210 protein-coding genes, 6 tRNA genes, 1 pseudogene and 2 riboswitches (2 of these 219 cut by a window edge) are annotated in these 230,686 nt (G+C 74.2%); of the genes and pseudogenes, 155 read left to right on the top strand and 62 right to left on the bottom strand.

Annotation, left to right across the window (positions count from 1 at the left end; translation table 11 throughout):
* The 7 genes from BJ968_RS02220 to BJ968_RS02190 form a co-directional block, all read left to right on the top strand.
* Positions 1 to 259: the 3' portion of a DUF1290 domain-containing protein gene (locus BJ968_RS02220; RefSeq protein WP_179748836.1), read on the top strand. 74 nt of this gene lie to the left of the window's left edge; 259 of the gene's 333 nt are visible here — the last part of the coding sequence; its start codon lies off the left edge, out of view; its stop codon occupies positions 257 to 259.
* Entirely contained in the window at positions 256 to 1,005 is a 750-nt protein-coding gene (locus BJ968_RS23995; RefSeq protein ID WP_179748834.1) for a DUF881 domain-containing protein, read from the top strand. Before BJ968_RS02220 ends, BJ968_RS23995 begins: the two co-directional genes overlap by 4 nt.
* 29 nt (positions 1,006 to 1,034) lie before the next feature.
* Entirely contained in the window at positions 1,035 to 1,418 is a 384-nt protein-coding gene (gcvH, locus tag BJ968_RS02210) for a glycine cleavage system protein GcvH (protein ID WP_179748832.1), read from the top strand.
* A 148-nt stretch (positions 1,419 to 1,566) separates the two neighbouring features.
* On the top strand, positions 1,567 to 2,091 hold the full coding sequence (locus tag BJ968_RS02205) for an FHA domain-containing protein (protein WP_281372671.1): 525 nt from the start codon (positions 1,567 to 1,569) through the stop codon (positions 2,089 to 2,091).
* A 41-nt stretch (positions 2,092 to 2,132) separates the two neighbouring features.
* Positions 2,133 to 2,849, top strand: a complete 717-nt coding sequence (gene ftsR, locus BJ968_RS02200) for a transcriptional regulator FtsR (protein WP_179756069.1) — start codon at positions 2,133 to 2,135, stop codon at positions 2,847 to 2,849.
* Positions 2,850 to 2,885: 36 nt separating this feature from the next.
* Complete coding sequence (locus tag BJ968_RS02195; protein WP_179748830.1) at positions 2,886 to 3,365, top strand: bifunctional nuclease domain-containing protein; 480 nt, start codon at positions 2,886 to 2,888, stop codon at positions 3,363 to 3,365.
* Between the two features lie 153 nt (positions 3,366 to 3,518).
* Positions 3,519 to 4,118, top strand: coding sequence for a MerR family transcriptional regulator (locus BJ968_RS02190; RefSeq protein ID WP_179748828.1), 600 nt, complete (start codon positions 3,519 to 3,521; stop codon positions 4,116 to 4,118).
* A gap of 94 nt (positions 4,119 to 4,212) precedes the next feature.
* On the opposite strand, the gene BJ968_RS02185 is transcribed toward BJ968_RS02190, so the two are convergent.
* Positions 4,213 to 4,902, bottom strand: a complete 690-nt coding sequence (locus tag BJ968_RS02185; RefSeq protein WP_179748826.1) for an SMI1/KNR4 family protein — start codon at positions 4,900 to 4,902, stop codon at positions 4,213 to 4,215.
* A gap of 143 nt (positions 4,903 to 5,045) precedes the next feature.
* Positions 5,046 to 5,807, bottom strand: coding sequence for an AAA family ATPase (locus tag BJ968_RS02180; protein ID WP_179748824.1), 762 nt, complete (start codon positions 5,805 to 5,807; stop codon positions 5,046 to 5,048).
* Positions 5,808 to 5,856: 49 nt separating this feature from the next.
* Positions 5,857 to 5,951, top strand: a riboswitch (glycine riboswitch).
* 72 nt (positions 5,952 to 6,023) lie between these two features.
* On the opposite strand from BJ968_RS02180, the gene gcvP reads away from it, so the two are divergent.
* The 5 genes from gcvP to BJ968_RS02155 are packed head-to-tail and all read left to right on the top strand — an operon-like array spanning position 6,024 to position 11,334.
* Complete coding sequence (gene gcvP / locus BJ968_RS02175; RefSeq protein ID WP_179748822.1) at positions 6,024 to 8,900, top strand: aminomethyl-transferring glycine dehydrogenase; 2,877 nt, start codon at positions 6,024 to 6,026, stop codon at positions 8,898 to 8,900.
* 7 nt (positions 8,901 to 8,907) lie between these two features.
* Positions 8,908 to 9,414: a VanZ family protein gene (locus tag BJ968_RS02170; protein WP_179748820.1), complete on the top strand. Its 507-nt coding sequence runs from the start codon at positions 8,908 to 8,910 to the stop codon at positions 9,412 to 9,414.
* On the top strand, positions 9,411 to 9,902 hold the full coding sequence (locus BJ968_RS02165; protein WP_343077763.1) for an NfeD family protein: 492 nt from the start codon (positions 9,411 to 9,413) through the stop codon (positions 9,900 to 9,902). Before BJ968_RS02170 ends, BJ968_RS02165 begins: the two co-directional genes overlap by 4 nt.
* Positions 9,902 to 10,951: an SPFH domain-containing protein gene (locus BJ968_RS02160; protein ID WP_179748818.1), complete on the top strand. Its 1,050-nt coding sequence runs from the start codon at positions 9,902 to 9,904 to the stop codon at positions 10,949 to 10,951. Before BJ968_RS02165 ends, BJ968_RS02160 begins: the two co-directional genes overlap by 1 nt.
* 2 nt (positions 10,952 to 10,953) lie before the next feature.
* The gene (locus BJ968_RS02155; protein WP_179748816.1) at positions 10,954 to 11,334 is read left to right on the top strand and encodes a VOC family protein; all 381 of its coding nucleotides are present in this window, start codon (positions 10,954 to 10,956) and stop codon (positions 11,332 to 11,334) included.
* 16 nt (positions 11,335 to 11,350) lie between these two features.
* On the opposite strand, the gene BJ968_RS02150 is transcribed toward BJ968_RS02155, so the two are convergent.
* A complete protein-coding gene (locus BJ968_RS02150; RefSeq protein ID WP_179748814.1) occupies positions 11,351 to 11,845 on the bottom strand; it encodes a hypothetical protein in 495 nt (164 codons plus the stop codon).
* 41 nt (positions 11,846 to 11,886) lie between these two features.
* Between BJ968_RS02150 and BJ968_RS02145 the strand changes: the two genes are divergently transcribed.
* From BJ968_RS02145 to BJ968_RS02125, 5 genes are all read left to right on the top strand, one after another.
* Complete coding sequence (locus BJ968_RS02145; RefSeq protein WP_179748812.1) at positions 11,887 to 12,687, top strand: MBL fold metallo-hydrolase; 801 nt, start codon at positions 11,887 to 11,889, stop codon at positions 12,685 to 12,687.
* A gap of 75 nt (positions 12,688 to 12,762) precedes the next feature.
* Positions 12,763 to 14,268 carry a cryptochrome/photolyase family protein gene (locus BJ968_RS02140; protein WP_425491559.1) on the top strand — a complete coding sequence of 502 codons (1,506 nt, stop codon included), beginning with the start codon at positions 12,763 to 12,765 and terminating at the stop codon, positions 14,266 to 14,268.
* Positions 14,265 to 14,669, top strand: coding sequence for a PPOX class F420-dependent oxidoreductase (locus BJ968_RS02135; RefSeq protein WP_179748810.1), 405 nt, complete (start codon positions 14,265 to 14,267; stop codon positions 14,667 to 14,669). Before BJ968_RS02140 ends, BJ968_RS02135 begins: the two co-directional genes overlap by 4 nt.
* 7 nt (positions 14,670 to 14,676) lie before the next feature.
* A complete protein-coding gene (locus tag BJ968_RS02130; protein ID WP_179748808.1) occupies positions 14,677 to 15,240 on the top strand; it encodes a dienelactone hydrolase family protein in 564 nt (187 codons plus the stop codon).
* 59 nt (positions 15,241 to 15,299) lie between these two features.
* Positions 15,300 to 15,374, top strand: a tRNA-Val gene (locus BJ968_RS02125).
* Positions 15,375 to 15,487: 113 nt separating this feature from the next.
* On the opposite strand, the gene BJ968_RS02120 is transcribed toward BJ968_RS02125, so the two are convergent.
* Together BJ968_RS02120 and BJ968_RS02115 are read right to left on the bottom strand one after the other, a co-directional pair.
* Entirely contained in the window at positions 15,488 to 15,901 is a 414-nt protein-coding gene (locus BJ968_RS02120) for a SufE family protein (protein ID WP_179756060.1), read from the bottom strand.
* Between the two features lie 53 nt (positions 15,902 to 15,954).
* Positions 15,955 to 16,857, bottom strand: a complete 903-nt coding sequence (locus tag BJ968_RS02115; protein ID WP_179748806.1) for a rhodanese-like domain-containing protein — start codon at positions 16,855 to 16,857, stop codon at positions 15,955 to 15,957.
* A gap of 142 nt (positions 16,858 to 16,999) precedes the next feature.
* Here BJ968_RS02115 and zapE point away from each other — a divergent pair, with 142 nt between their 5' ends.
* The gene (zapE, locus tag BJ968_RS02110) at positions 17,000 to 18,031 is read left to right on the top strand and encodes a cell division protein ZapE (protein WP_179756056.1); all 1,032 of its coding nucleotides are present in this window, start codon (positions 17,000 to 17,002) and stop codon (positions 18,029 to 18,031) included.
* Here zapE and BJ968_RS02105 read toward each other — a convergent pair.
* Both BJ968_RS02105 and BJ968_RS02100 read right to left on the bottom strand, forming a co-directional pair.
* Positions 18,019 to 19,095, bottom strand: a complete 1,077-nt coding sequence (locus BJ968_RS02105; RefSeq protein WP_179748804.1) for a HoxN/HupN/NixA family nickel/cobalt transporter — start codon at positions 19,093 to 19,095, stop codon at positions 18,019 to 18,021. The genes zapE and BJ968_RS02105 overlap by 13 nt on opposite strands.
* Before the next feature lie 55 nt (positions 19,096 to 19,150).
* Positions 19,151 to 19,846, bottom strand: coding sequence for an SbtR family transcriptional regulator (locus tag BJ968_RS02100; RefSeq protein WP_218884704.1), 696 nt, complete (start codon positions 19,844 to 19,846; stop codon positions 19,151 to 19,153).
* Positions 19,847 to 19,940: 94 nt separating this feature from the next.
* Here BJ968_RS02100 and BJ968_RS02095 point away from each other — a divergent pair, with 94 nt between their 5' ends.
* Entirely contained in the window at positions 19,941 to 21,527 is a 1,587-nt protein-coding gene (locus BJ968_RS02095) for an MFS transporter (protein WP_179748802.1), read from the top strand.
* Between the two features lie 53 nt (positions 21,528 to 21,580).
* On the opposite strand, the gene BJ968_RS02090 is transcribed toward BJ968_RS02095, so the two are convergent.
* The 4 genes from BJ968_RS02090 to glgX form a co-directional block, all read right to left on the bottom strand.
* Positions 21,581 to 22,246: an NUDIX hydrolase N-terminal domain-containing protein gene (locus BJ968_RS02090; RefSeq protein ID WP_179748800.1), complete on the bottom strand. Its 666-nt coding sequence runs from the start codon at positions 22,244 to 22,246 to the stop codon at positions 21,581 to 21,583.
* Entirely contained in the window at positions 22,243 to 23,997 is a 1,755-nt protein-coding gene (gene treZ, locus BJ968_RS02085; protein ID WP_179748798.1) for a malto-oligosyltrehalose trehalohydrolase, read from the bottom strand. The genes BJ968_RS02090 and treZ overlap by 4 nt, the downstream gene beginning before the upstream one ends.
* Before the next feature lie 140 nt (positions 23,998 to 24,137).
* Positions 24,138 to 26,582 (bottom strand): malto-oligosyltrehalose synthase, encoded by a 2,445-nt coding sequence (treY, locus tag BJ968_RS02080; RefSeq protein WP_343077761.1) that lies wholly within the window; start codon positions 26,580 to 26,582, stop codon positions 24,138 to 24,140.
* 17 nt (positions 26,583 to 26,599) lie between these two features.
* Positions 26,600 to 28,741, bottom strand: coding sequence for a glycogen debranching protein GlgX (gene glgX, locus BJ968_RS02075; RefSeq protein WP_179748794.1), 2,142 nt, complete (start codon positions 28,739 to 28,741; stop codon positions 26,600 to 26,602).
* A gap of 123 nt (positions 28,742 to 28,864) precedes the next feature.
* On the opposite strand from glgX, the gene BJ968_RS02070 reads away from it, so the two are divergent.
* Both BJ968_RS02070 and BJ968_RS02065 read left to right on the top strand, forming a co-directional pair.
* Positions 28,865 to 29,941 (top strand): YihY/virulence factor BrkB family protein, encoded by a 1,077-nt coding sequence (locus BJ968_RS02070; protein WP_343077760.1) that lies wholly within the window; start codon positions 28,865 to 28,867, stop codon positions 29,939 to 29,941.
* Between the two features lie 88 nt (positions 29,942 to 30,029).
* Positions 30,030 to 31,160, top strand: a complete 1,131-nt coding sequence (locus BJ968_RS02065) for an amidohydrolase family protein (RefSeq protein WP_343077759.1) — start codon at positions 30,030 to 30,032, stop codon at positions 31,158 to 31,160.
* Between the two features lie 22 nt (positions 31,161 to 31,182).
* Here the strand turns inward: BJ968_RS02065 and BJ968_RS02060 are convergent, their stop codons facing one another.
* The 5 genes from BJ968_RS02060 to BJ968_RS02040 all read right to left on the bottom strand — a co-directional run bounded on the left by BJ968_RS02060 (position 31,183) and on the right by BJ968_RS02040 (position 33,431).
* The gene (locus BJ968_RS02060; RefSeq protein ID WP_179748790.1) at positions 31,183 to 32,331 is read right to left on the bottom strand and encodes a glycosyltransferase; all 1,149 of its coding nucleotides are present in this window, start codon (positions 32,329 to 32,331) and stop codon (positions 31,183 to 31,185) included.
* Positions 32,332 to 32,523: 192 nt separating this feature from the next.
* Positions 32,524 to 32,598: transfer RNA gene (locus tag BJ968_RS02055), tRNA-Val, on the bottom strand.
* A gap of 35 nt (positions 32,599 to 32,633) precedes the next feature.
* Positions 32,634 to 32,707 (bottom strand) — tRNA-Cys (locus BJ968_RS02050).
* Between the two features lie 32 nt (positions 32,708 to 32,739).
* Positions 32,740 to 32,812: transfer RNA gene (locus BJ968_RS02045), tRNA-Gly, on the bottom strand.
* A gap of 190 nt (positions 32,813 to 33,002) precedes the next feature.
* On the bottom strand, positions 33,003 to 33,431 hold the full coding sequence (locus BJ968_RS02040; RefSeq protein ID WP_343077758.1) for an SsgA family sporulation/cell division regulator: 429 nt from the start codon (positions 33,429 to 33,431) through the stop codon (positions 33,003 to 33,005).
* Between the two features lie 274 nt (positions 33,432 to 33,705).
* On the opposite strand from BJ968_RS02040, the gene BJ968_RS26260 reads away from it, so the two are divergent.
* From BJ968_RS26260 to ruvC, 14 genes are all read left to right on the top strand, one after another.
* Complete coding sequence (locus BJ968_RS26260; RefSeq protein WP_179748788.1) at positions 33,706 to 34,230, top strand: TIGR02611 family protein; 525 nt, start codon at positions 33,706 to 33,708, stop codon at positions 34,228 to 34,230.
* An 89-nt stretch (positions 34,231 to 34,319) separates the two neighbouring features.
* Positions 34,320 to 34,391 (top strand) — tRNA-Val (locus tag BJ968_RS02030).
* Positions 34,392 to 34,408: 17 nt separating this feature from the next.
* Entirely contained in the window at positions 34,409 to 34,966 is a 558-nt protein-coding gene (locus tag BJ968_RS02025; protein ID WP_179748786.1) for an MOSC N-terminal beta barrel domain-containing protein, read from the top strand.
* Between the two features lie 47 nt (positions 34,967 to 35,013).
* Positions 35,014 to 36,984: a threonine--tRNA ligase gene (thrS, locus tag BJ968_RS02020; RefSeq protein ID WP_179748784.1), complete on the top strand. Its 1,971-nt coding sequence runs from the start codon at positions 35,014 to 35,016 to the stop codon at positions 36,982 to 36,984.
* The gene (locus BJ968_RS02015) at positions 36,984 to 37,547 is read left to right on the top strand and encodes an HIT family protein (protein ID WP_179748782.1); all 564 of its coding nucleotides are present in this window, start codon (positions 36,984 to 36,986) and stop codon (positions 37,545 to 37,547) included. The genes thrS and BJ968_RS02015 overlap by 1 nt, the downstream gene beginning before the upstream one ends.
* Before the next feature lie 18 nt (positions 37,548 to 37,565).
* The gene (gene pgsA / locus BJ968_RS02010; RefSeq protein WP_179748780.1) at positions 37,566 to 38,189 is read left to right on the top strand and encodes a phosphatidylinositol phosphate synthase; all 624 of its coding nucleotides are present in this window, start codon (positions 37,566 to 37,568) and stop codon (positions 38,187 to 38,189) included.
* Positions 38,186 to 39,118, top strand: coding sequence for a phosphatidylinositol mannoside acyltransferase (locus tag BJ968_RS02005; protein WP_179748778.1), 933 nt, complete (start codon positions 38,186 to 38,188; stop codon positions 39,116 to 39,118). The genes pgsA and BJ968_RS02005 overlap by 4 nt, the downstream gene beginning before the upstream one ends.
* Before the next feature lie 2 nt (positions 39,119 to 39,120).
* The gene (locus tag BJ968_RS02000; protein WP_179748775.1) at positions 39,121 to 40,236 is read left to right on the top strand and encodes a glycosyltransferase; all 1,116 of its coding nucleotides are present in this window, start codon (positions 39,121 to 39,123) and stop codon (positions 40,234 to 40,236) included.
* A complete protein-coding gene (locus BJ968_RS01995) occupies positions 40,233 to 40,778 on the top strand; it encodes a hypothetical protein (protein ID WP_179748771.1) in 546 nt (181 codons plus the stop codon). Before BJ968_RS02000 ends, BJ968_RS01995 begins: the two co-directional genes overlap by 4 nt.
* A gap of 48 nt (positions 40,779 to 40,826) precedes the next feature.
* Entirely contained in the window at positions 40,827 to 41,735 is a 909-nt protein-coding gene (gene pdxS, locus BJ968_RS01990; protein WP_179748769.1) for a pyridoxal 5'-phosphate synthase lyase subunit PdxS, read from the top strand.
* Entirely contained in the window at positions 41,732 to 42,265 is a 534-nt protein-coding gene (locus BJ968_RS01985; protein ID WP_218884701.1) for an NUDIX domain-containing protein, read from the top strand. The genes pdxS and BJ968_RS01985 overlap by 4 nt, the downstream gene beginning before the upstream one ends.
* 25 nt (positions 42,266 to 42,290) lie before the next feature.
* Complete coding sequence (pdxT, locus tag BJ968_RS01980; protein ID WP_179748767.1) at positions 42,291 to 42,917, top strand: pyridoxal 5'-phosphate synthase glutaminase subunit PdxT; 627 nt, start codon at positions 42,291 to 42,293, stop codon at positions 42,915 to 42,917.
* 68 nt (positions 42,918 to 42,985) lie between these two features.
* Positions 42,986 to 43,747, top strand: a complete 762-nt coding sequence (locus BJ968_RS01975) for a YebC/PmpR family DNA-binding transcriptional regulator (RefSeq protein ID WP_179748765.1) — start codon at positions 42,986 to 42,988, stop codon at positions 43,745 to 43,747.
* A gap of 58 nt (positions 43,748 to 43,805) precedes the next feature.
* On the top strand, positions 43,806 to 44,441 hold the full coding sequence (gene ruvC / locus BJ968_RS01970) for a crossover junction endodeoxyribonuclease RuvC (RefSeq protein WP_179748763.1): 636 nt from the start codon (positions 43,806 to 43,808) through the stop codon (positions 44,439 to 44,441).
* On the opposite strand, the gene BJ968_RS01965 is transcribed toward ruvC, so the two are convergent.
* Complete coding sequence (locus BJ968_RS01965) at positions 44,357 to 45,076, bottom strand: dienelactone hydrolase family protein (RefSeq protein WP_343077756.1); 720 nt, start codon at positions 45,074 to 45,076, stop codon at positions 44,357 to 44,359. The two genes, ruvC and BJ968_RS01965, sit on opposite strands and share 85 nt — an antisense overlap.
* Before the next feature lie 109 nt (positions 45,077 to 45,185).
* Here BJ968_RS01965 and ruvA point away from each other — a divergent pair, with 109 nt between their 5' ends.
* The 7 genes from ruvA (at position 45,186) to BJ968_RS01930 (ending at position 53,534) form a co-directional block, all read left to right on the top strand.
* Complete coding sequence (ruvA, locus tag BJ968_RS01960; RefSeq protein ID WP_179748758.1) at positions 45,186 to 45,797, top strand: Holliday junction branch migration protein RuvA; 612 nt, start codon at positions 45,186 to 45,188, stop codon at positions 45,795 to 45,797.
* Complete coding sequence (gene ruvB / locus BJ968_RS01955; protein WP_179748756.1) at positions 45,794 to 46,861, top strand: Holliday junction branch migration DNA helicase RuvB; 1,068 nt, start codon at positions 45,794 to 45,796, stop codon at positions 46,859 to 46,861. Before ruvA ends, ruvB begins: the two co-directional genes overlap by 4 nt.
* Positions 46,862 to 47,012: 151 nt before the next feature.
* Positions 47,013 to 47,390, top strand: coding sequence for a preprotein translocase subunit YajC (yajC, locus tag BJ968_RS01950; RefSeq protein WP_179748754.1), 378 nt, complete (start codon positions 47,013 to 47,015; stop codon positions 47,388 to 47,390).
* A 96-nt stretch (positions 47,391 to 47,486) separates the two neighbouring features.
* Complete coding sequence (gene secD, locus BJ968_RS01945; RefSeq protein ID WP_218884699.1) at positions 47,487 to 49,484, top strand: protein translocase subunit SecD; 1,998 nt, start codon at positions 47,487 to 47,489, stop codon at positions 49,482 to 49,484.
* Positions 49,484 to 50,467 carry a protein translocase subunit SecF gene (gene secF / locus BJ968_RS01940; RefSeq protein WP_179748752.1) on the top strand — a complete coding sequence of 328 codons (984 nt, stop codon included), beginning with the start codon at positions 49,484 to 49,486 and terminating at the stop codon, positions 50,465 to 50,467. Before secD ends, secF begins: the two co-directional genes overlap by 1 nt.
* Positions 50,464 to 51,021: an adenine phosphoribosyltransferase gene (locus BJ968_RS01935; protein WP_179748750.1), complete on the top strand. Its 558-nt coding sequence runs from the start codon at positions 50,464 to 50,466 to the stop codon at positions 51,019 to 51,021. Before secF ends, BJ968_RS01935 begins: the two co-directional genes overlap by 4 nt.
* An 80-nt stretch (positions 51,022 to 51,101) precedes the next feature.
* Entirely contained in the window at positions 51,102 to 53,534 is a 2,433-nt protein-coding gene (locus BJ968_RS01930) for a RelA/SpoT family protein (RefSeq protein ID WP_281372670.1), read from the top strand.
* Here the strand turns inward: BJ968_RS01930 and BJ968_RS01925 are convergent.
* Positions 53,506 to 53,985 carry a hypothetical protein gene (locus tag BJ968_RS01925; protein ID WP_179748748.1) on the bottom strand — a complete coding sequence of 160 codons (480 nt, stop codon included), beginning with the start codon at positions 53,983 to 53,985 and terminating at the stop codon, positions 53,506 to 53,508. The genes BJ968_RS01930 and BJ968_RS01925 overlap by 29 nt on opposite strands.
* Positions 53,986 to 54,068: 83 nt before the next feature.
* A complete protein-coding gene (locus BJ968_RS01920; protein WP_246314067.1) occupies positions 54,069 to 55,754 on the bottom strand; it encodes a DUF349 domain-containing protein in 1,686 nt (561 codons plus the stop codon).
* Positions 55,755 to 55,865: 111 nt separating this feature from the next.
* Between BJ968_RS01920 and BJ968_RS01915 the strand changes: the two genes are divergently transcribed.
* The 6 genes from BJ968_RS01915 to BJ968_RS01890 all read left to right on the top strand — a co-directional run bounded on the left by BJ968_RS01915 (position 55,866) and on the right by BJ968_RS01890 (position 61,132).
* Positions 55,866 to 56,543, top strand: coding sequence for an MBL fold metallo-hydrolase (locus BJ968_RS01915; protein WP_343077755.1), 678 nt, complete (start codon positions 55,866 to 55,868; stop codon positions 56,541 to 56,543).
* Positions 56,544 to 57,125: 582 nt separating this feature from the next.
* Complete coding sequence (locus BJ968_RS01910; RefSeq protein WP_179748744.1) at positions 57,126 to 57,494, top strand: hypothetical protein; 369 nt, start codon at positions 57,126 to 57,128, stop codon at positions 57,492 to 57,494.
* 140 nt (positions 57,495 to 57,634) lie between these two features.
* Positions 57,635 to 58,234: a GTP-binding protein gene (locus tag BJ968_RS01905; RefSeq protein ID WP_179748742.1), complete on the top strand. Its 600-nt coding sequence runs from the start codon at positions 57,635 to 57,637 to the stop codon at positions 58,232 to 58,234.
* Positions 58,231 to 58,626, top strand: coding sequence for a roadblock/LC7 domain-containing protein (locus tag BJ968_RS01900; RefSeq protein ID WP_179748740.1), 396 nt, complete (start codon positions 58,231 to 58,233; stop codon positions 58,624 to 58,626). The genes BJ968_RS01905 and BJ968_RS01900 overlap by 4 nt, the downstream gene beginning before the upstream one ends.
* A gap of 71 nt (positions 58,627 to 58,697) precedes the next feature.
* The gene (gene aspS, locus BJ968_RS01895) at positions 58,698 to 60,473 is read left to right on the top strand and encodes an aspartate--tRNA ligase (protein ID WP_179748738.1); all 1,776 of its coding nucleotides are present in this window, start codon (positions 58,698 to 58,700) and stop codon (positions 60,471 to 60,473) included.
* Entirely contained in the window at positions 60,473 to 61,132 is a 660-nt protein-coding gene (locus tag BJ968_RS01890; protein WP_179748736.1) for a phosphatase PAP2 family protein, read from the top strand. Before aspS ends, BJ968_RS01890 begins: the two co-directional genes overlap by 1 nt.
* Here BJ968_RS01890 and BJ968_RS01885 read toward each other — a convergent pair.
* The 6 genes from BJ968_RS01885 to BJ968_RS01860 form a co-directional block, all read right to left on the bottom strand.
* The gene (locus tag BJ968_RS01885) at positions 61,052 to 61,282 is read right to left on the bottom strand and encodes a hypothetical protein (protein WP_179748734.1); all 231 of its coding nucleotides are present in this window, start codon (positions 61,280 to 61,282) and stop codon (positions 61,052 to 61,054) included. The two genes, BJ968_RS01890 and BJ968_RS01885, sit on opposite strands and share 81 nt — an antisense overlap.
* Positions 61,283 to 61,420: 138 nt before the next feature.
* Complete coding sequence (locus tag BJ968_RS01880; protein WP_218884696.1) at positions 61,421 to 63,505, bottom strand: mannosyltransferase YkcB-related protein; 2,085 nt, start codon at positions 63,503 to 63,505, stop codon at positions 61,421 to 61,423.
* Positions 63,502 to 64,815, bottom strand: coding sequence for a bifunctional glycosyltransferase family 2/GtrA family protein (locus tag BJ968_RS01875; protein WP_179748730.1), 1,314 nt, complete (start codon positions 64,813 to 64,815; stop codon positions 63,502 to 63,504). The genes BJ968_RS01880 and BJ968_RS01875 overlap by 4 nt, the downstream gene beginning before the upstream one ends.
* Positions 64,816 to 64,909: 94 nt before the next feature.
* On the bottom strand, positions 64,910 to 66,442 hold the full coding sequence (locus BJ968_RS26255) for a sensor histidine kinase (protein WP_343077753.1): 1,533 nt from the start codon (positions 66,440 to 66,442) through the stop codon (positions 64,910 to 64,912).
* A gap of 41 nt (positions 66,443 to 66,483) precedes the next feature.
* On the bottom strand, positions 66,484 to 67,242 hold the full coding sequence (locus tag BJ968_RS01865) for a response regulator transcription factor (RefSeq protein WP_179748728.1): 759 nt from the start codon (positions 67,240 to 67,242) through the stop codon (positions 66,484 to 66,486).
* Between the two features lie 152 nt (positions 67,243 to 67,394).
* Entirely contained in the window at positions 67,395 to 67,886 is a 492-nt protein-coding gene (locus tag BJ968_RS01860; protein ID WP_179748726.1) for an STAS domain-containing protein, read from the bottom strand.
* 198 nt (positions 67,887 to 68,084) lie between these two features.
* On the opposite strand from BJ968_RS01860, the gene BJ968_RS01855 reads away from it, so the two are divergent.
* A complete protein-coding gene (locus BJ968_RS01855) occupies positions 68,085 to 69,359 on the top strand; it encodes a replication-associated recombination protein A (RefSeq protein ID WP_179756035.1) in 1,275 nt (424 codons plus the stop codon).
* Positions 69,359 to 69,886 (top strand): type II toxin-antitoxin system PemK/MazF family toxin, encoded by a 528-nt coding sequence (locus BJ968_RS01850; RefSeq protein WP_179748724.1) that lies wholly within the window; start codon positions 69,359 to 69,361, stop codon positions 69,884 to 69,886. The genes BJ968_RS01855 and BJ968_RS01850 overlap by 1 nt, the downstream gene beginning before the upstream one ends.
* 7 nt (positions 69,887 to 69,893) lie before the next feature.
* Here BJ968_RS01850 and BJ968_RS01845 read toward each other — a convergent pair whose 3' ends face one another.
* A complete protein-coding gene (locus tag BJ968_RS01845; RefSeq protein ID WP_179748722.1) occupies positions 69,894 to 72,248 on the bottom strand; it encodes a glycoside hydrolase family 65 protein in 2,355 nt (784 codons plus the stop codon).
* Between the two features lie 185 nt (positions 72,249 to 72,433).
* Here BJ968_RS01845 and alaS point away from each other — a divergent pair, with 185 nt between their 5' ends.
* Genes alaS through BJ968_RS01825 form a run of 4 tightly spaced genes read left to right on the top strand, consistent with a single transcriptional unit; the run spans position 72,434 to position 77,670 of the window.
* Positions 72,434 to 75,115 carry an alanine--tRNA ligase gene (alaS, locus tag BJ968_RS01840; protein WP_179748720.1) on the top strand — a complete coding sequence of 894 codons (2,682 nt, stop codon included), beginning with the start codon at positions 72,434 to 72,436 and terminating at the stop codon, positions 75,113 to 75,115.
* A 2-nt stretch (positions 75,116 to 75,117) separates the two neighbouring features.
* Complete coding sequence (gene ruvX, locus BJ968_RS01835) at positions 75,118 to 75,702, top strand: Holliday junction resolvase RuvX (protein ID WP_179748718.1); 585 nt, start codon at positions 75,118 to 75,120, stop codon at positions 75,700 to 75,702.
* An 11-nt stretch (positions 75,703 to 75,713) separates the two neighbouring features.
* Entirely contained in the window at positions 75,714 to 76,805 is a 1,092-nt protein-coding gene (gene mltG, locus BJ968_RS01830; RefSeq protein ID WP_179748716.1) for an endolytic transglycosylase MltG, read from the top strand.
* A gap of 4 nt (positions 76,806 to 76,809) precedes the next feature.
* Entirely contained in the window at positions 76,810 to 77,670 is an 861-nt protein-coding gene (locus BJ968_RS01825; protein WP_179748714.1) for a shikimate dehydrogenase, read from the top strand.
* Positions 77,671 to 77,679: 9 nt separating this feature from the next.
* Here BJ968_RS01825 and BJ968_RS01820 read toward each other — a convergent pair whose 3' ends face one another.
* On the bottom strand, positions 77,680 to 78,315 hold the full coding sequence (locus tag BJ968_RS01820; RefSeq protein WP_179748712.1) for a hypothetical protein: 636 nt from the start codon (positions 78,313 to 78,315) through the stop codon (positions 77,680 to 77,682).
* A 48-nt stretch (positions 78,316 to 78,363) separates the two neighbouring features.
* On the bottom strand, positions 78,364 to 79,890 hold the full coding sequence (locus BJ968_RS26250; RefSeq protein ID WP_343077751.1) for a GGDEF domain-containing protein: 1,527 nt from the start codon (positions 79,888 to 79,890) through the stop codon (positions 78,364 to 78,366).
* Positions 79,891 to 80,153: 263 nt separating this feature from the next.
* On the opposite strand from BJ968_RS26250, the gene BJ968_RS01810 reads away from it, so the two are divergent.
* From BJ968_RS01810 to aroB, 15 genes are all read left to right on the top strand, one after another.
* Positions 80,154 to 81,524 carry a type IV pilus twitching motility protein PilT gene (locus BJ968_RS01810; RefSeq protein WP_246314066.1) on the top strand — a complete coding sequence of 457 codons (1,371 nt, stop codon included), beginning with the start codon at positions 80,154 to 80,156 and terminating at the stop codon, positions 81,522 to 81,524.
* 13 nt (positions 81,525 to 81,537) lie between these two features.
* A complete protein-coding gene (locus BJ968_RS01805; RefSeq protein ID WP_179748710.1) occupies positions 81,538 to 82,794 on the top strand; it encodes a type II secretion system F family protein in 1,257 nt (418 codons plus the stop codon).
* 286 nt (positions 82,795 to 83,080) lie between these two features.
* On the top strand, positions 83,081 to 83,503 hold the full coding sequence (locus BJ968_RS26245) for a prepilin-type N-terminal cleavage/methylation domain-containing protein (RefSeq protein WP_179748708.1): 423 nt from the start codon (positions 83,081 to 83,083) through the stop codon (positions 83,501 to 83,503).
* Between the two features lie 82 nt (positions 83,504 to 83,585).
* Positions 83,586 to 84,014 (top strand): prepilin-type N-terminal cleavage/methylation domain-containing protein, encoded by a 429-nt coding sequence (locus tag BJ968_RS01795; RefSeq protein ID WP_218884694.1) that lies wholly within the window; start codon positions 83,586 to 83,588, stop codon positions 84,012 to 84,014.
* Between the two features lie 140 nt (positions 84,015 to 84,154).
* Positions 84,155 to 85,372, top strand: coding sequence for a prepilin-type N-terminal cleavage/methylation domain-containing protein (locus tag BJ968_RS01790; RefSeq protein WP_179748706.1), 1,218 nt, complete (start codon positions 84,155 to 84,157; stop codon positions 85,370 to 85,372).
* Positions 85,369 to 86,019 (top strand): PulJ/GspJ family protein, encoded by a 651-nt coding sequence (locus BJ968_RS01785; protein ID WP_179748704.1) that lies wholly within the window; start codon positions 85,369 to 85,371, stop codon positions 86,017 to 86,019. Before BJ968_RS01790 ends, BJ968_RS01785 begins: the two co-directional genes overlap by 4 nt.
* Before the next feature lie 56 nt (positions 86,020 to 86,075).
* Entirely contained in the window at positions 86,076 to 87,563 is a 1,488-nt protein-coding gene (locus tag BJ968_RS01780) for a ricin-type beta-trefoil lectin domain protein (RefSeq protein WP_179748702.1), read from the top strand.
* The gene (locus tag BJ968_RS01775; RefSeq protein WP_179748700.1) at positions 87,553 to 88,338 is read left to right on the top strand and encodes a prepilin peptidase; all 786 of its coding nucleotides are present in this window, start codon (positions 87,553 to 87,555) and stop codon (positions 88,336 to 88,338) included. Before BJ968_RS01780 ends, BJ968_RS01775 begins: the two co-directional genes overlap by 11 nt.
* Before the next feature lie 109 nt (positions 88,339 to 88,447).
* Complete coding sequence (gene pilM, locus BJ968_RS01770; RefSeq protein WP_179748698.1) at positions 88,448 to 89,494, top strand: type IV pilus assembly protein PilM; 1,047 nt, start codon at positions 88,448 to 88,450, stop codon at positions 89,492 to 89,494.
* Positions 89,491 to 90,171, top strand: a complete 681-nt coding sequence (locus tag BJ968_RS01765; RefSeq protein ID WP_179748696.1) for a hypothetical protein — start codon at positions 89,491 to 89,493, stop codon at positions 90,169 to 90,171. The genes pilM and BJ968_RS01765 overlap by 4 nt, the downstream gene beginning before the upstream one ends.
* Positions 90,172 to 90,198: 27 nt before the next feature.
* A complete protein-coding gene (gene pilO, locus BJ968_RS01760; protein ID WP_179748694.1) occupies positions 90,199 to 90,846 on the top strand; it encodes a type 4a pilus biogenesis protein PilO in 648 nt (215 codons plus the stop codon).
* A 32-nt stretch (positions 90,847 to 90,878) separates the two neighbouring features.
* A complete protein-coding gene (locus BJ968_RS01755; RefSeq protein ID WP_179748692.1) occupies positions 90,879 to 92,030 on the top strand; it encodes a hypothetical protein in 1,152 nt (383 codons plus the stop codon).
* Between the two features lie 45 nt (positions 92,031 to 92,075).
* Entirely contained in the window at positions 92,076 to 93,521 is a 1,446-nt protein-coding gene (locus BJ968_RS01750) for a cell wall-binding repeat-containing protein (protein WP_179748690.1), read from the top strand.
* A 221-nt stretch (positions 93,522 to 93,742) separates the two neighbouring features.
* Positions 93,743 to 95,272 (top strand): shikimate kinase, encoded by a 1,530-nt coding sequence (locus BJ968_RS01745; RefSeq protein ID WP_179748688.1) that lies wholly within the window; start codon positions 93,743 to 93,745, stop codon positions 95,270 to 95,272.
* Positions 95,269 to 96,354: a 3-dehydroquinate synthase gene (gene aroB / locus BJ968_RS01740; RefSeq protein WP_179748686.1), complete on the top strand. Its 1,086-nt coding sequence runs from the start codon at positions 95,269 to 95,271 to the stop codon at positions 96,352 to 96,354. The genes BJ968_RS01745 and aroB overlap by 4 nt, the downstream gene beginning before the upstream one ends.
* 1 nt (position 96,355) lies before the next feature.
* Here the strand turns inward: aroB and BJ968_RS01735 are convergent, their stop codons facing one another.
* The 3 genes from BJ968_RS01735 to BJ968_RS01725 form a co-directional block, all read right to left on the bottom strand.
* A complete protein-coding gene (locus BJ968_RS01735) occupies positions 96,356 to 96,865 on the bottom strand; it encodes a type IV pilin protein (RefSeq protein ID WP_179748684.1) in 510 nt (169 codons plus the stop codon).
* Between the two features lie 54 nt (positions 96,866 to 96,919).
* Entirely contained in the window at positions 96,920 to 97,648 is a 729-nt protein-coding gene (locus BJ968_RS01730; protein ID WP_179748682.1) for a hypothetical protein, read from the bottom strand.
* Positions 97,649 to 97,733: 85 nt separating this feature from the next.
* Positions 97,734 to 98,102 carry a hypothetical protein gene (locus BJ968_RS01725; protein ID WP_179748680.1) on the bottom strand — a complete coding sequence of 123 codons (369 nt, stop codon included), beginning with the start codon at positions 98,100 to 98,102 and terminating at the stop codon, positions 97,734 to 97,736.
* Positions 98,103 to 98,414: 312 nt separating this feature from the next.
* Here BJ968_RS01725 and efp point away from each other — a divergent pair, with 312 nt between their 5' ends.
* A complete protein-coding gene (efp, locus tag BJ968_RS01720) occupies positions 98,415 to 98,978 on the top strand; it encodes an elongation factor P (protein ID WP_179748678.1) in 564 nt (187 codons plus the stop codon).
* Positions 98,978 to 99,388, top strand: a complete 411-nt coding sequence (gene nusB, locus BJ968_RS01715; RefSeq protein WP_179748676.1) for a transcription antitermination factor NusB — start codon at positions 98,978 to 98,980, stop codon at positions 99,386 to 99,388. The genes efp and nusB overlap by 1 nt, the downstream gene beginning before the upstream one ends.
* Positions 99,389 to 99,478: 90 nt before the next feature.
* Here the strand turns inward: nusB and BJ968_RS01710 are convergent, their stop codons facing one another.
* Positions 99,479 to 100,417, bottom strand: coding sequence for a hypothetical protein (locus BJ968_RS01710; protein ID WP_179748674.1), 939 nt, complete (start codon positions 100,415 to 100,417; stop codon positions 99,479 to 99,481).
* 265 nt (positions 100,418 to 100,682) lie between these two features.
* On the bottom strand, positions 100,683 to 101,177 hold the full coding sequence (gene bldD / locus BJ968_RS01705; RefSeq protein WP_106206055.1) for a transcriptional regulator BldD: 495 nt from the start codon (positions 101,175 to 101,177) through the stop codon (positions 100,683 to 100,685).
* Positions 101,178 to 101,458: 281 nt separating this feature from the next.
* On the opposite strand from bldD, the gene pyrR reads away from it, so the two are divergent.
* From pyrR to BJ968_RS01610, 19 genes are all read left to right on the top strand, one after another.
* The gene (pyrR, locus tag BJ968_RS01700) at positions 101,459 to 102,028 is read left to right on the top strand and encodes a bifunctional pyr operon transcriptional regulator/uracil phosphoribosyltransferase PyrR (protein WP_179748672.1); all 570 of its coding nucleotides are present in this window, start codon (positions 101,459 to 101,461) and stop codon (positions 102,026 to 102,028) included.
* Positions 102,028 to 102,987 carry an aspartate carbamoyltransferase catalytic subunit gene (locus BJ968_RS01695; RefSeq protein ID WP_179748671.1) on the top strand — a complete coding sequence of 320 codons (960 nt, stop codon included), beginning with the start codon at positions 102,028 to 102,030 and terminating at the stop codon, positions 102,985 to 102,987. The genes pyrR and BJ968_RS01695 overlap by 1 nt, the downstream gene beginning before the upstream one ends.
* The gene (locus BJ968_RS01690; protein ID WP_179748669.1) at positions 102,984 to 104,276 is read left to right on the top strand and encodes a dihydroorotase; all 1,293 of its coding nucleotides are present in this window, start codon (positions 102,984 to 102,986) and stop codon (positions 104,274 to 104,276) included. The genes BJ968_RS01695 and BJ968_RS01690 overlap by 4 nt, the downstream gene beginning before the upstream one ends.
* Positions 104,273 to 104,791: a PH-like domain-containing protein gene (locus tag BJ968_RS01685; RefSeq protein ID WP_179748667.1), complete on the top strand. Its 519-nt coding sequence runs from the start codon at positions 104,273 to 104,275 to the stop codon at positions 104,789 to 104,791. Before BJ968_RS01690 ends, BJ968_RS01685 begins: the two co-directional genes overlap by 4 nt.
* Positions 104,788 to 105,981, top strand: a complete 1,194-nt coding sequence (carA, locus tag BJ968_RS01680) for a glutamine-hydrolyzing carbamoyl-phosphate synthase small subunit (protein WP_179748664.1) — start codon at positions 104,788 to 104,790, stop codon at positions 105,979 to 105,981. Before BJ968_RS01685 ends, carA begins: the two co-directional genes overlap by 4 nt.
* Positions 105,981 to 109,298: a carbamoyl-phosphate synthase large subunit gene (gene carB, locus BJ968_RS01675; RefSeq protein ID WP_179748662.1), complete on the top strand. Its 3,318-nt coding sequence runs from the start codon at positions 105,981 to 105,983 to the stop codon at positions 109,296 to 109,298. Before carA ends, carB begins: the two co-directional genes overlap by 1 nt.
* Positions 109,295 to 110,137, top strand: a complete 843-nt coding sequence (pyrF, locus tag BJ968_RS01670; RefSeq protein ID WP_179748659.1) for an orotidine-5'-phosphate decarboxylase — start codon at positions 109,295 to 109,297, stop codon at positions 110,135 to 110,137. Before carB ends, pyrF begins: the two co-directional genes overlap by 4 nt.
* Positions 110,138 to 110,176: 39 nt before the next feature.
* A complete protein-coding gene (locus BJ968_RS01665; RefSeq protein ID WP_179748657.1) occupies positions 110,177 to 110,497 on the top strand; it encodes a hypothetical protein in 321 nt (106 codons plus the stop codon).
* A gap of 380 nt (positions 110,498 to 110,877) precedes the next feature.
* On the top strand, positions 110,878 to 112,584 hold the full coding sequence (locus BJ968_RS01660; RefSeq protein WP_179748655.1) for an ABC transporter substrate-binding protein: 1,707 nt from the start codon (positions 110,878 to 110,880) through the stop codon (positions 112,582 to 112,584).
* A gap of 28 nt (positions 112,585 to 112,612) precedes the next feature.
* The gene (locus tag BJ968_RS01655; RefSeq protein ID WP_179748653.1) at positions 112,613 to 113,617 is read left to right on the top strand and encodes an ABC transporter permease subunit; all 1,005 of its coding nucleotides are present in this window, start codon (positions 112,613 to 112,615) and stop codon (positions 113,615 to 113,617) included.
* Positions 113,614 to 114,519 carry an ABC transporter permease gene (locus BJ968_RS01650; protein ID WP_179748651.1) on the top strand — a complete coding sequence of 302 codons (906 nt, stop codon included), beginning with the start codon at positions 113,614 to 113,616 and terminating at the stop codon, positions 114,517 to 114,519. Before BJ968_RS01655 ends, BJ968_RS01650 begins: the two co-directional genes overlap by 4 nt.
* Positions 114,516 to 115,493 (top strand): ABC transporter ATP-binding protein, encoded by a 978-nt coding sequence (locus BJ968_RS01645; protein ID WP_179748649.1) that lies wholly within the window; start codon positions 114,516 to 114,518, stop codon positions 115,491 to 115,493. Before BJ968_RS01650 ends, BJ968_RS01645 begins: the two co-directional genes overlap by 4 nt.
* Positions 115,490 to 116,560 (top strand): ABC transporter ATP-binding protein, encoded by a 1,071-nt coding sequence (locus BJ968_RS01640; RefSeq protein WP_179748647.1) that lies wholly within the window; start codon positions 115,490 to 115,492, stop codon positions 116,558 to 116,560. Before BJ968_RS01645 ends, BJ968_RS01640 begins: the two co-directional genes overlap by 4 nt.
* Positions 116,561 to 116,658: 98 nt before the next feature.
* Positions 116,659 to 116,988 (top strand): integration host factor, actinobacterial type, encoded by a 330-nt coding sequence (gene mihF / locus BJ968_RS01635; RefSeq protein ID WP_179748645.1) that lies wholly within the window; start codon positions 116,659 to 116,661, stop codon positions 116,986 to 116,988.
* Positions 116,985 to 117,575 carry a guanylate kinase gene (gene gmk / locus BJ968_RS01630; RefSeq protein ID WP_179756026.1) on the top strand — a complete coding sequence of 197 codons (591 nt, stop codon included), beginning with the start codon at positions 116,985 to 116,987 and terminating at the stop codon, positions 117,573 to 117,575. The genes mihF and gmk overlap by 4 nt, the downstream gene beginning before the upstream one ends.
* Before the next feature lie 30 nt (positions 117,576 to 117,605).
* Positions 117,606 to 117,869, top strand: coding sequence for a DNA-directed RNA polymerase subunit omega (rpoZ, locus tag BJ968_RS01625; protein WP_179748643.1), 264 nt, complete (start codon positions 117,606 to 117,608; stop codon positions 117,867 to 117,869).
* Positions 117,866 to 119,134 carry a bifunctional phosphopantothenoylcysteine decarboxylase/phosphopantothenate--cysteine ligase CoaBC gene (gene coaBC, locus BJ968_RS01620; RefSeq protein WP_179748640.1) on the top strand — a complete coding sequence of 423 codons (1,269 nt, stop codon included), beginning with the start codon at positions 117,866 to 117,868 and terminating at the stop codon, positions 119,132 to 119,134. The genes rpoZ and coaBC overlap by 4 nt, the downstream gene beginning before the upstream one ends.
* A complete protein-coding gene (gene metK, locus BJ968_RS01615; RefSeq protein WP_179748638.1) occupies positions 119,131 to 120,327 on the top strand; it encodes a methionine adenosyltransferase in 1,197 nt (398 codons plus the stop codon). The genes coaBC and metK overlap by 4 nt, the downstream gene beginning before the upstream one ends.
* Positions 120,328 to 120,470: 143 nt before the next feature.
* On the top strand, positions 120,471 to 122,399 hold the full coding sequence (locus tag BJ968_RS01610) for a primosomal protein N' (protein ID WP_343077749.1): 1,929 nt from the start codon (positions 120,471 to 120,473) through the stop codon (positions 122,397 to 122,399).
* Positions 122,400 to 122,423: 24 nt separating this feature from the next.
* Here the strand turns inward: BJ968_RS01610 and BJ968_RS01605 are convergent, their stop codons facing one another.
* Positions 122,424 to 122,963 carry a mycothiol transferase gene (locus tag BJ968_RS01605; protein ID WP_218884689.1) on the bottom strand — a complete coding sequence of 180 codons (540 nt, stop codon included), beginning with the start codon at positions 122,961 to 122,963 and terminating at the stop codon, positions 122,424 to 122,426.
* A 115-nt stretch (positions 122,964 to 123,078) separates the two neighbouring features.
* On the opposite strand from BJ968_RS01605, the gene BJ968_RS01600 reads away from it, so the two are divergent.
* Entirely contained in the window at positions 123,079 to 124,089 is a 1,011-nt protein-coding gene (locus BJ968_RS01600) for an aldo/keto reductase (protein ID WP_179748636.1), read from the top strand.
* Between the two features lie 27 nt (positions 124,090 to 124,116).
* On the opposite strand, the gene BJ968_RS01595 is transcribed toward BJ968_RS01600, so the two are convergent.
* A complete protein-coding gene (locus BJ968_RS01595; RefSeq protein WP_179748634.1) occupies positions 124,117 to 124,407 on the bottom strand; it encodes a DUF6458 family protein in 291 nt (96 codons plus the stop codon).
* A gap of 145 nt (positions 124,408 to 124,552) precedes the next feature.
* Positions 124,553 to 130,801, bottom strand: coding sequence for a pectinesterase family protein (locus BJ968_RS01590; protein ID WP_179748632.1), 6,249 nt, complete (start codon positions 130,799 to 130,801; stop codon positions 124,553 to 124,555).
* A gap of 375 nt (positions 130,802 to 131,176) precedes the next feature.
* On the opposite strand from BJ968_RS01590, the gene def reads away from it, so the two are divergent.
* The 5 genes from def to BJ968_RS01565 all read left to right on the top strand — a co-directional run bounded on the left by def (position 131,177) and on the right by BJ968_RS01565 (position 136,106).
* On the top strand, positions 131,177 to 131,722 hold the full coding sequence (gene def / locus BJ968_RS01585; RefSeq protein ID WP_179748630.1) for a peptide deformylase: 546 nt from the start codon (positions 131,177 to 131,179) through the stop codon (positions 131,720 to 131,722).
* Positions 131,722 to 132,639 carry a methionyl-tRNA formyltransferase gene (gene fmt / locus BJ968_RS01580; RefSeq protein ID WP_179748628.1) on the top strand — a complete coding sequence of 306 codons (918 nt, stop codon included), beginning with the start codon at positions 131,722 to 131,724 and terminating at the stop codon, positions 132,637 to 132,639. Before def ends, fmt begins: the two co-directional genes overlap by 1 nt.
* On the top strand, positions 132,636 to 134,087 hold the full coding sequence (locus BJ968_RS01575) for a transcription antitermination factor NusB (protein ID WP_179748626.1): 1,452 nt from the start codon (positions 132,636 to 132,638) through the stop codon (positions 134,085 to 134,087). The genes fmt and BJ968_RS01575 overlap by 4 nt, the downstream gene beginning before the upstream one ends.
* Before the next feature lie 114 nt (positions 134,088 to 134,201).
* Positions 134,202 to 134,978 carry an isocitrate lyase/phosphoenolpyruvate mutase family protein gene (locus BJ968_RS01570; RefSeq protein ID WP_179748624.1) on the top strand — a complete coding sequence of 259 codons (777 nt, stop codon included), beginning with the start codon at positions 134,202 to 134,204 and terminating at the stop codon, positions 134,976 to 134,978.
* Positions 134,979 to 135,056: 78 nt separating this feature from the next.
* Positions 135,057 to 136,106: an alpha-hydroxy-acid oxidizing protein gene (locus BJ968_RS01565; RefSeq protein WP_179748622.1), complete on the top strand. Its 1,050-nt coding sequence runs from the start codon at positions 135,057 to 135,059 to the stop codon at positions 136,104 to 136,106.
* Here BJ968_RS01565 and BJ968_RS01560 read toward each other — a convergent pair.
* A complete protein-coding gene (locus tag BJ968_RS01560; RefSeq protein WP_343077748.1) occupies positions 136,096 to 136,494 on the bottom strand; it encodes a type II toxin-antitoxin system death-on-curing family toxin in 399 nt (132 codons plus the stop codon). The two genes, BJ968_RS01565 and BJ968_RS01560, sit on opposite strands and share 11 nt — an antisense overlap.
* Positions 136,491 to 136,733: a hypothetical protein gene (locus BJ968_RS01555; protein ID WP_179748620.1), complete on the bottom strand. Its 243-nt coding sequence runs from the start codon at positions 136,731 to 136,733 to the stop codon at positions 136,491 to 136,493. The genes BJ968_RS01560 and BJ968_RS01555 overlap by 4 nt, the downstream gene beginning before the upstream one ends.
* Positions 136,734 to 136,802: 69 nt before the next feature.
* On the opposite strand from BJ968_RS01555, the gene rpe reads away from it, so the two are divergent.
* The 7 genes and pseudogenes from rpe to BJ968_RS01520 all read left to right on the top strand — a co-directional run bounded on the left by rpe (position 136,803) and on the right by BJ968_RS01520 (position 141,211).
* Positions 136,803 to 137,480 (top strand): ribulose-phosphate 3-epimerase, encoded by a 678-nt coding sequence (gene rpe / locus BJ968_RS01550; RefSeq protein ID WP_179748618.1) that lies wholly within the window; start codon positions 136,803 to 136,805, stop codon positions 137,478 to 137,480.
* 42 nt (positions 137,481 to 137,522) lie between these two features.
* Positions 137,523 to 137,649: riboswitch (FMN riboswitch) on the top strand.
* A 193-nt stretch (positions 137,650 to 137,842) separates the two neighbouring features.
* Complete coding sequence (locus tag BJ968_RS01545; protein WP_179748616.1) at positions 137,843 to 138,469, top strand: riboflavin synthase; 627 nt, start codon at positions 137,843 to 137,845, stop codon at positions 138,467 to 138,469.
* A pseudogene (gene ribB / locus BJ968_RS01540) lies at positions 138,466 to 139,065 on the top strand (3,4-dihydroxy-2-butanone-4-phosphate synthase); the annotation flags it as partial. The gene BJ968_RS01545 and the pseudogene ribB, both read left to right, overlap by 4 nt.
* Positions 139,066 to 139,097: 32 nt before the next feature.
* The gene (ribH, locus tag BJ968_RS01535) at positions 139,098 to 139,583 is read left to right on the top strand and encodes a 6,7-dimethyl-8-ribityllumazine synthase (RefSeq protein ID WP_179748614.1); all 486 of its coding nucleotides are present in this window, start codon (positions 139,098 to 139,100) and stop codon (positions 139,581 to 139,583) included.
* A 67-nt stretch (positions 139,584 to 139,650) separates the two neighbouring features.
* Positions 139,651 to 139,914, top strand: a complete 264-nt coding sequence (locus BJ968_RS01530; protein ID WP_179748612.1) for a phosphoribosyl-ATP diphosphatase — start codon at positions 139,651 to 139,653, stop codon at positions 139,912 to 139,914.
* Between the two features lie 14 nt (positions 139,915 to 139,928).
* Positions 139,929 to 140,774, top strand: coding sequence for an ATP phosphoribosyltransferase (gene hisG / locus BJ968_RS01525; protein ID WP_179748610.1), 846 nt, complete (start codon positions 139,929 to 139,931; stop codon positions 140,772 to 140,774).
* Positions 140,771 to 141,211: a PH domain-containing protein gene (locus tag BJ968_RS01520; protein ID WP_179748608.1), complete on the top strand. Its 441-nt coding sequence runs from the start codon at positions 140,771 to 140,773 to the stop codon at positions 141,209 to 141,211. Before hisG ends, BJ968_RS01520 begins: the two co-directional genes overlap by 4 nt.
* Here BJ968_RS01520 and BJ968_RS01515 read toward each other — a convergent pair.
* Positions 141,208 to 141,768: a nucleoside/nucleotide kinase family protein gene (locus tag BJ968_RS01515; RefSeq protein ID WP_179748606.1), complete on the bottom strand. Its 561-nt coding sequence runs from the start codon at positions 141,766 to 141,768 to the stop codon at positions 141,208 to 141,210. The genes BJ968_RS01520 and BJ968_RS01515 overlap by 4 nt on opposite strands.
* Positions 141,769 to 141,789: 21 nt before the next feature.
* Positions 141,790 to 143,064, bottom strand: a complete 1,275-nt coding sequence (locus tag BJ968_RS01510) for a GNAT family N-acetyltransferase (RefSeq protein ID WP_179748604.1) — start codon at positions 143,062 to 143,064, stop codon at positions 141,790 to 141,792.
* A gap of 23 nt (positions 143,065 to 143,087) precedes the next feature.
* Between BJ968_RS01510 and hisF the strand changes: the two genes are divergently transcribed.
* Positions 143,088 to 143,885 (top strand): imidazole glycerol phosphate synthase subunit HisF, encoded by a 798-nt coding sequence (gene hisF / locus BJ968_RS01505; protein ID WP_343077747.1) that lies wholly within the window; start codon positions 143,088 to 143,090, stop codon positions 143,883 to 143,885.
* Positions 143,886 to 143,917: 32 nt separating this feature from the next.
* On the opposite strand, the gene BJ968_RS01500 is transcribed toward hisF, so the two are convergent.
* A complete protein-coding gene (locus BJ968_RS01500; RefSeq protein WP_179748602.1) occupies positions 143,918 to 144,559 on the bottom strand; it encodes a TIGR03085 family metal-binding protein in 642 nt (213 codons plus the stop codon).
* Positions 144,560 to 144,612: 53 nt separating this feature from the next.
* On the opposite strand from BJ968_RS01500, the gene hisI reads away from it, so the two are divergent.
* The 10 genes from hisI (at position 144,613) to BJ968_RS01450 (ending at position 157,207) form a co-directional block, all read left to right on the top strand.
* The gene (hisI, locus tag BJ968_RS01495) at positions 144,613 to 144,993 is read left to right on the top strand and encodes a phosphoribosyl-AMP cyclohydrolase (protein ID WP_179748600.1); all 381 of its coding nucleotides are present in this window, start codon (positions 144,613 to 144,615) and stop codon (positions 144,991 to 144,993) included.
* Positions 144,990 to 145,595, top strand: coding sequence for a Trp biosynthesis-associated membrane protein (locus BJ968_RS01490; RefSeq protein ID WP_179748598.1), 606 nt, complete (start codon positions 144,990 to 144,992; stop codon positions 145,593 to 145,595). Before hisI ends, BJ968_RS01490 begins: the two co-directional genes overlap by 4 nt.
* Before the next feature lie 114 nt (positions 145,596 to 145,709).
* Positions 145,710 to 145,988: an HGxxPAAW family protein gene (locus BJ968_RS01485; RefSeq protein WP_179748597.1), complete on the top strand. Its 279-nt coding sequence runs from the start codon at positions 145,710 to 145,712 to the stop codon at positions 145,986 to 145,988.
* A 64-nt stretch (positions 145,989 to 146,052) separates the two neighbouring features.
* A complete protein-coding gene (trpC, locus tag BJ968_RS01480; protein WP_179748595.1) occupies positions 146,053 to 146,877 on the top strand; it encodes an indole-3-glycerol phosphate synthase TrpC in 825 nt (274 codons plus the stop codon).
* Between the two features lie 17 nt (positions 146,878 to 146,894).
* Positions 146,895 to 148,199, top strand: a complete 1,305-nt coding sequence (trpB, locus tag BJ968_RS01475; protein ID WP_179748593.1) for a tryptophan synthase subunit beta — start codon at positions 146,895 to 146,897, stop codon at positions 148,197 to 148,199.
* Positions 148,196 to 149,023: a tryptophan synthase subunit alpha gene (gene trpA / locus BJ968_RS01470; protein ID WP_425491454.1), complete on the top strand. Its 828-nt coding sequence runs from the start codon at positions 148,196 to 148,198 to the stop codon at positions 149,021 to 149,023. Before trpB ends, trpA begins: the two co-directional genes overlap by 4 nt.
* A 46-nt stretch (positions 149,024 to 149,069) precedes the next feature.
* Positions 149,070 to 149,927 (top strand): DsbA family protein, encoded by an 858-nt coding sequence (locus tag BJ968_RS01465; protein WP_179748591.1) that lies wholly within the window; start codon positions 149,070 to 149,072, stop codon positions 149,925 to 149,927.
* Entirely contained in the window at positions 149,928 to 150,911 is a 984-nt protein-coding gene (lgt, locus tag BJ968_RS01460) for a prolipoprotein diacylglyceryl transferase (RefSeq protein ID WP_179748589.1), read from the top strand.
* 247 nt (positions 150,912 to 151,158) lie between these two features.
* The gene (gene gltB / locus BJ968_RS01455; protein ID WP_179748587.1) at positions 151,159 to 155,757 is read left to right on the top strand and encodes a glutamate synthase large subunit; all 4,599 of its coding nucleotides are present in this window, start codon (positions 151,159 to 151,161) and stop codon (positions 155,755 to 155,757) included.
* A complete protein-coding gene (locus BJ968_RS01450; protein WP_179748585.1) occupies positions 155,750 to 157,207 on the top strand; it encodes a glutamate synthase subunit beta in 1,458 nt (485 codons plus the stop codon). Before gltB ends, BJ968_RS01450 begins: the two co-directional genes overlap by 8 nt.
* A gap of 81 nt (positions 157,208 to 157,288) precedes the next feature.
* Here BJ968_RS01450 and BJ968_RS01445 read toward each other — a convergent pair whose 3' ends face one another.
* Entirely contained in the window at positions 157,289 to 157,681 is a 393-nt protein-coding gene (locus BJ968_RS01445; protein WP_179748583.1) for a hypothetical protein, read from the bottom strand.
* A gap of 160 nt (positions 157,682 to 157,841) precedes the next feature.
* Between BJ968_RS01445 and pyk the strand changes: the two genes are divergently transcribed.
* Entirely contained in the window at positions 157,842 to 159,281 is a 1,440-nt protein-coding gene (gene pyk / locus BJ968_RS01440) for a pyruvate kinase (protein ID WP_179748581.1), read from the top strand.
* Between the two features lie 60 nt (positions 159,282 to 159,341).
* Here pyk and BJ968_RS01435 read toward each other — a convergent pair.
* A tRNA-Leu gene (locus BJ968_RS01435) sits at positions 159,342 to 159,415 on the bottom strand.
* Positions 159,416 to 159,551: 136 nt separating this feature from the next.
* Between BJ968_RS01435 and BJ968_RS01430 the strand changes: the two genes are divergently transcribed.
* The 8 genes from BJ968_RS01430 to polA all read left to right on the top strand — a co-directional run bounded on the left by BJ968_RS01430 (position 159,552) and on the right by polA (position 169,112).
* Complete coding sequence (locus BJ968_RS01430) at positions 159,552 to 160,169, top strand: response regulator (RefSeq protein ID WP_179748579.1); 618 nt, start codon at positions 159,552 to 159,554, stop codon at positions 160,167 to 160,169.
* 282 nt (positions 160,170 to 160,451) lie between these two features.
* Positions 160,452 to 161,627 carry an ABC transporter substrate-binding protein gene (locus BJ968_RS01425; RefSeq protein ID WP_179748577.1) on the top strand — a complete coding sequence of 392 codons (1,176 nt, stop codon included), beginning with the start codon at positions 160,452 to 160,454 and terminating at the stop codon, positions 161,625 to 161,627.
* 105 nt (positions 161,628 to 161,732) lie between these two features.
* A complete protein-coding gene (locus BJ968_RS01420; RefSeq protein ID WP_246314063.1) occupies positions 161,733 to 162,701 on the top strand; it encodes a branched-chain amino acid ABC transporter permease in 969 nt (322 codons plus the stop codon).
* Complete coding sequence (locus BJ968_RS01415; protein WP_179748575.1) at positions 162,698 to 163,855, top strand: branched-chain amino acid ABC transporter permease; 1,158 nt, start codon at positions 162,698 to 162,700, stop codon at positions 163,853 to 163,855. The genes BJ968_RS01420 and BJ968_RS01415 overlap by 4 nt, the downstream gene beginning before the upstream one ends.
* Entirely contained in the window at positions 163,848 to 164,690 is an 843-nt protein-coding gene (locus BJ968_RS01410; RefSeq protein ID WP_179748573.1) for an ABC transporter ATP-binding protein, read from the top strand. The genes BJ968_RS01415 and BJ968_RS01410 overlap by 8 nt, the downstream gene beginning before the upstream one ends.
* Positions 164,687 to 165,412, top strand: coding sequence for an ATP-binding cassette domain-containing protein (locus tag BJ968_RS01405; RefSeq protein WP_179748571.1), 726 nt, complete (start codon positions 164,687 to 164,689; stop codon positions 165,410 to 165,412). The genes BJ968_RS01410 and BJ968_RS01405 overlap by 4 nt, the downstream gene beginning before the upstream one ends.
* Positions 165,413 to 165,675: 263 nt before the next feature.
* Positions 165,676 to 166,263, top strand: coding sequence for a GNAT family N-acetyltransferase (locus BJ968_RS01400; RefSeq protein ID WP_179748569.1), 588 nt, complete (start codon positions 165,676 to 165,678; stop codon positions 166,261 to 166,263).
* 59 nt (positions 166,264 to 166,322) lie between these two features.
* Positions 166,323 to 169,112, top strand: coding sequence for a DNA polymerase I (polA, locus tag BJ968_RS01395; protein ID WP_179748567.1), 2,790 nt, complete (start codon positions 166,323 to 166,325; stop codon positions 169,110 to 169,112).
* Between the two features lie 27 nt (positions 169,113 to 169,139).
* Here the strand turns inward: polA and BJ968_RS01390 are convergent, their stop codons facing one another.
* Positions 169,140 to 169,970, bottom strand: coding sequence for a methyltransferase domain-containing protein (locus tag BJ968_RS01390; protein WP_179748564.1), 831 nt, complete (start codon positions 169,968 to 169,970; stop codon positions 169,140 to 169,142).
* A 190-nt stretch (positions 169,971 to 170,160) separates the two neighbouring features.
* Between BJ968_RS01390 and rpsA the strand changes: the two genes are divergently transcribed.
* Positions 170,161 to 171,666 carry a 30S ribosomal protein S1 gene (gene rpsA, locus BJ968_RS01385; protein WP_179748562.1) on the top strand — a complete coding sequence of 502 codons (1,506 nt, stop codon included), beginning with the start codon at positions 170,161 to 170,163 and terminating at the stop codon, positions 171,664 to 171,666.
* A gap of 566 nt (positions 171,667 to 172,232) precedes the next feature.
* Here rpsA and BJ968_RS01380 read toward each other — a convergent pair.
* Positions 172,233 to 172,379: a hypothetical protein gene (locus BJ968_RS01380; protein ID WP_179748560.1), complete on the bottom strand. Its 147-nt coding sequence runs from the start codon at positions 172,377 to 172,379 to the stop codon at positions 172,233 to 172,235.
* Between the two features lie 384 nt (positions 172,380 to 172,763).
* Between BJ968_RS01380 and BJ968_RS01375 the strand changes: the two genes are divergently transcribed.
* From BJ968_RS01375 to BJ968_RS26235, 8 genes are read left to right on the top strand one after another with little or no spacing between them, the layout of a single operon-like run.
* Positions 172,764 to 173,591, top strand: coding sequence for a glycosyltransferase family 2 protein (locus BJ968_RS01375; protein WP_425491558.1), 828 nt, complete (start codon positions 172,764 to 172,766; stop codon positions 173,589 to 173,591).
* On the top strand, positions 173,588 to 175,948 hold the full coding sequence (locus tag BJ968_RS01370; RefSeq protein WP_179748556.1) for a glycosyltransferase: 2,361 nt from the start codon (positions 173,588 to 173,590) through the stop codon (positions 175,946 to 175,948). The genes BJ968_RS01375 and BJ968_RS01370 overlap by 4 nt, the downstream gene beginning before the upstream one ends.
* 38 nt (positions 175,949 to 175,986) lie before the next feature.
* Complete coding sequence (locus BJ968_RS26240) at positions 175,987 to 177,090, top strand: polysaccharide pyruvyl transferase family protein (RefSeq protein ID WP_179748554.1); 1,104 nt, start codon at positions 175,987 to 175,989, stop codon at positions 177,088 to 177,090.
* A gap of 2 nt (positions 177,091 to 177,092) precedes the next feature.
* Positions 177,093 to 179,396 carry a glycosyltransferase gene (locus BJ968_RS01360; RefSeq protein ID WP_179748552.1) on the top strand — a complete coding sequence of 768 codons (2,304 nt, stop codon included), beginning with the start codon at positions 177,093 to 177,095 and terminating at the stop codon, positions 179,394 to 179,396.
* The gene (locus tag BJ968_RS01355; protein WP_179748550.1) at positions 179,393 to 180,367 is read left to right on the top strand and encodes a phytanoyl-CoA dioxygenase family protein; all 975 of its coding nucleotides are present in this window, start codon (positions 179,393 to 179,395) and stop codon (positions 180,365 to 180,367) included. The genes BJ968_RS01360 and BJ968_RS01355 overlap by 4 nt, the downstream gene beginning before the upstream one ends.
* Positions 180,364 to 182,679 (top strand): hypothetical protein, encoded by a 2,316-nt coding sequence (locus BJ968_RS01350; RefSeq protein ID WP_179748548.1) that lies wholly within the window; start codon positions 180,364 to 180,366, stop codon positions 182,677 to 182,679. Before BJ968_RS01355 ends, BJ968_RS01350 begins: the two co-directional genes overlap by 4 nt.
* Positions 182,676 to 184,031, top strand: a complete 1,356-nt coding sequence (locus BJ968_RS01345) for a polysaccharide biosynthesis protein (RefSeq protein ID WP_179748546.1) — start codon at positions 182,676 to 182,678, stop codon at positions 184,029 to 184,031. Before BJ968_RS01350 ends, BJ968_RS01345 begins: the two co-directional genes overlap by 4 nt.
* Complete coding sequence (locus BJ968_RS26235) at positions 184,028 to 184,714, top strand: DapH/DapD/GlmU-related protein (RefSeq protein ID WP_179748544.1); 687 nt, start codon at positions 184,028 to 184,030, stop codon at positions 184,712 to 184,714. The genes BJ968_RS01345 and BJ968_RS26235 overlap by 4 nt, the downstream gene beginning before the upstream one ends.
* A gap of 77 nt (positions 184,715 to 184,791) precedes the next feature.
* On the opposite strand, the gene BJ968_RS01335 is transcribed toward BJ968_RS26235, so the two are convergent.
* Positions 184,792 to 185,706 carry a glycoside hydrolase family 16 protein gene (locus BJ968_RS01335; protein ID WP_179748542.1) on the bottom strand — a complete coding sequence of 305 codons (915 nt, stop codon included), beginning with the start codon at positions 185,704 to 185,706 and terminating at the stop codon, positions 184,792 to 184,794.
* Positions 185,707 to 185,805: 99 nt separating this feature from the next.
* Positions 185,806 to 186,612 carry a glycoside hydrolase family 16 protein gene (locus tag BJ968_RS01330; protein WP_179748540.1) on the bottom strand — a complete coding sequence of 269 codons (807 nt, stop codon included), beginning with the start codon at positions 186,610 to 186,612 and terminating at the stop codon, positions 185,806 to 185,808.
* Positions 186,613 to 186,846: 234 nt separating this feature from the next.
* Here BJ968_RS01330 and BJ968_RS01325 point away from each other — a divergent pair, with 234 nt between their 5' ends.
* The gene (locus BJ968_RS01325; RefSeq protein ID WP_179748538.1) at positions 186,847 to 188,925 is read left to right on the top strand and encodes an Ig-like domain-containing protein; all 2,079 of its coding nucleotides are present in this window, start codon (positions 186,847 to 186,849) and stop codon (positions 188,923 to 188,925) included.
* A gap of 87 nt (positions 188,926 to 189,012) precedes the next feature.
* Here the strand turns inward: BJ968_RS01325 and BJ968_RS25410 are convergent, their stop codons facing one another.
* The gene (locus BJ968_RS25410) at positions 189,013 to 189,813 is read right to left on the bottom strand and encodes a glycoside hydrolase family 16 protein (RefSeq protein ID WP_179748536.1); all 801 of its coding nucleotides are present in this window, start codon (positions 189,811 to 189,813) and stop codon (positions 189,013 to 189,015) included.
* A 202-nt stretch (positions 189,814 to 190,015) separates the two neighbouring features.
* On the opposite strand from BJ968_RS25410, the gene coaE reads away from it, so the two are divergent.
* Both coaE and uvrB read left to right on the top strand, forming a co-directional pair.
* A complete protein-coding gene (gene coaE / locus BJ968_RS01315; protein ID WP_179748534.1) occupies positions 190,016 to 190,942 on the top strand; it encodes a dephospho-CoA kinase in 927 nt (308 codons plus the stop codon).
* A gap of 10 nt (positions 190,943 to 190,952) precedes the next feature.
* Positions 190,953 to 193,082 carry an excinuclease ABC subunit UvrB gene (uvrB, locus tag BJ968_RS01310; protein ID WP_179748532.1) on the top strand — a complete coding sequence of 710 codons (2,130 nt, stop codon included), beginning with the start codon at positions 190,953 to 190,955 and terminating at the stop codon, positions 193,080 to 193,082.
* A gap of 138 nt (positions 193,083 to 193,220) precedes the next feature.
* Here uvrB and BJ968_RS01305 read toward each other — a convergent pair whose 3' ends face one another.
* A complete protein-coding gene (locus tag BJ968_RS01305) occupies positions 193,221 to 193,796 on the bottom strand; it encodes a MarR family winged helix-turn-helix transcriptional regulator (protein WP_179748530.1) in 576 nt (191 codons plus the stop codon).
* Between the two features lie 273 nt (positions 193,797 to 194,069).
* On the opposite strand from BJ968_RS01305, the gene uvrA reads away from it, so the two are divergent.
* Positions 194,070 to 196,964, top strand: coding sequence for an excinuclease ABC subunit UvrA (gene uvrA / locus BJ968_RS01300; protein ID WP_343078217.1), 2,895 nt, complete (start codon positions 194,070 to 194,072; stop codon positions 196,962 to 196,964).
* Between the two features lie 318 nt (positions 196,965 to 197,282).
* Positions 197,283 to 198,632 (top strand): FAD-dependent oxidoreductase, encoded by a 1,350-nt coding sequence (locus BJ968_RS01295; RefSeq protein WP_179748526.1) that lies wholly within the window; start codon positions 197,283 to 197,285, stop codon positions 198,630 to 198,632.
* 19 nt (positions 198,633 to 198,651) lie between these two features.
* Here BJ968_RS01295 and BJ968_RS01290 read toward each other — a convergent pair whose 3' ends face one another.
* Complete coding sequence (locus tag BJ968_RS01290; protein WP_343077746.1) at positions 198,652 to 199,785, bottom strand: UDP-N-acetylglucosamine 2-epimerase; 1,134 nt, start codon at positions 199,783 to 199,785, stop codon at positions 198,652 to 198,654.
* Between the two features lie 181 nt (positions 199,786 to 199,966).
* Between BJ968_RS01290 and uvrC the strand changes: the two genes are divergently transcribed.
* From uvrC to BJ968_RS01245, 9 genes are all read left to right on the top strand, one after another.
* Positions 199,967 to 201,988: an excinuclease ABC subunit UvrC gene (uvrC, locus tag BJ968_RS01285; protein ID WP_179748524.1), complete on the top strand. Its 2,022-nt coding sequence runs from the start codon at positions 199,967 to 199,969 to the stop codon at positions 201,986 to 201,988.
* 95 nt (positions 201,989 to 202,083) lie between these two features.
* Positions 202,084 to 203,007 (top strand): RNase adapter RapZ, encoded by a 924-nt coding sequence (gene rapZ / locus BJ968_RS01280; protein WP_179748522.1) that lies wholly within the window; start codon positions 202,084 to 202,086, stop codon positions 203,005 to 203,007.
* Between the two features lie 62 nt (positions 203,008 to 203,069).
* A complete protein-coding gene (locus BJ968_RS01275; RefSeq protein WP_179755999.1) occupies positions 203,070 to 204,083 on the top strand; it encodes a gluconeogenesis factor YvcK family protein in 1,014 nt (337 codons plus the stop codon).
* A 94-nt stretch (positions 204,084 to 204,177) separates the two neighbouring features.
* Complete coding sequence (gene whiA / locus BJ968_RS01270; protein WP_179748520.1) at positions 204,178 to 205,158, top strand: DNA-binding protein WhiA; 981 nt, start codon at positions 204,178 to 204,180, stop codon at positions 205,156 to 205,158.
* A 205-nt stretch (positions 205,159 to 205,363) separates the two neighbouring features.
* Positions 205,364 to 206,368, top strand: a complete 1,005-nt coding sequence (gene gap / locus BJ968_RS01265) for a type I glyceraldehyde-3-phosphate dehydrogenase (RefSeq protein ID WP_179748518.1) — start codon at positions 205,364 to 205,366, stop codon at positions 206,366 to 206,368.
* A 122-nt stretch (positions 206,369 to 206,490) separates the two neighbouring features.
* The gene (locus BJ968_RS01260; RefSeq protein WP_179748516.1) at positions 206,491 to 207,729 is read left to right on the top strand and encodes a phosphoglycerate kinase; all 1,239 of its coding nucleotides are present in this window, start codon (positions 206,491 to 206,493) and stop codon (positions 207,727 to 207,729) included.
* A gap of 39 nt (positions 207,730 to 207,768) precedes the next feature.
* Positions 207,769 to 208,557 carry a triose-phosphate isomerase gene (tpiA, locus tag BJ968_RS01255; RefSeq protein WP_179748514.1) on the top strand — a complete coding sequence of 263 codons (789 nt, stop codon included), beginning with the start codon at positions 207,769 to 207,771 and terminating at the stop codon, positions 208,555 to 208,557.
* A 14-nt stretch (positions 208,558 to 208,571) separates the two neighbouring features.
* Positions 208,572 to 208,823: a preprotein translocase subunit SecG gene (gene secG / locus BJ968_RS01250; protein WP_179748512.1), complete on the top strand. Its 252-nt coding sequence runs from the start codon at positions 208,572 to 208,574 to the stop codon at positions 208,821 to 208,823.
* Positions 208,824 to 208,836: 13 nt separating this feature from the next.
* Complete coding sequence (locus BJ968_RS01245) at positions 208,837 to 209,187, top strand: RNA polymerase-binding protein RbpA (RefSeq protein ID WP_106206196.1); 351 nt, start codon at positions 208,837 to 208,839, stop codon at positions 209,185 to 209,187.
* Positions 209,188 to 209,258: 71 nt separating this feature from the next.
* Here the strand turns inward: BJ968_RS01245 and pgl are convergent, their stop codons facing one another.
* The 5 genes from pgl to tkt form a co-directional block, all read right to left on the bottom strand.
* On the bottom strand, positions 209,259 to 210,020 hold the full coding sequence (gene pgl / locus BJ968_RS01240) for a 6-phosphogluconolactonase (RefSeq protein ID WP_179748510.1): 762 nt from the start codon (positions 210,018 to 210,020) through the stop codon (positions 209,259 to 209,261).
* Positions 210,017 to 211,294 (bottom strand): glucose-6-phosphate dehydrogenase assembly protein OpcA, encoded by a 1,278-nt coding sequence (gene opcA, locus BJ968_RS01235; RefSeq protein WP_179748508.1) that lies wholly within the window; start codon positions 211,292 to 211,294, stop codon positions 210,017 to 210,019. The genes pgl and opcA overlap by 4 nt, the downstream gene beginning before the upstream one ends.
* 43 nt (positions 211,295 to 211,337) lie before the next feature.
* Entirely contained in the window at positions 211,338 to 212,879 is a 1,542-nt protein-coding gene (zwf, locus tag BJ968_RS01230; RefSeq protein WP_179748506.1) for a glucose-6-phosphate dehydrogenase, read from the bottom strand.
* Complete coding sequence (gene tal, locus BJ968_RS01225) at positions 212,876 to 213,997, bottom strand: transaldolase (RefSeq protein WP_179748504.1); 1,122 nt, start codon at positions 213,995 to 213,997, stop codon at positions 212,876 to 212,878. The genes zwf and tal overlap by 4 nt, the downstream gene beginning before the upstream one ends.
* A 98-nt stretch (positions 213,998 to 214,095) precedes the next feature.
* Positions 214,096 to 216,186: a transketolase gene (gene tkt / locus BJ968_RS01220; RefSeq protein WP_179748502.1), complete on the bottom strand. Its 2,091-nt coding sequence runs from the start codon at positions 216,184 to 216,186 to the stop codon at positions 214,096 to 214,098.
* 426 nt (positions 216,187 to 216,612) lie between these two features.
* Here tkt and BJ968_RS01215 point away from each other — a divergent pair, with 426 nt between their 5' ends.
* On the top strand, positions 216,613 to 217,632 hold the full coding sequence (locus BJ968_RS01215) for a heme o synthase (RefSeq protein ID WP_179748500.1): 1,020 nt from the start codon (positions 216,613 to 216,615) through the stop codon (positions 217,630 to 217,632).
* Between the two features lie 137 nt (positions 217,633 to 217,769).
* On the opposite strand, the gene BJ968_RS01210 is transcribed toward BJ968_RS01215, so the two are convergent.
* Positions 217,770 to 218,531 carry an ABC transporter permease gene (locus BJ968_RS01210; RefSeq protein ID WP_179748498.1) on the bottom strand — a complete coding sequence of 254 codons (762 nt, stop codon included), beginning with the start codon at positions 218,529 to 218,531 and terminating at the stop codon, positions 217,770 to 217,772.
* On the bottom strand, positions 218,528 to 219,490 hold the full coding sequence (locus tag BJ968_RS01205; protein WP_343077744.1) for an ABC transporter ATP-binding protein: 963 nt from the start codon (positions 219,488 to 219,490) through the stop codon (positions 218,528 to 218,530). Before BJ968_RS01205 ends, BJ968_RS01210 begins: the two co-directional genes overlap by 4 nt.
* Before the next feature lie 157 nt (positions 219,491 to 219,647).
* On the opposite strand from BJ968_RS01205, the gene BJ968_RS01200 reads away from it, so the two are divergent.
* The 7 genes from BJ968_RS01200 to BJ968_RS01170 all read left to right on the top strand — a co-directional run bounded on the left by BJ968_RS01200 (position 219,648) and on the right by BJ968_RS01170 (position 226,243).
* A complete protein-coding gene (locus BJ968_RS01200; protein WP_218884684.1) occupies positions 219,648 to 220,388 on the top strand; it encodes a winged helix-turn-helix transcriptional regulator in 741 nt (246 codons plus the stop codon).
* 44 nt (positions 220,389 to 220,432) lie between these two features.
* Complete coding sequence (gene sufB, locus BJ968_RS01195; RefSeq protein WP_218885304.1) at positions 220,433 to 221,821, top strand: Fe-S cluster assembly protein SufB; 1,389 nt, start codon at positions 220,433 to 220,435, stop codon at positions 221,819 to 221,821.
* Positions 221,821 to 223,059 carry a Fe-S cluster assembly protein SufD gene (sufD, locus tag BJ968_RS01190; RefSeq protein WP_179748492.1) on the top strand — a complete coding sequence of 413 codons (1,239 nt, stop codon included), beginning with the start codon at positions 221,821 to 221,823 and terminating at the stop codon, positions 223,057 to 223,059. Before sufB ends, sufD begins: the two co-directional genes overlap by 1 nt.
* Entirely contained in the window at positions 223,060 to 223,818 is a 759-nt protein-coding gene (gene sufC / locus BJ968_RS01185; protein ID WP_179748490.1) for a Fe-S cluster assembly ATPase SufC, read from the top strand.
* A gap of 34 nt (positions 223,819 to 223,852) precedes the next feature.
* Positions 223,853 to 224,194, top strand: a complete 342-nt coding sequence (locus BJ968_RS01180) for an iron-sulfur cluster assembly protein (protein ID WP_179748488.1) — start codon at positions 223,853 to 223,855, stop codon at positions 224,192 to 224,194.
* Positions 224,195 to 224,298: 104 nt separating this feature from the next.
* Positions 224,299 to 225,897 (top strand): ATP-binding cassette domain-containing protein, encoded by a 1,599-nt coding sequence (locus tag BJ968_RS01175; protein WP_179748486.1) that lies wholly within the window; start codon positions 224,299 to 224,301, stop codon positions 225,895 to 225,897.
* 127 nt (positions 225,898 to 226,024) lie between these two features.
* A complete protein-coding gene (locus tag BJ968_RS01170) occupies positions 226,025 to 226,243 on the top strand; it encodes a helix-turn-helix domain-containing protein (RefSeq protein WP_179748484.1) in 219 nt (72 codons plus the stop codon).
* A gap of 30 nt (positions 226,244 to 226,273) precedes the next feature.
* On the opposite strand, the gene BJ968_RS01165 is transcribed toward BJ968_RS01170, so the two are convergent.
* The 4 genes from BJ968_RS01165 to BJ968_RS23965 all read right to left on the bottom strand — a co-directional run bounded on the left by BJ968_RS01165 (position 226,274) and on the right by BJ968_RS23965 (position 228,811).
* Positions 226,274 to 227,026: an SDR family oxidoreductase gene (locus tag BJ968_RS01165; protein ID WP_179748483.1), complete on the bottom strand. Its 753-nt coding sequence runs from the start codon at positions 227,024 to 227,026 to the stop codon at positions 226,274 to 226,276.
* Between the two features lie 110 nt (positions 227,027 to 227,136).
* Entirely contained in the window at positions 227,137 to 228,063 is a 927-nt protein-coding gene (locus BJ968_RS01160; RefSeq protein WP_179748481.1) for an SURF1 family cytochrome oxidase biogenesis protein, read from the bottom strand.
* Positions 228,060 to 228,323, bottom strand: a complete 264-nt coding sequence (locus BJ968_RS01155) for a hypothetical protein (protein WP_179748479.1) — start codon at positions 228,321 to 228,323, stop codon at positions 228,060 to 228,062. Before BJ968_RS01155 ends, BJ968_RS01160 begins: the two co-directional genes overlap by 4 nt.
* A 95-nt stretch (positions 228,324 to 228,418) precedes the next feature.
* Positions 228,419 to 228,811, bottom strand: coding sequence for a DUF3099 domain-containing protein (locus tag BJ968_RS23965; protein WP_179748477.1), 393 nt, complete (start codon positions 228,809 to 228,811; stop codon positions 228,419 to 228,421).
* A 59-nt stretch (positions 228,812 to 228,870) separates the two neighbouring features.
* Between BJ968_RS23965 and fabG the strand changes: the two genes are divergently transcribed.
* Positions 228,871 to 229,593 carry a 3-oxoacyl-ACP reductase FabG gene (gene fabG / locus BJ968_RS01145; RefSeq protein ID WP_179748475.1) on the top strand — a complete coding sequence of 241 codons (723 nt, stop codon included), beginning with the start codon at positions 228,871 to 228,873 and terminating at the stop codon, positions 229,591 to 229,593.
* Between the two features lie 93 nt (positions 229,594 to 229,686).
* Here fabG and serB read toward each other — a convergent pair whose 3' ends face one another.
* A protein-coding gene (gene serB / locus BJ968_RS01140; protein ID WP_343077743.1) for a phosphoserine phosphatase SerB crosses the window boundary here: on the bottom strand, positions 229,687 to 230,686 show its 3' portion. Its footprint extends 251 nt past the window's final position; 1,000 of the gene's 1,251 nt are visible here — the last part of the coding sequence; its start codon lies beyond the right edge, outside the window; it ends in the stop codon at positions 229,687 to 229,689.

Here is a 230,686-nt window from a genome sequence, read left to right as displayed (position 1 = left end):
GCAGCCCTACCTGCCCATCGCCGTCGTCGCCGCCCTCGACGCCGTCTTCGGCGGTCTGCGCGCCGTCCTGGACGGCATCTTCGACGACAGGGTGTTCGTGGTCTCCTTCGCCTCCAACGCCGTCGTGGCCGCGCTCATCGTCTACCTCGGCGACCAGCTCGGGGTCGGGTCCCAGCTGTCCACCGGGGTCGTCGTGGTGCTCGGGGTGCGGATCTTCTCCAACGTCGCCGCGATCCGCCGGCACCTGTTCAACGCGTGAGCGCCGGCGAACCGCGCGCCAACCCCTGGCGCCGGCTGTGGCGGGCCGCCGGGCCGCGCGCCACCCGTGGTCAGCTGCTGGCCGGGGTGCTGTGCGCCGCACTGGGTTTCGGGGTCGTCGTGCAGGTGCGGCAGACGAACGTGTCCGGTCTGGCCGACCTGCGCGAGAGCGACCTGGTCCGCATCCTGGACGACACCACCGACCGCGGCGACCGGCTCGCCGGGGAGGTCCAGGACCTGGAGACGACCCGCCGGGAGCTGACCGAGGGCTCGGACCAGGCGCAGGCCGCGGCCGCCGCGGCCTCGGCGCGGGCCCAGCAGTACGGCGTGCTGGCGGGCACCCTGCCCGCGCACGGGCCCGGCGTCGTGGCGACCGTCACCGACCCCTCGGGCGCGCTGCGCTCGACCAACTTCATCCAGCTCGTCCAGGAGCTGCGCGACTCCGGCGCCGAGGCGATCCAGATCGGCTCCACCCGCGTCGTGGCCCAGACGGCCTTCACCGACGGCAGCGGGGGCGTCCTCGTCGACGGCCGCCTCGAACGGTCCCCGTACGTCGTCAGCGTCATCGGCGACCCCTCCACCCTGGCCACGGCGATGGACATCCCCGGCGGGGTCCGGGAGACGCTGCGCTCGGCCGGGGCCGACCTCGCGGTCGCCCGGGCGCCGGGGGAGGACGGCGTGCGGGTGACCGCCTTGCACGCCGTCTCGGCGCCTCAGTACGCTCGCCCGGCGTCGCCGCGGCCGTGACGCCCGTCTCCCGAGGAGCCCTCCGCACCATGTCGAACGTCCCCGCCGACCTGCGGTACACCAGCGAGCACGAGTGGGTGCGCGTCGAGGCCGACGGCACCGTCCGGGTGGGCATCACCGACCACGCCCAGGACCAGCTCGGTGACGTCGTCTACGTCTCCCTCCCGGCCGAGGGCGAGGCGGTCAGCGCCGGCGGGGCCTGCGGGGAGGTCGAGTCGACCAAGAGCGTCAGCGACATCACCGCGCCCGTCTCGGGCACCGTGACCGGCCACAACCCCGGCCTGGAGACCCGCCCGGACCTGGTCAACACCGACCCCTACGGCGACGGCTGGATGTTCACCCTGACCCCCGAGGACCCGGCCCAGGTCGAGGGGCTGCTGGACGCGGCCGCCTACACCGCCCACGTGGGCTGAGGCCCTCGCCGGGCCTCCGGTCACCCGCGTGGCGACACGCGGGCTGACCTGCGGGGTCGGCCCGGCTAGGGTGGCTCCCGAAGTTCCGAACGTGACGACCGGTCGGCAGACCGTCATCACGTGCTCTGCCAGCGAGAGGTGGGTGTCGATGTCTTCGCCGGGTTCCGATCCGACCGGTGGGCCGAACGACCGGCCGGAGACGGGGACGACCCCGGACCGTCCCGCTCCCGAACGTCCCGTCGACTCCACGATGTCCTTCACGGGGCTGGCCGTGCCGGAGGTCCACGAGGCCGCCGACCGCGGCCTGACCGTCGAGGACACCGAGGCCATCGAGGCGCTGCCGGCGGGGTCGGCGCTGCTGGTCGTGCGCCGGGGCCCCAACGCCGGGTCCCGGTTCCTGCTGGACGCCGAGCGGACCTCGGCCGGCCGGCACCAGACCAGCGACATCTTCCTCGACGACGTCACGGTCTCGCGCAAGCACGCCGAGTTCCTGCGCGCCCCCGACCCGGCGACCGGTCCGGGGTTCCGGGTGCGGGACGTGGGCAGCCTCAACGGCACCTACGTCAACCGCGAGCGCATCGACGACGTGCTGCTCGGCGCGGGCGACGAGGTCCAGATCGGCAAGTACCGGCTGGAGTTCCACCCCAGCCCCCGCGCCCAGGGCCGCCCGTGAGCGCCGCCGGTGCCCGCGCGCTGGACCCCAGCGCGCCGCGCATGACGATCGGTGAGGTCATGGCGATCCTCATCCCGGAGTTCCCCGACATCACGATCTCCAAGATCCGCTTCCTGGAGGAGCAGGGTCTGGTCGAGCCCGGCCGGACGGCCGCGGGGTACCGCAAGTTCTCCTCCGACGACGTCGACCGGCTGCGGTACGTGCTGTCGGCCCAGCGCGACCACTACCTGCCGCTGAAGGTCATCCGGGAGAACCTCGAGGCGCTGGACCGCGGCCTGGAGCTGCCCGACCCGGTCGAGGCCGCCCCCCGCGTCCCGCCGGCCCTGGTCGTGCAGGGCGTGCCCGGCGCGGACCGGTTCGACGGGCACGCCGCCGGTCTGCGGCTGACCCGCAGCGAGCTGCTGCGCGAGTCCGGGGTCGACGCCGAGCTGCTGGACGCCCTGGAGGGCTTCGGCGTGCTGTCCCCGGCCCCGGGCGGGCCCTGGTACGACGGGGAGGCGCTGGAGGTCCTGCGGGCCGCGGCCGACCTGTCCGCGCACGGCATCGAGGCCCGCCACCTGCGCATCTTCCGCACGGCCGCCGACCGCGAGGTCGCCCTGGCCGAGCAGGTCGCCGCACCGCTGCAGCGCTCGGGCCAGCGCTCGGCGTCCTCGGAGCAGGCGGCGCGGGCCGAGCAGGTGGTGCGCGAGATCGCCGCGGCCTGCCTGCGGCTGCACACCGCCCTCGTCGCCGGCGCGCTGGGGCGCACGACCCGCTGATCCGCCGTCGGCGGCGTTCGGGGGTACGGTGGGCAGGTGCGTGCGCTCGATGTCATCGGCGTCAGGGTCGAGATGCCTTCCAACAACCCGATCGTGCTGCTGCGCGAACGGGACGGCGACCGGTACCTGCCGATCTGGATCGGCGCCCCCGAGGCCAGCGCCATCGCCTTCGCCCAGCAGGGCGTCGTGCCCCCGCGGCCGCTGACCCACGACCTGCTCAAGGACGTCATCGAGGCCGTCGGCCGGCGTCTGGAGGAGGTCCGGATCGTCGCGGTCAAGGACAACGTCTACTACGCCGAGCTCGCCTTCGACGGCGGGCTGACGGTCAGCTCCCGCACGTCGGACGCGATCGCGCTGGCGCTGCGGGTGGGCTGCCCCATCGTCGGCGCCGAGGGGGTCCTGGACTCCGGCGGCGTACCGGTGCCCGACGAGGACGAGGACGAGGTGGAGAAGTTCCGCGAGTTCCTCGACCACATCTCGCCCGAGGACTTCGAGTCGGGCTCGGGGCGGGAGTAGCCGGATGACCGGCCGACCGTCCGGGTCACAACTGGGTCACGGGCCGCGGCGCGCCGCGCGCCTCGTTGACGCTCCGCGGGTGCTCTTCTACGGTCAGTGTGCAGGACGCTCCCGATCGAACACTCGTCGGGTGGCGATGACGAGGAGGCCGGCGTGAGCAGTGGCGACACAGTCGCGGGGTCGTCGCGGAAGTCGACCCGACCCGCCCGTGCTCAAGGTGTGCTCTTCACCGAGGACCTCCCGGACCTCGACGACGAGGTCGGGTACCGCGGGCAGACCGCGTGCAAGGCCGCCGGCATCACCTACCGGCAGCTGGACTACTGGGCCCGCACCGGTCTGGTCGAGCCCAGCGTGCGCGGGGCCTCCGGCTCGGGCACGCAGCGCCTCTACGGCTTCCGCGACATCCTCGTGCTCAAGGTCGTCAAGCGGCTGCTGGACACCGGGGTCTCCCTGCACCAGATCCGCACCGCCGTCACGCACCTGCGCGAGCGCGGTGTCGACGACCTGGCCCAGATCACCCTCATGTCCGACGGCGCCAGCGTCTACGAGTGCACCTCGGCGGACGAGGTGATAGATCTCGTCCAGGGCGGCCAGGGGGTCTTCGGCATCGCCGTCGGCCGCGTCTGGCGCGAGGTGGAGGGCGAGCTGGCCTCCCTGCCCAGCGAGCGCCCCGCCCCCCGCGAGGAGGGCGAAGGGGCCATGGTCCTGGCCGACGAGCTCTCCCGCCGCCGCGCCGCCCGCGAAGCGGGCTGACCGGACCGGTCGCCCTCGTCCGCAATGCCCCGGCCCGCACCGCCGGACGAGCTCCCGCAGGAGCCCGCCCGGTACGGGCCGCGCGGACGGCGCCCTAGTCGAGCAGCTCGGCGCGGGGCAGGGCCTGCATCGCGAACGGGTCGGTGACCCAGTCGTGCGCGTCGGGCAGCCAGATGACCGCCGCCAGCAGCGAATCGGCCCAGGTGCTCAGCAGCTCGTCCAGACCCACCCGCCAGGAGTGCTGGTAGCTCTCGCCGTCCTCGGCCAGCACCAGCTGCTCCACGACGGCGCGGCTCGTGCCCAGCCGGACCGCGATGAGCTCCTCGTCGCGGGCGAACAGCGGCAGCAGCGCCGGCGGCGCCGCCAGACCCGGTCCCTGACCGGTCGCCCGGCGCACGGCCTCCTCCAGCGTCAGGGGCACCCAGCCCCCCGGGCCGACGGTCGGTGCGCTGGCGCGGTAGGTGGTCCGGACCGGTTCCACGCCGTCCACCGCGCGCCACCAGGCGCGCGCGCCCCGGGGCAGCAGCAGACCCACCTGCCGCTCCAGGGCGTCGAGACGGGCGTCGTCGACCCCCGGCCGCAAGCGGGTGGCGATGTCGGCGCCCAAGCGCGTCCAGTGCGCGCGCAGCCGCTGGACCAGGCCGGTGACGCGGTCGGCCTCGGGGTCGGCGGCCGGGACGCGGACGGGGGAGGGCAGGGGACCGGCCGTGCGGGCCGGGCGCACCACGCGCGCCGCGCCCGGGTCCAGCCGGCCGGCGTCGAGGGGGGTGTTGGACGACGTCACGGAACCTCCTTGGACCCGCAGCGTTCGCGGGCAGAGCGGGGGCGGCACCAGCGGGGACGATCCCGGGCGCACGCCGTCCGACGACGGTACGCGCTGGCGGATCATCCCGCACTTCGGACGTACCGCACCCCGAACGGGTTCCCTCAGGCCGGCGGCAGCACCCGGTCCAGGACCGCGTCGAACTGCGCCGCGAGCGAACGCGCCGTGCGGGTCCTCAGCGAGTGCAGCGGGACCCCCGCGCCCTGCGACTGCGGCACCGACGCCCGGTCCGGCAGGGGTTCCAGGACGAGGTCGCCGAACAACCCCTGCAGCTCCTCGTACCGGAACCGCTGCTCCCCGGAGCGCTGGTTGAAGCGGTTGACCTGGATCCCCACGACGCGCGGTCCCTGCCGCAGCGCCCGCAGCTCGCGCACCGTGCGGTCCACCGCCGCCACCGAGAACCTGCTCGCGTCCGAGACGACGAGCACGGCGTCGGCGGCCCGCCACGCCGAGCGGGTCAGCCCGTTGAGCGACGGCGGGGTGTCCAGCAGCGCCAGCGCGTGGTCGTCCAGCTTCTTCAGGGCCCGCCGCAACGACTTCAGGGCCTCCTCGTCGGCGCTGGGGGTGTCCAGCCCCGCCGAGGCGTCCGACCCGCTCAGCACGTCCAGCAGACCCGGGTGGTCGTCCACCCAGCCGCTGGGGGCGACGGCCTCCTCGGCGACCCTGCGCTTGGGGGCCTGCATCACCGAGGCGACGTCGTGCGCGCGCTGGGCCGTCACGTCGAGGCCGGAGGTGGCGTCCGCCTGCGGGTCGAGGTCGACGACGAGCGTGCTGGCGCCGCGGTGGAGGGCCGCGGAGGCGAGCCCGAGGACGACGGAGGTCTTGCCCACCCCGCCCTTGGCGCTGCAGACGGCGAGGCTGATCACGGCGCAGACCCTAGCGGTGCGGGGACCCCCTAGAGTGGAGGCTGGCCGTTCACCCCGCGTGGGAGAGACCCCGACCGCACCGGCCGGGGCGCCGAAGGGGCAACATCCCCGGAACCTCTCAGGCAGAAGGACCACGTGGGGTTGGCCGCTCTGGAGCTCGCCGCGGGTGGGTGACAGACGGGGAGGTCCACCCAGTCCACGACCTCCGGAGAGCCGATGTCCTCGCCGTCCGTCCCCGCCACCGAACTGCCCGAGTTCACCCCCGAGCCGGCGGCCCTGCCCTTCAGCGCCCGCCACATCGGCCCCGACGCCACCGCCGTGGCCCGGATGCTGTCCGTCGTGGGCCTGGACTCCCTCGACGACCTCGTCGACCGGGCCGTGCCCGCGGGGATCCGCGACGGTGTGCTCGACCTGCCCGAAGCGCTCGGCGAGACGTCGGTGACGGCCGCGCTGCGGGCGCTGGCCGCCAAGAACCGCGTGGTCCCCTCGATGATCGGCCTGGGGTACGTCGGCACCCGCACCCCGGCCGTGGTGCGCCGCAACGTCCTGGAGGACCCGGCCTGGTACACGGCGTACACGCCGTACCAGCCCGAGATCTCCCAGGGGCGGCTGGAGGCCCTGCTGAACTTCCAGACCGCGGTCACCGACCTGACGGGGCTGGCGATCGCCAACGCCTCCCTGCTCGACGAGGGCACCGCCGCCGCCGAGGCCATGACGCTGGCGCGCCGCACCTCCAAGGCCCCCGCCGGTGCCGTGTTCGCCGTCGACGCCGACGTCCTGCCGCAGACCCTCGCGGTCCTGCGCACCCGGGCGCTGCCGCTCGGGCTGGAACTGGCCCTCGTCGACCTCGACACCCCCGACCCGCTGGCCGGTCTGGACGCCGTCTTCGGCCTGCTCGTGCAGTACCCGGGGACCTCGGGCAAGGTCCGCGACCTCGCCGGGGTCGTCGCCGACGCCCACGCCCGCGGGGCGGTCGCCGTGGCCGCCGCCGACCTGCTCGCCCTGACGCAGCTCGTCGCGCCGGGGGAGTTCGGGATCGACGTCGCCGTGGGCTCCAGCCAGCGCTTCGGCGTCCCCATGGGCGCCGGCGGCCCGCACGCGGCGTACATGGCCGTGCGCAAGGGGCTGGAGCGGTCCCTGCCCGGACGGCTCGTCGGGGTCTCCGTCGACGCCGACGGCAACCCGGCGTACCGCCTGGCGCTGCAGACCCGCGAGCAGCACATCCGCCGCGACAAGGCCACGTCGAACATCTGCACCGCCCAGGTGCTGCTGGCCGTCATGGCCGGCTGCTACGCCGTCTGGCACGGCCCCGAGGGGTTGCGGGCCATCGGGGCCCAGGTCGCCCGCCGCGCCGCCGCGCTCGCGCAGACCCTGCGGGCGGGAGGCGTCGAGGTCGTCCACGACGCGTTCTTCGACACCGTCCTGACCCGCGTCCCGGGCCGGGCGCGCGCCGTCGTCGACGCAGCCCTGGCGGCCGGGGTGAACCTGCGGTTCGTCGACGCCGACCACGTCGGGCTCACGGTCGACGAGACGACCACCGACGCCCACGTCGCGGCGGCCCTGGCCGGGTTCGGCCTCGACCCCGCCGAGGTGAGCGCCGAGCCCGCGCTGCCCGCCGCGCTGCGCCGCACGTCGGAGTTCCTGACCCACCCCGTGTTCTCGCAGCACCGCTCCGAGACGGCGATGCTGCGGTACCTGCGCCGGCTGTCCGACGCCGACTACGCCCTGGACCGCGGGGCCATCCCGCTGGGCTCGTGCACCATGAAGCTCAACGCCACGACCGAGCTCGAGCCCATCTCCTGGCCCGAGTTCGCCGACCTGCACCCCTACGCCCCCGCCGACCAGCTCGCGGGCACGGCCGAGCTCGTGGCCGACCTCGAGCGCTGGCTCGCCGAGGTCACCGGCTACGACGCGGTCTCGCTGCAGCCCAACGCCGGCTCGCAGGGGGAGTTCGCCGGGCTGCTGGCCATCCGCGCCTACCACGTGGCCCAGGGCCACGGGGAGCGCTCGGTCTGCCTCATCCCCAGCTCCGCGCACGGCACGAACGCCGCCAGCGCCGTCATGGCCGGGCTGAAGGTCGTCGTCGTGGCCTGCGACGAGGCCGGCAACGTCGACCTGGACGACCTGCGCGCCAAGGTGTCCGAGCACGCCCACGACCTCGCCGCGCTCATGGTCACCTACCCCTCCACGCACGGCGTCTACGAGGAGTCGATCCGCGAGGTCTGCGGGCTCGTCCACGACGCCGGCGGGCAGGTCTACGTCGACGGCGCGAACCTCAACGCCCTCGTCGGCCTGGCCCGGCCGGGCAAGTTCGGGGCGGACGTCTCGCACCTGAACCTGCACAAGACGTTCTGCATCCCCCACGGCGGCGGCGGCCCCGGCGTCGGGCCCGTCGCGGTCCGCTCCCACCTCGCGCCGTTCCTGCCCTCCACCGCCCCCGATGGCGAAGGGGTCGGCATGGTCTCGGCCGCCCCGTTCGGCTCGGCGGGGATCCTGCCGATCCCGTGGGCCTACCTGCGGCTCATGGGCCCCGACGGGCTGCGCGCCGCGACCGTCCAGGCCGTCCTGTCCGCCAACTACGTCGCCGCCCGGCTGTCCGAGGCGTTCCCCGTCCTGTACCGCGGGCCGGGCGGGCTCGTGGCCCACGAGTGCATCCTCGACCTGCGGCCCATGACCAAGGCCACGGGCGTGAGCGTCGACGACGTCGCCAAGCGGCTCATCGACCACGGCTTCCACGCCCCGACGATGTCCTTCCCCGTCGTCGGGACCCTCATGGTCGAACCGACCGAGAGCGAGGACCTCGCCGAGCTGGACCGGTTCTGCGACGCGATGCTCGCCATCGCCGCCGAGGTGCGCGAGATCGCCGACGGCCGCTGGGCCGTGGAGGACTCCCCGCTGCGGCACGCCCCGCACACGGCGGCCGCGCTCGTGGGGGAGTGGGACCACGCGTACTCGCGCACCGAGGCCGTCTACCCGAACGGGATGGACCCGCGGGCGAAGTACTGGCCGCCGGTGCGCCGCATCGACGGCGCCGCCGGGGACCGCAACCTCGTGTGCTCCTGCCCGCCCCTGAGCGAGTACGGGCAGGACTGAGGAGCGCGTGGGGGCGCTGCCGACCTTCCTGGTCGAGCACGCCGCGGCCGTGCCCGTGGCCCTGCTGCTCCTCGTCCTGGGGTGCGCGGGCCTGGGGTTGCTGGTGCGCCGGCGCCCCCGGGCGACGGCGTGGCTGCTCGCCGCGGCGCTGCTGCCCGTCGTGGGGCTGACCCTGGCCCCCGACGGGCGCGGGCGCCGCGCCGAGCAGTGGTGCCAGGCCGGTTTCAGCCTGCCCTCCCTCGGCAGCGTCGAGCTGCTCGCCAACGTCGCGCTGTTCGTGCCCGCCGCGGTGTTCGGCGTGCTGCTGCTGCGCCGGCCCGTGCTCGTCGTCCTCGGCGGGTCGGCGCTGTCGGCGGCGGTCGAGGTCGTGCAGGCCTCCGCGCCGGCCCTCGGCCGCTCCTGCACGACCGACGACTGGGCCATGAACACCGCGGGCACGATCGTCGGTGTCCTCGTCGGTGTGCTCGTCGGCTCGCCGCTGCCGGGCGTGGGTAGGATCCGCCGCAGGGGGTGATCACGGTGGAGTTCCTGGACGCGCTGCTGGACCGCAGCTGGCTCGTCTGGATCGCCGCCGCCCTCGTCCTGGGCATCCTGGAGATCACCGCGATCGACCTCGTCTTCGCCATGCTGGCCGGCGGGGCGCTCGCGGGTGCCCTCGCCGACGCCCTCGGTCTGGGGTTCGTCGGTCAGGTCCTCGTCGCGGCCGCGGCCGCCGCCCTGCTCATCGGCACCATCCGCCCGGTCCTGCTGCGGCGCCTGCGGATGCCGCCGGTCGGCACGACCAACACCCCCGCCCTCGTGGGGCGCCCGGCGCTCGTGCTGGCCGAGGTCACGGTGCGCGGCGGGCGGGTCAAGCTCGCCGGTGAGACGTGGTCGGCCCGCTCCACCGGCGCCGTCTTCGACGTCGGCGACGACGTGGTGGTCACCGCCATCGACGGGGCCACGGCCGTCGTCGGCCCCCTGCCCGCACCCCCCGCACCGACGCAGATCCCGGAGACCTGATGGACAACGTCGTCACCCTCATCGTCCTGGTGCTCGTCATCCTCTTCGCGGTGACGGTCGTCATCCGCACGATCCGCATCGTGCCGCAGGCCACCGCGGTCATCGTCGAGCGCCTCGGGCGCTACTCGCGGACGCTGGAGGCGGGGCTGCACTTCCTCGTCCCGTTCATCGACAAGGTCCGCGCGAACGTCGACCTGCGCGAGCAGGTCGTCTCGTTCCCGCCGCAGCCGGTCATCACCTCCGACAACCTCGTCGTGAGCATCGACACCGTCATCTACTACCAGCCCACGGACCCCAAGTCGGCCACCTACGAGATCGCCAACTACATCCAGGGCATCGAGCAGCTGACCGTCACGACGCTGCGCAACGTCATCGGCTCCCTGGACCTCGAGCAAACCCTGACCAGCCGCGACCAGATCAACGGCCAGCTGCGCGGGGTCCTCGACGAGGCCACCGGCCGCTGGGGGATCCGCGTGAACCGCGTGGAGCTCAAGGCCATCGACCCGCCGGCCAGCGTCCAGGACTCGATGGAGAAGCAGATGCGCGCCGAGCGCGACCGGCGCGCGGCCATCCTCAACGCCGAGGGCCTCAAGCAGTCCCAGATCCTCACCGCCGAGGGCGAGAAGCAGTCGCAGATCCTGCGCGCGGAGGGTTCGGCGCAGGCCGCGATCCTGCGCTCGCAGGGCGAGGCGAAGGCCATCACGCAGGTGTTCGACGCCATCCACCGCGGCGACCCCGACCCCAAGCTGCTGGCCTACCAGTACCTGCAGACGCTGCCGCAGATCGCCAAGGGCGACGCCAACAAGGTGTGGATCGTGCCCAGCGAGCTGAACGACGCGCTGCGGGGTTTCGGGTCGATGTTCTCCGCGGTCCAGACCGACCCCTCCGGCGCGTCCCGGGCGCAGCGGCCCGCCCCCGAGGAGCACGACACCGGGCTGCCCGACGTCGTCCTGGAGGACCCCGCCGAAGCCCTCAAGCGGGCCCGGGAGGAGGCGGCCGGGGCGACGCGCGACGCCGAGGGCGCGACCCGGCTCGGTGGGGACGCCTAGTGGTGCACCGCAGCCGGTTCTCGACGCTGCTCGTCGACGTCCCCCGCGCCGAGGCCGCCCGGGCGGTCGGGTTCTGGTCCGCGGCGCTGGGCACCGGCGCCGAACCCGAGCCGGGGCAGCCGCAGTTCGTCTCGCTGCCGGGGGCGTTCCCCGGCCTGGTCGTGGCCGTGCAGGCGCTGGAGGAGGGGCAGGCGCGGTTCCACGTCGACGTGGAGACCGACGACGTGGCCGCCGAGACGGCCCGGCTCACCGCCCTGGGGGCGGTGGAGGTCTCCGCCTGGGAGGGCTGCCGGACGCTGCGCGCCCCGGGCGGTCACCTGCTGTGCGTCATCCCGGTCCACGACCCGGCCGGGTTCGCGCAGCACGCCACGACCTGGACGTGACCCGGGTGCGGGCCGTTCAGGCCCCCAGCACCTCCACGACGGCCTGACGGCGCAGGCGTTCCAGCTCGGCGGCCTGCCGGTCCGCGCGCTCGACGAGCTCCTCGAGGGCGTCGGCGTCCAGCCGGGGGTCGGTGCGGGCCAGTTCCCGCAGGCTGCGCCAGCCCGCGCCCTTGCCCTGCACGCCGAGCAGCAGACCCTCCAGCTCCACGACGGTGCGCAGCGGCGACCGGCGCACGAGGCGGCCGTTGGGCTTGAGCGCGCCGACGGCCTCGGCGACGCGCCCACCGGCCTGCCAGGCGCGCCGGGGCTGGACCCCCAGCACCCGCATCCAGTGCAGGAGGGCGCGACGGTCCTCGGCGATCTCCCCGTGCAGGCGCGTCAGCGCCCGGCCCGTCCCGGTGCCGGCGTGGGCGCGGGCGCTGCGGGCGAACCGGGCCGCCCCGGCCGAGGCCCCGGCGAGGTGGTCGTTGAGGTACACCGTCAGGTAGTGCGCGCGCGCGTCGTCGTCCACGACGGACGATTACCCGCGCGCCGACCGGGTAACCGCCACCGGTGGACGTGCACCCGTTGTCCCTGACGTTCGTCGGCACCGCGACCGTGCTGCTGCGGTGGGGCGGCCTGACGCTGCTCACCGACCCCAACTTCCTGCACCGGGGCCAGTTCGCCTACCTCGGCAAGGGTCTCGTCTCGCGACGGCTCACCGAGCCGGCGATGCGCGTGGACGAGCTGCCGCCGCTGTCGGGCGTCGTCCTGTCGCACCTGCACGGCGACCACTTCGACCGGGTGGCCCGGCGCGGCCTGGACCACGCCGTGCCGGTGCTGACCACCCCGCACGCCCGGCGCCGGCTGGTGCGCCGCCACGGCTTCGAGGACGTCACCGGTCTGCGGACGTGGGAGTCCCGCGTCCTGGTGGCCAGGGGCGACCAGGTGCGGGTGACCGCCGCCCCGGGCCGGCACGCCCCCGGCGCGGCCCAGGCGCTGCTGCCGCCCGTCATGGGCAGCGTCCTGGAGTTCGGGCCCGTGGGCGGCGCGGTGCAGCGGCGGGTGTACGTCTCGGGGGACACCCTGAACGTCCCCGAGCTGCGCGAGGTCCCCGCCCGCTACCCGGACGTGGACCTGGCCGTGCTGCACCTGGGGGGCACCACCCTGCCCGGCGGGCTGGTGGTCACCATGGACGGTGTGCAGGGGGCGGACCTGCTGGAGCTGGTGCGCCCGGCCACCGCGGTCCCGGTCCACCACGACGACTACGGCGTGTTCCGGTCCCCGCTGTCCGCGTTCACCGACGAGGTGGACCGCCGCGGCCTGTCCGGGCGGGTGCGGTGCGTGGCCCGGGGGGAGACCGTGCGGTTCTGACGTGCCGACCGCCGCGGACCCGGCGACAGTGGGACGGTGCCCGCCGCGCCCGTGGACGACCCCTCGCTGGAGGTGGTGGCCCAGGACCTCCCGCAGACGTCCCCGGCCACCCGCCGCTGGCTGTTCGCCGACCAGCTCGGCCCGCACTTCCTCGACGGCCCCCACCAGCCCGTCCTGCTCATCGAGTCCCGCGACGTGTTCACCCGCGGGCGCTTCCACCGCCGCAAGGCGCACCTCATCCTGTCCGCCCTGCGGCACCGGGCCGCCGAGCTGGGCGACCAGTGCGTCTTCGTCCGCACCGGGACGTACCGGGAGGGGCTCGCCGAGTGCGGGGAACGGGTCAGCGTGTGCGACCCCACGAGCTACCCGGCCCGCCGGTTCGTGCGCCGGCTGCCCGACGTGGAGGTGCTCGCCTCGCGGGGGTTCGTGGTCTCCGAGCGGCAGTTCGCCGAGTGGACGGCCCGCCGGGGGGAGGGCCGGCTGCTCATGGAGGACTTCTACCGCGACGTCCGCCGCCACCACCGGCTGCTCATGGACGGGTCCGGGCCCGTCGGCGGGACGTGGAACTACGACCACGACAACCGCGAGGCGCCCCCGCGCCGGGAGTCCCTGGACGTGGCCGAGCCGTTCTGGCCCACCGAGGACGAGATCGACGAGGAGGTGCGCGCCGACCTCGACCGCTGGGAGCGCGACGGGGACGTGCGGTTCACCGGGACCGACGGGCCGCGGCGGTTCGCGGTCACCCGCCGGGAGGCCCTGTCCGGTCTGCGCCGGTTCCTGTCCGAGCGGCTGGAGCAGTTCGGCGTCTACGAGGACGCCATGCTGGCCGGGGACCCCTGGATGGCGCACTCGCTGCTGTCGGTGCCGCAGAACCTGGGGCTGCTGGACCCCCTGGAGGTGGCGCGGCGGGCCGAGGAGTTCGGCCGGGAGCACGACGTCCGGCTGGCCTCGGTGGAGGGTTTCGTCCGGCAGGTCGTCGGCTGGCGGTCCTACACGTGGCACCTCTACTGGCACCTGGGGCGGGAGTACAAGCGGCGCAACGCGCTGGGCGCGCGGAACACCCTGCCGGACTGGTTCGCCGACCTCGACGCCGACGCCGTGCAGGCCAACTGCCTGCGGCACGTGCTGGGCGGGGTCCGCGACGAGGGGTGGGTCCACCACATCCCGCGCCTCATGGTGCTGGGGAACTGGGCCTTGCAGCGCGGCTACCGGCCCGACGAGCTCGCGGACTGGTTCTGGCGCAACTTCGTCGACGGGTACGACTGGGTCATGACGACGAACGTCGTGGGCATGTCCCAGCACGCCGACCACGGGGTGCTGGCGACGAAGCCGTACGCGTCCGGCGGCGCCTACATCGACCGCATGAGCGACTTCTGCGGCGGGTGCCGCTACGACCCGAAGGTGCGGGTCGGCGAGGACGCCTGCCCCTTCACGGCCGGGTACTGGAACTTCCTCGCCGGGCACCGGGAGGAACTGGCGGGCAACCGGCGGATGACGCGGGCGCTGAGCGGGCTGGACCGGCTGCGCGACCTCGACGGCGTGCTGCACCAGGAGGCGGAGCGGGGGGACGGGCCACCGTGACCGGGACCGACCGCGCGCGGGAACTGCTGGGGCGAGCGCCTTACGTCCTGCTCACGACCTTCCGGCGCGACCGGACCCCCGTGGGCACCCCGGTGTGGGTGGCGCCGCTGGGGGACGGGCGCATCGTGCTCGTCACCGGGGCCACCACCGGGAAGGTGAAGCGGCTGCGCCGCGACCCGCAGGTGCTGGTGGCGCCGTGCAGCGCCCGGGGCCGGCCGCACGGGCGCCCCGTCGACGCCCGCGCCGTCGTCCTGGACGAGCAGGACCTGCCGCGCGTGGAGCGGGCGCTGGCCGCCAAGTACGGCTGGCGGTTCCGCGCCTACGGCGCCGTGGAGCGGCTGCTGGAGCGCTGGGGGAGGCCGGGGCACCGGGTGGCGGTCGCGGTGGACGTCACGGGATGATCGGCCGGTGACCGAGGTCGTCCTCTTCCACCACGCCCAGGGGCTCACCCCCGGGGTGCGCTCGCTCGCGGACCGGATCGCCGACGCCGGGTACCGCGTTCGCACCCCCGACCTGTACGACGGGCGGACGTTCGCCTCCCTGGTCGACGGGGTGGAGTTCGCCCGGGCCGCGGGGTTCGAGGAGATCGCCGCCCGCGGGGTCCGCGCGGTGGAGCCGGTCGAGGGCGACGTGGTGCTCGTGGGCATCTCCCTGGGCGCCGTGCCCGCCGAGGGCATCGCCGTGACCCGGCCCGGGGTGAGCGGTGTGGTCCTGGTCAGCGGCATCGTCCCGCCCGCCGCGCTGGAGCAGCCCTGGCCCGACGGCCTGGCCCTGCAGGTCCACGCCATGGCCGACGACCCCGACGGCGACGTCGAGGACGCCCGCGAGGTCGTGGCCGAGCTGCCGGCCGCGGAGCTGTTCGTCTACGACGGCGGGGCGCACCTGTTCGTCGACGACAGCCTGCCGGGCTACGACGAGGCGGCCACCGACCTGTTCGTCGAGCGGGTCCTGGAGTTCCTCGCCGACCACTGACACCCGGGGCGGGTGTCACCGCAGGGGTCCGGGGTCGGGTATCGTTCGGGGTGCAGCGCGGGCGATTGGCGCAGCGGTAGCGCGCTTCCCTGACACGGAAGAGGTCACTGGTTCGATCCCAGTATCGCCCACCACGACAGGCCCCGGTCCGGCTCACGCCGGACCGGGGCCTGTCCACGTCCAGCCTCCTCGCGGCCGGCGGCTGCCGACCGGGGCGGGCGGCCCGCCGCCCCGGTCGCGGCGTCCCTCAGGCCGCCGTCGCCACCCGCACCTGCCGCTTGACCCGCGCCAGCATCCCCGTCATGCCGCGCATGCGCAGCGGGCTCACGGCCCGCTCCAGCCCCAGGCGGTGGCACACGTCGGCGGGCAGCTCCAGGACCTCCTGCGCGGGCAGGCCGTCCAGCCCCTCCTGCAGCACCCCGGCGAAACCCCGCGTCGTCGGGGCCTCCGCCGGCGCGGACACGTGCAGGTGCACGGCGCGGTCGGCGTCGACCTCGACGTTGATGAACACGGGGGACTGGCACTCGTCGACGCGTTCCATCTTCTCCAGGTGCCCTTCGAACTCGGCCGGCAGCGGCCGCAGCCCCTGGCTGAACTCCAGCAGCAGCTGCAGCCGTTCGCGTTCGGGCAGGGCCTGGAAGTCCTGGACGATCTCGGCCATCGCCGGCGGCAGCCCGCTGACCGGGTCGCCGCCGAGGTCGTCGGACGGGGACGTCACCGCAGCGATCCCTTCTCGGTGCCCTTGACGATGGGCACGCGCACCGCGTTGCCCCACTCCGTCCAGGAGCCGTCGTAGTTGCGGACCTTGCCGAAACCGAGGAGCTGCGACAGCACGAACCACGTGTGGCTCGACCGTTCCCCGATGCGGCAGTAGGCGATCACGTCGTCGTCGGGGGACAGGCCCTTCTCGCCGGAGTAGATGGCCTCCAGCTCCTCGCGGGACTTGAAGGTGCCGTCCTCGGCGGCCGCGCGCGCCCACGGCACGCTGTCGGCACCGGGGATGTGCCCGCCGCGGACGGTGCCCTCCTCGGGGTAGTCCGGCATGTGGGTGCGCTCACCGGAGTACTCCTGCGGGGAGCGGACGTCGACGAGGCGGCCGTCACCGGCCGCGACGTGGGCGAGCACGTCCTCCTTGAAGGCCCGGATCGCGGCGTCCTGGCGCTCCACCACGGGGTAGTCGGTCGCCGGCCGCTGCGGGGCGTCGGTGCTGATCTGGCGGCCCTCGGCGATCCACTTCGCGCGGCCGCCGTCGAGCAGGCGGACGTCGGGGTGGCCGAAGAGGGTGAACACCCACAGCGCGTAGGCCGCCCACCAGTTGTTCTTGTCGCCGTACAGCACGACGGTGTCCTCGCGGGAGATCCCCTTGGCCGACATCAGCCGGGCGAAACCCTCGCCGTCGACGTAGTCGCGGGTGACCTCGTCGTTCAGCTCGGTGTGCCAGTCGACCTTGACCGACCCCGGCACGTGGCCGGTGTCCCACAGCAGCACGTCCTCGTCGCACTCCACGACCACCAGGCCGGGCTCGCCGAGGTGCTGCGCGAGCCACTGCGTGGTCACGAGCTTCTCGGGGTGCGCGTAGGTGGAGAGCTTGGCGTCGGTGTCCAGCGGGGTGCTCACGGTGCGTCCTCCAGCGACTCGGTCGGCCACGAGAACGCCGGGCCGTGCCGGTTCGTTCCCGCCGCCCGCGATCCTGCCAGACCCCTGCGGCCTCGCGGACCGGTGCCCACTCACTAGGCTCCCCGTCGTGACCGGCTCCCCGATGCGTCTGGACTCCCTGGCGGACCGCAACCCCCGCGTCCCCCCGCAGCAGCTGGTCGCCGAGCTGGTCCCGCCACCGCGCTTCGCCGACGTGCGCTTCGCCAGCTACGTGCCCTCGCCCGACCACCCCTCGCAGGCCGAGGCCGTGGCCGGCATGAGCGCCTTCGGCGAGAGCGTCCTCAAGGGCGCCGCGCCCCGCCGCGGGCTGTTCCGGCGGCGCAGCGCCCCCGCCGGCCCGCCCGGCATCTACCTCGACGGCGGGTTCGGCGTCGGCAAGACCCACCTGCTGTCCTCCCTCTACCACCAGGTGGTCACCGAGGGCGGCGGCACCGCCGCCTACGGCACGTTCGTCGAGTACACCAACCTCGTCGGCGCCCTCGGCTTCCTGCCCGCGGTCGAGGCGCTGGCCCCGCACCACCTGGTGTGCATCGACGAGTTCGAGCTGGACGACCCGGGCGACACGGTCCTCATGTCCCGGCTCATGCGCGAGCTCGTCGACCGCGGCGTGCGCCTGGCCGCGACCTCCAACACCCTGCCCGGCGCCCTGGGCGAGGGGCGCTTCGCCGCCCAGGACTTCCAGCGCGAGATCCAGGCCCTCGCCGGGCAGTTCGCCGTCCAGCGCGTCGACGGGGAGGACTACCGGCACCGCGGTCTGCCCGCCGCCCCCGCGCCCCTGGACGACGACGCCGTCGAGCGCGTCGCCGCGGCCCGCCCGGGCGCCACGTTCGACGACTTCGGCACCGTCCTGGCGCACCTGGCCGAGGTCCACCCCAGCCGCTACGGCGCCATGGTCGGGTCCACGAGCGCCGTGTGCCTGCGGGGGGTCGGCACCGTCTCGGACCAGATGGTGGGCCTGCGGCTCGTCGTCCTCGCCGACCGCCTCTACGACCGCGACATCCCCGTCGTGGCCTCCGGCGTCCCCTTCGACGCCGTCTTCACCGACGAGCTGCTCGGCGGCGGGTACCGCAAGAAGTACCTGCGGGCGGTGTCGCGGCTGTCCGCGCTGGCGCGCGACGGGGCTCAGCTGGCCTGAGCCCCCTGCGGCCGGGTGGCGCGCCACCACACCAGCGCCGCCGCCCAGACGAGGACGAACAGCCCGGCGACGGCGTACCCGACGAACCCGGTGTCCAGCCCGGAGACCCAGGTGGCGACCCCGCCGAGACCGAGCTCGTCGTGCAGGACCGAGACGAGCTGGATCGTCCCGACGGCCAGGGCGACGGCGACCGAGACGCCCGTGACGACGCCGTTGTAGGCCAGGCGGCGCAGGGGGTCGGCCAGCGCCCAGTCGTAGGCGAGGTTCATGAACGCCCCGTCGAGGGTGTCGAACAGGCTCATCCCGGCGGTGAACAGCACGGGCAGCACGAGGACGGCGTACCAGGGCAGGGTGACGGCCGCGGTGCCGGCCAGGACGAGCAGCGCGACCTCGGTCGCCGTGTCGAAGCCCAGCCCCATGAGCAGGCCCGCGGGGTAGACCTGCCGGGGGGAGCGGATCCTGCCGGTGGCCCCGCGCACCAGGCGGGCCAGCACCCCCTCCAGGGCCAGGTGCCGGTGCAGCTCGGCGTCGTCGAGCTCCCCGCGCCGCCGGCGGCGGGCGGTGCGCACGATCCCGGCGAGGGCGACGAGGTTGACCAGGCCGACGACCCACAGGAACAGCCCGGCGGCGGTGGTGCCGAACACGCCCAGGACGTCGTGCGCGGTGGTGCCCTCGGTCACCAGGTCCGAGGCGAACCGGGCCCCGGTGGCCACGACGAGGGCCATGGCGAACACGACGCTGGAGTGGCCCAGGGAGAACCAGAAGCCCACCGACAGCGGGCGCTGGCCGTCGCCGGTCAGCTTGCGGGTGGTCCCGTCGATCACGGCGATGTGGTCGGCGTCGAAGGCGTGCCGCACCCCGAAGAGGTAGGCCGTCACGCCCAGGCCCCAGCCGAAGACCTGCTCCCCGACGCTGAACCCGTGCGGCACCACGAACAGCCCCAGCACGCCCCAGCCCACCAGGTGCAGGGCCGCCACGACGGCCAGCAGGCGCAGCAGGCGACGGGTGTCGGTGCGGTCCCAGGCGCGGCCCGCGGCGCGTCGGGACCCGGGCAGGACGGGCACGGGGACTCCTCGCTCGGGGCTCCTTGTCGCGAACCAGTGGCGACAAGGGGGAACCCTAGCCCCCGTCGGCGCGGTGCGGGGGTGTGGGCCGGTCGCGCCGGCCGGCGGTGAGGGCCTCGTGCAGCTCCTCGCCGGACAGGGGGGCTCCCGGCAGGGGGTGGTGGCTCGCGCGGGCCGGCCGCAGGCCGTCGAGGAGGATGCCCAGCGTGCGCCGCCAGTGCTCGGGGCTGGCCGTGCCGCCGATCTCGGCGGCGGCCTGCACGGCGTACGCCAGGGTGGCGACGTCGGTGCCGGTGACGTCGGGCCGCAGCACCCCGGCCTCGCGGCAGCGGGCGACGAGCCGGTCGACGCGCGGGCCGAGCTCGGCGCGGGCCAGGGTGACCCCGGCCTGCCCGTGCCGGGAGGACAGCACGGCGTCGCGCAGCCCCCGGTCGCTGGCCATCCGCGAGCTGGCGGCCTCCAGGTAGTCCACCAGGCCCTGCCAGGGGTCGGGGGCGGTGGACGCGGTCTCGGCCAGCCCGACGAGGGCGCGGACGCGGTCCTCGAAGAGGGCCTCGACGAGGGCGTCCTTGTCGGCGAAGCGCCGGTAGACCGTGCCGACGCCCAGACCGGCGTGGTGGGCGACGTCGTCGAGGGTGGCGGCCAGCCCGCGGGTGGCGAAGACCTCGCGGGCCGACTCCATGATCCGCCGCAGGTTGCGCTCGGCGTCGCGCCGCAGCGGCCGCGACGGCGCGGCGTCCGTGGTCTGCACGGGTCCACCCTACCTCGAAGCGGAGGTGCCATCTCCTGTTGTGGGGTACCGTGGACGAAGCGGAGACGTCGTCTCCGCTGAGGAGAGGAACAGGATGAGCAACACCGAGCAGGGCCAGCACCGCGCGCCCGCCGACCCCGCCGACCCCGCCGACCCCGCCGCCCCCGGGGGCACCCGCCCCCCGCGCCCGCGCACGTCCTCCGAGGGCCGTCACGTCGCGGCCCCGGCCGCTGCTGGCCGCCAGCAGTGGCTCGTGCTCGCGGTCCTGTCGCTGGCGCAGCTGATGGTCGTCCTCGACGCCACGATCGTGAACATCGCCCTGCCCACCGCGCAGCACGCCCTCGGCTTCTCCGACGAGAACCGCCAGTGGGTCGTCACGTCCTACGCCCTCGCCTTCGGCAGCCTGCTGCTGCTCGGCGGCCGCCTGTCCGACCTGGTGGGGCGCAAGCCGATGTTCCTCATCGGGCTCGTCGGCTTCGGGCTGGCCTCCGCCCTGGGCGGCGCCGCCGAGGGCTTCGGGGTCCTCATCGTGGCCCGCGCCCTGCAGGGCGCCTTCGGGGCCCTGCTGGCCCCGGCCGCGCTGTCGCTGCTCACCACGACGTTCACCGACCCGGCCGCCCGCACCAAGGCCTTCGGCATCTTCGGCGGCGTCTCCGGCGCCGGCGGCGGCATCGGCCTGCTGCTGGGCGGCCTGCTCACCGAGCACCTGTCCTGGCGCTGGTGCCTCTACATCAACGTCGTCCTCGCCGTCGTGGCCGTCGTCGCGGGTGCGGTCCTGCTCAAGCACGAGAAGTCCCCCGACCGCCCGATCCTCGACTGGGCCGGGACCGTCCTGGCCGTCCTGGGCCTGGTCGGCGTCGTCTACGGCCTGGCCAACGCCGAGTCCCACGGCTGGTCGGCCGTCACGACGTGGGGCCTGCTGGCCGTCGGCGTCGTCCTGCTGGCCGTCTTCTGCTGGTGGCAGACCCGCGCCGCGCACCCGCTGCTGCCGCTGCGCGTCGTCCTCGACCGCGACCGCGGCGGCGCGCTGCTCGGCATCGCCGTCGTGGGGGCCGGGATGTTCGGCGTCTTCCTGTTCCTGACCTACTACATGAGCGCCACGCTGGGGTACTCCCCGGTCCAGACCGGGCTGGGTTTTCTGCCGATGATCGCGGCGATCTCCCTGGCCGCCGGGGTCGTGGGCTCGGTCCTCATGCCGCGCGTGGGGCCCAAGCCCCTCACCCCGACCGGTCTGCTGCTCGCCGCGCTCGGCATGGTCTGGCTGACCCGCCTGCAGGTGGACTCCGCCTACGCCGGGGCGATCCTGCCCGGCCTGCTCGTGACCGGCCTCGGCCTCGGGTTCGTCTTCGCCTCCGCGATGGCCACTGCCACGCTCGGCGTGCGCCCGGCCGACGCGGGGGTCGGCTCGGCCACGGCCAACACCGCCCAGCAGATCGGCGGGTCCATCGGCACCGCCCTGCTGTCGGCCTTCGCCGGCAGCGCCGCCTCGGACTGGATCGCCGGGCACGTCACCGGCACGCCCACCGCGGCCGACGTCGCGCAGGCCGCGGTGGCCAGCTACCACACCGCGTTCTGGTGGTCGGCGGGCATCTTCGCCGCCGGTGCCGTCGTGACGCTGCTCCTGCTGCGTCCCGGGGCCCCGGTCGTCGACCCCGACGCGGCCCCGGTCGTCGCCCACTGAACCCGGGGGGCCGGCCAGCCGGTCCCCCCGTCAGTCCCGTCGGTCCCGCTGCGTCAGTCCCACTCGGTCGGCAGCGCCGGGTCCCGGTGGTGGGCGAGCACGCGTTCCAGCTCCCACCGGCTGATCCGGCGCTCGCTCAGCTCCGGCAGCTCCTCCAGCCCGAACCAGCCGACGTCGAGGGTCTCCAGCTCGCTGGCCGCCACCCGCTCACCGACCACCCGGCACAGGAAGTACAGGTGGAAGACGCTGACGGGCATGGGGGGCTGCTTGCCGCGCACGTCGCGCTCCCACACGCCGACGACCTTGACGACCTCCACGGGGTAGCCGGTCTCCTCCAGCACCTCGCGGACGGCCGCCTCCCCGGGCCGGTCGCCCGGGTCGGCCCAGCCGCCCGGCAGCGACCACAGGCCGTCGCTGCGCTCGCGCAGCAGCAGCAACCGCTCGCGGTCGTCGACCACCCCGGCGCGGACGTCGACCTTGGGGGTGGCGTACCCGGTGTCGGCGTCCAGGACGGCGCGCAGCACCTCCCGCGGGCTCGTGGAGACCGCGGCGAGCAGGTCGGCGGCCAGTTCGGTCAGCTCCCGGTACCGGGCCGCGTCGTAGTCCTTGGCCGGGTCGCCGACCGCGTACGTCAGGCCGTCCTGCGCGAGCGCGGCGATCCGCACCGCCGCCCGGCGCACGAGATCGCCGGGCCCGGCCGCACTGTCGGGTCCGTTCACGCCGCCGTGGCCACCCGCACGACGACGACGGCCTCCGCCGCCGTCCGGACCCCCTCGCCGAGCAGTTCCGGCGCCGGGCCGTCGGTGAAGGAGGCCAGGACCTCCACCGGGGTGCCCTCGACCTCCACGTCCGCGCCCGCGCCGAGCGTCACGACGACGCGGACGTCACCGCGGTGCAGGACCAGGGCGTTGCCGGCCACGTCGACCCGCACCTCGCGCAGGTCGGTGAACGCCGGCAGTTCCCGGCGCAGCGCCGTCAGCGACCGGTACCAGTCCAGGACCCGTGCGTGCTCCGGCTCGGCGACCTCGTCCCAGCGCAGGACGGAGTTCTCCCGCGTCGCCGGGTCCTGCGGGTCCGGCACGTCCTCGGCGTCCCAGCCGTGCTGGCCGAACTCCCCGCGCCGGCCCTCGCTGACCGCCTTGCCCAGTTCGGGGTCGGGGAAGCTCGTGAAGAACTGCCACTTCGTCGAGGCGTTCCACTCCTCGCCCATGAACACCATGGGGGTGAAGGGCCCCAGCAGGTACAGCGCCGCCCCGGCGGCCTGGCGGGCGGGGGACAGCAGGTGCCCGATCCGGTCGCCGAGGGCCCGGTTGCCGACCTGGTCGTGCGTCTGCAGGTACCCCAGGAACGCCGTGCCGGGAACCTGCGCGCGGTCCACGGGGGCGCCCCACACCTCCCCGCGGAACGTGGAGAACCGCCCGGCGTGGAAGAACGCCTCCTCGAAGACCGTCTTGACGACCTCGGGGTCGCCGAAGTCGGCGTAGTAGCCCTGCCGCTCCCCGGTCAGCCAGGCGTGCAGCGCGTGGTGGACGTCGTCGTCCCACTGCGCGGTCATGCCCCGCCCGCCCTGCGCGGTGGGGGTCACCATGACGGCGTCGTTGAGGTCGGACTCGGCGACCAGCCCCAGCGGGCGGCCCAGTTCCCCGGCCAGGTCCGCGGTCTCGTCGGCCAGCTGCTGCAGGACGTGCCGGGGGGAGTCGTCGACGAGCGCGTGCACGGCGTCCAGCCGCAGGGCGTCGACGTGGAAGTCGCGGAACCAGCGCAGCGCGTTGTCCACGATCCAGCGCCGCACCTCCACCGACCCGTCGTCGTCGAGGTTGACCGCCGCACCCCACGGCGTGTCGTGCTTGTCGGTGAAGTAGGGGCCGAACTCGCCCAGGTAGTTCCCGCTGGGGCCCAGGTGGTTGTAGACGCAGTCCAGGGCCACCGCCAGGCCCTTGGCGTGGCAGGCGTCGACGAACGCGGCGAAACCCTGCGGGCCGCCGTACTCGTGGTGCACGGCGTACGGGGCGACCCCGTCGTACCCCCAGTTCCACGGCCCGTCCCACGCCGAGACGGGCAGCACCTCGACGACCTCGACCCCCAGGTCGACCAGGTGGTCCAGGTGCTCCGCGGCCGCCGCGAAGGTGCCCTCCTCGGTGAAGGTGCCGACGTGCAGCTCGTAGAACACCGCCCCGTGCACGTCGCGCCCGGTCCAGCCGGCGTCGGTCCAGCCGAAGGCGGAGGGGTCCACGACGGCGCTGGGCCCGTGCACGCCGTCGGGCTGCCAGCCCGACCGCGGGTCGGGGCGCGGGTCGCCGCCGTCGAGCCGGAACGCGTACCGCGTCCCGGCGGCCCCCTCGGCCTCGGCCGTCCACCACCCCTCGCGGGGGGAGCCGCTGCGTCCCATCGGGATCGTCGTCGCGTCCCCGCCCGTGCCGAGGACGAGCTCCACCGTCTGCGCACGCGGCGCCCACACTCCGAACTGCATGGGCACACCCTCCCGGACGCCGGGCCGCACGGCGACTCGGGACCACGGGGGCACGGGGGTACGGGGGACCCGTGTCGCCGCGGGACCCACGACGGGAGGGGCCTGGACGAAGACGTCCAGGCCCCTCCCCGCCGAACGCCTCAGCCCTGCTCGGCCTCGCGCACCAGGAGGGCGACCGGCAGCCCGTCGAGCAGCTCGGCCACGCGCACCGACCCGCCCTCGAACCGCGAGCCGTCGAAGGCGTTGCGCCACGAGCCCTCCGGCAGCGTCAGCGCGTGCTCGCCCCAGCCGCCGTTGCGCTCCAGCGACACCGGCAGCCGCGTCGCGACCGCCACCACCGACGGGGAGTGCACCGGCCCGCGCGCGAAGGCCAGCGCGTTGCCCGTCGAGGTCGGGACGGGGGAGTACTCCCCGCCGACCGACCACGACGGGTCGTCCCGGCGGGCCCGCAGCGTGCGCGAGACGACCAGCAGCTTCTCGTCGTCCAGGTCGCGCGGGGCGCCGTCGGCGTCCAGCGCCGCCAGCCGCTCCTGCCGCCCGGCGTAGTCCACGGGCCGGCGGTTGTCCGGGTCGACCAGCGACAGGTCGACCAGCTCGGTGCCCTGGTAGACGTCCGGCACGCCCGGCATCGCCAGCTGCACGAACTTCTGGCCCAGCACCGCCACCCGCGCCGCCGCGGCCGTCAGCTCGACGAACTCCCCGACCGCGTCCAGCACCGCCCGGTCCCCGAGGACCCCTGTCGCGAACCGCTCGACGGCGGCCTCGTAGGCCTCGTCCGGAGCCGTCCACGTCGTGTGGTCCTTGGCCTCCCGGGTCGCCTTCTGCAGGTACCCCAGCAGGCGCTCGGCCGTGATCGGTCCCGAGGCCCTCCACGTCCCGAACAGCGTCTGCCAGATGAGCACCTCGGTGCGCGCGTCCAGCTCGGCGGCCCGGTGCTCACCGGCCAGCTCGCGCCACGACGCGACGGCCGCGGCCCACTCCTCGGTGAACTCCGAGAGCACCGACAGCCGGGCCCGCACGTCCTCGCTGCGCTTGGTGTCGTGCGTCGACAGGGTCGTCATGGTCGCCGGCCAGTCCCGCGCGCAGCGGGCGGCGTAGGCGTGGAACTCCTCCGGGGAGATCCCGAAGCGGGTCGGCTCCCCGCCCACCTCGTTGAGCGAGCTGAGCCGGAACCAGCGGTAGAACGACGTGTCCTCGATGCCCTTGGCCATGACCGGCCCGCACGTCTGCTGGAACCGGACCACGAACTCGGCGGCCCGCGGGTCCTGGCGGGCGGCCCGCCCCAGCGCCAGGTCCACCACGACGGCCAGGGTGTCGTGCCGCTCGGCGGGCAGCCGCGTGCGTGCGGTGTCGGCGGCGTGCTCCAGGACGGCGACCGCCTCCGGCGGGGCGGGCTCGCCGGGCACCACGTAGGCGCGGTACTGCTCGATCGCCACGAGCAGCTCCACGACGGCCTCGTGCAGCCCGCGGCGGGTGTGGTCGCGCAGGTTGACGTCGTCGTGGCAGATGCCGGCGAGGAGCTCCACCAGGCGGTGGACCTCGGCGTACAGGCCGTGCTCGACGACCTCCCGCTTGGCCTCCTCGACGATCGCGGCGAACGGGCGGGTCTGCCCGGTCAGGTCCGCGTACAGCGTGGACAGCGGCTCGGCGCCGGCGGGGTCCAGGAACACCCCGCCGATGCGCTGCAGCGCGTCGTAGCCGGTCGTGCCCGCGCAGGCCCAGTCGCGCGGCAGCAGCTCGTCGCCCTCGAGGATCTTCTCGGCCACGACCCACGCGCTGGACCCGTCCTCCCCGGTGCCCCGGGTCGCGGCGGCCAGCCGGTCCAGGTACCCGCGGGGGTCGGCCAGCCCGTCCGGGTGGTCGATCCGCAGCCCCTGCAGGTCCCCGGAGCGCACCAGCTCCAGCAGCAGGGCGTGCGAGGCGTCGAAGACCGCCGGGTCCTCCACGCGGATCGCCGCGAGGGTGTCGACGTCGAAGAAGCGGCGGTAGTTCAGCTCCTCGTCGGCCACCCGCCAGTGCGCCAGCCGGTACCACTGCCGGTCCACGAGCTCCTGCAGCGGCAGCGCCTCGGTGCCCGGGCGGACCGGGAAGACGTGGTCGTAGTAGCGCAGCACCGGCTCGTCCCCGGAGGTGTCCAGCGACAGCTCGCCCGCCGCCAGGACCTGGCCGATGCGCTGGCCCAGGACGGCCATGAGGATCGCCCGGTCCGGCACCGACCAGTCGACGTCGAACCACGACGCGAACGGGGAGTTCGGGCCCTCGCGAAGCACCGACCACAGCTGGGCGTTGTCGCTGGCGGGCGTGGGCACGGCCACGTGGTTGGGCACGACGTCCGCGACCGCGCCCAGACCGTGCTCGCGCAGCTCCCGCGAGAGCCGGTCGAAGGCCTCCCGGCCCCCCGCCTCGGGGTTCAGCCGGGAGTGGTCGACGACGTCGTAGCCGTGCTGCGACCCCTTCGCGGGCGCCAGGACGGGGGACAGGTAGGCGTGCGAAACCCCCAGCACCGACAGGTAGCGCGCCCGGGCGGCGGCGTCGTCGAAGGTGAAGGCGGGCTGGATCTGCAGGCGGTAGGTGCTCACGGGCACCACCGCGGGACGGTACGTCACTTCTCCCCCAGGGGGCCGCGGGCCAGCACGAGCACCGAGCGCGCCGCGACGGGCAGCCTCGAGCCGGGCGAGAACGCCGACTCCTCGGTGAAGATCGAGACGATGCCGACCTGGTCGTCGGCGGTGTCCAGGCGCGGGGTCCAGCCGTCGCCGTAGGCCTTCTCCGGCAGCGTGAACTCCACGGCCTCGTGCCAGGGGTTCCACAGCACCAGGAAGGAGTCGCCCACGATGCGCTCACCGCGTCGGTCCGGCTCGGGGATCGCCTCCCCGTTGAGGAAGACCATGACGGTGCGGTTGGAGTGGTCGGCCCAGTCCGCGTCGGTCATCTCGGTGCCCTCGCTGGAGAACCACTCGATGTCGCCGACCTCGCTCTCCCCGCCGCGGCCGGCGTCACCGGCGAAGAAGCGGCGGCGCTGGAAGACGGCCTCGGTCCGGCGCAGGGCCACGATCCGCCGGCTGAAGGCCAGCAGCTCGCGCTGGGCGTCGGACAGGTCCCAGTCCACCCAGGACAGCTCGTTGTCCTGGCAGTAGACGTTGTTGTTGCCCCGCTGGGTCCGGCCCAGCTCGTCGCCGTGCAGGATCATCGGCACGCCCTGGGACAGCAGCAGCGTCGTCAGCAGGTTGCGGTGCTGGCGGGCGCGCAGCGCGATGACCTCCCGGTCGTCGGTCTCGCCCTCCACCCCGCAGTTCCAGGAACGGTTGTGGCTCTCGCCGTCGTTGCCGCCCTCGCCGTTGGCGTCGTTGTGCTTCTCGTTGTAGGACACCAGGTCCCGCATCGTGAAACCGTCGTGGGCGGTGACGAAGTTGATGCTGGCGATGGGCTTGCGCCCGGAGTGCTCGTAGAGGTCGGAGGAGCCGCTGATTCGGCTGGCGAACTCGCCGAGGGTCTTGGGCTCCCCGCGCCAGAAGTCGCGGATGGCGTCGCGGTACTTGCCGTTCCACTCCGTCCACAGCGGCGGGAACCCGCCGACCTGGTACCCGCCGTCGCCGACGTCCCACGGTTCGGCGATGAGCTTGACCTGGGAGACGATCGGGTCCTGCTGCACGAGGTCGAAGAACGCGCTGAGCCGGTCCACCTCGTGGAACTGGCGGGCCAGGGTCGCCGCGAGGTCGAAGCGGAAGCCGTCGACGTGCATCTCGGTGACCCAGTACCGCAGCGAGTCCATGATGAGCTGCAGGACGTGCGGGGACCGCATGAGCAGGCTGTTGCCCGTGCCGGTGGTGTCGAAGTAGTGCTTCTTGTCGGCGTCGACGAGGCGGTAGTAGGCCTCGTTGTCGATGCCGCGGAAGCACAGCGTCGGGCCCATGTGGTTGCCCTCGGCGGTGTGGTTGTAGACGACGTCGAGGATGACCTCGATGTTCGCCTCGTGCAGCGCCCGCACCATCGACTTAAACTCCTGCACCTGCTGGCCGCGCTGGCCGGTGGAGGAATAGGCGTTGTGGGGGGCGAAGAACCCGATGGTGTTGTAGCCCCAGTAGTTCGTCAGGCCCTTGTCGACCAGGTGGGTGTCCTGCACGAACTGGTGGACCGGCATGAGCTCGACCGCGGTGATGCCCAGCTCGGTGAGGTGCTCGATGACGGCCGGGTGGGCCATCGCGGCGTACGTGCCGCGGATCTCCTCGGGCACGTCCGGGTGCAGCATCGTCAGGCCCTTGACGTGGGCCTCGTAGATGACCGACTCGTGGTACTCGTGGCCGGGGCGGCGGTCGTTGCCCCAGTCGAAGTAGGGGTTGACGACCACCGACAGCATCGTGTGCCCCAGGCTGTCCTCGACGTTGACCTCGTCGGGGCGGTCGAAGTGGTAGGAGAACAGCGACTCGTCCCCGTCGACCTGACCCTCGATGGCCTTGGCGTAGGGGTCCAGCAGCAGCTTCTCGGGCTGGCAGCGCGAGCCGCTCTCGGGGTGGAAGGGGCCGTGCACGCGGTAGCCGTAGCGCTGACCGGGCTGGACGGCGGGCAGGTAGGCGTGCCAGACGAAGCCGTCGACCTCGGGCATCGCGATGCGCTGCTCCGTCCCGTCGTCGGCGATCAGGCACAGCTCGACCCGTTCGGCGACCTCCGAGAAGAGCGCGAAGTTCGTCCCCGCCCCGTCGTACGTCGCGCCCAGGGGGTACGGGCGTCCGGGCCAGATCTGCATCGCGGGGGTCCTCCAGCGGGTCGGGGCGGGCGGTGGTGCCCCGTCATCATGGCCGGTGGGGCCCCGATGCACCTCCCGGAGTGGCGGCCCGGCCCCGCCGGGCGCGGCGGCTACCGTGGTCCGGTGCCCCAGGACCCCTCCCGTCCGGGTGACCGGGTCCGCGCCGGGGAGGACGAGGAGACCATGGCCGAGGCACCGCCGCAGACCGGCACCGACCGGCTCAGCACCGCGACGCCCCGCGGCGCGTCCCCCCGCAGCGCCCGCCCCGCCCGCCTGGCCGGCCCGGCGGCGCGGGTCTGGCGGGACCTGCGGGCGCTGGCCGCCGGCACCGTGGGGGCGTGCATGCGGTTCCGGGTGACGGGCCTGGCGGCCGAGGGGGGCTTCTTCGCCCTGCTGTCGCTGCCCCCGCTGGTCTTCGGGGTCGTGGCCAGCCTGGGCTTCCTGGGACGGTGGCTGGGCGCCGACGACGTCGAGGCCGCGCGCGGGCAGCTCACCCGCGTCACCGAGTCCTTCTTCACCTCCCAAGCCATCGCCGACGTCATCCTGCCGACCTTCGACTCGGTCACCACCGGCAGCCGCGCCGACCTGACCGTCCTCGCGTTCGCCGTGAGCGTCTGGTCGGGGTCGCGGGCCCTGAACGTCTACGTCGACACCATCGCGATCATGTACGGCCTCGGCGGGCACCGCGGCATCGTCCGAACGCGCCTGCTGTCGCTGTCCACCTACCTCGTGGCGCTCCTGGTCGGGGTCGTCGTCGTGCCCCTCGTCCTCGTCGGCCCGCGGCTGCTGGGGGAGTGGCTGCCGCCGAACGTCCGCTGGCTGACGACCCTGTACTGGCCCGTGGTGCTGGTCCTGTCCGTGTTCTGCCTCGCCACGCTCTACCACCTGGCCACGCCCGTGCGTTCGCGCTGGTGGCGCGACGTCCCGGGCGCGCTGCTGGCCCTCGTGGGCTGGCTCGTCATCTCGTGGGTGCTGCGCCGGACCCTGTCCTACTCGGTGACCGGGCCCTCGACCTCCATCTACGGACCGCTGGCCGCGCCCGTCGTGGTGCTCATCTGGTTCTACTTCCTGGCCATCACCGTGCTCATCGGCGCCGCCCTGAACTCCGCGGTCGACCGGGTCTGGCCGGACCCGACGAAGGCCGCCGCCCGCGAGAGCGCGCGGCTGCAGGCGGCCGAGCGCCGCCGCTGGGTGCCCTGACCCCGCGCCCGCAGGGCCCGCCGCGGCCCGTGCTCCGTCCGGGTGCCCGTCCCCCGGGGACCCGCCGGGGGTGGGTGAGACTGTTCGGGTGGACCTCCCGAGCCCCGGCCTGCCCGACCGCCTCCGCTCCGCCGGGACCCGGCGCGCCCGGGACCTCGCCGCGCGGGCGCGGCTGGGCACCCGCCGCCTGGCCCCCTACCGCCCGCGCAGCGAGCTCGTCCTGCCCGCCACCGAGGTGCCCCGCGCCGCGGTCCCCGCGGTCGACGCCCACAACCACCTCGGCCGCTGGCTGACGGACGGGCGGGCCTGGCTGGCCCCGGACGTGCCCGCGCTGCTGGCGCGCATGGACGAGCTGAACCTGGCGGCGGTCGTCAACCTCGACGGCCGGCCCGGGGAGGAGCTGGAGGCCAACCTGGACCGCTACGACCGGGCCCACCCGGGCCGGTTCGCGACGTTCGCGCACGTGGACTGGAGCCTGCTCACCCGCGGGCCGGCCGGCGTCGGGGCCATGGTCGCCCAGGTGGAGCGGGCCGCGCGGGCCGGAGCCGCGGGCCTGAAGGTCTGGAAGGACCTGGGCCTGGTGCAGCGCGACGCCTCCGGCGCGCTCGTGCGCCCCGACGACCCGCGCCTGGCGGACGTCTTCGACGCCGCCGGGGAGCACGGGCTGCCGGTCCTGGTGCACATCGGGGACCCGCCCGCCTTCTTCCGTCCCGTCGACCGCTTCAACGAGCGCCTGGAGGAGCTGACCCGGCACCCGGACTGGAGCTGGCACGGCAAGGGCGTACCGACCCACCGGGAGCTGCAGGACGCCTTCGAGTCCCTCGTCGGGGCGCACCCGGGCACGACGTTCATCGGCGCGCACGTCGCGGGCTGGGCGGAGAACCTGCAGTGGGTCTCCGACGTCCTGGACCGCCACCCCAACCTCGTCGTCGACACCGGGGCGCGGCTGGCCGAGCTCGGCCGGCAGCCGCGCGCCGCGGCGGCCTTCGTCCGCCGGCACGCCGACCGCGTCCTGTGGGGCAGCGACAGCTTCCCCTTCGAGGCGGGGGCCGTCAGCCGCTGGTTCCGGCTCCTGGAGACGGCCGACGAGGCCTTCGACTACGGCCCGGAGCCGGACCAGGGGCGATGGACGGTCTCGGGCCTCGACCTCGAGCCCGAGGTGCTGGCCGCGGTCTACGCGGGCAACGCCCGCCGGGTGGTCCCGGCCCTGGCCCGCTGAGACCGGACGGCTGAGGCTGGGGTCAGGCCGCGTGCGCGGCTGTGCGCGCCAGGATCCCCAGGTGGTCCCGGGCCAGCGCCCACGGGTCGAAGCGCCGCGCGAAGCCCGGGCCCTGCGCCGCGGCGGCCCGCAGGGGGCCGGGGTCGCGCAGGTGGTCGGCCAGGGCCCCGGCGAGCGCCTCCACCGACTCCGGGGCCACCAGGCGCCCCAGCCGGCCCTCGTCCAGCAGCATCCGGCTGCCCACGGAGCAGTCGGTGGCCACCACGGGGGTGCCCAGCGCCAGGGCCTCCAGCAGGGTCAGCGGCATGGCCTCGGTGCGGGAGCTGGAGACGAACAGGTCCGCGCCGGACAGCACGCCCTCGGGCCGGTCGGTGAAGCCGGGCAGCGCGACGTGGTCCGCGCCGAGCTCGCGGACCAGCCGTTCCAGCGCCCCGCGCTCGTCGCCCTCCCCGGCGATGACCAGCTCGTGGTCCAGGCCCTGGGCGCGGACGGCCGCGGAGGCGCGCACGAGCAGGTCGAAGCCCTTGTGCGGGGTCAGCCGGCCGAGGGCGACGACGCGGGGGCGGCGCGCGTCCCGCCCGGCGCCAGGCAGCTGCGCGGCCCGCGTCCGCAGCCCGTCGACGTCCACGCCGTTGACGACGACGTGCACCCGCTCGGCGGGCTGGCCGTTGGTGACGATGCCCTCCACCAGGCCGGGGGAGACGCAGATCGTGGCGTCGGCGTGCGCGTCGGCGAGCCGGGTGACGCGCCGCAGGTGCGGCGGCACCCACGCCCGCACCGCCTGGTCCAGGTCCCCCTGGGCCAGCACCACGAAGGGCGTGCGGGTCAGCCGGGCCGCCAGCCAGCCGGCCAGGACGCCGTGGCCGATCTCGGAGCCGGAGACGACGACGTCGTGCCGGCGGGCCTCGCGGACCAGGCGCAGCACCTCGCGCGGCAGGCGGCGCGGGGTGGGGACGTGCGCGTCGGCGCCGAAGACGAGCCGGACGCTGGGGTCGGGCGCGGCCGTGGCCACGCCCTCGACGCGCTCGAGGGCGAAGACGGTCGTGGGGGCGCCGACGCGCACGAAGCGGCGGGCCAGGTCCAGCACCACCCGCAGGCCGCCGTTCTCCCGCAGGTGCCCCTGGACGAAGAGGACCCGCAGGCCGTCGGGAAGGGCACCGGTGCTGCTCATGGGCCGACCGTAGCCGGGCCGGGGACCGCCGGAGCGTGTCCGGGCGGCTCCAGACCCCTTGCGGCGCAGCAGGTCCGACCGTCCGGACGAGAGGGGTTGCGCTGGGTCACGACGCGCTGACGGGTGGTGCGGTGACCGGGTGGGGGGACGACGAAGGGGCCGGGTCCGTTGCCGGACCCGGCCCCTCGCCGGTGGTGGGCGATACTGGGATCGAACCAGTGACCTCTTCCGTGTCAGGGAAGCGCGCTACCGCTGCGCCAATCGCCCTCTGCTGCCCGTCCTGGGAGCGACCCAGGAGCGAGTGGAGGTGGAGACGGGATTCGAACCCGTGTGGACGGCTTTGCAGGCCGCTGCCTAACCTCTCGGCCACTCCACCGTGAAGCTCGTGCCCGGCAAGCCGAACCCCCGAGCGGACGACCGGACTCGAACCGGCGACCCTAACCTTGGCAAGGTTATGCGCTACCAACTGCGCTACGTCCGCGTGCTGTCGGTTCACCTGCCGTCACCGGCCGGTTCCCCTCGGCGTTGAAAACACTAGCCGACGTCCGCCGTGAGGCCAAATCCCCTCCGGCGCACGGCGGCGGCGCAGCCGTGCGGTCCCGGACGTGCCGAGCCCGCCCCGGCAGCGGTGCCGGGGCGGGCTCGGGTGGTGCTGTCGTCTCGTCGTCGCGTCAGGACACCAGGCGGGCGATGAGCTCGTCCAGGTCCAGGTGGCGGGTCTCCCGCCCCGGCGGCACGAGCGCGTCGGCCCGGCGCAGGAAGCGCCGGACGTCGGCCTCGTCGGCCTCCAGCTCCGCGTTGCCGTCCGGGGAGGACAGGCGCAGCAGGACGCGCGGGCGCCCGTCGGGGGAGTCGGGGCACGGCCGCACCTGCACGTCACCGGTGCCGGCGGGTGCGGACAGCCCCTCCCTCAACAGGTCCCGGGCGAAGACCCACTCCACGTCGGCGTCGCCACCGCGGAAGACCGCGTGGATGGCGTACGGGTCGTCAGCCCCGTAGTGCAGGCTGGCGGGGACGGGGAGTCCCGGACCGCTGGTGGTCCGGAGCCGCAACGACACGTCGACGTCGACCTCGGTCTTGCGATGCGGCAGTGCAGGCACGTCGACCTCCGTGTGCTCGTGGCCGCTGACGGGCTACAGCGACCGTGCTGACGAGTTTCCCACCAAAGCGCCGTCTGAAACACCCGAACGACGCAACTGCGACGTCGGGGGGTCGCCGCCGGTTCCCCTGCTGTTCGGGACCGTGCTGCTTCCCCTTCAAGAGTCTCCCCGCGCGGAGCTGCGCGCGCGTCGTACCGGACGGTCGCGCAGGACCGTCGCAGGACCTGCACACCCGCCCGGGAGCGTCCGGGCGCCCTCGCGCGTTGGACCCCCCGTGCAGCACACCCGCGACGAGCGCCCCCCTGCGGTCCCGGACCCGCCGCCGTCCCCCCGGCCGGTGCCGGGGCAGGTCGCGGCCGGTCCCGCGCCCAGCGCCCACCAGCACCGCGTGCGGCGCCTGCGGGTCCGGCTGCACGCCTGGCGGGAGCGCGTGCGGGCCGACCCGCACCGCAACCGCGTCTACCGGGCCGTCGTGGGGGCCGTCGGGTCCTTCGTCGTCGTGCTCGGGCTGGCCCTCGTGCCGCTGCCCGGGCCCGGCTGGCTGGTCGTCTTCGGCGGCCTGGCCGTGCTGGCCACCGAGTTCGCCACGGCCGCGCGGCTCAAGCGCTGGGGTGAGCGCGCGGTGCACCGGTGGGGGCGCTGGCTGGCCGCGCGCTCGCTCGTGACGCGCGCGGCGCTGGCGGGCGGGACGGCCGCCGTCGCGACCGGCGCCCTGTGGGGGTACCTGGCCTGGCAGGGGCTGCCGGGGTGGACGCCGCAGGTCGTCACGGCGCAGCTGCAGTGGCTGCCGGGCCTGTAGGGCCTGGCCGGGGTGCGCCGGGCGGTGGTCGTGAGCAGGGGCCGGAGTCCGGTATGGTTCTCAGGCCGGTCGCGTTCAGCGCGACGACCGGGCGATTAGCTCAGTGGTAGAGCACTTCGTTCACACCGAAGGGGTCACTGGTTCGAACCCAGTATCGCCCACCCAGCACAATCACGGGGTGTCCGTCACCGGAACCCTGCGCGAGATCGGCGTCTTCCCCGTGAAGTCCACCGGGGGCCTCTCGCCCACCTCCACCACCATCGGCCCCGACGGGCTCACCGGTGACCGCGCCCACGCCGTGGTCGACGCGGCGGGGACCGTCCTGCGGGCCAAGCACCACCCGGCCCTGTCCGGCCTGCGCCTCACCGGCCCCGCCCACTCCCCGCGGCTGCAGGTGCCCGGCGGGGTCCCCCTGGACCGGTTCCTGGGGGTGCCCGGGGCCCACCTGGCCCCCGTGGCCGGGGGGGCGCGGCAGGTCGAGGCCGTCCACCTCGTGTCCCTGCGCCAGCGGCTGGCCCCCGGCGCCGGGGACACCTCCCGCGCCAACCTCGTCGTCGAGCTCCAGGACGAGCCCGACGTCGCGGACTGGGTCGGGGCGACCTGCCGCGTCGGGCCCGTCGAGCTGGAGGTCGTGGGCGTGCCCCGGCACTGCGCGGGGGTCTTCGCGCGGGTCCGCACGCCCGGGACCGTGCACGTCGGGGACGTCGCGGAACTGGTGCCGGGCACGCACGGATAGAGTCGCCGGGTCAGTCCACCCCCGAGTCCGACCCCCGGAGGCCCGCGGTGCCCGCGCAGCTGTCCATCACCCGTTCCGGCGAGCCGCTGCAGGTCGCCGCCGGCACGACGGCGGGCGAACTGTTCACCGACGACCGCGACGTCGTCGTCGCCCGCGTCGGCGGCGAGCTGCGCGACCTCTCGCACGTCCTGGCCGACGGGGACGTCGTCGAAGGCGTCCTGGTCTCCTCCGAGGAGGGCCTGGCGGTCCTGCGGCACTCCACCGCGCACGTCATGGCCCAGGCCGTCCAGCAGCACTTCCCCGAGGCCAAGCTCGGCATCGGCCCGCCGATCCGCGACGGCTTCTACTTCGACTTCGACGTCGAACGCCCCTTCACCCCCGAGGACCTCAAGACCGTCGAGAAGACGATGCAGCGCATCGTCAAGGAGGGGCAGCGCTTCGTGCGCCGCGAGGTCTCCGACGACGAGGCGCGCGCCGCCATGGCCGGTGAGCCGTACAAGCTGGAGCTCATCGGGCTGAAGTCGAGCGCGGGCGAGGCCGCCGAGGGCGCCTCCGCCGAGGTCGGCGAGGGCGGGCTGTCGATCTACGACAACGTCCGGCGCGACGACACCGTCGCCTTCAGCGACCTGTGCCGCGGGCCCCACGTCCCCACCACCCGCCTGGTCGGCAACGGCTTCAGCCTGCTGCGCAGCGCCGCCGCCTACTGGCGCGGCAGCGAGAAGAACCCGCAGCTGCAGCGCATCTACGGCACCGCCTGGCCCTCCAAGGACGAGCTGAAGGCCTACCAGGAGCGCGTCGCCGAGGCCGAGCGCCGCGACCACCGCAAGCTGGGCGCCGAGCTGGACCTGTTCTCCTTCCCCGACGAGATCGGCTCCGGCCTCGTGGTCTTCCACCCCAAGGGCGGGGTGGTCAAGCGCGAGATGGAGGACTACGTCCGCCGCCGGCACATCGAGGAGGGCTTCTCCTACGTCGGCACCCCGCACATCTCCAAGGGCGGCCTCTTCGAGACCTCCGGGCACCTGCCGTACTACGAGGACACGATGTTCCCCGGCATGGAGCTGGAGAACTCGACGTACTACCTCAAGGCCATGAACTGCCCGATGCACAACCTGATCTTCCGCTCCCGCGGGCGGTCCTACCGCGAGCTGCCGCTGCGGTTCTTCGAGTTCGGGTCGGTGTACCGGTACGAGAAGTCCGGCGTCGTGCACGGCCTGACCCGCGTGCGCGGGCTCACCCAGGACGACTCGCACAGCTACGTGACCCCCGAGCAGGCGCCCGGCGAGATCAAGCACCTGCTGGACTTCGTCCTCGGCCTGCTGCGCGACTTCGGCCTCGACGACTACTACCTGGAGCTGTCCACCCGCGGGGACTCGGACAAGTTCATCGGCTCCGACGAGGAGTGGGAGAAGGCCACCGCCGTCCTGGAGACCGCCGCCCGCGAGACGGGGCTGGACCTGGTCGCCGACCCCGGCGGGGCCGCGTTCTACGGCCCGAAGATCTCCGTGCAGGCCAAGGACGCCATCGGCCGCACCTGGCAGATGTCGACCATCCAGTACGACTTCAACCAGCCGAAGCGGTTCGAGCTGGAGTACACCGCGCCCGACGGCACCAAGCAGCAGCCGGTGATGATCCACTCGGCCAAGTTCGGTTCCCTCGAGCGGTTCTTCGGCGTCCTCGTCGAGCACTACGCCGGGGCCTTCCCCCCGTGGCTGGCGCCGGTCCAGGTCGTCGGCATCCCCGTCGCCGACGCGCACGTGCCGCACCTGCTGGAGGTCGCGGACAAGCTCCGGGCGGCCGGCGTGCGCGTCGAGGTCGACGACACCGACGACCGGATGCCGAAGAAGATCCGCACCTGGACCAAGCAGAAGATCCCCTTCCTGCTCATCGCCGGGGCCGAGGACGTCGAGAACGGCGCGGTGTCGTTCCGCTTCCGCGACGGCTCGCAGGAGAACGGGGTGCCCGTCGCCGACGCCGTCGAGCGCATCGCCGCGGCCGTGCGCGACCGGGTGCAGGTCTGATGACCGAGGGGCCCGGGGTGGAGCCCGCGGAGGCCTTCGCGGGCGAGCCCGACGGGTTCGGCCGGCTGTGGACGCCGCACCGGATGGCCTACATCTCCGGCGAGCACAAACCGGCCGACCCCGAACCGGGCAGCTGCCCGTTCTGCCGGGCCCCGCAGCGCTCCGACGCCGACGGGCTCGTCGTGCGCCGCGGCGAGCACGTCTACGCCGTCCTCAACCTCTTCCCGTACAACCCCGGGCACCTCATGGTGTGCCCCTACCGGCACGTCTCGGCCTACGTCGACCTCGACGCCGCCGAGCTCGCCGAGTTCACGGCGTTCACGCGCTCGGCCGTGCTCACGCTCAAGGCGGCCTCGAACCCGGCCGGGTTCAACCTCGGGATCAACCAGGGCGACGTCGCCGGGGCCGGCATCGCCGCCCACCTGCACCAGCACGTCGTGCCCCGCTGGCAGGGCGACGCGAACTTCCTGCCGGTCGTGGGCCGGACCAAGGCGGTGCCCGAACTGCTCGAGGACACCCGGGCGCGACTCGCCGCCGCGTGGGTCACCGACCCGATCGCCTGACCCCTACCCTTCGACACGATGCTCAACAAGTACGCACGCGCCTTCGCCACGAGGATCTTCACCCCCCTCGCGCGCTTCCTGCTGCGGCTGGGCGTGACCCCCGACATGGTCACGATCGCCGGGACCGTCGGGGTCGTCGCCTGCGCGCTCGTGCTGTACCCCACCGGGCACCTCTTCTGGGGATCGCTCGGGGCCACGGTCTTCGTCCTGTCGGACACCGTCGACGGGACGATGGCCCGGCTGCGGGGCCGTTCGGGCAACTGGGGCGCCTACCTCGACTCCTGCCTGGACCGGTTCGCCGACGCGGCCCTGTTCGGGGGGCTGGCCGTCTGGTTCGCCCGCGACGGCGGCTCGGACCTCACCGCGGGCCTGGCGCTGGCCTGCCTGGCGCTGGGCAGCACCGTCTCCTACGTCAAGGCCCGGGCCGAGGGGCTCGGCTACACCGCGAACGTCGGCATCGCCGAACGCGGTGAGCGCCTCGTCGCCGTGCTCGTCGGGGCCGGGTTCGTCGGACTGGGCGTGCCCCTGGTCTTCCTGCAGGTCGTCCTCGGCCTGCTCGCCGTGGCCAGCCTCGTCACCGTCGCCCAGCGCATGGGCACCGTCCACCGCCAGGCGCTGCCGGCGCCCGCGCCCGACGCGTGAGCCGGCGCGACGCGCTCGTCACCGCCGCCTTCCGGCTCGGCTGGCGGTTGACCCGCGCCGTGCCCGAACCGGTGGCCGTCGCGGCCACCGAGCGGATCGCCGACCGCGTCGCCGCCCGTGGCGGGCCCCGCGTGGACCAGCTGCGGCGCAACCTGTCCCTGGCCCGGCCCGGAGCCGGCGAGGCCGAGCTCGAGGTCCTCGTGCGCGCGGGGCTGCGCAGCTACGCCCGGTACTGGCTCGACGTCTTCCGGCTGCCGTCGTGGCCCCGCGCGCGCCTCGTGGGCACCGTCCACCTCGACGACGGCGAGGACCTGCGCGCCGCCCTGGCCTCCGGCCGCGGCGCCATCGCCTTCCTCGGCCACCTCGGGAACTGGGACCACGCCGGGGCGTGGTCCTCGCTGGCGCTGACGCCCATCGTCACCGTGGCCGAGCGGCTGCGGCCCGAGACGGTCTACGAGGAGTTCCTGGCCTTCCGCCGCTCCCTGGGCATGGAGGTCCTGCCGCTGGGGGACCCCGCCACCTTCCCCACCCTGCTGCGGCGCCTGCGCGGGGGCGCCTTCGTGCCGCTGCTGGCCGACCGGGACCTGTCGGCCACCGGCGTCGAGGTGGACTTCCTCGGCGAGCGCGTCCGGATGGCCGCCGGGCCGGCGGCGCTGGCGATCGCCACGGGAGCGCCGCTGTTCCCCATCGGCCTGCACCACGAGGTCCGCGACGGCACCCGCGTGCTCGTCCTGACCGTGCGCCCGCAGGTGCCCGTCCCGGCGCGCCGGGAGGGCGAGAGCGCCCGCGAGCACCGGCGGCGCGCCACCGCGGAGCTCACCCAGGCCTGCGCCGACGGGCTCGCCGCGGCCGTGCGCGCCCACCCCGAGGAGTGGCACGTCCTGCAGCCGCTGTCCACCGCCGACCTGCCCCTGCGAGCGCGGGGGTAGGGGTGCGGATCGGCATCGTCTGCCCGTACTCCTTCGACGTGCCCGGAGGGGTGCAGTTCCACGTCCGCGACCTCGCCGAGCACCTGCTCGGCCTGGGCCACCACGTCCGCGTCCTGGCCCCCGCCGACGACGAGTCCACCCTGCCGCCGTTCGCCGACCCCGGCGGCAGCGTCGTCGCGGTCCCCTACAACGGGTCGGTCGCGCGGTTGTCCTTCGGCCCCGTGACCGCCGCCAGGGTGCGGCGGTGGCTGGCCGAGGGCGGCTTCGACGTCCTGCACGTCCACGAACCCCTGTCGCCGAGCACCTCGCTGCTGGCGCTGTGGGCCGCCTCGCCCGAGCTGTGCGGACCCCTCGTGGCGACCTTCCACACCGCCAACCTGCGCTCGCGAGCCATGCAGGCCGCCTTCCCCCTGCTGCGGCCGAGCCTGGAGAAGATCTCCGCGCGCATCGCCGTCAGCGAGGACGCCCGGCGCACCGTCGTCGAGCACGTCGGCGGCGACGCCGTCGTCATCCCCAACGGGGTCTTCACCCGCGCCTTCGCGCAGGCGCCGCGACGGCCCGAGTGGACCGGCACCCCGCACGCCCCCGTCATCGCCTTCGTCGGCCGGCTCGACGAGCCCCGCAAGGGCCTGCCGCTGCTGTGCGAGGTCGTCCCGCTCGTGCGGGCCGCGGTACCCGGCGCCCGCTTCCTCGTCGCCGGCCGCGGTGACGTCGACGCCGCCCGCGCCCTGCTGGCCGACGAGGGGTCGGTGGAGTTCCTCGGCGCCGTCGACGACCGCGCCAAGGAGTCGCTGCTGGCCAGCGCCGACGTCTACCTCGCCCCGCACACCGGCGGGGAGAGCTTCGGCATCGTCCTGGTCGAGGCCATGGCCGCCGGCGCCGCGGTCGTGGCCGCCGACCTCGGCGCGTTCCGGCGGGTCCTGGGCGACGGCGCGCACGGCGCCCTGTTCCCCGTCGGGGACGCGCGGGCGGCCGCCGACGAGGTCCTGGCGCTGCTGGCCGACCCGACCCGGCGCCGGGCGCTCGCGGCGGCCGGGCAGGCCGCCGCCGCCCGCTACGACTGGTCCGTCGTCGCCGCCGACGTCCTCACCGTCTACGAGACGGTCCTGGCCCCGTGACGGCCCTCGTCTGGACCCTCGCCGGCCTGCTGGTCCTGGCGGCCCTGGCCGGGTACCTGTCGGCCACGGCGCAGCGCGTCGACCGCCTGCACCGGCGCGTGGAGACCAGCCGCGCCGCGCTGGACGCCGAGCTCACCCGGCGCGCCTCGGCGGCGCTGGAGTACGCCACCTCCGGCCGGCTCGACCCGGCCTCGGCGCTGCTGCTGACCGACGCCGCGACGGCCAGCCTCGACGCCCCCCGCACCCCCGCGGCCCTGCGCGACGCCAGCGACGCCGACGACGCGCACCGCTGGCGCGTGGAGAGCGACCTGACGCGCGCGCTGGCGGCCGCGCTGCCCGAGTCCGACGGCGAGGGGCTGGCGCGGGTGGCCGACGCGGCCCGCCGCGCGCAGCTGGCGCGGCGGTTCCACAACGACGCCGTCGTGCAGACGCGCCGGTTGCGGGGCAAGCGGATCGTGCGCTGGGCGCGGCTGGCCGGGCGGGCCCGGGTGCCGGAAACCGCGGACTTCCTCGACGACCCGCGCCCCGAGGAGGGGCCGTAGGATGACGCCCGCCTGAACTCCGTCCGAACGATCGCGAGGCACGCCGCAGTGAGCACCCAGACCCCCAGCACCGGCCCCGTCGTCGGGACCAGCCGCGTCAAGCGCGGGATGGCCGAGATGCTCAAGGGGGGCGTCATCATGGACGTCGTCACCGCCGAGCAGGCGAAGATCGCCGCCGACGCCGGTGCCGTCGCGGTGATGGCCCTCGAACGGGTCCCGGCCGACATCCGCGCCGAGGGCGGGGTCTCGCGCATGTCGGACCCGGACATGATCGAGCAGATCATCGACGCCGTCTCGATCCCGGTGATGGCCAAGGCCCGCATCGGCCACTTCGTCGAGGCGCAGGTGCTGCAGTCCCTCGGCGTCGACTACATCGACGAGTCCGAGGTCCTCACCCCGGCCGACTACACCCACCACATCGACAAGCACTCCTTCACCGTCCCCTTCGTCTGCGGGGCCACCAACCTCGGGGAGGCGCTGCGCCGCATCACCGAGGGCGCGGCCATGATCCGCTCCAAGGGCGAGGCCGGCACCGGCGACGTCTCCAACGCCGTCACGCACATGCGGACCCTGCGCTCGGAGATCAACCGCCTGCGCTCGATGCACCCCGACGAGGTGTACGTCGCGGCCAAGGAGATGGGCGCGCCGTACGACCTCGTCAAGGAGGTCGCCGAGACCGGCGAGCTGCCCGTGGTGCTGTTCACCGCCGGCGGGATCGCGACCCCGGCCGACGCGGCGATGATGATGCAGATGGGCGCCCAGGGCGTGTTCGTGGGCTCGGGCATCTTCAAGTCCGGCAACCCCGTCCAGCGGGCCGAGGCCATCGTCAAGGCCACCACGTTCTTCGACGACCCCGACACGGTGGCCAAGGTCTCCCGCGGACTGGGCGAGGCCATGGTCGGCCTGAACGTCGAGGCGATCCCCGAGCCGCACCGGCTGGCCACCCGCGGCTGGTGAGCGACCCCCTGGCCGACCGGCTGGGACCCGAGTGGGGTCACGGCCCCGACGGGGTCCGCACGCGCAGCGCGTCCCGCGTCGTCGTCCTCGACGGCGCCGGGCGCGTCCTGCTGCTGCGCGGCAGCGACCCGGCGACGCCGGGGACCGACTGGTGGTTCACCGTCGGCGGCGGCCGGGAGCCGGGGGAGTCCGCGCGCGCGGCGGCGGCCCGGGAGCTGCGCGAGGAGACCGGGCTGGCCGTCGACCCCGCCGTGCTCGACGGCCCGGTGTGGTCGCGGACGGCGGAGTTCGCCTTCCTCGGCGCCCGCTGCCGCCAGCACGAGGAGTTCTTCGTGCACCGGGTGGCCGAGGGCTTCGAGGCGGACCGGGCGGGGTGGACCGACCTGGAGCGGGCGTCGGTGACGCAGGTGCGCTGGTGGGACCCGGCCGAGCTGGGCGCCTCGGGCGTCGCGTTCTACCCCGTGGACCTGCCGCGCCTGGTGGCCGCGCTGCCCGCCGCGTGGACGGGTGAGCCCCTCGTCGTGGACTGAGCGCGGCTGCCCCTACGCTGCCCCGGTGTCCAGCACCCCCACCGTCGGTGTCCTCGCCCTGCAGGGCGACGTCCGCGAGCACGTCGCCGCCCTCGAGGCCGGCGGGGCGCGCGCGACGACCGTGCGCCGGCCCGCCGAGCTGGCGGAGGTCGACGGGCTGGTGCTGCCCGGTGGGGAGTCCACCACCATCGACCGGCTGCTGCGGGTCTTCGAGCTGCGCGAGCCGCTGCGCGAGCGCATCGCGCAGGGGCTGCCCGTCTACGGCTCGTGCGCGGGCATGATCCTGCTGGCCGACCGGCTGCTCGACGGCGGCAAGGACCAGCAGACCCTCGGCGGGCTCGACATCACGGTGCGGCGCAACGCCTTCGGTCGCCAGGTCGACTCCTGGGAGGAGGACCTGCCGCTGGCCGGGATCACCGACGGCGGCCCCGACGTGGACGCGGTGTTCATCCGGGCCCCGTGGGTCGAGGAGGCCGGGCCCGAGGTGGAGGTGGTCGGCCGGCTGAGCGCGGACGCGGCGGGTGGGCGGGCCGCGGGTAGGATCGTGGCCGTGCGGCAGGGCGCTCTGCTGGCCACGTCGTTCCACCCGGAGATCACCGGGGACGACCGGGTGCACCGCCACTTCGTGGCGATGGTGCGGCAGCGCCTCTGACCCGCACACCGGTTTCTCGGCGGTGAAGCACCACCAGCGAGCAGTTCCAGCCAGGCGGAGGGAAGCACATGTCCGGCCACTCCAAGTGGGCGACGACCAAGCACAAGAAGGCCGTCGTCGACGCCAAGCGCGCGAAGAGCTTCGCTCGGCTCATCAAGAACATCGAGGTCGCGGCCCGCACGGGCGGCGGCGACCCCGCCGGCAACCCGACGCTCTACGACGCCATCCAGAAGGCGAAGAAGACCTCGGTGCCGGCCGACAACATCGACCGCGCCGTCAAGCGCGGCTCCGGCGCGGAGGCCGGGGGCGCCGACTGGCAGACCATCACGTACGAGGGCTACGGCCCCAACGGCGTGGCGCTGCTCGTGGAGTGCCTGACCGACAACAAGAACCGGGCCGCCATGGAGGTCCGCACCGCGATGACGCGCAACGGCGGCTCGCTCGCCGACCCGGGCTCGGTCGCCTACATGTTCTCCCGCAAGGGTGTCGTCGTCGTCGGCAAGGAGGGCACCTCCCTCACCGAGGACGACGTCCTGGCCGCCGTGCTGGAGGCCGGCGCCGAGGAGGTCACCGACCAGGGCGACACCTTCGAGGTCGTCAGCGAGGCCACCGACCTCGCCGCGGTCCGCGACGCCCTCAAGGAGGCCGGCATCGAGTACGACTCGGCCGACAACAGCTTCCTGCCCAGCGTCCAGGTGCCGCTGGACGCCGAGGGCGCGGCGAAGGTGTTCAAGCTCATCGACGCCCTCGACGACTGCGACGACGTCCAGAACGTCTACGCCAACTACGACGTGTCCGACGACGTGCTCGCGGCCCTCGAGGACGCCTGACACCCCGCGGCACGACACCCGGCAGCCCCCGCGACCGCTCCGTGCGATCGTGGGGGCTGTGCGCGTCCTAGCGGTCGACCCAGGGCTGACCCGGTGCGGGATCGGGGTGGTCGACGCCGTCCGCACCGGCCGCCGGGCCCTGATGGTGGGGGTCGGGGTCGTGCGCACCCCGGCCGAGGACCCCGTCGAGGCGCGGCTGCTGGCCATCAGCGAGGGCCTGGAGACGTGGCTGGACGAGCACCGGCCCGACGTCGTCGCCGTCGAGCGGGTCTTCGCCCAGGCCAACGTCCGCTCGGTCATGGGCACTGCGCAGGCCGCGGGGCTCGTGCTCGTCGCCGCGGCCCGGCGCGGGCTGCCCGTGGCCATGCACACCCCCAGCGAGGTCAAGGCCGCCGTCACCGGCGACGGCCGGGCCGGCAAGGAGCAGGTGACCGCCATGGTCACCCGCATCCTCGGGCTGGACACCCCGCCCCGGCCCGCCGACGCCGCCGACGCCCTGGCCCTGGCCCTGTGCCACCTGTGGCGGGGCGGGGCGACCTCCCGGCTGGAGGCCGCCGCGCACTCCGCGCTCGTGACGGGCCGGCGCAACGCCTACGCCGAGGCCGAGGCTCAGGCCCGGTCGGCGGGGGTCAACCGCTCGCGCAGGAACGCCGTCGTGCGCTCCCAGGCCAGCTCGGCCGACTCCCGGCGGTAGCTGGGCCGCTCGTCGTTGTAGAAGGCGTGCGGGGCGGGGTACTCGTGCAGGGTGACCTCCACGCCCGCCTGCTCCCGGATCCGCTCGGCCGTCGCGCGCACGTCGTCGAGCGGGACGGAGCCGTCCTGCTCGCCGTAGTGGCCCAGCACCGCCGCCCGGACGCCGGAGTAGTCGGTGTCCAGCGCGGGCAGGCCGTACCAGGGCACCGCCGCCCCGATCCGGTCCCCCTGCTGGGCGGCCAGCCGCAGCACGAACGCGCCGCCCATGCAGAAGCCGACGGCGCCCACGGTGGCCGAGGTGACCTCGGGGCGCTGGAGCAGGTAGGTCACGGCCCCGGCGAGGTCGTGGGCCGCGCGGTCGACGGGCAGGCTCACGAGGAGCTCCTTCGCCTCGGCCGCGTCGTGGGTCGTGCGCCCGCCGTACAGGTCGGGGGCCAGGGCCACGAAGCCCTCGGCGGCGAACCGGTCGACGACGTCGACGACGTGGTCGGTCAGGCCCCACCACTCCTGGATGACGATGACCCCCGGGCCGCTGCCGGACTCGGGGACGCGCAGGTAGCCGTGCGCGTGCCCGGACTCGGTGGCGCTGTCGAAGGTGACGTTCTGGCGGGGGTTCTCGGTGTCTGCGTGGCTCACGGCAGCACTCTGCCCCCACGTCGCCGACGGCGCGCCTGAGGGGTCGTGTCGGCGGGGGCGTCTAGCCTCTCGTACACGTGTTCGTCCGGGTGGGTCGGAGGTTGCTGTCGTGATCGCGTCGGTGCGCGGGCGGGTGCTCGCGGTGCGGCTGGACTCGGCCGTCGTCGAGGTGGGGGGCGTGGGCATGCTCGTCCTGGCCGCCCCGGCGACCCTGGCCGGGCTGCGCGTGGGGGAGGAGGCGCTGCTGCACACCACGCTGGTCGTGCGCGAGGACTCCCTGACGCTTTTCGGCTTCGCCGACGCCGACGAGAAGGAGGTCTTCGAGGTGGTCCAGACCGCCTCCGGGGTCGGTCCCCGCATGGCGCTGGCGATGCTGGCCGTGCACCGCCCCGACGGCATCCGCGCGGCCGTGGCCGCCGAGGACCACGCCGCGCTCGTGCGGGTCCCCGGCATCGGCAAGAAGACCGCCCAGCGCATCTGCCTGGAGCTGGGGGACCGGCTGGGCCCGCCCTCGGGCGCCGCGCCCGCGGCGGCGGCCCCCGGCGGGGACTCGCCCAAGGACCAGGTCGTCGAGGCCCTCGTGGGCCTGGGCTACCCCCTCAAGCACGCCGGGGACGTCGTGGACGTCGTGCTGGCCGGCGGTCCCGACGACGGGGCCGCCGACGCCGACGTCGCGGGCACGCTGCGGGCGGCCCTGCGCCACCTGTCGGGCCGAGCGTGAGCGAGCGGCTGGTGACCACCGGGGCCGACGACCGCGAGCGCGCGGCGGAGTCCGCGCTGCGCCCGCACGGCCTGGACGAGTTCGTCGGGCAGCAGGTCGTGCGCGAGCAGCTCTCGCTCGTCCTGGACGCCGCCAAGGTGCGCGGCGCCCCCAGCGACCACGTGCTGTTCTCCGGCCCGCCCGGACTGGGCAAGACGACGCTGGCGATGATCGTGGCCTCGGAGATGGGCGCGCCGCTGCGGCAGTCCAGCGGCCCGGCCATCCAGCACGCGGGGGACCTCGCCGCCGTCCTGAGCTCCCTGGACGAGGGGGAGGTCCTGTTCCTCGACGAGATCCACCGCATGGCCCGGCCGGCGGAGGAGATGCTCTACATCGCCATGGAGGACTTCCGGGTCGACGTCGTCGTGGGCAAGGGGCCGGGGGCGACGGCCATCCCGCTGGAGCTGCCGAAGTTCACCCTCGTCGGGGCGACGACGCGGGCCGGTCTGCTGCCGGCGCCGCTGCGCGACCGGTTCGGCTTCACCGGCTACCTGGACTTCTACTCGACCGAGGAGCTGGTGAAGGTGCTGCGCCGCAGCGCTTCCCTGCTGGGGGTGCAGCTGACGGCCGAGGGGGCCGCCGAGATCGGCAGCCGGTCGCGGGGGACGCCGCGCATCGCCAACCGGCTGCTGCGCCGGGTCCGCGACTGGGCGCAGGTGCGCGGGTCGGGGATCGTGGACCGGGCCGCGGCCCGCGCCGCGCTGGAGGTCTACGAGGTCGACGAGCGGGGCCTGGACCGCCTCGACCGCGCGGTGCTCGACGCGCTGTGCCGCCGCTTCGGCGGGGGCCCGGTGGGGCTGTCGACGCTCGCGGTGGTCGTGGGGGAGGAGGCCGAGACGGTGGAGACCGTGGCCGAGCCGTTCCTCGTGCGCGAGGGGCTGCTGGGGCGGACCCCGCGCGGGCGCATCGCGCTGCCCGACACGTGGGCGCACCTGGGACTGACCCCGCCGCGGGACGCGCCGGCGGGCGCGGCGTGGCAGCTCGCCCTCGACGAGGCGGAGCCGCAGGGGGACGCGGGGGCGTGAGGCCCGCCTAGACTGCCCGCTTCGAGCCGGTCCCGGCGCGAGCCCCCGGCGGAACCCGGCGGGGCGCGTCCGCGTTGGTCGGCCGAGCCGGCACAGGGCCGGCACAGGCACCGGTGAGCCGTCGATCCCGCCGGTGCGGAGAGGGTTCGTCGTGGGTGGTAGCAGCAGCTCGTTGTTCTTCCTGCTGATCATGGCCGCCTTGCTGGTGTTCATGTTCAGCCGGACGCGCAAGCAGCAGAAGGCCCAGCAGGAGATGCGCAACAGCATCGCGCCGGGCGCGGAGGTCATGACGACGTCCGGGATGTTCGGCCGGGTGGTCGAGACGTCGGCGGAGGAGATCGTCATCGAGATCGCCCCGGGCCTGCGCACGCGCTGGACCCCGCGCGCCGTCGCGCGCGTCGTCACCCCGGGGACCGGGGTGACCTCCTCGGAGCAGGTGCCCGACTCCCTCGAGGGGCTCGACCTGACCAAGCGGGACCGGGACACGCCGGGCGACGACGCCGCCGGCGGTGCGTCACGTGCACAGTGACTACTGGTAAGACAGCAGTCGTCCACGAGCAGTGACAAACTTGTGCTGACCGGGTGACGTTCCGTCACCCGGTCAGCCCCTGTCCCGAGGTATCGAGTGTCCAACGACCGGCCCACCGGGCCCCCGCGCGTGCGCCGTGGCGCACCCATCCGCCGACCCCACCCCGGCCGCACCCTGGTGGCCCTGGTGCTCGTCGTCGTCGCCGTCTTCGCGGCGGTGGGGGCAGGATCGATCTGGAGCGACGCCAGGTGGTCCCCGGGCCTGGCGCTCGACCTCGAGGGCGGGACGCAGGTCGTCCTGACCCCCCGCTCGCTGTCCGGCCAGCAGGTCCCCACCGAGCAGGTGCAGCGCGCCGCCGACATCATCCGCCAGCGCGTCGACGCCACGGGGCTGTCCGAGACCGAGGTGCAGGTCCAGGGCGGGCAGAACATCTCGGTGTCCATCCCGGGCGCCGCCACCCGTGAGCAGCTCGACCTCATCTCCCAGTCGGCGCAGCTGCGGATGCGCGTCGTGCTCTACGACGAGCCCGTCGCCCCGGCCGCGGCCCCGACCGAGGGGTCCACCGCGGCGCCCACCGAGACCGCGGCCCCCACCGACACCGCGACCCCCACCGACCCCGCGGCGCCCACCGGCAGCGCGACGCCGGGCGACGCCGCGAGCGCCAGCCCGACGCAGAGCTCGGACGGCGCGGCGGCCCCCGCGGCCCTGCAGGCGGCCACGACGGCCCCCGCCGACCCGGCCGCCCCGGCCCCGGCCGACCCCGCCGCCCCGGCCGCCACGAGCACCCCGCCGTCGCTGGCCGACATCGCCACGCCCACGCCCACCGGCCCGGCCCAGCCGACCGGCACCCCCAGCCCCGCGCCGACCGACGCCAGCGACCAGGCCTGGCTGAACGACCCGCAGCTGGTGACGCTCTTCCAGAACCTCGACTGCGCCGACCCCACCCAGCGCCAGGGCGGCGTCGTCGACGACCCGACCCGGCCCCTGGTCACCTGCAGCCAGGACGGCACGTACAAGTACGTCCTGGGCCCGGCCGAGCTGGAGGGCACCCAGCTGGTCAGCGCCACCTCGGCGCAGGCCACCAACAGCCAGGGCTTCACCACGGGCTCGTGGGTCGTGCGGCTGAAGTTCAACTCCGCCGGCGCCGAGGCGTTCTCGGCGCTCACGACCCGCATCTCCACCCTGGAGGCCCCCCGCAACCAGTTCGCGGCGGTCCTGGACGGGCTCGTCATCACCGCGCCGAGCGTCGACCAGCGCTTCGGGGCCGACGTCGACATCGAGGGCAGCTTCACCCAGGAGTCCTCCGAGGCCCTGGCCCAGCAGCTGCAGTTCGGCGCGCTGCCGGTCTCCTTCGTCGTCCAGACCCAAGACCAGGTCTCGGCCACCCTGGGCTCGGACCAGCTCCGCAACGGCCTCATCGCCGGGCTCGTCGGGCTCGTCCTCGTCGTGGCGTACTCGCTCGTGCAGTACCGCGCCCTGGGGCTGGTGACCATCGGCAGCCTCGTGCTGGCCGCGGCGCTGAACTACGGCGTCCTGCTGCTGCTGAGCTGGCTGCAGGGCTTCCGGCTCAGCCTCGCCGGGGTCGCCGGCCTCATCGTCGCCATCGGCGTCACGGCCGACTCCTTCATCCTCTTCTTCGAGCGCGTGCGCGACGAGATCCGCGACGGGCGCATCCTGTCCTCGGCCGTCGAGGCCGGCTGGCACCGCGCCCGGCGCACCATCCTCGTCTCCGACGCCGTCAGCCTGCTGTCGGCCGTCGTGCTCTACGTCCTCGCGGTCGGCAACGTGCGCGGGTTCGCCTACACCCTGGGGATCACGACGATCATCGACGTCCTCGTCGTCGTGCTCTTCACCCACCCCGTCGTCGCCCTGCTGGCCAGGACGAAGTTCTTCGGCGGCGGGCACAAGCTGTCCGGCTTCGACCCCGAGCACCTCGGCTCGGTCGTGGCCCGGCACGCGCTGCACCACGGCGAGCACCGGCCCACGGTCGCCGAACGGCGCCGGGCCGAGCGCGAGGCCGCCCGCCAGGAGGCGCGCAGCGGCGCCGGGAGCGGTCAGACCAGCGGGGACGACGAGAACGGGACCGATTCCTGATGGGCATGGCGCAACTGGGCAACCGGCTCTACACCGGTGAGTCCTCCTTCGACTTCGTCGGGCGCAGGAAGCTGTGGTTCCTCATCGCCGCGGCCCTCGTGCTGGTCTCCGCGGTGCTGCTGTGGAAGCCGGGCCTGACGTACGGCATCGAGTTCGAGGGCGGCGCGGAGTTCCGCGTCAGCGGGTCGACCGACCTGGAGGCCGCGCGGCAGGCCGTGGAGGCCGTGCTGCCGGACACGGTGCCGACCGTCACCACGGCCGGCGACGGCGTGCGCGTGCAGACGGAGAACCTCACCACGGCCCAGCTCGACGACATCAAGGGCGAGCTCGCGCAGCGGCTCGACGTCGACCCCGCCGAGGTGACCTCCTCGAGCATCGGGCCCAGCTGGGGCGCCGACGTGACGAACAAGGCCCTCACCGGCCTGGTCGCCTTCCTCGTCATCGTCTCCATCGTCATGGCGGTCTACTTCCGGGCCTGGACGATGGCGGTGGCCTCCCTCGTCGCGCTGTTCCACGACCTCGTCATCACCGCCGGCGTCTACGCGCTGGTCGGGTTCGAGGTCACCCCCGCGTCGGTCATCGGGTTCCTGACGATCCTCGGCTACTCCCTCTACGACACCGTCGTGGTGTTCGACAAGGTGCGCGAGAACACCGAGGAGGCGTTCCTCCAGCGCGACCGGACCTTCGGCGAGGCCGCCAACCACGCCGTCAACCAGACCGTCGTGCGGTCGGTGAACACGACCGTCGTGGCCCTGCTGCCCGTCGCGGCCATCCTGTTCATCGGGGACCTGCTGCTGGGCGCCGGGACCCTGCGCGACATCAGCCTGGCGCTGTTCGTCGGGATGCTCGTGGGGGCCTACTCCTCGATCTTCGTGGCGACGCCGCTGCTGGTCGTCCTGCGCGGGCGCGAGGCGCGGGTCCGCCAGCTCGACCGGGACGTGCGCGACGGGGTCCGCCCCGCCGCGCCGGCGGCCGCCGAGTGAACGTCGGCGTCGACCTGCCCGACGCCGACGGGGTCGCCGCGGCGGTCGCCACGGGGTTCCGCGACGTCCCCGACTTCCCCCGGCCCGGCGTGCTGTTCAAGGACATGACGCCGCTGCTGGCCGACCCGGTGGCCTTCGGCCGCGTCACGGCGGCCCTGGCCGGTCTCGCGCGGGACCTGGAGGCCGGTGCGGTCGCCGGGATCGAGGCGCGGGGGTTCATGCTCGCCGCGCCCGCCGCCGAGCGCGCCGGGCTGGCCTTCTGGCCGGTGCGCAAGGCCGGCAAGCTGCCGCCGCCGGTGCTGCGCCGCGACTACGACCTGGAGTACGGCACCGCCGCCCTGGAGCTGGCCACCTCGGTGGTCCGCCCGGGTGAGCGGGTCCTGCTCGTCGACGACGTCCTGGCCACCGGCGGCACCGCGCGGGCGGCCTGCGAGCTGCTGGAGGAGGCCGGGGCGCAGGTCGCCGCGGTCGTCGTCCTGCTCGAGCTGGGGTCCCTGGGCGGCCGCCCGCAGCTGGGGGACCGGCCCCTGGTGGCGCTGCGCACGCTGCCCTGAGGGGCCGGCCCGGGCGGGCGTGTCACGCCGGCGCGGCGGCCGACCTAGACTGGACGTCCGGACGACACGGAGGCAGCGCCATGGCAGACGGCACGGACACCCAGGCCTCGCAGGCGCCCGCCCCGGCCGAGCCGGCGCGCCCGGCCCCGCAGGGCGCCATCGTCCCGGCCCCGCAACCGCTCCCGCGCCCGGCCACCGCCGCCCGCCCGGGCCCGGACCGCCGCCGCACCCCGGAGGCGTACACCGGCCCGGTCACCGCCGGGCGCATGCTCTCGCGGCTGGCCCGCTTCGGCCAGCACCGCCAGCAGAGCGTCTCCCCGGTCCTGGAGCCCCTGCTGCGCACCGTGCGCACCACGCACCCCAAGGCCGACCTGTCGGTCGTGGAGAAGGCCTTCGAGCGGGCCGAGCGGGCCCACGACGGCCAGCGGCGCAAGAGCGGCGACCCGTACATCACCCACCCCGTCGCCGTCGCGACGATCCTGGCCGAGCTGGGGATGACGCCCTCGACGCTGGCCGCGGCGCTGCTGCACGACACCGTCGAGGACACCGACTACACCCTCGACACCCTGCGCGCCGACTTCGGCGACGAGATCGCCCTGCTCGTCGACGGCGTCACCAAGCTCGACAAGGTCACCTACGGGGACGCGGCGCAGGCCGAGACGGTCCGCAAGATGATCGTGGCGATGGCCAAGGACATCCGCGTCCTGGTCATCAAGCTCGCCGACCGGCTGCACAACGCCCGCACCTGGCGGTACGTCTCGGCCAGCTCGGCGGAGAAGAAGGCCCGCGAGACCCTGGAGATCTACGCCCCGCTGGCCCACCGGCTGGGCATGAACACCATCAAGTGGGAGCTGGAGGACCTGTCCTTCGCGACGGTCTACCCCAAGGTCTTCGACGAGATCGTCCGGCTCGTCGCCGACCGCGCCCCGGCCCGCGAGGAGTACCTGCAGGGGGTCCGCAACCAGATCGAGGACGACCTCAAGAGCGCACGGGTCAAGGCGACCGTCACGGGCCGGCCCAAGCACTACTACTCGATCTACCAGAAGATGATCGTGCGCGGCCGCGACTTCGCGGAGATCTACGACCTCGTCGGGGTGCGCGTCCTGGTGGACTCGGTCCGCGACTGCTACGCCGTCCTCGGTGCGCTGCACGCGCGCTGGAACCCGGTCCCGGGCCGGTTCAAGGACTACATCGCGATGCCCAAGTTCAACATGTACCAGTCGCTGCACACGACGGTCATCGGGCCCGAGGGCAAGCCCGTCGAGATCCAGATCCGCACCTACAACATGCACCAGCGCGCCGAGTACGGCGTCGCGGCGCACTGGAAGTACAAGGACGACCCCAACGCCGTCAGCGCCGGGACGCGCCCGCAGACCGAGATGGACTGGCTGAAGTCCGTCGTGGACTGGCAGCGGGAGTCGGCCACGGGCGACTTCCTCGACGACCTGCGCTGGGAGATCGGGTCCAACCAGGTCTTCGTCTTCACGCCCAAGGGCGACGTCCAGCAGCTCCCCGCCGGCTCGACGCCCGTCGACTTCGCCTACGCCGTCCACACCGAGGTCGGGCACCGCACGATGGGGGCCCGCGTCAACGGCCGCCTCGTCCCGCTGGACTCCGCCCTCGACAACGGCGACCTGGTCGAGGTCTTCACCTCCAAGGCCGACGGGGCCGGTCCCAGCCGCGACTGGCTGAACTTCGTCAAGAGCCCGCGGGCGCGCAACAAGATCAAGCAGCACTTCTCGAAGGAACGCCGCGAGGAGGCGATCGAGGAGGGCAAGGACGAGATCGCCCGCGCGATGCGCAAGCAGCACCTGCCGCTGCAGCGGCTGCTGTCGCACGACTCCCTGCTGGTCGTGGCCCGCGAGCTGAACCACCCCGACGTGTCCGCGCTGTACGCGGCGGTGGGGGAGCGGCACGTCTCGGCGCAGCACGTCGTCGACAAGCTCATCGCCGCCGTCGGCGGGGAGGCCGCGGTCGAGGAGGACCTCGCCGAGGCCACCACGCCCGGCCGGACCCGCCCCTCGCGCAGCAGCGGCGAGGCCGGTGTCGTCGTGGCCGGCGCCGACGACGTGTGGGTCAAGCTCGCCCGCTGCTGCACGCCCGTGCCGAACGACCCCATCGTGGGTTTCGTGACGCGCGGGGCGGGTGTCTCGGTGCACCGCGACGACTGCGAGAACGTCGAGCGGCTGCGCCAGGAACCCGAGCGCATCGTCGACGTGCAGTGGTCCTCGGCGATGCCGACCGGCCAGACCCGCCTGTTCCTGGTGCAGATCCAGGTCGAGGCGCTCGACCGGGCGCGGCTGCTCTCGGACGTGACGCGGGTCCTGTCGGACAACCACGTGAACATCCTCTCCGCGACCGTCAGCACCAGCCGGGACCGGGTGGCCCTGTCGAAGTTCTCCTTCGAGATGGCCGAACCGAACCACCTCAACCAGGTGCTCGGGGCGGTGCGCCGGGTCGACGGCGTGTTCGACGCCTACCGCGTCACGGCGTCGCGGCCGCAGAAGACCTGACCGCTCCCGGGGCCGGCGCCCCGGCCGCCACGTCGCGCAGGCTGCGGGCGGGGGTCGTCACCCGCAGCGGCCCGACGACGACCACGTCGGCCGCGGGCGGCCGGGCCCGCCCGAAGACGACCCGGACCGGGCCGTCGGCCCCGGGCCGGGGCAGGCGCCGGCACGCGACCCGCACCTCGGCGGGAGCCGGCAGCGGCGGGCCGGCGTGCACCCACAGCGCGGCCTCGGCCAGGACGACCACCCCGGCGGGCAGGAGCAGGCCCAGCGCCCGCGCGCGCACGTGCGCGTCCACCTCGACGTCCGCGGCGACCACGACGTCACCGACGACCCGCACCACCGTCCCGGACCGCACGTCCCGTTCGAGCTGGCCGCGGGGACCGGCGCGCCAGGGGGCCGAGGGGTCGGGGTCCAGGCCCCGGGTCAGGACGGAGGTCAGCCACGGGGTGTCCACTGCCGCAGTCCAGCAGCCGCCGCCCGCACGCACGAGCCCCCGTCCACGGGGTGTGGACGGGGGCTCGCGGGGGTGGCGCGGGGTCAGTGCGCGTCGCGCAGCGTGGCCTGGGCGGCGTCGAGCCAGGCCCGCCGCGCCCGCAGGGCCTCCTCGGCGCGGGCCAGTGCCCGGGCGTCACCCTTGGCGCGGGCCTTCTCCACGTCCGCCTCGAGGTCGCGGATCGCGCTCTCGAGCTGACCGGCCAGCCCGCCGGCGCGGGCCTTGGTCTCGGGGTTGCTGCGCGACCAGCGGGCCTGCTCGGCGTCGCGGACGGCCGTCTCGACCGCCCGCAGGCGGCCCTCGACGCGCCCGAGGTCGGCGCGCGGGACCTTGCCCGCCGCCTCCCAGCGGTCCTGGATGCTGCCCAGGGCCTTCTTGGCCGCGCCCAGGTCCTTGATCGGCAGCAGCGCCTCGGCCTCGGCGAGCAGCTGCTCCTTGACGACGAGGTTGTCGCGGAACTCCTCGTCCACGGCGTCGTTGGCGGCCGTGCGGGCGGCGAAGAAGACGTCCTGCGCGGCGCGGAAGCGGTCCCACAGCGCGTCGTCGTCCTTGCGGCCCAGCCGGCCCGCGGCCTTCCAGCGGTCCATCAGGGCCCGGTAGGCGTTGGTGGTGCCCCGCCAGTCCGTCGAGCTCGACAGGGCCTCGGCCTCGGCGACGAGCGTCTCCTTCTCGCTGCGGATGGTGTTCCGCTGCTCCCCGAGGGCGGCGAAGTGGTGGCGGCGCATCTTGTCGAAGGCGCTGCGCGCGTGGCTGAAGCGCTTCCACAGCTCGTCCTCGGAGCGCTTGTCCAGGCGGCCCTCGCGCTGGGCGGCCTTCCACTGCTCGAACAGCTCCCGCAGCCGCTCACCCGCGGCGCGCCACTGGACCTTCTCGGGGTCCTGGGCGGCGACGGCCTCGGCCTCCTCCACGATGGCCAGCCGCGCGGTGCGCAGCTGCTCGCGGTGCGCCGCGCGGGCCCGGTCGGCGGCGGCGCGGGCCTCGTCGGCCACCGTCGCCAGCGCCTCCACGCGGGCCGCCAGGTGGTCCAGGTCGCCCACGGCGCGGGTCTCGGCCAGGGCCGTGCGCAGCGCGCTCACCCCGGAGACGATGTCCTTGCCGGCCAGCTCGGTGCTGCGCAGCCGCTGCTCGAAGAGGTCGACCTGGGCGACGACCTCCTCGTACTTGCGCACGAAGTAGGCGATCGCCTCCTCGGGGGTCGCGTCGGGGTAGGCGCCCACCTCGTGCTCACCGTCGGCGCGGCGCACCCACACGGTGCCGTTCTCGTCGACCCGGCCGAAGGCGGCCGCGGCCTCGCGGTCCACGTTCGTCGTGTGCCCGACCTCGGCCACCGGCTCGGCGGCGGGCGCGGCGACCGGGGGCACCGGCGCGGGGCGGGGAGCCGGGCGCACCGCTCCCGGGCCCGGCGTGGGGCCCGGCGTGGGGCGGGGCCCCGGCGACGGCACGGGGGCCCCGCCCTGCGCGGGAGCCGGGTCGGGAGCCGGTTCGCCGGACTCACCGGGCGCCGCGTCCACCGGTTCGGGGACCCCGGGGGCCTCCGGGACGCCCACGGCGTCCTGGGTGTCCACGCCGTCCGGCGCGGCGTCCGGCGCGGCGTCCTGCGCGCTGTCCTGCACGGCGTCCTGCGCGGTCTCCTGCGGGGTCGCGTCCGCGGCGGGGGTGGGGGTCTCGGAGGTGTCCGGCACGTCCTGGGCGGACGCCGGCTCCTGGGGCTGCTCGGTCACCTGCCTCATCCTAGGTCCCCGTGCCCCGGACGGCGCAGACCGTGACCACCGGTGCCGTCCCCGTCGCCGGTGGTCACCGCTGGGCACCGCCGCGGCCGGGGCGTCACTAGGGTGTCGGCCGTGATCGTCGAGACCGTCGTGGCGTCCGCCTTCGGGACCAACTGCCACGTCGTCGCCCCACAGGCCGGTGCCGAGTGCGTCGTGGTCGACCCCGGCGTCGGCGTGGTCGACGCGCTGGCCGACACCCTGCGCCGGTACCGCCTCAAACCCGTCGCCGTCCTCCTGACGCACGGGCACCTGGACCACACGTACTCGGTGACACCGGTCTGCGGGGCCCACGGCGTCGCGGCCACGGTCCACGCCGCCGACGCCCACCGGCTGCGCGACCCCCTGGCCGGTCTGGGGGGCCCGCTGCGGGCCGCGCTGGAGGCGACCACCGGCCCGGTCCGCTGGCGCGAGCCCGAGCAGGTCGTGACCGTCGAGCACGGCACCCGTACGACCCTGGGCGGGCTGGACGTGAGCGTCGCGCACGCCCCCGGGCACACCGAGGGGTCGGTGCTGTTCTCCGTCGACCGCGGCGGCGACCCGGACCTGCTGCTGTCCGGGGACGTGCTGTTCGCCGGCTCCATCGGGCGCACCGACCTGCCCGGCGGTTCCCACGAGGCGATGCTGACGAGCCTGCGGACCCGGGTCCTGCCGCTGGACGACGCGACCGAGGTGCTGCCCGGGCACGGGCCCGCCACGACGATCGGGCGCGAACGCCGCACCAACCCGCACCTGCTGGCGCTGCGGGGCTGACTGGTCCACGACCTCCAGCCCCAGGTGGGCGGCCAGCGCGGGCGCCAGCCGGCTCAGCTGCAGGCCGCTGATCGTCGTGCCCCGCAGGTCCCCCGGGCCCGAGAGCCCGTCGAGCTCGCTGGTGCTGACGTCCACGCCGCGGCAGACGGCCGCCGTCAGGTCCAGGTCGGCGGGGAACAGCTCGCCGTCGTGGGAGGACCCCTCCCGTGGGGGCCGGGTCGCCAGGAGCAGCTCGCCCTCGTCGGTGGGCGGGTCCGGCACCGCGGGGGCGGGCGCCTCCGGCGCGGGTCGCTCCGCCACGGTCGGCACCGTGCCGGTGGGCGCCGGCAGGAGCCGCGCGGTCCCGCTCGAGGACGGCCCGCCTCCTCCCGGCACCGGTGGAGCAACCGTCGCCGGCCGAAGCTTGACATCTAGAAATTGCTGTGCCGCAAGGTTTCCGGACACCGTGCGCGCCGCAGATTCACCCGTTGGGACCTGCTCGTGCACGTTCAGCCACCGCGGTCCGGAGCCGAAGCACTAGGGGACAGACCCGCAGCGCGGAAACGCCGCGACCCGCGGGCCCTCCCACCGAAAGGACGAGACGTGACCAACGTCGACGCCACCCTGAAGGCCTGCCTCGAGATCGACGGCGCCACCGCCGCGGCCCTGGTCGACTACGAGTCCGGCATGTCGCTCGGCCAGGCCGGTGGCGGCGCCATCGACCTCGACGTCGCCGCCGCCGGCAACACCGACGTCGTGCGCGCCAAGCTGCGCACCATGCAGCGCCTGGGCCTGAACGAGTCGATCGAGGACATCCTCATCACCCTCGGCACCCAGATCCACCTGATCCGCCTCATCCAGTCGCAGTCCGGCCAGGGCCTGTTCCTCTACCTGGTGCTCAAGAAGGACTCCTCGAACCTCGCCATGGCCCGTCGCCAGCTGACGATCCTCGAGCGCGACCTCAACATCTGAGACCCCGCACGACCGGCACCACCCGCACGACCAGCAGGACCCCCGGCGGTGGTCGCCCGGGCGCGCCGCGCCCGGACGACCGCCACCGCGTCCGACCCGCACCACCCCGACCCGCCCGGCGCGAGCGCCCCTGGAGACCCGTGCGCAGCGAACCCCGCAAGATCGTCGTCACCGGACCCTTCGGGGCGGGCAAGACGACCTTCGCCACCACCCTCACCGACGGCCTCGGCGGCGGCACGCTCGTCACCACCGAGACCGGGGTCAGCGACGAGACCGCGGCCCTGAAGACGTCCACGACCGTCGCCCTCGACCACACCAGCGTCGTCGTGCCCGCGGGCCCCGCCTCGGCCTGGCCCGACACCCCCGTCAACCTCTTCGGCACCCCGGGGCAGGAGCGGTTCTCCTTCATGTGGGACCTGCTGGCGCGCAACATGCACGCCTACCTCGTCCTCGTCGACGCCAGCCGCTCCGCCAGCATCGCCCAGGCCGCCGGCATCGTCAGCGCCTTCGCGCGCCTGGCGCCCGCCTGCCCGCGCCTGGTCGCCGTCAGCCGCTGGCCCGACCCCGCCGGCACCCGCGGGCAGCTGGCCCACCTGCTCGGCACCACCCCCTCGGCCCTCGTCGCCTGCGACCCCCGCGACCTCGGCCAGTGCACCGCCGTCCTGCGCCTGCTGCTCGACGGTGTCCACACGCTCGAGAGCCGGCGTGCGCAGGCCGCCACCGAGGGAGCGCACCCGTGATCGTCAAGCAGCACGCCCTGCGAGCCGGCGGCGCCCTGCGCCGCGACATCGACGGCGTCCGCCGGGTGCTGGTGGCCCGCACCGACGGCCTGGCCTTCCACGACGACGGCCCCGAGCGCGACCACGAGTCGGCCGCCGCCATCGTCGCCACCGTGCTGGGCGTGGCCCAGCGGGCCAGCGCCGACCACGCCCTCGGGCCGTTCGTGCAGACCACCGTCAAGGGCGCCGACGGCAGCCTCGTCGTCTACGGCATCGGCACCACCCACATCCTCGCCGTCGTCGCCGACCCCGGCGTCAACCTCGTCCTGCTGGACCGCCTCGCGCTGCGCCTGGTCGGCGAGCTCGCCGGGGCCGAGTCCGGCGCCGTCCCCGCCGCCCGCCCGCGCTCCTGACACCCCGGCCGCCGCGTTCCGTAGGATCGCCCGTGCGCAAGCCAGCGCACTGACGATCGAAGGGACTCCCCGTGCTCCGCACCCACGAGGCCGGCAGCCTGCGCGCCGGTCACGCCGGACAGACCGTGACGCTCACCGGGTGGGTGGCGCGTCGCCGGGACCACGGGGGCGTGGCGTTCCTGGACCTGCGCGACGCCTCCGGCGTCGTGCAGGTCGTCGCCCGCGACGAGATCCTCGACGCCGGCGGCGCGCACGACCTGCGCAACGAGTACTGCATCCGCATCACCGGCGACGTCCGGCTGCGCCCGGAGGGCAACGAGAACCCCTCCATCGCCACCGGTGCCGTCGAGGTCGACACGACCGCGCTGGAGGTCCTCTCCGAGGCCGCCCCGCTGCCGTTCCAGATCGACGACCACCTCACCGTCGGTGAGGAGGCGCGCCTGAAGTACCGCTACCTCGACCTGCGGCGCACCGGGCCCGCGCACGCCCTGAAGCTGCGCTCGGCGGCGAACAAGGCCGCCCGCGCCGTCCTGGAGCAGCACGACTTCGTCGAGGTCGAGACCCCGACGCTGACCCGCTCCACCCCCGAGGGCGCCCGCGACTTCCTCGTCCCGGCGCGCCTGGCGCCCGGCTCCTGGTACGCCCTGCCGCAGAGCCCACAGCTGTTCAAGCAGCTCCTCATGGTCGGCGGCCTGGAGCGCTACTACCAGATCGCCCGCTGCTACCGCGACGAGGACTTCCGCGCCGACCGGCAGCCGGAGTTCACCCAGCTCGACATCGAGATGAGCTTCGTCGAGCAGGACGACGTCATCGCCCTCGGCGAGCAGGTCGTCGCCGCCCTGTGGAAGCTCATCGGGCACGACGTCCAGCTGCCCCTGCCGCGCATGACGTACGAGGAGGCCATGCGCCGGTACGGGTCCGACAAGCCCGACCTGCGGTTCGGCATCGAGCTCGTCGAGTGCGCCGACTTCTTCGCCGACACGACGTTCCGGGTCTTCCAGGCGCCGTACGTCGGGGCCGTCGTCATGCCCGGCGGGGCCTCCCAGCCGCGCAAGACCCTCGACGCGTGGCAGGAGTGGGCCAAGCAGCGCGGCGCGCGCGGCCTGGCGTACATCCTCGTCGGCGAGGACGGGGAGCTGACCGGCCCCGTCGCGAAGAACCTGTCCGACACGGAGAAGGCGGGCATCGCCGCCCACGTCGGCGCGAACCCCGGCGACTGCATCTTCTTCGCCGCCGGGGCCGTGAACCCCTCCCGCGCGCTGCTGGGCGCGGCCCGCGGGGAGATCGCCCGCCGCACCGGCGCGATCGACGAGGGCGCCTGGTCGTTCCTGTGGGTCGTCGACGCGCCCATGTTCAAGTCCGCCGCCGAGGACGACGACGTGTCGATCGGCGGTGGGGCCTGGAACGCCGTGCACCACGCGTTCACCGCGCCCAAGCCCGAGCACCTGGGCACGTTCGACGTCGACCCCGGGGCGGCGCTGACCAACGCCTACGACATCGTCTGCAACGGCAACGAGATCGGTGGCGGCTCGATCCGCATCCACCGCCGCGACGTGCAGGAGCGCGTGTTCGCGGTCATGGGGATCTCCGAGGCCGACGCGCGGGAGAAGTTCGGGTTCCTGCTCGACGCCTTCTCCTTCGGCGCGCCGCCGCACGGCGGGATCGCCTTCGGCTGGGACCGCGTCGTCGCCCTGCTGGCGGGGGCCGACTCGATCCGCGAGGTCATCGCCTTCCCCAAGTCCGGCGGCGGCTACGACCCGCTGACGGCGGCGCCGGCGCCCATCACGGCCCAGCAGCGCAAGGAGGCCGGCGTGGACGCCCGGCCCGAGGAGGAGCCGCGAGCCTGATGCGGCTCGCCCTGGCCTGCGCCGCCGGGTTCGCCGCGCTCACCGTCCTCGTGGTGGTGGGCGAGGTCCCCGGCGACGGCGCGGTGTCCGCGGCCGCCGTGCGCGCCGCGCAGGCCGACCCGGGCCTGACGCGCGTCGCGCAGGTCGTGGAGGCCGTGACGCAGCCGGTGTGGGTGTACCTCGCCGGGTTCGTCGGCGTGGTGGCCGCCCACCGCGCGGGCCGTCGCCGGCGCGCCCGGGCGGCCCTGCTGGCCGGGGCCGTGGCGTCCGTGGCGTCCCCGGTGGTCAAGGCGCTCACCGACCGCCCCCGGCCCGCGCTGGAGGCCGGGCTGACCACGGCGAGCGGCGGGTCGTTCCCCTCCGGGCACGTCGTGGCCTCCACGACGGTCGTGCTCGTCGTGGCGGTGCTGCTGGTGCCGCGGGCCCGGCGCGGCGCCGTGCTCGCCGTGGGAGCCGTGGAGGTCGCGCTCGTCGCCGTCGACCGGGTCTGGCTCGGGGCGCACTGGCCCACCGACGTCCTGGGCGGCTGGCTGCTGGCCGGTGCGCTCGTCGGGGCCGCGGCCTGGTGGGCGGACCGCTCAGAGCGTGACGGTGACCGTCCGGGTGCGGCGCTCGGCGCCCACCGCGGCGGTGGGGGCGGAGCCGGGGGTCACCGGTAGGGCGGCGGGGGAGACGGCCGTGGTCCCGACGGTCCGGCGGTCGCCGGTGTCCACCGTCGTCGCGGCCCGGGCGCCGGTGGTCAGCCCCACGGTCGTGACCCCCGCGAGGAGGCCGGCGGCGAGGAGGCGGCGGTGCAGTCGCTGAGTCACGTCCCCACGGTGGCGGGTGCCCCTGTGCCGCTCGTGGGCCCTGCCTGTGCGGAGGGTTCGTCCCCGCGCGGCGGTGACCGGGTCCGGGACGCGCCGGAGCGGTGACCCCTGGGGGCCACCGCTCCTCGTCGTGCCGGGTCAGGAGGTCGGGCTCGCCGTGCCGCCCGTGGTGCCGGCCGTCAGGTCGTAGACCGTGACGCCCCCCACGGTCGCGGCCGTGAAGTTCTCCGCCACCCACGCCGCGATCCGGCGCGAGGCGTCGCTGCCGCCCGTGCTCGTCGAGGCCATCGAGGAACCGGCTAGGTAGTAGTGGATTTCCCCGTCGGCGACGTGCTGCTGGAACTGGGCCAGCGTCGGGGCGGGGTCGGTGCCGTTGAACCCGCCGATCGCCATGACCGGCTCCTGCGTCGCCAGCTGGTACCCGGCCGCGTTGTTCGACCCGGTCGTCGCCGCCACCCAGCGGTACCGGCCGACGTCCGCCTCCAGCAGGGCCTGCAGCTCGGCGCTGGGGGTCGTGGCGTTCAGCAGCCCGCTGGCTCCTCCGCCCCCGCCGGCGCGGGTCCCGCCGCCGAAACCCCCGAAGCCCCCGAAACCCCCCGTGGGCGCCTGCTGCGGGCTGCCGCCCCCCGGGGGCAGCTGACCCTGCGTGAACAGGCCGCTGAACGGGCCGCCCCCGCCGCCCGGGCCCCCGCGACCGCCGCCCAGGCCGAACCCGGAGGTGGAGCTCGGTCCGGCCGAGACGATGGCGCCGGTGTGGGCCGTCGAGGCCGTCTGGACCGAGTACGCGACCGGCCCGGCGAGCACCGCGAGCGCGGCGGCCACCGCACCGGCCTGCTGCAGCGAGCGCAGCAGCGGCCCGCGCACGAACCCGGCCGCGGCCAGCCCGGCGGTGCCCACGACCCCGGTGACGAGGACGACCCAGCGCAGCCACGGCAGGAAGTCGCCGCTGCGGCCGAGCAGCACGAACGACCACGCGGTGCTGAGGGCCACGACGCCCGCCAGGACCGGCAGGGCGGACCGCGCCGACCGGCGCCGCCACAGCTGCACCGAGCCCGTCGCCACGAGGGCCGCGACCGCCGGGGCCAGGGCCACGGAGTAGTAGGGGTGGATGATCCCGGACATGAAGCTGAAGGCGGCGGACGTGACGACGAGCCAGCCCGTCCAGGCCACGAGGGCGGCGCGGCCGACGTCGGTGCGCCCGGCCCGGCGGGTCAGGACGAACCCGGCCACGGCGAGCGCGAACGCCGCCGGCAGGAGCCAGGAGATGTTCCCGCCGAACTCGGCGTCGAACATCCGGCCCGGGCCCGTCTCGCCCCACCCGCCGGTGCCGCCCACGCTGCCCGTCTCGTCCCCCGTGAGCCGGCCGAACCCGTTGTAGCCGAACGTCAGTTCCAGGAAGGAGTTCTCCTGCGACCCGCCGACGTACGGGCGCCAGGAGTCGGGGACGAGCTCGACGACCGCGACCCACCAGCCGCCCGCGACGAGCAGCGTGCCTGCGGCGAGGAGCAGGTGCCGGACCCGCCGGCCCAGGCCGTGCGGGGCCGCCCACAGGTAGGCCAGCGCGAGGCCGGGCAGGACGAGGAACACCTGCAGCTGCTTGGTGAGGAACCCCAGGCCCAGGAAGACCCCGGCCCAGTACAGGAACCGGGCGCGCCCGGTGTCGACGGCCTTCAGCACGCCCCAGGTCGCCGCGACCACGAGCAGCACCAGCAGCGCGTCGGGGTTGTTGAACCGGAACATGAGGGTCGCCACGGGCGTCGTGGCGAGCAGGAACCCGGCGATGAGCCCGGCGGCGGGGGTGCTGCGGCGGCGGACCGTGGCGTGCAGCAGACCGACGGCGGCGACGCCCTCCAGCGCCTGCGGCACGAGGATCGACCACGACGACAACCCGAAGAGGCGGACCGACAGCCCCGTCACCCACAGCGCGGCCGGGGGTTTGTCGACGGTGATGGCGTTCGAGGCGTCGGAGGACCCGAAGAACCAGGCCTCCCACGACCGTGAACCGGCCTGGGCGGCGGCGGAGTAGAAGGGGTTCGCCCAGCCGGACCCCGAGAGCCCGACGAGGTACAGGACGGCGGTGAGGACGAGCAGCCCGTACAGGCAGGGCCGCACCCAGCGCGGGTCCTCCTCCCGGCCCCGCCACGCCGCCGTCGCGGCGCGGCGGAACCGGCCCAGCTCGGGAGCGGTGACGGTGCGGGCCCAGCTGCCGGAGGTGGTGCTCACGCCTCCTCCTGCGCGGCGTCCGCGGGCACCGCGGCCGGGGCGGCACCGGGCTGGTGGTGGCGGCGGTTGCGGAAGACCCACGAGCGCAGCAGCAGGAACCGCACGACCGTCGCCGCCAGGTTGGCGACGGTCAGCACGGCCAGTTCCAGCCCCCGGCCGGCGTCCGGCCGGCCCGAGTGCAGCGCCAGCAGGCTGCCGGAGGTGATGGCCCAGCCGAGCAGGAACACGAACAACCCCTGGGCCTGGTGCCGGGCCACGCCGTCGGAGCCGCGGACGCCGAAGGTCAGCCGCCGGTTCAGGGCCGTGTTCCCCACGGCCGTGACGAGCAGGGCGAGGAAGTTCGCGACCTGCGCGCTCGTGAGTTCCTGGAGCAGCAGGTACAGCACCGCGTAGGCCGCGGTGCTGGCGACCCCCACGCCGACGAACCGGGTGAGCTGCCCGGCCAGGGAGGTGGGGACACCGGCCACCTGCGTCGGCTGCGGGCCGCGGCCCAGGCTCGCGCGGATCTCCTTCAGCGGCAGCTTCCCCGTGGCCATCGCCCCGGCCAGGCGGCGGATGCCGCGCAGGTCGGCCACCGCGGTGGCGACGATGTCGACGCTCGAGTCCGGGTCGTCGACCCAGTCGACGGGGATCTCCTGGATGCGCAGGCCGGACCGTTCGGCCAGCACCAGCACCTCGGTGTCGAAGAACCAGCCGGTGTCCTCCACCAGCGGCAGGATCCGCTGCGCCACGTCGGCCCGCAGGGCCTTGAAACCGCACTGGGCGTCGGTGAACCGCACGCGCAGGGTGCCGTGGAGGATGAGGTTGTAGCAGCGGGAGATGAACTCGCGCTTGGCCCCGCGCACGACGTGCGACCCCCTGGCCAGCCGCGAGCCGATCGCCACGTCGGAGTGCCCGGACAGCAGTCCCGCCACGAGCGGGAGCAGGGCCGCCAGGTCGGTGGACAGGTCCACGTCCATGTACGCCAGGACCTGCGCGTCCGAGGCGGTCCACACGTGCTTGAGCGCGCGGCCGCGGCCCTTCTCCTCCAGCCGCACGTGCCGCACGTCGGGCAGCTCGGCGGCCAGCGCCGCCGCCACCTGCGGGGTCGCGTCGGTGCTGGCGTTGTCCGCCACGGTGATGCGGGTGCGGAAGGGGAACGTCGCCACGTGCGCGTGCAGGCGCCGGACGCACGGTTCGAGGTCGACCTGCTCGTCGTGGACCGGGATCACGACGTCCAGGACGGGAGCGGGACCCTCGGGACCCCGGGGGCCGGTGGCCGGGCGGGGCCGGGGCGTGACCCCCGTGGAGCGGGAGGCGGTCGCTGTCATGCCCCCACCTTCGGGTGGTCACCTCCGCGGGGGGTGGGGCGCCGCTGTGGCCGGCCTGTGGGACTCGCCGGGCAGGCTCATGCGGCGGGCAGGCTCACGCGGCGGGCAGGCTCACGCGGAACGCCGTGCGGCCCGGGCGGCTGTGGACCGTCACCGACCCGTGGTGGGAGGTGACGACGGCCTGCACGATGGCCAGCCCCAGCCCCGTGCTGCCCGCGGCGCGCGAGCGGGAGGAGTCGCCGCGGGCGAACCGCTCGAAGACGCGCGGCTGCAGCTCGGCCGGGATGCCGGGGCCGTCGTCGACGACCTCCACGTGCACCTGGTCGCCCTCGCGCGTCAGCGCCACGGTGACGGTCGTGCCGGGCGGGGTGTGGGTGCGGGCGTTGGCGAGCAGGTTCGCCAGCACCTGGTGCAGCCGGCCGGGGTCGCCGACGACCTCCACGGCCTCCTCGGGCAGCTCCAGGCGCCAGGTGTGGTCCCGGCCGGCGACCCGGGCGTCGCTCACGGCGTCCAGGACGGTCATCGTGAGGTCGACCGGTTCGCGTTCGAGGGGGCGGCCGGAGTCCAGGCGGGCCAGCAGCAGGAGGTCCTCGACCAGGCCGGTCATGCGGACCGCCTCGGACTCCACGCGGCCCAGGGCGTGCCGGACGTCGTCGGGGACCGGTTCGGCGCTGCGGCGGGTCAGCTCGGAGTAGCCGCGGATCGCGGCCAGCGGGGTGCGCAGCTCGTGGGAGGCGTCGGCGACGAACTGCCGGACGCGCTGCTCGGACCCGTGGCGGGCCTCCAGGGCCGAGCCGACGTTGTCGAGCAGGCGGTTCAGCGCCAGGCCGACCTTGCCGACCTCGGTGGCCTCGTCGGTGTCGGCGTCGGGGACCCGCAGCGTGAGGTCCACCTCCCCGCGGTCCAGCTCCAGCTCCGAGACGCGGGCGGCGGTCGCGGCGACCCGCTGCAGCGGCAGCAGGTCGCGGCGCACCAGGACCGACCCGGCCACGGCGGCCAGCGCGACACCGCCCAGGACCACCGCGGCCTCCACGCCGACCACGGTCAGCATCGTGCGGTCGACCTCGGCGAGGGGGACGCCGGAGACCTGCAGCGACCCGTCGTCCAGGGCGGTGCCCACGACCCGGTAGTCGCCCAGGCCGGGCAGCTCCACCCGCAGCTCCTGGCCGTCGGTGACGTCCTCCAGCACCCGCGCCTGGGCCGTCGTCAGCTCCTTGACGCAGGGAGCGCCGGCGGTGGAGTTGCCGTCGTCGTAGACGCCGGACTGCCCCGTCACCAGCTGCCCGCCGGCGAAGCGGGCGTACAGCGTCCCGTCGCCCTGGCCGGGCCCGATGAACGACGGGGTGGTGCCCGCGGCGCAGGCGTCCTGCGCCGCGGTGGGCGGCGGGCGGTACACGTCGCCGTCGAACCCGCCGTCGAACCCGCGGTCGGGGTCGCCCACGAAGCGCTGCGAGCGCGTCACCGTCTGCTCCAGCTGCGTGTCCACGCGCCCCATGAGCGAGGCGTACAGGGCCACGGTCGTCACGACCCCGATGACCAGGCCGACCGCCACGAGCAGGGCGCTGGTGGTCAGGACCAGCCGGCTGCGCAGGGAACGGCTGCGCAGCCGGGGGAGCGGCGGGGGCACCGGTGGATCGGCTCCGGGGTGTCGGTGGGTGCGGCGGGTCGTCAGCCGGCGGCCGCGACGGCGCCGTCGGCGGGCTTGAGGACGTACCCGGCCCCGCGGACGGTGTGGATCATCGGGTTGCGGCCGGCGTCGATCTTGCGGCGCAGGTAGGAGATGTACAGCTCGACGATGTTGGCCTGGCCGCCGAAGTCGTAGTTCCAGACGCGGTCGAGGATCTGGGCCTTGGACAGCACCCGGCGCGGGTTGCGCATGAGGTAGCGCAGCAGCTCGAACTCGGTGGCCGTCAGGCGGATCTCCTCCCCGGCGCGCACCACCTCGTGGCTGTCCTCGTCCAGGACCAGGTCGCCCACCGACAGGACCGGCTCGGCCTTGACCGCGGTCAGGCCCGAGCGGCGCAGCAGGCTGCGCAGCCGCGCCACGACCTCCTCCAGGCTGAAGGGCTTGGTGACGTAGTCGTCGCCGCCGGCGGTCAGGCCCGCGACGCGGTCCTCGACGGCGTCCTTGGCGGTGAGGAAGAGGACGGGGACGTCGGTGGCGTCGGCGCGCAGGCGGCGCAGGACCTCCAGGCCGTCGATGTCCGGCAGCATGATGTCGAGGATGACCGCGTCGGGGCGGAAGCTGCGGGCGGCGCGGACCGCGTCGAGGCCGTTGCCGGCCGTCTGCACCTCCCAGCCCTCGTAGCGCAGGGTCATGCTCAGCAGTTCGGACAGCGTCGACTCGTCGTCGACGACGAGGACGCGCAGGGCGGTCCCGTCGGGGCGGGTGAGGTCCGAGCGCCGGTTGGTGGTGGTCGCGGTCATGGCCTCATCGTCGACCCCGGAGCTGCCAGCTGTCCCCGGAAACCCTGAGACGGACCTGTGCGTCGTCACTGGGACGGGCCAACGGGGGCCGTGCGGCAGCGCCCCGCCCACCTGCGGTCATAGGCGCAGGAGATGGCCCCGGGTACCGGAAGTCAGGACGCGGCGAGCTGGCCGTCGACGACCGGGCGCACCAGCTGCAGGACCCGTTCCACGGCCGGCCGGGCCCGCGACGTCGTGCACGCCGCGCCGTGCTCCGCGCAGGTCCGGCGCACCGCCTCGACGAACCGCAGGCCGACGGCGTCCAGGGCCGTGACCGCCCGCACGTCCACGTGCACCCGGGCCCGCGACCCCCCGCCCACGTGCCCCTCGACCCGCCCCAGCACCAGCGCCAGGTCCCCGGCCGGCACCAGGTCCACGTCCCCGGCCAGCACCACGTCCAGCCGCTCGCCGTCGGTGCGCGCCGCCACCGGGGGCACCGCCGGGAGCGCGTCCGCGCCGGCGCGCGCCGGGGCCGGGGTGAGCGCCGCGGGCAGCTCGGCGCCGCGCGGCCCGGCCCCGCCCGCCGTCGCGGGGACGCGGGTCACGAGGTGGGTCACGAGGTGGGTCAGGACGGGGGTGGGGACCGGCCGCTGGCTCTGCGTCATGCGCACACCGTCGGTGCCGCACGTGGGAACGGGGTCGGGACGACCTGTGACCGGGCTGCGACAGCAGCTGCGGTCCCGTCGGGGGCAGGCCGTACCGTGCTGGGCGTGGCCGACCTGTTCTCCAGCGAGTTCACCACCGGGCCCGAGCCGGGGACGCCGCGCCGCTCCGTCCTGGCCGGCGCCCCGCTGGCCGTGCGCATGCGGCCCCGCTCCCTCGACGAGGTCGTCGGCCAGCAGCACCTGCTCGGGCCGGGCTCGCCCCTGCGCCGGCTGGCCTCCGACGGCGACCTCGGCCGGGCCGGGCCCGCGTCGGTGATCCTCTGGGGCCCGCCGGGCACCGGGAAGACGACGCTGGCGACCGTGCTGGCCTCCTCCGGCGGCCGCACCTTCGCCGAGCTGTCCGCCGTGACCGCCGGCGTCAAGGACGTGCGGACCGTCGTGGAGACCGCCCGCACCGACCGCGACCTGTACGGCCGCCAGACCGTCCTGTTCCTCGACGAGATCCACCGGTTCACCAAGGCCCAGCAGGACGCCCTGCTGCCGGGGGTGGAGAACCGCTGGGTCGTGCTCGTGGCGGCCACCACCGAGAACCCCAACTTCTCCGTCGTCACCCCCCTGCTGTCCCGTTCGCTGCTGCTGACCCTGCGGCCGCTGACGGCCGACGACGTGCGCGGGCTGGTGCTGCGGGCCGTGGCGGACCCGCGCGGGCTGGACGGGGAGGTGCGCGTGGAGGACGACGCCCTCGAGCACCTCGTCCGGGTCGCCGACGGGGACGCCCGCCGGGCGCTCACCGCGCTGGAGGCCGCCGCGGGGACGGCCCTGGACGGGGACGGCGAACCCGTCGTCACCCTCGCCGACGCCGAACGCGCCCTCGACCGCGCCGCCGTCCGCTACGACCGGGCCGGCGACCAGCACTACGACGTCGCCAGCGCCTTCATCAAGTCGATGCGCGGTTCCGACGTCGACGCGGCCCTGCACTACCTGGCCCGGATGATCGAGGCGGGGGAGGACCCCCGCTTCATCGCCCGCCGCATCGTCATCTCCGCCAGCGAGGACGTCGGCATGGCCGACCCCTCGGCGCTGCAGACGGCCGTCGCGGCCCTGCACGCCGTCGCCCAGATCGGGATGCCCGAGGCGCGGATCGTCCTGGCCCAGGCCGTCGTGCACAACGCGACCGCGCCGAAGTCCAACGCCTCCTACAACGGCATCAACGCCGCGATCGCCGACGTGCGCGCCGGGCTCGGCGGGTCCGTGCCCGCGCACCTGCGCGACGCCCACTACGCGGGGGCGAAGGGGATCGGGCACGGCGCGGGGTACGTGTACACCCACGACGTGCCCGCCGGCGTCGCCGAGCAGCAGTACGCGCCGGACGCGCTGGTGGGCAAGGACTACTACGTCCCCACCGACCGCGGGTTCGAGGCGGCGGTGCGGGAACGGCTCACGCGGTTGCGCAAGATCATCAGGGGGCGTTGATGTTCGGACGGCTGGTCTCGGTCCTGCTGCGCGAGGTGGGGCGCCAGCTCGCCGCGCCCCGCTCGGTGCCCCCCTCGCCCGAGGCGGCGCCCGAACGCCCGGCGCCCCGGCGCGGGCGCGGGGCGGGGGACTTCACCGGCCGCCGGGTCGTGCTGGGCTACGCCCCCCGCGACGACGGCCGGCCCGACCCCGGCGAGGTCGTCTGGGCGTGGGTGCCGTTCGAGGAGGGCGACGGCCGCGGCAAGGACCGGCCCGTCCTGATCGCCGGCCGCTCGGGCCCCGACCTCGTCGGCTTCATGATGACGAGCAGGGACCACGCGCACGGCGGGGACCGCCACGACGCCGCCGGGCGCACGTGGGTCGACGTCGGCTCCGGCGCCTGGGACCGGCGGGGCCGGCCCTCGGAGGTTCGCGTCGACCGCGTCCTGCGGATCTCGCCGAAGGACGTGCGGCGCGAGGGCGCGGTGCTGGACCGGGAGCGGTTCGAGGTGGTGGCCGCCGAGGCGCGGCGCGTGCTCGGCTGGTGAGCGCCGGTCAGCGCCGCCGCCGGGGCTCCAGGTGCCGCGGCTGCCGCGGACGGGTCAGGCCCTCCTCGGCCGCCGGCGGGATCGCCAGCACGACGGGGGCCGACCGGTCCACGGTGAACCGCTCCCCGTGGTGCACGGCCTGCACCGGGCCGCCCTCCACGAGCGCGTAGCGCACGTCCGCCGCACCCACCGACACCTCCAGGCACGACCCGCGGTGACGGGTGCGGAACCGCAGCCCCCGCAGCCCCTGCGGCAGCCGCGGCGCGAACGACAGCCCGCCCTCGGCGTCGCGCATCCCCCCGTACCCGGCGACCAGCGCGGTCCACGCCCCGGCCAGGGACGCGATGTGCAGGCCGTCGGCCGTCTTGCCCCGCAGGTCGTGCAGGTCGACGAACGCCGCCTCGTGCACGTAGTCCGCGGCCAGCCCCAGGTGCCCCACCTCGGCGGCCACGACGGCCTGCACCGACGCCGACAGCGAGGAGTCGCGCACCGTCAGGCCCTCGTAGTACTCGAACGCGGCCCGCTTCTCCTGCAGGCTGAACGCCTCCGGTCGCAGGTACATGGCCAGCACCAGGTCGGCCTGCTTGACGACCTGCCGGCGGTAGATGCTGAAGTAGGGGAAGGAGTCCTGCAGCGGGTACTGCTGGGCCGCGGTGCTCTCGAAGTCCCAGCGCTGCCGCTGCGTGGCGCCCTCGTCCTGGGCGTGCAGCCCCGTCTCGGGGTCGCGGGGGACGTGCACGGCGTCGGCCAGCCGCGTGAACGTCGCCACCTCGTCGTCGTCCACCCCCAGCACCGCGGCCCGCTCGGGGAACCTCTTCACCAGGTCCACCGCCGCCCGCAGGTTCGCCTGGGCCATGAGGTTGGTGTAGGCGTTGTCGTCGACGAGCGCGCTGTACTCGTCGGGCCCGGTGACCCCGTCGACGTGGAACCGGCCCGCGGAGTCCTCCCGGCCCAGCACCACCCACGACCGCGCGGTCTCCACCACGAGGTCGACCAGCGCCTCCCGGGCCAGGTCGTCGTCGCCGGTGGCCTGCAGGTGCCGCACGGCTGCGTCGGCGATGTCGGCGTTCAGGTGCACCGCGGCCGTCCCGGCCGGCCAGTACCCCGAGCTCTCCCGGCCGGTGATGGTGCGCCACGGGAACGTCGCACCGGCCAGCCCCAGCTCCCGGGCCCGGTCGCGGGCCGCCGGCAGCATCCGGTGCCGCCAGCGCAGCGCGTCCGCCGCGGCCTGCGGCCACACGTGGTTCAGCACCGGCAGCACGAACACCTCGGTGTCCCAGAAGGTGTGCCCGTCGTACCCGGTCCCGGTCAGCCCCTTCGCCGGGATGCCCCGGTCGGTGCCTTGCGAGGCGGCCTGGAACACGTGGAACAGCGCGAACCGCACCGCCTGCTGCAGGTCGTCGTCGCCGTCGACGTGCACGTCGGCGTGGGACCAGAAGTCGTCCAGGACCGCCCGCTGCTGGGTGCGCAACCGTTCCCAGCCCTCGCGGACCCCTTCGGCCAGCAGCGCGTCCAGCCGGGTGCCGAGGTCGTCGCGCTCGGCCTGCGGCGCCCAGCCCAGGGCCACGACCTTCGTCAGCCGCAGCGCCTCACCGGCCTCCAGCCGCACCCGGGCCGAGGTCACCAGCCGGTCACCGGTGGCGTGGGTGCGCACGTCGGTCGCGGCCGGCCCCACCACGTCGTGCTCGACGTGCACGGCCACCGCCAGGCCGCTGCCGTCGGTGCGCTGGCGCAGCACCCCGCCGCGGTGCCGGGCGGTGACGACCGCCTCGTGCAGCTGCTGGGAGGCGACCACGGACGAGCGGACCTCGACCTCGACGGCCCCGGAGTCGGCGCGCACCCGGTAGTCGAGGGCGAACAGCCCCGGCCGCTCCAGCGGGACGAGCCGCTCGACGTCGACGACGACCCGGTGCCCGGCGGGGGAGGCCCACCGCAGGTGCCGCTGCAGGGTGCCGCTGCGCAGGTCCAGCACGCGCTGGTGGTCGTCCAGGTCACCGGTGCGCACGTCGAGGCGCTCGCCGGCCACGAACAGCTCCACGCGCGTCGGGTCGGGCACCTCGACCAGCCGCTCCTGCACGGTCGGGTAGCCGTAGGCGTACTCCGGGTAGATCAGAGGCCACAGCTCGTAGGCGCCACTGAGGTAGGTGCCCGGGGTCCCCGCGGGCACGCCCTCCTCCAGGCCGCCGCGCACCCCGACCCGGCCGTTCGACAGCGCGAACAGCGACTCCACCTGCGCCAGCCGGTCCAGGTCCAGCGGGCCCTCCCGCACCGCCCACGGGTGGGCGGCGGCGAGCTGGTGCACGGCGTCCTCGACGCGGTCCGGGTCGGCGGCGGCGGGGTCGGCGGCGGGGTCGGTCGGCATGGGAGCGGGGTCCTCCACAGGTGTCGGACGGGCGGCGGTGCCCACATCCGAGCAGCCCCCGGGACCTCCTGCACCTCCAGCCCGCCCGCACCGGCCGTGCACCCCGTCCCGGCGCCCGGCCGGACGGGTAGGGTCGAGGGCTGTACTGGCACCACCCCGAGCACGCACAGCAGGAGGCAATCCCGATGCAGACGGCAGAGATCCGTCGCCGGTGGCTCGACTTCTTCGAGCGCAAGGGACACACCGTCGTCCCCAGCGCCTCGCTGGTGTCGACCGACCCGAGCCTCATGTTCACCGTCGCCGGGATGGTCCCCTTCATCCCGTACCTCACCGCCCAGGTCCCCGCGCCGTACAAGCGGGCCACCAGCGTCCAGAAGTGCCTGCGGACCCTCGACATCGAGGAGGTCGGCAAGACCACCCGGCACGGCACGTTCTTCCAGATGAACGGCAACTTCTCCTTCGGCGACTACTTCAAGGCCGAGGCCATCGCCTTCGCCTGGGAGCTGCTGACGACGCCGGAGGCCGACGGCGGCCTCGGCTTCGACCCCGAGCGCCTGTGGACGACCGTCTACCTCGACGACGACGAGGCCTTCCGGCTGTGGCGCGAGATCGGGATGCCCGCCGAGCGCATCCAGCGCCGCGGCAAGAAGGACAACTACTGGAACACCGGCCAGCCCGGCCCCGGCGGCCCCTGCTCGGAGATCTACTTCGACCGCGGCCCCGAGCACGGCGCCGAGGGCGGCCCGGAGGCCGACGAAGACCGCTACATCGAGATCTGGAACCTCGTCTTCATGCAGTACCAGCTCTCCGCGGTGCGCTCGAAGACCGACTTCGACGTCACCGGTGAGCTGCCCGCCAAGAACATCGACACCGGCATGGGCCTGGAGCGCGTCGCGTTCCTCAAGCAGGGCGTCGACAACATGTACGAGATCGACGAGGTCCGCCCCGTCCTGGACTACGCGGCGCTCGCGGCGGAGAAGGAGTACGGCGCGAACCACGACGACGACGTCCGCATGCGCGTCGTCGCCGACCACGTCCGCTCCGCGCTCATGCTCATCGGCGACGGCGTGACCCCCGGCAACGAGGGCGCCGGCTACGTGCTGCGCCGCCTCATCCGCCGCGCGGTGCGCGCGATGCGCCTGCTCGGGTTCGAGGACGAGGCGCTGCCCATCCTGCTGCCGGCCTCGATGGAGGTCATGAGCGCCTCCTACCCGGAGCTGCGCACGGACTTCGAGCGCATCTCCCGGGTCGCCTACGCCGAGGAGCAGGCCTTCCGCCGCACCCTGGTCTCCGGCACGACGATCTTCGAGACCGCCGTGGCGCAGACGAAGGCGGCCGGGGGCGCTACCCTGTCCGGCGAGCGCGCGTTCGCGCTGCACGACACCTACGGCTTCCCCATCGACCTCACGCTGGAGATGGCCGCCGAGGCGGGCGTCACCGTCGACGAGGCGGGCTTCCGCACGCTGATGGCCGAGCAGGTCGGGCGCGCCAAGGCCGACGCGAAGGCGAAGAAGACCGGTGGCGTCGACCTGACCGTCTACCGCTCGACGCTGGAGACCCTCCCCGCGCCGGTGGAGTTCACCGGGTACGTCGACGCCCAGAACGAGGCCCGCGTCCAGGTGGTCCTGCAGGGCGGGGTCAGCACCCCGTCCGCGCCCGTCGGCACCGACGTCGAGGTCGTCCTGGACCGCACGCCGTTCTACGCCGAGGGCGGCGGTCAGCTCGCCGACCACGGCACCATCACGACCTCCGGCGGGGCCGTCGTCACGGTCACCGACGTCCAGCAGCCCGTGCGCGGCCTGCACGTGCACAAGGGGACGGTGACCAGCGGCGAGCTCGTCGCCGGGGACGGCGCCCACGCCGTCGTCGACGCCGCCCGCCGCCGCTCCATCAGCCGCGCGCACACCGCCACCCACCTGGTGCACCAGGTGCTGCGCGAGCACCTCGGCGACACCGCCACCCAGGCCGGGTCCCAGAACGCCCCGGGCCGGCTGCGCTTCGACTACTCCTCCACCGCCCAGGTCGCGACCCAGGTCGTGCGCGACATCGAGGGCGTCGTCAACGAGCGCGTCCACGACGACCTGCCGGTCTCGGCGGAGGTCATGGACCGCGAGGCCGCGCTGAACTCCGGGGCGATGGCCCTGTTCGGCGAGAAGTACGGCGACCGCGTGCGCGTGGTGTCCATCGGGGAGGACTGGTCCAAGGAGCTGTGCGGCGGCACGCACACCCTGACCTCCCAGCAGGTGGGGATGGTCTCGATCCTGTCCGAGAGCTCCATCGGCTCCGGCGCCCGCCGCATCGAGGCCCTCGTCGGGGCCGACGCGTTCGACTTCCTCACCCGCGAGCACCTGCTCGTCAACCAGCTCACCGACGTCGTCAAGGCGCGCCCGGAGGAGCTGCCGGACCGCATCGGCTCGCTGCTGACCCGGCTGTCGGACGCCGAGAAGGAGATCGCCAAGCTGCGCGCCGGGCAGGTCCTCGCCCTCGCCCCGACGATCGCGGCGAACCCGGTCGACAAGTTCGGGGTCCTGGTCGTCACCCACGACGCCGGGTCGGCCTCGGCCGACGACGTGCGGACGCTGACCCTGGACGTCCGCTCCCGGCTCGGGGACGAGCGCCCCACCGTCGTCGCGATCTCCGGGGTCGCCAAGGACCGTCCCGTGGTCGTCGTGGCCACCAACGCCGAGGCGCGCCGCTGGGGCGTCAAGGCCGGTGAGCTCGTGCGCACCGCGGCCCAGACCCTCGGCGGGGGCGGCGGCGGCAAGGACGACCTCGCCCAGGGCGGCGGCCAGGACGCCTCCAAGGTCGGTGCCGCGCTGCAGGCCGTCGAGGACTTCGTCGGCGCCCGGGTCACCGGTTCGGTCTGAGGGTGCGCCCAGGGGTTCGACTCGCCGTCGACGTCGGGAGCGTCCGGGTGGGGCTCGCGGCGTGCGACCCTGCTGGCGTGATCGCCTCACCGGTGCGGACGCTCGTCCGCGACGCCGAGCACGACGCCGACGTCGCCGAGATCGCCGCCGAGGCCCGGGCGCGGGCCGCCATCGAGGTCGTGCTGGGGCTGCCGCTGTCCATGGACGGCACGCAGGGCCCGGCGGCCTCGCGCGCGCTCGACTACGCGGACCGGATCAGGCGGTCCCTGCCGGAGGTGCCGGTCCGGCTCGTCGACGAACGGCTCACCACCGTCGACGCGCACCGGGCCCTGCACGAGGCCGGTCGCAAGGAGAAGCAGTACCGTGCGGTCGTCGACCAGGCGGCCGCGGTGGTGCTGCTGCAGTCCGCGCTCGACGCCGAGCGTGCAGGGCACGCGCCCGGACGGGTGGTCGACGGGGCGAAGGTCCGTCGCAAACCCCGTCGGCGCGGGCAGGGTGAGGCGCAGCAGGCTCCCGCGGGGCAGGTCCCCGCGGGACCGGGACAGGTGCGGTCGTCGGGACCCGACGCCACGGAGGGCAGGGGTTGATGATGGACCTGATGGATCTCCCCGACACGCGCGACCGCGGGTCGCGCAGGCGCCGGTTGCGGCGCCGGCGGGCCGCCGTGGCGATCGTCGTCGCGCTCGCCGTCCTCGGCGGCGGTGCGTGGGCGGCGTGGGGCACGCTGGGGCCCGTGGTGGCCCGGGTCACCGAGAGCGACGACTACGAGGGCGCCGGTTCCGGGTCGGTCGACGTCAAGATCACCGCGGGGGACAGCGGCCGGACCATCGGCCGCAACCTCGCCGCGGCCGGCGTGGTGAAGTCGCAGAGCGCGTTCGTCGCCGCGGCCCGCGCCCAGCCGAAGATGGCCGCCATCCAGCCCGGGACCTACCGCCTGAAGTCGGGCATGTCCTCGGCCGCGGCGGTCGCGCTGCTGCTGGACCCGGCCTCGAAGGTCACCACCCGCCTCACCGTCCCCGAGGGCCTGACGGTCAAGCAGGTCGTGGCGCTCGTGGAGGAGACGACGGGCATCCCCGCCGCCGACCTCGACGCGGCGCTGGCCGACCCGGCCGCGCTGGGGCTGCCCGCCGCCGCCAACGGCAACGCCGAGGGGTACCTGTTCCCCGCCACCTACGACGTCAACCCCGGCGAGTCCGCCGCCGACGTCCTCAAGACGATGGTCACCCAGACCGGCACGGTGCTGGCCTCGCTCGGCGTGGGCCCGGAGCGGGTGCACGACGTCGTCGTGGAGGCGAGCATCGCGCAGAAGGAGGCGCGGACGGCCGAGGACATGGCCAAGGTCGTGCGGGTGCTGGGCAACCGCTTGGCCATCGGGATGCCCCTGCAGCTGGACTCCACCGTCAGCTACGCCGTCGGCTCCACCGACAAGGTCACCACGACGGCCGAGCAGCGCGCCACCGACTCCCCGTACAACACGTACCTGCACCCCGGCCTGCCCGTCGGGCCCATCAGCAACCCCGGCGAGGACGCGCTGCGCGCCGCGCTGACCCCCGCCGACGGCCCGTGGCTGTACTTCGTGACGGTGGACCTGCAGACCGGCGAGACCCGCTTCGCGACCACCGCCGCCGAGCACGCCGCCAACGTCGCGCTGTTCCAGCAGTACCTGCGGGACCACCCGGGACAGGGCTGAGACCGTGCGGGCAGCGGTCTGCGGGTCGCCCATCGCGCACTCGCTCTCACCGGCCCTGCACCGCGCGGCGTACGCCGCGCTGGGCCTGGACGGCTGGCAGTACGACCTGCTGGAGGTCGACGAGGAACGGCTGCCGCAGGTGGTGTCCGCCCTGGACGCCACCTGGGCCGGGCTGAGCCTGACGATGCCGCTGAAGCAGGCGATCGTCCCGCTGGTGGACGAGGTCAGCGACTTCGCCCGCGCCGTCGGGTCCGTCAACACCGTTGTCGTCACCCCGCGCTCGGACCGGCGGAACACCCCCGGCCGGGGCGGGGTGCGGCTGCGGGCCGAGAACACCGACGTCATCGGGCTCGTGACGGCCCTGGCCGAGGCGGGGGCCCAGCGGATCCGGCGCGGCGTCGTGCTGGGCGGGGGAGCGACGGCCCGCTCCGCCGTGGTGGCGCTGCTGCAGGCGGGCTGCCCGCGCCCGGTCGCCGTGGTCCGCTCACCCGACCGCGCCGCCGAGCTGCGGGGGGTCGCCGCCCGGCTCGGCGGCGAGGTCGAGATCCGCGACTGGGCCGAGCTGCCCGTGGCCCTCACCGCCGACGTCGTGGTCTCCACCGTGCCCGTCGGCGGGTCGCCGGCCATGACCGACGCCGTCCTCGGCGCCTTCCGCCCCACCTGGTGGCCGCTGCTGCTCGACGTCGTCTACGCGCCGTGGCCCACGCCCCTGGCGCAGCGGTGGGGCGGCCCCGTCGTCAACGGCTTCGAGATGCTCCTGCACCAGGCCGTGGCCCAGGTCGAGCTCATGACCGGCCGGCCCGGGCCCGTGGCGGCCATGCGCGCCGCCGGGCTGGCGGCGCTGCAGGAGCGCGCGCGAGCCTGAAGCCGGGACTCAGCCCGCCGCAGGCGCGGCCCCGTCCAGGTCCACGACGAACGTCACCGCCGGGTCCTGCTCGCCCGCGCCGTAGTCGCCGTCGTCCTGCGCGAGCTGGGCGGTGATCCGCGTCGCGCCCGCGCCCCAGGCGCCGTCGCGGGGGAACGCCTCCCAGTCCTGCACCGCGGCACCGGGCGCGACATGCTGGTCCGCGGGCTCGTCGCGCGTGCAGTGCGCGCTGCTGGCGGCGGCCCCGGCGCCGGAGACCTCGGTCGAGGCGCTGCGCCACCGCGTGAGGTCCACCGGACCCGGGCAGGCCCACACCAGCGCCTGCCCGGAGGTGTTCGTCCAGGTCAGGTGCACGCGGACCTCGGACTCGCCGACCTCGGCCGACGTGGCGGTCACCGACCACTGCGGCGAGGGGTGCTCGGTCAGGTCCGCGCCGGTCAGCCGGTAGGTGCCCACGGCCGGCAGGTTCCGCTCCGCGCGCGCCACCTCCCGGGACTCGCGCGCCGAGCCGATCAGCAGGGTCGCGACGTAGACGAGCACGGCGACGGCCCCGACGCCCACGACGGCGGCCACCCAGCCCAGCCAGCCGCCCGGTCCGCGCGCGGGGGTGGGGGAGGGGGGAGCGCTCAGGTGCTGGTCGGTCACGGCACCACTGTCCCTCCCCGAGCTGGGAGCCGGCCGCCGGGGTCCCCGTCAGCGGCGGCGGCGCTTGCGGGCGTACATGCGCTCGTCGGCGCGCCGCAGCGCCACGGGCAGGCCGCCCGCCTCGACGGGAGCGACCCCGGTGGAGGACCCGACCGCGGCGACCGCGTCGCCGACGGCCACGGGCCGCGCCACGGCCGGCTCCACCGCCCGCACCAGGTGCCCGACGGTGTCGTCGGGCCCGTGGACGAGCAGGACGAACTCGTCGCCGCCGAGCCGGGCGACGACCCCGTGCCCCTCGACGACGGCGGCGAGGCGGCCGGCCACCACGCGCAGCACCTCGTCGCCCGCGGCGTGCCCGTGGGTGTCGTTGACGGCCTTGAAGCCGTCGAGGTCGACCAGGACGACGTGCCAGCCCTCCGGTGCGGCCGGGCGCGGGCGCGGGTGCGGGAGCAGCCCGGCCGGCTCGGCGGCGAGCACCCGCCCGGCGACCTCGGCCAGCCCCCGGCGGGTCCAGGCGCCGGTCAGGTCGTCGCGCCGGGCCGCGCCGGCGGCGTGCTGGTCGCGGTGGCCGTCGCGCGCGCGCAGCCCGGCCAGGACGAGGGTCAGCACGAGTCCGGTCCCGACGGCCCCGGCGGTGGCCGGTCCGGGGGCCGCCGCACCGTGGGCGGCCAGCCGGTACCCGGTCAGGGCGGCGGTCAGCAGCGGCGCCACGCACTGCGCCGCCAGCGCCCCGGCCACCACCACGGCGACGGGGGTGCGGGCGGGGACGGGCGGCACGGCGGGCGGGACGGCCCCGCCCGGCGGGCCCGGGCGCAGGTGGACGACGAGGGAGGTCACCACCCCCGCCACCGCCAGGCTCATCCCCGCCAGCCAGCCCGGCCCCGAGCCGACGGTCTGGGACAGGACCATCACCGCGTCGCCCACCACCAGGGCGCTGACCCCGCCGGCCGTCAGCAGGACCCGGGCGCGGGGAGCGCGGGGTGCCCGCCCGCCGGCGAGCTGCTGCCACACGACGGCGGCGGCCCCGATGAGGACGACCAGGTCGAACGTGCAGAACAACGCCCAGGCCTTGCCGTGGTCGACCGCCTCGCCCAGCGGGGTGAGCAGGAGGACCAGCGCGGCGGCCGTCGCGGTCAGCTGCAGGTGCACCACCGTGGGACGGCCGCGGAACAGCCGGTGCCGCAGCGCACCGTCCGCGGTCCCGGCGGGCGTCTGGTCGGCCAGGACGACCAGCAGCGCCAGGTAGCGCAACAGCTCCAGCGCGACCGTCACGCCCGGCTCGAACTCCCCGTCCGTGTACTGCAGCCCCGAGGGGTCGACCGTGAGGAGCCAGTAGCCGTCCCCGAGCGTCGTGGCGGCGGCGTAGATCCCCACCAGGCGCAGGGCGCAGCGTCCCGACCGGGTGGGGGCCAGCAGGGCGCTGCCCAGGAGGCCGGCGGTGGCTGCGACCTCCAGCCCGAGCGTGGCGACGGTGATGGTGCTCGTGGACCCGGACACCACCCAGACCCACGTCAGGGCCACGGGGAGCAGGACCAGGGCGGTGGTGAGCCGGTGGGCCACCGTGGTGCCGCGCACGGACCCGCCCTCCTCGTCATTCACCGCAGTTATCGATCGACCACTGCCTGTCGATCATGACGGAGCGGAGGGCCCGGTGCGCGGGTTTTCGAGACATCGCCCCCCGGGAGGAGGCGAGGCGGGTCCCTCGCGCACCCGAACGGGCGAAGCCCGTGATCGCCCACCTCAAGCGGCCCGGCGGCCCCGCCGATGAGCACAGGAGAGCGCCGGCAGTCGGCGGGCGCTGCGTCGTGCCGTCGTGGCCGTGCTGGGTGGGGAGCGAGATGGACAACGCTGGTCGGGGCGGGCAGCCCGTGGAGCCGTACGTCCCGTCGAACATGCGCGCCGGCGCCGACGGCGTGCCGACGGCCCGGCCCAACATCAGCGCCCTGCTCAAGCAGCTCGAGCAGGACCAGTCGCAGCTCGCCCCCGCCGCCCCGCAGACCGTCCAGCTCGCGCCCCTGCCCGAGCAGACCCCCCGGCACACCGCCACCGTCGCCGAACTGGCCCCCGTCGCCGCACTGGCGCCCGTCGCCGACGAGGTCGTCCACGAGGCCCTCGTCACCACCGGCGGCGACCAGGAGGCCACCCGGCGGGTCCGCGTCAACGACGTCCTCCTGCAGGGCCTTGAACTCGGCGCCTCCGACGTCCACCTCACCTCCGGCGCCCACCCCACCGCCCGCGTCTCCGGGGAGATGGCGGCGATGGAGGAGTTCCCCAAGCTCACGCCCAACGTGCTGCAGGAAGCCGTCTACGCCATCCTCACCCAGAAGCAGCGCGAGACCTTCGAGGCCAACCTCGAACTCGACTTCGCCTACCAGGTGCCCGGGCGCTCGCGGTTCCGCGTCAACGTCTACCGCCAGCGCGAGTCCATCGGCGCGGCGTTCCGGCGCATCCCCTTCGAGATCAAACCCCTCGAGGAACTCGGCGTCCCGCCCGTCGTGGGGTCCTTCGCCGGTCTGCAGCGCGGTTTCGTCCTCGTCACCGGCCCCACCGGCTCGGGCAAGTCGACGACGCTCGCCTCGATCGTCGACCTCGCCAACCGCACCCGGCGCGACCACATCATGACCGTCGAGGACCCCATCGAGTTCCTCCACCGCCACAAGAGCTGCATCGTCAACCAGCGCGAGGTCGGCGAGGACACCAAGTCCTTCGCCAGCGCCCTCAAGCACGTCCTGCGCCAGGACCCCGACATCATCCTCGTCGGCGAGATGCGCGACCTCGAGACCATCTCCGTCGCCCTCACCGCCGCCGAGACCGGTCACCTCGTCTTCGGCACCCTGCACACCCAGAGCGCCGCCTCGACCATCGACCGCGTCATCGACGTCTTCCCGCCCCACCAGCAGACCCAGATCCGCGTCCAGCTCGCCGGCGCCATCCAGGGCGTCGTCTGCCAGACGCTGTGCAAGCGCGCCGACGGCCGCGGCCGCGTCGTCGCCACCGAGGTCATGGTCGCCACCCCCGCCATCCGCAACCTCATCCGCGAGGGCAAGACCCACCAGATTCCCACCGCCATGCAGGCCGGGGCCCAGTTCGGCATGCACACCCTCGACCAGCACCTGGCCGACCTCGTGCGCACGCGCCAGATCACGTTCGAACACGGCTTGGAGAAGTGCTCCGCCGCCGACGAGTTCCGCCGCCTGACCGGGCGCTGAGGGAGGACCACCCATGGCCACGACGACCAAGGCGCCGGCCAAGTCCGGTCACACCGCCTTCGAGTACTCCGCGCGCGACCGGACGGGCAAGCTGATCACGGGAACGCTGGAGGCCAACGACTCGCGCGCCGTTGCCCAGCGCCTCGTCTCCCAGGGCATGGCGCCGGTCTCCATCGTGGAGTCCAAGGCCGGCAAGGGCATGCAGATGGAGATCACCCTGCCGGGCGGCAACCGGGTGAAGCTCAAGGACCTGGCGCTGATGTCGCGGCAGTTCGCCACGATGGTCTCGTCGGGGCTGTCGCTCATCAAGGCCCTGTCGATCCTCGCGGAGCAGACGGAGAGCAAGAAGCTCGCTGCGACGTTGCAGGAGTGCCGCACCGAGGTTGAGGGCGGCACGTCACTGTCGACCGCATTCAGCAGGCACCGCGACGTCTTCCCGCCGCTCATGGTGAACATGCTGCGCGCCGGTGAGGTCGGTGGGTTCCTTGACCAGGTCCTGGTGCAGATCGCGGACAACTTCGAGGCCGAGGTCAAGCTAAAGGCCAAGGTCAAGTCGGCGATGACCTACCCGGTCGTGGTGTTCGTCATCGCAATCCTCGCGGTCACCGGCATGCTCCTGTTCATCGTGCCCGTCTTCGCGAAGATGTTCTCGGACATGGGGGGGACGCTGCCCCTGCCGACCCAGATTCTGGTCGTGCTCTCCCACGGGATGAAGTTCGCCGCCCCCGTCGGCCTGGTGCTGGCGATCACCTTCCCGATCGTGTGGCGGAAGGTCAAGGACCGCGACGGCGTGCGGAACGTCGTCGATCCGCTGAAGTTCAAGGTGCCCGTCTTTGGTCTGCTGACCCAGAAGATCGCGCTGAGCCGCTTCACCCGCAACCTCGGGACAATGCTCCGCTCCGGGGTCCCCATCCTGCAGAGCCTGGAGATCGTCGGGGAGGCCAGCGGGAACGTCGTCGTCGAGCGCGCCGCCAAGGACGTGATGGAGAGCGTCCGCTCCGGCCGCTCCCTGGCCGGTCCCCTCGCCGAGCACGCGGTGTTCCCGGCGATGGTCGTGCAGATGATGAGCGTCGGCGAGGACACCGGTGCCTTGGACGCCATGCTCTACAAGATCTCCGACTTCTACGACCAGGAGGTCGAAGCCACCACCGAGGCACTGACGAGCCTCATCGAGCCCATCATGATCGCCTTCCTGGGCGGGATCGTCGGGTCGATGATCGTGGCGATGTACCTGCCCATCTTCAAGGTGATGGATCTCGTCCAGGGCTGATCCCCGGACGACCGTGGCTCGTGCGCGACCGCGCACGGGCCACACGTGCTCCGCGGCCGGCGAGCGCGGCGAGCCGGCCACCGCAGGCGCCGGCGAGGCGGGGAGGCACTGCGCGTCTGCCCCGGGAACCCACTGCAGCGCCGGTGAGTGCACCGTTCGGGTGACGGTGTGAAGTCGCTGCTCAAGGCCCTGCGGGAGGAGCCGATACATCCATCAGAGCCGCACACCAGCCGGTGCGCGAGACGCGAGCGGCTCCGGTACTCACACTCACGAAGGAGAGCGTCGAATGCTCGCTCGCATCCGCAAGGCCATGGACGACAAGGACCAGGGCTTCACCCTGATCGAGCTCCTCGTCGTCATGATCATCATCGGGATCCTGGCCGCCATCGCCATCCCGACCTTCCTCAACCAGCGCAACAAGGGTTACGACACCCAGGCCAAGGCCGACGTCCGCGCGGCCCAGACCGAGATCGAGACCTGGTTCACCGACAACCAGGCCTACCCGGCCAGCGGCAAGGTCGTGTACGGCCCGGCCCCGGCGACCCCCGCTGCCGACACCATCTACATCAAGAAGTCGACCAGCACGGACAGCCTCGCCTACACGTCGACCAACGGCGGCTACTGCGCGTCGGTGAAGTCCAAGTCCGGCGACTTCTGGAAGGTCACCGACAGCGCCTCCGGCGTCACCAAGGCCTCCACGGCCTGCTGAACCCCCTCGTAGGACCGAACGGCGTCCGGCCAGTGCCGGGCGCCGTTCGGCGTTCCCGTCGCTCACGGAAGAGGAGGATGACGTGCACCCGAACCGACGGCCGCCGGACGACGGGTTCAGCCTCATCGAGTTGATCGTCGTCATGGTCATCATGGGCGTCCTGGCCGCTGTGGCGATCCCCAGCTTCCTGTCGCAGCGCCACCGTGCCTTCGACAGCCAGGCGCGCGCGGACGTCCGGGCCGCCCAGAACGAGGTCGAGGCCTACTTCAGCGGGTCGCAGGCCTACCCCGACGCCGTGCTCTGGTCCGACGCCTCCCCCGTGCCGGCCAACGCCGCCACCGTCAAGCGGTCCAAGGACGTCGCCCCCGGCGTGTCGTCCCTTGTGTACCGGCACAGCGGCGACGACTACTGCCTCTCGGTGCAGTCCCGCTCCGGGTCGTGGGTCGTGATCGTCAGCAGCCGGTCCGGAGCGGTGGTCCAGCCCCAAGCCTGCGCGGGTCCGCTCGGGTGAACCTCGGCCCGTCCGCGAAGTCAGCCCCTGGGCGTGCTCAAGGACCGATCCCCAGGGGCCGATCACCACACGAAGGCTTCGCGGCAGGTCCGTGGCGCACCGACCGCCCGAGGGGGCACGACGTTCAGGAAGGGCCGGGGATGACCAGCCTGCCTCCGGAAGACCGCCACGACGCCGGGTTCTCGCTGGTAGAGGTCGTCGTCGCCCTCATGCTGCTCGCCGCGATCGCCGCCTCGACCGCGGCGTTCTTCCTCCGCAGCTCCGTCGCCGCCAGTGAGCAGCAGCGCAACCAGGCCGCCACCGCGCTCGCGTCTCAGGCCATGGACGCCGCTCGCGCCGTCCGCCCCGACTACCTGCTGGCGGGTCGCTCGCAGAGCGCGGTGACCAACCAGTGGAATACCTCCTCCGCTCCGCTCAAGACGAGCACCTTCCCCGACTGGGACAGCGCGGCCGGCCCAGCCTCCGTCCCCGCGCTGCCCCTCGCCTCCACGGTGCAGCAGCAGGGCGAGACGTACTCGGTGTCGACCCTCGTGGGCGTCTGCTACCGCCCCGCCGGCAACGTGGCCAACGAGCAGTGCACCAAGGCCAGCGCGAGCAACGCGCGCAGCACCGTCTCCGGCTACGTCCGGGTGTACCGGGTCGTCGTCGAGGTTAGCTGGACCACCGGTGGCTCCACGCGGTGCAAGGCGGGGACCTGCACCTACCGCGCGGACACCCTCGTGGACCCGTCGGCCGAGCTTCGCTGGAGCGTCACCCCGGCACCGGTCGTCGAGCCGAGCACCCAGGGGACCACGGCTCAGACCGGCAGCTCCACCGCCGTGACGCTGCGCACCCTCGTCGACGCCGGCAACACCGACCAGTACTCCAAGGTCCTCGTCAGCTCCACCCAGGCCGGCAACGGCTACTTCTCCCTCGACGGCACGCCCTACAACGCGACGACCCGGTTCTCCGGCAAGGAGCTCACCTTCACACCGCCGCTGAACACCGTGGGGACCTACTCAGTGCGCTGGTTCGTGCGCAACAACGACGGCCAGTCGTCGAAGACCGTCACGATGACCGTGCCGGTGGCTCCGGTGGCCACCGCGGACAGCTTCACCGCCAAGCTCCTGACGAGCACGACGACGGTCGACGTCCTCACCAACGACAAGCCGAACGGGGGGCCCTCGGTGTACGTCGAGGACCCGGTCCGCACCGCGGGCAACTGCACGCTGACGCGCGTCGGCACGAGCAACCAGTTCAAGGTGACGACGCAGAACGCGCTGCAGACCTGCAAGTGGACCTACGTCCTGCGCGGGGTCGGTGGCGACAGCTACCTCAAGACCGACCCCACCGTCCTGCAGGTCCAGGTGATCGCGTGAACGAGCAGCGTTCCGACGACGGGGTGAGCCTCGTCGAGACCCTCCTCGCGATGATGATCTTCACCGTCTGCTTCGCCGTCTTCATGGCCGGCCTGCAGCTCATGGTCCGGGACACCACCCGCACCCAGCAGGTCACCGACGCCACCGATCAGATGCGCAAGGCGTTCACGGCCATGGACCTGGAAGCGCGCTACGCCGAGTCGGTCAACGCGCCGGCCGTCGTCGACGGGGCCTGGTGGGTGGAGTTCCGCGACCCCATCGTCGACGGCGGCAACCCGCAGTGCACGCAGTGGCGCTACGCGGTCTCCACCGGCGTGCTCGAGGCGCGAACGTGGGACTCCACCCAGGCCGCCGGCGCGACGTGGACGACCCTCGCCACGGGTCTGTCCACCGACACCGCGCTGCTCACGGACACCGCGCGCCAGCCGTTCACCCGGGCCCTGGCGACCCAGGCGGCCGGCAAGACTGACGAGATGACGCGGCAGACCCTCACGGTCCGCCTGGAGTCCCCCCGCAAGGCGGCCGACGGCAGCCGCTCGGCCGTGGACGTGCTGCAGACCAGCTTCACGGCTCAGAACAGCAGCTCGCAGTCGGACTCGAACCTGGGGTCCGCCGTCTGCGCTCCGACCACCAACCGGACCCGGTGAGGACCATGACCGGAATCGCACGAATCCTCAGGGCCCGTCTCGACGCCCATCGCGGCGTGCAGGACGAGGGCGCCGCGCTGCTGCTCGTCATGACCAGCGTGCTGGTCACCGCGGCCCTCAGCGTCCTCGTCCTCGGGCTCGTCCTCAGCGAGATGCTGCCGACCCGCGTGCAGGCCAAGCGCACCGAGACCCTCGCGGTCGCGCAGGCGGGCGTCGACGCGGCCACCTCGCAGATGCGGGCGGCGATCGGTTCCTACAACTCCGACAACGTCCCCTTCGGCGGCAAGGCCAAGCTGCCCTGCTCCCTGACCGGCACGGTCGGCACGCAGAGCTACAAGGTGTCGATCACGTACTACGACACCGACCCCACGGAGCTGTCGGCAGCCGAGCAGAAGATCCGCGAGGTCACGTGCACCGCCGGCAGCGGCACCCAATACGTGCCCTCCCACGCGGTCATCACCTCCGAGGGCCTGGCCCCGGCGGTCAAGGGGCAGGCCGCCGACGTCGGCAACCGCAAGGTCAAGGCGCTCTACTCCTTCGAGCTCGACAACGGCAACATCGCCGGGGGCATCATGTGGAGCGGCCCCGGGACGAAGTACTGCCTGCAGGCCGACTCGGCCACGGTCGGCGCCGCCGTCAAGTACGTGGCCTCGGCGTCCTGCGCGTTCAACAACGTCAAGCAGATGTGGGTCTACCACACCGACTACACCATCGTGCTGGCGAGCACCTGGAAGGGTGCGCGCCTGTGCCTGCAGGGGAACACCACCGCTGACGCCGACGTCGTCCTCGCGGCCTGCGACCCCAAGAAGCCGGCGCAGCTGTGGAGCTACGAGGGTGGCGCCCGCTTCAAGGGGCAGAACAGCTCCAACACCGACTACGGCAGCCGCTGCCTCGGCACCGGGTCCAACGTGGCGGACGACGCGATCGCCGGGAAGCCCCTGCGTAACGGGTCCTGCGCCAGCAACGCGGAGTGGGGCTCCTTCGCGCCCGACCCCAGCGTCGGCGCCGGCGCGGCGTCGTACCAGACGCACCAGATTGTGAACTACTTCGAGTTCGGCCGCTGCATGGACGTCACCAACGAGGACATCAACTACTCGCTGATGATCATCTACCCCTGCAAGCAGGACCCGTCGGGCGGCACGAAGCTGAAGTGGAACCACAAGTGGTTCTACACCGAGAACGTCGCGGGGAAGCAGAACATCTACGTGCTGCAGAACAACGACGCCTCGAAGAAGTACTGCCTCACGGCGTCCGCGGCCTCCGTCGCCGACGACAACGCGAACCTGGTCTTCCGCACCTGCGACGGCCGGGTCGAGCAGCAGTTCACCCGCTACTACAAGATGCCTGACTACGCCGACAGCTACACGTTCGTCGACTTCACCGACCGCTGCCTGAGCGTGGGCCCCAAGTGGAACAACGGGAACTTCTCCCGCCTGGTGTCCGCCAAGTGCAACGGTGGATCCGCCCAGAAGTGGAACGCGCCGCAGCTCATCAGCGACCCCGGTGTCAGCGGCGTCCGCGAGGTCCAGCACGATGTCTCCTGAAGTCGTGGGAGCCGGGATCCTCGGCTTGCTCGTGGGCTCCTTCCTCAACGTCGTCGCCCACCGCGTTCCACTGGGGGAGTCGGTGGTCCGACCGGCGAGCCGCTGCCCGGGTTGCCGGACCGAGATCCGGCGGCGGGACAACATCCCCGTGTTGTCCTGGGTGCTGTTGCGCGGCCGTTGCCGCGTCTGCAGCTCCCCCATCAGCGTGCGGTATCCCTTGGTCGAGCTCGCGACCGCGCTGCTGTTCGCCGGCATCGCAGCGCTGGTCGGGCTGACGTGGGCTCTCCCTGCGTACCTCTACCTGGCGGGCATCGCGGTGCCCCTCGCGTTGATCGACCTGCAGGTCCGCCGGCTGCCGGACCAGATCGTCCTGCCCTCCTACGCGGTGGCTCTCGTCCTCCTGACGGTGGCCAGCGCAGGGACGGGCGACTGGGCGGCGCTGCTGCGTGCGCTCGTCGGTGGCGTCTCGTTGTTCGCGCTGTACGCGCTGATCTTCGTGGTCAAGCCCGGTGGGATGGGTCTGGGAGACGTCAAACTGGCCGGAGTCCTGGGGCTGTACCTGGCCTGGTGGGGCTGGGACGCCCTCGCGGTCGGAGGTTTCCTGGCCTTCCTGATCGGTGGCCTGATCGCCGTCGGGCTCATCCTGTTCACGAGCGCCGGCCGGCGCTCCAAGATGCCCTTCGGGCCGGCCATGCTGGCCGGAGCCTTCCTGGCTCTCATCGTGGCTGCGCCCGTCGGCGACTGGTACCTCGGGCTCACGGGGCTCAGCACCTAGCTCCCACCGGGTGACAACACCACGAGGTGCTCAAGTGCCCCGCTGGTGGTTCCGATCATCATCTCGGGTCCGCGCTGGGCCCACCACCCACTGACACGGAGGAGGCGACGTGCCCGGACGAACCGCCGTCGGTCTCGACATCGGCACTTCGGGCGTCCGCGCCGCCGAGCTGTCCTACGGGCGTGACGGCATCACCCTGGAGAAGTTCGGCCAGGTCGCGCTGCCCGAGGGCGCTGTCCGCGACGGGGAGGTCCTCGACCGCCCCGCGGTCGTGGACGCCCTCAAGACGCTCTGGAAGGCCAGCGGTCTGCGTGGCAAGCGCGTGGCGCTCGGCGTCGCCAGCCAGCGCGTCGTCGTGCGCCAGGTGGAGCTGCCGTGGCTGCCGCGCAGCGAGCTCAAGGTCGCACTGCCCCTGCAGGCCCAGGAGTACCTGCCGATGGCGGTGGAGGACTCCGTCCTCGACTTCCACGTCACCGAGGAACTGCACGACGAGAACGGCCGCCGTCTGCGGGGCCTCCTCGTCGCGGCGGCCCGCGACGCGGTGCTCTCCAACGTCCACGCGGTGCAGGCCGCCGGGCTGCAGCCGGTGTCGGTCGACCTCACGTCGTTCGCAGTGCTGCGCGCCGCCGGCCGTGAGCACAGCGAGGTTGCGACCGAGGCGCTGCTCGACGTGGGCGCGCGCATCTCCAACCTCGTCGTCCACTCGGCTGGTTCGCCCCGCTTCGTCCGCATCCTCCTCATGGGAGGGCAAGACGTCACCGACGCCATCGCCGAGCGCTTGGGGCTGCCTGCCACGGTGGCCGAGGCCGTCAAGCGGGGCAACTTCGAGGAGTTGACCGCCGACGAGGTGCAGCTCGCGACGTCTGCGGTGGAGCTCATGGTCGAAGTGTTCGTCGACGAGGTCCGCAGCTCGCTGGACTACTACGGGGTGTCGAATCCCCAGTTCCCCGTCGAGCGGATCCTGGTGTCCGGCGGTGGATCCCTGTTGGCCGGTGTGTCGCAGAAGCTGCAGCAAGTCACCCACAAGCAGGTGGCCCCCGCTGACGTCCTGTCTGGCGTGCGTCTGGGTCGCACCGGCCTGGACGAGCACCAGCTTGCGGCCATCCACCCGCTGGCGGCGGTGCCCGTCGGCCTCGCCCTCGGAGTCGTCTCATGAGCTTCCAGACCCTCGAAGCGGTCGCCACCCGACGGTCCGTGGTCCGCGTCGACCTGCTCCCGCAGGAAGTCGCCGCGGCCCGCGGGGGGCGGCTCCTCCGCGCCGGGCTGGGCGCGGGCCTCGTGGCTGTCGTGGGGGTCGCTTGCGCAGCCTACGCGGTCACCGCCGGCCACGTGTCCACCGCGACCGACGCCCTGACGACTGAGCAGCAGCGCACCTCGCAGCTGCAACAGGAACAACGGCGCTACGCGGACGTCCCGAAGGTGATGGCGCAGCTGCAGACCGCTCGTGACGTCCAGAAGGAGGTCACCTCCGGTGACGTCCCGACCTACCTGCTCCTGGACCAGCTGGCCAGCCGGTCCCCGGCAGACCTCGCTCTGACGGCCGTCAACATCACGGTGGCCGGCGCCAGCACCTCGAGCACCGCCTCCAGCACCGCTTCGAGCGCCGCCACGCCGGCTTCCGACCCGCTGGCTGTCACCGGCATCGGAACGGTCAGCGTCACCGGGCAGACCCACAGCCAAGGGCAGGTCGCCTCCTTCATGGACGCGGTAGCCGCTCTCGACGGCTTGGCCGACCCTCGCCTGACCGGATCCACCCTGGACCCCGCCACCGGGCTCATCACCTTCACCACCACCGCCACCCTGACCGACGACGCCACGTCGTCCGCAGGCTGACCGAGAGACGACAGGAGGCTCGACGAGATGACTCGTGACAAGAACACCGTCTGGATCGCCGGAACCGCCGTTCTCGCGGTGCTCGTCCTGGTGGCGACGTACTTCCTGCTGATCGCGCCCAAGCGTGCCGAGGCCGCCGACATCGCGACGCAGACCCTCCAGACCCGCCAGGGCAACGAGACGCTGCAGCAGCAGATCGCCCTGCTCCAGTCCCAGTTCGCCACGCTCGGGGACCGCCGCGCGGAACTCGCGGAGATCACCCGCACCTTGCCGGCCAAGGCCGACGTGCAGCAGCTGCTGCGCCAGGTCGAGACCTACGCCACCACGAGCGGTGTCACGCTGCTGTCCGTGACGCCCGGTTCGCCCGTCCTGCACGGCGTGGACGGGACCGGCGCCGCGGCCGAGACGTCCGGGCCGCTCGTCGTGGACGTGCCCATCACCTTGACCACGGCGGGGAGCTTCAGCGGTACCGAGCTGTTCGTCAAGCAGGTGCAGGCCGACATGGGGCGCTTCCTGTCGGTGAGCGACCTCTCCCTGACCGCCGGCACGGCTTCCGACGACGACGGTGTGACGGCGACCGTCACCGGCCGCGTGTTCGTCCTGCGCGACGCGCAGACCACCGAGGACCAGAGCGGGACCGCCGGTGCGGCCGCGACGAACGGGAGTGAGAGCTGATGTGGGGTCAGTCCGCTGACGAGCCGGTCGGGTTGCCCGACCCCGAACTTCCCGGCTTCTTCGACGAGGAGCCCAGCCCCCGCAGACCCGTGCGCGCGCTCATCGGTGGCGTCGCTGCCGTCGCGGTCATCGCCGGTGGAGCGGGAGCCTTCCTGTGGCTGGGCAGCACCCCCTCGGCCGACGCGTCCGCCCTGGGCGCCGGAACCGTCGTCACGTCGCCGACGGACCCGGGGAGCACCGGCAGCCGGACGGCCGTCGCCTTCGCCGGCAGCGGTCGCGACGTCTTCGACCAGCTGGTGACGCCCACCACCGCCGGCGACGCCACCGCGACTTCCACGTCGGCGGCCACCGTCGCAGCGGTCGGTGCGACCACCACGGGCACCAGCGCGTCGACGGTCACCGGAACTCCGACGGGAACCGCTACCAAGGCTCCGACGGGGACCGGTGCGAAGGCTCCGACGGGGACCGGTGCCAAGGCCCCCACCACCTCACCGGCCAAGACGCCGACCACCCCCACCGTCAGCCGGTCCACGGCGCCCCCGTGGCAGCAGGGCGTCGTCACCTTCGACTCGATCCCCGTGGGCAGCACGACCGGAACGGCCAGCTTCGTGCTCGACGCGGACGGCACCAACCCCGTGACCGGGTCCCTGGCGGCCGGCTCGTTCGTGCCGTCCACCTCGACCGTCTACCGCCCCTGGGGCATCACGACGGAGCGGGCCATGACGGACGCAGAGCAGGCGGCGTGCCAGACACTGATCAAGAACGCGGCCACCTCGGAGGACGCAGCCAAGATCAGCCGCCAGACGAAGGACTGCACGGTCACCGACGACTACGTCTGGCAGGCCGTCTTCGTGCCCAGCAGCCAGGCGCAGCTCGCGGTGACCAACACCGAGCGCTCCGGCTGGCTCGTCGCGGCCGACACGAAGCTGCCCGGTGCCGCGATGGGCAAGGTCACCGGCACCGTCCGCTGGCTCGGGCAGCGGGGGGAGAAGTACCTCCTGCAGGTGGACGACCAGCCGGGCATCTGGGTCGGGGAGGGCGACGCGGTTCCCGGAACTCCCTTGAACTTCGAGGGCATCGGCCTGGACAGCATCGCTCGAGGTGACGTCGCCGTCTTCAGCGCTGACGGCGCCCAGTACTTCACCGTCCTCGGTGGCGGCGAGGCCGCCGGCATCACCTTCTGACGCGACGCCCCGTCCAGCCCACCACCCACCACCTCGGAGACCACCATGATCCGGAAGCCCCGAACCGCCGTCAGGCGCGCCGCGGCCGCGGTCGTCCTCGCCGGCCTCGTCGGTGGAGCGGCGGCCGCGGCGGCCGACGCCTCGCCCATCCGCTTCCACCGCGTCTACGGCGCCGACCGCTACATCACCTCCTCCCTCGTCGACGGCGACCCGACGTCGACCGCGTACGTCGTGTCCGGTGTCGACTTCCCCGACGGCCTGGCGGCCGGCGCGGTGGCCGGCCGGGAAGCGGTGCTGGGCAACGTCTACCTCACCCAGCGCGACGTGCTGCCGGCGGAGGTCCGGCAGCGCATCGTGTACGCGTCCAAGATCGTCGTGGTCGGGGGTGAGTCCTCGGTCGGGCCGGACGTCATGACGTGGTTGCAGCAGAACACCCGCGCAACCTTGAGCCGTGTCAGCGGCCCGGACCGCTTCGACACCGCCGCCGCGCTGTCGGCGGCCTCCTACGCCACTCCCGCAGCCGGTGCACGCGGTGTCGAGAACGTCGTGATCGCCACCGGTTACGACTACCCCGACGCGCTGTCCGGCAGCGCTGCGGCCGCGCACGTGGACTCGCCGCTGTTGCTGGTGCGCCCCGACGCCGTCCCGGCCTCCGTGGTGGCCGAGCTCCAGAGGCTGCGCCCCCAGGCCATCACCGTCGTGGGTGGTACGAGCCGGGTCACTGACAGCGTCCTGGAGCAGTTGCGCACCTTCACCACCGGCCCGGTCACCCGCATCGCGGGAACCGACCGCTACGACACCGCTGATCGTGTCAGCGCCGCTTTCTTCGATGACGCCGAGGACGTCACGATCGCCTCGGGTGAGACGTTCGCCGACGCCCTCGCCGCAGGGGCGAGGGCGGGCCGCCACGGCGGCCCTCTCCTCCTCACGGCCAGTCGCTGCCTCACTGAGCAGACCAACCTGGAGATCGAGCGACTGCAGGCCACCCACGGTGAGCGTGCCGACCTGGACTCCATCGGTGGGCCGACCCGCATCACCGAGGAAGCCGCCAAGCGCACCAACTGCCAGCCGGTGGGCACCGCGCCGAAGACCTACCTGGACGACCTCGTCCACGTCCAGGGCAGCGTCCGCGACCGCTACGACCACGCCACGATCTCGGGACGGTTCTACCCCCGCTCGACGGCCTTCGACGCCGACCCGCGCAACTCCGACTACGGCACCTGGTCCCTGGGCACCAAGCGGTCCCGCTTCACCATGGTCGCCGGCATCGCCGACGACAACCCCAGTGCCTTGGCGTCCACCGTCGCCGTCTACGGCGACGAGAAGCTGCTGGCCTCGGGGAACGTCGCCAAGGGAGCGCCCATCGCCTTCGACGTGGACGTGCGCGGTGTCGACAACCTCAAGATCGTCACGACCTCGCCGAACGCGTCGCTCACGCCGGCCGCGCAGAACGCGAACCTCGTGTACTTCGGGGACGCAGCCGTCAGCTGAAGCACCAGCGACAGCAGCGGCCGCCCGCCTCGGTGGACTCATCGATCCCCGCAACCCCTTCGACCTGGGGTTGCGGGGATCGTGTGGTTCTCAGGGCCCGGAGGTGGGCCGGCGCGTGCGGTGGGGAGCCCCTGCACGGCCGTCGCCCGACGAGTGCGATCTCCGCACCGTCCTCGGCCTAGGATGCGCGGGCAGCCGTCCCCGACCGCAGGAGCCCACCCGTGATCGTCCTCGTCGGCTTCATGGGCGCGGGCAAGTCCACCGTCGGGCGTCTCCTCGCCGACCGCCTCGGCCTGCCGTTCGTGGACACCGACCTCGTCGTCGAGGACCGCGAGCGCCGCTCCATCCCCGAGATCTTCGCCACCGACGGCGAGCAGGCCTTCCGGGACCTGGAGCAGGAGGTCGTCGCCGACGTCGTGGCCGGCCCCGAGGCGGTCGTGTCCCTGGGAGGCGGGGCCTGCGGGCGGGAGGCCACGCGCGCGGTGCTGCGCGCCCACACGGTCGTCCACCTCGACGTCTCCTTCGAGCAGGCGAAGGCCCGCACCGCGGGGGACACCTACCGGCCGATGCTGCAGCGGCCGGACCTGGCGCAGCTGCACGCCTCCCGGCGGGTCGTCTTCGAGGAACTCGCGGACCTCAGCGTGCGGACCGACGGGCGGCGGGCGGAGGCCATCGCCCTGGAGGTGCTCGACGGGGTCACCGGGCAGGACGGGGTCCTCGTGGCGCCGCCCGGCGGCAGCTACCGGGTCCACGTGCGGGCCGGGGCGCTGGCGAGCGTGGGCAGCCTGCTCCCGGCGGCCGGGGCGGTGCTGGTGGTGGGCCGTGCCTCGGACCCGGCGCTGGCGCGTGTGCGCGAGGGCCTGGCCGGCACCGTGCACGTCGCCGAGCTGCCCGAGGGGCCGGTGAAGACCCTGGACGTCTACGGGCGGCTGGCCGCGCGCGCGGCCGAGGTGGCCCTGCACCCGGACGACCTCGTCCTCGCGGTCGGTGACGAGCCCGTCGTCGACGTGGCGGGCTTCCTGGCCGCCACCTACAACCGGGGGACCCGCTGGGCGGTGGTGCCCCGCTCGCTGGAGACGCTCGTCGACTCCTCCGTCGGCGGCAAGGTCGCCCTGGACCTGCCGCACGCCCGGAACCTGCTGGGCGCGGTCCACCAGCCGGTGGCCGTCGTCAGCGATCCCGAGGGGGTCTCGCCGGCGACCGACCCGCGGTTCGGCGCCGGGCTCGCCGAGGCCGTCAAGACCACCCTGGTGGGGGACCCGGCCGACCTGGACCTGCTCGTGGGGAACGCCCCCGCGGTGCTGGCCGGGGACCTCGACGCGGTCACGGCCGTCGTCCGCCGCGCGGTGGCCACCAAGGCGCGCATCGTCACCGCCGACGAGCGCGAGGCCGCGGGCCGGTTGCACCTGAACTACGGGCACACGTTCTCGCACGCCCTCGAGCAGGTGCTGGCCGACGACGCTGCCGCGCTGCCGCTGGGGCTGATGGCGGCCGCGCACCTGGCCCGCCGGCTCGGGTTCCTCGACGACGCCGGCGTCGACCTGCACCGCCGGTCGCTGCGCGCGTTCGGGTTGCCGACCGCACACCGTTCCACCCTGTCGGAACTGCAACCCTTCTGGTTGCGGGACAAGAAGTTCAAGGACGGCGTCCGGTTCGTGCTGCTGCACGCCCCGGGCCGTCCGGAGGCGGGCGTGCCCGCCACCGACGACGCACTGGCCGGTGCGCTCGACGACCTCGCGGAGGACAGATGACCACCGAACCCGTTCGCATCACCGTCGAGGGCGAGACCGCCTACGACGTCCTCATCGGCCGCGGGCTGCTGGGTGAGCTGCGCGGTCTGCTGGGGCCGAAGGTCGCCAAGGTGCTCGTCGTGCACCCCCGCGCCCTGCGGTCCACGGGTGAGGCCGTGCGCGACGACCTCGTCGCGCAGGGCCTGGAAGCGATCCTGGCCGAGGTCCCCGACGGCGAGGAGGCCAAGTCCGCCGAGGTCGCGGCGTTCTGCTGGACGGTGCTGGGCCAGTCCGACTTCACGCGCTCCGACGCCGTCGTCGGCGTCGGCGGGGGAGCGGTCACCGACCTCGCCGGTTTCGTCGCCGCGACGTGGCTGCGCGGCGTGCGGGTCGTCCAGGTCCCCACGACCCTGCTGGCCATGGTCGACGCGGCCGTCGGCGGCAAGACCGGCATCAACACCGCCGAGGGCAAGAACCTCGTCGGGTCCTTCCACCCGCCGGCCGGGGTCCTGTGCGACCTCGACGCCCTCGACACGCTGCCGCCGCACGACCTGCGGGCCGGGCTCGCCGAGGTCGTGAAGTGCGGGTTCATCGCCGACGAGCGCATCCTCGAGCTCGTCGAGGCCGACGTCGAGGCCGCCACGGACCCGCACTCGCCGGTGCTGGCCGAGCTGGTCGAGCGGGCCGTCCGGGTCAAGGCCCGCGTCGTGGGGGAGGACCTCAAGGAGTCCGACCTGCGGGAGATCCTCAACTACGGGCACACGTTCGCGCACGCCGTGGAGCTCGTCGAGCGCTACCAGTGGCGGCACGGCGCGGCGGTCAGCGTCGGGCTCGTGTACGTCGCCGAACTGGCCCGGATGGCGGGCCGGCTCTCCGACGCCGACGCCGACCGGCACCGCACCGTCCTGCAGTCCCTGGGCCTGCCGACGACCTACCGCGGTGACCGGTGGCCCCAGCTGCTCGACGCCATGAAGCGGGACAAGAAGTCCCGCGGGGCCCTGCTGCGCTTCGTCGTCCTGGACGCCGTCGGGAAGCCCTCCCGGCTGGAGGGTCCCGACCCGGCCATGCTCCAGGCGGCGTACGCGGAGATCAGCGCGAGCTGACTCAGGCGCAGGCGGTCCGGCTCAGACCGGCCGCCGAGGAGTAGTACCAGACGCGCCCGTGGCCCTGCGCGTCGCGGCCCGCGAGGCAGTAGCCCTGCGGGTCGGCGGCGAGGATCGCGACCTGGCTGGCCGGCTCGGCGACGTCGAGGGCCGCCGGGTCGCCCGTGTACGAGCCCGTCGCCATCCAGACGTTCTCCTCGGCCTGCGCCACGGCCCGCAGGTCCTGCTTCACCACGCTGTCGGCGGCCTTCGCGTGCTGGCTCAGGAACACGGGGATCGCGACGGCGGCGACGATCCCGAGCACGGTCAGCGCGGCGAACCCGATGCCCAGACCGATGAGGACCTTGCCCCAGGTCGGCACGCGGGGCGCGGGCGGGACGGCGGGCGGGACGGCGTGCGCGACCGGCGCGGCCGGGACGCCCGGGCTGCCGAACGGCGGCCGGAACGGCTCCGGGGCGGCCGGCGGCCGGGACCCGGAGTAGAAGTCGGCGTTCGGGTCGAACGGGGACACGGGGATCTCCTGTCGTCGCTGCGGCCCCAGGGTGCCGGGGCCGGTCCTGCGGGGTCAGCCGCAGGGGGTCGTCGTCACTCCCCGGGCCGGGGAGTAGTACCGGACCACGCCGCCGGTGCGGCTCTGCCCCTTGAGGCAGTAGCCGTCGATCGTCGCGGTGACGACCGTCAGCTTGCTGATCGTCCCGGGCAGGTTGAGGGAAGCGATGTCGCCGCCGTACACGCCGTTGAACCGGTGGTACGCGTCCTGCCCTGCCGCAGCCTCCTGCAGGTCGGCGGAAACCGCCGCGATCTCCTTCGCGTGCACCTGGTCCATGACGACCGGGTACCCGTACTCCGCGCCGATCGCGACGGCGACCAGCACCGCGGCCCACGTCAGCACCGTCCTCACGGGGTTCCGCCCGACCCGCCGGGGAGCGGCCTCGGTGCGGGCGACGTGGAAGGGGGAGGCGTTGCCCGGGCTGAAGACGGGCCGCCCGCTGCTGGGGCCGTAGAAGTCCGGGGCGCTCGCCGCGGCGGGTGCCGGACGCCGCGGAGCCGTCGGCCGGGGCGGGGCCGGCGGCTCGGGCCGGGGAGCCTGGGCCACAGGCTCACGAACGGGTGCGGCGGCCCGCGGGGGCGGCGCGGGAGCCAGCCCGGGGACCGGGACGTCGCGGACGGCGTACTCGGCCGGTTCGGGTGCCGGGTCCTCCGCGCGGTGCCTGCCCCGCGGGACCGCCGACTCCAGGTACCCGCCGCCCGCGCGCAGCGGGGTGCGCCGGTCGTCGGTGAGGGGTTCGGTCACGCTGTCCTCCTGGTGGTCTCGGATCGCTCATCGGCGAGGTCGGGCTGGGGGTGCAGGGGGTGTCACCCGGGTGGATCACCGGCGGTCAGGAGCACGCCCGGTCGGTGAGACCCGTGGCGGGGGCGTAGAACAGCGCCGTCCTGCTCCTGCGGTCGTACGCCCCGGCGCAGAAGCCGTCCGCGCCGGCGCTGACGATGGCCAGGTCGCCGCGGCCGGGGGTGACCCCCAGCTCCTCCAGGGACGTGGAGTAGCTGCCGTGGCCGGCCCTCCAGCGGGTCTGGGCCGCCGCCACCTCGCGCAGGTCGCCGCGCAGGTCCTCCGTGGCGCTGGCGCTCCGGTCGTCCAGGACCGTGGTGAGGGCGGCCACGACGGCGAGGGTGACCGCGGCGCCCACGAGGGTGCCCCGGGCACGACGGGGCCGGCGCACGGCGTCGTGCCGACCGGGTGCGTTCACCCGCGACCCCTTCCTCGAGGACTCCTGGACGCCCGGGTGCCCCGGACCACGAGGTGATCGGGTCGAGGAGGGGACCGGCTGGAGGGCGCGGGGCGGGGGCCACCCGTGTGCGCGCGCACCTCCACCGTCCGGCGCAACGGGCCCCGTCGCGCGGTCTGCGCACGGTGATCGCGCCACGGGGGGTGCTCACCCGGTCGCCACGCCTGCGGGCGGGCCCGCGCGCGGGGCCTCGGTAGGATGCTCTCGCCCCAACCCGCGTCCGGTCCCGGTCGGCGGGAGTGAGTACGCACTAGAGACGGACTGAGAGACGACGTGGCATCGACGAACGACCTGAAGAACGGCACCGTGCTGAACCTCGACGGCAACCTCTGGTCGGTGGTCGAGTTCCAGCACGTGAAGCCCGGCAAGGGCGGTGCCTTCGTCCGGACGAAGCTGAAGAACGTCCTGTCCGGCAAGGTCGTCGACCGCACCTTCAACGCGGGCGCGAAGGTCGAGACCGCGACGGTCGACAAGCGCGACATGCAGTACCTGTACAAGGACGGCGAGGACTTCGTCTTCATGGACTCCGCCACCTACGACCAGCTGCACATCAGCGCGGCGACCGTCGGTGACGCGGCCAACTACCTGCTCGAGAGCGCCGAGGCGATCGTCGCCACGCACGAGGGCACCCCGCTGTACGTCGAGCTGCCGACGTCGGTCGTCCTGGAGATCACCTACACCGAGCCCGGCCTGCAGGGTGACCGCTCCACCGGCGGCACCAAGCCCGCGACGGTCGAGACCGGCTACGAGATCCAGGTCCCGCTGTTCCTCGAGACCGGCACGAAGGTCAAGGTCGACACCCGCACGGGCGACTACCTCGGCCGCGTCAACGACTGATGGCGGCCCGCCGCAAGGCGCGCAAGCGCGCGCTGGAGGTCCTCTTCGAGGCCGACCAGCGCAAGCTCGACCCGCTGGACGTCCTGCGCGACAAGATCCAGCGCGCCGACCCGCCCGTCGGTGAGTACGCCGTCACCCTCGTCGAGGGGGTGGTGGCGCACCGCGAGCGCATCGACGAGATCCTCACGACGTACTCGATGGGCTGGACGGTCGACCGGATGCCGGCCGTCGACCGCGCCGTGCTGCGGATCGGCGTCTGGGAGGTCCTGCACGCCCCCGACGTGCCCGATCACGTGGCCGTCAGCGAGGCCGTGGAGATCACCCAGGAGCTGTCGACCGACGAGTCGCCCAAGTTCGTCAACGGGCTGCTCGCGCGGATCGTGGACCTGAAGGAGACGCTTTCCGCCTGAGGCGCGTGGTGCGCCGGGGAGCTGGATCGTTGTGACAACGCTGTCGATCATCGGCAGCGTTGTCACAACGATCCGCTCCTCAGCCGCTCCTCAGCCACTCCGGCGCCTGGCCCCCGCCTCGAGCGTGGTGGCCAGTTGCCGCAGGAACCCCGCCGGGTCCCGGGTGACGTCACTCGGAGCGACGGTCAGGAGCAGGACCCCCGCAGCGGCGTACCGGCGTTGCTTCGCCTGGGTGCGTCGCAGGTCGCCCGGGGTCGAGTGCCACCGGATGCTGTCCACCTCCAAGGCGACACCGAGGTCGGGCCACCAGGCGTCCGCCGTGCCGACGAACAGCCCACCGACGACGACGTCCTCGTTCCACAGCGGTTGAGGCAGCGAGGACCTCGCGACGACGCGGTGGACCCGGCCCTCCGCCGCGCTGCGCGTTCCCGCCGACGCCTCGGTCAGGACGGCGCGGGCGGCAGCCGAGCGCTGCGTCGGTCCTTCCAGCACCTCGGTGACGAGTTCAGCCAGCGTGCAGCGGCCCCGGTGCAACGTGGCGCCGAACAGTTCGCGGACGCGGTCGACGTCGGCTCCGTGCCGTGCGGCATCCGCTGCGGCCCGCGCCGGCGGCGCCGTGGGCAGACCGGCGCAGAGCTGGACCCGCGGTGGGCGTTCGGTCCGCTCGACGGTGACGAAACCGGACGAGAGCCTGGTCCTCGTCCAGGGGACGAGGACCAGGACCTGCGGGAGGACCCGGATCCGGTCGGTGGTCGTGCCGTGCAGGTCCATGGCGTGCTCACCGCTGAGGACCGCGTCCACGCCGGCGTACGCGAGGGCCCCGAGCCGTCGCTGGCGTTGCGTGAGCGTGCCCCGGTGGCCGGCCACGACCCCCGGCAGGACCCGCTGCCAGGGGCCCCGGTTGGCCCAGCGCGCGATGGTCGACACGGTCATTCCCGTCTGGACCAGCTGGGCGTGGGTCGCGATGCCGTCCTGGCGGCGCAGGAGCGCATCGACGTCGGCCGGGTCGAAGGTTCTGGGGCGTGGCACGCGGTCATGCTCGTCGTGCCCGTCTGCGACGTGGAGCGTCGTGCGGGCGGTGTGTGGACGACGCGCTCGCGGCGGGCCCTGTGCACCCCGGAGCCGCGCAACGAGGCGCTGTGGACGCAGGCGCTGTGGACGGATCGTTGTGACAACGCTCGCGATGACTGCGAGCGCTGTCACAACGATCCGTCCCCGCGCCGCCGCGCGGGCGAGGCCGGGACGCAGAACGGCCCGGCCCCCGCGGGGGGACCGGGCCGTCGGTGCGTGACCGTCAGCCGTGCTCGACGGCGCGGCGGGCGTCGGCGTTGAGCACGCCCCAGGCGATGAACTCGTCGCACAGCGTCGTCGCGGGGACGTCGTAGATGACGGCGAGGGTGCGCAGGTCGTCGGCGCGGATCGACAGGACCCGGCCGTTGTAGTCGCCGCGCTGGGACTGGATGGTCTTGGCGTAGCGGTCCAGGGGGCCGGCCTTCTCGGCGGGGACCTCCTGGAGGCGCTCGAGGTCGAGCACGAGCCGCGGCGGCGGCTCGGAGCTGCCCTGCGGGGCGCCTTCGGGGAGCAGTGCGGAGACGGGGACCCCGTAGAAGTCCGCCAGTTCAGCCAGTCGCTGGACGGTCACCGCACGGTCGCCGCGTTCGTAGGAGCCCACGACGACGGCCTTCCACCGTCCCTCGGACTTCTCTTCGACGCCGTGCAGGGACAGCCCCTGTTGGGTACGGATGGCGCGAAGGCGCGATCCGAGTGCGCGGGAGTAGTCCGATGCCATACGAGAATCGTCACGGAGCGTGAACGTCTTCGTCAAGCTGACCTGCCGTCCTGCCCCCGGTTTCCCAGGATCTACCACCCTCTCGGCACCAAAACCGTTACTCCGTGTGAGCGTTTGATCTCACAATGACAGCGCTGTGCCGGTGTCCGGCCCCCGGGCACCGGGACCACTGTGCTCCTGTAGGGTCGCGGGTGCCCACCACGTCCCGTCACCGTCAGGTGAGGGTCGGGTGGAGACGTCCTTTAAAGATCCGTCCCGTGAGGCGGGGAAGGAGGTCGGTGGTGAACGCTGCCCCGGACCAGCACGGTGGCCACCCGGCCAGGGTGCTCCTCGAGAGCGCCGACATCTCCCGGGCCGTGACGCGCATCGCGCACGAGCTGCTGGAGACGAACAAGGGAGCGGACGACCTCGTCCTGCTCGGCATCCCCACCCGCGGCGTCCCGCTGGCCCGCCGGCTCGCGGCCCGGCTCGCCGACGTCGAGGGCACCGTCGTGCCGACCGGCTCGCTCGACGTGACCATGTACCGCGACGACCTGCGCCGGCACCCCACGCGGACCCTGCTGCCGACCGAGCTGCCCGCCGGCGGCATCGACGACAAGGTCGTGGTCCTCGTCGACGACGTGCTGTACTCCGGCCGCACCATCCGCGCGGCCCTGGACGCCCTCAACGACCTCGGCCGCCCGCGCGCGGTGCGGCTGGCCGTCCTCGTCGACCGCGGCCACCGCGAGCTGCCCATCCGCGCCGACCACGTCGGCAAGAACCTGCCGACCTCCTCGGCCGAGCGCGTGGGCGTGCTCCTCGACGAGCTCGACGGCCGCGACGCCGTGGTCCTGACCGGGGGGGTGGGCTGATGCGCCACCTGCTGTCGGCCGCCGACCTCGACCGCGACGGCGCCGTCCACGTCCTCGACGTCGCCGAGGAGATGGCCGCCACCCAGCGCCGGGAGATCAAGAAGCTGCCCACCCTGCGCGGGCGCACCGTCGTCAACCTCTTCTTCGAGGACTCCACGCGGACCCGGACCTCCTTCGAGGCCGCCGCCAAGCGGCTGTCCGCCGACGTCATCAACTTCTCGGCCAAGGGCTCCAGCGTCTCCAAGGGCGAGAGCCTGAAGGACACCGCGCTGACCCTGGAGGCCATGGGCGCCGACGCCGTCGTCGTCCGGCACGGCTCCTCCGGCGCCCCGCACCGCCTCGCGCACGCCGGCTGGACGCGGGGGGCCGTGGTCAACGCCGGCGACGGCACCCACGAGCACCCCACCCAGGCCCTGCTCGACGCCTACACGATGCGCCGGCACCTCAAGCAGGGCCGCGGCGACCTGGCCGGGGCCCGGGTCGTCGTCGTCGGCGACGTCCTGCACTCCCGGGTGGCGCGCTCGAACGTCCTGCTGCTGCACACCCTGGGTGCCCACGTCACGCTCGTGGCCCCGCCGACGCTGCTGCCCGTCGGGGTCGAGCAGTGGCCGTGCGCCACCTCCCACGACCTCGACGCCACGCTCCTGCGCACCGAACCCGACGCGGTGATGATGCTGCGGGTGCAGGCCGAGCGGATGGACGCCGCGAAGGGGTCCTTCTTCCCCTCCGCGCGCGAGTACAGCCGCCGCTACGGCCTGGGCCGCGAGCGGCTGGCGGTCCTGCCCGACCACACGATCGTCATGCACCCCGGCCCGATGAACCGCGGCCTGGAGATCTCCGCCGACGCCGCCGACTCGGCCCGCTCCACCATCGTCGAGCAGGTCGGCAACGGCGTCGCCGTCCGGATGGCGGTCCTCTACCTGTTGCTGGCCGGCGAGCTCCCGGGAGGGGACGCGTGAACACCACCCTCGTCCAGAACGTCCGACCGCTGGGCGGTGAGCCCACCGACCTGCTGCTGCGCGACGGCGTCGTCGCCGAGGTCGGCCCCGGCCTGTCCGCCGAGGGCGCCGCCGTCGTCGACGGCACGGGCCTGCTCGCCCTGCCGGGCCTGGTCGACCTGCACACCCACCTGCGCGAACCGGGCCGCGAGGACGCCGAGACCGTCGAGTCCGGCACCCGCTCGGCCGCCCGCGGCGGCTACACGTCCGTGTTCGCCATGGCCAACACCTTCCCCGTCGCCGACACCGCCGGCGTCGTCGAGCAGGTCCAGCGCCTGGGCGAGGAGGCCGGCTGGGCCGACGTCCGCCCCGTCGGCGCCGTCACGGTGGGCCTGGCCGGCCGGCAGCTGGCCGAGCTGGGCGCGATGGCCGACTCCCGCGCCGGTGTGCGGGTCTTCTCCGACGACGGGCACTGCGTCTCCGACGCCGTCCTCATGCGCCGTGCCCTGGAGTACGTCAAGGCCTTCGACGGCGTCATCGCCCAGCACGCCCAGGAACCGCGCCTGACCGAGGACGCGCAGATGAACGAGGGCACCGTCAGCGCGGTCCTGGGGCTGCGCGGCTGGCCCAGCGTGGCCGAGGAGGCGATCATCGCCCGCGACGTGCTGCTCGCCGACCACGTCGGGTCCCGGCTGCACGTGTGCCACCTGTCGACCAAGGGGTCGGTCGAGATCGTCCGCTGGGCCAAGCAGCGCGGGGTCCAGGTCACCGCCGAGGTCACCCCGCACCACCTGCTGCTGACCGACGAGCTCGTCCGCGGCTACGACCCCGTCTACAAGGTCAACCCGCCGCTGCGCACGCAGGCCGACGTCGAGGCCGTCCGCGAGGGCCTGGCCGACGGCACCATCGACGTCGTCGCCACCGACCACGCCCCGCACCCGGTGGAGGCCAAGGATTGCGAGTGGTCGGCCGCGGCCATGGGCATGACGGGGCTGGAGACCGCCCTCAGCGTCGTGCAGCACACCATGGTCGACACCGGCCTCATCGGCTGGGACACCCTGGCGGAGCGCATGTCGCACGCCCCGGCGCGCATCGGGCGCCTGGCCGGGCACGGGCAGCCGCTGGCGGTCGGCTCGGCCGCGAACCTCGTGCTCGTCGACCCGGCCGCGCGCTGGACCGTCGTGCCCGAGGCGATGGCCACGGCGGGCCGCAACTCCCCGTTCCGGGGGATGGAGCTGCCGGGCCGGGTCGTCGCCACGTTCCTGCGCGGACGCCCGACGGTGCTGGACGCGGAGCTGGTGCAGCCGTGAGGTGGCTCGCCGTCGTCGTCCTGGTCCTGGCCCTGCTGCTGCTGTGGCGCATGGCCTTCATGGGCTACCGCGGCCGGGCCCTGCGCCAGCGGCAGGAGTTCCCGCGCCCGGTCGGCGCACGGGACTGGAAGGACCTGACGGACTCCCTGGAGGGGGTCTACGTCTCGACGACGGACGCCGAGAACGCCCTCGACCGCATCGCCGCCCACGGCCTGGGGACCCGCAGCGCCGTCGCGCTGGGGTTCGTCCCCGAGGGCGTCGGGCTGCTGCGCGAGGGCGCCCGGTCGTTCGTCATCCCCACCGCCGACATCGTCGGGGTCGGGCACGGCCCGGGCATGGTCGGCAAGTGGATGGGCAAGGAGAAGGGCCTCGTGGTCCTCCGGTGGAAGCTGGGGGAGCGCGTGGTGGACACAGGGATCAAACCGCGGCACCCCGCCGAGGGCGCCAGGTTCGCGGAGCAGGTGGAGGAACTCGTGCGCAAGAACGGTCAGCAGCAACCTGGAGGTGCGCAGTGAGCCGGCGCGTTCCCGCGGTCCTCGTCCTGCAGGACGGCCGCACGTTCCACGGCGAGGCCTACGGCCACGTCGGGCAGACCGTCGGCGAGGCGGTGTTCTCCACCGGCATGACCGGCTACCAGGAGACCCTCACCGACCCCAGCTACCACCGGCAGGTCGTCGTCATGACGGCCCCGCACGTGGGCAACACCGGGTACAACGACGAGGACCAGGAGTCGGCCCGGATCTGGGTCGCCGGCTACGTCGTGCGCGACCCCGCGCGCGTCCCGTCGAACTGGCGCTCGCGGCGCAGCCTGGCCGAGGAGCTCGACGCGCAGGGCGTCGTCGGGATCTCCGGCGTCGACACCCGCGCGCTGACCCGGCACCTGCGCGAGCGCGGCGCCATGAAGGTCGGGATCTTCTCCGGCCCGGCCGCCGACCAGCCGGCCGCCGACCTCCTGGCGGCCGTCACCGGTGCGCCCGACATGGTCGGCACCGACCTCGCCTCCCTGGTGAGCACCGACGAGAGCTACGTCGTGCCCGCGGTGGGGGAGCGCAGGTTCTCCGTCACCGCCGTCGACCTCGGCATCAAGTCGATGACGCCGCACCGGCTCGCCGAGCGCGGCATCGAGGTCACGGTCGTCCCCTCGACGGTGACGCTGGAGCAGGTCCTCACCTCCGGGCCCGACGGCGGCGCCCCCGACGGGGTGTTCTTCTCCAACGGCCCCGGCGACCCCGCCGCGGCGACCCACGAGATCGAGGTCCTGCAGGGCGTCCTGGAGCGCAGGATCCCGTTCTTCGGGATCTGCTACGGCAACCAGCTCCTGGGCCGCGCCCTGGGGTACGGGACGTACAAGCTGAAGTACGGCCACCGCGGCATCAACCAGCCCGTCATGGACCTGGCCACCCGCAAGGTCGAGGTCACCGCCCACAACCACGGGTTCGCCGTCGAGGGCACCGCCGGGGAGGTCCGCGACACCCCGTACGGGCGGGCCGAGGTCAGCCACGTCGGCCTCAACGACGGCGTCGTGGAGGGTCTGCGCTGCCTCGACGCGCCGGCGTTCTCGGTGCAGTACCACCCCGAGGCCGCCGCCGGCCCGCACGACGCCTCCTACCTGTTCGACCGGTTCGTCGACCTGATGGACGGCACCCCCGCCGCCCAGCTCGTCGACGACCAGGGTGAGACCGACACCACCGAGAAGGACGCCTGATGCCTCGCCGCACCGACCTGAAGTCCGTCCTCGTCATCGGGTCCGGGCCCATCGTCATCGGCCAGGCCGCCGAGTTCGACTACTCCGGCACCCAGGCCTGCCGCGTCCTGAAGTCCGAGGGCCTGCGCGTCATCCTCGTGAACTCCAACCCGGCCACGATCATGACCGACCCGGAGATGGCCGACGCCACCTACGTCGAGCCCATCACCCCCGACACGGTCGAGGCGATCATCGCCAAGGAACGCCCCGACGCGGTCCTGGCGACCCTGGGCGGGCAGACCGCGCTGAACACCGCGATCGCGCTGTTCGAGAGCGGTGCGCTGGCCCGGTACGGCGCCGAGCTCATCGGCGCCGACGTCGACGCCATCAAGCTCGGCGAGGACCGGCTGCTGTTCAAGGGCGTCGTGGAGCGCTGCGGCGCCGAGTCGGCCCGCTCGCACCTGTGCCACTCGATGGACGAGGTCCTGGCCGCCGCGGGCGACCTCGGCTACCCCGTCGTGGTCCGCCCCAGCTTCACCATGGGCGGCCTGGGGTCCGGTTTCGCCTACGACGAGACCGACCTGCGCCGCATCGCCGGGCAGGGGCTGCACCACTCCCCGGTCACCGAGGTGCTCCTGGAGGAGTCGATCCTGGGCTGGAAGGAGTACGAGCTCGAGCTCATGCGCGACCGCGCCGACAACGTCGTGGTCGTCTGCTCGATCGAGAACTTCGACCCCATGGGCGTCCACACGGGTGACTCCATCACCGTCGCGCCGGCCATGACGCTGACCGACCGCGAGTACCAGCGGATGCGCGACATCGGCATCGCCGTCATCCGCGAGGTCGGCGTCGACACCGGTGGCTGCAACATCCAGTTCGCGGTGAACCCCGTCGACGGCCGCATCATCGTCATCGAGATGAACCCGCGCGTCTCGCGCTCGTCCGCGCTGGCCTCCAAGGCGACGGGCTTCCCCATCGCCAAGATCGCCGCGCGGCTGGCCGTCGGGTACACCCTCGACGAGATCCCCAACGACATCACCGAGTCGACCCCGGCGAGCTTCGAGCCCTCCCTCGACTACGTCGTCGTCAAGGTCCCGCGCTTCGCCTTCGAGAAGTTCCCGGCCGCCGACCCGACCCTGACCACGACGATGAAGAGCGTCGGCGAGGCCATGGCGCTGGGCCGCAACTTCACCGAGGCGCTGCAGAAGGCGCTGCGCAGCACCGAGAAGCGCGGCGCGCAGTTCAGCTGGGCCGGCCCCGTCGGCGACCGGGCCGACCTGCTGCGGCGCGCGGCCCAGCCCACCGACGAGCGCATCGGGCTGGTCATGCAGGCCATCCGCGCCGGGGCGACCCCCGCGGAGCTGTTCGAGTCCACGAAGATCGACCCGTGGTTCCTCGACCAGCTCTTCCTCATCGACGAGATCGCCGTCGAGGTCCGCGAGAGCGACGAGCTGACCCCCGAGCTGCTGCGGCACGCCAAGCGGCACGGGTTCTCCGACGCCCAGATCGGTGAGCTGCGGCACCTCCCCGAGGACGTCGTGCGCGGTGTCCGGCACGCCCTCGGCGTGCGGCCGGTCTACAAGACGGTCGACACGTGCGCGGCGGAGTTCGCGGCGTCCACGCCGTACCACTACTCCTCCTACGACGAGGAGGACGAGACCCGGCCGCGCGAGAAGGCCGCGATCATCATCCTCGGCTCGGGCCCGAACCGCATCGGCCAGGGCGTCGAGTTCGACTACTCCTGCGTCCACGCCAGCTTCGCCCTCGCCGACGCCGGGTTCGAGACCGTCATGGTCAACTGCAACCCCGAGACGGTCTCGACGGACTACGACACCTCCGACCGGCTGTACTTCGAGCCGCTGACCCTCGAGGACGTCCTGGAGGTCGTGCACGCCGAGCAGCGGTGCGGGCCGGTGGCCGGCGTCGTCGTCCAGCTGGGCGGGCAGACCCCGCTGGGGCTGGCGGCGAAGCTGGAGCAGGCCGGGGTGCCGATCATCGGCACCTCGCCCGCCGCCATCGACCTCGCCGAGGAGCGCGGCGCGTTCGGGCAGGTCCTGGAACGCGCCGGGCTCGTGGCCCCCCGGCACGGGACGGCCTCCAGCTTCCCCGGCGCCCGGGCCATCGCCGCCGAGATCGGCTACCCCGTCCTGGTCCGCCCCAGCTACGTGCTCGGCGGCCGCGGCATGCAGATCGTCTACGACGAGGCCACGCTCGAGCAGTACATGGCCACCGCCACCGAGGTCTCGGCCGAGCGGCCCGTCCTGGTCGACAAGTTCCTCGACAACGGCCTGGAGATCGATGTCGACGCGCTGTTCGACGGCGAGGAGATGTACCTCGGCGGGATCATGGAGCACATCGAGGAGGCCGGCATCCACTCCGGCGACTCCGCGTGCGTCATCCCGCCGGCGACCCTGGGCGCCTCGGAGCTGCAGCGCGTGCGGGAGGCCACCGAGGCCATCGCCCGCGGCGTCGGCGTGCGGGGCCTGCTGAACGTGCAGTTCGCCCTGGCCGCCGACATCCTCTACGTCCTGGAGGCGAACCCGCGGGCCTCGCGCACCGTGCCGTTCGTGTCCAAGGCGACGGGGGTGCCGCTGGCCAAGGCCGCGGCCCGGCTCATGGCGGGCACCTCCATCCGCGACCTGCGCGCCGAGGGGCTGCTGCCGGCCCGCGGCGACGGGGGGCTGCTGCCCGCCGACGCCCCGGTGTCGGTCAAGGAGGCGGTCCTGCCCTTCGCCCGGTTCCGCACCGCCGAGGGCGTCGTCGTGGACTCGCTGCTGGGGCCGGAGATGCGCTCGACCGGTGAGGTCATGGGCATCGACGTCGACTTCCCGACGGCGTTCGGCAAGTCGCAGACCGCCGCCTACGGGGGGCTGCCGACGGCCGGGACGGCGTTCATCTCCGTCGCCGACCGGGACAAGCGGGCGATGATCTTCCCGATCAAGCGCCTGGCCGACCTCGGGTTCACCCTGGTCGCCACCGAGGGGACCGCGCAGGTGCTGCGCCGCAACGGCATCCCCTCCACGGTGGTGCGCAAGCACTCCGAGGGGGCCGGTGAGGACGGCGAGCTGACGATCGTCGGGCGCATCGCCGCCGGGGAGATCGCGATCGTCGTCAACACCCCCTCGGGCAACCAGGCCCGCGCCGACGGCTACGAGATCCGCGCCGCGGCCACCTCCGTGGGCTCGCCCATCATCACGACCATCCAGGAGCTGTCCGCCGCGGTGCAGGCCATCGAGGCCGCCATCGTCAGCGAGCAGCACGGGCACGGGCTGACCGTCGCCTCGCTGCAGGAGCACACGGCGCGCCTGGAGGCCGCCTGGGAGGGTTTCCGGGGATGACCCGCTTCGGGGCCCGCCTCGCGGGGGAGGTGGCCGCGCACGGTCCCCTGTGCGCGGGCATCGACCCCCACGCCGGGCTGCTGGCGGCGTGGGGGCTGGCCGACGACGCCGCCGGCGTCGAGCGGTTCGGCCGCACGGTCGTCGAGGCCCTCGCCGGGCACGTGGCCTGCGTCAAACCGCAGGCCGCGTTCTTCGAGCGGCACGGCTCGCGCGGCGTCGCGGCGCTGGAGCGGGTGATCGCCGACGCCCGCGACGCCGGGCTGCTGACGGTCGTGGACGCCAAGCGCGGCGACATCGGCTCGACCATGGGCGGGTACGCCGACGCCTTCGTCGGCGACTCCCCGCTGGCCGGGGACGCCGTCACCGTCTCGCCCTACCTCGGCTTCGGGTCGCTGCGCCCGGTGCTGGACCTGGCCGCCGCCCACGGCCGGGGCGTGTTCGTCCTGGCCCTGACCTCCAACCCCGAGGGGGCCTCGGTGCAGCACGCCGTCGGTCCCGACGGCCGCGCGGTGGCCCGCGCCGTCGCCGAGGCCGCGGCCGCCGAGAACGCCGGCGCCACCCCCTTCGGCGACGTCGGGCTCGTCGTGGGCGCGACGGTCGGGGCGGCCGTCACCGACCTCGGCCTCGACCTCGAGGCCGTCAACGGCCCGCTGCTGGCCCCCGGCGTCGGCGCCCAGGGCGCGACGGCTGCGGACCTGCAGCAGGTCTTCGGCCGCGCGCGGCGCCTGGTGCTGGCCTCCAGCTCCCGCGAGGTGCTGGCCGCCGGTCCGACCGCGACGGGGCTGCGCGACGCCGCGCACCGCACGGCCGACGCCGTCCGGGCGGCCCTGGCCCTCTAGGACGGGCCGCACCCGGGCGCACCTGGGAGAGTGGGAGCCGTGACCAGCAGGCAGCAGTCGAGCGCCGAACTCGGCAGCGGGATCGCCGCGCTCGTCGTGACGGCCGTCGAGGTCGGGCACGGCGAGCTGGAGGCGCGCCGGCAGGTCGCCGGGTTCCTGCGCGGGCTGCGGCTGGACCCGGCCGCGGTGCTGCACGCCGCCGTGGCCGGGGTGCCGGGCCTGGCCCCGGCCGAGACGGTGGACCCCGCCGAGGGCCCCGGCGTCGAGGACCAGCTCCTCGCCGCCCTGGAGGCGCGGGAGTGGCTGGAACGCATGGAGGGCGACGTGGCGGCCGGCCGGCCGCTGTGGCCCCCGCACTAGCCCCGCACCAGCCCCGCACCAGCCCCCGCGCTGTCGCCGGGGAGCGCCGCACCGCCGCCGCACCGCCACCGCACCGCCGCCCCAGGGCCCCGCGAGCACCCTCGCGCGGGGCCCTGCGCCGTCCCCGGGTGGCCGCCGGTGCCCCCCGGCCCCAGGATGGTGGGGTCGGGCGACGGGGCCTGACCGGGGCCTACCGGGGGTCACTGGGCAGATTGCCCAGTTCGCGAGGTGGGAACGGAGCAGTCCTCTCCCCGTCGCCCGTGGTGTAACAACTGTGTGACGTAGGCATGGCGAGTTGAGTGAGCAACGGTGTTCCCCTAGCGTCTGCCTCCGCACGACCGAGCAGGACCCGTCAGGACCACGCCGGAACGAGGACGTCGATGCCAGCGCAGTTGCAGTCCGAAGGACCCGAGCACCACCCCACCCGTCGCGCCTTCACCCTCGCCGCCGTGGCGACGGCGGGCCTGGCGACGCTGTCGGCCTGCGCCGAGAGCCAGCGCGACGAGGGCGGAGGGTCCGGCGAGAGCTCCGGCAGCGGCCGGGACACCTTCGTGTTCGGCGGTTCGGCCGACCCCGACTCCCTCGACCCGGTCTTCGCCTCCGACGGCGAGACCTTCCGCGTCACCCGCCAGATCTTCGAGGGCCTGGTCTCCACCAAGCCCGGCACGACCGACCTGGCCCCCTCGCTGGCCACGGAGTGGACGACCTCCGAGGACGGGCTGAGCTACACGTTCACCCTCCAGGAGGGCGTGAAGTTCTCCAACGGCAAGCCGTTCGACGCCGCCGCGGTCGTCGCGAACTTCGAGCGCTGGTACAACCTGCGCGGCATCGCGCAGGGCGAGGACCTGGCCTACTACTACCGGTCCGTCTTCCGCGGGTTCAAGACCAACGACGACCCGGCCCTGGGCACCTCCCTGTACGCCGGGTCGACGGCCAACCCCGACGGCACCGTCACGGTGAACCTCACCTCGCCGTTCGCCGGGTTCCTCGCCTCCCTGACGCTGCCCGCCTTCGCCATGCAGGAGACCGGGGCCGTGGAGGCCGCGGGCGGCAACGGCCTCGACGGCGCCGACCCCCGCCAGAGCGAGTACGCCACCTCCGGCCCCATCGGCACCGGCCCCTTCGTCTTCGCCGGCTGGGAACGCGGCCAGCAGGTCACCCTCAAGCGCAACGACGACTACTGGGGCGAGAAGGCCAAGGTCGCCTCGGCCGTCATCCGCGTCATCGGCGACGGCACGGCCCGCAAGCAGGCGCTGCAGAACGGCGACATCGACGGCTACGACCTCGTCGCGCCCGCCGACGTCGCGACGCTGGAGTCCGCCGGGTTCCAGATCCAGAACCGGCCGGCGTTCAACATCCTCTACCTCGGCATCAACCAGGCCCTGGCCCCGCTGGGCGACCTGAAGGTCCGGCAGGCCATCGCGCACGCCATCGACAAGGACGCCGTCATCAAGAACGCGCTGCCCGAGGGGACGAAGGCCGCGACGCAGTTCATGCCCGAGAACGTCATCGGGTGGAACGAGTCGGTCACGACGTACGAGTACGACGTCGACAGGGCCAAGCAGCTGCTGGCCGAGGCGGGCCAGACGAACATCAACATCCCGTTCAACTACCCCACGGGTGTCTCCCGGCCGTACATGCCGAACCCGGAGACCATCTACAACGCCATCAACCAGCAGCTGAGCGCAGCCGGCATCACGACGACCCCGGTCGCCGAGCAGTGGACGCCGAACTACCTCGGCACCGTGCAGGGCGGCAGCAACCACGGTCTGCACCTGCTGGGCTGGACCGGCGACTACAACGACCCCGACAACTTCATCGGCGTGTTCTTCGGCGCGGCGACGAACGAGTGGGGGTTCAACGACCCCGGGTTGTTCGAGGCCCTGGCCGCCGCGCGCACCGTGACGAGCGAGGACGAGCAGGAGTCCGCCTACCAGGACATCAACGAGCAGATCATGACGTTGCTGCCCGGCATCCCGATCGCCAGCCCCGTGCCGTCCCTGGCGTTCGCCGAGGGCGTGGAGGGGTACACGGCCAGCCCGGTGCAGGACGAGGTCTGGAACACCGTCACGGTCGCCGACTCCTGATGGTCCCGGCAACGTCGGGGGAGGCGGCGTGCTGACGCTCGTCGTGCGCCGCCTCGGCCTCCTCGTCGTCGTGCTCTTCGGGTTGTCGGTGCTGCTGTTCGCCTGGGTGAGGGCGCTGCCGGGGGACCCGGCGCGCGCCCTGCTGGGCGAGAAGGCGACCCCGGCCGGCATCGCGGAGGTCACCAGGCGGTACGGGTTCGACCAGCCCGTGTGGCAGCAGTACCTGACCTACCTGGGCCGGATCCTGCACGGCGACTTCGGGGCCTCCATCAACACCGGTGAACCCGTGGTGCGGACCTTCACCGAGCGGTTCCCGGCCACGATCGAGCTGGCGGTCGCGGCGCTGCTGCTGGCCGTCGTCGTCGGGATCCCGCTGGGGTACCTGGCCGCCCGCCGCCGCGGCGGGTGGCTGGACAACGCCGTCGTGGGCGGGTCGCTGCTCGGGGTGGTCGTCCCCGTGTTCTTCCTGGCCGTCCTGCTCAAGTACGTCCTGGCGATCCAGCTGCACTGGTTCCCCACGTCGGGCCGGCAGAACGCGCGCATCGACGCCACCCACGTGACGAACTTCTACGTCCTGGACGGGTTGCTGACCCGTGAGTGGGACGCCAGCTGGGACGCCCTGGTGCACCTGGTGCTGCCCGCCCTGGCGCTGGGCTCGATCCCGCTGGCCATCATCGTCCGCATCACCCGCGCCTCCGTGCTGGACGTCCTGGGTGACGACCATGTCCGCACCGCGCAGGCCAAGGGCCTGCCGCGCAGCGTCATCAGCCGCCGGCACGTGCTGCGCAACGCGCTGCTGCCGGTCTCGACGACGCTGGGCCTGCAGGCCGGGGCGCTGCTGTCCGGGGCGGTGCTCACCGAGACGGTGTTCTCCATCAACGGCATCGGCAGCTACCTGTTCGACGCCGTGACGCAGCTGGACTACCCGGTGCTGCAGGGGTTCATCCTGTTCATCGCCGTGGTCTACGCGCTCGTCAACCTCGTGGTCGACGTCAGCTACGGGTTCATCGATCCGAGGGTGAGGGTGTCGTGACGGCGTTGGACGCCCCGGTCGTCGAGGCGACCGGCGCTGACGGGGTGGGGCCCTGGCACGCGGCGTGGCGCCGCTTGCGGCGCAACCCCGCCGGGATCGTCGGTGCGGTGCTGGTGCTGCTGTTCGTGCTCGTCGCCCTCGCGGCGCCGCTGCTGGCGCCGTACCGGCCCGCGACGTCGGAGTGGTTCGGCGAGGTCACGCCCACGACGGTCCCCGGGCCCAGCGCCGACCACCCGCTGGGGCTGGACTCCTTCGGCTCGGACCTGCTGACCCAGCTGCTGTACGGGGCGCGGTCCTCCCTGGTCATCGGGGTGGTCTCCACGGCCGTCGGCCTGGCCGCCGGTGCGGTCCTGGGGGTCCTCGCGGGTGGTCTGGGCGGGAAGGTCGACACCGTCGTCATGCGCGTCGTCGATGTGCTGCTGTCCATCCCGGCGCTGCTGCTGGCGGTCTCGGTCGCCGCCGTCCTCGACCGGGGCGCGCTGGCGATCATGCTGGCCGTCGCCGCGGCCCAGGTGCCGATCTTCGCGCGCCTGCTGCGCGCCTCGCTGCTGGCCCAGCGCGGGCAGGACTACGTCGTCGCGCTGCGCTCGCTGGGGCTGCGGCAGCGGCGGATCGTCGTGGGTCACATGCTGCCCAACTCCCTGGGGCCGGTCCTGGTCCAGGCGACGCTGACGCTGGCGACGGCCGTCATCGAGGTCGCGGCCCTGAGCTTCCTGGGCCTGGGCGACCCGAACCCCGCCGTGGCCGAGTGGGGACGGATGCTCGTCACCGCCCAGGCCCGGCTCGACCAGGCGCCGCAGCTGGCGCTGTACCCCGGTCTCGCGATCGCCCTCACCGCGCTGGGTTTCACCCTGCTCGGCGAGGCGCTGCGCGAGGCCCTGGACCCCCGGAGTTCGCGATGACGCTGCTGGAGGTGGAGGACCTGCGGGTGACGTTCTCCCGCAAGGGCTCACTGGCCACGACCGCGGTGGACGGCGTCTCCTTCGACGTCGACGCCGGCGAGGTCGTCGGGCTGGTGGGGGAGTCCGGCTGCGGGAAGTCGGTCACGTCGCTGGCCGTCATGGGCCTGCTCCCCACCCGGGGGACGACCGTCACCGGGTCGGTCCGCTTCGACGGGACCGACCTGCTCACCTCCTCCCCGCAGGAGGTCGCCCAGCGGCGGGGCAAGGACCTGGCGATGGTGTTCCAGGACCCCATGACGTCGCTGAACCCCGTGCTGACCCTGGGCCGGCAGCTCACCGAGGTGCTGCGCACGCACACCGGCGCCGGCCGCGCGCAGGCCAGGGCGCAGGCCGTCGACCTGCTGGGCCGGGTGGGGATCCCCGACCCCCGGCGCCGGTTCTCGGAGTACCCGCACCAGCTGTCCGGCGGGATGCGCCAGCGCGTCCTCATCGCGATCGCCCTGGCCTGCTCCCCGCGCCTGATCATCGCCGACGAGCCCACCACGGCCCTCGACGTGACGATCCAGGCGCAGGTCCTGGACCTGCTCACGGGGCTGGTGCGGGAGTCCGGCACCGCCATGGTGCTCATCACCCACGACCTCGGCGTCGTGGCCGGCACCTGCGACCGCGTGAACGTCCTGTACGCCGGCCGCGTCGTCGAGCGCGCCCCGCGCGGGGAGCTGTTCGCCGAACCCCGCCACCGGTACACGACGGGCCTGCTGGGCGCCGTCCCGCGCGTCGACGCCCCCGAGGGCACGGCGCTGCAGCCGGTCCCCGGGTCGGTGCGGGACCTGCTGCCCTGGGCGCAGGGGTGCGCGTTCGCACCGCGCTGCGCCTACGCCGACGGCGACTGCCGCACCGGTGACCTCCCGCTGCCGGCCGGCGAGCACGCCGCCCGCTGCGTCCACCCCGCCGCCCTGGAGGTGTCCCGATGACGCAGCCCAGCCCCCAGCCGGATCCTCAACCGGCCTCCCAGCCGTTGCTGTCCGTGCGCGACCTGGCCGTGCACTACCCGATCAGGTCGGGGATCCTGCAGCGCACCGTCGGGTCGGTCAAGGCCGTCGACGGCGTCTCCTTCGACGTCCCGCGCGGGTCGACCTACGGGCTCGTGGGGGAGTCCGGCTGCGGCAAGTCGACGCTGGGCCGGGCCGTGCTGCGCCTGTCCGAGCCGACCGCCGGGTCGGTCCACCTGGACGGGCAGGACGTGCTGGCCCTGGCGCCGGAGCCGCTGCGGCGCGCGCGCCGGCGCATGCAGATGGTGTTCCAGGACCCCCTGGCCAGCCTGGACCCGCGCCAGACGGTGGAGAGCGCCCTCGTCGAGCCGCTGGCCGTGCACGGCGTCGAGGGCGGCCCGTCGGCCTGGCGGACGCGGGTGCGCGGCCTGCTGGACCGCGTCGGGCTGCCGGCCAACGCGGCCGGGAAGTACCCGCACGAGTTCTCCGGCGGCCAGCGCCAGCGCGTGGGCATCGCCCGCGCCCTCGTCCTGGACCCCGACCTGCTGGTGGCCGACGAGCCCGTCTCGGCGCTGGACGTGTCCGTGCAGGCCCAGGTCCTGGTGCTGCTGGAGGAGCTGCAGCGCGACCTGGGGCTGACGTACCTCGTCATCGCCCACGACCTGGCCGTCGTCAAGCACGTCTCGACCACCGTGGGGGTCATGTACCTCGGCGGGCTGGTCGAGGAGGGCCCCAGCGGGCCGCTGTACGCCCGGCCGCTGCACCCCTACACGCGCGCGCTGCTGTCCGCGGCGCCCGTGCCCGACCCCGTGGCCGAGGCCGGGCGGGAGCGGATCCTGCTCACGGGGGACCTGCCCAGCCCCGCCGACCCTCCCAGCGGCTGCCGGTTCCGCACCCGCTGCCCGTGGGTGCAGCCGACCCGCTGCCACGACGAGCGACCCCTGCTGCGGGTCGTGGAGGGGCACCCGCCCACCCAGCGGGTGGCCTGCCACTACGCCGAGGACGTCGAGTCCGGGCGCCTGCGGCCCGCGGCCGAGCAGGTCGCCTGAGCACCTGGACCGACCCCCGTTGCCGCCCCGTGACCTGGGTGGATAGGTTCGCGGGGACTTCCCGCCCCCCCCCGGCCCCACGACCCTGAGGTGATGACGTGGCCCTGCCTCCCCTGACCGCCGAACAGCGCGCTGCTGCTCTGGAGAAGGCGGCCGCGGCGCGTCGCGAGCGAGCCGAGGTGAAGCACCGCCTGAAGTACACCGGCGGCAGCCTCGAGCAGGTCATCAAGGAGGGCCAGGAGAACGAGGTCCTCGGCAAGATGAAGGTCTCGGCCCTGCTGGAGTCCCTGCCCAACGTGGGCAAGGTCCGCGCCAAGCAGATCATGGAGGAGATCGGGATCTCGGAGTCGCGCCGCGTGCGCGGCCTGGGGGCCCACCAGATCGCCGCGCTCGTCGAGCGCTTCGGCGGTGCCGGGAGCGAGTCCTGAACACCGAGCAGTCCCGCACCAACCGCCTCACCGTCCTCGCCGGCCCGACCGCCGTGGGCAAGGGCACCGTCTCGGCCGACCTGCGCGCCCGGTACCCGCAGATCTGGATCTCCGTCTCCTGCACCACCCGGGCCCAGCGCCCCGGGGAGGTCGACGGCGTGCACTACCACTTCGTCTCCGAGGAGACGTTCGACTCCTACGTGCGCGACGGCGAGCTGCTGGAGTGGGCGCGCGTGCACGGCCGGCACCGCTACGGCACCCCGCGCCGCCCCGTCGAGGAGGTCCTGGCCTCGGGCCGGCCGGCGCTGCTGGAGATCGACCTCGCCGGCGCGCGGCAGGTGCGCCAGGCGACGCGGGGGACCGACCTGCGGGCCGGGTTCGTCTTCCTCGCCCCGCCCAGCTGGGACGAGCTCGTGCGCCGCCTCGTCGGGCGCGGCACCGAGACCGAGGAGGAGCGCGAGCGCCGGCTGGCCACGGCGAAGGTGGAGCTGGCCGCCGAGCCGGAGTTCGACGTGACCATCTACAACGACGACGTGCAGCGCGCGACCGACGAACTCGTAAGATGGATGGGTCTGCCCGTCAGCTGACGGGCTGCTTTCGAACCGAGGAGAACCATCGTGGCTGGAACCGTCGCGGCGCCCGAGGGCATCACCAACCCGCCCATCGACGATCTGCTGACGGTCGCCGACTCCAAGTACGCCCTGGTGATCTACGCGGCCAAGCGCGCCCGCCAGATCAACGCGTACTACTCGCAGCTGGGCGAGGGCCTGCTGGAGTACGTCGGCCCGCTCGTCGAGACCCACGTGCAGGAGAAGTCCCTGTCGGTGGCCATGCGCGAGATCAACGAGGGTCTGCTGACCTCCGAGCCGCTCGAGCAGTGAGCACCCCCCGCGATCCCCAGCACACCCCGCGGGTCGTCCTGGGGGTCGCGGGCGGCATCGCCGCGTACAAGGCGGCGCTGCTCCTGCGGGAGCTCACCGAGACCGGGCACGACGTGACCGTCGTGCCCACCGCGGCCTCCGAGCGCTTCGTCGGCCGCGCCACGTGGGAGGCCCTGTCGGGCAAGCCCGTGGCCACCGACGTGTGGAGCCACGCCGACCAGGTCCCGCACGTGCGGCTGGGCCGGCACGCCGACCTCGTCGTCGTCGCCCCCGCCACCGCCGACCTGCTGGCCCGCGCCGCGCACGGCCTGGCCGACGACCTGCTGACCAACGTCCTGCTGACGGCCACCTGCCCCGTGCTGCTGGCCCCGGCCATGCACACCGAGATGTGGCTCAACCCCGCCGTGCAGGCCAACGTCGCCCTGCTGCGCTCGCGCGGGGTCACCGTCCTGGAGCCCGCCTCGGGGCGGCTGACCGGCGCCGACAGCGGGCCGGGCCGGCTGCCCGAACCCGCCGACGTCGCCGCGGCCTGCCGCCGGCTGCTCGGCTCGGGCGCGCGCGGGTACGACCTCGCCGGCCGCCGCGTCGTCGTCTCCGCCGGCGGCACCCGCGAACCGCTGGACCCCGTGCGCTTCCTCGGCAACCGCTCCTCGGGCCGGCAGGGGGTGGCCGTCGCCGCCGCCGCGGCCGCCCGCGGCGCGCACGTCACCCTCGTCACCGCCCACGTCGAGGTGCCCGCCCCGGCGGCGGTGGACGTCGTCGAGGTGCAGACCGCCGCGCAGCTTGCCGAGGCCGTGCAGGCCGCCGCCGCCGCGGCCGACGTCGTCGTCATGGCCGCCGCCGTCGCCGACTTCCGGCCCGCCGCGCGCGCCGACGTCAAGATCAAGAAGTCCGACGACCCCGCGCGCGACCCCGTCGTCGTCCTGGAGCGCAACCCCGACGTCCTCGCCGGCCTCGTCGCGGCCCGGGCCGGGGCGTCGCCGGTGATCGTGGGCTTCGCCGCCGAGACCGGCGACGAGACCGGCTCCGTCCTGGAGCACGGCCGCGCCAAGCTGGCCCGCAAGGGCTGCGACCTGCTCGTGCTCAACGAGGTCGGCGAGACCAAGGGCTTCGCCACCGCGACCAACGCCGTGACCATCCTGGGCCGCGACGGCACCGAGCGGGAGGTGCCCGAGGCCAGCAAGGACGTGGTGGCCGATGCGGTCTGGGACGCCGTGGTGCCTATGCTTCCCCCACCTGCTGTTCCGACGACTGGAGCCCTGTGACCACCCCGTTGCGCCTGTTCACCTCGGAGTCCGTGACCGAGGGGCACCCGGACAAGATCTGCGACCAGATCTCCGACGGGATCCTGGACGCGCTCCTGGCGCAGGACCCGCGCAGCCGCGTGGCCGTCGAGACGATGGTCACCACCGGGCTCGTGCACGTCGCCGGTGAGGTCACCACCGAGGCCTACGCCGACATCCCCACCATCGTGCGCCGCACCCTGCTGGACATCGGGTACGACTCCTCGGCCAAGGGCTTCGACGGCCGCACGTGCGGGGTCGAGGTCTCCATCGGCTCGCAGTCCCCCGACATCGCCCAGGGCGTCGACGAGGCCTACGAGAACCGCGTCGACGGCGGCGCCGACCCGCTGGACCTGCAGGGCGCCGGCGACCAGGGGCTGATGTTCGGGTACGCGTGCAACGACACCCCCGAGCTCATGCCGCTGCCGATCCACCTGGCCCACCAGCTGTCCCAGCGGCTCTCGGAGGTCCGCAAGAAGGGCGAGGTGCCCTACCTGCGCCCCGACGGCAAGACCCAGGTCACCATCGGCTACGACGGCGACAAGGCCGTCCGCCTCGACACCGTCGTGCTGTCCACCCAGCACGAACCGGACGTCGACCTCGTCAAGACCCTCACCCCGGACGTGCGCCGGCACGTCATCGAGCCCGTCCTGGAGGGTCTCGACCTCGACACCTCCGACATCCGCCTGCTGGTCAACCCGACCGGCCGCTTCGAGATCGGCGGCCCCATGGGCGACGCCGGCCTGACCGGCCGCAAGATCATCGTCGACACCTACGGCGGGATGTCGCGGCACGGCGGCGGCGCGTTCTCCGGCAAGGACCCCTCGAAGGTCGACCGGTCCGCCGCCTACGCCATGCGCTGGGTCGCCAAGAACGTCGTCGCGGCGGGCCTGGCCACGCGCTGCGAGGTGCAGGTCGCCTACGCCATCGGCAAGGCCCAGCCCGTCGGGCTGTACGTCGAGACGTTCGGCACCGAGACCGTCGGGCGCGCCCGCATCGAGTCCGCCATCCGCGACGTCTTCGACCTGCGCCCGGCGGCCATCGTGCGCGACCTGCAGCTGCTGCAGCCCATCTACGCCCCGACCGCCGCCTACGGCCACTTCGGCCGCGAGCTGCCCGGTTTCACCTGGGAGCGCACCGACCGGGTCGACGCGCTGCGCGCCGCCGTCGCCTGAGGCGGGGGTAGCTGAACACGCCGCCGGAGGCCCAGCCCGCCCTCGAGGGGCTGGCCCCGGCCCCGGCGCCCGCGCGGCCGAAGAAGCCGGCGCGGCCCAAGAAGGCCCTCGAGGACGTCACCGGCACCGACCCGGTCGCCCGGGTGCTGGTCAGCTCCCAGCTGCCGCACCTGGACCGGCCCTTCGACTACCTCGTGCCGGCCTCCATGGAGCACACCGCCGAACCCGGGCGGCTCGTGCGCGTCCCCTTCGCCGGCACCGACGCCGAGGGGTACGTCCTGGAGCGGGTGGCCGCCAGCGACCACCCCGGCCGGCTCGCGCGGCTGCGCCGCGTCGTCTCGGGCCTGCCGGTGCTCACCCCCTCCACGCTGGAGCTGTGCCGGCGGGTCGCCGCCGAGTACGGCGGGACGCTGTCCGACGTCGTCCGCCTCGCCGTCCCCGGCCGCCACGCCGGCGCCGAGGAGCAGGTGCTGGGCGCCGAGCCCGTCCGGCACGACCCGGTCGCGCTCGGCCCGGACCTGCACGGCTGGGAGCGGCACAGCGCCGGCCCGGCCTTCCTGGCCCACCTGCGCGAGGGGTCCAGCCCGCGGGCCGTGGCGACCTTCGCCCCCGGCAGCGACCCGTGCGCGCTGCTGGCGCTCGCCGCGCGCGCCACCCTGGCCTCGGGGCGCACCGCGCTGCTGGTGGTCCCCGACCACCGCGACCTGGACCGGCTGTCGGCCGCGCTGGACCGGCTCGTGCCCGAGGGCCACGTCCGCCTCGAGGCCGAGCTCGGTCCCGCACCGCGCTACCGGGCGTTCCTGCAGGCCCTCACCGGCCGCGCCCGCGTCGTCGCCGGGACCCGCGCGGCCGTCTTCGCCCCGCTGCCCAACCTGGGGCTCGTCGCGGTCCTGGAGGACGGCGACGACTCCCACGCCGACCAGCGCGCGCCGTACCCGCACGTGCGCGAGGTCGCGGTGCTGCGCGCGGAGCAGACCGGCGCCGCGGCCCTGTTCGCCGGCTGGACCCGTACCGCCGAGACGCAGCTGCTGCTGGAGTCGGGGTGGGCGCGGCCGGTGCTGGCGACCCGGGACACGGTGCGGGCCACCGCCCCGCGCACCACCATCGCCGGCACGTCCGGGCCGGACGCGCAGGACCCGCTGGCCGCCGCGGCCCGGCTGCCCAGCGACGGCTGGCGCGTGCTGCGCGAGGCCGTCAAGCGCGGTCCCGTGCTCGTGCAGGTGCCCCGCACCGGGTACGTCCCGACGCTGGCGTGCCAGACGTGCCGCGAACCGGCGCGCTGCTCCTCCTGCCACGGGCCGCTGGCCGTCCCGGGCGCCGGGGAACGCGCCACCTGCCGCTGGTGCGGGCGCCCCGCGACGGACTGGACGTGCCCGAACTGCGGCGACGGCCGCTTCCGGGCCGTCGTCACCGGCGCCCGCCGCACCGCCGAGGAGCTGGGGCGGGCGTTCCCCGGCGTCGACGTCCGGACCTCCGGCGGGTCGCACGTGCTGGACACCGTCCCCGACCACCCGTCGCTGGTCATCTCGACCCCGGGGGCCGAACCCGTCGCGCCGCAGGGGTACGCCGCGGCGCTGCTGCTGGACGGCTGGGCCCTACTGGCCCGCCCGGACCTGCGGGCGGCCGAGGAGGCGTACCGGCGCTGGACCGCGGCCGCCGCCCTCGTCCGGCCCGCCTCGGCCGGGGGAGCGGTCGTCCTCGTCGCCGACCCCCAGGCCGCGCCCGCCCAGGCCCTCGTGCGCTGGGACCCCGCGGGGTTCGCCGAGCGGGAACTGGCCCAGCGCCGCGAGCTGGACCTGCCCCCGGCCGCCCGCTTCGCCGGGCTCATCGGCGCCGCCGCCGACGTCGAGGAGTTCGTCACCGCGCTGCCGCCGCTGCCCGGGGTGCGCGTCCTGGGCCCGCTGCCCCTGCCCGACCAGCCGGGACGGGCGCCGATGGTCCGCAGCGTCGTGCGCGTGCCCCGCGGGGAGTCCGCCGCCCTGGCGCTGGCGGTCAAGAACGTCACCGCCGGCCGCAGCGTCCGCAAGCTGCCGCTGGTGCGGGTGCGGGTGGACCCCCTGCAGATCGGCTGACGCGCCGCCCGGCCCGCCGCGCCCTCAGTCCAGGACCAGCCACTGCCGGCCGTCCAGCAGCTCCCGCGCCGCGTCGAGGTGACCGGCGTGCGTCGCCGTCTCGACCACCACGTGCAGCAGCACCGCCCGCAGGTCCGCGAGCCGGAAGGCGCCGAACAGGTCCCCGGGCCACCACCGCGGGGCCGCGTCCGCGGCCGTGGCGGCCACGACCGCGTCGGCGTGCGCGCACTCCGCGCGGTAGCGCTCCACCACCCGCGCGGCGGGCACGTCGTCGTCCACGGTCCAGGCGTCCACGGCGGGGTCGAACGCGGCCACCGCGGCCGGCTCGCCCGCCACCACGAGCCGGAACCAGAACCGCTCGTCGTCCAGGGCCAGGTGGTTCAGCAGCCCCAGGCAGCTCCACCCCGAGGGCAGCACCGGGCGCCGCCACGCCCGCTCGTCCAGGCCCTCCACGATCCCCAGCACGTGCTCGCGCTGCCCGCGCAGCACCGCGTGCAGCCGCTCCACCTCGGCGCGCCCACCGCCCGCCGCACCGTCCGCCGCACCGCCCGCTCCACCGTCCACGTCGTCTCCCGCCGCCGCTGCACCGTCCACCCCTGGACCCCGGCCGCGGCCGGGACTGAGCGGTGGAGGCCGCTCGCGCTCGCGCTCGCGGGGGAGCGGGTCGAGGATCGGGCACGTGGACTTCCGACACCTCGGCCGCTCCGGCCTGAAGATCTCCGAGATCACCTACGGCAACTGGCTCACCCACGGTTCGCAGGTCGAGAACGACGCCGCCGTCGCCTGCGTGCACGCCGCCCTCGACGCGGGCATCACCACGTTCGACACCGCCGACGTCTACGCCAACACCGTCGCCGAGACGGTCCTGGGCACCGCCCTGAAGGGGCAGCGCCGGGAGTCGCTGGAGATCCTCACCAAGGTCTTCGGCCCCATCGGCCCCAAGCAGCACAACGACACCGGCCTGTCCCGCAAGCACGTCCTGGAGGCGTGCGAGGGGTCGCTGCGCCGGCTGGGCACCGACCACATCGACCTCTACCAGGCGCACCGCTACGACTACGCGACGCCGCTGGAGGAGACGATGCAGGCCTTCGCCGACCTCGTGCGGCAGGGCAAGGTCCTGTACGTCGGGGTCAGCGAGTGGACCGCTGAGCAGCTGCGGGCCGGGGCGGAGCTGGCGCGGCAGCTGGGCTTCCAGCTCATCTCCAACCAGCCGCAGTACTCGATGCTGTGGCGGGTCATCGAGGGCGAGGTCGTCCCCACCTCCCGCGACCTGGGCATCTCCCAGGTCGTGTGGTCGCCCATCGCCCAGGGCGTCCTGACCGGCAAGTACGTCCCCGGCGGGCAGCCGCCGGAGGGCTCGCGCGCCACCGACACCAAGGGCGGCGCCGACATGATCAAGCGCTGGATGCGCGACGACGTCCTGTCCCGCGTCCAGGAGCTCAAGCCCGTCGCCGCCGACCTGGGCCTGTCGATGGCCCAGCTCGCCGTGGCCTGGGTGCTGCAGAACGACAACGTCGCCACCGCGATCATCGGGGCCTCCCGGCCCGAGCAGGTGCACGACAACGCCGCTGCGGCCGGGGTGAAGATCCCCGCCGAGGCGCTGGAGCGCATCGACGCGGTGCTCGGCGACGTCGTCGAGCGCGACCCGGCGAGGACCCACGAGAGCTCGCCCAAGCAGCGCGAGGTCTGAGCCGCCGGTCCCCCCGGTCCCGGCGGGTCAGGACTCCTGGTGGGGCAGCCGGTGCGGGGTGAAGGGCCGGGTCCGCTCGGCGCTCCACGCGGGGGCGGCCGTCGTGCGCACGACGGGGCGCGCGGGCGCCGGGGCGGACGCGGTCCGCGCCGCGCGGGCGCGCCGCAGCAGGACGGCCTCGGCGAGCGCCCCGGCCACGGCGGCGACCATGAGGATGCGGCCCACCGTGGCCACCTCCACGACGTCGAGGTCGACGTGGACCGCGAAGGCCAGCACGGCACCGAGGGTGAACAGGCGGAGGTGGTTCCCGAATCGCACGGACCCACCCTCGCCCGGCGCGGCCCGGCGGGGCCCGCCGTGCTCACCCGCCCGTCGCAGCCGGGTCCCCCGCCGGGCCCACCGCAGACACGCAGAGCCACCACCCGCGACGGGTGGTGGCTCTGCGGTCAGGGCTCAGCGGGGCTCAGGACCGGGGGTACCAGTCCCCGTCGCCCAGCCACGCCTGCACCGTGTACCCGGCCGCCGCCTCCGGGCTCAGCTGCGGGCGGGTGGCCGTGGCCGCCGGCACCGACCCGGCGCCGGTGTTCGCGTACTCCGCGAACCGGGCGTCGGTCCACAGCGTCGTCCCGTTGTTCTGCCAGGGGCTGGACTTGATCCCGGCGTTGAGGACGGTGTCGCGGATGACCAGCTCGGGGTTGTTGCGCCCGGTCAGCGGGGACTGGGCGTACGGCCGCGCGAAGCGGACGTCGGAGACCCCCGCCGCGGGAGCGACCGTCGACCCCGTCACGAGGAACCCGTGGCCGCCGTCGGCGGTCGTGGCCGGGGTGGCCAGGAACGCCGAGGGCGTCGTGGGCACCAGCGTCGAGCCGCGCACCACTAGGGAGGCCCGCCCGAACAGCAGGTCCGAGGCGCCCCGCACCGTGGAGGACTCCACCAGCTGGTGCGTCGTGGCCCCCGCCGTCGGCACGTCGGCCCACAGCGCGCGGGCGCCGCCGCTGGTCACGACGGTGTCCCGCAGGACGATCCGGTCACCGCTGGTCCACACCGCCGGGGCGACGAGGTTCGACGGCGCGGTCCCGGCCGGCACGGCCGCCGCGTTGGCCACCGTCACCCCGCGCAGGGTGACCGAGGACGCGCTGACGCGCAGGGTCGCGGCGTTGCCGGTGACCTCGCTGGTCAGCACGACGTCGGCCGGGTTCCCCGTCGCACCCAGGACGGTCACCCCGTCCTTGGCGATGGTGGTGGTGCCGGCGTAGGTGCCCGGGCGCACCGAGACCGTCCACGGCCGCCCGGCCGGGGCCGCGTCCACCGCCGCCTGCAGGGTCGTGAACCCCCCGCTGCCGTCGGCGGCCACGACGGCGTCCACCCGCAGCTGCGGCGTGGCGCCCGCCGGCGCGGACAGCGCCGACTCGTGCCCGGCCGCGTCGACCGCGGTGACCGCGAAGGCGGCCGCGGTGCCGTTGACCAGCCCGCGCACGGTGTACCCGGCGGCGGTCAGGTCGGCCGTGGTGACCCGCACGGGGTCGCCCGCGCCGAGGCGGTACACCCGGTAGCCGACGACGTCGGACTCCGGCGACTCGGCCCAGGTCAGGGCGACGCTGGCGTCGCCGGCCGCCGCGGTCACGGCCGGGGCCGCGGGGGCGGCGTCGGTGGCCGGGGCCGCCACGACCGGGTTCCAGCCGTCGGTGCCGGCCAGCCAGCCCGCCGCGGTGGTCGCCGCGGCGACCTCGTCGGTCAGCTGCGGACGGCCCGCGGTGAGCGCCGCGCCGGGGCCGGTGGTGCCGTGCTCGGCGAAGCGGCCGTCGGTCCAGGCGTTGGGCGCGAAGTCCGCCCACGGCTGGGTCGTGGTGAACCCGGCGGCCATCCACGAGTCGAGGATCCAGGTCTGCCCGCGCGAGTCGTCGGCGTAGGCGCCGTCGGACCAGGAGCGCCACGGGCGGCCCAGGAAGAACGACCCGGTGTTCGCGCTGGTGAACCGGCTGTCGAGGACCAGGTAGCCCTTGGCCTTCGAGGCCGTGCTGGGCGCGAACACCGTCCCGCCGTTCTTGGCGGTGGAGACGAACGTCGTGCGCTCGAACACCGCGGTGGCCCGGCCGAAGACGTAGTCGACGTTGCCCTGCACGACGCTGTCGACGTAGTACTGGCGCGGGTAGCCGCTGCCGTCGGCGCTGATGTTCCCGGCGGCGTCGGCGTTCAGGGTGTCCTGGGCGCCCAGCAGCCGGACGTGGGAGTAGACCTGCCGGTCACCGAGGGCCCGCAGCGCCACGGCCTGCGTGTTGTACGGGCCGACCTCGGGGTGGGCGGTGGCGTCGAAGGTGTTGGCGACGGTCAGGTCCCGCACCCGGACGTTCGACCCGGACAGGGTGAGGACGGCGCTGCCGGCGGTGCCGCAGGTGGCGGCGGTCACGGCCGGGCAGGTGGTGGCGCCCTTGGCCGTCCCGTTGGCGTTGTCGTAGCTGATGACGACGTCGGCCGGGTTCCCCGTGGCGCCCACCAGGACGAGGTTCTTGCGCGCCGAGGAGACGACCTCGCGGTAGGTGCCGGCCGCGATCGAGACCACGGTGGGGTCGGTCGCGGTGCCGTCGGGCAGCGCGGCGAGCGCGGCGCCCAGGGTCCGGTAGTCCCCGCTGCCGTCGGCGGCGACGGTCGCGTCGACGACGAGGGGGGCCGGGGCCGGGGTGACGGTCGCGGTGACCGGCGCGGAGGCGTGGCCGCCGGCGTCGAGGGTGACCACGGCGTAGGTGTACGCCGTGCCGTTGCGCACGCCGGTGTCGGTGAACGCGGCCTTGGCCACGGTGCCGACCAGGTTCGCGTCGGTGAGGTCGGGGGCGATCTGGCCGGTGGCGCGGTAGACGCGGTAGCCGACGACGTCGGGCTCGGCCGACTCCGTCCACGTCAGCGCGGCCCGGTCGTCGTCACCGGCGACCTGCAGGCCGGCGGGGGCGGCCGGGGCCTCGTCGGCCGCGGCCGGGCGCACGGGGTTCCAGCCGTCGGTGCCGGCCAGGTACGTCTCCGCGGTGTAGCGGGCCGCGTCGGCGGCGCTCAGCTGCGGGGCGTAGGTGGCGCCGGGGCGGGTGGCGCCGGGGCCGGTGTTGCCGAACTCGGCGAACCGGGCCTCCTGCGGGGAGGTGGTGTAGCCGGAGTTCACCATCGACGTCCACGGCTCGCCCGTGCGCACGACCGGGCCCAGCCAGGAGTCGCGCACGACGACCTGCGCGCTGGCGGCCGTGTTGCGGCCGGTGGTGCCGTCGGGGTTGGTGATCCCGGGCTGCCAGGGGCGGCCCAGGTTCTGCGACCCGTCGGGGGCGTTGCCCGTGATGCGGCTGCCCGTGACGAGGACCCCGAACCCGTTGCCCTGGTCGGTGCTGGCCGCGGTGACGGCCCCGTTGGGGTTGGTGCCGTGGTCGTTGGCGAACAGGGTGCTGCGGTCGAACACGACGGTCCCGCGGCCGAAGACGAAGTCGACGTCGCCCTCCACGTAGGAGTTCACGAAGTACGAGCGGGCCGCGGCGGTGGTGCTCGCCGAGTTCGCGTACAGGGTGTCCTGGTCGCCGAGGAGCCGGACGTCGTCGAAGACGAGCCGGTCCCCGACGGTGCGCAGGGCCACGGCCTGGCCGTTGGCGTAGGTGCCCTCGACGTAGGCGTTCTCCACCGTCAGGTGCCGGAACTGCACGTCGGAGGCGGTGACGACGACGGTCGCGCTGCCGGCGGTGCCGTACGTGCCCGAGCCGTCGGGCAGCGGGGTGCCCGCGGCGCGGTTGCCGGTGATGACGACGTCGGAGGCGTCGCCCGTGGCGCCGACGAGCACGACGCCGGGGGTGGTGACGTTGAGGTACTCCGGGTAGCGCCCGGCGGCGACGCCGATGACGGTGGGCCGCGCGGCGGTCCCCGCCGGGGCGGCGGCCAGCGCCGCGGCGACGGTCCGGAAGTGCGTGGCGTCAGGGGTGGCGGCCGGGTCGACGAACAGGCTCGGCACGAGCGGCGCGGCGACCGCGGTGACGGTGACGGGCGCGCTGGGCGCCGAGGCGACCCCGGCGCGGTTGACGGCGCTCACGCTGTAGCGGTACTCCGCGCCGGGGGTCACCGTGCCGTCGGAGAAGACCGGGCTCTGGGTGGTGCCCAGGTCGGTGACGGTGCCGTCGGCGGCGGTGCGGGTGGTGCGCCAGGCGACGACGTCGGCGGCGGTGGTGCCGTCCCAGGAGAGCTGGACGGTGCGGTCCCCGCCCGCGGCGACGAGCCCGAGCGGGGCGGCGGGGACGGCGGGCACGACGGCGGGGTGCGCGGTCGTGGGGTCCCAGCCGTCGGAGCCGGCGAGGTACTTCGCCGGGGTCGCGGCGGCCGCGGCGCTGGCGGTCAGCTGGGGGCGGTTGGCGTTGACGCCCGCCCCGGGGCCGGTGCTGCCGTACTCGGCGAACCGCGCGTCGGTCCAGCTGAAGTCGACCTTGGTGCCCGAGGAGTTCGTGGAGGACATGTCCTCCCACGGCTGGGCGGTGTCGATGGCGGCCGGCAGCCAGGTGTTCTTGAAGGTGACCTGGGCGATCGCGTCGGGGTCGGCGCTCGGGTGCCAGGGGCGGCCGAGGTGGACGGTCCCGGGGGCGGCGTCGCTGACGACCTTGGAGTTCTGGACGAGGAACCCGTACTTGCTGCCGGTGTCGGTGCTGGCCGCGGTGATGGCACCGTTGTCGGCCTTGCCGCGGTCCAGGGAGCGGAACACCGTGTTGTCGAACACCGCCGTCGCGGCGCCGAACACGTAGTCGACGTCCCCTTCGACGTAGGAGTTCACGTAGTACTGCCGCACCCGGGTGGTGGGTTTGGGGGTGTCGGCCAGCAGGGTGTCCTGGTTGCCGATGAGCCGCACGTGGTCGGCGACGAAGTGGTTGCCCTCGACGCGCAGCGCGACGGCCTGCTCCTTGGCCAGGTCCTGCGACTTCTCGTCGAAGGAGTTCCGGACGGTGAGGTCCTCGAACGTCACCTCGGGGGCGTCGACGAACACCGTCCAGCTGCCGGCCGTGCCGTAGGGCTCCCCGTCGGCGGGGTCGATCTGGCCGGAGGCCTTGTCGTCGTCGATCACGACGTCGGCCGGGTCCCCGGTGGCGCCCACGAGCGTGAGGTACGGCGAGGTGACGCGGAAGCTCTCGTGGTACGTGCCGGCGGCGATCGTGATGCGCGTCGGGGTGACGTTGCTGCTCGGGACCGCGGCGACGGCGTCGGTGACGGTGCGGAAGTGCGTGGCGTCGGCGGGCGCGGCGGGGTCGACGACGAGTTCGCGGTAGGTCACGACCAGGGGTACCGGGGTGGTGGTCGAGGTGGCCGACACGGTCGCCGACACCTTCGAGACGTTGCCGAGGACGTCGCTGGCCGTGACGCGGTAGTAGCTCGCCACGCCCCGGGGGGCGCTGGTGTCGGCGAACGTGGTGCTCCCGGCGGCGACGGTCCCCAGGACGGCGTAGGTCCCGCTGGAGGTCGAGGCCCGCGAGACGGTGTACCCGGCGAGGTCGGTGTCCTTGCCCGCCGCCCAGGTCAGCACGAGCCCGTGCGGGGCGGTGCCGCCGGCCTGCGCGACCTTGAGGCCGGTGACCTGCGCCGGGGCCACCATCGGGTTGTTCGCCGTGATGCCGGCGTAGCCGGACAGGCCCTTGGCGTTCCAGGCGTACACCCGGTAGTAGCTGGTGGTGCCCTCGCTCGCGTCGCGGTCGGTGAACGAGGTACCGGTGAACAGGTCGCCGGCCGCGGGCACGAGCGTCTTGGTGCACTCCCCGGTGCCGGTGACCTTCCCGGTCACCGGGCTCCACACCTGGTAGGTGCGGGCGTCGTCCTGCCCGCCGATGCGCTTGCACACGACGTACCCGGCCGCTCCCTTGACGGGGCTCCAGGAGATCGTCGCGACCCCACCGGTGATGACGGCCTTGCCCGAGGACGGCGTGGCGGGCACGGCGGTCGGGGTCGGCGTGGGCGTCGGCGTGGGCGCCGGGGTGGTGGGCGTGGGGCCGGGCGCGGGCGTGGCCGCGGCGCTGCGGGTGACGCTCGTGGAGGCGGCCGAGGAGGCGTTGCCGGTGCGGTCCACGGCGACGACCCAGTAGGTGGACTTCCCGGCGGGGGCGGTGGTGTCCGCGAACCGGCCGGTGCCGCCCGCGGCGTCCACGGTGACCAGCGGGGTGGCCGGCCGGGTGGAGGTCGCGGCGCGGTAGACGCGGAACGCGGTGCTGTCCGGGGCGGGGGTCGCCGTCCAGGTCAGGGTGGTCGCGCCCGCGGTGGTGGCCGTCGTCAGACCGCTCGGGGCGGCGGGGGCGGTGGTGTCGGTGGCGGTCACCGACACGGCCGAGGAGGGCCGGGAGGCGTTGCCGCTGGTGTCGACGGCGCTGACCGCGTAGTACGCCTTGCCGCCGGCGGCGATCGCGGCGTCCACGGCGGACAGCTCGCGCGTGCTCGCCACGAGGGTCGCGGTCCGCGGGTCCACGGTCGAGGAGGTGCTGCGGTACACCGCGTAGTGGTCCAGGTCGCCGGCCGACACCTTGCCCCACGCGACCTGCGCGCCGACGCCGCCGTAGTAGGCCACCTTCACCGAGGAGGGGACGCCGGGGGCGGTGGTGTCGGCGGCCTGCGCGGCCGGGGCGGTGACGAGGAGTCCGGCCATGGCCAGGGCGGTGGTGCCGCCGGCCAGCAGGGTGCGCCGCCGCTGGCGGCGTCCGGGGGCGGGGACGGGTGGGTGCACGGAGGGCTCCAAGGGGTCCGCGGCGCCCTGGAGGGCGCGGGTCGCAGGAAGTATGCGCGAGTGCACACCTCCCCCGGCCGGTTCCCGGGGACCCCCCGGAGCCGCGCTCCCGGGCGCCCGGGACCGCCGTCGGGGCCCAGCCCGTCCCCACAGGGCGTCCACCGCGCCCGGACGGAGCCCCACCGCGACGGGGTGTCGTCGCGCAGTCGCTCAGCGTCGACCACTGCGGACGGTGCGTGCCCGGTCCGGGGACCGCCCACGTTCACCCGTCCGGGCGCGCGGGCGGTCCCCGGCGCCGGGCGCGCGACCGCGGGGAGCCCCGCGGCCCGGACGTAGACTCTTCGGCGCACCCCGCCGCCGACACCAGGGAGCCTCGTGGCGATCCAGCCCATCCGACTCTTCGGGGACCCCGTCCTGCGCCAGCGCGCGCAGGAGGTCACGACCTTCGACAAGGAGCTGCGCCAGCTCGTCAAGGACCTCGAGGAGACCATGCTCGCCGCGCCCGGCGCGGGGCTGGCCGCCCCCCAGCTGGGGGTGTCGCTGCGCGTGTTCACCTACCACGCCGACGGTGAGCTGGGGCACCTGGTCAACCCCGTCCTGGAGCTGAGCGAGGAGTGCCAGGAGGGCGACGAGGGCTGCCTGTCGTTCCCCGGGATCGTCGCCGACACCCGGCGCTCGCTGCACGTCGTGGCCAGGGGCTTCGACGTGCACGGCGAGCCGATCACCGTCACCGGCTCGGAGTACAAGGCCCGCGCCATCCAGCACGAGACCGACCACCTCGACGGGATCCTGTTCATCGACCGCCTCGACAAGGCCCAGCGCAAGCTCGCGCTCAAGGCCGTCCGCGAGGCCGAGTGGCTGGGTCTGGAGACCCCGCAGGTCAAGGTGTCCCCGCACGCCACGTTCGGTCAGGCGAGGTAGTGCGCCTCGTCGTCGCCGGAACACCCGACGTCGCCGTCCCCGCGCTCGACGCGCTGCTGGCCAGCCGGCACGAGGTCGTGGCCGTCCTGACCCGTCCCGACGCCCCTGCGGGACGGGGCCGCAAGCACGTCGCCTCGCCGGTCGCCCAGCGCGCCCGCGAGGCCGGGCTGCCCGTCCTGCAACCGGCCAGGCCCCGCGGGGAGGAGTTCCTCGCCCAGCTGCGGGACCTGGCCCCGGACGCGTGCCCCGTCGTCGCCTACGGCGCGCTCGTGCCGCGCGAGGCCCTCGACGTGCCCCGGTTCGGCTGGCTGAACCTGCACTTCTCGCTGCTGCCGGCCTGGCGCGGGGCCGCCCCCGTCCAGCGCGCCGTCATGCACGGCGACGACGTCACCGGCGCCTGCGTCTTCGAGCTGGAGGAGGGGCTGGACACCGGGCCCGTCTACGCGCGGTTCACCGAGCCCGTCGGGGCGCGGGACACCTCCGGGGACCTGCTGGGCCGGCTCGCCGTGACCGGCGCCCGGACCCTCGTGGACGTCCTCGACGCCCTGGAGGACGGCACGGCCGTGAAGGTGCCGCAGACCGGTGACGTGAGCCTGGCCCCGAAGATCACCGTCGAGGAGGCCCGCGTCGACTGGACGCGCACCGCCGCCGAGGTCGACCGGCACGTGCGCGGGTGCACCCCCGACCCCGGCGCGTGGACCACGTTCCGCGGCGAGCGGTTCAAGCTCGCCCCCGTGACGCCGACGCCCGAGGACCTGCCCGCGGGCCGCGTCCTGGTCGAGAGGAAGCGGGTCCTCGTGGGCACCGGGGCGGGCTCGGTCGAGCTCGGCCCGGTCCAGCCCGCGGGCAAGAAGCTGATGGGCGCGACCGACTGGGCGCGCGGGACCCGGCTGCAGCCGGGGGAGGAGTTCGCGTGACCGGCCGGAGCATCCCGGGGCAGAGCACCGCGCGCCGCGGCGTCAAGCAGGACCGCTTCACGCGCGTCGACGAGAGCCGCAAGGTCGCCTACGAGGTGCTGCGCGCGGTGTCCGCCGAGGACGCCTACGCCAACCTGGTGCTGCCGAAGCTGCTGCGCGCCAAGCGGTTGAACGGCCGTGACGCCGCCTTCGCGACCGAACTGGCCTACGGCGTGCTGCGCGGGCGGGGCACCTACGACGCCCTCCTGGCCACCCTCGTCGACCGGCCGCTGGCCGACCTCGACGCCGGCGTCGTCGACGTCCTGCGGATGGGCCTGCACCAGCTCCTGGCCATGCGCGTGCCCGACCACGCCGCCGTCGCCACCAGCGTCGCCCTGGCCCGCAACGTCCTCGGCGGCGGGCCGTCGGGCCTGGTCAACGCCGTGCTGCGCAAGGCCTCCGGCCGCGACCTGGACGCCTGGGTCGCCGAGGTGGCCCCCACGGACTCCGACGCCGACCTCGCCGTCCGGTACTCCCACCCCGAGTGGGTGCTGCGCAGCCTGCGCGAGGCCCTGCGCGCCCACGGCCACGACCCGGCCGAGCTGGCGGACCTGCTGCGCGCCGACAACACCCCCGCGCACGTGGCGCTCACCGCCCTGCCGGGCCTGTCGACCCCCGGGGACCTCGTGGGGCGCGACGCGCACCTGGAGATCGGCACGGGCCGCTGGGCCCCCACCGCGGCGCACGTCGTGCACGGCGACCCGGGCAAGCTCGCCGCCGTCCGCACCGGTCGCGCCCGCGTGCAGGACGAGGGGTCGCAGCTCGTCGCCCTCGTGCTGGCCGCCGCCGACGTCGAGGGCCGCGACGAGCGCTGGCTCGACCTGTGCGCCGGTCCTGGCGGCAAGGCCGCGCTGCTGGCCGCCACCGCGGCCGGCCGCGGCGCGACCCTGACCGCCGTCGAGGTCGCCGCCCACCGCGCCGAGCTCGTGCGCCAGGCGCTGAGCGCCGTCCCGGGCCTGGCCGACGTCCGCGTCGGCGACGGCCGCGAGGTCGGCGCCGACGAGCCGGGGGAGTACGACCGCGTGCTCGTCGACGCCCCCTGCACGGGCCTGGGTGCCCTGCGCCGCCGTCCCGAGGCCCGCTGGCGGCGCACCCCCGCCGACCTCGGCTCGCTCGCCCCGCTGCAGCGCGAGCTGCTCGCCTCGGCGCTGGACGCCGTGCGCCCCGGCGGGGTCGTCGCCTACGCCACGTGCTCGCCCGTCCTGAGCGAGACCCGGCTCGTCGTGGACGACGCCGTGAAGGCCGCGGCCAAGCGCGGCGTCGTCGTCGAACGCCTCGACACCCCGGCCGTCCTGGACCGCGTCGTGCCGGGGATGCCCGCGGCCGCGGCCGGTCCAGCGGTGCAGCTGTGGCCGCACACGCACGGGACCGACGCCATGCACGTGGCGCTGCTGCGCCGCGTCGGCTGACCCGCGGCGGTGCCCGACCCCGGGAACCCTCCACCCCTCCCGGGGTCGACCACCTTCGTGATCGAGCACTTCGGTGATCAAGCACTCCCGGCACCGACCCAGTAGGTTCGCGGCGTGAACTCCGCTGAGAAGGCCGCCCGCCTGCGGCAACTGCACGAAGACCCCGAGCTGCTCGTCCTCGTCAACGTCTGGGACGCCGTGTCGGCGACCGTCGTGGCGGGGGAGCCGCAGACGAAGGCCCTGGCCACCGCCGGGCACTCCATCGCCGCCACCTTCGGCTACGGCGACGGCGAGCAGATCCCGCTCGACCTCGCGCTGTTCCTCGTGGAGCGCATCGTCGTGGCGGCCGGGGACCTGCCCGTCTCGGCCGACCTCGACGGCGGCTTCGGCGACGCCGGCGAGACCGTCCGCAAGGCCATCGGCGTCGGCGTCGTCGGCGCCAACGTCGAGGACCGGCTGCGCCCGCTGGCCGAGTCCGTCGCCCGCGTGGAGGCCATCGTGGCGGCCGGGGAGGCCGAGGGCGTCCCGTTCGTCCTCAACGCCCGCACCGACGCCCTGGCCCGTGGCGGCGACCGCGGCCGCGACGTCTGGCTGCCCGACGCGATCGAGCGCGGCAAGGCCTACCTCGACGCCGGCGCCACCACCGTCTTCGTCCCCGGTCCCCTCGACGAGGCCGCCGTCACCGAGCTCGTCGCGGCGTTCGGCCCGCAGAAGCTGTCGGTCATCGGTTTCCCCGGCGTGCCCGACCAGGCGCGCCTGGCCGAGCTCGGCGTCGCCCGCATCACCTACGGCCCGCTGACCCAGCGCGTCGCCCTGACGGCGCTGCAGGACGCGGCCCGCGCGATCTACGCCGGTGGCGGCATCCCCGAGGGCACCCGTCCGCTGAACTGACGGACCACCCCGTGACCTTGGTCCCCTCGGGGGACCGAGGGGCACGGCGGGCCCGGCCGGTGGGCGAGGATGAGGTCCGTGACCTGGATCGAGGACCTCGCCCGCCGCGCCGACGCCGTGCTGCCGGACTACGTGTCGGCCTACTACCACTCCCACGCCGGTGACGGTTCCTGCGACCGGGAGGGCATCGCCGACTGGAACGCCTTCCGCCTGCGCCCGACCGTGCTGCGCGACGCCTCCGCCCAGGACCTGACCAGCGAGGTCCTCGGCACCCCCGTCGCCGCGCCGATCCTCGTGGCGCCCATGGCCCAGCAGGTCGGGGCCCGCCCCGAGGGCGAGGTGCTCACCGCCCAGGGCGCCGCCAAGGCCGGCACCCTGCTCGGCGTCTCGACGAACACCGGGGCCCGCTTCGAGGACATCGCCGCCCAGGGCGCCCCCTGGTGGTACCAGGTCTACGTCGCCCGCAACCGGGACGCGACCCGCCTGCTCGTCGAGCGCGCCGCCGCGGCGCGGGCCCGCGCGCTCATCCTCACCGTCGACACCACCCCGCTGGGGCGCGAGGTCCCCGCCATCGACCCGCGCAACTGGCCCGAGGGCCCGCGCAAGAACCGCACCGCCAACCTCACCGCCGAGGAGCTGGAGCGGTTCGGCAAGGACACCGACATGGCGCTGGACCTGACGCCGGACACCATCGGCTGGCTGGCCGAGGTGTCGGGGCTGCCGGTGGTGTGCAAGGGCGTGCTGACCGCCCGCGACGCCCGCCGCTGCGTCGACGCCGGGGCCGAGGGCATCATCGTGTCCACCCACGGCGGCCGCCGCCTGGGCACGTCGGTGACGTCGGCGTACGCGCTGCCGGAGATCCTCGCCGAGGTCGGCGGCGAGGTGGAGGTCCACGTCGACTCCGGCGTGCGCGGCGGCGCGCAGGCCGCGGCGGCGCTCGCGCTGGGGGCCAAGGCCGTGCACGTGGGCCGCCCCGTCATGTGGGGGCTGGCCGCCGACGGCGCCGACGGGGTCGCCGACGTGCTGGCGACCTACCAGGCCGAGCTGGTGACGACGCTGCGGCAGATGGGGATCGGGTCGGTCAAGGACCTGCGCCCGGCCGACGTCGTGACGCGCGTCAGTCGCTGAGGCGGTTCACCAGCGCCTCCAGGCGCGCGGCGATCTCCGGGACGTCGTCGAGGGCCCCCTCGGCGACGTCGCGGGTCAGCGCCAGGCCGGCCCGGGGGGACGTCGCGCCGACGCCCGTGCCGTTGAGGTGCAGCATCGCCAGGGCCGCCAGCAGGGCCGTGCGCTCGTTGCCGTCGACCAGGGGGCGGGTGCGCACGATGGAGTGCAGCAGGGCCGCGGCCTTGCGGGTCAGGTCGGGGTAGGCGTCCTGGCCCAGGACCTGCAGCCGCGGGCGCTCGACGGCCAGGGCGAGCAGCCCGGCGTCGCGCACGTCGTAGGGGCCGTCGGGGAAGATGCGGGTGAAGCGGACGACGTCGCCGACCGTCAGGTAGCGGGTGGGGTGGATCACGCGCCGCGGGCCACCGCGTCCTCGAAACCGCTGGTCAGGGCGTCGAACAGGTCGCGGTTCTCGGCGTAGATGGCGCGGGCGACGTCCTGGACGTCGGTGCGGTCGGCGTCGTCGGCCTTCTCCAGCAGACCCTCGAACAGCCGCTGGCGCGAGAGGCCGGGGTGGCGGGACTGGAGGCGTTCGAGCATCGACCGGTGCGCGGCGTCGAGGCGGAGCGTGAACGCGGTCGTCTCGGACATGACGTCACGGTACACCAGTGGTGCGTGGTGACGTCAGGGCCGCCGGGGGTCGGGCGGTACTGTCTCGCCGTGCCCCAGGACCGCGAACCGCGCATCAACCCGTCCATCCTGTCCGCCGACTTCGCCAACCTCCAGGCGGAACTGGCGCGGATCTCCACCGCCGACGCCGCCCACGTCGACGTCATGGACGGGCACTTCGTGCCGAACCTCACCCTGGGCCTGCCGATCGTCGAGGCGCTGCAACGGGTCTCGCCGGTCCCGCTGGACTGCCACCTCATGATCGAGGACCCCGACCGCTGGGCGCCGGCCTACGCCGAGGCCGGGGCCGCCGGGGTCACGTTCCACGCCGAGGCCGCCACCGCCCCCGTGAAGCTGGCGCGCGAGATCCGGAAGGCGGGGGGCCGGGCCGGGATCGCGCTGCGGCCGGCGACCCCGCTGGAGCCGTACGTGGACCTGCTCGGCGAGTTCGACATGGTCCTCGTCATGACCGTCGAGCCCGGGTTCGGCGGCCAGAGCTTCCTGGACGTCACGCTGCCGAAGATCCGCCGCGCCCGCGCCGCCATCGGCGACTCCGGCTTCGACGTCCGGCTGCAGGTCGACGGCGGGGTCTCGGCGAGCACGATCGAGCGCGCCGCCGAGGCCGGGGCCGACGTGTTCGTGGCCGGTTCGGCCGTCTACGGGGCGGCCGACGCCGCCGCCGCCATCGGTGAGCTGCGCCGGCTCGCGGCCGCCGGCTGCCGGCACTGACCCCGCTGCGTGGCACACTGAGCCGCAGCAAGACCGCACGACACGCGTGCTCCGGGGTCGGTGGAAACCCGAACCGGCGGTGACAGTCCGCGAGCCCCCACCTCGGTGGGCGGTTGATCCGGTGGAACTCCGGGGCCGACGGTGAAAGTCCGGATGGGAGGCAGCGCGCGGCGTCGTCGTCGTGCGCCTGCCCGACCCCTGCCCGCGGGTCGTGCCGGCCACCGACGCCGGCGCCCGGGTCGACGGTCCGCCCTGGTCCGCCCTCGCCCGAGGGCTCCCTCGGCGCACCCGTCGTCGCCTCCCCGTGCCCCGCGGAGCTCGCTGGACCACCAGCTCGCAGCACCGTCCAGGAGGCAGTTCCCGTGTTCACCGGAATCGTGGAAGAGATCGGCGAGGTCGTCGCCGTGGAGTTCGGGTCGGAGTCGGCGCGGCTGACCGTGCGCGGACCCGTCGTGGTCTCCGACGCCGTGCACGGCGCGTCCATCGCCGTCGACGGCGTCTGCCTCACCGTCGTCGACCAGCCCGAACCGGGCACCTTCACCGTCGACGTCATGCAGGAGTCGTTGCGGCGCAGCTCGTTGCACGACGTCGCCCCCGGGCGCCGGGTCAACCTCGAACGCGCCATGGCCGCGCACGGCCGCCTCGGCGGCCACATCGTGCAGGGCCACGTCGACGGCACCGGCACCCTCCTCGCGCGCACCCCGGGGGAGGCGTGGGAGGTCGTGCGGTTCGCGATCCCCGCCGACCTGGCCCGCTACGTCGTGGAGAAGGGGTCCATCACGATCGACGGCACCTCGCTGACCGTCTCGGCCGTCAGCGCCGCGGGGGAGCCCGACCCGTGGCTGGAGGTCTCGCTCATCCCCGCGACCCTCGAGCTGACCGTGCTGGGCACCAAGCAGCCCGGCGCGCAGGTCAACCTCGAGGTGGACGTCCTGGCGAAGTACGTCGAGCGGCTGGGCGCGTTCGACCGGATCGGAGCGGGGGCGTGAGCGTGACCACCACCCGCGCCGTCGACGAGGCGCTCGTCGCCCTGCGCGCCGGCAAGCCCGTCCTCGTCACCGACGACGCCGACCGCGAGAACGAGGGGGACGTGGTCCTGGCCGCCGAGCTCGCGACGCCGGAGTGGATCGGCTGGACCGTGCGGCACACCTCCGGGATGCTCTGCGCCCCGATGAGCGCCGAGCGCGCCGACGCCCTGGCCCTGCCGCGGATGGTCGAGCGCAACGAGGACTCGCTGCGCACCGACTACACCGTCAGCTGCGACGCGGCCACGGGCGTCACGACGGGCATCTCCGCGGCCGACCGCGCCCGCACCGCCCGCGTCCTGGCCGACCCGGCCTCCGTGCCCGCCGACCTGATCCGTCCCGGGCACGTCTTCCCGCTGCGGGCCCGGCCCGGCGGGGTCCTGGAACGGCCCGGGCACACCGAGGCGGCCGTCGACCTGTGCCGGCTGGCGGGGCTGGCCCCCGTCGGGATCATCGCCGAGCTCGTCGAGGACGACGGATCGATGTCAGGCTGGAACCAGATCGTCGCGCTGGGTGAGCAGCACGGGCTGCCCGTCCTGACGATCGCCGACCTGCGGGCGCACCTGTCCGCACCGACCGGAGGAGAGCACCAGTGAGCGGGGACGGAAGCCCGGAGATCACCGTCGACGGCAGCGGGCTGCGGGTGGCGCTGGTCGCCGCGCGCTGGCACGCCGAGGTCATGGACGGACTGCTGGAGGGGGCCCGGCGCGCGCTGACCGCCTCGGGGGTCACCGACGTCACGGAGGTGCGCGTCCCGGGCGCCTTCGAGCTGCCCGTCGCCGCGTCCCGGCTGGCCCGGCAAGGCTTCGACGCCGTCGTGGCGCTCGGCGTCGTCATCCGCGGCGGCACCCCGCACTTCGAGTACGTCTGCGACGCCGCCACCGCGGGCCTGACCCAGGTCGCGGTCAGCACCGGCGTCCCCGTCGGCTTCGGCGTCCTCACCGTCGACAACGAGGCCCAGGCGCTGCACCGCGCCGGGCTGCGGGGCTCGCGCGAGGACAAGGGCGCCGAGGCCGTGGAGGCGGCGCTGGAGACCGTGGTGGCCCTGCGCGACGTCGCGCCCCTGCCGCTCGGCTGACGGGCCGGGCCGGGCCCCCGGACCGCGTGGTCGGGGGGCCCGGCCCGACGGCCTAGACTCCGTGCACGTGAAGACCTTCGACGCCCTGTTCGCCGAGCTGAGCGACAAGGCGCTGACCCGGCCCGCGGGCTCGGGGACGGTGCTGGAACTGGACGCCGGCGTCCACGCCATCGGCAAGAAGGTCGTCGAGGAGGCGGCCGAGGTGTGGATGGCCGCGGAGCACGAGTCGGGGGAGCGCACCGCCGAGGAGATCTCGCAGCTGCTGTACCACCTGCAGGTCCTGATGATCGCCCGCGGTCTGACCCTCGACGACGTGTACGCCCACCTGTGACCCCGGAGCGCCCCGTGATCCGCATCGCCGTCCCCAACAAGGGCTCGCTGTCCGAAGCCGCCTCCGCCATGCTGCGCGAGGCCGGGTACAACCAGCGCCGGGAGACCAAGGAACTCCTCCTGGACGACCCGGAGAACAACGCCCAGTTCGTCTTCCTGCGCCCGCGCGACATCGCCCTCTACGTGGGTTCGGGAACCCTGGACGCGGGCATCACGGGCCGCGACCTGCTGCTGGACTCCCGCGCCCCGGCCGACGAGGTCCTCCCGCTCGGCTTCGCCCGCAGCACCTTCCGCTTCGCCGGCCGCCCCGGCGTCGCCTCCGGCGTGGCGGACCTGGAGGGCCGGCGCATCGCGACCAGCTACTCCGGGCTGCTGGCCAAGCACCTGGCCGACCACGGCGTCACCGCCGACATCGTCCACCTCGACGGGGCCGTGGAGACGGCCGTCGCGCTCGGCATCGCCGACGTGATCGCCGACGTCGTCGAGACCGGCACCACCCTGCGCGCCGCCGGTCTGGAGATCTTCGGCGAGCCGATCATGACGTCGGAGGCGACCCTGGTCCGCCGCTCCGGCGCCCCGGCCGACCCGGCCGTCGAGGTCCTCGTGCGCCGGCTGCAGGGCGTCCTCGTGGCCCGCCAGTACGTCATCGTCGACTACGACTGCCCCAAGAGCCTCGTCGACCGGGCCTTCGCCATCACCCCCGGCCTGGAGTCGCCCACGGTCTCGCCGCTGGCCAACGACGACTGGGTCGCCGTGCGCGCCATGGTCCGCAGCCGGGAGACCAACCGCGTCATGGACGAGCTGTACGACCTCGGCGCCCGCGGCATCCTCGTCACCAGCATCCACGCCTGCCGGCTGTGACCCGCCCGCCCGAACGCGACTTCCGCCCCCGGCGCGCCCGGGTCGTCGGGTTCGCGTTCGCCCTCGGCCTCGTCGTCGTCATGGTCGGCATGTCCATCGCGCTGACGAACTCCCCGGGCTCGGGGTGGACGGGCCAGGACACCCTGTCGGCCGTCGTCTTCGCGGCCCTGTGCGCCGGGATCCTGCTGCGGCTGGTGACCGTCCGCGCCCGCGTCACCGACGACGCCCTCGTCGTGCGCAACGTCGTCTTCACCCGCCGCGTCGAGTGGGACGCCGTCGTGGCCGTGCGCTTCGGCGGCGCCGACCCGTGGCTGACGCTGGACACCGACGACGGGGAGAACCTCGCCGTCATGGCCGTCCAGCGCGCCGACGGCGAGCACGCCAAGGCCGAGGCGCTGCGGCTGGCGCGGCTGGTCGAGGAGCGGTCCCACCGCTAGGCCCAGCTCGGCACGGCCCCCGCGCCGGTCCCCGAGGCGAACGTCACGTCCGGGCGCAACGGCCTGCGGGCGAACAGGTCCGCCTCGGCGGCGGCCCACCGGTCCCAGTGCGCGGCGAACGTCGCCCCGTCGCGCCGCAGGGCCCGCTCGCGCCGCACCGCCGGGTCGGCCACCAGCTCCACGACCAGCTCCACCGGACCGGCCACGCCCGCGCCGACGCCCTCCACCACGACGAGCCCGCTCGTGGGCAGCTCGACGCTGCGGGTGTAGGCGCCCCGCGCCCAGTCCCAGACCGGCTGCACGGCGACCGCACCCGTGCGCAGGGTCGCCAGGAGCCCGGCCAGGACGTCCACCCCCGCGGCCAGCCCCGACCAGCCGGGGTACAGGTCGTCCATGTGCACCACGGCCGCGCCGGTGCGCCCGGCCAGCGCGGCGGCCAGGTCCGTCTTGCCCGACCCCGACCGGCCGTCGACGGCCAGCACCGCCGGACCGGCCGCCGGGGCCGGTACGGCGGCCAGCAGCGCCAGGACCTCCCGGGCGACGGCCCCCGTCAGCACCCCGTCAGCACCCGTCGGCGCTCAGAACCACGTGGGGCACCAGGGCTGCTCGGGGGTCACCACGAGCGTCGCCAGCGCGAACGCGGCCGAGGCCGTGCAGTCCAGCCGGCCCGCGGCGTGCAGCGCCACCGCCGACGTCCCGCCCAGCAGCAGCGACGACAGCTCCCCCACGGGCAGCACCACGTCGGGCTCGGCGTCGGTCGTGGTGACCTCGGCGCACACCCAGCCGTCGGCGCCGCAGCGCTGCGCGGCCACGTGCAGCCGCACGGTCGCGTCGGCCAGCCCGAGCGGGTCCACGACCTTCAGCACCAGCGTGCCGCACCCCAGGTACCGGCGGGCCGCGAGCGCCCCGGGGACGTCGAGGGCCCGCAGCCACAGCAGGTCGTCGACCGGGCCGGTCTGGACCGCGCGGGGGTCCTGCAGCAGGTGGGGGAGCAGCTCGTCGACGGGCCGGTTGCCGGCGCGGGTCGTGCGGACCAGGTCGATGGAGGTGAGGAACTCCCACAGCGACCGGTACGCCGCGGGCCCCGTCGCGGCGAGGTCGCGCACGTGGGCGGTCCCGCCGGGGACCCGGCCCACGGCGTCGTCGGTCACGTCGTAGGCGACGTAGCCGTCGGCGACCCCGTGCTCGTCCCGGTGCAGCACGACGTGCCCGCGCGGGCCCAGCCAGCGGCCCTCGCCGCGGCGGCCGGCGGCCTCCCACCACACCTCGTCGCGCAGCAGGCCACCGGGCCGGTGCCGGCGCGTCCGGTCGTGCACCGCGGCCAGCTCCGCCGTGCGACCGGCGGGCACGAACTCCAGCGAGCCCGTCGCCGCCGGGGCGTCGGGCCGGAACCGCACCCGGGAGTTGTCGACGACCAGGCTCGTCGCCCGCGTCGCGGCCCCGAACCCGAAGCGGCCGTAGATGGGGGCCTCGGCCGCGACGAGCGCGGCGAAGGCGTGCCCGGCGTGCCGGGCGCGGTCGAGGTCGGCGGTCAGGAGCCGGGTCAGCAGGCCCCGCCGGCGGTGGGTGGGCAGCACGGTCGCGGTGGAGACGGCGTCCACGCTCACCGGGCCCGACCCCGGCACGGTCAGCTCCGAGTCGAAGGTCCGCAGGGTCGCCACGACGCGGTCCTCCCCGGCGACCGTGTCGTGCACGGCGCTCAGCCGGTGGTCCGCGAGCTCGCGCCCCCGCTCCCGCAGGTCCTCCTCGGTGGGGGCCGCCTCCAGGAAGGCCGCCCGGCTGGGGACGTACCAGGCCCGCAGGGCGTCGCGGTCCCGGGGGTCGACCTGCGTCACGCGTAGCTGGGTGCCCACACCTGCGACGGTACCTTTCCCCCGTGACTGCTTCCCCCGTGACTCCCGCGACCGTCGCGGTCCGCGTCATCCCGTGCCTCGACGTCGACGCCGGCCGCGTCGTCAAGGGCGTCAACTTCACCGACCTGCGCGACGCCGGGGACCCCGTCGAGCTCGCGCGCCGCTACGACGCCGAGGGCGCCGACGAGCTGACGTTCCTCGACGTGACCGCCTCCTCGGGGTCGCGGGAGACCACCTACGACGTGGTGCGCCGCACGGCCGAGCAGGTCTTCATCCCCCTCACCGTCGGCGGCGGGGTCCGCTCCGTGGCCGACGTCGAGAAGCTGCTGCGCGCCGGGGCCGACAAGGTCGGCGTCAACACCGCCGCCATCGCCCGGCCCGAGCTGATCACCGAGATCGCCGAGCGCTTCGGCGCCCAGGTCCTCGTCCTGTCCGTCGACGCCCGCCGCACCCTGCCGGGGGAGCCGACCACCGCCTCCGGGTTCGAGGTCACCACCCACGGCGGGCGCCGCGGGACCGGCCTGGACGCCGTGGAGTGGGCCGCGCGCGCCGCGGAGCTGGGCGCGGGGGAGATCCTGCTGAACTCCATGGACGCCGACGGCACCAAGGCCGGCTTCGACCTGCAGATGCTGGCCGAGGTCCGGGCCCGGGTGACCGTGCCGCTGGTGGCCAGCGGCGGCGCGGGGGCCGTGGAGCACTTCCCGCCGGCCGTGGCCGCCGGGGCCGACGCCGTCCTGGCGGCGAGCGTCTTCCACTTCGGGCAGCTGACGATCGGGCAGGTCAAGGACGCGCTGCGCGCCGCCGGCGCCCCGGTGCGCTAGCCCCGGTGCGCCGGCCCCGGTGCGCTGGCCGGTCAGGCCGGGAAGGCCTCCGTGAACCGCTGGACCGCGTCCGGGGCGCCCTCGACGCGGACCTCGGCGCGGCTGCGGCGGCCGAAGGCGTGCAGCAGCAGCTCGGCGGGGTCCCCGGTGAGGGCGACGGAGTCGGCGGCCTGCTTGACCACGGCCCGCGGGCCCTGCGGGGTCACCAGGACCACGCCCACGCCCGCGCGCCGGTAGGCCACCCGCCCCAGGACCTTCACGGTGCGCCACAGCGCGGCCTGCTGGGCCCGCGGCAGCTCCCGGGGGCGCCAGCCCTCCTGGGCCCGCAGGACGTCCTCGTGGTGGACGAAGAACTCGGCGCTGTTGGTCAGGGAGTCCAGCGCGGGGACCCTCAACGGTCCGTGCGGGCCGTTGCGCACGCGCTCCACGAGGTCGGCGAACGGTGCGGCGCCCAGCTCGGCCAGCACCCGCTCGCGCCGGCCCCGCAGCGGCGGCAGGGCCTCGCCCAGGACCACGTCGGGCCGGTTGTCCCGGACCGCCAGGTGCACCACGAGGTCGCGCACGTCCCACCCGGCGCACAGCGTGGGGGCGTCCGGGCCGATGCGCAACGCGCTGTCGCACAGGGCCTCCCGCTCACGACGCGCGTCGCTGGGGTGCCGGGTCGCGGAGGTCATGGCCCCGATCGTGCCACCCGGCCGGCGCGGGCGGGCGGCGGGGCGGTGAGACCATGACGGGCGTGTCGTCCCTGAACCCCGCACCGTCCCTCGACCCCGACGTCGCCGCCCGGCTCAAGCGCGACGGAGCGGGTCTGGTCTGCGCCGTCGTGCAGCAGCACGACACCCGCGAGGTCCTCATGGTCGCGTGGATGGACGACGAGGCCCTGGCGCAGACCCTCACCACGGGCCGCGCCACCTACTTCTCCCGCAGCCGCCAGCAGCTGTGGCGCAAGGGGGACACCTCCGGGCACGTCCAGTGGGTCAAGAAGGTCTCCCTCGACTGCGACGGCGACGCCCTGCTGCTGGAGGTCGACCAGGTGGGCGCGGCCTGCCACACCGGGGACCGCACCTGCTTCGACGCGACGACCCTGCCCGTCGCCCGGACCGCGTGAGCACCGCCGCCCCCTCCCGTCCCCGCCCCCCGGCCCGCCGGGGGCGCTGGCTCGCCCTGGCCGCGGCCGGGGCCGCCCTCGCGCTGGGCGCCGGCGCCCCGACGTGGGTGACGGGGACGGCCCGCACGGCCACGGGCACGGCGGCGGTCCTGGCCGGTGGCCGGGACGCGGCGCCGGTGGCCACGGCGCTGGCCCTGGTGGCGCTGGCCGCCGTCGTGGCCTCGACCCTGGGGCGCCGGCTCGCCCGGGTCGTGGCCGCGCTGGTGCTCGTGCTCGCCGGCGCGGGCGTCGTCGCGGCCAGCGCCGCCGTGCTCACCGGCCCCGCGGCCGCGCTGACCGCCCCGGCGCGCGCGGCGAGCGGGACGACGCAGGCCCAGCTGGAGGGCGACGCGGCGCTGCGGCCGTGGCCGGTGGTCTCCGCGGCGGCCGGGGCGCTCGTGGCCCTCGCCGGTGCCGGCGCGCTCGTGGCCTCCCGCGGGGCCGGCGCCCCGGCCGGGCCGGCGCGGCACGAGCGGGACGCCACGCGGGCCGTGGCCAGCCCGGCCGAGGACCCGGCCGCGGCGTGGGACTCCCTGTCCCACGGGGACGACCCCACGCGCTGAGCCCCCGCGCCACCTGCGCCCCCGGGTCGGTACGGTGTGCGTAGTAGCCGCAGCACCCGCAGCACCCGCAGCACCCGCGTGCGCAGCACCCCACCGCCCCCCGAGGAGCCCAGCGTGAGCACCCAGCACAACCCGTCCTCCCCCGCGGACGTCGACATCGCCGACGAGCACGGCCACGGGCACAGCATCGCCGCCTGGGCCGGCGTCGCCGTCTGCCTCGTCGGGTTCCTCATCCTGTCGCTGGCCGTGGTCTTCCCCAGCCTGGTGTGGGGGATCGTCGGCGGGGTCGTCATCGTGGCCTCGCTCGTCGTCGCCGCCGTCCTGGCCAAGGCCGGGTACGGCGTCAAGGGCCCCGACGGCAAGCCCGTCGGCGTCGGCCGCCCCAAGCGCTGAGCCCGGCGCCCGGACCGGCCCGGCCCGGGACCGGGGCGCCCCCGCGCGGGGATACCCTCGTCGCGTGACAGTCCTCGACGACATCCTGGCCGGCGTCCGCGAGGACTTGGCGGCGCGCAAGGCGCTCACCTCCCTCGACGAGCTGAAGGAGCGCGCGCGGCGGCAGGTCCCCGCCAAGGACGCGCACGTCCTGCTGAAGCCGCGCGACGCCGAGCAGCGCGGGGTCAAGGTCATCGCCGAGGTCAAGCGCAAGAGCCCCTCCAAGGGCGTGCTCGCCGGCATCCCGGACCCGGCCGCCCTCGCCGCCCAGTACGAGGCCGGTGGCGCGAGCGTCATCAGCGTCCTGACCGAGCAGCGCCGCTTCGGCGGCAGCCTCGAGGACCTGCGGGCGGTCCGCCTGGCGGTGGACGTCCCGGTGCTGCGCAAGGACTTCGTCGTGGAGTCGTACCAGTTGTGGGAGGCCCGCGCCTGGGGAGCCGACGTCGTGCTCCTCATCGTGGCCGCCCTGGAGCAGGAAGCCCTCGTGTCCCTCATCGAACGCACCCACTCCCTGGGCATGACCGCGCTGGTGGAGGTGCACACGGCCGAGGAGGTCGCCCGCGCCCTCGACGCCGACGCCCGCGTCATCGGGGTCAACAACCGCAACCTCAAGACGCTCGAGGTCGACAACGGCACCTTCGCCGACCTCGCCCCGCTGATCCCCGACGGCAAGGTCAAGGTCGCCGAGTCCGGCGTCTCCGGGCCGCGCGACGTCGTGGAGTTCGCCCGCGCCGGCGCCGACGCGGTGCTGGTCGGCGAGACGCTGGTCAAGGGCGACGACCCGCGCCGGGCCGTGGCCGACCTCGTCGCCGCCGGAGCGCACCCGGCCGTGCAGGCGGTGCGCCCGTGACCACCTCGGAGACCCCCGTGAGCACCTCGCAGACCACCTCGCAGACCACCTCGGACCGCACCTTCTCCCAGGAGCGCGGGCCCTACTTCGGCGCCTTCGGCGGCCGGTTCGTCCCCGAGGCACTCGTGGCCGCCCTGGACGAGATCGAGGCCGCGCACACCGCGGCGATGTCCGACCCCGGGTACCTGGCCGAGCTGGCCGAGCTGCACCGCACCTACACGGGCCGGCCCAGCATCCTCACCGAGGTCCCGCGCTTCGCCGCCCACGCCGGCGGCGCCCGGGTGATCCTGAAGCGCGAGGACCTCAACCACACCGGTTCGCACAAGATCAACAACGTCCTCGGGCAGGCGCTGCTGACCCGCCGGATGGGCAAGGAACGCATCATCGCCGAGACCGGCGCCGGTCAGCACGGCGTCGCGACGGCCACGGCCGCGGCTCTCATGGGGCTGGAGTGCACGATCTACATGGGCGAGGAGGACACCCGCCGGCAGGCGCTCAACGTCGCCCGGATGCGCCTGCTCGGCGCGCAGGTCGTCCCCGTCACCGCGGGCAGCCGCACGCTGAAGGACGCCGTCAACGAGGCGTTCCGCGACTGGGTGGCCTCGGTGGACACCACGCACTACGCCTTCGGCACCGTCGCGGGCCCGCACCCGTTCCCCGTCCTCGTGCGCGACCTGCAGCGCATCGTCGGGATCGAGGCGCGCCAGCAGGTCCTGGACCTGACCGGCCGGCTGCCCGACGCCGTCGCGGCGTGCGTGGGCGGCGGCTCCAACGCCATCGGCATCTTCCACGCCTTCCTCGACGACCCCTCGGTCGCGCTGCACGGCTACGAGGCCGGCGGCGACGGCCTCGCGTCGGGCCGGCACGCGGCCCCCATCTCGGCCGGCAGCACCGGGGTCTTCCAGGGCGCGCGCCAGTTCGTCATGCAGGACGAGGACGGCCAGACGGTCGAGTCGCACTCGATCTCGGCCGGGCTGGACTACCCCGGCGTCGGGCCGGAGCACTCCTGGCTGGCCGCCAGCGGCCGGGCGCAGTACCACCCGGTCACCGACGCCCAGGCCATGGAGGCCTTCCGGCTGCTGTGCCGCACCGAGGGCATCATCCCGGCCATCGAGAGCTCCCACGCCCTGGCCGGGGCGCTGGACCTGGGCAAGGAGCTCGGTCCCGACGCGGTGGTCCTCGTGAGCCTGTCCGGGCGCGGGGACAAGGACGTCGACACCGCCGCCCGCTGGTTCGGGCTGGTCAGCGACGCGGACCTGGTCGCGTCGGAAGCCGAACGGGTCGCCGAGGCGCCCCAGGACACCGAGGGGTCGGGCTGGTGAGCGCTCTGGAGACGCCCGCGCGCGTGGGCACGGCGGCCGCGGCGATCGACCGGGCCACGGCCGAGGGCCGGGCCGCGCTGGTGGCGTACCTGCCCGTCGGCTTCCCCGACGTCGACGGCTCGATCGAGGCCGCGAAGGCGGCCGTCGCCGGCGGGGCCGACGTCGTGGAGCTGGGTCTGCCGTACTCCGACCCCACGATGGACGGCGCCACGATCCAGCGGGCCACCGAGGTGTGCCTGACGAACCGGACGCGCCCGGCCGACGTGCTGCGCGCCGTCGAGGCCGTGGCCGCCACCGGGGCGGCCGTGCTGGTCATGACGTACTGGCCGCCGATCGACCGCTACGGCGTGGACCGCTGGGCCGCGGACCTGGCGAACGCCGGGGGAGCCGGGCTCATCACCCCCGACCTCATCCCCGACGAGGCCGGGGCGTGGCTGGCCGCCAGCGACGCCCACGACCTCGAGCGCGTCTTCCTCGTCGCCCCCAGCTCCACCGACGCCCGGCTGGCCACGACCGCGGCGGCCTGCCGCGGGTTCGTGTACGCGGCCTCGCTCATGGGGGTCACCGGCACCCGCGCGAGCGTGGGCGCCGGGGCGGCGGACCTGGTCCGGCGCACCCGCGCCGCGGGCGCCGAGCGCGTCTGCGTCGGGCTGGGGGTCTCGACCCCGGCCCAGGCCACCGAGGTCGCCGGCTACGCCGACGGCGTCATCGTCGGGTCGGCGTTCGTCCAGCGCCTGCTGGACGCCGACTCCACCACCGCCGGCGTGAAGGCCGTCGGCGAGCTGGCCGAGGCCCTGGCCGCGGGCGTCCGCGCCCGGTCCTGACCCTCGCCGGACCCCTCACCCGACCCCGCACGAGGAGAGCGACGAGTTGAGCACCAGGAAGCCCGGCGGTCACCCGGCGCGCGCCGCGCAGGCCGAGGACGCCCGCGAGGCGCGCCGCGCCCGGGCCGCGGCCATGCGCCAGCGCGAGCTGGCCCGCGAGCGCAGCCGGCGGGTGCTGCTCATCAGCGTCGCCGTGGTGGTCGTGCTGGTGCTCGTCGCCGTCGTCGCGGTGGTCGTCGACCGCTCCCGCGGTGACGAGGTCGCCGCCGGCACCGGCACGCCGCCGGGGGTCACGGCCGACGACGGCGGGTACGTGCTGCCGGGCACCCCGGCCGCCGGCGCGCCGACCCTGGACATCTGGCTCGACTACCAGTGCCCCGTCTGCAAGCAGTTCGAGGACGTCAGCGGCGAGGTGTACCCGCAGCTCGCGGCCGAGGGCAGGGCCAGGGTCGTGGTGCACACGCTGAGCTTCCTGGACGCCAACCTCGGCAACGACTCCTCCAGCCGCGCGGCGCAGGGCGCGGCCGCGGCGGCCGCCCAGGGCCGGTTCGTCGAGTACACCCAGGAGGTGTTCGCGAACCAGCCCGAGCAGGAGGGCGAGGGCTACACCGACGACCAGCTGGAGCAGTTCGCGAAGGACGCCGGCGTGGCCGACACCGCGACGTGGCGCCGGCAGCTGGACGACCGGACGTGGCAGGGCTTCGTCGAGCGGGTCCAGGGCGCGATGTCGGACCAGGGCGTCTCGGGCACCCCGACCGTCGTCCTGACCGCGGCGGACGGCACGAAGCAGAACATCTCCCAGCCCACCTCCGGCGGTGGCGACGGGAGCCTGGCGCAGCTGCTGGGCGCCGACGGCGCCCGGTTCCTCACCGACGCGGTCGCGGCCGCCACCCGGGCGTCCTGAGTGCTCACCGCCTCGCTGCCCAGCCCGACCGTCGCGGTCTGGCACCTCGGGCCGGTCCCGGTGCGCGCCTACGCGCTGTGCATCGTGGCCGGGATCGTGCTCGGGGTGCTCGTCGCCGAGCGCCGGTGGCGGCGCCGCGGCGGCAAGCAGGACTTCGTCCTCGACGTCGCCGTGTGGGCCGTCCCGCTCGGCGTCGTGGGGGCCCGGCTCTACCACGTCCTGACCTCCCCGCAGGCCTACTTCGGCGACGATGGGCAGCCCGTGCGCGCCCTGTACGTCTGGGAGGGCGGCCTGGGCATCTGGGGCGCCATCGCCGGGGGAGCGCTGGGGGCCTGGATCGCCTGCCGCCGGGCCGGGTACCGGTTCCTGCCGCTGGCCGACGCGATGGCGCCGGGCTTGCTGGTGGCCCAGGCCGCGGGCCGGTGGGGCAACTGGTTCAACAACGAGCTGTACGGCCGGGCCACCGACGTGCCGTGGGCCCTGACGGTCCACCGCTGGGACGAGTCGGCCGGGCGGGCCGTCCTCGGCGCCGACGGCACCCCGCAGGTGCTGGGGACCTTCCACCCGACCTTCCTCTACGAGTCGCTGTGGTGCCTGCTGGTCGCGCTGGTGATCGTCGTGGCCGACCGGCGCTGGCAGCTGCGCCACGGGCAGGCGTTCTTCGCCTACGTCGCGCTGTACTGCCTGGGTCGCAGCGTCTTCGAGGCGCTGCGCATCGACACCGCCAACCACTTCCTGCACCTGCGCGTCAACCAGTGGGTCGCGGGTCTCGTCTTCCTGTTGGCACTCGTCGCGTTCATCCGGTCACGGAAGGTGAATGCTGGTCGGGACGAGGTGCTGGAGCGGGTACATTCCTCCGAGTCGCCGGTGGCCACCACCCCAGCCGGTGACACCGCGATCCAGTCCGGCGGACCGACCGTCTCCGCTTCTGCCGATCGCCCCTCACCGGACCGCGACCAGCGTCCGGACGCGCAGGATTCGTGACGAAGCTGGATCCTCGTGTGGTGACCGTGTGCACGTGAGCACGGCTTCACGCGCGTTACAGTGAGGTGAACGTGGGTCAGCGCCGCCCCTCGTTCGTGGATCGCGCCCTCCAGGCGCGAGCCTCATCTCGAAGAGACTGACCCGGCTCACCGAGATCCGCCCACCGGGGCGAACGCTCGAGGAGACCCGTCGAGAGACCCCCTGTCCACCGAGGCCCGTGGCCTCTCTCTTCAGGACGGTGCACCGCATGTCGTTCCACCCCCAGCACCACAGCGCCCCGCAGCAGGTCCGCCCGCTGCCCTTCACGAGCTTCCCGTCCCAGGCCGGGCTGTACGACCGCGCCCAGGAGAAGGACGCCTGCGGTGTCGCCTTCGTGGCCACGATGCGCGGTGAGGCCGGTCACGACATCGTCGAGCACGCCCTCACGGCGCTGCGCAACCTCGACCACCGCGGCGCCGTCGGCGCCGAGACCAACACCGGCGACGGCGCCGGCATCCTCACCCAGGTCCCGGACGAGTTCCTGCGCGCGGTGATGGCCGAGCAGGGCGTCACGCTGCCCCCCAAGGGCGCCTACGCCGCCGGCAACGTCTTCCTGCCCGTGGACGAGGCCGAGCGCGCCGCGGCCGTGGCCCGCATCGAGGAGATCGCCGAGGCCGAGGGCCTGGAGGTCCTGGGCTGGCGCGACGTGCCCGTGACGGCCGACCTGGTGGGCCAGCAGGCCCGCGCGGCCATGCCCCACTTCGCGCAGCTGTTCGTCGCCAGCGCCCCCACCGGCCTGGCCGGCCCCGAGACCGGCGTCGACCTCGACCGCCGCGTCTACCCGCTGCGCAAGCTCGCCGAGCGCGAGCTGCCCGTCTACTTCCCCTCGCTGTCCTCGCGCACGATGGTCTACAAGGGCATGCTCACCACGGGGCAGCTCGAGCCGTTCTTCCCGGACCTGTCCGACCGCCGGTTCACCTCCGAGCTGGGCCTGGTCCACTCGCGCTTCTCGACCAACACGTTCCCCAGCTGGCCGCTGGCCCACCCGTTCCGCACCATCGCCCACAACGGTGAGATCAACACCGTCAAGGGCAACCGGAACTGGACCGCCGCGCGCGAGTCCACGATGAGCACCCCGCTCATCCCCGGCGACATCCAGCGCCTGGGTCCCGTCTGCGCCACCGAGGGCTCGGACTCGGCCTCCTTCGACGAGGTCCTCGAGCTGCTGCACCTCTCGGGCCGGTCCCTGCCGCACGCCGTGCTGATGATGATCCCCGAGCCGTGGGAGAACAACACCGAGATGGACCCGGCCCGCCGGGCCTTCTACGAGTTCCACTCGATGTTCTCCGAGCCCTGGGACGGGCCCGCCAACCTCACCTTCACCGACGGCACCGTCATCGGCGGCGTCCTGGACCGCAACGGCCTGCGCCCCTCGCGGTACTGGGTCACCGACGACGGCCTGGTCGTCCTCGCCTCCGAGGCCGGCGTCCTGGAGCTCGACCCGTCCTCCATCGTGGCGCGCGGGCGCGTGGCCCCCGGCAAGATGTTCCTCGTCGACACGGCCAAGGGCCGCATCGTCGACGACGAGGAGGTCAAGGCCGAGCTGGCCGCCGCCCAGCCCTACGCGGAGTGGCTGAAGAACGTCGTGCACCTGGGCGACCTGCCCCCGCGCGAGCACATCGTGCACTCGCACGCGTCGGTGACCCGCCGCCAGCAGACCTTCGGCTACACGGAGGAGGAGCTGCGGCTCATCCTGGCCCCGATGGCGCGCGCCGGCGCCGAGCCCATCGGCTCGATGGGCTCCGACACGCCCCTGGCCGTGCTGTCCACGCGCCCGCGGATGCTCTTCGACTACTTCACCCAGCTGTTCGCGCAGGTCACCAACCCGCCGCTGGACGCCATCCGGGAGGAGCTGGTCACCTCCCTCATCACCACCGCCGGCCCGCAGCAGAACCCGCTGGCCGAGTCGCCCGCGCACGCCCGCCAGCTGGTGCTGCCCTTCCCGGTCATCGACAACGACGAGCTCGCCAAGATCGTCCACATCGACCGCGACCGCCGGAACCCGGGCCGCACGACGCACACCGTCAAGGGCCTGTACCGGGTCGCGGGCGGCGGGGCCGAGCTGGCCCGGCGCATCGAGGAGATCCGCGCGGAGGTCTCGCGCGCCATCGCCGACGGCGCCGTCTTCGTCGTGCTCTCCGACCGCGACTCCAACGCCGAGTACGCGCCCATCCCCTCCCTGCTGCTGACCTCGGCCGTCCACCACCACCTGGTGCGGCAGAAGCTGCGCACGCAGGTCGGGCTGGTCGTCGAGGCCGGTGACGTGCGCGAGGTGCACCACGTCGCGCTGCTCATCGGCTACGGCGCGGCCGCGATCAACCCGTACCTGGCGATGGAGACCGTCGAGGACCTCGTCCGCCGCGAGGTCATCACCGACGTCGACGCCCAGAAGGCCGTCAAGAACCTCATCAAGGCGCTCGGCAAGGGCGTCCTGAAGGTCATGTCCAAGATGGGCATCTCGACCGTCGCCTCCTACCGCGGCGCCCAGGTCTTCGAGGCCCTCGGCCTGTCCCAGACCCTGGTCGACGAGTACTTCACGGCCACGACCTCCCGCCTGGGCGGCGTGGGCCTGGACGTGCTCGCCGAGGAGGTCGCCCAGCGCCACCGCCTGGCCTACCCCGTCGAGGGGCAGGAGCGCGCCCACCGCCGGCTGGAGACCGGCGGGGAGTACCAGTGGCGCCGCGAGGGCGAGCCGCACCTGTTCGACCCCGAGACGGTCTTCCAGCTGCAGCACTCCACGCGCCAGCGCAACGAGGCCCTCTTCCGCAAGTACACGAGCCGCGTCGACGAGCAGTCCGAGCGCCTCATGACGCTGCGCGGGCTGCTGCAGCTCAAGAAGGGCTCCCGCGAGCCCGTCGCGGTGGACGAGGTCGAGCCCGTCAGCGAGATCGTCAAGCGGTTCAACACCGGGGCGATGAGCTACGGCTCCATCTCCCAGGAGGCCCACGAGGTCCTCGCGATCGCCATGAACCGCCTCGGCGGGCGGTCCAACTCCGGCGAGGGCGGCGAGGACGTCGAGCGCCTGTACGACCCCGAGCGCACCTCGCGGGTCAAGCAGATCGCCTCGGGCCGCTTCGGGGTCACGAGCAACTACCTGACCTCGGCCACCGACCTGCAGATCAAGGTCGCCCAGGGCGCCAAGCCCGGTGAGGGCGGGCAGCTGCCCGGTCACAAGGTGTACCCGAACATCGCCCGGACGCGGCACTCCACGCCCGGCGTGGGGCTCATCTCCCCGCCGCCGCACCACGACATCTACTCGATCGAGGACATCGCCCAGCTCATCCACGACCTGAAGAACGCGAACCCGGCCGCCCGGGTCCACGTGAAGCTGGTCTCGGAGGTCGGTGTCGGCACGGTCGCCACGGGCGTGTCGAAGGCCAAGGCCGACGTCGTGCTCATCTCCGGGGCCGACGGCGGCACGGGTGCGGCGCCGCTGACGAGCCTGAAGCACGCCGGCGGTCCCTGGGAGCTCGGCCTGGCCGAGACCCAGCAGACCCTGGTCGTCAACGGGCTGCGCGACCGGATCGTCGTGCAGGTGGACGGGCAGTTCAAGACCGGCCGCGACGTCGTCATCGCCGCGCTGCTGGGCGCCGAGGAGTTCGGCTTCGCGACCGCCCCGCTGGTCGTCTCGGGCTGCATCATGATGCGCGTCTGCCAGCTGGACACCTGCCCGGTCGGGGTCGCCACCCAGAACCCCGAGCTGCGCGCCCGCTTCACCGGCAAGGCCGAGTACCTGGTGAACTTCTTCGAGTTCATCGCCCAGGAGGTCCGCGAGCTGCTGGCCTCCCTCGGCTTCCGCTCGATCGAGGAGGCCGTGGGGCACGTCGAGGTCCTCGACACCCGCCGCGCGGTCGCGCACTGGAAGGCGTCCGGACTCGACCTGGCGCCGATCCTGCACGCGCCGACGGCCCCCGAGGGCACGACGCTGCACCAGTCGGTGACCCAGGACCACGGGCTGGAGAAGGCGCTGGACCACGTGCTCGTCGAGCGCGCCCAGGACGCCCTCACCTCGGGCACCCCGGTGCGCGTCGAGCTGCCCGTGCGCAACGTCAACCGCACCGTCGGCACGCTGCTGGGTCACGAGCTGACCAAGCGGTGGGGTGAGGAGGGTCTGCCCGACGGCACGATCGACATCACCCTGACGGGGTCGGCCGGCCAGTCCCTGGGCGCCTTCCTGCCCAAGGGCATCACCCTGCGGCTGTTCGGCGACGCCAACGACTACGTGGGCAAGGGCCTGTCCGGCGGCACCATCGTGGTGCGGCCCGACACCGCCTCCGGCTCGCGCGAGCGCGACATCATCGCCGGCAACGTCATCGCCTACGGCGCCACGACGGGGACCCTGTTCCTGCGCGGCGAGGTCGGCGAACGGTTCTGCGTCCGCAACTCCGGGGCGACGGCCGTCGTGGAGGGGGTGGGCGACCACGCGCTGGAGTACATGACCGGCGGTGAGGTCGTCATCCTCGGCCGCGTGGGCCGCAACGTCGCCGCGGGCATGTCGGGCGGTTTCGCCCACGTGCTGGACCTGAAGGAGCAGCGCGTCAACCGCGACATGGTCGACGTCGTCCCGATGGACGACGAGACGGCCGCCCGCGTCCACCGCCTGCTCGTGGCCCACCGCGAGAACACCGACTCCACCGTCGCCGCCAAGCTGCTCTCCGACTGGGGTGCCGCCCGGCAGCGCTTCTCGACGATCGTCCCGCGGGACTACGCCCGGGTGCTCGAGGTCAAGGCCAAGGCCGTCTCTGACGGTCTGGAGCCCGACTCCGACGCCGTGCTGACCCGCATCATGGAGGCTTCGCATGGTTGATCCCCGGGGGTTCCTCACCGTCCGCGACCGGGAGCTGCCGCCCCGGCGGCCGGTCCCGCTGCGCCTGATGGACTGGCGCGAGGTCTACGAGAAGCAGGACCAGGCCCAGCTGCAGCGGCAGGCCGGCCGCTGCATGGACTGCGGCATCCCGTTCTGCCACAACGCGTGCCCGCTGGGGAACCTCATCCCCGAGTGGAACGACCTGGTCAGCCGCGGTGACATGCGCGAGGCCATCGAGCGGCTGCACGCGACGAACAACTTCCCGGAGTTCACCGGGAAGCTGTGCCCGGCCCCGTGCGAGTCGGCGTGCGTGCTCGGCATCAACCAGCCGCCGGTGACCATCAAGCAGGTCGAGGTGATGATCGCCGAGAACGCCGCCGAGTCCGGCTGGATCACCCCGCAGGTGCCCGAGCGGCTGACCGGCAAGACCGTCGCCGTCGTCGGCTCCGGCCCGGCCGGCCTGGCCGCGGCCCAGCAGCTGACCCGGTCCGGTCACACGGTCGTGGTGTACGAGCGCGACGACGCCATCGGCGGGCTGATGCGCTACGGCATCCCCGAGTTCAAGATGGAGCGCTCGGTCCTGGACCGCCGCCTGGCGCAGATGGAGGCCGAGGGCACCCGCTTCCGCCCCGGCGTCGAGATCGGCGTCGACATCACCGGTGAGCAGCTGCGCGAGCGCTTCGACGCGGTCGTCGTGGCCACCGGGGCCACCCAGTGGCGCGAGGTGGACCTGCCCGGCCGCGACCTGGCCGGCATCCACCAGGCGATGGAGTACCTGCCCCCGACCAACCGCGTCGCCGTCGGCCAGGAGCGCCCGGCCGACTACATCGACGCGGCGGGGCTGGACGTCGTCGTCATCGGCGGCGGCGACACCGGCTCGGACTGCTACGGCACGGCGCTGCGGCAGGGCGCGAAGTCGGTGACCCAGCTCGACATCTACCCGATGGGTCCCTCCGAGCGCGCCGAGCACGAGCCGTGGCCCACCGTGCCCAAGGTCTTCTCGGTCTCCTCCTCCCACGAGGAGGGCGGGGAGCGGAAGTTCTCGGCCTCCACGCAGGCCTTCGTGGGCGAGGACGGCCGGGTCACCGGGCTGCGCGTCGTCGAGGTCCAGAAGGTCGACGGCGTCTGGACGCCCGTCGAGGGCACCGAGCAGGACCTGCCGGCGCAGCTGGTGCTGCTGGCGATCGGGTTCTCCGGTCCCGAGCACGGCGGCCTGGTCGGCCAGCTGGGGCTGGAGGCCGACGCGCGCACGCGGTTCACGCGCACCCCCGGCTACGCCACCGGCACGCCGGGCGTCTTCGTGGCCGGTGACGCCGGGCGCGGTCAGTCGCTCATCGTGTGGGCCATCGCCGAGGGCCGCGCGTGCGCGGCCGCCGTCGACGAGCACCTCATGGGGGACACGGCGCTGCCCTCGCCCATCCGCGCCGACGCGGTGCCGCTGACGGCCTGAGCGGCCCGGCACGGCGAGGGGGTGGGCACCGCACCGGTGCCCACCCCCTCGCGCGTCCCGCCCCCGTGGGCGGGCCCGGTCTCACCAGGTCGCGACCTGCTCGGCGTCGTAGGTCCAGACGGAGTCGTCGGACAGCACCGTGACGTCCGCGGCGTGCCCGGACAGCCCCCGCGCCGAGGCGGCGGCCGTCACCTTGCCCAGCGCGTGCCGGGCCGCGCCCTGCGCGTCCAGGCCGTCCCCGTCGACGCTGAGCACGACGTCGTGGGCGGGGGCGTCGACCCGCTCCACCCGCGGGTGGCTGGCCCGCAGGTCCGCCACCAGGCCGGCCAGGGCGCCCTCGGGCCACCCGCCGTCCTCGTGCAACCGGACGTAGACGGCGTACTCGTGCTCGATCGACTCCTCGACCAGGTCCTCGACCTCGAACTCGAAGTCGTCCCCGGCCCCGTCGTGCTGCTGCGGCTCCTGCGTGTTCACGCGCTCATGCTGGGACCAGGCCGCCCCGGCCGCACCCCGGGACGCCCCGGGGCGCCCCGAGGGGGCGAGGGGGCGACGGTGCGGTGACCGCGCGGTGACGACGCGGTGCGCGGCGCGCCCCACGCGTCGGCCACCGCGGCGGGCGGAATAGGCTCGGGTCATGCGCAGAGCGAAGATCGTCTGCACCCTCGGTCCCGCGGTCGCGGGCCCCGAAGGGTTGCGGTCACTGGTGGACGCCGGGATGGACGTCGCCCGGATGAACCTGAGCCACGGCTCCCACGACGACCACCGGGCGAACTTCGAGGGGGTGCGGGCGGCCGCCGAGGCCTCGGGCCGGTCCGTCGCCGTCCTCGCGGACCTGCAGGGTCCGAAGATCCGTCTGGGGAAGTTCGCCGACGGACCCCACGACCTCGCCGTCGGGGACGTCTTCACCATCACCACCGAGGACGTGCTGGGGACCAAGGACGTCTCCTCCACGACCTACGGGGGCCTGACCGGTGACGTGTCGGTGGGCGACCGGATCCTCATCGACGACGGCAAGGTCGGCCTGGAGGTCACCGCCGTCGAAGGCCCGCGGGTGACCACGAGGGTCACCGTCCCCGGCCCGGTGAGCAACAACAAGGGCATCAACCTGCCCGGGGTGGCCGTCAGCGTCCCGGCCCTGTCCGAGAAGGACGTCGAGGACCTGCGCTTCGCCCTGCGGCTGGGCGTGGACATGGTGGCGCTGTCCTTCGTGCGCTCGGCCGCCGACGCCGACGACGTGCACAAGATCATGGACGAGGAGGGGATCACCGTCCCCGTCATCGCCAAGGTCGAGAAGCCGCAGGCCGTCGAGAACCTGCGCGAGGTCGTCGCGGCCTTCGACGGCATCATGGTCGCCCGCGGCGACCTGGGCGTGGAGCTGCCGCTGGAGGAGGTGCCGCTGGTCCAGAAGCGCGCCATCGAGCTGGCCCGCCGCCAGGCCAAGCCCGTCATCGTCGCCACGCAGATGCTCGAGTCGATGATCACGGCGCCGCGCCCGACGCGCGCGGAGGCCTCCGACTGCGCCAACGCGGTGCTCGACGGCGCCGACGCCCTCATGCTGTCGGGGGAGACGAGCGTGGGGGCCTTCCCCTACGAGGCCGTGCGGACCATGGCGCGCATCATCGAGAACACCGAGACCCACGGCGCCGACCGCATCGCGGCCCTGGGCACCGTCCCGCACACCAAGGGCGGCGCCATCACCCTGGCGGCCTCGGAGATCGGCAAGCAGCTCGACGCCAAGCTGCTGGTGACCTTCACCCAGTCCGGCGACTCCGCCCGCCGCCTGTCGCGGCTGCGCTCGGGCATCCCGCTGGTCGCCTTCACGGCCGAGGAGACCACGCGGCGCCGGCTGGCGCTGTCGTGGGGCGTGGACCCGCAGTACGCGGCGTTCATCTCCACGACCGACGAGATGGTCAAGGAGGTCGACCGCCGCCTGCAGGAGACGGGCCGGTGCGTCGTCGGCGACCTGGTCGTCATCGTCGCCGGTGCCCCTCCGGGGATCGTGGGCTCGACCAACGCGGTGCGCGTGCACCGCATCGGCGACGCCACGTCGGGGGTGTCCGCGGCGTACGCCTGAGCGCGCCGCCGAGCACGCGAAGAGCCCCGGGGCGGGAACGCCCCGGGGCTCTGGCACGCGTGCCCTGGGTGGGATTCGAACCCACACTGGATCGAGTTTGAGTCGATTGCCTCTGCCGGTTGGGCTACCAGGGCGTGCCCGTCCGGGCCTGGCCGGCGGGCTGCGTCGATCACCCTACCGGGGCCACCGGGGTGGTCCGGACGGGGCACGCGGCGCCCCGAGGGCGACGACGGTTCGTAGTAGGCGCGGGGCACGCACTAGGATGCCCGCGTGACGAACACTGCCGACACCCCCGCCTCCTCCTCCACGACCACACGTCGGGTGGTCGTCGCGGAGGACGAGGCCATCATCCGTCTCGACATCGTCGAGATGCTCACCGAGGCCGGCTACGACGTCGTGGGCCAGGCCGGCGACGGCGAGCAGGCCGTCGCGCTGGCCGAGGAGCACAAACCGGACCTCGTCGTCATGGACATCAAGATGCCCGTCCTGGACGGCATCTCGGCGGCCGAGCGCATCGCCAAGGCCCGCATCGCCCCCGTCGTGCTGCTCACCGCCTTCTCCCAGGCCGAGCTCGTCGAGCGCGCCCGCGACGCCGGTGCCATGGCGTACGTCGTGAAGCCCTTCACCTCCGCGGACCTGCTGCCCGCCGTGGAGATCGCGGTCAGCCGCTACCAGCAGATCATGGCGCTGGAGGACGAGGTCGCCGACCTCGCCGACCGCTTCGAGACGCGCAAGCTCGTCGACCGCGCCAAGTCCAAGCTGCAGACCCAGTTCGGCATGACCGAGCCGGAGGCCTTCCGCTGGATCCAGAAGACCTCGATGGACAAGCGCCTGACGATGCGCGAGGTCGCCACCACGGTCATCAGCGCGGGCGACGACCGCGCCTGAGCCCCCGCCACCGCACAGCCCCGTCCGCGCCCCGCGCGGGCGGGGCTGTCGTCGTGGACCGGTGTGGTGCCTGTGCGCAGTCGGGCCGGTACATCTGCGCAGTCCAGGGGCTCTGCGGTGGCCGATCTGTGTAACGACCCGGTGAACTCGCCCACGGAAGCTGCGCAGAACGCGTGTCGGCCCCCTAGTGTTCACCACGGCTCCACCGCTCCCGGGTGGCGCTCACGTGAACGCGCGTCGTGGCGCGTGCTCCCGTGCCCTCTCCTCCAGGAGGACTAGCCAGTGCGCTCCATCGTCAGAATCGCGGCCCCCGCCGCGGCGGCCGCCCTCCTGCTCGCGGCCTGCGGCACGACCGGCGGTGACGACACGTCGTCCGGTTCCGCCTCCTCCGGCGGCAGCGGCAGCTGCCCGGACGGCATCAGCATCGGCTTCTTCGGCGCCCTCACCGGCCCCAACGCCAACCTCGGCGTCAACGAGCAGAACGGCGTCAAGCTCGCCATCGACCAGCACAACGCCGAGAGCGGCGCCTGCCAGGTCACGCTCACCCCCTACGACTCCCAGGGTGACCAGAACCAGGCCCAGGGCCTGGCCCAGCAGGTCGTGGGCGACGAGAAGGTCGTCGGCATCGTCGGGCCGGCCTTCTCCGGCGAGTCCAAGGTCGCCGACCCGATCTTCGACGAGGCCGGCATCGTCGGCATCAGCCCCTCGGCGACCAACCCCGCGCTGGCCGAGAACGGCTGGAAGACCTTCTTCCGCGTGCTGGGCAACGACGCCTCCCAGGGCCCGGCGGCCGCGAAGTACATCACCGACACCCTCGGCAAGCAGAAGGTGTACGTCATCGACGACGCCACCGAGTACGGCAAGGGCCTGGCCGACATCGTCCGCGAGAACCTCGGCGCCAAGAAGGTCAAGGACAACACCGTCCAGACCGGGCAGACGGACTTCTCGGCCGTCGTGGCCGACGTCCAGGCCTCCGGCGCCGACTCGGTGTTCTTCGGCGGGTACTACCCCGAGGGCGGCCTGCTCCTGAAGCAGCTGCGCGAGGCCGGCCTGAGCGCCGACAAGCTCGCCTTCATCACCGACGACGGCGCCAAGGACGAGGGCCTGGTCACCGCCGCCGGTGCGGAGGCGGCCGAGGGCGCCCTCATGACCTGCCCGTGCCTGCCGCCGGACAAGGCGGGCGGCACGTTCGTGGAGGACTACACCAAGGCCTACGGCACCGCGCCGGCCACCTACTCGGCCGAGGCCTTCGACGCCGCCACGATCCTGCTCAACGGCATCGCCGACGGCCAGGTCACCCGCGAGGACCTGCTGTCGTACGTCAAGAGCTACGACGAGCCGGGTGTCACCAAGCAGCTGAAGTTCGACGACAAGGGCGAGCCCAGCGAGGTCTCCGTCTGGGCCTACAAGGTCCAGGGCGGTCAGATCGTCGCCGACCAGGAGATCAACGCCTCCTGATCCGCCGCGCGACCCCACCCGCTCCGCGCGGGTGGGGTCGTCGCGCGTTCCGACCCTTCCCCCCGTACGCACCCCTCACCCCGGGGAGTTCCCCTGTCCACGTTCTTGAACCTGACCTTCACGGGTCTGGTGGTCGGCGCGATCTACGCCCTGTTCGCCCTCGGCTACACCCTCGTCTACGGCGTCCTGCGCCTCATCAACTTCGCGCACTCCGAAGTCTTCATGTGGGGCAGCTTCGGGGCCGTGTGGGCGATGACCCTGCTCGGAGCGCGCTCGGGCATGAGCTGGCCGGCCGCCATCGGGTTGCTGCTGGTGGCCCTCGTCGCGGCGATGGCCGTCAGCGGCGGCGTCGCGCTCGTCGTGGAGCGCATCGCCTACCGGCGGCTGCGGGAGAAGCACGCCCCGCCGCTGGTCGCCCTCATCTCCGCCATCGGCGCGTCCTTCATGCTCTCCGAGATCATGGGCCTGCGGGACCGGATCGCCGGCTGGCTCAACCTGGACACCGTGCTGGCGCCCTACGTCCGGCAGGCCCGGGAGAACACCGCGTTCGTCAACCCGCTGCCGAACGTGCAGGTGCTGGAGATCGCCGGGTTCCAGGTCCGCAGCAACCAGCTCATCGTGCTGATCGCCGCGGTGCTCATGATGATCGCCCTGGACCAGTTCGTCAGCCGCTCCCGGCTGGGCCGGGGGGTGCGGGCCGTGTCCCAGAACCCCGAGGCCGCCGCCCTCATGGGCGTGAACCAGAAGCGCGTCGTCCAGCTCACCTTCTTCATCGGCGGCCTGATGGCCGGCGCCGCGGCCCTGCTCTACCTCGTCCACATCGGGGTGACCCGCTACAACGTGGGCTTCGTCCTGGGCATCAAGGCCTTCACGGCCGCGGTCCTGGGCGGCATCGGCAACATCCGCGGTGCCCTCGTGGGCGGTCTGGTCCTCGGCCTGGTCGAGAACTACGCGACGTTGCTCGGGCTCGCCTCGTCCTGGAAGGACGTCGTGTCGTTCCTGCTCCTCGTCGTCGTCCTGCTGTTCCGGCCCACCGGCATCCTCGGTGAGTCCCTCGGGAAGGCCCGCGCATGAGCACAGCGACCACTCCCGCCAAGCGGAGCCCGGCCAAGCCCACGTTCGCCGACCGGTGGACGACGCTGCCCAAACCGGTCCAGATCGCGATCTGGGTCCTCATCGCGCTCTTCTTCTTCATCCTGCCGCTGCTGAACCTGCCGATCGTCTCCACCGAGGACGCCGAGTTCGGCGCCGTGCTGGCGACCGTGGCGAACTACGCGCTCGTGGCCCTCGGGCTGAACATCGTGCTGGGGTACGCCGGTCTGCTCGACCTGGGGTACGTCGGCTTCTACGCCATCGGCGCCTACACCGTCGGCGTCTTCGGCTCCCTGCACGGGCAGGTCCCGTGGTTCGTGCTCATCGTCATGGCCGTGACGATCTCCACGGCCAGCGGTCTGCTGCTGGGCGCGCCCACGCTGCGCGTGCGCGGCGACTACCTGGCCATCGTGACGCTGGGGTTCGGGGAGATCATCCGGCTCACGGCGCTGAACACCGAGTGGCTCAACGGGGCCCGCGGCATCACCGGCATCCCGCGGCCGCCGTCCACGGAGCTGTTCGGGCTGCCCAGCCTGGTCTGGGACGGCGCCGTCGCGAAGGTCGACCTGGGGGAGGGGGCCCGCTCGGTCTTCCTCAAGTTCGGCCTGCTGGACGCGGTCCCGTACTACTGGCTCGCCCTCGCCGTGATCATCCTGGTGCTCATCGCCGACCGGCTGCTGCAGAGCAGCCGCGTCGGCCGCGCGTGGGAGGCCACCCGCGAGGACGAGGAGGCCGCCGAGCTCAACGGCGTGCCCACGTTCCGCTTCAAGCTGCTGGCCTTCGCCATGGGCGCGTTCGTGGGTGGCCTGTCCGGGGCGCTGTACGCCTCCCGCGTCGGGGCCATCAACCCGGACTCCTTCATGATCCAGCTGTCGATGATGTTCCTCGCGGCCGTCGTCATCGGCGGGCAGGGGAACCGCTGGGGCGCCATCGTCGGCGGTGTCGTCGTCGCCTACCTGCCCGAGCGGTTCCGCGAGTTCGCCGACTTCCGCATCGTGGTGTTCGGCCTGCTCCTGCTGCTGCTGGCCAACTTCCGGCCGCAGGGCCTGCTGCCGCCGCGCCGGGCCCGCCGGGCCCAGCGCGCGGACGCGGTCACCAAGGAACTCGAGGGGACGGAGGAGGGCGCTCGTGCCTGAACTGACGGAGGACAGCCCCGTGGCCGCACCGCGCGAGTTCGGCCCGCCGCTGCTGACCATGGAGAACGTGACCCTGCGCTTCGGCGGGGTCGTGGCCCTCAACGACGTCTCCTTCGACATCCGCCAGGGGGAGATCCTCGGGCTCATCGGCCCCAACGGCGCTGGGAAGACGACCTGCTTCAACGCCCTCACCGGCGTGTACCAGCCGACCGAGGGGCGCGTCGTCTTCGACGGCCAGCCGCTGGGCAAGCGCAAGCGGTACCAGATCAACCGGCTGGGGATCGCGCGCACGTTCCAGAACATCCGCCTGTTCGGGAACATGACGGCCCGCGAGAACGTGCTGGTGGGGGCCGACTCCCACCACCGCTCGGGGGTGCTGAACTCCCTGTTCCGGCTGCCGCGGCACCGGCGGGAGACCCGCGAGGGGCACGCGCTGGCCGACGAGCTGCTCGACATGATGGACCTGGGCCACCGCGCGGACGACCTGGCGCGCAACCTGTCCTACGGCGAGCAGCGCCGCCTGGAGATCGCCCGGGCGCTGGCCACCAAGCCCAAGCTGCTGTGCCTGGACGAGCCGGCCGCGGGGTTCAACCCCGTGGAGAAGCAGCGGCTGATGGACCTCATCCGCCGCGTCCGCGACATGGGCAACACCGTCCTGCTCATCGAGCACGACATGCGCCTGGTCATGGGCGTCACCGACCGCATCGTCGTCCTGGAGTTCGGCAAGAAGATCGCCGAGGGGCTGCCCGCGGAGATCCGCAACGACCCGGCGGTCATCGCCGCCTACCTGGGCGTCGAGGACGACCAGCTGTCCGAGGGGGACGAGCAACTGTGAGCGACCAGCTCGTCGTGAAGGACCTCAGCGTCAACTACGGGCGCATCGAGGCCATCCGGGACGTCTCCTTCGCCGTGCCCGAAGGTGCCATCGCGACGCTCATCGGCGCCAACGGCGCCGGCAAGACGACCACGCTGAAGACCGTGTCGGGGCTGCGCACCGTCCGCACCGGTTCCATCGTGTTCGAGGGGGAGGACATCACCAAGGTCCCCTCGCACAAGCTCGTCCAGAAGGGCCTGTGCCAGGCCCCCGAGGGCCGTGGGACGTTCGTCGGGATGACCGTCGAGGAGAACCTCGACATGGGCGCCTACACCCGCAAGGACCGGCGCACCGCGGCCTACCGGCAGGACCTGGACCGGGTCTTCTCCCTGTTCCCGCGCCTGGCCGAACGCCGGTCGCAGTTCGCCGGGACGATGTCCGGGGGTGAGCAGCAGATGCTCGCCATCGGCCGCGCCCTCATGTCGCGCCCGCGGGTGCTGCTGCTCGACGAGCCCTCCATGGGGCTGGCGCCCAAGCTCATCCAGCAGATCTTCTCGATCATCGTGGAGATCAACCAGCAGGGCACCACGGTGCTGCTGGTCGAGCAGAACGCCGCCCAGGCGCTGCGCATCTCCGACGTCGCCTACGTCCTGGAGACGGGGACGGTCGTGCGGTCGGGGACCGGCGCCGAGCTGGCCGCCGACGACTCGATCCGCGCCGCCTACCTCGGCGGCGACGTCTAGGCGGTGAGCACCGACGCGGGGGGCCGGAAGGTGCGGCCCCCCGCGTCGGCGTTCCCCGGCCCGGTCACACCCCGTGGCCGTGGGCGGGCAGTTCGCCACAGCGGGTGAAGGTCACGGTGCGATCGCGGCGGGATCTTCCCCTGCGGCCCGCCGTGCCCTAGTGTCCGGCGCAGCCGCTCCCCCGAGTGGGGCGGCCACCGGAGCGGGGGCCCGGTCTGCTTCGTCGTGCGCACCCGCGGGTGCGCCGCGCGGGAGGGGATCACGTGGCACGACCCGCAGTCGAGGTGCGCGCCGCCGGCACCGCCGACGTCGACGTCCTGATGGACCTGTACACCTCCGCCCGCTTCGACCAGGCCCAGCTGCGGGCCTCCGTCGACAGCGTGCGCGCCCGTCTGCTGCGCTCCCTGGACAGCGGTGAGGTCCGCGTCCTGCTCGCCTTCGCCGGGTCCGAGCCGGTCGGCTACGCCCTCCTGACCTCCACCCCGCTGCTGCCGCTGGGCAACTGCGCCGGCCCCAGCGTCGAGCACCTGCACGTCGTCCCCGGCGCCCGCCGCCGCGGCGTGGGCCGGGCCCTGCTGCGCAAGGCCGTCCACGTCGCCGAGAGCGAGGGCGCCGAGCAGCTGGCCTGCACGGTCCTGCCCGGCGACCGCGACTACACCCGCTACATGGCCCGCCTCGGGTTCGCCCCCGTCGTCGTGCGCCGCGCCGCGCCGCTGCCGGTGCTGCGCCGCAAGCTGTCCGACGCCCCCGGCGCCTCCGCGCACACCACCGACGTCGTCGCCCGGCGCCGCTCCCTACGGGCCCGGCTGGCCCGCTCGGGGGACACGCTCGAGGTGCCCACCGCCAGCTGAGCGGCACCGGGCGGCCGCGCGCGCCGGTGGTGTCGGGGGAGCTGACTACCCTGGCGGACGTGACACCGCCCGCTGCCCGCAGAGCAGCCGCTCCCCGCACCGCCGCCACGACCGCCGCGGCGGCCCGGACCGCGAAGGCCGCACCGACGCGGCCCCGGCTGCTGCTCATCGACGGGCACTCGATGGCCTACCGCGCCTTCTACGCCCTGCCGGTCGGCAACTTCGCCACGACCACCGGGCAGCCGACGAACGCCGTCTACGGCTTCACCTCGATGCTCATCAACCTGCTGCGCGACGAGGACCCCACCCACTTCGCCGTCACCTTCGACGTCTCGCGCCACTCCTTCCGCACCGAGGCCTACCCCGAGTACAAGGGCACCCGCACCAAGAGCCCCGACGAGTTCCGCGGCCAGGTCGAGCTGGTCAAGGAGGTGCTCGCCGCGCTGCGCGTGCCCGTGGTGGAGAAGGAGGGCTACGAGGCCGACGACGTCATCGCCACCCTCACCACCCAGGCCGTCGCCCAGGACTTCGACGTCCTCGTCTGCACCGGCGACCGCGACGCCCTCCAGCTCGTCCGGCCCGAGGTGACCGTCCTGTACCCCGTCAAGGGCGTCTCGGAGCTGTCCCGCATGACTCCCGAGGCCGTGGAGGCCAAGTACGGCGTCCCGCCGCAGCGGTACCCCGACCTCGCCGCGCTCGTGGGGGAGACCTCCGACAACCTCCCCGGCGTGCCCGGCGTGGGGGCCAAGACCGCCGCCAAGTGGATCGGCGAGTACGACGGCCTCGACGGCGTCATCGCCCACGCCGACCTCGTCAAGGGCAAGGCGGGGGAGAACCTGCGCGCCCACCTCGACTCCGTCATCCGCAACCGCCGGCTCAACGCCCTGGTCACGGACCTGAGCCTGGACACCACCGTCCCGGAGCTGCTGCGCCGGGCCTGGGACCGCGAGCAGGTCCACACCGTCTTCGACGGCCTGGAGTTCCGCGTCCTGCGCGACCGCCTCTTCGCCACCCTGGAGTCGGCCGAGCCCGAGGCCGAGGAGGGGTTCGGCGTCGACGGCGCCGTCCTGCTGGCCGGGGAGGTCGGCCCCTGGCTGGACGAGCACGCCACGGGCCGCACGGGGCTGCACGTGCAGGGGGAGTGGGGCCGCGGCACCGGTGAGGTCACCGGCCTGGCGCTGGCGGGCGCCGACGGCGTGGCCGCCTGGGTCGACCCGGTGACGATCGAGCCGGGCGACGAGCGGGCCCTGGTCGCCTGGCTCGCCGACGCCGACCGCCCCAAGGTCGCCCACGACGTCAAGGGCCCCTCCCACGCGCTCCTGGCCCGCGGCTGGGAGCTGGCCGGGGTCGTGTTCGACACCGCGCTCGCGGCGTACCTGTGCCGGCCCGACCAGCGCAGCTACGACCTGGCCGACCTCGCCGTGCGCCACCTCAAGCGCGAGCTGCGCGCCGAGGGGTCGCTGCCGGCGGCCCCGGCGGACGAGCAGCTGACGCTCGACGGCGGCGACGGCCCCGTCGGCGGGGACCTGCAGGCCCGCGCCGAGGAGGGCATGGTGCGCGCGCTGGCGATCTCCGAGCTGGCCGGCGTCCTGGCCGTGGAGCTGTCCGAGCGCGGCGGGACGCAGCTGCTGGCCGACGTGGAGCTGCCGCTGGTGGACGTCCTGGCCCGCCAGGAGCGGGTCGGGGTCGCCGTCGACGGCGTGCTCCTGGCCGACCTGGAGGAGCACTTCGCCGACCGCGTCGCCCAGGCCCAGTCGCTGGCCTACGAGGTCATCGGCACCGAGATCAACCTCGGCTCCCCCAAGCAGCTGCAGACGGTGCTGTTCGAGCAGCTGCAGATGCCCAAGACCAAGCGGACCAAGACGGGCTACACCACCGACGCCGACGCGCTCGCGGCGCTGTTCGTCAAGACCGAGCACCCGTTCCTGGCCCACCTGCTGGAGCACCGCGACGCCTCCCGGCTGCGGCAGACCGTCGAGGGGCTGCGCAAGTCCGTCGCCGACGACGGGCGCATCCACACCACCTACCAGCAGATGATCGCCGCGACCGGCCGGTTGTCCTCGACCGACCCGAACCTGCAGAACATCCCGATCCGCACCGAGGAGGGCCGGCGCATCCGGCAGGCCTTCGTCGTCGGCTCCGACGACGGGTTCGAGTGCCTGCTCACCGCGGACTACTCCCAGATCGAGATGCGGATCATGGCGCACCTGTCCCAGGACGAGGGCCTCATCGCGGCCTTCACCTCCGGGGAGGACCTGCACCGCTTCGTGGGCAGCCGCGTCTTCGGGGTCGCGCCGGCGGACGTCACGCCCGAGATGCGCGCCAAGATCAAGGCGATGTCCTACGGCCTGGCGTACGGGTTGTCGGCCTTCGGCCTGTCGAACCAGCTGAAGATCTCCACCGAGGAGGCCAAGGGCCTCATGGACGACTACTTCGAGCGCTTCGGCGGGGTGCGCGACTACCTGTACGGCGTCGTCGAGCAGGCCCGCCGCACGGGCTGGACCGAGACCATCCTGGGCCGGCGCCGGTACCTGCCCGACCTGGCCAGCGACAACCGGCAGCGCCGGGAGATGGCCGAGCGGATGGCCCTCAACGCCCCCATCCAGGGCAGCGCGGCCGACATCATCAAGGTGGCGATGCTCGACCTGGACGCGGGGCTGCGCGAGAGCGGCCTGCGGTCCCGGCTGCTGCTGCAGGTGCACGACGAGCTGGTCCTGGAGGTCGCAGCGGGGGAGCGGGAGGCGCTGGAGGCGCTGGTGCGCTCGACGATGGCCGGGGCCGCCGACCTCGCGGTGCCGCTGGACGTGTCCGTGGGGGTCGGCCGCAGCTGGCACGAGGCGGGGCACTAGCCGCCGGGGCCGGGGCCGGGGCCGGGATCAGTCGCGGCGGTCGGCGACGAGGACGAGGGTGCCCGGCAGCAGCTCCCCGCGCAGCCGGCTCCACCCGCCCCACTCGGCGTCCCCGGACCGCCACTCCGGTTCGACGAGGTCGCGCACCGCGAACCCCGCGGCCACCAGCAGCCGGACCCAGTCGCCCACGGTGCGGTGGTGCTCGGCGTAGGTCACGGTGCCGTGCTCGTCGGCCTCGACGTAGGCGCGGCGGTCGAAGTAGGAGTGGGTGGCGGTCAGCCCCTCGGGCCCGGGCACGTCGGGGAAGGCCCAGCGGACGGGGTGCGGCACGCTGGCGGCCAGCCGCCCGCCGGGCTTGAGCACCCGCGCGACCTCCGCGAGGACCCGGTCGGCGTCGGCGACGAAGGGCAGCGCCCCGTAGGAGGTGAAGGCGACGTCGAAGCAGGCGTCGGCGAACGGCAGGACCCGCGCGTCGCACTGCGCCAGCGGCACCCCGGCCTCCCGGGCGGCCCCGGCGCCCTCGCGCAGCATCCCCAGGGACAGGTCGGTCGCCACGACCCGGGCGCCGCGGCCGGCGACCCAGCGGGCGCACTGCCCGGCCCCGGCCCCGAACTCCAGGACGGTGGCCCCGGCCAGGTCGCCGAGCAGGCCGGCGTCGGCCTCGCGCAGGCCGTCGGGCCCCCACACCAGGTCCGAGCCGTCGCGGTCGTCGCCGAGGAAGGCGCCGTGCTCGCGGCGGTACTGCGCGGCCTCGGCGTCCCACCAGGCCCGCTGCGCGGCGACGGTCTCCTCGGGGCCCACGCCCCGGCGGCCGACGCTGGGCTGGGCCTGGTCGGGGCTGTGCTCCTGGTGCTCCACGCGCCGATCCTGTCAGCCGCCGGGGCGGCTTTGCCCCGACCCGCGGGCACGGGTAGGCTTACCGGGCGCGCGTCTGCCCGTCGTCCGCGGGAACCGTCCGGGAACCGGGAACAGCAGGTGGTCACGCGTGACGGCCGGGGACCCCCGGACCGTGCCACCCACGATTGTCCTTGACGGAGCCCCTACCTCCATGACGACCACCACGACCGCGCCGGCGGGCACCACTCCTCAGATCGCGATCAACGACATCGGATCGGCTGAGGACTTCCTTGCCGCGGTCGACGCGACCATCAAGTACTTCAACGACGGTGACATCGTCTCCGGCACCATCGTGAAGGTCGACCGTGACGAGGTCCTCCTCGACATCGGTTACAAGACCGAGGGCGTCATCCCCTCGCGCGAGCTCTCGATCAAGCACGACGTCGACCCCAACGAGGTCGTGGGCGTCGGCGACGAGGTCGAGGCCCTGGTCCTCCAGAAGGAGGACAAGGAAGGCCGTCTGATCCTGTCCAAGAAGCGTGCGCAGTACGAGCGCGCCTGGGGCACGATCGAGGCCAAGAAGGAAGCCGACGAGGTCGTCGAGGGCACCGTCATCGAGGTCGTCAAGGGTGGGCTCATCCTCGACATCGGCCTCCGTGGCTTCCTGCCCGCGTCGCTGGTCGAGATGCGTCGCGTCCGCGATCTGCAGCCGTACGTCGGCCAGAAGATCGAGGCCAAGATCATCGAGCTGGACAAGAACCGCAACAACGTGGTCCTGTCCCGCCGCGCCTGGCTGGAGCAGACCCAGTCCGCGGTCCGCCAGAACTTCCTCACGACCCTGCAGAAGGGTCAGGTCCGTTCCGGCGTCGTCTCCTCGATCGTCAACTTCGGTGCGTTCGTCGACCTCGGCGGCGTCGACGGCCTGGTGCACGTCTCCGAGCTGTCCTGGAAGCACATCGACCACCCCTCCGAGGTCGTCGAGGTCGGCCAGGAGGTCACCGTCGAGGTCCTCGACGTGGACATGGACCGCGAGCGCGTCTCCCTGTCGCTCAAGGCGACCCAGGAAGACCCGTGGCAGCAGTTCGCCCGCACCCACGCGATCGGTCAGGTCGTGCCGGGCAAGGTCACCAAGCTCGTCCCGTTCGGTGCGTTCGTCCGCGTGGACGACGGCATCGAGGGCCTGGTCCACATCTCCGAGCTGGCCGAGCGCCACGTCGAGGTGCCCGAGCAGGTCGTCCAGGTCAACAGCGACATCTTCGTCAAGGTCATCGACATCGACCTGGAGCGTCGTCGCATCTCCCTGTCGCTGAAGCAGGCCGACGAGTCCCTGGCCGCGGCCGGCGACGAGTTCGACCCGTCGCTCTACGGCATGGCCGCGGACTACGACGAGCAGGGGAACTACAAGTACCCCGAGGGCTTCGACCCCGAGACGAACGACTGGCTCGAGGGCTTCGAGGCGCAGCGCGAGGAGTGGGAGGGCCAGTACGCCCTCGCTCACGAGCGCTGGGAGCAGCACAAGCGCCAGGTCGCCGAGCGCGCCGAGGCCGAGGCCAAGGCCGAGGCCGAGGGCACCGCGACCACGTCGAGCAGCTCCTCCTCCTCGAGCAGCTCCTCGGCTCCGTCGTCCTACACCTCGGAGGCTCCGGAGGCCGCGGGCACGCTCGCGTCCGACGAGGCCCTCGCCGCTCTGCGCGAGAAGCTGACCGGCGGGAACTGAACCCGCTGACCGGCTGACGGTCTGAGGACCTGACGAAGGCCCCGCCCGGGATCCCCGGGCGGGGCCTTCGTGCTGCCGGCGGGGGAGCGGGTCGGCGTCCCCCGCCCGTCGGCCTCGTCGCGCGGCGCCTCACGAGGCCGCTGCCGGCTCGCCGCCGCCCGCGAGCGCGGGCCGACGAGGCGAGCCCGCGCTCACGCGGCGCACCGGCCCGGACACCGGCGTCCGCGACTGCGCGTCGTCGGAGCGATCACCCTGAGGGCTCCGCGAGGACCGCCATCGCGTCGTGAGGCCCCCTGGGCGCCCCGACGGGCGCCCCGCCCTTCGCCTGCTCCTGAGCGTCCGACGCAGCCCGCAGAGGCGCGTCCACCCGCGGAAGACGGGTGACCCCGCTCGTCCACGAGGCGCCCCCGCGTGCGGCAGCACGAGGGAGCGCTGTCGCGGTGACGCAGGGGTGCCGCACGACCGCCGTCCGTCCTGCGCTGCCTCCGCGACGGGTGTCGAGGGGTCCGTGCGCGGGGCGCGGTCGGGAAGGGGTGTCGCCGGGGTCCCCGGCGGCACGGACCGCGTCAGCGGCCGAGCAGCCGCCGCCAGAAGCTGTCGCGGCGGCGCAGGCGGGGGCAGTCGCACAGGCTGCAGTCGCTGCCCCGGCGGTAGTGCCGGTGGGAGTCGGCGGGGTGACCGCAGACGCAGGAGGACGCGGGGGAGGCGCGCATCGGTTCCTCTCGGGCGGCGCGGGGCGGGTGGTGCGGTACCCACCGTAAGCGGTGGGAGCCGCAGCGAGGGTGGACGTCACGTGGAGTTCGTGGGACGGTGCGCCACCGGAGGAGTCCGCTGTTCGGGGCCTGTGCCAGCGGTTAACGCTCTCTTAACTCCACAGATATGAGCGTTCAGTGTCGACTCTGGTACGTTCCGGAGCAGATTAGTCCGATAGGAGGAGAAAGCCAACTGAACGTAGGCAGTTGGTAACTCGCAGTAGGGCTTTCATTCCTGCGGGCACTTGCGTCCTGAATCCGAGGGCACCGCACCCCTCCCTTTCCCAGAGGAGCACCGTGGCAGAAACGGCGAATCCCCCGGTCATCCCCGTCGATGGCCCGAACCTGCGCGTGAGCGTCATCATCCCGACGCTCAACGAAGCCAAGAACCTCCCGCACGTCCTGCCCCACCTGCCGTCCGGGTTGCACGAGGTCATCCTCGTCGACGGCCGGTCCACCGACGGCACCGTCGAGGCCGCCCGTGAGCTCATGCCCGACATCGTCGTGGTGAAGCAGACCCGTCGCGGCAAGGGCAACGCCCTCGCGTGCGGGTTCGCCCGGGCCAGCGGGGACATCATCGTCATGGTGGACGCCGACGGCTCCACCGACGTGCGGGAGATCCCTCGCTTCGTGGCCCCGCTGCTGCAGGGCGCCGAGTTCGCCAAGGGTTCGCGCTTCTGCCGCGGGGGCCGTTCGCACGACATCACCCCCGTCCGCCGTGCCGGCAACTGGGGTCTGAACACCCTCGTCAACGTCCTGTTCGGCACGCGGTTCAGCGACCTGTGCTACGGCTACAACGCCTTCCACCGCAGTGCGCTGGAGGTCATGGACCTGCCCGCCATCGACCAGCCGGCCCCGGCCGACGGGTCGAAGGTCTGGGGTGACGGTTTCGAGATCGAAACCCTCATCAACGTCCGCGTCGCCCGCTCGGGCATGGTCATCGACGAGGTCCCCAGCGTCGAGCAGCCGCGCATCCACGGGGAGAGCAACCTCAACGCCGTCACCGACGGCCTGCGCGTCCTGCGCATCATCGCCAGCGAGCGCCTGCGCCGCAACGTTTCTCGCAACCGGGTCATCGAGCTGCCCGAACCCCGCACGGCTCCGGCGCAGGTCCCGGCCGCCGCCGGGGCCCCTGCTCCCGTCCGCTCCGAGGCCGTCCAGGAACCCCTGTGACGACCACGCCGGGGACCACGGCCCCGGCCGGCGCGCAGGCCGACCCGACGATGAGCGTCGTGGTGTGCACGTACACCGCGGCCCGTTACCCGGTCTTCAGCGCCGCTCTGCACGAGGTCGCCGCACAACTGCGCGACCACGACGAACTCGTCGTCGTGGTGGACCACAACCCCGAACTCCTCGACCGCGTCCGTGCCGACTTCCCGCTCGCCCGGGTCGTCGAGAACTCCGGCCCGCGCGGCCTGTCCGGTGCGCGCAACTCCGGGATCGCCGAAGCCCGTGGTGACGTCGTCGCGTTCCTCGACGACGACGCCGTGCCCCGCGACGGCTGGCTGGAGGGACTGCGCGCGGACTTCCGCCGCACCTCCGTCGGGGTCGTCGGCGGCGGCGTCGTGCCCGCCTGGGAAGGCGGCCGCGCACCCCGCTGGTTCCCCGAGGAGTTCGGCTGGGTCGTCGGCTGCGACTTCCGCGGGATGCCCGACGAGGGGGAGCCGATGCGCAACCCCATCGGCGCCAACATGGCGATCCGGACCACCGCCTTCGGGACCGTGGCCGGTTTCGACACCTCCGCGGGCCGGGTCGGCGCGTTGCCCGTCGGCTGCGAGGAGACCGACTTCTGCATCCGGCTGCGCCAGGCCGACCCGGGTGTCCTCGTCCTGCGCCGCCCCACCGCCGCGGTCGACCACCTCGTCCCGGCCGCCCGGCAGAAGGTCTCCTACGTCTTCAGCCGCTGCTGGCACGAGGGCCGCTCCAAGGGCCTGCTCGCCGCCCGCGTCGGTTCCGCCGACGGGCTCTCCAGCGAACGGGCCTACGTCGTGCGCACCGTCGGCAGCGGCGTGCTGCGCCACCTCGCGGCCCTGGTCCGGGGCCAGGTCGCCGGCCCGGCCCGCGCGGGCGTCCTGGCCGCCGGGACCCTGGTGACGGCCGCCGGTTTCGTCAGCACCCGGTCCGCGGCCCCCGCGCCGGCACCGGCCGAGGAGTCCTTCCGCCCGTTGCGCATGCTCGAGGTCGACCTGGAGGGCGAGGGTTTCACCGTCACCCCCGAGGACGCCCGGCTGCGCCTCCTGGTGACCTCCGACGACCGGCCGATCGACCTGGTCGACGTGCCCGAGCACGTCCTGGCCCGGCCCCGGCCGACCCCCGTGCACGCCGCCGAGGTGCGCAACTGGCTGACCGAGGACGGTGTGCGCCGCCTCGCCGGCCCGGACCACCGCCGCCCGGCACCCGCGGTCCCGTCCCTGCCCGGGCACGTCGCGGTCTCCGTCGTCGTCCCCACGGCCGGCCGCGGCGAGCAACTCGTGCGGTGCGTGGAATCCCTCCTCGCGCAACGCTTCACCGACCTCGAGGTCATCGTCGTCGACAACAACGCCGAACCGGGTCACGTCGCCGGCCTGCTGGCCGCGGCGCTGGCCGCCGACCCGCGGCTGCGGCTCGTGCACGAACCCGCCGGGGGTTCCAGCGGGGCCCGCAACCGGGGCATCCTCGAAGCGCGGGCCGACGTCATCGCCGCCACCGACGACGACGTCATCGCCCACCCCGCGTGGGTCGGCACCCTGCTGGGCGCCTTCACCGACCCCGAGGTCGACGTCGTGACCGGGCTGGTCCTGGCCGACGGCCTGCGCGTCCCGGCCCAGGAGACCTTCGAGCAGTACGGCGGTTTCTCCAAGGGCCTGGACCCCCAGCGCTTCACGCGCGACAGCCACGTCCAGCAGAACCCGCTGCACCCGTACTCCGCCGGCAAGTTCGGTTCCGGCAACAACGTGGCCTACCGGCGCTCGGCCGTGGTGCGCGCCGGCGGGTACGACCCGCTGCTGGGGCCGGGGTCGGTGGTGCGCGCCGGTCAGGACCTCGACCTGTTCCTGGCGGTGCTGTTCGCCGGGTGCACCCTGGTGTACGAACCGGCCGCGATGGTGTTCCACGAGCACCGCGACAGCAGCGAGGCCCTGCACCGGCAGGTCCACAACTACGGTCGCGGGCTGGCGGCCGTCATGGCCAAGCACGTCTCCACCTCCCCCGAGCGGGCGGCGGGGGTCCTGGTGCGCCTGCCGCGGGCCGCCCGGTACCTGTTCTCCCCCTCCTCGGAGAAGAACGCCGACCGTGGTGCGGATTACCCCCGCTCCCTGGCCTGGGCCGAGTACCGTGGCCTCGCCGAAGGCGTTCCCGCGTACCTGCGGGGCCGCCTGGACCGCACGGCTCGCACCACCGGAGCGCTGCGGTCGCCGACGTCGGGCCCCACCGCCCGGCCCGGAGCGCAGATCCCCGACCAGTCCACCCGCCCCGCCGTCCCCGACGGTGCGGCCGTGGCCGCCCCGCCCGCGGTGAGCGGTGCGACCGGACCTGCAGGAGGTGCCAGCTGAACGGGACAGGACGACAGGGACGGTCCGGCGCGGGTGTCGTGGCGTACGTCGACGCCCACACGCAGTTCGACAACCTCGGCGACGACGTCATCCTCGAGCGGCTGCTGACGCTGCTCGGCGAACGGGGCGAGGTCGTCGTCGACGCCAAGGGGGTCGACCCCGCCCTCCTGGAGCTGACCGGCGCCGGCCGGTACCGGCAGGCCCCGGCGTTGCCGCTGCGCATCCTCGGGGACAGCCTGCGCGACAGGCTGTCGCCGGCCCACCGCCGGCCCCGTCGGGTCCTGGTGCTCAAACCCGGGCACATCGGCGGGGTGCCCTCGGCGCGGGCCGTCGCCGAGCGCGTCGCGCTGCTGGGCGTCACCGCCGGCTGCCGCGCGCTCGGGGCCCGCGTCGTGCGCACCGCGTTCTCGGTGGCCGACCTGCACCCGTCGATGCTGTGGCTCGAACGCGCCCAGACCCGGCTCATGCACGGCTACGCCCCGCGCGACAGCCGCAGCGTCGAGTACGCCCGCTCCCGCGGCCTGCGCGTCACCGGCACCTCCGCCGACCTGGCCTGGACCGTGCCCGCCACCGGGTTGCGGCCCGGCCCGGGCAACGGCGACGTCGTCCTCAGCCTGCGCTCCAGCACCTCCGGGTACGAGCGCCAGGACGACTACCAGCGGCGCCTGCGCGCCCTGGTCACCGAGCTGCAGCCCCTGCTGCGCGAGGCCGGCCGGCGGCCCGTGTGGGTCTCCCAGGTCGTCTCCGACGAGCGGTTCGCCGCCGAGGTCGCCGACGGCCCCGCACCGCGCACGGTCTTCGACCGCACCCCCGCGGGGGCCCGGGCCGTCCTCGCCGCGTACGCCGCGGCCGACGTCGTCCTGACCAACCGGCTGCACACGTTCCTGCTCGCCCTGGCCCAGGGCACCTGCGCGTTCGTGCTGACCGACCCGCGCACCCACGCCAAGCTCGACGGCCTGCTCACCGACGCCGGCCTGGCCGACCTGCTGCTGGACGTGCGGACCGTCACGGCCCGCGACGTCCTGCAGCGCGTCCAGGAGCTCCCCGAGCGGCTGGGGGAGATCGGCGACGCGGTGGCCAAGGCCTTCGACGCCGGCGCGGCCACCGTCGTGGCCACCCTCGACGACGCGGTCAGCGGGTGAGGGTGCCCGGCGCCGTGCGCGCCGTCCCGCGGCCGGGCGGCCCGGGCACCCCCGCGCGCAGCGGGCTGCCCAGGATCGCCACGGTCGTGTGCACCCTCGGTGCCCGCCCCGGTCTGCGCGACCTGGTCGTCGACCTGCTGGCGCAGGAACTGCCGCACCGCGCCGAGCACCAGGTCGTCGTCGTCGACAACGACCCCGCCTCGGGAGCGGTGCGCGCGCAGCTGGGCGACCTGCCCGGGGTCCGCGTGCTGGCCGAACCCCGCCGCGGGCTGGCGCGGGCGCGCAACCGGGCCGTGGACGACCTCGACGTCGACGTCATCGCCTTCACCGACGACGACTGCGCCGTGGCGCCCGGCTGGCTCGCGGCCCTCACCGCCCCCCTGTGCGGTCCTGCCGCGCACCCCGCGGTGGGGTGCGTGACCGGGCTGACCGTCGCCCTCGACCCCGCCTCCCGGGCCGAGGAGCTGTTCGAGGAGTTCGGCTCCTTCACCCGCGGGGACCACCGCTGCTGCTGGACCCCCGACGGTTCCACCCCGCCGCCGGAGCTGGGCGAACCGGGTGTCCGGCCGTCCTTCTTCCCCTACAGCGGCGTCTTCGGCTCCGGCAACAACATGGCCTTCACCGTGGACGCGCTGCGCCGCATCGGCGGGTTCCCCCCCTCGCTGGGGGCCGGCACCGCCGTCGGCGGGGGGGAGGACCTCTTCGCGTTCCTGCGCGTCCTGGAGGTCGGCCTCGCCGTCGTCTACGAACCCGCCGCGCAGGTCACGCACCGCCACCGCGACGAGATGGGCGCCCTGCGCGCGCAGGTCCGCAGCTACGGCTCGGGCCTGGCGGCCATGGTGCTGCACCACGTGGTGACCCGTCCCGCCGCCGCGCCCGAGCTGCTGCGCGCCCTGCCCTCCGGCGTGCGGCACCTGCTGGACCCCGGATCGGCCAAGAACGCCCGGCGCAGCGACTCCTTCCCGCGCGACCTCGCCCTGGCCGAGCTGCTCGGCGTGGCCGAGGCGCCCCTGCTGTACGCGCGCGCCCGGTGGCAGGCCCGCTCCGCCGCCACGCCCCCGCCGGTCCGCACCGGGCTGCGCGTCCTGGTCCCCACCGACGCGATGGCCCCCCTGGGCGGGGTCGAGGTCAGCACCCTGGAGGTCGGCGAGGAGCTCGCCGCGCGCGGGCACGAGCTCGTGGTCTTCGCCGCGGCCGGTGGCCCGCAGGCCCCCCGCTGGGGCCGCGCCGCCGCCCGCGTCGTGCGCACGCCCGCGCTGACCGTCCCCGTCCGCGCCCCCTGGCGGGCCGTGCGCCTGGTCGGCCCCGTCCTGGCCGCCCGCCGGGCCCGGCCCGACGTCATCTGGCTCAACCGCGCCGAGCAGCTGCTGTTCGGCGCCCTGGCCGGCTGGGCCAGCGGGGCGCCGGTCGTCTGCCAGCTGCGGCACGGGCCGTTCGCCGGCCCGGCCGTGCGGGCCCTGCGGGGCCGGGCCACGCGCTACCTCGCGGTCTCCGGCGCCGTGCTCGGCGACTGGGTCCGCGCCGGGCTGGACCCCCGGCGGATCGACGTGGTCCACAACGGCGTCGACGTCCGGCGGTACCCGCCGGCGACGGCCGCCCAGCGGGCCGCGGCCCGGCTGTCCCTGGGCATCGGCGCCGACACCGAGGTCGTCCTGCACTACGGGCGGCTCACCGCCGACAAGGGGCTGCACGTCCTGCGCGCCGCGCTGCCGCTGCTGCGGACCCGGCGCGCCGCGCGCGGCGGCGACGTCCTGCTCCTGCTCGTGGGGGACCAGCCGCCCGCCGAGCGCGACGGCCGGGTCGGGGACACCCCCGGCGTGCGGCACCTGCCGGCCCGCAGCGGCGAGGACCTGCTGGCCGTCCTGGCCGCCGCCGACGTCGTGGCCCTGCCGGCGCTGACCCCCGAACCGTTCGGGCGGGTCGTGGTCGAGGGCATGGCCGCCGGCCTGCCCGTCGTGGCCAGCCGCACGGGCGGCATCCCGGAGATCCTCACCGGGGAGTTCGCGCGCTGGCTGGTCACCCCCGGCGACCCCGCCGACCTGGCCCGGGCCCTCGACCACGCCCTCGACGCCACGCACGAGGACCGCGACCTGGGCCGCCGCGCGCGCGAGCACGTCGCCCGCCGCTTCCCCCTGAGCGCGACCGCCGACGCCGTCGAGGCCGCGCTCACCGACGCGGCCGTCCCCGCCGGGCGCGCAACCGCCCGGGACCGTCCGGTGCGCCCCGTCCCGGCCCAGCCCGGTCCGCAGCCGGACACCGCTTCCCGCCACCCGCACCGCACGTCCCAGGAGGTCGAGTCCCGATGAGCACCACCACTTCCGGTCCCGCGCCCGCCCCCGCGCCCTCGCCCGCCCCGGCCGCCGCCGGCGTCCTGGACGAGGCCCGCCGCCGCGCGCGCGAGACGGTGCGCCGGGTGCGCTGCGAGAACCGCCTCGTCTCCCGCTACGGCTTCAACACCCCCGCGGTGCTGTCCCACCGCCGCCGTCCCCCGGTCCTGACCGAGGCCGGCCGCGACCTGCTGGGCGACCTGCGCCGCGACGGCGTGGCCACGGCCCAGCTCGACGACCTGCTGGGCGAGCCCGGCCGCTTCGAGCAGCTGCGCCGGCACGTCGAGGACCTGCGGGCGGCCTCCGCCGACGGTGAGCGGGCGTTCGGCAAGAGCTTCCTCGTCGAGCTCATGGGCTCCGAGCCCGTCGTGGCCGCCGACGACCCCCTGCTCCAGCTGGCCGTCGACCCCCGCCTGCGGGGGATCGCCGAGGAGTACGCGCAGATGTCGCTGAAGGTGCACGACCTCAACGCGTGGCTGAACCTGCCCACGGGCGGGGCGGCCGTGCAGTCCCAGCGCTGGCACCGCGACCTGCCCGAGGACCACGACATCGTCAAGATGTTCGTCTACGTCCGCGACGTCACCCCGGGCGCCGGGCCGCTGCGCTACCTCGCCGGTTCGGCCACCCGCACCGGGCGCACCCTGCAGGTCCGCAACGACTGGGACGGGGTGGGGTACCGTCTCGACGACTCCGGGGTCGAGCGGCTGGTCGAGCAGAACCCCGGGCTGGAGATCCGCACCGCCAGCGCCCCCGCCGGCACGGTCGTGTTCGCCGACACCCGCGGCATCCACCGCGGCGGGCACGCCGTCGACACCGAACGCCTGCTGACGCAGGTCCTGTGGGCGTCGGCGGCCTGCTGCCGGCCCCGCTCGCTGCACGCGGCCCCGGGCACCGACCCGGGCGCGTCCGAGGTGTTCCGCCACGTCCGACTCGTGAAAGGCAGCCGGTGACGAGTTCCCCCCCCGAGTCCCAGCTCGACGCGACTCCCCGCGAGGGCGGTGACCGCCTGCCCCGCCAGGGCGGGCGCGCCGGCGTGCCCGCCGACCGCCCCGGACGGACCAGCCCCGCGCTCGTCGTCGTGGCCGGTCTGCTCGGCTTGACCGGCGCCGTCCTCACGGCCCTGGTCGTGGGCCGTCCCGGTGCGGCGGGCAGCGGGCCGCTCACCGTGGTCTGGTGGCTGCTGGGACCCGGTGCCGCCCTGGCGGTCTGGTGGCGACGCCGGGTGGACCTGCTGTTCGCGGTCGTCGCCGCGGGCGGGTCGCTGGCGGTGCTCCTGCTGCTGGCGCAGACCATGCTCAGCGCCGGTGCGTGGGACCCGCGGGTGGGCGCCGGGATCACCGGCGCGCTCGCCGCGCTGTCCCTGCTGGTGCGCGCCGGGGTGGCGTGGAGCCTGCGCGCCGACACCTCCGCCCCCCTGGGGCTGGAGGTCGCGCGCCGGCGCCCCGCCGCGCGCACCGCCGGCCGGCGGGGCGCTGCCGAGCTCCGCGACGTCCGCCGGGTGCTCCCCGTGGCCGCGCTCGTCGTCGCGGTGGTGCTGTGGCTCGTGCTCGTCCCCGGTCAGGACCCGGCGCGGATGGGACCCACCGGGTTGCTGAGCACGCTGTCCCCCCTGGTCTGGCTGGCCTACGTGCTCCTCGTGGCGGCCGCCGTCGGCGAACTCGTCGGCGCGCGCCGGCCCCTCGTGCTGGGAGCGGTGACCCTCGCGCTGGTCGTGGGGGTCTTCGGCGTGCAGTCCTACGCGCTGGCCGACGGGCGCAACCCGGTGGGCTGGCTGCACTGGGGTTTCGCCAGCCAGATCGCCACGGACGGGCACGGGCTGACGAACTACGACAGCCGGTACTCCTGGCCGGGGTTCTTCGCCGCGGCCGGGGTGCTGCGCACGATCGCCGCCGTGGGGGACCCGACCGAGATCCTGCGCTGGACGCCGCTGTGGTTCGGCGCCGTCGGCTCCGCCGGTGCGGTGGCCGTGACGCGGGCCTTCTTCGGGCCCGGCCCCCGGGCGTGGATCGCGACGTGGGTGTTCGTGGCCGGCAACTGGGTCGGGCAGGAGTACTTCTCCCCGCAGGGGGCGACGTGGGCGGTGGCGATGGCCGTGCTGGGTGTCGTGTGCACCTGCGCCGCGGCCACCGGTGAACCCCTGTCGGTCCGCCGCCGGCGGCCCACCGGACCGGACCGGATCAGCCCGCTGCGCGCGGCGGCCTGGACCGCCGAACCCGGGGCCCGGTCCTGGGCCGCGACCGTCGCCGTCGTCCTGGGCGCGTTCGCGCTGGCCCCCTCCCACCAGCTGACCCCGCTGTTCCTGGCCCTGCTCCTGGTGCCGCTGGCGCTCACCCGCCGGGTGCCGCGGTGGGCGCCCGTGTTCGTCCTCGCCGTCGTCCTGCTGTGGTGGGCCACCGGCGCGCGCTCGTTCTGGATGAACTACTGGGCCTCGATGTTCGGTGCCGTCGGCGACGTCTCGGCGTCGCTGACCGAGAACGTGGGGGACCGGTTCTCCGGGTCGCAGGCCCGGCAGCTGATCATCTTCACGCGCCTGGTGTCGGTGGCCGCGCTCGGCCTCGTCGCCGTCATCGGCATCCTCCGGTGGCGTCGCACGGGCGGTGCCTGGCTGACGCTGACGGTGTGGGCGCTGCTGCCGTTCGGCATGGCCGCGCTCCAGCCCTACGGCGGCGAGATGCTCATGCGCTCGCTGTTCTTCGCCCTGCCCGGTCTGGCGATCGGGGCGGCCGCCGCGCTGCCCCGCTGCGCCGCGTTCGGCGAGGCGGTGCCCTCCCGGCGCGGTGCGCACACCGCGGCCCGCGGGCGTTCTCGCCTGCGGGTGCCGGCGGTCGCGCTGACCGCGGCCGGGCTGGGCTGCCTCCTGCTGAGCACGGTCGTCATCAAGGGGCAGAACGACTCGTACTACGGCTTCACCGACTCCGACCTGGCCGCGACCCGGGCCGCGTACGCCCAGACGTCGCCGGGCGACTTCCTGGCCACCGTGGCGGCCAGCTCCCCGGCCCGTTCCCAGCGGATCGGCGTCGTGCGGCAACGGTCCCTGCAGGGTCCCTGCCCGTTGCGGACCATCGACGTCGCGTGCATCGAGGAACTGTCGCCCGACGTCGTCCTCGCGACCCGGTCGCAGGCCGCCTTCGGCACGGTGACGCTGGGCCTGCCCGCCGACTGGCTGAGCACGCTGACCGCGGGCCTCGTCGCGACGGGGGACTACCGCTCGGTCTACGACGACGGCGCGGGCGGTCAGGTCCTCGTCGCCACGGGTTCGTGAGGTACGCCGTGTTCCGCGGGGGGCGTCGTGCCCAGCACCGCGCCGAGAGCGGGGGCGGGCGTCGCGGGGTGGTCGCCAGCGGTTCCTCCATGGCGCTGTCCATGCTCATCGTCTCCGTGGCGGGGTTCGCGACCTGGACGGTCGCGGCCCGCAGCATGCCCGTCGAGGAGGTCGGCCGGCTCACCGGGTTCGTCAACGGGATGATGCTCGTCTCCGGCGCCGCGCAGCTGGGGCTGGGGCTGGCGGTGGCCCGCTTCGTGCCGGCCGCCGGCCGCCTCGCGGGCCGGGTGCTGGCCGCCGCCTACGGCGCCATGGTCCTGTCGGTCCTCGTGGTCTCGGCCGTCTACCTGCTGACGCCCTCCGGTCGCACCGTCACCGAGGGCATGCCCGCGGGGTGGCTCGTGCTGACCGGGACGGCGGTCCTGTGGAGCCTGTTCGCGCTGCAGAGCCAGGCGCTGGGCGCGCTGGGCCGGGCCCGGTGGGCGCCCCCGGCCAGCGCGGTCTTCTCCGCCGTGCGGCTGGGGATGCTGCTGGTGCTCGCACCGATGGGCGTCTTCGCCGCCACGGCCAGCTGGTGGGTGCCGTGCGCCCTGAGCCTGCTGGTGGTCGGGTTCCTGCTGCGGCGCGGGGCCCTGCCGGAGTTCGCCGGCGTCGAACCGGACCTGCCGGGCCGTCGCCAGGTGGCCCGGTACGCGGGCAGCAGCTGGGTCGCCTCGGTGTGGGCGACGCTGTTCTTCAGCGGCCTGCCGCTGCTGGTCCTGCAGCGCGACGGCGCGGCCGTCTCGGCGGTGTTCGCCGTGCTGTGGGTCATCTACCAGACGATGGACAACGTCGGGGCCCGCTTCGGCGGGCAGCTCATCGTCGCGGTGGCGCGCGAGCCGGGGGCCCTGCGCCGTTCGGTGCGGTCCCTGACCCGCCTGGGAGCGCTGGCCGCCCCCGCCCTGGTGGTGCTCGTGGTCGTGGCCCCGTGGGTGCTGGCCCTGTTCGGCGACCGCTACGCCGCCGAGGGCGGCACGGCGCTGCGGCTGCTGGCGGTGGCCTTCGCGTTCCGCCTGGTGCAGGTGCTGCAGGTCGCCGTGTGGCGGGCCACCGACCGGACGTGGGCCGTGGTGGGCGTCCAGGCGTTCCAGCTCGTGCCGCCGGTCGTGGCCCTGCTGACGGGGTGGGCGGCCTCGCTGACCGACCTGGCCCTCGTCGTCCTGGCGACCCAGGTCGTCCTCGCGGTGCCGTGCACCGCGGGTCTGCTGCGGGTGCTGCGGCCGCGCGCATCGGCCGGGGTGCCCGCACCCCGCTCCCGGGAGGCCGCCGAGGTCACCGGGGAACCGTTCGAGACCACAGGAGGAAACCGGTGACGGACACCGTTCCGGCGCAGACGCTCCCCACCGGGGACCAGGCCGTCGAACCCCCGCCGCGGGCGCACGTCCCGCCGCCGGCGGGTCAGCGGGCCCGCAAACCCCCGCCCGCGCTCAAGGGCACCGACCCGCTGGACGAGGACTTCGCCACGCGGGTGCGGGGGGCGGTGTGGTCGATCCGGCAGGACTACCGCGAAGCCTTCCGCGGGTTGTGGGTGAACACCCTGGCCGGGTCCACCATGACCCCGCGGGCGCTGCGCTACCTCATGCTGAAGGTGTCGGCGCACGACGTCCGGTCGCCGCTGATCCGGCCCGGGGTGGAGATCGTGGGGTCCCACCTGAGCGTCGGACCGGGCGCGGCCATCGCGCGCGGCACCTACTTCGAGGCGCTGGCGCCCATCTCGGTGGGGCACTCCACGCACATCGGCCCGCAGGTGCTCGTCCTGACGTCGGTGCACCCCGTCGACGCGGCGGGCCACGTGAGCCGGCAGGCGGAACTGCGGGGGGTGACCATCGGGTCGAAGTGCTTCATCGGCGCCCGGTCCGTCATCTGCCCCGGCGTCACCATCGGCGACGGGGTGGTCATCGGCGCGAACTCCACGGTGGTCAAGGACTGCCTCGAACCGGGCGTGTACGCCGGTTCCCCGGCGCGGTTGCGCCGCAGCTTCACGCCGTCGGACTGAGGAGCCCGCGGACCGGGGAACCGGTCAGGTCGTCCTCGACCTGACCGGTTCCCCCCGCCGTCCGACCCCCCCCGGGGTCACTGCGCCAGCGTGTACCGGGCGACCCAGTCGACCTCGATGTCGGACTGCACCGGGGTGGCACCGCTGGCGATGTTCGAGCAGCTGCCGGGGTACTTGGGGTTGCAGTCGCTGTGGTGGGCCTGCAGACCCAGCCACATCGGCTGGTTCGGGACGCCCTCACCGGTGTACGTGGCCCACACGCGCCCGTCGATCGTGTACTGGATCAGACCGGGCTCGATGGTCACGCCCACGGTGTGCCACTGGGTGGAGTCGCTCTTGAGCCACGCGTGGGCCTGCTTGTTCTGCGGGCTCCAGTGCGTGGTCGCCATGAACTCCTGGCGGTCGCCGCCGGAGTCCTCGGCGAAGTCGACCTCCGGCGGCCAGCCGCCGCCCTGGGGGTACAGCAGGAAGACGTACCCGATGCCGTCAGCGGCGTCGGCGCGGAAGCGGACCAGCCACTTGCCGTACGTCATCGAGCCGGAGCGGGCGTTGGACGTCCCGCCGGAGTACCACGTGCCGTTCTCGTACTGGGTGCGCAGGACCAGCTTGCCGTCCTTGACGAAGGTGTTCTCGCGGCGCCACTCGGCGTTCTCCTTGCCGCGCGGCGTGCCCTGGTAGCGGCTCCAGTTGTCGCTGTTCAGCGTGCTGGTGAAGTCGTCGGCGAAGACGCGCTTCCACTTGCCGTAGCTGCCGGGGATCCGGACCCCGGACGGGGTGGTGGCCAGGTTGACGGGGGTGGTGGTCGTGGTCGTGCCGGTGGTCGCGCCGACGGTGTCGGCGGCGGCGGACAGGGTGCGCGCACCGCGGGTGACGCCGGTGCCGGCGGCGTCGGCCGGGGCGGCGGTCGCCAGGGTCAGCACGGACAGGGCAGCGCCGGCCGAGGCGACGAGGGTTCGAAGCGTGCGGCGGCGGCGGGGGGCCGGAGTGGTCATGCAAGGTGTTTCGGGGGGTGCGGCGGTGATCCTCTCCCCGGGGACGCAGGTTCACCCGTTCGCCCTGTAACTCCCCCCTTTTGTCACGGAGAGTGACGATCATCTGGCCGAACGGGGGACCTCGTCCAGGCGCGTGTAACGGGCCACCCAGTCCACCTCGAGCACCGAGCGCTCCGGCGTCTCCTCGTCCACGTAGCTGCGCTCGAGCTGGTCGGGGTCGCCCGTGCGCACGTTCGCGGTCTGCTGGACCCCCAGCCACATCGGCACGTCGGGCACCTCCTCGGTCTCCTGGACGTACCACGGGACGTCGTCGACCAGGTAGGTCAGCTTCCCCGGCTCGAGCACCACGCTCACGGTGTGCCACCGGGTCATGTCGACGTCCTCGTTGCGCCGGCCGAGGGTGCGGTTCTGCGGGCTGTAGTGGAAGGTCGAGCGGAACCCCTGCCGCGGGCCGCCGGAGTCCTCTGCGATGTCGACCTCCGGGGGCCACCCGCCGCCGAGGGGGTACAGCAGCACCGCGTACCCGATGCCGTCGCCCGGGTCGACCCGCATCCGCACCGACCACTTGCCGTACGTCTGCCCGCCGGAGGTGGCGCTGGAGACGCCCCCGGTGCGCCAGGCCCGCGCCGAGACGCGCTCGGCGGTCAGCCGCAACGTGCCGCCGGTGACGGAGACGTTCTCCGAGCGCCAGTAGCTGATGGGTTTGCCCGCGGGCCTGCCGTCGTAGCTGCCCCACGTGGAGGTGTCCAGGGTGCTGCCGGTGAAGTCGTCGACCATCGTGCGGCGCCACCCGCCGCCGTCGCCGGGAGGGGCCTGCCCCGACGGCTCGTGCCGCGGCGGCGCGAACCGGACGACCAGGACCGTGACCAGGACCACCAGGACCACCACCGCGGCGAGTGCCGACAACAGCACCCGCTGTGACGGCCGTCGGTGCCGTCGCACCGCGGATCCCTCCTGCAACCGGGCCCCCTGTGATCGCCGTCACCGTCGTGCTCTCCCGGCCGCGCGCCCGATCCGGCGGAGCGTCTCGCTGATCATGACCCGTGCGGTAGCTTGCGCACGCTACTGCACGAGAACGCCCCGGCGCCGCCGTCCGGTTCCACGGACCGAGCGTGACGCGGACCACAGCGAGGAGACCCCGTGCCCACCCACCCGATCGCCCCGCCCGGCCTGTCCGGCCCGCGCCGCCGCTGGGTGCCCGCCGCCCTCGCCGCCGTCGCCGCCGTGCCCCTGGCCCTGTCCTCCCTCGTCGTCCAGGCCGCACCGGCCGCCGCGCTGCCGACGGCGTCCTGCCCGCCGGTGCTGTCCGGTCACGACTGCGACCACCTGGCCCCCGCGCTGCCCCTGGACCTCGACTTCGACGACGCCGCCGACCTGGGGGCGTTCACGGCGGTGCAGCGCAGCACGACCGGCTCGTACCTGCCGCAGAACCTCACCGTCGACCCCAGCGGGACCGGCACCCTGCGGGTCACCACGACCAAGGGTTCGAACTACCTGGGCACGGGGACGACCCCGCCGGGGAACTCGCTGGACAACGGGCTGGCGATCGGCCTGGACGGCACCCGCCGGACGACCGCCACCATCACCTTCACCGACGTCCCCGCCACCTCCAACCTGGGGGAGGGGTTCGGGTTGTGGTTCGGCCCCGGCGAGGACGACTACGTCAAGCTGGTCGCCACGGCCGCCTCCGGCGGGACCGTGAAACCCCAGCTGGTGCGCGAGGTCGGCGGGGCGAGCACCACCGCGGACGAGAAGGGCTACCGCACGCTGTCCGTGACCGGCGGCTCGCTCACCCTGACCCTGGTCGCCGACCCCGCCGCCGGGACCGTGTCGGGTTCCTACCAGGTGCCCGGTGCCGCCGCGGTCGCGCTCGGGTCCCTGTCGGTGCCGGCGGGGTTCTTCGACCTGCCCGGCCAGACCGCGGTCACCCCCGGCGCCTCGACCTTCCTCGGGCTGTTCACCAGCCACCGGCGGCGCTCGACGCCGCTGACCGTCAAGGTCGACCGGTTCGCGGTGACGGCGGAGCAGTCCTCCACGACGCCGACCCCGACGCCGACGTCCACCCCGACGGCGACTCCGACGGAAACTCCGACCGCGACTCCGACGGCGACCCCGACCGCCACTCCGACGTCCACCCCGACGGCGACCCCGACGGAAACTCCGACCGTGACCCCGACGTCTACTCCGACGGCGACGGCCACTCCGACCGCCACTCCGACCGAGACGCCGACGGCGACCCCGACCGCGACCCCGACCGCCACGCCGACGGCGACCCCGGTGCCGGCCAAGCTCGCCCTGGTCCCCGGCGACGCCGCGCCCGGCGACCGCCTGGTGCTGAGCAAGGTCGCCCACCCCAAGAGCGGGCAGCGCACGCACACCTCGGCCACGTTCCAGGTGCGCAACACGGGCACGTCCCCGGCGACCGTGGACTCGATCGGGACGACGGGGCCGTTCGCGGTGAGCGGGGTGCCCACGCCGCTGACCCTGCAGCCGGGCCAGTCCGCCACGGCCACGGTCACCTTCACCGCGACGTCGGGTGACGTGTGGGCGGGGACCGTGGACGTGCGCGCCGGGTCGACCACCGCGTCCCTGCCGCTGTCGGGTCTGTGGCAGAACTACAACGAGGGCAGCTACGAACCGACGCTGCCCGAACTCGTCAGGGCCTTCGGCTACACCACCGTGCTGCCGTCGAGGATCAACCGCGCCGGTGCGTACCAGGCGTGGAGCAGCGACGAGGTGCTCTCGCCGTACTGGCGGGTGCGGCAGTCGGGGACGCCGGTGACGGTGACCCAGCTGGCCGGCTACCACACGTACCCGAGCTACGCGTACCTGCGGTGGTTCGCGCAGGGGTCCCCGACGGTGCTGAACACCGCTCTGGTGCAGAGCAACACGGACGCCCAGACGGTGCTGCCGCGCAGTGCGCGCGCGGCCCTGGCCGACGCCACCGGCCTGGCCCGCTCGAGCTTCACCCCGTCGGGGTCGTTCGGGTTCAAGGCCGACGGCGAGTTCGGTGACCCGCGGCTGAACGACGACACCACCGACCGGTCCAAGGGGTGCACCGCGACGGTGTGCGGGCACCACCTGCGGGTGTTCGTCGTCCGCAACGCCGCCGGGGCCGTCGTGCCGGGGACGTACCTGCTGGCCCAGGACCTGCAGGGGATCAACTACGACTACCAGGACAACGTGTTCCTGGTGCAGAACGTCACCCCGGCGTCCTGACGCGACGGGCCGCCCGCAGCGCGGGCGGGTGACGCGGCCGGCCTCCCGCACGTGCGGGAGGCCGGCCGTCGTGCGTTGCCGGGCCGATCAGCTGCGCTTGTACCGCGCGACCCAGTCGATCTCGATGTCGGCCGAGCGGGGCGTGGTGGAGTTCACGCAGGTCCGCCCCGAGGTGCAGTCGTCGTGGACCGCACCCTGCAGGCCCAGCCACATCTTCTCGTCGGGGACCCCGGAGGTGTAGGAGGTGGCCCACGGCTGGCCGTCGAGGGTCCAGGAGATCTTGCCGCGGGACAGCTCGACCCCCACGGTGCGCCAGGTGGTGAAGTCGACGCCGGTGAGGCGCTTGTGGATGCGCTGGTGGTTGCCGTAGGCGTCGTCGTAGTGCAGCGCGCCCAGGGTCTCCTGCTTGTCGCCGCCGCCGTTCTCGGCGATGTCCACCTCCGGGGGCCAGCCGCCGCCCTGCGGGTAGAGCAGGAAGACGTAGCCGAGACCGTCGCCGGCGTCGGCGCGGAAGCGGATGAGCCACTTGCCGTAGGACTGCGACCCGGCGCGGGCGCTGCTGACGCCCCCGGTGCGCCAGCCGCTGCTGGTCTTCTCGGTCTGCAGGACGAGCTTGCCGTTCGTGACGGTGGCCTGCTCTCGGGTCCACCGGGTGCCCCCGGCGCTGGAGGTGCCCTCGTAGCGCGACCACTTGGTCGAGTCGAGGGAGTTGAAGTCGTCCACGAAGGTGCGCGTCCACCCCCCGCCGCTGGCCGGGGGGCGGGTCACGGCGGCTTCGGCGGGGGCGGCGGTGCTGACGGCGAGCGCGGCGGCGACGGCCGCTCCGGCGAGCCCGAGGGGCCAGCGGGAGCGGGGGGCGGGGCAGCGGGGGGGTGCCGTGGTGGACAAGGTTCCTCCTGCGGTCCTCGTGGACCATGGGGTCAAAGGGGGGGAAGGTGCTGCTGATGACTGCGGAGAGTCATCATGGGCGTTACCCAAGCGTGACGAGAAGGCTTCGCGCAAGTCCGTGGCGCGTTCAACTTCCATTGATCATGAAAAAGTGACGGAACGGAAAGTGGGATGACTGTGTGCGGTCAGGTATGGTCGCTGCGTGCTGCGACTAGGCCTGACGGGTGGAATCGGGGCGGGAAAATCCACCGTTTCTCGACTTCTCACCGCTCTGGGCGCGGTCCTCGTGGACGCCGACGTCCTGGCCCGGGAGGTCGTCGCCCGGGGTACCCCTGGTCTGGCCGCGATCACCGTGGAATTTGGCCATGACATTTTGACTACGGAGGGTGATCTCAACCGATCCGCGTTGGCGCAGGTCGTCTTCGGTGATCCGCAACGCCGGGCCGCCCTCGACGCGATCGTGCACCCGCTCGTGGCCGCCCGGCGGGCCGAGCTGGTCGCCGCCGCCCCCGACGACGCCGTGGTGGTCGAGGACGTCCCGCTGCTGGTCGAGACGGGTGCCGCGCCCGGCTACCCGCTCGTGGTCGTGGTCGACGCCGAGGCCGACGAGCGGGTCCGCCGCCTCGTCGCCGAGCGCGGCATGAGCGAGGCCGACGCCCGGGCGCGCCTGGCGGCGCAGGCCACGGACGGTGAGCGGCGCGCCGCCGCCGACGTGCTGCTGCCCAACCCCCGCCGGGCGCCCGGGAGCGCCCCCGACCCGCTGCCGCGGCTGGTCGAGCGGCTCTGGCACGACCGGCTGGTGCCCTTCGAGGCGGGCCTGCGGGCCGGGCGCCCCGGGCCGCTGCCCCCCGGCGCCCCGGGCCCGGGCGAGGCCGAGCGGGCGCGGCGGCGGGTGGCGCGGGCCACCGGCGGCGACGTGCGCCCACGGCCGGGGGACTCCTGGCCGCTGCGGCTCGACGTGGAGCGCGCGCGGCCGCCCGCCGGCGGTGACCTCGACGCCGCGCTGCGGGCCGTCGGGTACGTCCGTGCAGGTCAGGGGTGGTTCGCGAGCGCCGACCCCGGCTGCGCCGTGGTCGTGGAGGAGGTCGACCCGCCGGCGCGGCGGGCTCGTGTCGGAGGTCCGGCCTAACCTCTTGCCCATGCGGCCGACGACAACGATCCAGCGCCGGGTGGCCCCCTTCGAGGTGGTCTCCGAGTTCTCCCCCTCCGGCGACCAGCCCGCCGCCATCGCCGAGCTGGCGAAGCGGGTGGACGCGGGGGAGCAGGACGTCGTCCTGCTGGGCGCCACCGGGACGGGCAAGTCGGCGACGACGGCCTGGCTCATCGAGCAGGTGCAGCGCCCGACGCTGGTGATGGCACCGAACAAGACCCTCGCCGCGCAGCTGGCCAACGAGTTCCGCGAGCTGCTGCCCAACAACGCCGTCGAGTACTTCGTCTCCTACTACGACTACTACCAGCCCGAGGCCTACGTCCCGCAGTCGGACACCTACATCGAGAAGGACTCCTCGATCAACGACGAGGTCGAGCGGCTGCGGCACTCCGCCACGAACTCGCTGCTGACCCGCCGCGACGTCGTCGTGGTGGCGACGGTCTCGTGCATCTACGGCCTGGGCACGCCGCAGGAGTACGTCGACCGGATGGTGACCCTGAAGGTGGGCGACACCATCGAGCGGGACGTCCTGCTGCGCAAGTTCGTCGAGGAGCAGTACACCCGCAACGACCTGGCCTTCACCCGCGGCACGTTCCGCGTGCGCGGCGACACCGTCGAGATCATCCCGCAGTACGAGGAGCACGCGCTGCGCATCGAGTTCTTCGGCGACGAGATCGACAAGCTGTACACGCTGAACCCGCTGACGGGGGAGGTGCTGCGCGAGGAGGAGCTCGTCTACGTCTTCCCCGCCTCGCACTACGTCGCCGGTCCCGAGCGGCTGGAACGGGCCATCGGCACCATCGAGGCCGAGCTGGCCGAGCGCCTCGCCGAGCTGGAGCAGCAGGGCAAGCTGCTCGAGGCGCAGCGCCTGCGCATGCGCACGACGTACGACATCGAGATGCTGCGCCAGGTCGGGTCCTGCTCGGGGGTGGAGAACTACTCCCGGCACCTGGACGGCCGCGCGCCGGGGTCGGCCTCGAACACGCTGCTGGACTACTTCCCCGAGGACTTCCTGCTCGTCATCGACGAGTCGCACGTGACGGTCCCGCAGATCGGAGCCATGTACGAGGGCGACATGTCGCGCAAGCGGACGCTGGTCGACTTCGGGTTCCGCCTGCCCAGCGCCATGGACAACCGGCCGCTGCGGTGGGAGGAGTTCCTCGAGCGCATCGGGCAGACCGTGTACCTGTCGGCGACCCCGGGGGACTACGAGCTCTCGCGCGGCCGGGGCGTGGTCGAGCAGATCATCCGCCCGACGGGCCTGGTCGACCCGGAGGTCGTCGTCAAGCCCACGAAGGGGCAGATCGACGACCTGCTGCACGAGATCTCGCTGCGCACGGCCAAGGACGAGCGCGTGCTGGTGACCACGCTGACCAAGAAGATGGCCGAGGACCTCACCGACTACTTCCTCGACCAGGGGGTGCGGGTGCGGTACCTGCACTCGGAGGTCGACACGCTGCGGCGCGTGGAGCTGCTGCGCGAGCTGCGGCAGGGCGAGTACGACGTCCTCGTCGGCATCAACCTGCTGCGCGAGGGCCTGGACCTGCCCGAGGTCTCCCTCGTGGCGATCCTGGACGCCGACAAGGAGGGGTTCCTGCGCTCGGCGAAGTCGCTCATCCAGACCATCGGCCGCGCCGCCCGCAACGTCTCCGGGCAGGTGCACATGTACGCCGACAGGATCACCCCGTCCATGGCCGAGGCGATCGAGGAGACGAACCGCCGCCGCGCCAAGCAGGTCGCGTACAACACCGAGCGCGGCGTGGACCCGCAGCCGCTGCGCAAGAGGATCGCCGACATCACCGACCTCATCGCCCGCGAGGACGCCGACACGGCCGAGCTGCTGGCCGCGGCCAAGGGCGGCAGCGGGCGGACGCAGTCGCGGGGCAAGGCCCCCACCCCCGCCAAGGGGGCCAAGGGCAAGAACGTGGGGCGCGAGGTCGGTCCCGAGCCGCGCGGGGGCATGCCGCAGGCCGACCTGGCCGACCTCATCCAGGAGCTGACCGACCAGATGCACTCCGCCGCCGCGGAGCTGCAGTTCGAGCTGGCGGCCCGCCTGCGCGACGAGGTCGGGGACCTCAAGAAGGAGCTGCGGGGGATGCGCGCGGCCCAGGGCGCCTGAGGGGCGCCGGGGCCGCGGCTGGCCCGGTGACCCACCGGGCCGGCTGCACGCGCGCGCCGGGGCGGGGGTGCGCTCCGGGCCGGCCGTCCCCTCCTGATCGGCCGGCTCCGCAGCGGTCGTCCCCGCGGGCCGGACCGGTCAGCGCGCCCCGGGCGCGCCCGCGCTGGTGACCAGCCCCGGGACGGGCGGGACGCTGCCGGTGTCGGTCAGGTGCCGCAGCAGCGCGGTGCTGATGACCCGCAGCTGGTCCACCTGCTCGGGTGTGAGCTGGTCGAACAGGGCGTCGCGGACGGTCTCGACGTGCCCGGGGGCGGCGGCGGCCAGCGCGGCGAACCCCTCGTCGGTCAGGACCGCGACGAACCCGCGCCCGTCGGTGGGGCAGGAGTCCCGCCGCACCCAGCCCTTCTCCTCCATGCGGGCCACCGCGTGCGAGACGCGGCTGCGCGAGGACAGCGAGGACTCGGCCAGCTCGCTCATGCGCAGCGACCGCTGCGGCGCCTCGGACAGGCGGACCAGCATCTCGTAGTACGTGAGCACGATCCCGGAGTCGTGGTGCAGCTGCCGGTCGAAGCGGTCCAGCAGCAGCTGGACGGTCGACAGGAACGTGCGCCACGTGACCTGCTCGTCGTCGTCCAGCCAGCGGGGCGCGGCCTGGGCGGACGGGGACCCGTCGTCGACGGGGGACTCTTCGATAACCGTTGCGGGTGGTGCCATGCACTCAGCGTATGCACTGCTCTCAACTACCAGCGTCCGCCGAAAGGTGGACACCTCCTCCGCCGCCCCCGGGACCCCCCGGACGGGGGCCACGGGGCGTCGACGGGGGGTCGCTGCGGACCGCCCGGGGGCGCCCGCAGCCGCGGGGCCGGGCGCGCGGGGGCTCGTGTCGGAGGTGACGCCTAGGGTTGGGGCGTGGCTTCCCGGACCTCCTCCACCTCCAGCAGTGCCCGCTCCGCTCCGCGCACCTCCGCCAGCACCACGGCGCGGGCGGTGACCTCCGCCCGCGTCGCCGAGGACCGGCTCGTCGTGCGCGGGGCCCGCGAGCACAACCTCAAGGACGTCTCGGTCGACCTGCCCCGCGACAGCCTCGTCGTCTTCACCGGCCTGTCCGGGTCGGGCAAGAGCTCGCTGGCCTTCGACACGATCTTCGCCGAGGGCCAGCGCCGCTACGTCGAGTCGCTGTCCGCCTACGCCCGCCAGTTCCTCGGGCAGATGGACAAGCCCGACGTCGACTTCATCGAGGGCCTGTCGCCGGCCGTCTCCATCGACCAGAAGTCCACCTCGCGCAACCCGCGCTCGACCGTGGGGACCATCACCGAGGTCTACGACTACCTGCGCCTGCTGTTCGCCCGCGCCGGCAAGCCGCACTGCCCCGTCTGCGGGGAGCCGGTGGGCCGCCAGACGCCGCAGCAGATCGTCGACCAGCTGCTGGAGATGCCCGACGGCACGCGCTTCCAGGTCCTGGCCCCCGTCGTGCGCGAGCGCAAGGGCGAGTACGCCGAGCTCTTCCGCGAGCTGCAGGCCAAGGGCTTCGCCCGCGCCCGCGTCGACGGCGAGGTCGTGCCGCTGGACAACCCGCCCACGCTGCAGAAGCGGCTCAAGCACACCATCGAGGTCGTCGTGGACCGCCTCGTCGTCAAGGACGGCGTCAAGCGGCGCCTGACCGACTCCGTCGAGACGGCCCTGGTGCTGTCCTCGGGGCTGCTGGTGGCCGACCTCGTCGACGTCGAGGGCCCCGACGGCGAGCGGCGCTTCTCCGAGAAGATGGCCTGCCCCAACGAGCACCCCCTCGAGCTCGACGAGGTCGAACCCCGCTCGTTCTCCTTCAACTCCCCCTTCGGCGCCTGCCCCGAGTGCACCGGCCTGGGCACCCAGATGGAGGTCGACCCCGAGCTGGTCGTCCCCGACGAGGACCTCACCCTGCGCGAGGGGGCCATCGCGCCGTGGACCGCCGGGTCGGCCGACTACTTCCAGCGCCTCGTCGCGGCGCTGGCCGAGGACCTGTCCTTCTCCCTCGACACCCCCTGGCGGGCGCTGCCCAAGCGGGCCAAGGACGCCCTGCTGCACGGCAAGGACCACCAGGTCCACGTCCGCTACAAGAACCGCTGGGGCCGCGAGCGGTCGTACTCCACGGGGTTCGAGGGCGTCATCGAGTTCGTCAAGCGCCGCCACGCCGAGACCGAGTCGGACTCCTCCAAGGAGCGCTACGAGGGGTACATGCGCGAGACGCCGTGCCCGGTGTGCCACGGCGACCGGCTCAAGCCGACGTCGCTGGCGGTCAAGCTCGCCGGCCGGTCGATCTCGGAGATCTGCGCGCTGCCCATCCAGGAGTGCTCGCGCTTCCTGGACACCATGCAGCTGTCCGGGCGGGAGAAGAAGATCGCCGGCCAGGTCCTCAAGGAGATCCAGGCCCGGCTGGGGTTCCTGCTCGACGTGGGGCTGGACTACCTCTCGCTGGCCCGGCCCGCCGGGACGCTGTCCGGCGGTGAGGCCCAGCGCATCCGGCTGGCCACCCAGATCGGCTCGGGGCTGGTCGGTGTCCTGTACGTCCTGGACGAGCCCTCGATCGGCCTGCACCAGCGCGACAACCGCCGGCTCATCGACACCCTGACCCGGCTGCGGGACCTGGGCAACACCCTCATCGTCGTCGAGCACGACGAGGACACCGTCCGCGTCGCCGACTGGATCGTCGACTTCGGCCCCGGCGCCGGGGAGCGCGGCGGGCAGGTCGTCCACTCCGGCGACCTCGCCGGGCTGCTGGAGCACCCGACGTCGCTGACCGGGCAGTACCTGTCGGGCCGTCGCGCCATCGAGGTCCCCGCCACCCGCCGCCCCTCCGACGGGCGCACCCTCGTCGTCAGCGGCGCCCGCGAGCACAACCTCAAGGACGTCACGGTCGAGTTCCCCCTCGGGCAGCTCGTCGCCGTCACCGGGGTCTCCGGGTCGGGCAAGTCGACCCTGGTCAACGACATCCTCTACACGGTGCTGGCGAACAAGCTCAACGGCGCCCGGCGCGTGCCGGGCCGGCACAAGTCGGTCCAGGGCCTGGAGCACCTCGACAAGGTCGTGCACGTCGACCAGAGCCCCATCGGCCGCACGCCCCGGTCCAACCCGGCCACCTACACCGGCGTCTTCGACCACATCCGCAAGCTGTTCGCCTCCGCCCCGGAGTCGAAGCTGCGCGGCTACCAGCCCGGCCGCTTCTCCTTCAACATCAAGGGCGGCCGCTGCGAGGCGTGCGCCGGCGACGGCACCTTGAAGATCGAGATGAACTTCCTGCCCGACGTCTACGTGCCCTGCGAGGTGTGCCACGGCGCGCGGTACAACCGCGAGACCCTCGAGGTGCACTTCAAGGGCAAGACCATCGCCGAGGTCCTCGACATGCCCATCGAGGAGGCCGCCGAGTTCTTCGCCGCCGTCCCGGCGATCTCCCGGTACATGACGACGCTGACCGAGGTCGGCCTCGGGTACGTCCGGCTGGGCCAGCCGGCCACCACCCTCTCCGGCGGTGAGGCGCAGCGCGTCAAGCTCGCCTCGGAGCTGCAGCGCCGCTCCAACGGCCGCACGATCTACGTGCTCGACGAACCGACCACGGGGCTGCACTTCGAGGACATCCGCAAGCTCCTCGGCGTCGTGCAGGGGCTGGTGGACAAGGGCAACAGCGTCCTGGTCATCGAGCACAACCTCGACGTCATCAAGTCCGCCGACTGGATCGTCGACATGGGCCCCGAGGGCGGCAACGGCGGCGGAACCGTGCTGTGCACGGGGACCCCCGAGGAGGTGGCGGCGAACCCGGCCAGCTACACCGGCCAGTTCCTCGCCGAGGTCCTCGACACCCCCGCCGCCGCGGTGGGCAACCGGCGCCGCCGGGCCCGCGCGAGCTGACCGGGAGGTCCCGACCACCGACCCCCGGTGCGCACGTCGCACCGGGGGTCAGCACTCGCCGTGAGCGGCTGGGAACGTTCCGTGTTTCTCCTGGGGAACCCGGTGAAACCGCCGCGCGGGCGCCCCCACGACTGCCACACTCGTCGCGATCACGCACCGGACCCGGGGGGACCAGGTCCGGCGCACCGGGGAGCAGGACGGACGGATCGGACCACCGCGCGCACGGCGCCGGGCCAGCAGCACCGCCGGGGACGTCCCCGGCCCGCGCAGCACCCGCAGGCCGACGGTGGCCACCGAGGTGGGGGAGAGCAGCGCACCATGAGCCAACTCGTGGCCGAGGACGTCACCAGCCGGCACGGCAGCGACGACCCCGTGGTCGTCGTCGGCGCCGGACCCGTCGGCCTCGCGGCCGCCGAACGGCTCCTCGACGGCGGCGCGCAGGTCGTCGTCGTCGACCGGGCCGCCGCCGTCGGCGGGTCCAGCCGGTCCCTGGACCTGTGGGGCCACCGCCTCGACCTCGGCCCCCGCGCCGTCCCGGCCGACGCCCCGGCCGAGGCCCTCACCCGCTGGCTCGACCTCGCCGGCGCGGCCGGCGGGGTCGAGCGGACGCGGGCCGTCCACCGCGCCGTGGTCGGCGGGCGGCTCCTGGACCTCCCGCTGCGCCCCACCGACCTCCTGCCGCCCGGCGGCGCGGTCCGGCGCCTCGCGCGGCACCTGGGCCGGGACCGCACGACCGGGGCCACCCCCGCCCCCGCCTCCGCCTGGGACGTCCTCGTCGCCCGCTACGGCGCCGCCGTAACCCGCGAGGTCTTCGTCCCGGCCAGCCGCAAGCGCTTCGGCGTCCACCCCGGCGAGCTGCCCGCGGCGCTCGCCGACGAGCTGGCGGGCACGCCCCGCCGCCGCGGCGGCCACGGCGAGGTCCTCACCGCGCGCGAGGGCGCCGGAGCCGTGTGGGCCGAGCTCGCCCGCCGCCTCACCGCCCGCGGTGCACGGGTCCTGCTGTCCACCTGCGTCGAGGGGCTGATCACCGACGGCGACCGCGTGAGCGCCGTGCGCCTGCGCGACGGCTACGGCGGCCACGTCCTGCCCGCCCGCGCCGTCGTCGCCGCCGTCCCGGCCACCGGCGTGCGGTCCTGGCTGCCGGGGACGGTCGCCCCCACCGGCCCGGCCGCCACCGGGCGCGACACCCACCTCGTCCACCTCCTGCTGGAGCCCGACCCCCGCACCGGCGGGATCGGGCAGGACGCGCACAGCGTCACGGCCCTCGACGCCTCCCTGCGCGTCGGCCGGCTCACCACCACCCGGCCCTGGCGGCCGGCGACCTCCCGCGACGCCTCCCGCACCGTCGTGTGCGCGCAGTTCTGGAGCTCCGGCGACGACGAGCTGTCGGTGCTGTCCGACGAGGACCTCGCCGCGGCGGCCGTCGCGGAACTGCCCGCCCTCGGCGTCCACCGCGGCGTCCGCGTCCTGGACCACCACGTCCACCGGGTGCCCGGCAGCGTCCCCGCACCGCTGCCCGGGGCCGGCGGCACCGGCGAGGCCGGGCTGGACCGCCTCGGCAACCTGGTCCGGGTCGCCCGGGCGGACCGGCCCGGGCCGCACGGGCCGGCCGGCGCCCTGCTCACCGGCCGCGCGCTCGCCGCGCGGGTGCCGGTCCGCTCCCGCTGAGGAGCCCCGGACCGAGCCCTCAGGAGGGCGCCAGGAGCCGGACGAGGGACTCCACGACCACGCGGCTGGCCGACCCGTCGCCGTAGGGACCAGGCCCCCCGGGCGGCGCGCCGGGGGCACCGGGGTCCCCGGCCGGCGCCGAGCGGACGGCGGCGGCCAGCCCCACCCCGCCGGGCACGAGGACGGCGGACGAGCCCAGCCCCTCGGGACGCTCGGTCGCCGGGCGCACGGCCAGCAGCCGCCGCCCCAGGACGGCCGCGGCCTCCTGGACGTCGCCGGAGTCCGAGACGACCAGCCGCGCGCCGCGCACCAGGGCCAGGAACCGCTCCACGGGCTGCGGGGGCACGAGGGTGAGCCCGCGCAGCAGGTCCCCGGCCCCGCGGTCCCGCACCGCGTCCAGCACCCGCGGACCGGTGTGGACGACGACGGGCACGCCCTCGCCGGCGAGCGCGGACAGCTGGGACAGCACCTGCTCCAGCACGCCCGGCCCCTGCTCCCCGGGGGCGTCGTCCCAGGCCAGCAGGACGTGCCCGGGGGGCGCGCCCAGCTCGGCCAGCACCGCCTCCTGCGCGCCGGCGTCGGGCAGCGAGCGCCGCACCGTCTCGGTCCACGTCGTGCCCGTCCGCAGGATTCGCTCGTCGGCGACCCCCTCGGCGCGCAGGTTGGCCACGGCCGTGGCCGTCGGGGCGCAGCACAACGTCGCCAGCTGGTCCAGCACCACCCGGCGCTGCTCCTGCGGGCTGCGCCGGTCGAAGCTGCGCAGCCCCGCCTCCAGGTGGACCACGGGCACCCCGGCCGTGTGGGCCGCCAGCGCCCCCGCGAGCGCGGCCACCGAGCCACCGCGCACGAGCACGGCACCGGGGCGCGAGGCCGCGAACCGGGCCGTGGACCGGGAGAGCGCGACGTCCAGCCGGTCGGGGGTGCTGCTGCGGACCGCGGTCCCCGCCGCACCGAGCCGGTCCAGGACCTCGCCCAGCGCCGCCTCGTCCTCCAGCCCCGCGAGCACGACCGCCACCGGCCCCGGCGCCCCCTCCCCGACGGGGAAGCCCAGGGGGCGGCGCAGCACCCGCGGGGACCCGCCCGCCGCGGGAGCGGGGACGGGGACGGGGGAGGCGCTGGGCGCGGTCGGCGGGACGGTCGTCGCAGGGGCCACGAGCGGACGGTAGGTCACCACCGGCCGCTCGGGGACCCCCGTGCGGCCGCCGCGGGGCCCGGTTCACACGAGCGCGCGCCCGCCGTCGCGCAGCGTCCCCGGCGTTGACGCACCGTCGCGGCGGGGAGGGGTGGACGGGTCGCGGTGGGACCGCGTCGGACTCGCGACCTAGGCTCGTCCCGTGCCCGACCCCGCCACCTACCGCCCCAAGCCGGGGGAGATCCCCGTCGAACCCGGGGTGTACCGCTTCCGCGACCCGGCCGGTCGCGTCATCTACGTCGGCAAGGCCAAGAGCCTGCGCGCGCGGCTGTCCAACTACTTCCAGGACCTGTCGGCCCTGCACCCGCGCACCATGGCCATGGTCACCACGGCCGCCAGCGTCGAGTGGACGGTCGTCACCACCGAGGTCGAGGCCCTCCAGCTCGAGTACTCCTGGATCAAGGAGTTCGACCCGCGGTTCAACGTCAAGTACCGCGACGACAAGTCCTACCCCTACCTCGCCGTCACCATGGGCGAGGCCGTGCCCCGCGTGCAGGTCCTGCGCGGCGCCAAGCGCAAGGGCACCCGCTACTTCGGCCCGTACACCCACGCCTGGGCCATCCGCGAGACCGTCGACCTCCTGCTGCGCGTCTTCCCCGTGCGCACCTGCTCCACCGGCGTCTACAAGCGCGCCGGCCAGGTCGGCCGGCCCTGCCTGCTGGGCTACATCGACAAGTGCTCCGCCCCCTGCGTCGGCAAGATCTCCGCCGAGGACCACAAGGCCCTCGCCCAGGACTTCTGCGACTTCATGGCCGGCAACACCGCCCGCTTCGTGCGCCGCGCCGAGGCCGAGATGAAGGCCGCCGCCGCCGAGCTCGACTTCGAGCGCGCCGCCCGCCTGCGCGACGACCTCGGCGCGCTCACCAAGGCCCTGGAGAAGTCCGCCGTCGTCCTGCCCGACGCGACCGACGCCGACGTCTTCGCCATCGCCGACGACGAGCTCGAAGCGGCCGTGCAGGTCTTCCACGTCCGCGGCGGCCGCGTGCGCGGCCAGCGCGGCTGGGTCTCCGAGAAGGTCGAGGACGTCGGCACCCCCGAGCTCGTCGAGCAGCTCCTGCTGCAGGTCTACGGCGGGGAGAGCGGCGAGGGCGTCCCCCGCGAGGTCCTCGTCCCGGCCCTGCCCGCCACCGTCGAGGCCGACGTGGAGGACTGGCTCTCGGAGCTGCGCGGGTCCCGCGTCGACCTGCGCGTCCCCCAGCGCGGGGACAAGAAGGCGCTCATGGAGACCGTCCACCGCAACGCCACCCAGGCCCTGGCCCTGCACAAGACCCGCCGCGGCGGCGACCTCACCACCCGCAGCCTGGCCCTCACCGAGCTGCAGGAGGCCCTGGGCCTGGAGGAGGCCCCGCTGCGCATCGAGTGCTACGACGTGTCCCACACCCAGGAGACCAACGTCGTCGCCTCGATGGTCGTCTTCGAGGACGGCCTGCCCAAGAAGTCCGACTACCGCCGCTTCGCCGTGCGCGGCGACGAGGGCGGCCTCGACGACACCCGGGCCATGCGCGAGGTCCTCACCCGCCGCTTCAAGCGGCTGGCCCAGGACGAGGGCGGCCCCGGGCCCACCGCCGGGGTCCTCACCGAGACCGCCGACGGCCTGGAGGTGGAAACCTCCGCCCCGGTCGGCGGGGAGGTCCTGGCCGGCATCGACCCCGGTACCGGCCGGCCCCGCCGCTTCTCCTACGCCCCCAACCTCGTCGTCGTCGACGGCGGCCGCCCCCAGGTCGAGGCCGCCGCCCGGGCCCTGGCCGACGTCGGCGTCGTCGACGTCGCCCTGTGCGGCCTGGCCAAGCGCCTCGAGGAGGTGTGGCTGCCCGGGGAGGACCACCCCGTCGTCCTGCCGCGCACCAGCCAGGGCCTGTTCCTGCTCCAGCGCGTGCGCGACGAGGCCCACCGCTTCGCGATCACGTACCACCGCGCCAAGCGCTCCAAGGCCATGACGACCTCGGCCCTCGACGGCGTCCCCGGCCTCGGCCAGGCCCGCAAGAGCGCCCTGCTCAAGCACTTCGGCTCCGTCAAGCGGCTGCGCGCGGCCACCGCCGAGGAGGTCGCCGCCGTCCCCGGCATGGGCCCGCGGACCGCGGCCGCCGTCGTGGAGGCGCTCGCCGGCGCCGCAGGGGCCGGCGAACCGGCCGTGAACACGGCCACGGGGGAGCTCCTCGACTGAGCCGGCCCACCGGCGGCCACGGCAGGTGACCGCGCGAGCGCGACGCGTACCGGGCTCGGCGCGGGCGACACGCCCGGGGATGACAGGATGGGCGGGTGCAGGAGACGGCGGAGGACGCGGACCCGCAGGGTGGCGCGCGGGGCGGGACCGACAGGCCGCGCCGTCCCGAGCTGCTCATCATCACGGGGATGTCCGGGGCCGGCCGGTCCACGACGGGCAAGGCGCTGGAGGACCTCGGCTGGTTCGTCGTGGACAACCTGCCGCCGCAGATGCTCGAACCCCTCGCCGAACTGGCAGCCCGTGCGGGGCAGGCGATCCCGCGCCTGGCGGTGGTCGTCGACGTCCGCGGCCGCAGCTTCTTCGCCGAGCTCACCGAGGCCCTGGCCGGGCTGGACACCCGCCACGTCTCGCTGCGCGTGCTGTTCCTGGACGCCACCGACGACGTCCTGGTCCGCCGGTTCGAGGGCGTGCGCCGGCCGCACCCGCTGCAGGGGGAGGACCGCATCGTCGACGGCATCGCCCGCGAGCGCACCCTCACCGGGGAGCTGCGGGCGCGCGCCGACGTGGTCGTGGACTCCAGCTCCTTCAACGTCCACCAGCTGGGGTCCCTGGTGGCCTCGCTGTTCGAGGCCGAGCGCGCCGAGGACCTGCGCGTCACCGTGATGAGCTTCGGCTTCAAGTACGGCACCCCCGCCGACGCCGAGCACGTCGCCGACGTGCGGTTCATCCCCAACCCGCACTGGGACCCCGAGCTGCGCCCCCTGACGGGGCAGGACGCCCCGGTGGCCGCGTTCGTCCTCGCGGCCGAGGGCGCCACCCCGTTCCTGGACCGCTACGAGTCGGCCCTGCACCCGGTCTTCGACGGCTACCGGCGCGAGAGCAAGCGCTACGCGACGATCGCGGTGGGCTGCACGGGCGGCAAGCACCGCTCGGTGGCGATGGCCGAGGAGCTCGGCGCCCGGCTGCGCCGGGACGGGCTGACCGTGCGCGTGCTGCACCGCGACCTGGGGCGGGAGTGAGCGCGCGCGTGAACCCGGGCCGTGGTTCCACGCACCCCGCCACGACCAGCTTCCCCACCGGGATGATCCCCACCGTCGGGCCCGTGCCCAGCGCCGGGGCGCTGCCCGCGCCGGGCGGCCCGGGCGCCTCGGCGGCGCCGGCCGTCGTGGCCCTCGGCGGCGGTCACGGCCTCTCGGCGTCCCTGTCGGCGCTGCGCCACCTCACCGACCGCCTCACCGCCGTCGTGACGGTGGCCGACGACGGCGGCTCCTCGGGCCGGTTGCGGCGCGAGCTGGGCGGGCTGCCCCCCGGCGACCTGCGCATGGCCCTGTCGGCCCTGTGCGACGACTCCGAGTGGGGCCGGACCTGGCGCGACGTGCTGCAGCACCGGTTCACCAGCGAAGGGTCCCTGCACCGGCACGCCACCGGGAACCTGCTGATCGCGACCCTGTGGGAGCTGCTCGGCGACGAGGTCGCCGGCCTGGACTGGGTCGGCCGGCTGCTCGGCGCCCGCGGGCGGGTGCTGCCCATGGCCGCGGTCCCGCTGGACATCGAGGCCGACGTGCTGGGCCTGGTCCCCGGGGCCCCCGAGGAGCTGACGTCCGTGCGCGGCCAGGTCGCGGTGGCCTCCACCGAGGGCCGCGTCGCCAACGTGCGCCTGGTGCCGCCGGACCCGCCGGTGCGCCCGGAGGTCGTGGAGGCCGTCGAGGGCGCCGACTGGGTGGTCCTGGGGCCGGGGTCGTGGTTCACCAGCGTGCTGCCGCACCTCATGGTGCCCGGGCTGGCGCGGGCGCTGACCACCACGCGGGCCCGCACCTGCGTCACCCTCAACCTCGCCGTGCAGCCGGGGGAGACCGACGGGTTCAGCGCCGAGGCGCACCTGGAGGTCCTGGCCGCCCACGCCCCCGACCTCGTCGTGGACGCCGTGGTGGCCGACCCGGTGGCCGTCACCGACCTCGGCGCGCTGAGGCGCGTGGCGGAGAGCCTGGGGGCGGACCTGCTGGTGCGCAACGTCTCCGTGGGGGACGGGTCGCCGCGCCACGACGCGCTGCGGCTCGCGGCGGCCTACCGTGACGTGTTCGCGGGCGGTACCTGAGCGTGGACGGGCGGACGCGGGTCGCGTCCGCGGCCGTGGGGTCGAGGATGGCCCAGGACGAGGAGTCGAAGATGGTGTCGGGGGAGGACCGGGCATGGCGATGACGGCGGCGGTCAAGGACGAACTGAGCCGGTTGCCGGTGACGACGACGGCGGCCCGCAAGGCCGAGGTGTCGGTCATGCTCCGCTTCGCCGGGGGGCTGCACATCGTCTCCGGGCGCATCGTCATCGAGGCCGAGCTGGACTCGGCCTCGATCGCGCGGCGGCTGCGGCGGGACATCGCCGACGTCTTCGGGCACCCCAGCGACCTGCTCGTCGTGCAGGCCGGCGGGTTGCGCCGGGCGACCCGGTACGTCCTGCGGGTGGCCCGCGACGGGGAGTCCCTGGCCCGCCAGACCGGTCTGCTGGATGGCCGGGGCCGGCCGGTGCGGGGGCTGCCCCCGCACATCGTGTCCAGCTCCACCCAGATCGCCGAGGCGGCCTGGCGGGGGGCGTTCCTGGCCCGCGGCTCCCTCACCGAACCCGGTCGCTCGGCCGCGCTGGAGGTCACCTGCCCCGGGCCGGAGGCGGCGCTGGCCCTGGTCGGTGCCGCGCGGCGGCTGGACCTGTCGGCCAAGGCCCGCGAGGTCCGCGGGGTCGACCGGGTCGTGCTGCGCGACGGGGACGCGATCTCGGCGCTGCTGACCCGGCTGGGGGCCCACGACGCGATGATGACGTGGGAGGAGCGCCGGATGCGGCGCGAGGTGCGCGCCACCGCCAACCGCCTGGCCAACTTCGACGACGCCAACCTGCGCCGCTCGGCCCGCGCGGCCGTGGCCGCCGGCGCCCGCGTCGAGCGGGCCCTGGAGCTGCTCGGCGACGAGATCCCCGACCACCTGCTGCAGGCCGGCCGGTTGCGCCTGGAGCACAAGCAGGCCAGCCTCGAGGAGCTCGGTCAGCTGGCCGACCCGCCCATGACGAAGGACGCCATCGCGGGGCGGATCCGGCGGCTGCTGGGCATGGCCGACAAGAAAGCGATCGAGCTGGGGGTGCCCGGGACGGAGTCCGGCCTGACGCCCGACATGCTCGACGCGTGAACCCGGCGGGCCCCGCGGCGGGGCCCGCCCGCACCCCGGCTCCGCGTCGACGTGACGCAGGCCATAGGGTCGGACCGACGCCGCGGGGCCCGCGGCGGGTACCCACGGCTCGACGCGGGGTACCGCACCAGTACTGATCACGTACCGGACGCACGAGACGCACCCGGCCCGCCCGGTCACGGGGCGCGTCAAGGATGGAGAGCGCATGACCACTCGGGTCGGCATCAACGGATTCGGTCGCATCGGCCGCAACTTCTTCCGCGCAGCCCTCGCGCAGAACGCGGACCTCGAGGTCGTCGCGGTCAACGACCTCACCGACGCCAAGGCGCTGGCGCACCTGCTCAAGCACGACTCCATCCTCGGCAAGCTCGCCGAGGACGTGCGCGTCGAGGGCGACTCGATCGTCGTCGGGGACAAGACCGTCAAGGTCCTCGCCGACCGCGACCCCGCCAACCTCGGCTGGGGCGACCTCGGCGTCGACGTCGTCGTGGAGTCCACCGGCTTCTTCACCGACGGTGAGAAGGCCAAGGCGCACCTGACGGCCGGCGCGAAGAAGGTCGTCGTCTCGGCGCCCGCGACCAACAACGACGTGACCGTCGTCATGGGGGTCAACGACTCCGACTACGACCCCGCCCAGCACGCGATCATCTCCAACGCGTCCTGCACCACCAACTGCCTGGCCCCGCTGGCCAAGGTCCTGGACGACACCTTCGGCATCGAGCGCGGTCTCATGACCACCGTGCACGCCTACACCGCCGACCAGAACCTGCAGGACGGCCCGCACAAGGACCTGCGTCGCGCCCGCGCCGCGGCCCTGAACATCGTGCCGACCTCCACCGGTGCGGCCAAGGCCATCGGCCTGGTCCTGCCGCAGCTGAAGGGCAAGCTCGACGGGTACGCGCTGCGCGTGCCGGTCCCCACCGGCTCGGCCACCGACCTGACCGTCACCGTGGGGCGCGAGACCACGGTCGAGGAGATCAACGCCGCCTACAAGGCCGCCGCCGAGGGGCCGCTGAAGGGCTACCTGACGTACTCGGACGAGCCGCTGGTCTCCTCCGACATCGTCACCGACCCCTCCTCCTGCATCTACGACTCGGGCCTGACCAAGGTCATCGGCAACCAGGTCAAGGTCGTCGGCTGGTACGACAACGAGTGGGGCTACAGCAACCGCCTCGTGGACCTCGTCACGCTCGTGGGCACCTCGCTCTGAGCCTCTGACAAGATCCGGCCCGGGTCCTCCTCGCAGGAGGGGGCCCGGGCCGTCGTCCGTCCGCCCGCAGCCCGGCGCGGGACCGGGCCCCGCAACGGGCCCGACAGCAGAAGGGAACGTCCGTGAAGACCATCGACGACCTCGAGGCGCAGCTCGGCGGCCTCACCGGCCGCCGCGTCCTCGTCCGCAGCGACCTGAACGTCCCGCTCGACCACTCCGGCGCGGCCCCCGCCATCACCGACGACGGCCGCATCCGCGCCTCGGTGCCGACGCTGCGGCGCCTGCTCGACGCCGGTGCGCGCGTCGTGGTGACCGCGCACCTGGGCCGCCCGAAGGGCGCCCCGGAGGCGAAGTACTCCCTGGCCCCCGTCCACGCGCGGCTGGCCGAGCTGCTGCCGGGCGTGCACGTCGAGTTCAGCCCCGCCACCGTGGGCCCCGAGGCCCGGGCCGCGGTCGCCGCCCTGGAGGACGGGCAGCTGCTGCTGCTGGAGAACATCCGCTTCCACGCGGGGGAGACGAGCAAGGACGACGGCGAGCGCGGGGCGTTCGCCGACGAGCTCGCCGCCCTGGCCGACGGCTTCGTCTCCGACGGCTTCGGCGCCGTGCACCGCAAGCACGCCAGCGTCTTCGACGTCGCCCGGCGGCTGCCGCACGCCGCCGGCGGCCTGGTCGCCGACGAGGTCGCCGTGCTGCGGCGGCTCACCACCGACCCGGCGCGCCCCTACGCGGTCGTCCTGGGCGGTTCGAAGGTCTCCGACAAGCTCGGGGTCATCGACAACCTGCTGGGGTCCCTGCTGACCTCCGGCGACCGGCTGCTCGTGGGCGGCGGGATGGTCTTCACCTTCCTGGCGGCCACGGGTCACGAGGTGGGCAAGAGCCTGCTGGAGGCCGACCAGCTCGACCGCGTCCGGGAGTACCTGCGGGTCGCGCAGGACAAGGGCGTCGAGGTCGTCCTGCCGACCGACGTGGTCGCCGCGACGGCGTTCGCCGCCGACGCCGACCCGCAGGTCGTGCCCGCCGACGCCATCCCCGCCGACCGGCTGGGCCTGGACATCGGCCCCGACTCCGCCACGGCCTTCGCGCGGGCGCTGGCGGACGCGCGCACGGTCTTCTGGAACGGCCCCATGGGCGTGTTCGAGATGGAGCCCTACGCCGGCGGCACCCGCGCCGTCGCGCAGGCGATCGTCGACACCACGGCTGGCTCCGGCGCGTTCAGCGTCGTCGGCGGCGGCGACTCCGCGGCCGCCGTGCGGACCCTGGGCTTCGCCGACTCCGACTTCGGCCACATCTCCACCGGGGGCGGGGCGAGCCTGGAGTACCTCGAGGGCAAGCACCTGCCCGGCCTCGACGTGCTCGACTGACCCCGCGCCGCCCGCCCAGAACGAGAAGGAGGTCCCACGATGCCCCGCACCCCGCTGATCGCCGGGAACTGGAAGATGGTCCTGGACCACCAGCAGGGCACCCTGCTCGTGCAGAAGCTGGACTGGACCCTCAAGGACGCCAAGCACGACTACGCGGCCGTGGAGGTCGCCGTGCTGCCCTCCCACACCAGCCTGCGCACCGTCCAGACGCTCATCGAGGGCGACAGGCTCTCGATCGTCCTGGGCGCGCAGGACGTCTCCGCGCACGAGTCCGGCGCGTACACCGGTGAGGTCTCCGGTGCGCAGCTGGCCAAGCTGGGCGTCACCTACGTCGCGGTCGGGCACTCCGAGCGCCGCCAGTACCACGGTGAGACCGACGAGGTCGTGAACGCCAAGACCAAGCAGGCCCTGGCCCACGGCCTCGTCCCGATCGTCTGCGTCGGTGAGCCGCTGGAGGTGCGCCAGGCCGCGCAGCACGTCGAGTTCACCGTCGGGCAGGTCACGCAGGCCCTGTCGGGGCTGGCCAAGGAGCAGGTGGCCGGGCTCGTCCTGGCCTACGAACCGGTGTGGGCCATCGGCACCGGTGAGGTCGCCACCCCCGAGGACGCCCAGGAGGTCTGCGCCGCGCTGCGCGCCGCGGTGGCCGAGCAGTTCGACGCCGCGACCGCCGAGGCGGTCCGCGTCCTGTACGGCGGCAGCGTCAAACCGGCCAGCATCGCCGCGATCATGCAGCAGGCCGACGTCGACGGCGCCCTCGTGGGCGGCGCGAGCACGGACGCGGGCGACTTCGCCGCGATCGTGAGGTACCGCGACCACCCCGCCCGATGACCTAAGCTGACCCGGTGAGCGTCCTCCGCATCGTGCTGCAGGTGATCCTCGCGATCTCCAGCCTGTTCCTGACCCTGCTGATCCTGCTCCACAAGGGCAAGGGCGGTGGGCTGTCGGACATGTTCGGCGGGGGCGTGACCACCAGCCTGTCCGGGTCCAGCATGGCGGAGCGCAACCTCAACCGGTTCACCGTCACGATCGGCTGCGTCTGGTTCGCGACCGTCGTGCTGCTCGGCCTCGTCGAGCGCTTCACCAACGAGTTCTGAGGAGACGACCGACGTGGCAGGTGGCAACGCCATCCGAGGCAGCAGGGTCGGCGCCGGCCCCATGGGCGAAGCCGAGCGGGGGGACACCGCTCCCCGCATCCGGATCTCCTACTGGTGCGCCAACGGGCACGAGACCAAGCCCAGCTTCGCCGAGGAGTCCGGGGTCGAGCCGCCCGAGACCTGGGACTGCCCGCGGTGCGGGTTCCCGGCGGGCACCGACCGGGCCAACCCGCCCGCCCCGCCGAAGAACGAGCCGTACAAGACGCACCTGGCGTACGTGAAGGAGCGTCGCTCGGACTCCGACGGCGAGGCCATCCTCAACGAGGCGCTCGAGAGCCTGCGCGCCCGCGGCCTCATCCGCTGACCCACCGGTCACCACGCACGCGAAAGCCCCCCGCAGCCGGCTGCGGGGGGCTTTCGCGTGCGTGCGGGGGCTCACAGGTCGGCGGCAGCCGCCTCGTCCACGAGCCACAGCGTCCGCTCGGTCCCGGCCACGCCCGCGGCCGGGGTCTGCGCGACGTCGCCGGCGGCGACACCGCGGGCGACCGCGGCGGCCTTCTCGGCGCCGGAGGCCACCAGCCACACCTCGCGGGCGCGGGCGATGGCCCCGAAGGTGAACGACACCCGCAACGGCGGGGGCTTGGGCGACTCCCGCACCCCCACGACGCTGGAGTCGTCCCGGCCCAGGCCGGGGTGGTGCGGGAACAGCGAGGCGACGTGCCCGTCGGGGCCCATGCCCAGCAGCAGGACGTCGAACTCGGGCGCCTCCGCGCCGGCGCCGAACCGCAGCAGCTCGGCGGCGTAGCGCGCGGCGGCCGTGTCGAGGTCGTCCCCGTCGGGACCGTCGGTCGCCGGCGGGTAGTGCACCGTGGCCAGGTCCAGACCCGGCCCCTCCTGCAGGGCCGTCAGCAGCGCTTCCTGCGCCTGGGTCGCGTTGCGCTCGGGGTCACCGGTCGGCAGGAACCGCTCGTCGGACCACCAGAAGTGCACCCGCCCCCAGTCCACCGCGTCGCGCGCGGGGGAGGACGCCACGGCGGCGAGGGTCTTGCCGCCGATCGTCCCGCCGGTCAGCGACACGTGCGCCACGCCCCGCGCCGCCTGCGCGTCGGCGATGGCCGCCAGCAGGCGGCCCGCCGTGGCCGAGGCCAGCAGGTCCGGGGACGGGTGGCGCACGACGAGGGTGCCCGGGCGCGTCACGCGCTCGTCCCCTTCGCCGCCGCGCGCTTGGCCGTCGTGCGCTTGGCCGTCGCCCGCTGGCGCGGGGCCGGCGGCGTCGTGCCGCCGGTGCCGGTGCTGCCGGGGGTGCTCGTCGCCGCGGCGGCGGCGGCTCGCGCGGGGGCGGCCTTCTTCGCCCTCGCCCGCCGGGGAGCGGCGGCCGTGCCGTGCTCCTCGTTGGCGGGCGTCGTCCCGTCACCGCGCTCGGGCTCGGGCGGCTCGCCCTTCATGCTGCGCGAGACGCGGGCCGAGGCGCGCTCGGCCGCGGCCTGGCGGGCCGCGGCGTTGCGCGTGCCGGACAGCTTCCCGGCGTTCTCGGCGTCGCGCACCGACATGACCTTCTTGCCGACCTGCGGCAGCCCCTCGGCCAGGACCTGCCCGTAGACGTCGTCGGGGTCCAAGCGGCGCAGCTCCTCGGTCAGGCAGTCCTTGACCGGGCGCCGGGCCAGCGACAGGCGCCGGTCCGGCTGCCCCGGCTGGGTGAGGGTGGCGACGTTCTGGTCCGGGCGGATCAGTTCCACCGCACCGGACTTGCGCTCCAGGCGCACGCTCTGCACGCCCGTGCCCTTGCGGGTGCGGGCCCGCACGACCGGGGCCTTGAGCTTGGCCGCCAGCCACGCCGCGAGCAGTTCGGTGCTCGGGCTGTCCGGGGCCCCGGCCACCGTGATGGAGGTGACCGGCTCGTAGGGCGGCTGGTCCAGGGCCGCGGCCAGCAGCGCGCGCCAGTTCGTCAGCCGCGTCCAGGCCAGATCGGTGTCCCCGGCCCGGTACGTCGCCCGGCGCGCCTCCAGCGCCCTGGCGGGGTCGCGCGCCTCGGCCGAGTCGGTGATGCGGCGCTGGGCGATCCGCCCGATGGCGTCGCTGCGCAGGTCCTCGGGGGCCACCCCGGGCCAGTACGCCACGATCGGCGCGTCCGGCAGCAGCAGGGAGACGATGGTCGTCTCGCCGTGCTCCACCAGCGGGCCGTACGCGCGCAGCACGATGACCTCGCTGGCCCCGGCGTCGCCGCCGACGCGGATCTGCGCGTCGAGGCGCGCGGCACCGCGCTTGTTCCCGCGGGCCAGCACGAGCACCCGGCAGGGGTGCTCGCGGCTGGCCTCGTTGGCCGCCGAGATGGCGTCCTCGGCGTGGGCGTCGTCGGTGATGACGACCAGGGTCAGGACCCGGCCGAGCGCCACGGCGCCGCCGGAGTCGCGCAGGTCGACCATGGCCTTGTTGATGGCGCTGGTCGACGTGCTGGGCAGGTCGATGATCATCGCGGGACCTCCTGCGTGCTCTGGGGGGCGGTCGCGGCGCGAATCACGGTCGCCGCCACTGCCGGCCGGACCGTTCGAGCATGGCGTGGGCCGAGGCCGGGCCCCAGTTGCCGGACGCGTACGGCTCGGGCTTGCCGTTCTTGGCCCAGAACGACGTGATCGGGTCCAGGACCTTCCAGGACAGCTCGACCTCGGTGTGGCTGGGGAACAGCGGCGGGTCCCCCAGCAGGACGTCGAGGATGAGCCGCTCGTAGGCCTCGGGGCTGGACTCGGTGAAGGCGTGGCCGTAGCCGAAGTCCATGGTCACGTCGCGCACCTCCATCGCGGTGCCCGGGACCTTGGAGCCGAAGCGCATGGTGATGCCCTCGTCGGGCTGCACCCGGATCACCAGGGCGTTCTGCCCCAGCTCCTCGGTGGCGGTGCTCTCGAACGGCAGGTGCGGGGCGCGCTTGAAGACGACCGCGATCTCCGTGACCCGCCGGCCCAGGCGCTTGCCGGCCCGCAGGTAGAACGGCACGCCCGCCCAGCGGCGCGTGTCGATCTCCAGCTCGATCGCCGCGAACGTCTCGGTCGTGGAGTCGGCCGGGATGCCGTCCTCGTCCAGGTAGCCCTTGACGTACTCCGAACCCTGCCAGCCCGCGGCGTACTGCCCGCGGGCGGTCGAACGCGCGATGTCCTTGGCCGGGCGCACCGCCGAGAGGACCTTGGCCTTCTCGGCGCGCAGGTCCGCCGCGTCGAAGGAGACCGGCTCCTCCATGGCGGTCAGCGCCAGCAGCTGCAGCAGGTGGTTCTGGATGACGTCGCGGGCCGCGCCGATGCCGTCGTAGTACCCCGCGCGACCACCGATGCCGATGTCCTCGGCCATGGTGATCTGCACGTGGTCGACGTGGTTGGCGTTCCACAGCGGCTCGAACATCTGGTTGGCGAAGCGCAGCGCCAGGATGTTCTGGACCGTCTCCTTGCCCAGGTAGTGGTCGATGCGGAACACCGAGTCCGGCGGGAACACGTTCTCCACCACGGCGTTCAGCTCGCGCGCCGACTTCAGGTCGTGCCCGAACGGCTTCTCGATGACGACCCGGCGCCACTGGTCCCCGTGCTGGGCGCTCAGGCCGCTGCGCGCCAGCTGCTTGGCGACCACGGGGAAGAAGCGCGGCGGGATCGACATGTAGAACGCGTGGTTCCCGCCGGTACCGCGGACCCGGTCCAGGTCGGCGACGGTCGAGGCGAGCTGGTCGAACGCCTCGTCGTCGTCGAACTCACCGGGCACGAACCGGAAACCCTCGGCCAGCTGGGCCCACACCGACTCGCGGAACGGGGTGCGGGCGTGCTGCCGGACCGAGTCGTAGACGATCTTGCCGAAGTCCTGGTCCACCCAGTCCCGCCGGGCGAAGCCCGTGAGGGCGAAGCCCGGCGGGAGCAGGCCGCGGTTGGACAGGTCGTAGATGGCCGGCATGAGCTTCTTGCGGGCGAGGTCGCCCGTCACGCCGAACATGACCATGCCGCACGGGCCGGCGATGCGCGGGAGCCGCTTGTCCCGGGGATCGCGCAGCGGGTTCTCTGCGGGCGACACCCGCGCGGGGCTCACTGGGCGTCGACCTGCGTCTTCACGCGCTCCAGTTCGTCGGTGACGGTCTGCAGCAGTTCGACCCAGCTCTTCTCGAACTTGTCCAGGCCCTCGGTCTCCAGCAGCTCCACGACCTCGGTGTAGGAGATCCCCAGGCGCTCCAGGTCGTCCAGGACCTGCTGGGACTCGCCGTAGGAGCCGCGGATGGTGTCCCCGGTGACCTCGGCGTGGTCGACCGTCGCGTCCAGCGTCTTGCCCGGCATGGTGTTCACCGTGTTCGGGGCGACGAGCCCGGTGACGTACAGGGTGTCCGGCAGGTTCGGGTCCTTGACGCCGGTCGAGGCCCACAGCGGCCGCTGCGCCCGCGCGCCGGACTCCTTGAGGACCTGCCAGCGCGGGGTGGAGAAGACCTCCTCGTAGGCCTGGTACGCCAGGCGCGCGTTGGCCAGACCCGCCTTGGAGCGCAGCGCCTTCGCCTCGTCGGTGCCGACCTCGTCGAGGCGCTTGTCGATCTCGGTGTCGACGCGGGAGACGAAGAAGGAGGCGACCGACTCGATCTTGGACAGGTCGTGGCCGTTGACCTTGGCCTGCTCCAGACCCGTCAGGAACGCCTGCATGACGGCGCGGTAGCGGTCCAGGGAGAAGATCAGCGTGACGTTGACGCTGATGCCCTCGGACAGGGCGGTGGAGATGGCGGCCAGACCCTCGACGGTCGCGGGGATCTTGATGTAGAGGTTCTCCTTGCCGACCGCCTTCCACAGCTGGCGGGCCGACTCCTCGGTCGCGGCGGTGTCGCGGGCCAGGCGCGGGTCGACCTCGAGGGAGACGCGGCCGTCGAGGCCGTCGGTGCGGTCGAAGACCGGCTTGAGGATGTCGGCGGCGCGGCGGACGTCCTCGGTCGTGATCTCGAAGACGGCCTTCTCGGTGTCGGCGCCGGCCTTGACGAGCTCGGTGACCTGCTCGGTGTAGCGGTCGCCCTTGGACAGGGCGGTGGCGAAGATCGTGGGGTTGGACGTGACGCCCAGGACGCCGAGGTCGACCAGGCGCTGCAGCTCACCGCCGTCGGTCAGCTCGCGGGACAGGTCGTCCAGCCAGACCGACACGCCGTGGGTGTGCAGGGTCTCGAGGTTGGTGCTCACGGGGTTTCTCCGTTCCGGGGTTCCACTTGAGGGGTGGGCGCCGGGACGGCGCCCGCAGGGAACCCGGGGACCCGCGGTGCGGGCCCCCGGGTCCGGTGTCACTGCAGACCGGCGAGCGATTCCTTGGCCGCGGTCACGACCGCGGTGTCGGTCAGGCCGAACTCGCGGTACAGGTCCTGGTAGTCCGCCGAGGCGCCGAAGTGCTCGATGGACACCGAGCGGCCGGCGTCGCCGACGAACTGCTCCCAGCCGAAGGCCAGCGCGGCCTCGACCGAGACGCGGGCCTTGACGCCGGGGATGAGGACGGTGTCGCGGTAGGCCTGGTCCTGCTGGAGGAACCACTCGCGGCACGGCATCGAGACGACGCGGGTCGCGACGCCCTCGGCCTCGAGCTTCTCGCGGGCGGCGACGGCGATCTGGACCTCCGAGCCGGTGCCGATGAGGATCACGTCGGGGGTCGCCTTGGAGCTCTCCACCAGCGTGTACGCGCCCTTGGCCACGCCCGAGGCGTCGCCCCAGCCGTCCTGCGAACGGTCGAACGTCGGCAGGTTCTGGCGCGAGAGCGCCAGCCCGGCCGGGCGGTCGGTGTGCCCCAGGATCGTGCGCCAGGCCCACGCGGTCTCGTTGGCGTCGCCCGGGCGGACGACGTCGAGGCCCGGGATGGCGCGCAGCGCGGCGAGGTGCTCGATCGGCTGGTGCGTCGGGCCGTCCTCGCCCAGGCCGATGGAGTCGTGCGTCCACACGTACGTCACCGGCAGCTTCATGATGGCGGCCAGGCGCACGGCCGGGCGCATGTAGTCGCTGAAGACGAGGAAGGTGCCGCCGTAGGGGCGGGTCCCGCCGTGCAGCGCGATCCCGTTGAGGATCGAGCCCATCGCGTGCTCACGGATGCCGAAGTGCAGGGTGCGGCCGTAGAGGTTGCCCTCCCACGTCTTCGTCGTGCGGTTCGGCGGCAGGAAGGACGGTTCGCCCTTCATCGAGGTCAGGTTCGACTCGGCCAGGTCGGCCGAACCGCCCCACAGCTCCGGCAGACCGGCGGCCAGGGCGTTGAGGACCTCACCGGAGGCCTTGCGCGAGGCGATGGACTTGCCGGCCTCGAAGACCGGGAGGGCGTCCTCCCAGCCGGCGGGCAGGGTACGGGTGCGGATGCGGTCGAACAGCTCCGCGCGCTCCCCGGCGTCCTCGCGCCACGCGTCGAACGACGACTGCCACGCCTCGTGGTCGGCCCTGCCGCGCTCACGGGCCTGGCGGGCGAAGGCGATGACCTCGTCGGAGACCTCGAAGTCCTTCTCCGGGTCGAACCCGAGGATCTCCTTGGTCGCCTTGACCTCGGCCTCGCCGAGCGCGGACCCGTGCGACTTGCCGGTGCCCTGCAGGGTCGGCGCCGGGTAGGCGATGACCGTGCGCAGCTGGATGAAGGACGGCTTGCCGGTCTCGGCCTTGGCCGCCTCGATCGCCGCGTGCAGCGCGTGGACGTCCTCGGTGTAGGGGCCCTCGCCGCCGTTGGTCCAGTCGACGGTCTGGACGTGCCAGCCGTAGGACTCGTAGCGCGCGGCGGTGTCCTCGCCCAGGGCGATCGCGGTGTCGTCCTCGATGGAGATGTGGTTCTGGTCGTAGATGACGACCAGGTTGCCCAGCTCCTGGACCCCGGCGATGGCCGAGGCCTCTGAGGTCACGCCCTCCTCGATGTCGCCGTCGGAGGCCAGGACGTAGATGAAGTGGTCGAACGGGCTCGTGCCCGGCGCGGCGTCGGGGTCGAACAGGCCGCGCTCGCGGCGGGCGGCCATGGCCATCCCGACGGCCGAGGACAGGCCCTGGCCCAGCGGGCCGGTGGTCATCTCGACACCGGCGGTGTGGCCGTGCTCGGGGTGCCCGGGGGTCTTCGAACCCCACTTGCGCAGCGCCTTGAGGTCGTCCAGCTCCAGGCCGTACCCGGCCAGGTAGAGCTGGATGTAGAGCGTCAGGCTGGAGTGCCCGCAGGAGAGCACGAACCGGTCGCGCCCGACCCAGTCCGGGTCGGCGGGGTCCTGCCGGAGCAGCTTCTGGAACAGCAGGTAGGCCACCGGCGCGAGGCTCATCGCCGTCCCGGGGTGCCCGTTGCCGGCGCGCTGCACCGCGTCCATGGCCAGGACGCGGACGGTGTCGACCGTCCTGGTGTCGAGGTCGCTCCACTCGAGGGGCTGGCTCACGTGTCTCCTCCCGTGCGAACCAGCTGACCGACCAGCGCCCGGTTGGCGGTGGGGGACCGGCCGTGGTCCGCTCTGTCGTCTTCCGTCGCGTGCCGGGCGGTGCGTCGTGGCCCGGCGACCGAGGCGTGCGTCTGCGGTGGGCTCCCCACGGGAGTCGACTCGTCGGCCGACGGTGTGGGGTGCGTCACCACAGGTCAGCCTACTCGCCGGGGGGTCCGACGCCTCTGGGCAGGGGTGCCCCCTAGGGGGCCGGGCGCCGCAGGGCCGCCGAGGGACCGCTGGGGGACCGCCGGGGGACCGTCGGGGGACCGCCGGAGGACCCGGCGACGTCCCGGCGCGGCCCGCCCGCGGCGAGGTCCGATACGACACTGCGTAGCAGAGGCGTAAGCTCGTGAGCGCCCGTTGCCGCCTCGCCCCGAGGACACTGTGACCGTCGCCGACCCGCGTCTCTCCGACGCCCCTGCGCACTCCCGGACCAGCTTGCTGGGACGGCGCCGCAGCGGGCGCCCCCCGCGCTTCCCCCGGGCCGCCGCCTACGTCGCCCTCACCAAACCCCGCATCGTCGAGCTGCTGCTCATCACGACGATCCCCGTGATGCTCTTCGCGGCCGGGGGTCTGCCCTCGGGCTGGCTCATCCTGACGACCTTCGTCGGGGGTGCGCTGGCCGCGGGCTGCGCGAACACCCTGAACTGCTACTTCGACCGCGACATCGACGCGCTCATGAAGCGCACCGAGAACCGGCCCCTGGTCACCGGGGCCGTCACGCCCCGGCAGGCGCTGGTGTTCGCCACGGTCCTGGGCGTGGCCTCGACGGCCCTGTTCGTCGCGTTCGTCAACGTGCTCTCGGCCGCCCTGGCCGTCGCCGCGATCCTGCTGTACGTCGTGGGGTACACGCTGCTGCTCAAGCGCCGCACGTCGCAGAACATCGTCTGGGGCGGTGTCGCGGGCTGCATGCAGGTCCTCATCGGCTGGACGGCCGTGACGGGGTCGCTGTCGTGGGCGCCGTTCGTGCTGTTCGGCGTCATCTTCCTGTGGACCCCGCCGCACTACTGGCCGCTGTCGGTGCGCTACCGGGAGGACTACGCCAACGCGGGGGTGCCCATGCTCCCGGTCGTGGCCCGGCCCACGACGGTCTCGCGCCAGATCGTGCTCTACACCGTCGCGATGGTGCTGTGCTCGCTGCTGCTGGTGCCGCTGGGCGGGGCCGGTGTCGTCTACGGCGTGGCCGCCCTCGTGCTCGGCGTCGGCTTCCTGGCCCAGACCGTCGGGCTGCACCGCCGCGCCGTCCGCTTCGAGCAGGAGACCGGCGGCCGTGACGCGGGCACCGTGGAGCAGCTGCGCCGGATCTCCCCGATGGGTGTCTTCCACGGCTCGATCACGTACCTGACGCTGCTGTCGGTGGCCGTCGCGGTGGACCCGTTCCTCAAGCTCGCCTGGCCGTTCTGACCGACCGACCCCCCGGGGGTCGCCCCGCCCGTCGGCGTCGACGGGGGCGGGCGGCCACGGGGCGGGCCCTCACCGCCGGTGCGGACCCCCGGCGGGTCCCCGCCGGCCCACCCGCAGCGGGCTCACTCCCAGCGGGCTCACTCCCAGCGGAACCAGCGGGCGCACGCCAGGCTGCACAGCACCGCCCAGGCGGCCAGCACGGCCAGCGGCCCCGCCGCGACGGTCCCCGAGGCCACGGCCTCGCGCAGCGCCGTCCCCAGCGCCGCCGAGGGCAGCAGCGCCGCGGCCGGCCCGAGGGGGGAGGGCAGCACGAGCCCGCCACCGGCCAGCAGCAGCACCCACACGGCGTTGGCCACGGCCAGCGTGCCCTCGGCGCGCACGGTGCCGGCCAGCAGCAGCCCCAGGGCCGTGAAGGCGGCCACGCCCAGCAGCAGCGCCGGGACGGCCGCGAGGGCGCCGACGGTCGGTGACCACCCCAGGGCCACGGCGACCAGGCCCAGCACGACGACCTGGACGACGACGAGGACCAGGACCGCGGCGACCTTGCCGGCCAGCAGCCCCGAGCGCCCCAGCGGCGACGTCGCCAGCAGGCGCAGCACGCCGTTGCGGCGGTCGAAGCCGGTGGCGATGGCCTGCCCGGTGAAGGCGGTGGAGACCACGGCCAGGGCGGTGACGCCCCCCAGGGCCAGCGCCGGCCGCGGGCCCGCACCCAGGTCCAGGGAGGCCACGCGGGTCACCCCGACGAGGACCAGGACCGGCAGGAGGAGGGTCAGCAGCAGCTGCTCGCCGTTGCGCAGCGCGACCGCGGCCTCGAAGCCGGCCTGGCGCAGGAGGCGGCGCGCGAACGGCGTCGCGGTGCCGGCGGGGGTGAAGTCGAGTCGTCCGGTGGCGGTGCTCACCGCAGGGTCCTCCCGGTCAGGTCGAGGAACACGTCCTCCAGGGTGCGCCGGACGGGGCCGACGCCCTCGGCCAGCACGTCGTGCGAGGCGCACCAGTTGGTGACCGTCGCCACGACGCGGGGGTCGACGTCGACGCCGGTGACGACGTACCGGCCCGCGTCGAGCTCGCTGACCTCGGCGCCGACGGGCAGCGCCCGGGCCAGCGAGTCGGTCGGCAGGCCGGGGCGGGAGCGGAAGCTCAGCGAGGCCGGCCCGCGGGTCAGCTCCTCGGGGGAGCCGGTCGCGACGACCCTGCCGTGGTCGACGACGACGACGTCGTCGGCCAGGCGCTCGGCCTCCTCCATGAGGTGGGTGGTCAGGACGACGGCGACCCCGGCGTCGCGCACCTCGCGCACGACGTCCCACACGGCCAGCCGGGCCTGCGGGTCCAGGCCGGCGCTGGGCTCGTCGAGGAAGACCAGCTCGGGGCGCCCCACGAGGGCGCAGGCCATCGCCAGCCGCTGCCGCTGGCCCCCCGACAGCCGGCGCACCCGGGTGCGGGCGAAGGAGCCCAGGCCCAGCCGCTCGGACAGGGCGCCCAGGTCCAGGGGGTGGGTGTGCAGGGAGGCGACGTGCCGCAGCGCCTCCAGGGCCCCGACGCCGGTGGGCAGGCCGCCGTCCTGCAGCATGACGCCCACCCGGGGGCGCAGCCGGGCGGCGTCGGCGACGGGGTCCAGGCCCAGGACGCGAACGGTGCCGGAGTCGGCGCGGTGCAGGCCCTCGCAGATCCCCACCGTGGTGGTCTTGCCGGCGCCGTTGGGGCCCAGCAGGGCGGTGACGCGGCCGCGGGCGGCGCGGAAGGAGAGGCCGTCGAGGACGGCGGGCCCGCCGCGGTAGGCCTTGCGCAGGTCGCGGACCTCGACCGCGGCGTCCGGGGGGGCGTCCTTGGTCGTCGCGGGTGAGGGGGAACCGAGCGCCACGAGGCAGCAGTCTACGAGCCGCGGTAGTAGCGGCCCGACCGCGCCGGGGCCGGGTGTGGCCCGCGTCCGGCAATTAGGTAACATGGGTGTTGTGGAAATGGTGAGGACGACCTTACCCGCGGGCCGCGCGCCCGCGGGGACGGGTGCCGTGGCGGGGGTGAGCACCGAGGAGGCCCGCACGCGGACCCGCGTGCGCACGACCGTCGCCGAGCTGGGTCCCGTCACCGCCGCCCGCATCGCCGAGCTGCTGGGCCTGACCGGCGCCGCCGTCCGGCGCCACCTCGAGGCCATGGTCGCCGAGGGCGTCGTGGAGGCGCGCGAACCGCGCCCGGAGGCCCGTCGCGGCCGGGGCCGGCCCGCCAAGGAGTACGTCATCGGCTCCGCCGGGCACGACGACCTGCCCTCGGGGTACGACGACCTGGCCCTGGGGGCCCTGCGCTACCTGGCCGACGCGCTCGGCCCGCAGGCCGTCACCGACTTCGCCCGCCGGCGCTTCGCCGCCCTGGAGGAGTCCCTGGCCGGCCTCGACGGGCCGCTGCCCGAGCGGGTCGAGGCCCTCGTGCGGGCCCTGGCCGACCAGGGGTACTCGGCCAGCTCCCGGCCCGTCGCGCAGGGAACACCCGCCGAGGGAACCCAGTTGTGCCAGGGGCACTGCCCGGTGCAGAAGGTGGCCGAGGCGTTCCCGCAGCTGTGCGAGGCCGAGCGCCGCACCTTCGAGACCGTCCTGGGCACGCGGGTGCAACGCCTGGCGACCCTCGCCCACGGGGACCACGTCTGCACGACGTTCATCCCGCTCGACACGCTCCACCAACCCGGACCACCGCACGACCCGGCGCACCAGAGCCAGCACCAGACCCAGCACCAGAGCCAGCACGCCACGGAAGGACGACGACTGTGACCGACACCGTCTCCGAGAACACCACCACCGCGGGTCCGCCCGAACTGGAGGGGCTCGGCAAGTACCAGTACGGGTGGGCGGACTCCGACACCGCCGGCGCGTCGGCCCGTCGCGGCCTGTCCGAGGACGTCGTGCGCGACATCTCGGCCAAGAAGGGCGAGCCGGAGTGGATGCTCGCGCTGCGGCTGAAGGCCCTGCGCCTGTTCGGCCGCAAGCCCATGCCGGACTGGGGCTCGGACCTGTCGGGCATCGACTTCGACAACATCAAGTACTTCGTGCGGTCCACGGAGAAGCAGGCGACCAGCTGGGACGAGCTGCCCGAGGACATCAAGAACACCTACGACCGCCTGGGCATCCCCGAGGCCGAGAAGCAGCGGCTCATCGCCGGTGTCGCGGCCCAGTACGAGTCCGAGGTCGTCTACCACCAGATCCGCGAGGACCTGGAGGAGAAGGGTGTCATCTTCGTCGACACCGACACCGGCCTGCGCGAGCACGAGGAGCTCTTCAAGGAGTACTTCGGCACGGTCATCCCCGTCGGGGACAACAAGTTCGCCTCGCTGAACACCGCCGTGTGGTCGGGCGGGTCGTTCATCTACGTGCCCAAGGGCGTCCACGTCGACATCCCGCTGCAGGCCTACTTCCGGATCAACACCGAGAACATGGGCCAGTTCGAGCGGACCCTGATCATCGCCGACGAGGGCTCCTACGTGCACTACGTCGAGGGCTGCACGGCGCCGATCTACCAGTCCGACTCGCTGCACTCCGCGGTCGTCGAGATCGTCGTGAAGAAGAACGCCCGCGTGCGGTACACGACCATCCAGAACTGGTCGAACAACGTCTACAACCTGGTCACCAAGCGCGCCACGGCCGCCGAGGGCGCGACCATGGAGTGGATCGACGGCAACATCGGGTCCAAGGTCACGATGAAGTACCCGGCCGTCTACCTCATGGGTGAGCACGCCAAGGGCGAGACGCTGTCCATCGCCATGGCCGGCGAGGGCCAGCACCAGGACGCCGGCGCCAAGATGGTCCACGCCGCCCCGCACACCGCCAGCTCCATCGTGTCCAAGTCGATCGCCCGCGGCGGGGGTCGCACGTCCTACCGCGGCCTCATCCAGGTCCTGGAGGGCGCGCACCACTCGGCCTCCACGGTGCGCTGCGACGCGCTCCTGGTCGACACCATCTCCCGCTCGGACACCTACCCCTACAACGACATCCGCGAGGACGACGTCGTCATGGGGCACGAGGCCACCGTCTCGAAGGTGTCCGACGACCAGCTCTTCTACCTCATGAGCCGCGGCCTGGCCGAGGACGAGGCCATGGCGATGATCGTGCGCGGGTTCATCGAGCCCGTCGCCCGCGAGCTGCCCATGGAGTACGCGCTGGAACTGAACCGCCTGATCGAGCTGCAGATGGAAGGGGCCGTCGGCTGATGACCCTCGTGAACGAAGAGCCCGCCACCTCCGCGCCCGGCACCCGCTCGGGCACCGCGGACACCTCCGGGGCCCACACCCATGGCGGCCCGGTGGTCCCCGAGGCCTCCCGCGCCGCCCGCGCGACGAGCTTCGACGTGGCCGACTTCCCCCTGCCCACGGGCCGGGAGGAGGAGTGGAAGTTCTCCCCGCTGCGCGAGCTCGCGCCCGTGTTCGGGACCGAGGGCCCGGCGCGCTCGGCGGCGGTCGAGGTCAGCGCCCCCGAGGGCGTGCAGCACACCTCCGGCACGCTCACCGAGGTCGGCGCCGGCACGGCGTTCGTCCCCGGCGACCGCGCCGCCGCGGCCGGCTGGGCGTCCACCGACGTCGCGCACCGCGTGCTCGTCCCGGCCGAGGTCGAGCTGACCGCACCGGTCCTGGTGACCGTGCGCGGCGAGGCCGGCGCCACCACCTCCGGGCACCTGGTCGTCGAGACCGGCCACCACGCCAAGGCCCTGGTCGTGCTGTCCCACCTCGGCAGCGGCGCCCACCGCGGCAACGTCGAGGTCCGCGCCGGCGACGGCTCCGACCTGACCGTGGTGAGCCTGCAGGAGTGGGACGCCGACGCGCTGCACGTGGGTCAGCACGACGTGCGGGTCGGCCGCGACGCGCGGGTGCGGCACATCGTCGTCACCCTCGGCGGCAAGGCCGTGCGCGTCTCGGCGAACATCTCCTACGCCGCCCCCGGCGGGGACGCCACCGCGCTCGGCGTGTACTTCGCCGGGTCCGGCCAGCACTCCGAGCACCGCCAGTTCGTCGACCACACGGCCGTGAACTGCAAGAGCTACGTCGAGTACAAGGGCGCCCTGCAGGGGGAGTCCGCGCACGCCGTCTGGATCGGCGACGTCCTCATCCGCGCCAGCGCCGAGGGCACCGAGACGTACGAGCTGAACCGCAACCTCGTCCTGACCGACGGCGCCCGCGCCGACTCGGTGCCGAACCTGGAGATCGAGACCGGCGAGATCGTCGGCGCCGGTCACGCCAGCGCCACGGGCCGCTTCGACGACGAGCAGCTGTTCTACCTGCAGTCGCGCGGCATCAGCGAGGAGGAGGCCCGCCGCCTGGTCGTGCGCGGGTTCTTCGCCTCCATCGTCGACAGGATCGGGATCGAGGAGATCTCGTCGCGACTCATGACCACGATCGAGGCCCGGCTGTCCGCCGACACCGAGCCCGCCCCGCAGAACGCCGAGGAGAACTGAATGTCCACCCTGGAGATCCGCGACCTGCACGTGACGGTCGACGAGGCGGACGGTTCCGTCAAGGAGATCCTGCGCGGGGTCGACCTCACCATCGCCTCCGGCGAGGTCCACGCCGTCATGGGGCCCAACGGCTCCGGCAAGTCGACCCTGGCGTACTCGATCGCCGGGCACCCCAAGTACACCGTCACCGGCGGCACCGTCACCCTCGACGGTGAGGACGTCCTGGCGATGAGCGTCGACGAGCGCGCCCGCGCCGGGCTCTTCCTGGCCATGCAGTACCCCGTCGAGGTCCCCGGCGTCACGGTGTCGAACTTCCTGCGGACCGCCAAGACCGCCATCGACGGCGAGGCGCCGAAGCTGCGCACGTGGGTCAAGGACGTCAAGCAGGCGATGGACGACCTGAAGATGGACGCCTCCTTCGCCGAGCGCAACGTCAACGAGCACTTCTCCGGCGGGGAGAAGAAGCGCCACGAGATCCTGCAGATGGAACTGCTCAAGCCGAAGTTCGCCGTCCTCGACGAGACCGACTCCGGCCTCGACGTCGACGCCCTCAAGATCGTCTCCGAGGGCGTGAACCGGTCCCTGGCGCAGGCCGGCCCCGGCGTGCTGCTCATCACGCACTACACGCGGATCCTGCGCTACATCAAGCCGCAGTTCGTGCACGTGTTCGTGAACGGCAAAATCGCCGAGCAGGGCGGCCCCGAGCTGGCCGATTCCCTCGAGGAGACCGGTTACGACCGGTTCCTCAGCCCCGCCTGACCCCACGAACCACCCGAGGAACGGAGGAACGACCGTGAGCGAGACCACCGCGGCGAGCGGTCCGACCCCGGCGGCGCTGGCCGACGTCGAGGAGGCCCTCAAGGACGTCATGGACCCCGAGCTGGGGATCAACGTCGTCGACCTGGGCCTGATCTACGGCCTCAGCGTCTCCGACGACAACGTCGCCACCATCGACATGACGCTGACCAGCGCGGCCTGCCCGCTGACCGACGTCATCGAGGACCAGGCCGCCCAGGCCCTGAGCGACGTCGTGGCCGACCACCGCATCAACTGGGTGTGGATGCCGCCGTGGGGCCCGGAGAAGATCACCGACGACGGGCGCGAGCAGTTGCGCGCGCTCGGCTTCAACGTCTGACCAGCACCACCTCGGACCCCCCGGAACTCGTTCCGGGGGGTCCGCTGCCGTGCGCCCTAGACTGGGCGCGAACCCCGTCCCGTGCCTGAAGTGAGAGCTGCCCCGTGATCGTCGCCACCGACATCGAACTGCGAGCAGGAGCGCGCCTGCTGATGGAGGGGGTGAACTTCCGGGTCGCCGCCGGGGACCGCATCGGTCTCGTGGGCCGCAACGGCGCCGGCAAGACGACGCTCACGAAGGTCCTCGCCGGTGAGGGGCAGCCCGCCGCGGGCACGGTGACGCGCTCGGGGGAGATCGGCTACCTGCCGCAGGACCCCCGCGCCGGGGACCCCGAGATGCTCGCGCGGGACCGCATCCTGGCCGCCCGCGGCCTGGACGACGTCATCACCCGGCTGCGCAAGGCCGAGGTCGACATGGCCAGCGACGACCCGAAGGTCCGCGACCGGGCCATGGACCGCTACACCAAGCTCGACGCGCGCTTCGTCGCCCTCGGCGGGTACACCGCCGAGAGCGAGGCGGCCCGCATCTGCTCCAACCTCAACCTGCCCGACCGCATCCTGGACCAGCAGCTCAAGACGCTGTCGGGCGGTCAGCGCCGGCGCGTGGAGCTGGCCCGCATCCTGTTCTCGGCCAGCGAGACGCTGCTGCTGGACGAGCCGACCAACCACCTCGACGCGGACTCGATCACGTGGCTGCGCGAGCACCTGCGCAACTACGCCGGCGGGCTCATCGTCATCAGCCACGACGTCGAGCTGCTCGAGGTCGTCGTCAACCGCGTCTTCCACCTCGACGCCAACCGCGCCACGATCGACGTCTACAACGTCGGGTGGAAGAACTACCTCAAGCAGCGCGAGACCGACGAGAAGCGCCGCGTGCGCGAGCGCACCAACGCCGAGAAGAAGGCCGGCACGCTGCTGGCGCAGGCGGCGAAGATGGGCGCCAAGGCCACCAAGGCCGTGGCCGCGCAGAACATGGCCAAGCGCGCCGAGCGGCTGCTGGGCGACCTGGAGGAGGTCCGGGTCCAGGACAAGGTCGCCAAGCTGCGCTTCCCCAAGCCGGCGCCGTGCGGCAAGACCCCGCTGATGGCCGAGGGGCTGAGCAAGTCCTACGGCTCCCTGGAGATCTTCACCTCGGTCGACTTGGCCATCGACCGGGGCAGCCGCGTCGTCATCCTGGGGCTCAACGGCGCGGGCAAGACGACGTTGCTGCGCATGCTCGGCGGGGTCGAGGACCCCGACACCGGGCAGATCGTCGCCGGGCACGGGCTGAAGGTGGGCTACTACGCCCAGGAGCACGAGACCCTCGACCACGACCGCACGGTCCTGGAGAACATGCGCTCGGCGTCCCCGGACCTCGACGACACCCGGGTGCGGACCGTGCTGGGCTCGTTCCTGTTCTCCGGCGACGACGTGGACAAGCCGGCCGGGGTGCTCTCGGGCGGGGAGAAGACGCGGCTGGCGCTGGCCACGCTCGTCGTCTCCAGCGCCAACGTGCTGCTGCTGGACGAGCCCACGAACAACCTCGACCCCGCCTCCCGCGCGGAGATCCTCGACGCCCTGAAGCACTACGAGGGGGCCGTCGTCCTCGTCACCCACGACGAGGGGGCCGTGGAGGCCCTCGGCCCCGAGCGCGTCGTGCTGCTGCCCGACGGCGTCGAGGACCTGTGGAACCAGGGGTACGCCGAGCTGGTCTCCCTCGCCTGAGGCGCCCGCACCGACCCACCGGAGATCACCGACGGCGCAGCCGCCGGGGCGTTCGAGTAGCCAGGACGCCCCGGAGTGGTGACCATGGTGAGGGTCTGAGTCTGCGGCGACGGTGGAGGAGGTCGGGGTGACCGACACGATCAAGCGCGGGACCCGGTTGAGCGGGTCCGAGCGGGAGCAGCTCGCCGACGAGCTGTCCAAGGGGTACGCCGAGGGCAAGAGCATCCGCGCCCTGGCCGAGGAGACGGGACGGTCCTACGGGTTCGTGCACCGCCTGCTCAGCGAGAACGACGTGACGCTGCGCAGCCGCGGCGGCGCCACGCGAGGGCGTTCCCGCCAGGCCTGAGGGCCCGGCACCGGGGGACCGGCCGCCCGCTCACAGCGAGCGGTCGGTGCCCCCGTCCACCGTGAGCGAGGCGCCGGTGATGTAGCTGGCGGCGGGGGACAGCAGGAACACCGCCGCCCGGGCGAACTCGTCGGGCAGGCCCGCGCGGCGCAGCGGGATGCCCTCGAGCAGCTCGGGGGCCAGGTCGTCGGAGTCCTCGAACTCCAGCGGCGAGCTGGAGTCGACGTGCCCGGCGAGCAGGTTGTTGATGCGCACGCCCCGCGGGCCCAGCTCGTCGGCCAGGGCCTTGGCCGCCATCGCCAGCCCCGGGCGCAGGCCGTTGGCCACCCCGGCGTCCATGACCGGCGTGCGCACGGTGCTGGACAGCAGCATCACCATCGAGGCGCCCTCGCCGGTGGCGGCCTTGCCGACCGAGCGGGCCAGCCGCAGCGGCCCCAGCAGGCTGGACTCGAACGCCTCGCGCCAGGTGCCGTCCGCGGCCTCCAGGACCGTGGAGGTCGGGGCGGTGCCGCAGGAGATGACGGCCCCGTCCAGCCGTCCGAAGCGGGCGTTGGCGGCCGCGACGAGCCGGGTCTCGGTGCCGGGGTCGGAGATGTCGCCGGGGACCAGCAGGATGCGCGACGGGTCGCCGATGCCGGGGGCGACGGCGGCCAGCTCCTCCTCGTCGGAGGCGTGCAGGACGAGCAGGGACCGCTCGTCGGCCAGGAGCCTGGCGCACTCCAGGCCCAGACCGGTGGACGCACCGGAGACGATGTACACGCGGTCGCTGAGGCCCAAGTCCATGGGCCCATTGTTGCGCAGAGTGGCCGATGAGACACACAGCATGATCAGATACCCCCGAACGGGCGATCCTGGCGGGCCGGAGCAGGCCCGGAGCGGGCCCGGAGCGCCGGTCAGCGACCGTGCGCGGCGTCCAGCTCGGCGTCCTCGGCGGCCTCGTCGACCCCCTCCCGGCGCCGCCGGCGCGCCGGGAGCCCCCGCGGGGCCCGCGCGCCCGGCGCCGGCTCGCCGCCCACCGCGTCCCCCGGGCCGGTGCCGACGGTGGTGCCGCCCGTGCCGACCGCGGCCTCGGCGCGCGCCGCCAGCTCGCGGCGCCCGGCCACGCCCCACACGACCAGGGCCGTCAAGGCGAAGCCGAACCACTGGACGGTGTAGGCCAGGTGCGGGCCCTCGTCCACCGCGGGCCGCGCGGCCGGGGCGGGGACGTCGACGGGGGAGGGGTCCTCGGCGGCCAGTACCGCGTAGCCGCCCAGCAGCACCGGCGCGCCGGTGGCCGGGGACCCCTCGGCGACGGCCCGGGCGACGGCGTCGGCGGCGATGGAGGCCACCTGCCCCGTCGGCACCCGCCCGCGCTTGTCGTCCTCCCACTGCCGCAGCCGCGCCGTGACGCTCACCTGCCCCGCCGGGGGGGCCGGGACGGCGTCGGGCGCGCTGGAGTCGTCACCGGCGGGCAGCCAGCCGCGGTCGACGACCAGGGCCGTGCCGTCGGCCAGCACGAACGGCACGAGGACCTCGTAGCCGAACTCGTCCCCGCGCGGGCGGTTGCGGACGAGGACGGTGGCCTCGGGGGCGTAGCGGCCCGTGACCCGCACGGGCGTCCACACCCGCTCCGCGGGCACCTGCCGCCCGGCCGGCAGCACGGAGCCGACGTCGACGGGGGCGTCGTCGTAGTTCTGGACCAGGGGGGCGTTGGCGGCGAGCCGCTCGGCGCGGCGGTGCCACTGCCAGCGGCCCAGGACGCAGCACACCAGGGCGATGAGCACCGCCACGGCCAGCCCGCGCAGCCACCTCGGCTCGCGCAGCAGCCGGAGGACGTTCACGGGCGCAACTGTGCCACCTCGACGACCTCGCGCAGGAAACCCCTGGCCCCCAGGAACTGCGAGAGGTGCTCGCGGTGCTCGGCGCACGCCAGCCACGTCTTGCGCCGCTCGGGGGTGTGCAGGCTGGGGTTGTTCCACAGCAGCCCGAAGTCGGCCGGGTGGGTGCACCCGCGGGCGCTGCAGACGAGGTCGGAGGGTGGTTCGTGGGCGGAGGCGTCCGCCGTGAGAAGCGGACGAGCGGACGTTCCCCGGGACTCCACGCGAGGTTCCACGGCCTCAGCATGACACCGGACCGACGGCTGTCCAAGCCGTGAACGGCGGGTGTCGCGCAGGTGCACGCCGCAGCGACGCGGCGTCAGCGGTCGTCGCGGGGGGAGTGGATGCCGGTGATCCTGGCCTCCAGGGCGGGCAGCTGCTGCGGGGGCTGCGGCTGCGGGGGCGTGACGTCGAAGGACTCCGGCCGCCCGACGCGCGACTCCCGCCCCGCGTTGGCGAGCACGACGGCGACGTAGGGCAGGAAGACGGCCCCGGCGACGAACAGCCACCGCGTCCAGTGGTCGATGAAGGCGAAGCAGACGACGCACAGGGTGCGGATCACCATCGAGATGACGTACTTGCGGTACCGCACGCTGATGTCGTCGGTGTGGGAGGTCGGCGCGGCGGTGATCCGGTACGTCTCGTCCGGGTGGTGGTCGCGCTCGTGGGTGTGCTTGTGGTCGCGCTCGTGGGAGTGCTTCTGGTCGTGCACGGTCCCCACGGTAAGCCTGCCCACCGACACGCGCCCCCGATGCGTTAGCTTCTGGGGCCGTGACGTCCACCACCTCCGACCGAACCCCCCGCAGCGTCCTGGTGACCGGCGGCAACCGCGGCATCGGCCTGGCCGTGGCCCGCGCCTTCGCGCAGGCCGGCGACCGGGTCGCGGTGACCCACCGCTCCGGGGAGGCGCCCGAGGGGCTGTTCGGCGTCCGGGCCGACGTGACCGACCCGGCCTCCCTCGACGCGGCCTTCGCGGCCGTGGAGGCCGAGCAGGGGCCCGTGCAGGTGCTCGTGGCCAACGCCGGCACCACCCGCGACCAGCTGCTCATGCGGATGACCGACGAGGAGTTCGACTCCGTCCTGGACGCCAACCTCGCCGGTGCCTGGCGGGTGGCGCGCCGCGCGGTGCGCGGCATGGTGCGCGCCAAGCACGGCCGCATCATCTTCACGTCCTCGGTCGTGGGCCTGTACGGCTCGCCCGGGCAGACGAACTACGCCGCCTCGAAGTCGGGGATGATCGGCCTGGCCCGCTCCATCGCCCGCGAGCTCGGTTCGCGGGGGATCACCGCCAACGTCATCGCCCCGGGCTTCATCGACACCGACATGACGCGCGAGCTGCCCGAGGCCACCCAGGCCGACTACCGCGCCCGCATCCCCGCGGGCCGCTTCGGCGACGTCGCCGACGTCGCCGCCGCCGCGCTGTTCCTGGCCGACGCCGGGTACGTCAACGGCGCCGTGCTGCCCGTGGACGGCGGCCTGGGCATGGGGCACTGATGAGCTCGCCCTCGGGGGGCCGCAAGCTGGCCGTGCTGGGAGCGCTCATGATCGCCTTCATCGCGGCCCTGGCGCTGCTGTCGACCTGGGCGCTCAACCGCGGCTGAGCGCCCCGCCCAGCGCGGCGTCGGCCAGGTCGGCGTCCTCGACGTCCTCGCGCGTGATGCCCAGCAGCGGCAGCACGGCGTCGAGGTAGGGGACGTTGACGGCGGCGTCGGCCTGCTCGCGCACCACGGGCTTGGCGTTGAAGGCGATGCCCAGCCCCGCCGCGCCGATCATGTCCAGGTCGTTGGCGCCGTCGCCGATGGCCACGGTGCGGTGCAGCGGCAGCCCCTCGGCGGCGGCGAACTCCCGCAGCGCCGTCGCCTTGGCGGCCCGGTCCACCACCGGCCCCAGGACGCGGCCGGTGAAGCGCCCGTGCACGACCTGCAGCCGGTTGGCCCGCACGTGCGCGATGCCCAGCTCGGCCGCCAGCGGGCCCACGACCTCCAGGAAGCCCCCCGACACCAGGGCCAGGGTGAACCCGAGCCGGTGCAGCGTGCGGCACAGCGTCCGGGCGCCGGGGGTCAGCTCCACGGCCTCGCGCACGGCCTGCACCACGCCGACGTCCAGGCCCTCCAGGCAGGCGACGCGCTCGCGCAGCGAGGCGGCGAAGTCGATCTCCCCGCGCATGGCGCGCTCGGTGACGGCGGCGACCTCGGCCTCGCGGCCGGCGTGGGCGGCCAGCAGCTCGATGACCTCCTGCCGGATGAGGGTGGAGTCGACGTCCATGACGACCAGCCGGCGGCCCATCCGGGCCAGGCCGGCGGGGGAGACCGCGGCGTCCAGGCCGTGGCGGCCGGCCTCGACGGCCAGGGTGCGGCGCAACCGCAGGACGTCGTCGGCGCTGCCGCGGGTGGACACGTCCAGCTCGACGCTGGTGACCGGCTCGGCCGACATCCGCCGGATGCGGTCCACGTTGGCCCCGGCCTCGGCCAGCACGGCGGTGACGCGGGCCACCGCCGCCGGCAGCAGGGGCGCGCCCAGCAGCGTCACGTGCAGCCGGCGGGGCCGGTCGGTGGCCGGCGGCTGTGGCGTGCTGCACGCGATCCGC

The sequence above is a fragment of the Kineococcus aurantiacus genome (assembly GCF_013409345.1).
GTDB lineage: Bacteria > Actinomycetota > Actinomycetes > Actinomycetales > Kineococcaceae > Kineococcus > Kineococcus aurantiacus.
The sequence above is the reverse complement of the archived record's forward strand: the minus strand, read 5'-3'. Positions and strand labels throughout refer to the sequence as shown.

Coding starts and splice junctions, on each gene's coding strand:
- gcvH (WP_179748832.1), top strand. CDS start 1,035: ATGTCGAACGTCCCCGCCGACCTGCGGTACACCAGCGAGCACGAGTGG.
- BJ968_RS02205 (WP_281372671.1), top strand. CDS start 1,567: ATGTCTTCGCCGGGTTCCGATCCGACCGGTGGGCCGAACGACCGGCCG.
- ftsR (WP_179756069.1), top strand. CDS start 2,133: ATGACGATCGGTGAGGTCATGGCGATCCTCATCCCGGAGTTCCCCGAC.
- gcvP (WP_179748822.1), top strand. CDS start 6,024: ATGTCCTCGCCGTCCGTCCCCGCCACCGAACTGCCCGAGTTCACCCCC.
- BJ968_RS02160 (WP_179748818.1), top strand. CDS start 9,902: ATGGACAACGTCGTCACCCTCATCGTCCTGGTGCTCGTCATCCTCTTC.
- BJ968_RS02120 (WP_179756060.1), bottom strand. CDS start 15,901: ATGGCCGAGATCGTCCAGGACTTCCAGGCCCTGCCCGAACGCGAACGG.
- zapE (WP_179756056.1), top strand. CDS start 17,000: ATGCGTCTGGACTCCCTGGCGGACCGCAACCCCCGCGTCCCCCCGCAG.
- BJ968_RS02095 (WP_179748802.1), top strand. CDS start 19,941: ATGAGCAACACCGAGCAGGGCCAGCACCGCGCGCCCGCCGACCCCGCC.
- treZ (WP_179748798.1), bottom strand. CDS start 23,997: ATGCAGTTCGGAGTGTGGGCGCCGCGTGCGCAGACGGTGGAGCTCGTC.
- glgX (WP_179748794.1), bottom strand. CDS start 28,741: ATGCAGATCTGGCCCGGACGCCCGTACCCCCTGGGCGCGACGTACGAC.
- BJ968_RS02060 (WP_179748790.1), bottom strand. CDS start 32,331: ATGAGCAGCACCGGTGCCCTTCCCGACGGCCTGCGGGTCCTCTTCGTC.
- BJ968_RS02015 (WP_179748782.1), top strand. CDS start 36,984: ATGACCGAGGGGCCCGGGGTGGAGCCCGCGGAGGCCTTCGCGGGCGAG.
- pgsA (WP_179748780.1), top strand. CDS start 37,566: ATGCTCAACAAGTACGCACGCGCCTTCGCCACGAGGATCTTCACCCCC.
- BJ968_RS01975 (WP_179748765.1), top strand. CDS start 42,986: ATGTCCGGCCACTCCAAGTGGGCGACGACCAAGCACAAGAAGGCCGTC.
- secF (WP_179748752.1), top strand. CDS start 49,484: ATGGGCATGGCGCAACTGGGCAACCGGCTCTACACCGGTGAGTCCTCC.
- BJ968_RS01930 (WP_281372670.1), top strand. CDS start 51,102: ATGGCAGACGGCACGGACACCCAGGCCTCGCAGGCGCCCGCCCCGGCC.
- BJ968_RS01920 (WP_246314067.1), bottom strand. CDS start 55,754: ATGAGGCAGGTGACCGAGCAGCCCCAGGAGCCGGCGTCCGCCCAGGAC.
- BJ968_RS01890 (WP_179748736.1), top strand. CDS start 60,473: ATGCGGCTCGCCCTGGCCTGCGCCGCCGGGTTCGCCGCGCTCACCGTC.
- BJ968_RS01875 (WP_179748730.1), bottom strand. CDS start 64,815: ATGACAGCGACCGCCTCCCGCTCCACGGGGGTCACGCCCCGGCCCCGC.
- BJ968_RS01865 (WP_179748728.1), bottom strand. CDS start 67,242: ATGACCGCGACCACCACCAACCGGCGCTCGGACCTCACCCGCCCCGAC.
- BJ968_RS01860 (WP_179748726.1), bottom strand. CDS start 67,886: ATGACGCAGAGCCAGCGGCCGGTCCCCACCCCCGTCCTGACCCACCTC.
- BJ968_RS01855 (WP_179756035.1), top strand. CDS start 68,085: ATGCGGCCCCGCTCCCTCGACGAGGTCGTCGGCCAGCAGCACCTGCTC.
- BJ968_RS01850 (WP_179748724.1), top strand. CDS start 69,359: ATGTTCGGACGGCTGGTCTCGGTCCTGCTGCGCGAGGTGGGGCGCCAG.
- BJ968_RS01845 (WP_179748722.1), bottom strand. CDS start 72,248: ATGCCGACCGACCCCGCCGCCGACCCCGCCGCCGCCGACCCGGACCGC.
- alaS (WP_179748720.1), top strand. CDS start 72,434: ATGCAGACGGCAGAGATCCGTCGCCGGTGGCTCGACTTCTTCGAGCGC.
- mltG (WP_179748716.1), top strand. CDS start 75,714: ATGGATCTCCCCGACACGCGCGACCGCGGGTCGCGCAGGCGCCGGTTG.
- BJ968_RS01810 (WP_246314066.1), top strand. CDS start 80,154: ATGGACAACGCTGGTCGGGGCGGGCAGCCCGTGGAGCCGTACGTCCCG.
- BJ968_RS01805 (WP_179748710.1), top strand. CDS start 81,538: ATGGCCACGACGACCAAGGCGCCGGCCAAGTCCGGTCACACCGCCTTC.
- BJ968_RS26245 (WP_179748708.1), top strand. CDS start 83,081: ATGCTCGCTCGCATCCGCAAGGCCATGGACGACAAGGACCAGGGCTTC.
- BJ968_RS01790 (WP_179748706.1), top strand. CDS start 84,155: ATGACCAGCCTGCCTCCGGAAGACCGCCACGACGCCGGGTTCTCGCTG.
- BJ968_RS01775 (WP_179748700.1), top strand. CDS start 87,553: ATGTCTCCTGAAGTCGTGGGAGCCGGGATCCTCGGCTTGCTCGTGGGC.
- BJ968_RS01765 (WP_179748696.1), top strand. CDS start 89,491: ATGAGCTTCCAGACCCTCGAAGCGGTCGCCACCCGACGGTCCGTGGTC.
- pilO (WP_179748694.1), top strand. CDS start 90,199: ATGACTCGTGACAAGAACACCGTCTGGATCGCCGGAACCGCCGTTCTC.
- BJ968_RS01750 (WP_179748690.1), top strand. CDS start 92,076: ATGATCCGGAAGCCCCGAACCGCCGTCAGGCGCGCCGCGGCCGCGGTC.
- aroB (WP_179748686.1), top strand. CDS start 95,269: ATGACCACCGAACCCGTTCGCATCACCGTCGAGGGCGAGACCGCCTAC.
- nusB (WP_179748676.1), top strand. CDS start 98,978: ATGGCGGCCCGCCGCAAGGCGCGCAAGCGCGCGCTGGAGGTCCTCTTC.
- bldD (WP_106206055.1), bottom strand. CDS start 101,177: ATGGCATCGGACTACTCCCGCGCACTCGGATCGCGCCTTCGCGCCATC.
- BJ968_RS01695 (WP_179748671.1), top strand. CDS start 102,028: ATGCGCCACCTGCTGTCGGCCGCCGACCTCGACCGCGACGGCGCCGTC.
- carB (WP_179748662.1), top strand. CDS start 105,981: ATGCCTCGCCGCACCGACCTGAAGTCCGTCCTCGTCATCGGGTCCGGG.
- pyrF (WP_179748659.1), top strand. CDS start 109,295: ATGACCCGCTTCGGGGCCCGCCTCGCGGGGGAGGTGGCCGCGCACGGT.
- BJ968_RS01660 (WP_179748655.1), top strand. CDS start 110,878: ATGCCAGCGCAGTTGCAGTCCGAAGGACCCGAGCACCACCCCACCCGT.
- BJ968_RS01645 (WP_179748649.1), top strand. CDS start 114,516: ATGACGCTGCTGGAGGTGGAGGACCTGCGGGTGACGTTCTCCCGCAAG.
- BJ968_RS01640 (WP_179748647.1), top strand. CDS start 115,490: ATGACGCAGCCCAGCCCCCAGCCGGATCCTCAACCGGCCTCCCAGCCG.
- BJ968_RS01555 (WP_179748620.1), bottom strand. CDS start 136,733: ATGTCCGAGACGACCGCGTTCACGCTCCGCCTCGACGCCGCGCACCGG.
- BJ968_RS01500 (WP_179748602.1), bottom strand. CDS start 144,559: ATGACCTCCGCGACCCGGCACCCCAGCGACGCGCGTCGTGAGCGGGAG.
- hisI (WP_179748600.1), top strand. CDS start 144,613: ATGACGGGCGTGTCGTCCCTGAACCCCGCACCGTCCCTCGACCCCGAC.
- gltB (WP_179748587.1), top strand. CDS start 151,159: ATGTCGTTCCACCCCCAGCACCACAGCGCCCCGCAGCAGGTCCGCCCG.
- BJ968_RS01450 (WP_179748585.1), top strand. CDS start 155,750: ATGGTTGATCCCCGGGGGTTCCTCACCGTCCGCGACCGGGAGCTGCCG.
- pyk (WP_179748581.1), top strand. CDS start 157,842: ATGCGCAGAGCGAAGATCGTCTGCACCCTCGGTCCCGCGGTCGCGGGC.
- BJ968_RS01415 (WP_179748575.1), top strand. CDS start 162,698: ATGAGCACAGCGACCACTCCCGCCAAGCGGAGCCCGGCCAAGCCCACG.
- rpsA (WP_179748562.1), top strand. CDS start 170,161: ATGACGACCACCACGACCGCGCCGGCGGGCACCACTCCTCAGATCGCG.
- BJ968_RS01380 (WP_179748560.1), bottom strand. CDS start 172,379: ATGCGCGCCTCCCCCGCGTCCTCCTGCGTCTGCGGTCACCCCGCCGAC.
- BJ968_RS01355 (WP_179748550.1), top strand. CDS start 179,393: ATGAGCACCACCACTTCCGGTCCCGCGCCCGCCCCCGCGCCCTCGCCC.
- BJ968_RS01335 (WP_179748542.1), bottom strand. CDS start 185,706: ATGACCACTCCGGCCCCCCGCCGCCGCCGCACGCTTCGAACCCTCGTC.
- uvrB (WP_179748532.1), top strand. CDS start 190,953: ATGCGGCCGACGACAACGATCCAGCGCCGGGTGGCCCCCTTCGAGGTG.
- BJ968_RS01305 (WP_179748530.1), bottom strand. CDS start 193,796: ATGGCACCACCCGCAACGGTTATCGAAGAGTCCCCCGTCGACGACGGG.
- BJ968_RS01295 (WP_179748526.1), top strand. CDS start 197,283: ATGAGCCAACTCGTGGCCGAGGACGTCACCAGCCGGCACGGCAGCGAC.
- BJ968_RS01275 (WP_179755999.1), top strand. CDS start 203,070: ATGATCCCCACCGTCGGGCCCGTGCCCAGCGCCGGGGCGCTGCCCGCG.
- whiA (WP_179748520.1), top strand. CDS start 204,178: ATGGCGATGACGGCGGCGGTCAAGGACGAACTGAGCCGGTTGCCGGTG.
- gap (WP_179748518.1), top strand. CDS start 205,364: ATGACCACTCGGGTCGGCATCAACGGATTCGGTCGCATCGGCCGCAAC.
- tpiA (WP_179748514.1), top strand. CDS start 207,769: ATGCCCCGCACCCCGCTGATCGCCGGGAACTGGAAGATGGTCCTGGAC.
- opcA (WP_179748508.1), bottom strand. CDS start 211,294: ATGATCATCGACCTGCCCAGCACGTCGACCAGCGCCATCAACAAGGCC.
- sufD (WP_179748492.1), top strand. CDS start 221,821: ATGACCCTCGTGAACGAAGAGCCCGCCACCTCCGCGCCCGGCACCCGC.
- sufC (WP_179748490.1), top strand. CDS start 223,060: ATGTCCACCCTGGAGATCCGCGACCTGCACGTGACGGTCGACGAGGCG.
- BJ968_RS01165 (WP_179748483.1), bottom strand. CDS start 227,026: ATGGACTTGGGCCTCAGCGACCGCGTGTACATCGTCTCCGGTGCGTCC.